This is a genomic window from Dyadobacter sp. CY345 (assembly GCF_021502725.1).
GTDB lineage: Bacteria > Bacteroidota > Bacteroidia > Cytophagales > Spirosomataceae > Dyadobacter.
The window spans coordinates 115,344-346,029 of sequence record NZ_JAKFFS010000005.1 but is presented as its reverse complement, the minus strand read 5'-3'; the positions used below and the strand labels follow the sequence as shown (position 1 = coordinate 346,029).

At 40.6% G+C, this 230,686-nt stretch carries 196 protein-coding genes, 1 tRNA gene and 2 pseudogenes (2 of these 199 only partly in view); 102 read left to right on the top strand and 97 right to left on the bottom strand.

Annotated elements, in window-relative coordinates:
• Nucleotides 1-2,956, top strand: the 3' portion of a protein-coding gene (locus L0657_RS22060; RefSeq protein ID WP_235152934.1) for a sigma 54-interacting transcriptional regulator. Its footprint begins 311 nt before the window's first position; the window shows 2,956 of its 3,267 coding nt (coding positions 312-3,267); the start codon falls outside the window, past its left edge; the stop codon is at nt 2,954-2,956.
• A gap of 36 nt (nt 2,957-2,992) precedes the next feature.
• Here L0657_RS22060 and L0657_RS22055 read toward each other — a convergent pair whose 3' ends face one another.
• Nucleotides 2,993-4,498 (bottom strand): SulP family inorganic anion transporter, encoded by a 1,506-nt coding sequence (locus L0657_RS22055; RefSeq protein WP_235152933.1) that lies wholly within the window; start codon nt 4,496-4,498, stop codon nt 2,993-2,995.
• A 574-nt stretch (nt 4,499-5,072) separates the two neighbouring features.
• Between L0657_RS22055 and L0657_RS22050 the strand changes: the two genes are divergently transcribed.
• The 3 genes from L0657_RS22050 to L0657_RS22040 all read left to right on the top strand — a co-directional run bounded on the left by L0657_RS22050 (nt 5,073) and on the right by L0657_RS22040 (nt 8,176).
• A complete protein-coding gene (locus L0657_RS22050) occupies nt 5,073-5,876 on the top strand; it encodes an alpha/beta hydrolase (protein WP_235152932.1) in 804 nt (267 codons plus the stop codon).
• A gap of 106 nt (nt 5,877-5,982) precedes the next feature.
• Entirely contained in the window at nt 5,983-7,041 is a 1,059-nt protein-coding gene (locus L0657_RS22045) for an alpha/beta hydrolase (RefSeq protein WP_235152931.1), read from the top strand.
• Nucleotides 7,042-7,174: 133 nt separating this feature from the next.
• Complete coding sequence (locus L0657_RS22040; protein WP_235152930.1) at nt 7,175-8,176, top strand: SLAC1 anion channel family protein; 1,002 nt, start codon at nt 7,175-7,177, stop codon at nt 8,174-8,176.
• A 70-nt stretch (nt 8,177-8,246) separates the two neighbouring features.
• Here the strand turns inward: L0657_RS22040 and L0657_RS22035 are convergent, their stop codons facing one another.
• Entirely contained in the window at nt 8,247-10,667 is a 2,421-nt protein-coding gene (locus tag L0657_RS22035) for a sensor histidine kinase (protein ID WP_235152929.1), read from the bottom strand.
• Nucleotides 10,668-11,053: 386 nt separating this feature from the next.
• On the opposite strand from L0657_RS22035, the gene L0657_RS22030 reads away from it, so the two are divergent.
• The 4 genes from L0657_RS22030 to L0657_RS22015 all read left to right on the top strand — a co-directional run bounded on the left by L0657_RS22030 (nt 11,054) and on the right by L0657_RS22015 (nt 13,749).
• Nucleotides 11,054-11,602 (top strand): carboxymuconolactone decarboxylase family protein, encoded by a 549-nt coding sequence (locus tag L0657_RS22030; RefSeq protein ID WP_235152928.1) that lies wholly within the window; start codon nt 11,054-11,056, stop codon nt 11,600-11,602.
• Between the two features lie 87 nt (nt 11,603-11,689).
• Nucleotides 11,690-12,646, top strand: coding sequence for a heme-binding domain-containing protein (locus tag L0657_RS22025; protein WP_235152927.1), 957 nt, complete (start codon nt 11,690-11,692; stop codon nt 12,644-12,646).
• A gap of 8 nt (nt 12,647-12,654) precedes the next feature.
• Nucleotides 12,655-13,113: a hypothetical protein gene (locus tag L0657_RS22020; protein ID WP_235152926.1), complete on the top strand. Its 459-nt coding sequence runs from the start codon at nt 12,655-12,657 to the stop codon at nt 13,111-13,113.
• Nucleotides 13,114-13,185: 72 nt separating this feature from the next.
• The gene (locus L0657_RS22015) at nt 13,186-13,749 is read left to right on the top strand and encodes a DUF417 family protein (protein ID WP_235152925.1); all 564 of its coding nucleotides are present in this window, start codon (nt 13,186-13,188) and stop codon (nt 13,747-13,749) included.
• 544 nt (nt 13,750-14,293) lie between these two features.
• On the opposite strand, the gene L0657_RS22010 is transcribed toward L0657_RS22015, so the two are convergent.
• The 3 genes from L0657_RS22010 to L0657_RS22000 all read right to left on the bottom strand — a co-directional run bounded on the left by L0657_RS22010 (nt 14,294) and on the right by L0657_RS22000 (nt 16,191).
• Complete coding sequence (locus tag L0657_RS22010; RefSeq protein ID WP_235152924.1) at nt 14,294-14,632, bottom strand: putative quinol monooxygenase; 339 nt, start codon at nt 14,630-14,632, stop codon at nt 14,294-14,296.
• Between the two features lie 110 nt (nt 14,633-14,742).
• Nucleotides 14,743-15,207: a VOC family protein gene (locus L0657_RS22005; protein ID WP_235152923.1), complete on the bottom strand. Its 465-nt coding sequence runs from the start codon at nt 15,205-15,207 to the stop codon at nt 14,743-14,745.
• Nucleotides 15,208-15,333: 126 nt separating this feature from the next.
• Complete coding sequence (locus L0657_RS22000; protein WP_235152922.1) at nt 15,334-16,191, bottom strand: SDR family oxidoreductase; 858 nt, start codon at nt 16,189-16,191, stop codon at nt 15,334-15,336.
• A gap of 206 nt (nt 16,192-16,397) precedes the next feature.
• On the opposite strand from L0657_RS22000, the gene L0657_RS21995 reads away from it, so the two are divergent.
• Together L0657_RS21995 and L0657_RS21990 are read left to right on the top strand one after the other, a co-directional pair.
• Nucleotides 16,398-16,994, top strand: coding sequence for a Crp/Fnr family transcriptional regulator (locus tag L0657_RS21995; protein ID WP_235152921.1), 597 nt, complete (start codon nt 16,398-16,400; stop codon nt 16,992-16,994).
• Between the two features lie 212 nt (nt 16,995-17,206).
• Nucleotides 17,207-17,833, top strand: coding sequence for a Crp/Fnr family transcriptional regulator (locus L0657_RS21990; RefSeq protein WP_235152920.1), 627 nt, complete (start codon nt 17,207-17,209; stop codon nt 17,831-17,833).
• A 64-nt stretch (nt 17,834-17,897) separates the two neighbouring features.
• Here the strand turns inward: L0657_RS21990 and L0657_RS21985 are convergent, their stop codons facing one another.
• Complete coding sequence (locus tag L0657_RS21985) at nt 17,898-18,779, bottom strand: AraC family transcriptional regulator (RefSeq protein ID WP_235152919.1); 882 nt, start codon at nt 18,777-18,779, stop codon at nt 17,898-17,900.
• 163 nt (nt 18,780-18,942) lie between these two features.
• Here L0657_RS21985 and L0657_RS21980 point away from each other — a divergent pair, with 163 nt between their 5' ends.
• From L0657_RS21980 to L0657_RS21960, 5 genes are all read left to right on the top strand, one after another.
• Nucleotides 18,943-19,776, top strand: coding sequence for a phytanoyl-CoA dioxygenase family protein (locus L0657_RS21980; protein ID WP_235152918.1), 834 nt, complete (start codon nt 18,943-18,945; stop codon nt 19,774-19,776).
• Nucleotides 19,777-19,786: 10 nt separating this feature from the next.
• On the top strand, nt 19,787-20,881 hold the full coding sequence (locus L0657_RS21975; RefSeq protein WP_235152917.1) for a Gfo/Idh/MocA family protein: 1,095 nt from the start codon (nt 19,787-19,789) through the stop codon (nt 20,879-20,881).
• Between the two features lie 20 nt (nt 20,882-20,901).
• Entirely contained in the window at nt 20,902-21,807 is a 906-nt protein-coding gene (locus L0657_RS21970) for a sugar phosphate isomerase/epimerase (RefSeq protein WP_235152916.1), read from the top strand.
• Nucleotides 21,808-21,853: 46 nt separating this feature from the next.
• The gene (locus L0657_RS21965; RefSeq protein ID WP_235152915.1) at nt 21,854-24,001 is read left to right on the top strand and encodes a PQQ-binding-like beta-propeller repeat protein; all 2,148 of its coding nucleotides are present in this window, start codon (nt 21,854-21,856) and stop codon (nt 23,999-24,001) included.
• 76 nt (nt 24,002-24,077) lie between these two features.
• Nucleotides 24,078-24,998, top strand: a complete 921-nt coding sequence (locus L0657_RS21960) for a sugar phosphate isomerase/epimerase (protein ID WP_235152914.1) — start codon at nt 24,078-24,080, stop codon at nt 24,996-24,998.
• Nucleotides 24,999-25,038: 40 nt separating this feature from the next.
• Here L0657_RS21960 and L0657_RS21955 read toward each other — a convergent pair whose 3' ends face one another.
• Nucleotides 25,039-26,256, bottom strand: a complete 1,218-nt coding sequence (locus tag L0657_RS21955) for a DUF2254 domain-containing protein (RefSeq protein WP_235152913.1) — start codon at nt 26,254-26,256, stop codon at nt 25,039-25,041.
• A gap of 624 nt (nt 26,257-26,880) precedes the next feature.
• Between L0657_RS21955 and L0657_RS21950 the strand changes: the two genes are divergently transcribed.
• Nucleotides 26,881-28,125 (top strand): sodium:proton antiporter, encoded by a 1,245-nt coding sequence (locus L0657_RS21950; RefSeq protein WP_235152912.1) that lies wholly within the window; start codon nt 26,881-26,883, stop codon nt 28,123-28,125.
• Between the two features lie 66 nt (nt 28,126-28,191).
• On the opposite strand, the gene L0657_RS21945 is transcribed toward L0657_RS21950, so the two are convergent.
• From L0657_RS21945 to L0657_RS21935, 3 genes are all read right to left on the bottom strand, one after another.
• Complete coding sequence (locus tag L0657_RS21945) at nt 28,192-28,482, bottom strand: hypothetical protein (RefSeq protein WP_235152911.1); 291 nt, start codon at nt 28,480-28,482, stop codon at nt 28,192-28,194.
• Between the two features lie 98 nt (nt 28,483-28,580).
• A complete protein-coding gene (locus tag L0657_RS21940) occupies nt 28,581-29,030 on the bottom strand; it encodes an Hsp20/alpha crystallin family protein (RefSeq protein ID WP_235152910.1) in 450 nt (149 codons plus the stop codon).
• Between the two features lie 205 nt (nt 29,031-29,235).
• Nucleotides 29,236-29,622 carry a VOC family protein gene (locus L0657_RS21935; protein WP_235152909.1) on the bottom strand — a complete coding sequence of 129 codons (387 nt, stop codon included), beginning with the start codon at nt 29,620-29,622 and terminating at the stop codon, nt 29,236-29,238.
• Between the two features lie 390 nt (nt 29,623-30,012).
• On the opposite strand from L0657_RS21935, the gene L0657_RS21930 reads away from it, so the two are divergent.
• From L0657_RS21930 to L0657_RS21920, 3 genes are read left to right on the top strand one after another with little or no spacing between them, the layout of a single operon-like run.
• Complete coding sequence (locus tag L0657_RS21930) at nt 30,013-30,912, top strand: hypothetical protein (RefSeq protein ID WP_235152908.1); 900 nt, start codon at nt 30,013-30,015, stop codon at nt 30,910-30,912.
• Between the two features lie 55 nt (nt 30,913-30,967).
• Nucleotides 30,968-31,909 carry a S1 family peptidase gene (locus L0657_RS21925; protein ID WP_235152907.1) on the top strand — a complete coding sequence of 314 codons (942 nt, stop codon included), beginning with the start codon at nt 30,968-30,970 and terminating at the stop codon, nt 31,907-31,909.
• Between the two features lie 41 nt (nt 31,910-31,950).
• Nucleotides 31,951-32,232 (top strand): hypothetical protein, encoded by a 282-nt coding sequence (locus tag L0657_RS21920; RefSeq protein ID WP_235152906.1) that lies wholly within the window; start codon nt 31,951-31,953, stop codon nt 32,230-32,232.
• A gap of 863 nt (nt 32,233-33,095) precedes the next feature.
• Here L0657_RS21920 and L0657_RS21915 read toward each other — a convergent pair.
• The 9 genes and pseudogenes from L0657_RS21915 to L0657_RS21875 all read right to left on the bottom strand — a co-directional run bounded on the left by L0657_RS21915 (nt 33,096) and on the right by L0657_RS21875 (nt 40,186).
• Nucleotides 33,096-33,362 (bottom strand): annotated as a pseudogene (locus L0657_RS21915) (Hsp20/alpha crystallin family protein).
• 31 nt (nt 33,363-33,393) lie between these two features.
• A complete protein-coding gene (locus tag L0657_RS21910) occupies nt 33,394-33,546 on the bottom strand; it encodes a hypothetical protein (protein ID WP_235152905.1) in 153 nt (50 codons plus the stop codon).
• A gap of 205 nt (nt 33,547-33,751) precedes the next feature.
• On the bottom strand, nt 33,752-34,138 hold the full coding sequence (locus L0657_RS21905) for a VOC family protein (RefSeq protein WP_235152904.1): 387 nt from the start codon (nt 34,136-34,138) through the stop codon (nt 33,752-33,754).
• Nucleotides 34,139-34,181: 43 nt separating this feature from the next.
• Nucleotides 34,182-34,547, bottom strand: coding sequence for a hypothetical protein (locus L0657_RS21900; RefSeq protein WP_235152903.1), 366 nt, complete (start codon nt 34,545-34,547; stop codon nt 34,182-34,184).
• 63 nt (nt 34,548-34,610) lie between these two features.
• Complete coding sequence (locus tag L0657_RS21895) at nt 34,611-34,964, bottom strand: YciI family protein (protein ID WP_235152902.1); 354 nt, start codon at nt 34,962-34,964, stop codon at nt 34,611-34,613.
• Between the two features lie 79 nt (nt 34,965-35,043).
• The gene (locus L0657_RS21890; protein ID WP_235152901.1) at nt 35,044-35,613 is read right to left on the bottom strand and encodes a Crp/Fnr family transcriptional regulator; all 570 of its coding nucleotides are present in this window, start codon (nt 35,611-35,613) and stop codon (nt 35,044-35,046) included.
• A gap of 238 nt (nt 35,614-35,851) precedes the next feature.
• A complete protein-coding gene (locus tag L0657_RS21885; protein ID WP_235152900.1) occupies nt 35,852-36,619 on the bottom strand; it encodes a LytTR family DNA-binding domain-containing protein in 768 nt (255 codons plus the stop codon).
• A gap of 41 nt (nt 36,620-36,660) precedes the next feature.
• Nucleotides 36,661-37,689, bottom strand: coding sequence for a sensor histidine kinase (locus tag L0657_RS21880; protein WP_235152899.1), 1,029 nt, complete (start codon nt 37,687-37,689; stop codon nt 36,661-36,663).
• A 112-nt stretch (nt 37,690-37,801) separates the two neighbouring features.
• Nucleotides 37,802-40,186 (bottom strand): TonB-dependent receptor, encoded by a 2,385-nt coding sequence (locus L0657_RS21875; protein WP_235152898.1) that lies wholly within the window; start codon nt 40,184-40,186, stop codon nt 37,802-37,804.
• Between the two features lie 126 nt (nt 40,187-40,312).
• On the opposite strand from L0657_RS21875, the gene L0657_RS27960 reads away from it, so the two are divergent.
• The 11 genes from L0657_RS27960 to L0657_RS21825 all read left to right on the top strand — a co-directional run bounded on the left by L0657_RS27960 (nt 40,313) and on the right by L0657_RS21825 (nt 49,888).
• Nucleotides 40,313-40,435: a hypothetical protein gene (locus tag L0657_RS27960; RefSeq protein ID WP_255718121.1), complete on the top strand. Its 123-nt coding sequence runs from the start codon at nt 40,313-40,315 to the stop codon at nt 40,433-40,435.
• 46 nt (nt 40,436-40,481) lie between these two features.
• Entirely contained in the window at nt 40,482-41,435 is a 954-nt protein-coding gene (locus L0657_RS21870) for a fasciclin domain-containing protein (RefSeq protein ID WP_235152897.1), read from the top strand.
• Nucleotides 41,436-41,546: 111 nt separating this feature from the next.
• A complete protein-coding gene (locus tag L0657_RS21865) occupies nt 41,547-42,563 on the top strand; it encodes a sensor histidine kinase (protein ID WP_235152896.1) in 1,017 nt (338 codons plus the stop codon).
• Nucleotides 42,564-42,601: 38 nt separating this feature from the next.
• Nucleotides 42,602-43,366, top strand: a complete 765-nt coding sequence (locus L0657_RS21860) for a LytTR family DNA-binding domain-containing protein (RefSeq protein ID WP_235152895.1) — start codon at nt 42,602-42,604, stop codon at nt 43,364-43,366.
• A 28-nt stretch (nt 43,367-43,394) separates the two neighbouring features.
• Nucleotides 43,395-44,108 (top strand): hypothetical protein, encoded by a 714-nt coding sequence (locus L0657_RS21855; RefSeq protein ID WP_235152894.1) that lies wholly within the window; start codon nt 43,395-43,397, stop codon nt 44,106-44,108.
• Nucleotides 44,109-44,465: 357 nt separating this feature from the next.
• Nucleotides 44,466-45,302, top strand: coding sequence for a phytoene/squalene synthase family protein (locus tag L0657_RS21850; RefSeq protein WP_235152893.1), 837 nt, complete (start codon nt 44,466-44,468; stop codon nt 45,300-45,302).
• Between the two features lie 86 nt (nt 45,303-45,388).
• Nucleotides 45,389-46,066: a GTP cyclohydrolase I FolE gene (gene folE / locus L0657_RS21845; protein ID WP_235152892.1), complete on the top strand. Its 678-nt coding sequence runs from the start codon at nt 45,389-45,391 to the stop codon at nt 46,064-46,066.
• On the top strand, nt 46,066-46,782 hold the full coding sequence (locus L0657_RS21840; RefSeq protein WP_235152891.1) for an SDR family NAD(P)-dependent oxidoreductase: 717 nt from the start codon (nt 46,066-46,068) through the stop codon (nt 46,780-46,782). Before folE ends, L0657_RS21840 begins: the two co-directional genes overlap by 1 nt.
• A 54-nt stretch (nt 46,783-46,836) precedes the next feature.
• Nucleotides 46,837-48,087 carry an NAD(P)/FAD-dependent oxidoreductase gene (locus tag L0657_RS21835; protein WP_235152890.1) on the top strand — a complete coding sequence of 417 codons (1,251 nt, stop codon included), beginning with the start codon at nt 46,837-46,839 and terminating at the stop codon, nt 48,085-48,087.
• Nucleotides 48,088-48,090: 3 nt separating this feature from the next.
• On the top strand, nt 48,091-49,158 hold the full coding sequence (locus tag L0657_RS21830; RefSeq protein WP_235152889.1) for an oxygenase MpaB family protein: 1,068 nt from the start codon (nt 48,091-48,093) through the stop codon (nt 49,156-49,158).
• A gap of 37 nt (nt 49,159-49,195) precedes the next feature.
• The gene (locus L0657_RS21825) at nt 49,196-49,888 is read left to right on the top strand and encodes a MarR family winged helix-turn-helix transcriptional regulator (RefSeq protein WP_235152888.1); all 693 of its coding nucleotides are present in this window, start codon (nt 49,196-49,198) and stop codon (nt 49,886-49,888) included.
• A 32-nt stretch (nt 49,889-49,920) separates the two neighbouring features.
• On the opposite strand, the gene L0657_RS21820 is transcribed toward L0657_RS21825, so the two are convergent.
• Nucleotides 49,921-50,505, bottom strand: coding sequence for a Crp/Fnr family transcriptional regulator (locus L0657_RS21820; protein WP_235152887.1), 585 nt, complete (start codon nt 50,503-50,505; stop codon nt 49,921-49,923).
• A 345-nt stretch (nt 50,506-50,850) separates the two neighbouring features.
• On the opposite strand from L0657_RS21820, the gene L0657_RS21815 reads away from it, so the two are divergent.
• Nucleotides 50,851-52,272, top strand: coding sequence for a sodium:alanine symporter family protein (locus tag L0657_RS21815; protein ID WP_235152886.1), 1,422 nt, complete (start codon nt 50,851-50,853; stop codon nt 52,270-52,272).
• Nucleotides 52,273-52,287: 15 nt separating this feature from the next.
• On the opposite strand, the gene L0657_RS21810 is transcribed toward L0657_RS21815, so the two are convergent.
• On the bottom strand, nt 52,288-52,902 hold the full coding sequence (locus tag L0657_RS21810; RefSeq protein ID WP_235152885.1) for a pyridoxamine 5'-phosphate oxidase family protein: 615 nt from the start codon (nt 52,900-52,902) through the stop codon (nt 52,288-52,290).
• Between the two features lie 36 nt (nt 52,903-52,938).
• Nucleotides 52,939-53,922 (bottom strand): type I glyceraldehyde-3-phosphate dehydrogenase, encoded by a 984-nt coding sequence (locus tag L0657_RS21805; protein ID WP_235152884.1) that lies wholly within the window; start codon nt 53,920-53,922, stop codon nt 52,939-52,941.
• 216 nt (nt 53,923-54,138) lie between these two features.
• Here L0657_RS21805 and L0657_RS21800 point away from each other — a divergent pair, with 216 nt between their 5' ends.
• The 12 genes from L0657_RS21800 (at nt 54,139) to L0657_RS21745 (ending at nt 69,993) form a co-directional block, all read left to right on the top strand.
• Nucleotides 54,139-54,618 (top strand): RidA family protein, encoded by a 480-nt coding sequence (locus tag L0657_RS21800; protein ID WP_235152883.1) that lies wholly within the window; start codon nt 54,139-54,141, stop codon nt 54,616-54,618.
• 160 nt (nt 54,619-54,778) lie between these two features.
• The gene (locus tag L0657_RS21795; RefSeq protein ID WP_235152882.1) at nt 54,779-55,447 is read left to right on the top strand and encodes a hydrolase; all 669 of its coding nucleotides are present in this window, start codon (nt 54,779-54,781) and stop codon (nt 55,445-55,447) included.
• 7 nt (nt 55,448-55,454) lie between these two features.
• A complete protein-coding gene (locus L0657_RS21790; RefSeq protein ID WP_235152881.1) occupies nt 55,455-57,230 on the top strand; it encodes an amidohydrolase in 1,776 nt (591 codons plus the stop codon).
• On the top strand, nt 57,208-58,611 hold the full coding sequence (locus L0657_RS21785; protein WP_235152880.1) for an alginate export family protein: 1,404 nt from the start codon (nt 57,208-57,210) through the stop codon (nt 58,609-58,611). The genes L0657_RS21790 and L0657_RS21785 overlap by 23 nt, the downstream gene beginning before the upstream one ends.
• Before the next feature lie 241 nt (nt 58,612-58,852).
• Nucleotides 58,853-59,305, top strand: a complete 453-nt coding sequence (locus L0657_RS21780) for a nuclear transport factor 2 family protein (RefSeq protein WP_235153180.1) — start codon at nt 58,853-58,855, stop codon at nt 59,303-59,305.
• A gap of 95 nt (nt 59,306-59,400) precedes the next feature.
• The gene (locus L0657_RS21775; protein ID WP_235152879.1) at nt 59,401-60,264 is read left to right on the top strand and encodes an alpha/beta fold hydrolase; all 864 of its coding nucleotides are present in this window, start codon (nt 59,401-59,403) and stop codon (nt 60,262-60,264) included.
• A 271-nt stretch (nt 60,265-60,535) separates the two neighbouring features.
• Nucleotides 60,536-62,515 carry a histidine kinase dimerization/phosphoacceptor domain -containing protein gene (locus tag L0657_RS21770; RefSeq protein WP_235152878.1) on the top strand — a complete coding sequence of 660 codons (1,980 nt, stop codon included), beginning with the start codon at nt 60,536-60,538 and terminating at the stop codon, nt 62,513-62,515.
• Between the two features lie 74 nt (nt 62,516-62,589).
• Nucleotides 62,590-65,049: a sensor histidine kinase gene (locus L0657_RS21765; protein ID WP_235152877.1), complete on the top strand. Its 2,460-nt coding sequence runs from the start codon at nt 62,590-62,592 to the stop codon at nt 65,047-65,049.
• Nucleotides 65,050-65,076: 27 nt separating this feature from the next.
• Complete coding sequence (locus L0657_RS21760) at nt 65,077-67,041, top strand: sigma 54-interacting response regulator (protein WP_235152876.1); 1,965 nt, start codon at nt 65,077-65,079, stop codon at nt 67,039-67,041.
• A gap of 252 nt (nt 67,042-67,293) precedes the next feature.
• Entirely contained in the window at nt 67,294-68,133 is an 840-nt protein-coding gene (locus L0657_RS21755) for an alpha/beta hydrolase (RefSeq protein WP_235152875.1), read from the top strand.
• A gap of 65 nt (nt 68,134-68,198) precedes the next feature.
• Nucleotides 68,199-69,062, top strand: a complete 864-nt coding sequence (locus L0657_RS21750; RefSeq protein ID WP_235152874.1) for an AraC family transcriptional regulator — start codon at nt 68,199-68,201, stop codon at nt 69,060-69,062.
• Between the two features lie 181 nt (nt 69,063-69,243).
• Complete coding sequence (locus tag L0657_RS21745) at nt 69,244-69,993, top strand: alpha/beta fold hydrolase (RefSeq protein ID WP_235152873.1); 750 nt, start codon at nt 69,244-69,246, stop codon at nt 69,991-69,993.
• A gap of 248 nt (nt 69,994-70,241) precedes the next feature.
• Here the strand turns inward: L0657_RS21745 and L0657_RS21740 are convergent, their stop codons facing one another.
• On the bottom strand, nt 70,242-71,117 hold the full coding sequence (locus L0657_RS21740) for an alpha/beta fold hydrolase (protein ID WP_235152872.1): 876 nt from the start codon (nt 71,115-71,117) through the stop codon (nt 70,242-70,244).
• Between the two features lie 288 nt (nt 71,118-71,405).
• On the opposite strand from L0657_RS21740, the gene L0657_RS21735 reads away from it, so the two are divergent.
• Nucleotides 71,406-71,897, top strand: coding sequence for a hypothetical protein (locus tag L0657_RS21735; protein WP_235152871.1), 492 nt, complete (start codon nt 71,406-71,408; stop codon nt 71,895-71,897).
• 86 nt (nt 71,898-71,983) lie between these two features.
• On the opposite strand, the gene L0657_RS21730 is transcribed toward L0657_RS21735, so the two are convergent.
• Entirely contained in the window at nt 71,984-72,295 is a 312-nt protein-coding gene (locus L0657_RS21730; protein ID WP_235152870.1) for a hypothetical protein, read from the bottom strand.
• A 215-nt stretch (nt 72,296-72,510) separates the two neighbouring features.
• Here L0657_RS21730 and L0657_RS21725 point away from each other — a divergent pair, with 215 nt between their 5' ends.
• The 5 genes from L0657_RS21725 to L0657_RS21705 all read left to right on the top strand — a co-directional run bounded on the left by L0657_RS21725 (nt 72,511) and on the right by L0657_RS21705 (nt 79,963).
• Nucleotides 72,511-74,187: an NAD(P)/FAD-dependent oxidoreductase gene (locus tag L0657_RS21725; RefSeq protein ID WP_235152869.1), complete on the top strand. Its 1,677-nt coding sequence runs from the start codon at nt 72,511-72,513 to the stop codon at nt 74,185-74,187.
• Between the two features lie 255 nt (nt 74,188-74,442).
• The gene (locus tag L0657_RS21720) at nt 74,443-75,600 is read left to right on the top strand and encodes a zinc-dependent alcohol dehydrogenase (protein WP_235152868.1); all 1,158 of its coding nucleotides are present in this window, start codon (nt 74,443-74,445) and stop codon (nt 75,598-75,600) included.
• Between the two features lie 219 nt (nt 75,601-75,819).
• Nucleotides 75,820-76,935 (top strand): alpha/beta hydrolase, encoded by a 1,116-nt coding sequence (locus L0657_RS21715; RefSeq protein ID WP_235152867.1) that lies wholly within the window; start codon nt 75,820-75,822, stop codon nt 76,933-76,935.
• 264 nt (nt 76,936-77,199) lie between these two features.
• Entirely contained in the window at nt 77,200-77,751 is a 552-nt protein-coding gene (locus L0657_RS21710) for a ferritin-like domain-containing protein (protein WP_235152866.1), read from the top strand.
• 25 nt (nt 77,752-77,776) lie between these two features.
• A complete protein-coding gene (locus tag L0657_RS21705) occupies nt 77,777-79,963 on the top strand; it encodes a catalase (RefSeq protein WP_235152865.1) in 2,187 nt (728 codons plus the stop codon).
• A 378-nt stretch (nt 79,964-80,341) separates the two neighbouring features.
• Here the strand turns inward: L0657_RS21705 and L0657_RS21700 are convergent, their stop codons facing one another.
• Both L0657_RS21700 and L0657_RS21695 read right to left on the bottom strand, forming a co-directional pair.
• On the bottom strand, nt 80,342-81,418 hold the full coding sequence (locus L0657_RS21700) for a glycosyltransferase (RefSeq protein ID WP_235152864.1): 1,077 nt from the start codon (nt 81,416-81,418) through the stop codon (nt 80,342-80,344).
• Nucleotides 81,408-82,505: a glycosyltransferase gene (locus tag L0657_RS21695; RefSeq protein WP_235152863.1), complete on the bottom strand. Its 1,098-nt coding sequence runs from the start codon at nt 82,503-82,505 to the stop codon at nt 81,408-81,410. The genes L0657_RS21700 and L0657_RS21695 overlap by 11 nt, the downstream gene beginning before the upstream one ends.
• A 550-nt stretch (nt 82,506-83,055) precedes the next feature.
• On the opposite strand from L0657_RS21695, the gene L0657_RS21690 reads away from it, so the two are divergent.
• A complete protein-coding gene (locus L0657_RS21690; protein ID WP_235152862.1) occupies nt 83,056-83,439 on the top strand; it encodes a YtxH domain-containing protein in 384 nt (127 codons plus the stop codon).
• 37 nt (nt 83,440-83,476) lie between these two features.
• On the opposite strand, the gene L0657_RS21685 is transcribed toward L0657_RS21690, so the two are convergent.
• On the bottom strand, nt 83,477-84,544 hold the full coding sequence (locus L0657_RS21685) for an SDR family oxidoreductase (protein WP_235152861.1): 1,068 nt from the start codon (nt 84,542-84,544) through the stop codon (nt 83,477-83,479).
• Nucleotides 84,545-84,793: 249 nt separating this feature from the next.
• Here L0657_RS21685 and L0657_RS21680 point away from each other — a divergent pair, with 249 nt between their 5' ends.
• The 4 genes from L0657_RS21680 to L0657_RS21665 all read left to right on the top strand — a co-directional run bounded on the left by L0657_RS21680 (nt 84,794) and on the right by L0657_RS21665 (nt 89,719).
• Nucleotides 84,794-85,375: a Crp/Fnr family transcriptional regulator gene (locus tag L0657_RS21680; protein WP_235152860.1), complete on the top strand. Its 582-nt coding sequence runs from the start codon at nt 84,794-84,796 to the stop codon at nt 85,373-85,375.
• Nucleotides 85,376-85,858: 483 nt separating this feature from the next.
• A complete protein-coding gene (locus tag L0657_RS21675; protein ID WP_235152859.1) occupies nt 85,859-86,866 on the top strand; it encodes an ABC transporter transmembrane domain-containing protein in 1,008 nt (335 codons plus the stop codon).
• Entirely contained in the window at nt 86,856-88,217 is a 1,362-nt protein-coding gene (locus L0657_RS21670; protein ID WP_235152858.1) for an HlyD family secretion protein, read from the top strand. Before L0657_RS21675 ends, L0657_RS21670 begins: the two co-directional genes overlap by 11 nt.
• A gap of 29 nt (nt 88,218-88,246) precedes the next feature.
• Entirely contained in the window at nt 88,247-89,719 is a 1,473-nt protein-coding gene (locus tag L0657_RS21665) for a TolC family protein (protein ID WP_235152857.1), read from the top strand.
• A 112-nt stretch (nt 89,720-89,831) separates the two neighbouring features.
• Here the strand turns inward: L0657_RS21665 and L0657_RS27955 are convergent, their stop codons facing one another.
• Nucleotides 89,832-89,960, bottom strand: coding sequence for a hypothetical protein (locus tag L0657_RS27955; RefSeq protein WP_255718092.1), 129 nt, complete (start codon nt 89,958-89,960; stop codon nt 89,832-89,834).
• 142 nt (nt 89,961-90,102) lie between these two features.
• Nucleotides 90,103-90,552 (bottom strand): hypothetical protein, encoded by a 450-nt coding sequence (locus L0657_RS21660; RefSeq protein WP_235152856.1) that lies wholly within the window; start codon nt 90,550-90,552, stop codon nt 90,103-90,105.
• A 517-nt stretch (nt 90,553-91,069) separates the two neighbouring features.
• Between L0657_RS21660 and L0657_RS21655 the strand changes: the two genes are divergently transcribed.
• The 4 genes from L0657_RS21655 (at nt 91,070) to L0657_RS21640 (ending at nt 97,389) form a co-directional block, all read left to right on the top strand.
• Entirely contained in the window at nt 91,070-91,495 is a 426-nt protein-coding gene (locus tag L0657_RS21655; RefSeq protein WP_235152855.1) for a hypothetical protein, read from the top strand.
• Nucleotides 91,496-91,652: 157 nt separating this feature from the next.
• Complete coding sequence (locus L0657_RS21650) at nt 91,653-92,735, top strand: efflux RND transporter periplasmic adaptor subunit (RefSeq protein ID WP_235152854.1); 1,083 nt, start codon at nt 91,653-91,655, stop codon at nt 92,733-92,735.
• Nucleotides 92,736-92,759: 24 nt separating this feature from the next.
• Nucleotides 92,760-95,966, top strand: a complete 3,207-nt coding sequence (locus L0657_RS21645) for an efflux RND transporter permease subunit (protein ID WP_235152853.1) — start codon at nt 92,760-92,762, stop codon at nt 95,964-95,966.
• Nucleotides 95,956-97,389 carry a TolC family protein gene (locus L0657_RS21640; RefSeq protein ID WP_235153179.1) on the top strand — a complete coding sequence of 478 codons (1,434 nt, stop codon included), beginning with the start codon at nt 95,956-95,958 and terminating at the stop codon, nt 97,387-97,389. The genes L0657_RS21645 and L0657_RS21640 overlap by 11 nt, the downstream gene beginning before the upstream one ends.
• A 177-nt stretch (nt 97,390-97,566) precedes the next feature.
• Here L0657_RS21640 and L0657_RS21635 read toward each other — a convergent pair whose 3' ends face one another.
• Both L0657_RS21635 and L0657_RS21630 read right to left on the bottom strand, forming a co-directional pair.
• Nucleotides 97,567-98,994 (bottom strand): DUF1501 domain-containing protein, encoded by a 1,428-nt coding sequence (locus L0657_RS21635; protein ID WP_235152852.1) that lies wholly within the window; start codon nt 98,992-98,994, stop codon nt 97,567-97,569.
• A gap of 41 nt (nt 98,995-99,035) precedes the next feature.
• Nucleotides 99,036-101,396 carry a DUF1549 domain-containing protein gene (locus tag L0657_RS21630; protein ID WP_235152851.1) on the bottom strand — a complete coding sequence of 787 codons (2,361 nt, stop codon included), beginning with the start codon at nt 101,394-101,396 and terminating at the stop codon, nt 99,036-99,038.
• 393 nt (nt 101,397-101,789) lie between these two features.
• Between L0657_RS21630 and L0657_RS21625 the strand changes: the two genes are divergently transcribed.
• Nucleotides 101,790-102,470: a metal-dependent hydrolase gene (locus L0657_RS21625; RefSeq protein ID WP_235152850.1), complete on the top strand. Its 681-nt coding sequence runs from the start codon at nt 101,790-101,792 to the stop codon at nt 102,468-102,470.
• A gap of 102 nt (nt 102,471-102,572) precedes the next feature.
• Here the strand turns inward: L0657_RS21625 and L0657_RS21620 are convergent, their stop codons facing one another.
• On the bottom strand, nt 102,573-103,733 hold the full coding sequence (locus L0657_RS21620; protein WP_235152849.1) for a DUF4105 domain-containing protein: 1,161 nt from the start codon (nt 103,731-103,733) through the stop codon (nt 102,573-102,575).
• Nucleotides 103,734-104,078: 345 nt separating this feature from the next.
• Between L0657_RS21620 and L0657_RS21615 the strand changes: the two genes are divergently transcribed.
• Nucleotides 104,079-104,552 carry a hypothetical protein gene (locus L0657_RS21615; protein WP_235152848.1) on the top strand — a complete coding sequence of 158 codons (474 nt, stop codon included), beginning with the start codon at nt 104,079-104,081 and terminating at the stop codon, nt 104,550-104,552.
• 56 nt (nt 104,553-104,608) lie between these two features.
• Here the strand turns inward: L0657_RS21615 and L0657_RS21610 are convergent, their stop codons facing one another.
• Both L0657_RS21610 and L0657_RS21605 read right to left on the bottom strand, forming a co-directional pair.
• The gene (locus L0657_RS21610; RefSeq protein ID WP_235152847.1) at nt 104,609-105,286 is read right to left on the bottom strand and encodes a tryptophan-rich sensory protein; all 678 of its coding nucleotides are present in this window, start codon (nt 105,284-105,286) and stop codon (nt 104,609-104,611) included.
• Between the two features lie 149 nt (nt 105,287-105,435).
• The gene (locus L0657_RS21605) at nt 105,436-108,669 is read right to left on the bottom strand and encodes a PAS domain-containing protein (protein WP_235152846.1); all 3,234 of its coding nucleotides are present in this window, start codon (nt 108,667-108,669) and stop codon (nt 105,436-105,438) included.
• Between the two features lie 328 nt (nt 108,670-108,997).
• Between L0657_RS21605 and L0657_RS21600 the strand changes: the two genes are divergently transcribed.
• On the top strand, nt 108,998-109,876 hold the full coding sequence (locus L0657_RS21600) for a sugar phosphate isomerase/epimerase (RefSeq protein ID WP_235152845.1): 879 nt from the start codon (nt 108,998-109,000) through the stop codon (nt 109,874-109,876).
• 170 nt (nt 109,877-110,046) lie between these two features.
• On the opposite strand, the gene L0657_RS21595 is transcribed toward L0657_RS21600, so the two are convergent.
• On the bottom strand, nt 110,047-110,799 hold the full coding sequence (locus tag L0657_RS21595; protein WP_235152844.1) for a LytTR family DNA-binding domain-containing protein: 753 nt from the start codon (nt 110,797-110,799) through the stop codon (nt 110,047-110,049).
• A gap of 877 nt (nt 110,800-111,676) precedes the next feature.
• On the opposite strand from L0657_RS21595, the gene L0657_RS21590 reads away from it, so the two are divergent.
• The 4 genes from L0657_RS21590 (at nt 111,677) to L0657_RS21575 (ending at nt 116,180) form a co-directional block, all read left to right on the top strand.
• A complete protein-coding gene (locus tag L0657_RS21590) occupies nt 111,677-111,901 on the top strand; it encodes a hypothetical protein (protein WP_235152843.1) in 225 nt (74 codons plus the stop codon).
• Between the two features lie 631 nt (nt 111,902-112,532).
• Nucleotides 112,533-113,387: a pseudouridylate synthase gene (locus L0657_RS21585; protein ID WP_235152842.1), complete on the top strand. Its 855-nt coding sequence runs from the start codon at nt 112,533-112,535 to the stop codon at nt 113,385-113,387.
• 150 nt (nt 113,388-113,537) lie between these two features.
• Nucleotides 113,538-114,635, top strand: a complete 1,098-nt coding sequence (locus L0657_RS21580) for an AraC family transcriptional regulator (RefSeq protein WP_235152841.1) — start codon at nt 113,538-113,540, stop codon at nt 114,633-114,635.
• A 192-nt stretch (nt 114,636-114,827) separates the two neighbouring features.
• The gene (locus L0657_RS21575; RefSeq protein WP_235152840.1) at nt 114,828-116,180 is read left to right on the top strand and encodes a Gfo/Idh/MocA family protein; all 1,353 of its coding nucleotides are present in this window, start codon (nt 114,828-114,830) and stop codon (nt 116,178-116,180) included.
• Between the two features lie 75 nt (nt 116,181-116,255).
• Here the strand turns inward: L0657_RS21575 and L0657_RS21570 are convergent, their stop codons facing one another.
• Nucleotides 116,256-117,470, bottom strand: a complete 1,215-nt coding sequence (locus L0657_RS21570) for a S9 family peptidase (RefSeq protein WP_235152839.1) — start codon at nt 117,468-117,470, stop codon at nt 116,256-116,258.
• Between the two features lie 272 nt (nt 117,471-117,742).
• Here L0657_RS21570 and L0657_RS21565 point away from each other — a divergent pair, with 272 nt between their 5' ends.
• Entirely contained in the window at nt 117,743-118,441 is a 699-nt protein-coding gene (locus tag L0657_RS21565; protein ID WP_235152838.1) for a DUF5683 domain-containing protein, read from the top strand.
• 112 nt (nt 118,442-118,553) lie between these two features.
• Here L0657_RS21565 and hmpA read toward each other — a convergent pair whose 3' ends face one another.
• Complete coding sequence (hmpA, locus tag L0657_RS21560; RefSeq protein ID WP_235152837.1) at nt 118,554-119,768, bottom strand: NO-inducible flavohemoprotein; 1,215 nt, start codon at nt 119,766-119,768, stop codon at nt 118,554-118,556.
• Between the two features lie 49 nt (nt 119,769-119,817).
• The gene (locus L0657_RS21555) at nt 119,818-120,114 is read right to left on the bottom strand and encodes a hypothetical protein (RefSeq protein WP_235152836.1); all 297 of its coding nucleotides are present in this window, start codon (nt 120,112-120,114) and stop codon (nt 119,818-119,820) included.
• A gap of 280 nt (nt 120,115-120,394) precedes the next feature.
• Here L0657_RS21555 and L0657_RS21550 point away from each other — a divergent pair, with 280 nt between their 5' ends.
• Both L0657_RS21550 and L0657_RS21545 read left to right on the top strand, forming a co-directional pair.
• Nucleotides 120,395-120,781, top strand: coding sequence for a group III truncated hemoglobin (locus tag L0657_RS21550; protein WP_235152835.1), 387 nt, complete (start codon nt 120,395-120,397; stop codon nt 120,779-120,781).
• Between the two features lie 98 nt (nt 120,782-120,879).
• Nucleotides 120,880-121,314 (top strand): carboxymuconolactone decarboxylase family protein, encoded by a 435-nt coding sequence (locus tag L0657_RS21545; protein WP_235152834.1) that lies wholly within the window; start codon nt 120,880-120,882, stop codon nt 121,312-121,314.
• 88 nt (nt 121,315-121,402) lie between these two features.
• Here L0657_RS21545 and L0657_RS21540 read toward each other — a convergent pair whose 3' ends face one another.
• The 4 genes from L0657_RS21540 to L0657_RS21525 all read right to left on the bottom strand — a co-directional run bounded on the left by L0657_RS21540 (nt 121,403) and on the right by L0657_RS21525 (nt 125,272).
• Nucleotides 121,403-123,124: a M48 family metallopeptidase gene (locus L0657_RS21540; protein ID WP_235152833.1), complete on the bottom strand. Its 1,722-nt coding sequence runs from the start codon at nt 123,122-123,124 to the stop codon at nt 121,403-121,405.
• Between the two features lie 156 nt (nt 123,125-123,280).
• Nucleotides 123,281-124,069 (bottom strand): hypothetical protein, encoded by a 789-nt coding sequence (locus L0657_RS21535; RefSeq protein WP_235152832.1) that lies wholly within the window; start codon nt 124,067-124,069, stop codon nt 123,281-123,283.
• Nucleotides 124,070-124,366: 297 nt separating this feature from the next.
• Nucleotides 124,367-124,786, bottom strand: coding sequence for a hypothetical protein (locus tag L0657_RS21530; RefSeq protein ID WP_235152831.1), 420 nt, complete (start codon nt 124,784-124,786; stop codon nt 124,367-124,369).
• Nucleotides 124,787-124,936: 150 nt separating this feature from the next.
• On the bottom strand, nt 124,937-125,272 hold the full coding sequence (locus L0657_RS21525; RefSeq protein WP_235152830.1) for a hypothetical protein: 336 nt from the start codon (nt 125,270-125,272) through the stop codon (nt 124,937-124,939).
• A 233-nt stretch (nt 125,273-125,505) separates the two neighbouring features.
• On the opposite strand from L0657_RS21525, the gene L0657_RS21520 reads away from it, so the two are divergent.
• Both L0657_RS21520 and L0657_RS21515 read left to right on the top strand, forming a co-directional pair.
• Entirely contained in the window at nt 125,506-125,733 is a 228-nt protein-coding gene (locus tag L0657_RS21520) for a hypothetical protein (protein WP_235152829.1), read from the top strand.
• 348 nt (nt 125,734-126,081) lie between these two features.
• Nucleotides 126,082-126,477 (top strand): RidA family protein, encoded by a 396-nt coding sequence (locus L0657_RS21515; protein WP_235152828.1) that lies wholly within the window; start codon nt 126,082-126,084, stop codon nt 126,475-126,477.
• Nucleotides 126,478-126,531: 54 nt separating this feature from the next.
• Here the strand turns inward: L0657_RS21515 and ligD are convergent, their stop codons facing one another.
• Together ligD and L0657_RS21505 are read right to left on the bottom strand one after the other, a co-directional pair.
• On the bottom strand, nt 126,532-129,243 hold the full coding sequence (gene ligD, locus L0657_RS21510; RefSeq protein ID WP_235152827.1) for a DNA ligase D: 2,712 nt from the start codon (nt 129,241-129,243) through the stop codon (nt 126,532-126,534).
• 89 nt (nt 129,244-129,332) lie between these two features.
• Nucleotides 129,333-129,785 (bottom strand): GNAT family N-acetyltransferase, encoded by a 453-nt coding sequence (locus tag L0657_RS21505; protein WP_235152826.1) that lies wholly within the window; start codon nt 129,783-129,785, stop codon nt 129,333-129,335.
• 250 nt (nt 129,786-130,035) lie between these two features.
• Here L0657_RS21505 and L0657_RS21500 point away from each other — a divergent pair, with 250 nt between their 5' ends.
• On the top strand, nt 130,036-130,905 hold the full coding sequence (locus L0657_RS21500; protein ID WP_235152825.1) for an SDR family oxidoreductase: 870 nt from the start codon (nt 130,036-130,038) through the stop codon (nt 130,903-130,905).
• 118 nt (nt 130,906-131,023) lie between these two features.
• On the opposite strand, the gene L0657_RS21495 is transcribed toward L0657_RS21500, so the two are convergent.
• From L0657_RS21495 to L0657_RS21475, 5 genes are all read right to left on the bottom strand, one after another.
• The gene (locus tag L0657_RS21495; protein ID WP_235152824.1) at nt 131,024-131,371 is read right to left on the bottom strand and encodes a DUF1801 domain-containing protein; all 348 of its coding nucleotides are present in this window, start codon (nt 131,369-131,371) and stop codon (nt 131,024-131,026) included.
• Nucleotides 131,372-131,430: 59 nt separating this feature from the next.
• Nucleotides 131,431-131,811: an iron chaperone gene (locus L0657_RS21490; protein WP_235152823.1), complete on the bottom strand. Its 381-nt coding sequence runs from the start codon at nt 131,809-131,811 to the stop codon at nt 131,431-131,433.
• Nucleotides 131,812-132,247: 436 nt separating this feature from the next.
• Nucleotides 132,248-132,445 (bottom strand): hypothetical protein, encoded by a 198-nt coding sequence (locus L0657_RS21485; RefSeq protein ID WP_235152822.1) that lies wholly within the window; start codon nt 132,443-132,445, stop codon nt 132,248-132,250.
• Between the two features lie 238 nt (nt 132,446-132,683).
• Entirely contained in the window at nt 132,684-133,871 is a 1,188-nt protein-coding gene (locus L0657_RS21480) for a sorbosone dehydrogenase family protein (protein ID WP_235152821.1), read from the bottom strand.
• Nucleotides 133,872-134,024: 153 nt separating this feature from the next.
• Nucleotides 134,025-135,062 carry a LacI family DNA-binding transcriptional regulator gene (locus L0657_RS21475; protein WP_235152820.1) on the bottom strand — a complete coding sequence of 346 codons (1,038 nt, stop codon included), beginning with the start codon at nt 135,060-135,062 and terminating at the stop codon, nt 134,025-134,027.
• 187 nt (nt 135,063-135,249) lie between these two features.
• Between L0657_RS21475 and L0657_RS21470 the strand changes: the two genes are divergently transcribed.
• Complete coding sequence (locus tag L0657_RS21470) at nt 135,250-136,107, top strand: SDR family oxidoreductase (protein ID WP_235152819.1); 858 nt, start codon at nt 135,250-135,252, stop codon at nt 136,105-136,107.
• Nucleotides 136,108-136,183: 76 nt separating this feature from the next.
• Here L0657_RS21470 and L0657_RS21465 read toward each other — a convergent pair whose 3' ends face one another.
• The 3 genes from L0657_RS21465 to L0657_RS21455 all read right to left on the bottom strand — a co-directional run bounded on the left by L0657_RS21465 (nt 136,184) and on the right by L0657_RS21455 (nt 139,565).
• Nucleotides 136,184-137,788, bottom strand: coding sequence for a DUF4394 domain-containing protein (locus tag L0657_RS21465; protein ID WP_235152818.1), 1,605 nt, complete (start codon nt 137,786-137,788; stop codon nt 136,184-136,186).
• Nucleotides 137,789-138,014: 226 nt separating this feature from the next.
• Entirely contained in the window at nt 138,015-138,659 is a 645-nt protein-coding gene (locus L0657_RS21460; RefSeq protein ID WP_235152817.1) for an START domain-containing protein, read from the bottom strand.
• Nucleotides 138,660-139,118: 459 nt separating this feature from the next.
• The gene (locus L0657_RS21455; protein ID WP_235152816.1) at nt 139,119-139,565 is read right to left on the bottom strand and encodes an N-acetyltransferase; all 447 of its coding nucleotides are present in this window, start codon (nt 139,563-139,565) and stop codon (nt 139,119-139,121) included.
• 730 nt (nt 139,566-140,295) lie between these two features.
• Here L0657_RS21455 and L0657_RS21450 point away from each other — a divergent pair.
• Nucleotides 140,296-141,225: a DUF6268 family outer membrane beta-barrel protein gene (locus tag L0657_RS21450; protein WP_235152815.1), complete on the top strand. Its 930-nt coding sequence runs from the start codon at nt 140,296-140,298 to the stop codon at nt 141,223-141,225.
• 927 nt (nt 141,226-142,152) lie between these two features.
• Entirely contained in the window at nt 142,153-144,390 is a 2,238-nt protein-coding gene (locus tag L0657_RS21445) for a bifunctional alpha,alpha-trehalose-phosphate synthase (UDP-forming)/trehalose-phosphatase (RefSeq protein WP_235152814.1), read from the top strand.
• Between the two features lie 68 nt (nt 144,391-144,458).
• Here L0657_RS21445 and L0657_RS21440 read toward each other — a convergent pair whose 3' ends face one another.
• The 5 genes from L0657_RS21440 to L0657_RS21420 all read right to left on the bottom strand — a co-directional run bounded on the left by L0657_RS21440 (nt 144,459) and on the right by L0657_RS21420 (nt 149,289).
• Nucleotides 144,459-144,710, bottom strand: coding sequence for a hypothetical protein (locus L0657_RS21440; protein ID WP_235152813.1), 252 nt, complete (start codon nt 144,708-144,710; stop codon nt 144,459-144,461).
• A 383-nt stretch (nt 144,711-145,093) separates the two neighbouring features.
• Nucleotides 145,094-146,164, bottom strand: a complete 1,071-nt coding sequence (locus L0657_RS21435) for a dipeptidase (protein WP_235152812.1) — start codon at nt 146,162-146,164, stop codon at nt 145,094-145,096.
• Nucleotides 146,165-146,238: 74 nt separating this feature from the next.
• Nucleotides 146,239-147,348 (bottom strand): D-TA family PLP-dependent enzyme, encoded by a 1,110-nt coding sequence (locus tag L0657_RS21430; RefSeq protein WP_255718064.1) that lies wholly within the window; start codon nt 147,346-147,348, stop codon nt 146,239-146,241.
• A gap of 96 nt (nt 147,349-147,444) precedes the next feature.
• A complete protein-coding gene (locus L0657_RS21425; protein WP_235152811.1) occupies nt 147,445-147,915 on the bottom strand; it encodes a RidA family protein in 471 nt (156 codons plus the stop codon).
• 69 nt (nt 147,916-147,984) lie between these two features.
• On the bottom strand, nt 147,985-149,289 hold the full coding sequence (locus tag L0657_RS21420) for a gluconate:H+ symporter (RefSeq protein ID WP_235152810.1): 1,305 nt from the start codon (nt 149,287-149,289) through the stop codon (nt 147,985-147,987).
• A gap of 406 nt (nt 149,290-149,695) precedes the next feature.
• On the opposite strand from L0657_RS21420, the gene gyrA reads away from it, so the two are divergent.
• Both gyrA and L0657_RS21410 read left to right on the top strand, forming a co-directional pair.
• Nucleotides 149,696-152,326: a DNA gyrase subunit A gene (gyrA, locus tag L0657_RS21415; protein WP_235152809.1), complete on the top strand. Its 2,631-nt coding sequence runs from the start codon at nt 149,696-149,698 to the stop codon at nt 152,324-152,326.
• A gap of 71 nt (nt 152,327-152,397) precedes the next feature.
• A complete protein-coding gene (locus L0657_RS21410) occupies nt 152,398-153,831 on the top strand; it encodes a tetratricopeptide repeat protein (RefSeq protein ID WP_235152808.1) in 1,434 nt (477 codons plus the stop codon).
• A gap of 300 nt (nt 153,832-154,131) precedes the next feature.
• Here the strand turns inward: L0657_RS21410 and L0657_RS21405 are convergent, their stop codons facing one another.
• Nucleotides 154,132-154,416 carry a type II toxin-antitoxin system RelE/ParE family toxin gene (locus L0657_RS21405; RefSeq protein WP_235152807.1) on the bottom strand — a complete coding sequence of 95 codons (285 nt, stop codon included), beginning with the start codon at nt 154,414-154,416 and terminating at the stop codon, nt 154,132-154,134.
• Nucleotides 154,407-154,697, bottom strand: a complete 291-nt coding sequence (locus L0657_RS21400) for a hypothetical protein (protein ID WP_235152806.1) — start codon at nt 154,695-154,697, stop codon at nt 154,407-154,409. The genes L0657_RS21405 and L0657_RS21400 overlap by 10 nt, the downstream gene beginning before the upstream one ends.
• A 170-nt stretch (nt 154,698-154,867) precedes the next feature.
• Between L0657_RS21400 and L0657_RS21395 the strand changes: the two genes are divergently transcribed.
• From L0657_RS21395 to L0657_RS21365, 7 genes are all read left to right on the top strand, one after another.
• The gene (locus L0657_RS21395; RefSeq protein WP_235152805.1) at nt 154,868-155,554 is read left to right on the top strand and encodes a response regulator transcription factor; all 687 of its coding nucleotides are present in this window, start codon (nt 154,868-154,870) and stop codon (nt 155,552-155,554) included.
• Nucleotides 155,555-155,570: 16 nt separating this feature from the next.
• Nucleotides 155,571-156,314 (top strand): carbon-nitrogen hydrolase family protein, encoded by a 744-nt coding sequence (locus L0657_RS21390; protein WP_235152804.1) that lies wholly within the window; start codon nt 155,571-155,573, stop codon nt 156,312-156,314.
• A gap of 3 nt (nt 156,315-156,317) precedes the next feature.
• The gene (locus L0657_RS21385; RefSeq protein ID WP_235152803.1) at nt 156,318-157,685 is read left to right on the top strand and encodes an ATP-binding protein; all 1,368 of its coding nucleotides are present in this window, start codon (nt 156,318-156,320) and stop codon (nt 157,683-157,685) included.
• Nucleotides 157,686-157,849: 164 nt separating this feature from the next.
• The gene (locus tag L0657_RS21380) at nt 157,850-159,106 is read left to right on the top strand and encodes a TolC family protein (protein WP_235152802.1); all 1,257 of its coding nucleotides are present in this window, start codon (nt 157,850-157,852) and stop codon (nt 159,104-159,106) included.
• A 4-nt stretch (nt 159,107-159,110) separates the two neighbouring features.
• Nucleotides 159,111-160,121 (top strand): efflux RND transporter periplasmic adaptor subunit, encoded by a 1,011-nt coding sequence (locus tag L0657_RS21375; RefSeq protein WP_235152801.1) that lies wholly within the window; start codon nt 159,111-159,113, stop codon nt 160,119-160,121.
• Nucleotides 160,122-160,136: 15 nt separating this feature from the next.
• Complete coding sequence (locus tag L0657_RS21370) at nt 160,137-160,439, top strand: DUF190 domain-containing protein (RefSeq protein WP_235152800.1); 303 nt, start codon at nt 160,137-160,139, stop codon at nt 160,437-160,439.
• Nucleotides 160,440-163,586: an efflux RND transporter permease subunit gene (locus tag L0657_RS21365; protein WP_235152799.1), complete on the top strand. Its 3,147-nt coding sequence runs from the start codon at nt 160,440-160,442 to the stop codon at nt 163,584-163,586.
• A gap of 86 nt (nt 163,587-163,672) precedes the next feature.
• Here the strand turns inward: L0657_RS21365 and L0657_RS21360 are convergent, their stop codons facing one another.
• The 15 genes from L0657_RS21360 to L0657_RS21290 form a co-directional block, all read right to left on the bottom strand.
• Nucleotides 163,673-164,617 (bottom strand): TraB/GumN family protein, encoded by a 945-nt coding sequence (locus L0657_RS21360; RefSeq protein ID WP_235152798.1) that lies wholly within the window; start codon nt 164,615-164,617, stop codon nt 163,673-163,675.
• Nucleotides 164,618-164,656: 39 nt separating this feature from the next.
• A complete protein-coding gene (locus tag L0657_RS28080; RefSeq protein ID WP_235152797.1) occupies nt 164,657-165,976 on the bottom strand; it encodes a TlpA disulfide reductase family protein in 1,320 nt (439 codons plus the stop codon).
• A 293-nt stretch (nt 165,977-166,269) separates the two neighbouring features.
• A complete protein-coding gene (locus L0657_RS21350) occupies nt 166,270-167,160 on the bottom strand; it encodes a hydroxypyruvate isomerase family protein (protein WP_235152796.1) in 891 nt (296 codons plus the stop codon).
• A 494-nt stretch (nt 167,161-167,654) separates the two neighbouring features.
• The gene (locus L0657_RS21345) at nt 167,655-168,551 is read right to left on the bottom strand and encodes a hydroxypyruvate isomerase family protein (RefSeq protein ID WP_235152795.1); all 897 of its coding nucleotides are present in this window, start codon (nt 168,549-168,551) and stop codon (nt 167,655-167,657) included.
• Nucleotides 168,552-168,587: 36 nt separating this feature from the next.
• On the bottom strand, nt 168,588-169,553 hold the full coding sequence (locus tag L0657_RS21340) for a ThuA domain-containing protein (RefSeq protein ID WP_235152794.1): 966 nt from the start codon (nt 169,551-169,553) through the stop codon (nt 168,588-168,590).
• Nucleotides 169,554-169,625: 72 nt separating this feature from the next.
• Nucleotides 169,626-172,319: a c-type cytochrome gene (locus L0657_RS21335; RefSeq protein ID WP_235152793.1), complete on the bottom strand. Its 2,694-nt coding sequence runs from the start codon at nt 172,317-172,319 to the stop codon at nt 169,626-169,628.
• A gap of 396 nt (nt 172,320-172,715) precedes the next feature.
• Entirely contained in the window at nt 172,716-174,224 is a 1,509-nt protein-coding gene (locus L0657_RS21330) for a RagB/SusD family nutrient uptake outer membrane protein (protein ID WP_235152792.1), read from the bottom strand.
• 35 nt (nt 174,225-174,259) lie between these two features.
• Nucleotides 174,260-177,709, bottom strand: coding sequence for a TonB-dependent receptor (locus tag L0657_RS21325; RefSeq protein ID WP_235152791.1), 3,450 nt, complete (start codon nt 177,707-177,709; stop codon nt 174,260-174,262).
• A gap of 195 nt (nt 177,710-177,904) precedes the next feature.
• Nucleotides 177,905-178,684 (bottom strand): DUF4974 domain-containing protein, encoded by a 780-nt coding sequence (locus L0657_RS21320; protein WP_235152790.1) that lies wholly within the window; start codon nt 178,682-178,684, stop codon nt 177,905-177,907.
• Nucleotides 178,685-178,806: 122 nt separating this feature from the next.
• Nucleotides 178,807-179,388: an RNA polymerase sigma factor gene (locus L0657_RS21315; protein WP_235152789.1), complete on the bottom strand. Its 582-nt coding sequence runs from the start codon at nt 179,386-179,388 to the stop codon at nt 178,807-178,809.
• Nucleotides 179,389-180,154: 766 nt separating this feature from the next.
• Nucleotides 180,155-181,207, bottom strand: a complete 1,053-nt coding sequence (locus L0657_RS21310; protein WP_235152788.1) for an alpha/beta fold hydrolase — start codon at nt 181,205-181,207, stop codon at nt 180,155-180,157.
• 21 nt (nt 181,208-181,228) lie between these two features.
• Nucleotides 181,229-181,858 (bottom strand): hypothetical protein, encoded by a 630-nt coding sequence (locus tag L0657_RS21305; protein ID WP_235152787.1) that lies wholly within the window; start codon nt 181,856-181,858, stop codon nt 181,229-181,231.
• Between the two features lie 31 nt (nt 181,859-181,889).
• Nucleotides 181,890-182,066, bottom strand: coding sequence for a hypothetical protein (locus tag L0657_RS21300; protein WP_235152786.1), 177 nt, complete (start codon nt 182,064-182,066; stop codon nt 181,890-181,892).
• Nucleotides 182,067-182,331: 265 nt separating this feature from the next.
• Nucleotides 182,332-182,766 carry a helix-turn-helix transcriptional regulator gene (locus L0657_RS21295; RefSeq protein WP_235152785.1) on the bottom strand — a complete coding sequence of 145 codons (435 nt, stop codon included), beginning with the start codon at nt 182,764-182,766 and terminating at the stop codon, nt 182,332-182,334.
• 296 nt (nt 182,767-183,062) lie between these two features.
• Nucleotides 183,063-183,878 carry a 2,3,4,5-tetrahydropyridine-2,6-dicarboxylate N-succinyltransferase gene (locus L0657_RS21290; RefSeq protein WP_235152784.1) on the bottom strand — a complete coding sequence of 272 codons (816 nt, stop codon included), beginning with the start codon at nt 183,876-183,878 and terminating at the stop codon, nt 183,063-183,065.
• Nucleotides 183,879-184,349: 471 nt separating this feature from the next.
• Here L0657_RS21290 and gap point away from each other — a divergent pair, with 471 nt between their 5' ends.
• Nucleotides 184,350-185,363 carry a type I glyceraldehyde-3-phosphate dehydrogenase gene (gene gap / locus L0657_RS21285; protein WP_235152783.1) on the top strand — a complete coding sequence of 338 codons (1,014 nt, stop codon included), beginning with the start codon at nt 184,350-184,352 and terminating at the stop codon, nt 185,361-185,363.
• Between the two features lie 52 nt (nt 185,364-185,415).
• Here gap and trmB read toward each other — a convergent pair whose 3' ends face one another.
• From trmB to L0657_RS21250, 7 genes are all read right to left on the bottom strand, one after another.
• Nucleotides 185,416-186,078 (bottom strand): tRNA (guanosine(46)-N7)-methyltransferase TrmB, encoded by a 663-nt coding sequence (gene trmB / locus L0657_RS21280; protein ID WP_235152782.1) that lies wholly within the window; start codon nt 186,076-186,078, stop codon nt 185,416-185,418.
• 20 nt (nt 186,079-186,098) lie between these two features.
• On the bottom strand, nt 186,099-187,400 hold the full coding sequence (locus L0657_RS21275; RefSeq protein WP_235152781.1) for a folylpolyglutamate synthase/dihydrofolate synthase family protein: 1,302 nt from the start codon (nt 187,398-187,400) through the stop codon (nt 186,099-186,101).
• Nucleotides 187,401-187,406: 6 nt separating this feature from the next.
• Nucleotides 187,407-188,333 (bottom strand): hypothetical protein, encoded by a 927-nt coding sequence (locus L0657_RS21270; RefSeq protein WP_235152780.1) that lies wholly within the window; start codon nt 188,331-188,333, stop codon nt 187,407-187,409.
• Nucleotides 188,334-188,444: 111 nt separating this feature from the next.
• A complete protein-coding gene (locus L0657_RS21265) occupies nt 188,445-189,512 on the bottom strand; it encodes an SPOR domain-containing protein (RefSeq protein WP_235152779.1) in 1,068 nt (355 codons plus the stop codon).
• A 30-nt stretch (nt 189,513-189,542) separates the two neighbouring features.
• Nucleotides 189,543-191,213: a TonB-dependent receptor gene (locus L0657_RS21260; protein ID WP_235152778.1), complete on the bottom strand. Its 1,671-nt coding sequence runs from the start codon at nt 191,211-191,213 to the stop codon at nt 189,543-189,545.
• A gap of 38 nt (nt 191,214-191,251) precedes the next feature.
• Complete coding sequence (locus L0657_RS21255; protein ID WP_235152777.1) at nt 191,252-194,269, bottom strand: tetratricopeptide repeat protein; 3,018 nt, start codon at nt 194,267-194,269, stop codon at nt 191,252-191,254.
• Between the two features lie 169 nt (nt 194,270-194,438).
• The gene (locus tag L0657_RS21250; RefSeq protein ID WP_235152776.1) at nt 194,439-194,600 is read right to left on the bottom strand and encodes a hypothetical protein; all 162 of its coding nucleotides are present in this window, start codon (nt 194,598-194,600) and stop codon (nt 194,439-194,441) included.
• A 133-nt stretch (nt 194,601-194,733) separates the two neighbouring features.
• On the opposite strand from L0657_RS21250, the gene L0657_RS21245 reads away from it, so the two are divergent.
• Nucleotides 194,734-195,765 (top strand): lipopolysaccharide assembly protein LapB, encoded by a 1,032-nt coding sequence (locus L0657_RS21245; protein ID WP_235152775.1) that lies wholly within the window; start codon nt 194,734-194,736, stop codon nt 195,763-195,765.
• Between the two features lie 10 nt (nt 195,766-195,775).
• Here the strand turns inward: L0657_RS21245 and menD are convergent, their stop codons facing one another.
• The 6 genes from menD to L0657_RS21215 all read right to left on the bottom strand — a co-directional run bounded on the left by menD (nt 195,776) and on the right by L0657_RS21215 (nt 203,065).
• The gene (gene menD, locus L0657_RS21240; protein ID WP_235152774.1) at nt 195,776-197,497 is read right to left on the bottom strand and encodes a 2-succinyl-5-enolpyruvyl-6-hydroxy-3-cyclohexene-1-carboxylic-acid synthase; all 1,722 of its coding nucleotides are present in this window, start codon (nt 197,495-197,497) and stop codon (nt 195,776-195,778) included.
• A gap of 102 nt (nt 197,498-197,599) precedes the next feature.
• Nucleotides 197,600-198,463: an RNA polymerase sigma factor RpoD/SigA gene (locus L0657_RS21235; RefSeq protein ID WP_015810559.1), complete on the bottom strand. Its 864-nt coding sequence runs from the start codon at nt 198,461-198,463 to the stop codon at nt 197,600-197,602.
• Nucleotides 198,464-198,531: 68 nt separating this feature from the next.
• Nucleotides 198,532-200,667 carry a polyribonucleotide nucleotidyltransferase gene (gene pnp / locus L0657_RS21230; protein WP_235152773.1) on the bottom strand — a complete coding sequence of 712 codons (2,136 nt, stop codon included), beginning with the start codon at nt 200,665-200,667 and terminating at the stop codon, nt 198,532-198,534.
• A gap of 125 nt (nt 200,668-200,792) precedes the next feature.
• Nucleotides 200,793-201,068, bottom strand: coding sequence for a 30S ribosomal protein S15 (gene rpsO, locus L0657_RS21225; protein WP_090335674.1), 276 nt, complete (start codon nt 201,066-201,068; stop codon nt 200,793-200,795).
• A gap of 102 nt (nt 201,069-201,170) precedes the next feature.
• A complete protein-coding gene (locus tag L0657_RS21220; protein WP_235152772.1) occupies nt 201,171-202,673 on the bottom strand; it encodes an LptF/LptG family permease in 1,503 nt (500 codons plus the stop codon).
• A complete protein-coding gene (locus tag L0657_RS21215; protein WP_235152771.1) occupies nt 202,673-203,065 on the bottom strand; it encodes an START-like domain-containing protein in 393 nt (130 codons plus the stop codon). Before L0657_RS21215 ends, L0657_RS21220 begins: the two co-directional genes overlap by 1 nt.
• 199 nt (nt 203,066-203,264) lie before the next feature.
• Here L0657_RS21215 and L0657_RS21210 point away from each other — a divergent pair.
• The 6 genes and pseudogenes from L0657_RS21210 to L0657_RS21190 form a co-directional block, all read left to right on the top strand.
• Nucleotides 203,265-203,338 (top strand) — tRNA-Met (locus tag L0657_RS21210).
• A gap of 244 nt (nt 203,339-203,582) precedes the next feature.
• Complete coding sequence (locus L0657_RS21205; protein WP_235152770.1) at nt 203,583-204,383, top strand: SDR family oxidoreductase; 801 nt, start codon at nt 203,583-203,585, stop codon at nt 204,381-204,383.
• Between the two features lie 63 nt (nt 204,384-204,446).
• Complete coding sequence (locus L0657_RS21200; RefSeq protein WP_235152769.1) at nt 204,447-205,358, top strand: AraC family transcriptional regulator; 912 nt, start codon at nt 204,447-204,449, stop codon at nt 205,356-205,358.
• Between the two features lie 216 nt (nt 205,359-205,574).
• On the top strand, nt 205,575-207,353 hold the full coding sequence (locus tag L0657_RS21195) for an ABC transporter ATP-binding protein (RefSeq protein WP_235152768.1): 1,779 nt from the start codon (nt 205,575-205,577) through the stop codon (nt 207,351-207,353).
• A 118-nt stretch (nt 207,354-207,471) separates the two neighbouring features.
• Nucleotides 207,472-207,705, top strand: coding sequence for a hypothetical protein (locus L0657_RS28075; RefSeq protein WP_310588297.1), 234 nt, complete (start codon nt 207,472-207,474; stop codon nt 207,703-207,705).
• A gap of 15 nt (nt 207,706-207,720) precedes the next feature.
• Nucleotides 207,721-208,185 (top strand): annotated as a pseudogene (locus L0657_RS21190) (2OG-Fe(II) oxygenase); the annotation flags it as partial.
• Nucleotides 208,186-208,228: 43 nt separating this feature from the next.
• Here L0657_RS21190 and holA read toward each other — a convergent pair.
• Together holA and L0657_RS21180 are read right to left on the bottom strand one after the other, a co-directional pair.
• Nucleotides 208,229-209,248, bottom strand: coding sequence for a DNA polymerase III subunit delta (gene holA, locus L0657_RS21185; RefSeq protein ID WP_235152767.1), 1,020 nt, complete (start codon nt 209,246-209,248; stop codon nt 208,229-208,231).
• 41 nt (nt 209,249-209,289) lie between these two features.
• A complete protein-coding gene (locus L0657_RS21180; RefSeq protein ID WP_235152766.1) occupies nt 209,290-209,892 on the bottom strand; it encodes an ACP phosphodiesterase in 603 nt (200 codons plus the stop codon).
• Between the two features lie 99 nt (nt 209,893-209,991).
• Here L0657_RS21180 and L0657_RS21175 point away from each other — a divergent pair, with 99 nt between their 5' ends.
• Nucleotides 209,992-210,504, top strand: a complete 513-nt coding sequence (locus L0657_RS21175; protein ID WP_235152765.1) for a peptidylprolyl isomerase — start codon at nt 209,992-209,994, stop codon at nt 210,502-210,504.
• A gap of 175 nt (nt 210,505-210,679) precedes the next feature.
• Here L0657_RS21175 and L0657_RS21170 read toward each other — a convergent pair whose 3' ends face one another.
• Nucleotides 210,680-211,153: a dCMP deaminase family protein gene (locus tag L0657_RS21170; RefSeq protein WP_235152764.1), complete on the bottom strand. Its 474-nt coding sequence runs from the start codon at nt 211,151-211,153 to the stop codon at nt 210,680-210,682.
• Nucleotides 211,154-211,196: 43 nt separating this feature from the next.
• Here L0657_RS21170 and L0657_RS21165 point away from each other — a divergent pair, with 43 nt between their 5' ends.
• Nucleotides 211,197-212,312, top strand: a complete 1,116-nt coding sequence (locus tag L0657_RS21165) for a hypothetical protein (RefSeq protein WP_235152763.1) — start codon at nt 211,197-211,199, stop codon at nt 212,310-212,312.
• Here the strand turns inward: L0657_RS21165 and L0657_RS21160 are convergent.
• Genes L0657_RS21160 through L0657_RS21150 form a run of 3 tightly spaced genes read right to left on the bottom strand, consistent with a single transcriptional unit; the run spans nt 212,301 to nt 216,657 of the window.
• Nucleotides 212,301-214,385, bottom strand: coding sequence for a ComEC/Rec2 family competence protein (locus L0657_RS21160; protein WP_235152762.1), 2,085 nt, complete (start codon nt 214,383-214,385; stop codon nt 212,301-212,303). The genes L0657_RS21165 and L0657_RS21160 overlap by 12 nt on opposite strands.
• Nucleotides 214,386-214,394: 9 nt before the next feature.
• The gene (locus L0657_RS21155) at nt 214,395-215,729 is read right to left on the bottom strand and encodes a M43 family zinc metalloprotease (RefSeq protein WP_235152761.1); all 1,335 of its coding nucleotides are present in this window, start codon (nt 215,727-215,729) and stop codon (nt 214,395-214,397) included.
• Nucleotides 215,710-216,657 (bottom strand): PhoH family protein, encoded by a 948-nt coding sequence (locus L0657_RS21150; protein ID WP_235152760.1) that lies wholly within the window; start codon nt 216,655-216,657, stop codon nt 215,710-215,712. Before L0657_RS21150 ends, L0657_RS21155 begins: the two co-directional genes overlap by 20 nt.
• Nucleotides 216,658-216,892: 235 nt before the next feature.
• On the opposite strand from L0657_RS21150, the gene dnaB reads away from it, so the two are divergent.
• A complete protein-coding gene (dnaB, locus tag L0657_RS21145; protein ID WP_235152759.1) occupies nt 216,893-218,521 on the top strand; it encodes a replicative DNA helicase in 1,629 nt (542 codons plus the stop codon).
• Between the two features lie 148 nt (nt 218,522-218,669).
• On the opposite strand, the gene rlmD is transcribed toward dnaB, so the two are convergent.
• Entirely contained in the window at nt 218,670-220,073 is a 1,404-nt protein-coding gene (rlmD, locus tag L0657_RS21140) for a 23S rRNA (uracil(1939)-C(5))-methyltransferase RlmD (RefSeq protein ID WP_235152758.1), read from the bottom strand.
• Between the two features lie 65 nt (nt 220,074-220,138).
• Here rlmD and L0657_RS21135 point away from each other — a divergent pair, with 65 nt between their 5' ends.
• The 4 genes from L0657_RS21135 (at nt 220,139) to L0657_RS21120 (ending at nt 225,670) form a co-directional block, all read left to right on the top strand.
• Entirely contained in the window at nt 220,139-222,010 is a 1,872-nt protein-coding gene (locus tag L0657_RS21135) for a gliding motility-associated C-terminal domain-containing protein (protein WP_235152757.1), read from the top strand.
• Nucleotides 222,011-222,678: 668 nt separating this feature from the next.
• A complete protein-coding gene (locus tag L0657_RS21130) occupies nt 222,679-223,095 on the top strand; it encodes a DoxX family membrane protein (RefSeq protein ID WP_235152756.1) in 417 nt (138 codons plus the stop codon).
• 389 nt (nt 223,096-223,484) lie between these two features.
• Complete coding sequence (locus tag L0657_RS21125; protein WP_310588302.1) at nt 223,485-223,778, top strand: SRPBCC domain-containing protein; 294 nt, start codon at nt 223,485-223,487, stop codon at nt 223,776-223,778.
• A gap of 569 nt (nt 223,779-224,347) precedes the next feature.
• On the top strand, nt 224,348-225,670 hold the full coding sequence (locus L0657_RS21120; protein ID WP_235152755.1) for a porin: 1,323 nt from the start codon (nt 224,348-224,350) through the stop codon (nt 225,668-225,670).
• A 61-nt stretch (nt 225,671-225,731) separates the two neighbouring features.
• On the opposite strand, the gene L0657_RS21115 is transcribed toward L0657_RS21120, so the two are convergent.
• Together L0657_RS21115 and L0657_RS21110 are read right to left on the bottom strand one after the other, a co-directional pair.
• Nucleotides 225,732-226,187, bottom strand: a complete 456-nt coding sequence (locus L0657_RS21115) for an SRPBCC family protein (protein WP_235152754.1) — start codon at nt 226,185-226,187, stop codon at nt 225,732-225,734.
• 63 nt (nt 226,188-226,250) lie between these two features.
• A complete protein-coding gene (locus tag L0657_RS21110) occupies nt 226,251-228,371 on the bottom strand; it encodes a Tex family protein (protein ID WP_235152753.1) in 2,121 nt (706 codons plus the stop codon).
• A 140-nt stretch (nt 228,372-228,511) separates the two neighbouring features.
• Between L0657_RS21110 and L0657_RS21105 the strand changes: the two genes are divergently transcribed.
• Complete coding sequence (locus L0657_RS21105) at nt 228,512-229,105, top strand: peptidylprolyl isomerase (RefSeq protein WP_235152752.1); 594 nt, start codon at nt 228,512-228,514, stop codon at nt 229,103-229,105.
• A 58-nt stretch (nt 229,106-229,163) separates the two neighbouring features.
• Here the strand turns inward: L0657_RS21105 and L0657_RS21100 are convergent, their stop codons facing one another.
• Entirely contained in the window at nt 229,164-229,388 is a 225-nt protein-coding gene (locus tag L0657_RS21100) for a hypothetical protein (RefSeq protein ID WP_235152751.1), read from the bottom strand.
• A 120-nt stretch (nt 229,389-229,508) separates the two neighbouring features.
• On the opposite strand from L0657_RS21100, the gene L0657_RS21095 reads away from it, so the two are divergent.
• From L0657_RS21095 to L0657_RS21085, 3 genes are all read left to right on the top strand, one after another.
• Entirely contained in the window at nt 229,509-230,090 is a 582-nt protein-coding gene (locus tag L0657_RS21095; protein ID WP_235152750.1) for a Crp/Fnr family transcriptional regulator, read from the top strand.
• Between the two features lie 62 nt (nt 230,091-230,152).
• Nucleotides 230,153-230,608: a hypothetical protein gene (locus L0657_RS21090; protein ID WP_235152749.1), complete on the top strand. Its 456-nt coding sequence runs from the start codon at nt 230,153-230,155 to the stop codon at nt 230,606-230,608.
• A 19-nt stretch (nt 230,609-230,627) separates the two neighbouring features.
• Nucleotides 230,628-230,686 carry the 5' portion of a DUF2141 domain-containing protein gene (locus tag L0657_RS21085; RefSeq protein WP_235152748.1) on the top strand. The gene runs 376 nt beyond the window's last position, so only the first 59 of its 435 coding nucleotides appear in the window; it begins with the start codon at nt 230,628-230,630; its stop codon lies off the right edge, out of view.

The window sequence follows — 230,686 nt, the reverse complement described above, 5'->3', positions numbered from 1 at the left end:
ATTTAGCATGCAAGAGTTTGCTGTCGTGCTGATTAGTGACGAAGGCGAAACGCTATATCCTTATTTTATGGACGTTGAAAGTCATGTAGTTACCACGGAGGATTTTCCGGATTTTGTATATACAAATTATCCCGTAGACAGCCTTCGCGATCGAATAACAAGGTCGGAAGATCCGTTTGTGATCAACAGGAAGGAGCTTTTTTCTCAATATCCGGATCTAAAATATTTAACTTTTTGTAAGGAAAATAACATCGACGATGTAATTGCTGTACCATTACGATTTGGCAATAAAAAGTTGGGATGTCTCTTTTTTCATCAAGATACAACTAATCCTGATGTGATTCAAAGCCAGCTGTTAAAGGCCTTTTGTGCGCAGATATCAGTTGCCGTTTCCCATGTTACAGCAACCGAAGAAATCCTCAGGAGAGATCAGGATAAATCAGTTTTATTAAATTTTAGCAATGATATCGCTTCCGTAAGAGATAAGACGGGCCTGGCTTTGATCATAAAAAAATATCTGAAAAACCTTTTCGGGATCAGAGAGTACTTTATTTCGATAAAGAATGATGATAATAAAACGTTAAGTTATTTTCTTCATGATATACAGGGAATTGAAGACAATGTTCATTTTCAATCAATCGTAAATTCCAGATTGCCTATTGCAAATTCTTTATCGGAGCCAGTTTTCCAGTCAGACGAACCCGTTGTTTTTGATATAGATGTCCTCTTGAAACAGGGAGGATTGTCGACACTCAGCACAGCATTTTGGCAAACAATGGGTGCCAAAAGAATTCGCGGGTTGCGGCTGAAAGCAGGACAACAAGATGTTGGGATACTCTGGACACAGGCTGATCAAATGAATGATCATTTGTTAAAAGGGATTTCATCGCAAATTGCCATTGCAATTTCGAATATTCTGGCAAATGAGGAAATTTCGAGGAGAGAGGCTGAGAGAGAGCTGCTGCTATCCATTAATTCTGATTTGGCTTCCGTAAGGAGCAATGATGATTTGTTGATCGTGATAAAAGGTAAAGTGAAAAGTTTGCTAGGGTGCAGCCATACTACGCTTAGTATTATCAATGAAGATAAAATTACAGCAAGCGCATTTTTGCTTGATCCCGATTCTACTGCCAGAACGCATCCGGATTACGAGGAAATTTCTTCTGCCAGGTATGTGATCAATGATGGAATTATGAATAAAACCAGGATTAATTCAAGACCTGTTTCTTTCGATCTGGAAGTGTTAGATCAATGCCAGAAATTGCCTCCTTATCTCAGGGTCAACCTGGAAAGTGGATTGAAAGAAATTGTTATGGCCCGGTGTACGAAAGAGGATGACGTGTTTGGTTTTTGGCTTATTCATTTTAAAGAAAAGCAGGAGAAAAATAAATTTAACCTTATAGAAAGTCTGGCAAACCAGATTTCTATTGCCGTTTGTAATATTCGTGCTAATGCCGAAATTCAAAGACGAGAAGATGAAAAATCACGATTGATTGCATTTAGTAACGCCATTGCATCCGTGCGTGATAAGACAACCCTTGCTAAAATTATAAAACGTCAGTTATTTGAATTATTTAAGATTGACGATTATGTGATACATATTCCCAATGAAGACAGAAGAACGCACAATGCAATTTTATTTGATCCGGAATCCGATTACGCCAGCCAATTTCCGAACCCAATCATAAATTACAATGAGGGATGGGGAAATTGGTCAGATCCGGATGAGACTATTGCCGATGGGACAATCCCGGCAAGCTATATTTCGTTGCGGATAGGTTGCGAAGATATTGCGGTTATGCATTTTCGACAATCCGACGTTAACCAAATTACCATCCAGCAGAATCTATTTAAAAGCATTTGCTCGCAACTGGCCATCACAGTCGCCAATGTTATTTCAAATGAAAAAGTCAGCAAACAAATAGCAGAAATCAGCAGTTATAAACAGCAGCTCGAAGAGGAAAAAATTTATTTGAAAGAAGAAATAGAAATTACTCAGAATTACGCCGAAATTATTGGAGAAAGCCTTGCTATTCAGAAAACATTCAGGCTCATAGCCCAGGTCGCGCCGTCAGATAGTGCGGTCCTTTTACTTGGCGAAACGGGTACCGGAAAGGAGCTTGTGGCACGTGCTATCCACAATAATTCGCCGCGGAAAAACAAGATGATGGTGAAAGTTAATTGTGCGGCCTTACCTGCCAATCTTATTGAAAGTGAATTGTTTGGCCATGAACGTGGAAGTTTTACCGGCGCTACTGAGCGCAGGTTAGGCAAGTTTGAGTTAGCAAATAATGGAACGTTGTTTCTGGATGAAATCGGTGAAATGCCTCTTGAATTACAAGTGAAACTTTTGCGGGCTTTACAGGAAAAAGAAATTGAAAGAGTTGGTGGGAAAACTACTATAAAAGTCGACGTCAGAATTATCGCTGCGACCAACCGTGACCTTGAAAAAGAAATGGAAGAAGGTCGTTTTAGAAGTGATCTTTTCTATCGGCTTAACATATTTCCGATTTACCTCTCATCACTTAGGGATCGAAGGGAGGATATTCCGTTGCTGGCAACACATTTTATCCACCGTTATTCAAAAAAAATCGGCAGGAAAATTAATACACTAACGAACAGGGCGTTGCAGGATTTGATGGAATATAGCTGGCCGGGAAATATACGGGAGCTGGAACATTTGATCGAACGGAGTATTTTGCTTTCTACTGGCGACACGATTAAACAAATTCATCTGCCTGTTAATAAACCTAAAAACTATGGTGCAGCACATACGGAAGAGTTAAAGCTGAAAACGATTGATGAAAATGAACGCGAGCATATTTTGATGACGCTCAAATATTGTAAAGGCAGGGTAGCAGGAGACTTTGGAGCTGCGGAAATCCTGGGCGTTCACCCAAGTACTTTAAACTCAAAAATAAAACGGCTTGGGATCAAAAAAGAACATTTTGCTTAATAACTATATTAATTCCAAAATGGGAAATTGGATTTTCTAATCCGTCAGAATATTAACCATAACCGTTGAATTTGCATTTTTTAAAAGCAGTAAACTTTCCGGACTGAGGTTGGACAGGTAGATTTTCTTTCCGGCCTTTTCATAGCGTAACGTGAGTTTATGGAGAATCATGACGCTGCTCATGTCGTAAAGCCTGCTTTTTGAAAAGTCAAGAATTATTGTTTGTAAGTCGTCATCCGGGTTAAATTTTTCAATGAACAATTTCACCGAACCAAAAAATAACGGACCGGAAATTTGATATAAACTCAACTCTTTGTCATCAGGTTGTTTTGTTACAAAAAGCGTTGTCGTGCTGTTCCAGGCAAAAGCCAGAGCAGACAAGATCATACCTACTAAAATTGCCAATGCAAGATTGTGATAAATGACAGTGATTAATGATACTAATATGCTGATGGATACATCAAGAAACGGCATTTTATTGACCATCTTTAAACTTGACCATGCAAATGTGTTTATTGAGACCGTGATCATGATTCCGGTGAGGGCAGCCATAGGAATATCTTCAATAATCGCCGAGCAGTATAATATGAATACAAGCAGCATTGCAGAAGCAACAATGCCGGAAAGTCTCGTTCGTGCACCGGACGAGACATTTATCAGGCTCTGACCAAGCATCGCGCAGCCACCCATACCGGAAAAGAAACCTGTGGTAATATTGGCTATTCCCTGAGCAAACATTTCTTTGCGGCTGTTTCCGCTGCTGCCGGTTATGTCGTCGAGTATGTTAATGGTTAGGGCGGTTTCAATCAGGCCGATACTGGCGATGATGAAAGCGTATGGAAAAATAATTTTAAACATTTCATAAGAGAATGGCAGTGCCGGTATGTGGAACGATGGGAACCCACCATTTATCGATGCAATATCTCCAATGGTGTTTGTCTCTAACCCAAATAAGTGAACAGCCGCATAAATAACAAGAATTGCTATCAACGAGGAGGGAATCGCTTTGGTGAATCTTGGCACTGCGTATACAATTGCCAGTGTGAGGGATATCAGCATTAATAATTGATATAATTTATCTCCTTGAAGCCAGACGAAGGCATCTTCATCCTTCATTTTAAATTGGTTTAACTGCGAAAGAAAAATGATGACGGCAAGTCCGTTGACAAAACCAGTCATAACAGGTGCCGAGACAAGGATAATTAATTTATCGGAACGCAATATGGCCGCGATCATTTGGATGATTCCGGCTAAGATAACTGCGGCAAAAATATATTCACTGCCGTGAGCCTGGGAAAGACTTACTATTGCCACTGCGACTGCACCCGTGGCACCGGATATCATTCCTGGTTTTCCACCAAAAATGGATGTTATAAATCCAATGGTACAGGCTGTATATAAACCGTTCAACGGAGAAAGTCCCGCAATAATCGCAAAGGCCATAGCCTCGGGCACCAAAGCGAATGCCACAGTTAAACCTGACAATATTTCTATCTGGAAATTAATTTCGGTATTCTGGAAATAGGATCTTAACGGCGGCATAATCGTGAGCAGGATTTTTTTATGGCATTGCAATTAAATTTTGTTCCAATGTGTAAGTTGTTGACTGTAAGATTAATATAATTTTCTTTCAAATCTTTTAATAACGCTATTTCATTAATTGGTATTTTCTTATCTGAATGCCGTTGAAGTATTCTGAGGCCGTTTAAAAGTATTCTGAACTACGAGGTATTGATTCTTATCCCACTTGCGATGACATTTTGATATGCGTATAATGCTGACCGACTGAAATAAGTTTCGGATATGAAATCCGGTTAATAATTATCTGACCTGTTAACTAAACTTTCTGGGTTCAAGCAATTATTGCTTTTAATATATCGAAGCCAATTTTTAATTGAGATATAAACAGGAAATCATATTTTATCGAAATATCGTTTCCGTTTTGTGATATAAATTCTTGTAAAACTTTGTTTGTCAACGACTTAATTATTGGCATAGTTTGTGATTATGACTTTTGATCTGAAATTAAGAAAAAGAAATCCTGGTAGAATGGAGCCAGAACTTCCTGCAAATCTTAGAGTTTGATCCAGAACAATAATCATTAAATTATCAAAACATGAAAGCGAAATTTCTAAGTACACAGATCAATTGTGGTTTAATCACAGTCATGGCGTTATTCGGCATTATGCTGACTGCAACGGTCAAAATTCAAGCCCAAAATGTCCAGGCCAAAAATGTAGTTATCGTGCATGGCGCATTTGCAGATGGATCGAGCTGGCGGGGTGTTTATGATATTCTCTCAAAAAAGGGTTACAATATCACACTTGTTCAAAATCCATGCAGTTCATTAAAAGACGATGTTAACGCAACAAATCTTGCATTAGACAAACAGGATGGCCCTGTTGTTTTGGTAGGACATTCCTGGGGCGGTACAGTGATCACGCAGGCAGGAGTTCATCCAAAGGTTGTTTCCCTGGTTTATCTTTCTGGTTTTCAGCCTGATAAAGGTGAAAATACAATAAAATGGGCGAGTAGCTTGCCGGCCGCGCCCGAAAATGGTCTGATGGCTCCGGATGAAAAAGGTTATGTGTATTACAGCAAAGAGAAATTTCATGACGGTTTTGCAGCAGATCTGGATAAAAAAGACACTGACTTTATGTACGCTGCCCAAGGTTTCATTTTTGGAGAATGTTTCGCTACCCCGGTTACCGAAGCCGCCTGGAAAACCAAACCCAGTTTTGGTGTTCTACCAACTGATGACAAAAGTATCAATCCGGAAATTTTGAGGAACATGTATACACGCTCTGGAAGCAAAATTACCGAATTAAAAAGCAGTCATGTTTCCTACATTTCGCACCCCGATATAATCTCCGATGTGATAATTACGGCTTCAAAAAATATCAGTTCCAAACCGAACTGAATCGGATTTAAACACAAGCAAAGTTAATGTTATACATATTTAAGTGGTTGATATCCAAATCTGTTTAGTAGTTTAAAATTGAGTAATAAATACAAAATGAATAATTATGGAAAGCCTTTTAAATTCAATTTCGCCAGCAGCTCTGAGCCTGGTTTTTAGTATCACGCTGATCTTTGGAGTCAGCATCACCTCATTTGGTCAGGTCAAAGATTATGCGACTGACGAGCATCTCAGTCCGCAGGTCCGAACATTTCTGAAAGGACTAAACACAGGTGGTCCGGGTTTGGAAACATTGTCGGCCAAAGATGCACAAATGGTTTTGGTGGATGCTCAGAATGCTTTTAAAGTTGACTTGTCTGGTATTGAGGTAACTGAAAAAGATATAGTAACGGATGGTTTTACTATCAAACTAAACATCGTAAAACCGGCAGGTGTAACATCAAATCTCCCGGTATTTATCTTCATTCATGGCGGCGGCTGGGTTCTTGGAGATTTTCCCACACATCAAAGAATGGTCCGGGATCTGGTTGTATTATCGGGTTGCGCTGCTGTTTTTGTGAATTATACACGGACACCTGAGGCAGTATTTCCAACACAGATCAATCAAATTTATGCTGCCACAAAATGGGTTGCGGAACATGGAAAGGAGATCAATGTGGACGGAAAGAAGCTTGCCGTGGTGGGTAACAGCGTTGGCGGGAATATGACAGCCGTTACGACCTTGATGGCAAAGGCTAAAAAAGGCCCGGAAATAAAATTACAAATTATGATGTGGCCGATTGTGGATGCCAATTTTGAGACAGATTCCTACAAAATGTTTGGAGATCAGCGCTTCTTGACCGTTCCCACGATGAAATGGATGTACGATATGTACATTCCTGATCCTGAAAAAAGAAAAGACATTTATGCATCACCGTTACAGGCAACCACTGAACAGCTTCATAGCCTGCCGCCTGCTTTAGTTCAAGTAGCCGAGAACGATATTTTGCGCGATGAGGGTGAGGCTTATGGAAGGAAACTGGAACAGGCGGGAGTAAAGGTAACAACCGTTAGATACAACGGAGTGATCCATGATTTTGGCCTTTTGAATGGCCTGGCCGAGATTCCACAAACAAAATCATTGTTTGTTCAGGCAGCGGCAGAACTAAGAAAGTATTTAAAATAGCTTCAATTTTTATAGAAATCATGAGCATATTCAGAGCTCATGATTTCTCATTTTTCTGAAATTATGATAAAAATATTTCTATTCATACTTAACTTTTATTTCATTCAGCACCTACTTTAACTACGCCTTTCCGATGCAAACACCTTTAAAGCGTCAGACTTTTCTCGAATTTTTACCTGTAAGTATTTTTGGAGGTGTCATGGGTATGTGCGGGCTGTGTTTTTCATGGCGTTTTGCTCATAAGTTCTGGGATGTCGGTTATTTGACCGGAGAAATTATAGGTGGCCTGGCGGTATGTTTTTTTCTTGTACTGACAATCGTTTACCTTTTTAAATTATTAAAATATCCCGCGCTTGTAAAGAAAGAATTTGAAAACGGGATCTCAGTGAGTTTCTTCGCAACTTTTATCGTTTCGTTATTATTGATTCCGGGTATTCTGTTACCTTATTTTCCATTCTTGGCAACGGTAATATGGTCAGCAGCATCTGCTTTGATGTTTGGCTTTGCCTGGTATGTCCTTCGAAAATGGCTGGACTCGCCGCAAGCGGCAGAAAGTGCTGTTCCCGCGTGGCTGATGCCTGTCGTTGGTACCTTGGATGTCCCCGTCGTAGGCAACAAACTGCCGATGGAAGGTGCCCATGAAATTTGCTTGTTGTTTTTTGGAATAGGAGTAATGTTTACTCTCATTTTGCTGCCTATCATCATGGCAAGACTGTTTTTTCAGAAGCCTTTAACACCAGCTATCCAGCCAACGCTGATGATTCTGACAGGTCCGTTTTCTCTGGCATTTACCGGTTATGAAGGCCTGTCGGGTAACCAGGACTTGTTGGCCAGTGTATTTTTTTATTTCAATTTTTTTCTGTTTGTATTATTTCTGAGCAAAATTACACTGTTGCCAAAAGCCTGTCCATTTCAGGTTTCCTGGTGGTCTGTCAGTTTTCCGTTAGCCGCCTTTACAATTGCCGCCTTCAATTATGCTGATCACAAACCGGACGTCATCCATTTGTCTTTGGCCGGCATTTTACTTTTTTTGACGACCGCAGTTATCACTTATCTGCTCTTTCAAACGGTAGCGAGGATAATAACCGGAAATTTTGTTCCTCAGATATCTCCGCCGCAACAGGCATTGTCATAATTTCGAAGAGTGAGCCTTGGTTGAATCAGCGGTAAGCCATCGGGATTTGTTGCAGCGATGAATTATGGCTTTACAATGCATAAAAATTCGAATTGAAGATGATAGTGATCTCAGTGCCGTTATGATTCTTAATAGTAAGATCGCCTTCAATATCTTCGCTTAATCCCTTCATTAACTTCAAGCCCAGTGATCCGGGTTTCTGGTTCATCTTATCCCGATCCATACCAATTCCATCGTCGGCAATCCGCATGGTTACTTGTTTTTCATTGGTTTGTAAGCTGACCGTAATCGTCCCTTTTGCATCGTCAGGAAAAGCGTACATAATGGCGTTGGTGACGGCTTCGTTCAAAATTAGCGATAACGGAACTGCCTGTGAAACGTCAAGTTCCAACCTAGTGGAATTTAGATCGAACCTGATATTAGAAATGTTTTGAAAACTATCAGCAAGATACTTCACAAATTCAGGAATAAAAACAGCCATATCTACGCTTTTTAAATCCTTGGATTGATAAAGTTTCTGATGGATCAAAGACATGGCATATATCCTGTGCTGGCTGATTTCCATCGCTTTTAATGCATCGTCCCGTAAATAAGCCGCCTGAGATTCCAGGAGGCAGATAATCGTATGAAGGTTATTTTTAACCCGGTGATGCGCTTCTTTCAAAAGCCATTCTTTTGAAATGATCAGACTGTCCTTCTCTTTTATCAATGTTTGCAGCAACAGATTTTTATTATTTATCTCCGCTTTCTGCTTGTTATTTGTGTAGTATCGGTTTAGCAAAAGCAAAATAATTACCAAAGCACCGGCGAATCCAACATAGGCAATTTTTTTTGTCTCGTCTGTACGCTGCAATTGAAGAATTTTTTCCCTTTGCAGCTCCCTCATACTTTTTTCGTTTTGTTCGGTGCGGTACTGAACCCGCAACGTCTCAATAATCTGGTGTTGTTTTTCCGTTTCATATAAGTCTTTTAAATCGCTGTATTGTACATGATACTGTAAGGCAGAAAAATAGTTTCCGGCGATTGAATCAATTTTGAAAAGCTGATAATATGCGGAGTAAGTATTAGCCAGATCCGAGCTGATTCGTTCCGGATCTGATACAAAAAGAAGGTGATGCATTTTGGACAGATCATATTTTTGCCATTTGTAATAAAGATCTCCCAATTTCAGGTTTATGAAATTTGTGTATTTTGATTTTGTTACAATATTGTACTTTTTAATTGCCTGATCAGCAAGCTTATACTCTTTCTCGGCCTTAACATAGTTGCCATAACTTGCATAGTTATCACCCAGAATTATCAATGCCTGGATTTTTTCTCCAAGGGTTGTTGGAGGGTATCTTTTCAGATAGTTATTGACATAGCCAATCGCTTCCTTTGTTCTATCCATGCTTTTCAGTGTCAACGTTATAAATTCCACCGTTTTGTAGATATCCATCGCTACTCCTTTGTTTGCGGCAAAGTGACTCAGGGCTTTTTTGTACCAACTCAGACTTTCTTCATACTGGTTGATACCGGAACTCACATTCCCAACCCGGCAATAAAAATAGCCCAGCACAAAATCATCCTTCGTCGTTTCTGAACTGCGAACAGATTTAAGCGCATAATCAAAACCGACACCTAGATTATTTGTCGTGAAATATATTAAAGCTAGTAAGTCATATGTGTAGTGTTTGTAAGGGAATTTGATAGAATCTTCGAGCCTGAGTGCAGCAATCGAATTGGTTTCAGCACCTTTCATGTCCTTGATCAAAAAACTCAAATAACTGATGTTCATCAGGCAGTTTACCTGATTTTCCTTATCGTTTATTTGCTTATAAAGCTCGTTCGCTTTTTGAATACTGGTAAGCTTAAGAACTATTGTTTTGGCTGACGGTGGGCAGTAGCTTCCCTGATAATTCCAGGCCTTCGCTTCCATAGCTTTATCGCCGGACTTCTGAGAATTTTGTATGATCTTTTGAAAAGTGGCAAGTCCAGCTTCCACCTCGTTATTTTTAAAAAAACTTTTGCCCAGAAGGCATAAGCTTTGGTTAAGCCAGAATGAATTATGCTGGGATTCACTTTCCTGTCGGGCGGCTGAAAGGAAAAAGCTGGCACTATCAAAGTCGGATTTCCGGGATCCGGGCTGGAAGGCGTAATACGCACCAAGCAATACCAGCAACTTGGTATGGTCTATTCCTTTGAGCGTTTGTAACCGGTTTATAGCTGACCTCGTGTCTCTTTTGTTAAACCAGGTGACGTCAATATCGGAATATTGGCTGCCAAAACCTTCGGTTACGACCGGCCATCTGCTTATATTTCTTGTTTTGCTGACCAATAAAAGACTGCTGTCCTGATCCACAATGCCTTCTCTGACGACGGTAAAATAGTTGAGGCTTAACTGAAGCCGTAAGAAATCTGTTTTATTACCAGAAAGTTGAGGCTCAGACCAAGTCGGATTTGATAGAAGTAAAAATAGAAAAACGGAGATCAACGAATACAGCTTGACCATACGAATACCATTTAGCAGAAAAAATAATTAAATGCAACGCTCCTTTTTATCAGAGATTAACAAGCAGCAAAACCCCCTGATATTTAAATTTAGTAAAATAAAACGGTACATTATACGATGAAATTAGTCATGTATATGTATACGTATAGAGACATACGATTGTAGATGAATTCAGACAGTGAAAAAGTTTAATAAAAAAGAATTAATGATAACGATATATCAATTCATGATCACCAAAAAACGGTATTTAAGAGGTGAATAATGTAGGTAATTTTTGCAACGTGTTGTTTAACAAATAGTTAATTATTGGTATAATTATGGTTGGTTGATGGATGTCACCCGTTTAAATAATTCAGGGTCAATATTAATCAATTAAATATATCGATATGAAAACTATTCAAGTTCCTGGTTATGACCAGGTAAGGCCGGAAGCGCAATTGTTGTTTGATCAGTTAAAAAAACAATTGGGAAAAGTCCCAAATCTTTATGCTGCCATGGGTTATTCGGCCAGCACACTGAAAGGTTTTCTGGATTTTGAGAATGCGTTAAGCAAAAGCGTTTTTACACCAAAGGAAAGAGAAGCAATAAATTTGGTAGTATCCGAAGTCAACAGTTGTAATTACTGCCTTGCCGCACATACGATGATTGGGACGATGAAAGGCTTTACCAATGACGAAATATTAGGTTTCAGGAATGCGGACGCTGCGAACAGCAAGTTAAATACGGTACTGCATCTGGCCAAATCAATAACCGAAAATAAGGGCGCTGCTGACCAATCTTTAATTGAAGATTTTTTTAACGCTGGTTACAACGAGGCAGCGCTGGTAGAACTTGTTGGTCTGATTACAGCCAAGATTTTTACCAATTACATCTATGCCCTGACCTCCGTTCCAATCGACTTCCCGGAAGTGGCCGCGCTAAGTAAGATCTATTGAAAAGGATAAGATGCTCTTTTTATTGTACAGTGGAAGGCAAAATGTGTAATTGAGGAGTATTGACGTTTACAAAACATGTTTATCGATATGAATTTTTTCCAAAGCAATAGTTCCAGAAAGCTGACAGGCATTATATTGATTATTTTGTTTGCCGGATTGATCGGCATGCAAGTTGCTACCCCGTCAATTCAAAATCCGGCTGTTTCTGGCGAGTTCAAGGCGCCAAAGGAAATTAAAAGTATTTTTGAACGATCCTGTTACGACTGTCACTCCAACGAAACAAAGCTGCAATGGTTTGATAAACTTGCCCCGTTTTCCTATATGGTAGCAGCTGATGTCAGAGAAGCACGAAAGCGATATAATTTTTCGACCTGGGACAGCATATCTCCGGCAGATCAGGAAGTGAAATTATGGTATATGGTCAATATGATTGAAGCGGGAAAAATGCCGCTTCCACAATATACGGCAGTGCACAGGAAGGCCCGAATCACGGATGAAGAGCTTTCACTTTTGAAAACTTATGTAACACAACTCTCGCATCGAAACCATGGCGCAGGCGATACTGCGAAAATAAAAGTTGTAAATAAGTCAATCGCCAGTAGACCGAAATCAATCAACGGGATCAGCTATTTTGACGATTATAAAAGCTGGAAAGTGATCGCTTCTACCAATCGTCTGGACAATGGTACGATGCGGCTGGTTTATGGGAATGATATCACAGTGAAGGCTATAAATGAAAAAACAATAAATCCCTGGCCTGATGGTGCGATAATCGTTAAAGTCGTCTGGAATATGCAACCCGAAGACGGGGAAGGTACCACAAAGCCGGGAAATTTTAACAATGTTCAGATGATGATTAAAGATTCGAAAAAGTTCACGGATACTGAGGGGTGGGGGTTTGCCAGATTTAACGGGCTCGAACTTAAACCATATGGTAATACCGTGGCCTTCGCCGTTTCCTGTATCAATTGCCATCGCCTTGTTTCAAAAAATGGTTTTGTATTTGATATCCCAACAAGAACACCGGAACTGGCAATTAAATAATGAGTGATATGAAAATTAAAATTTTGCAATGTTTTATTGCGCATTTCATTCTTGCAGGGTGTACGCATGCAGATAAAACAATTTTAGCGCCTGAATTTGTTTTTGGAGAGGAGAATCTCCACGTAATCACGTCAGGTTTTAATAGGAGAAAAAGTACAAACTTTACGCTCTATGGAAACGCAATTGCCATAAATAATGGATCTGACAGTTCAAGATCGCTATTGCCCGGGCAGGTTTATAAACTTGTTACATGGAAGCAAAAGCCAAATCCATATTGGTTTGGAGGTTATATAAACGATGAAATTCTTACAATAGAAATTTTGAAAGTATCACAGTCGGGTAATCGAGTCGTTCAGACAGATTATCATGTTGAAAATAGTAAAAAAGAAATTCTGCATCGGAATGATTCCGAGAAACAGTCCAGGATAAAATTTATTCGCGAGCAAAAAGCTTCTGTTTTTCCGTGAACTGTTTCATTGCTCAGCAGGTTTTTGGGAAAAACATTCCTATACTTGATGTTCATTTTCAATAAATAAATCATGAAAAATTCACTGGCGATCTTTATTTCTGGCCTGGAACCGTTGGGGAAAAAAGTTGTACGTTTTGGTATTGTTGTTGTTTTTCTTTGGATCGGAGGTTTGAAGTTTTTCACTTATGAAGCAGATGGAATTGTTCCATTTGTTGCAAATAGTCCATTTATGTCATTTTTTTATCAAGATCCAGCAGATTACAAAAAACATATCAATAAGGAGGGAGAGCTCGTAGCAGAGAATCACCAGTGGCACATCGCCAACAATACTTATGGTTATTCAAAAGGTCTGGGAGTTTTTCTTATTACTGTTGCCATACTTGTGGCGCTGCACAGTCTGGCGCCATTTCCTAGTATGATCGGTAGTATTTTGATTTTTATCATGACGCTCGGGACATTGTCTTTTCTTGTGACTACGCCAGAAAGTTGGGTTCCCAGCCTGGGCGACGAACAGCACGGATTTCCATATTTGTCGGCAAGGGGAAGACTGGTACTTAAAGACATTATGATTCTCGCCGGTGCAATAATTACGATGAGCGAATCGGCAAAATTATATCTGGATCGTAAGCGGTGATGCCTAGTCACAGTAAGGTATCAAGACGTTTTGCAAAAAAAAATAGTTAAACAAGTCTAAATTATCATTTTTATGACTTATTAAATTCCGGTCGCCAAACCTACCGTATTATACGATGAAAAGTGGGGCCGGTTTGTAATAGATGGAGTTACCTGTGTCTACCTGATTTACGAAGGATTGTAATTCAAGTTTTATGAAATATTTTTTTTTAAACAGCCATATATTGATCCTTCAATTTAACAAACCCAAAATCCTCCATTTTTATAGAAGCTATTAATCGATAAAAGGTCCGGTTGTTCTTCCGGAAGAAAATTCAGACAGGATTCATTATTTTGAATATTTAAGATAAAATCTGAAACCGCTACTTATTCGACATTCTCAAAATTTCTAATGCTTATTTCTTCCATAAAATCTCTTCACGTCTTTTAATCACTGGCTGTTTAAGCGTTTTCAAAAGCTAGTTTTCGTAGACGTCAGTTAAGTGAAATAGATTTACAGATATCCCAAAAAAATAGGCAGGACGGAAAGCCCGTCCTGCCTATTTTTAATCTATTGTATCAGGAATAATGTCTGCTTCACCCGACACGGTATAAATGGTGCCGTGTCTTTCGATAATTCTAACGTTGTCCATTACTGCCTTCAATGCATTCTGGAAGTTTTCGCTTTTTAACTGCGTATCAATCGCTTCATGATCCGTCCAGCCCTCAGCAAGGATACAAATATCAGGATCAATCATGTCGAATGAAAAATGATAATAGACGTTGCCCGGAACCTCTCTGGTAACGAGGATGTGCGCTTTAACCGCATCGATAAAAATTTGTTTGTCTTCCGGATGTATGTGGTAGGATGTATGTACCACAAATTTTGCTTTTTTTGTCATCATTAGTATGTTAAATATTTGTAATCAGCACAATAGGGCCTGGATTTTCCAAACCCGCTTCCAATGGTTATAATCTCTCATAGAAAATCATTGACTATGTGAGATCAATGCACTTATTTGTTTTCAATCAGCGTATTCGTCTGAAAGATATTAATCTTATTTCCGTCAATATCCTCAATCATGGTTGACAGCATTGCACCTTCAACCAGGTATTGTTCACGGTATACGAACTTAACTCCCTTATTGGCAAGTTCTTCTGTTGCAACAGCGATATTCTCAACCTGAAATACGATATTTTTATTTCCTATGGTATTCAGGTGAAATGGCAGCTCCAAAAATAACTCTTCTATTCTTTTGGCATTGGGAACAGTCAACAGCTCCAATTTAAAGCCGCCTGCCTCAATAATGGCTGCGTCTACACCTCCTTGTGGAAGCTGAAAGCGCGATTTGCTGACCAGTTGAAATCCAAATACTTCTTTGTACCATTCCAAAGAAGCTTCAAGATTTGCAACCGTAAAGGCGATGTTATAAAGAGAAAAGGATTTTAGTCCTGTCTCTGATTGCTTGGTATTTTCCATTACATTAATTTGATTACCCCAGGTTTCAGAACTCCTGACTTTGGATTTTAAAAATTCCAAAGTTCGAAACCCGATGTTAAAATATTAGTTTAATTGCTTTTGTATGCTTTATTGATACGGTTTATCTTAACCCATATACTTTGCCAGCCATCGTTTTTTTATCTCAGCTCTGGAATTAATAAACTCGTGATCAGTACCCTCCGCAATTGCGTCAAGCGGAAAACGTAACGGCCTTTGTCCGTCCGGCATCAAGACCAGATCCAGTACGCCATCGGCAATTGTTTGAGGATCCATTTTAAACTCTGATGATTTGCTCATAAATGCGGCTCCGATTGCGTTAAATTCCTTAACCGCAGTTTCTCCATACGCTGCCACGATGTCTTCTTTGTCCGCACCGATGCCGGGTTTGCTGCCATCAGCCATTTCAGTTGGATATACACCTGGCTGAATGGTTACGTTTTCAATATTAAATTGTCGCAACTCCTCTTGAAACCCTTCTGACAAGCTTTCAACCGCTATTTTTGATGAAAGGTACGGAACCATATAAGGCAGCGTATGGCCACTTGCGCCGGAAGTTATGTTGATAATTAGTCCTTTTTTAGCTTTACGCATCGCAGGCAAAACTGCCTGATAGGTACGTAAAACGCCGTAGAAATTTATCTCAAACATTTGCCGAATCTGATCAAGAGAATAAGCTTCCAGAACGCCATACCCATTAACTGCTGCATTATTGATGAGTACATCAATCGTTCCGTATTTTGCCAAAGAATAATCAAAAGCATCTGTTACGGATTTGTCGTTCGCCACATCAATTTCAACGACTTCAACTCCATTTATAGCGGACAGCTCCTCCGAAACTACCTTATTCTTATCGTTTTTTCCTCTCATACCCGCAATAACAGTGAAGCCATTTGAAGCCAGCGTTATCACCATTAATTTACCAAATCCCGTACTGGTTCCGGTAATAAAAATTATTTTGCTCATTTTGATATCTTAAATTTTTCACAAAGTTCATGATATCCGATCTGATAGAAATTGATATTTGGTAAGAAATAAATTGATCTAAATCAATACTTTTGCTTATCTGTTCTTTAAAGGATTGCTCACAATAAATTTGTCCAAATGATCTCTTTTTTGAATGATTTGGCACTTTGAATTTCGATTTTGATCAGGAATTAATCTATTAACATGTGTTTGAAAAATTCAGGAATTATATCATTGAAAAAACTGGCGCTGGTAGTATAACAGCTGAACAGTTTGAATTTATTGAGTCTTTATGTTCACTAAAAAAACTCCGGAAAAGGCAATATTTTTTGCAGGAAGGTGACGTAAGTAAGTATAATGCTTTTGTTCTAAAAGGATGCTTGCGAACTTATTCTGTTGACGATGACGGGGTTGAGCATATCATAAGTTTTGCCGTTGAGGACTGGTGGGCAGGAGACCGGGAAAGTATGACTTCCGGAAATCCATCAAGATTTAACATTGATGCTATTGAGGAAAGCGAACTTTTACTAATCAGCCATCCTGATTTTTTAGAAATATCAAAAAGGATCCCGGTTTTTCAGGAAATGATCAATTCCATTTTTCAGAGAAGTTTTATTAAAGCTCAAAACAGAATCCAGTCTGTGATCAGTGATAGCGCAGAAGATAAATACCTGCATTTTTTGAAGAATAATATTGCGTTAGCAAACCGGATCCCTCAGTCAATGATAGCTTCCTACCTGGGAATCAGCGCTGAAACGCTCAGCCGGATCAGAAAACAGATTGTTAAACGCGAACAGTCATAGCATCTCAAATTTTGTTTTGATGAATATCGAATATTTACGATATTCCTCGACAGAAGCGAAGTGATTTTACGACTATGTTTTCTTCTATTCGCTATATCGAGTTTGTAGTGATGATATATCATTAATTTTTCAATAGCTAATTTTTTTAAATGATTGATTAACAGGTATTTATAATTGGCATATTGTTTGATTTATATTTTTAAAAATCAACAATGAAACATTTCACAAGCACCCTAAACAGGTCCGCTATTGCCCGGGATAACTTAAACTTTCAGATACAGAAAGTTTCAGAAATGTTACTGTCGGATCAGGAGAAAAACTTGATTAGAAATACCTTTAAATTCAGGCGTTTGCGAAAGAATCAGTATTTCGTTCAGGAAGGTGAATTATGTAAGCATGTTGCGTTTATCAATCAGGGGGCGCTTCGAATGTTTTCTGTAAATGACAGGGGTGGTGAGCATATTATCCGGTTTGGACTAGAAGATGCTTGGATTTATGATTATGAGAGTTACAATCTCGATATTCCAACGATGTATTTTATCGAAGCTTTGGAGGATTCCGAGATCCTTGTAGTTTCAAAGGGTGAATATTCTTTCCTTCAAAAGTTAGTCCCCGCTGTCGAGGTGGTAAATCGAAAGAACGATATTAATTATGTAATTGATACCCAAAAAAGAATTCATGCGTCCATTAGTCAGACCGCAGAAGATAAGTACCGTTCTTTGATTTCCTCCTTTCCATCGCTGATCAACCGTATTCCCCAAGCTATGATTGCTTCATATTTGGGTATGACTCCCGCGACACTTAGCAGGATTCGGAAAGTGCTTCTGCATCGTGATTAAATTATGTGTTTGTTGTGTGAGAATTTAAATCAAAAAAAGCGGTATTTTCTGATCCTGATAATAGTTAATTATTGGATTCAGACATTAATTCAAGCCTCTCCTCACGAACTGATCCTTTTCTATATTTCATCGGTGACTGTTTTAATATTTTGTTAAAATGTTCACTGAAATTGGACCAATTGTGAAATCCGCTTTCATAACATATTTCGGTAACCGACTTTTCTGTGGTCAGAAGTAAATTACAGGCGTGCGAAATTCTTATTTCGGTTAAAAATTGGATGTAATTTTTCTTGGTATTTTTCTTAAAATAATGGCTGAAAGCCGACTCGCTTTGGTTGGTTATGGCTGCAACATCTTTGAGCAGGATCTTGTTTTGAAAATTTTGCATCGTGTATTCAAAGACCTTATGGATACGGTCCTGATCCTGTTTAGAAAAACTAATGATCGGCGAATTGGTCAGGAAGGTTATTTGATCTGAAATACTGATCTGGTTCAAGCTGTTCAGCAGAGCCGAAAGCTGGGAAAAACCTGTCAATGATTCTATTGATTTCAAGGTATTACCAACCGTTGTTTTAAGGTCGCCTTTTAGCGCAATGCCGTGTGACGCATTTTTTAAAAGGTTGCTTATCTGTTGCATTTCGGGAAGTTTTAAAAACGTTTCTCCAAAAATTTCTTCCTTAAACTGAACAACCACAGCACTTCCCGTAGATTCTGAATCCTTTTTCCGAAACCAATGCGGCAGGTTTTTGCCAAGCAGAAAGACATCACCTGCTTCATATTCGCCAATAAAGTCACCAACAAATACCGACCCTTGCCCCATAGTCTCTATAAGGAGTTCATACTCTTCGTGTTGGTGCCAGGGTGTTTCAAAATACGGCGTTGTGTATGTTCTGGCCACAAATGACGAACTACTGTCTATCGGTAACTTCTGAATAAGTGGTTTCATCTGGTATGTTCTAAGTTTCAGGTATTATTTCGGCCACGATATTCAAAATAACATATAAAACTAGTGATATTCTGATAGAAATGCGCCGAAATATACTGCTATTTTGTATTGTTAATATTTCAAGAACATTTATCTATATTTTGATAATAGAACAAACTGAACCATGGGCAAAGAATTTAATATTACCGAAAAATCAGATTTTGAAAGAGATGGGTTTTTAATTAAACGTAATTTTTTTAGTCAGGAAGAAATTAATCTCTTGTATAGTCTGGCAACGGATGATAGTGTGACGAGTCATGCTTTTGATCTTAAAGACACAAACGGAAACCGTACAAAACTGACACTTTGGTTTACGCCGGGCGACGATTCTTTCGGGCTTATGTCCAGGTCTGAGCGTATGGTAAAAGCAGTAGAAATGCTGCTCGGAAATGCAGGAGAAGTTTGCCATTTTCATTCCAAGGTCATGCAAAAAGAACCCAAAAAGGGAGGCGCATGGGAATGGCATCAGGATTACGGCTATTGGTATAAAAATGGTTTTCTGTATCCGGAAGCGATGATTTCAGTGATGGTTGCGCTCACGGACGCAAATATTGAAAATGGTTGTTTGCAGGTTTTGAAAGGAACCCATAAGATGCAGCGTTTTGAGCACTCATTTGTTGGTGAGCAACAGGGCGCAGATCCGGATTTCGTAGCGGAAGCTGAGAAAAACAGTGTACTGGTTTATGTGGAACTGAAAGCAGGCGATACACTTTTCTTTCACAGCAATATTCTGCACCGTTCGGATGCCAATTTATCAGATAAGCCACGCTGGTCGGTTATTTCGGCGTATAATCTGTCCTTCAACAAACCTTTCAGGGAAAAAAATACGTCTTGTATCGAACCTGTAAAAATGGTTGCGGATAATGCTCTGCTGGAAAGCGGCAAACAGGTTGTCAAGCAAGCCGACTTTTTGAGCAAAGATGCTGAAATTACTTTGCAGGATTTAAATCGTTCTTAACAGGTTTGGGATGCATATTGAACTTGAATATTTACCTGTTTTTCCTGAAAATAAATCCATTGGTATCGGCTGTGTTGGGGCCGGTTTCATTATGGCCGACTGCCAGTTGGTAGCTTATAGAAATGCCGGATTCAATCCGGTAGCGATCACCTCTCGGACCTTGGCCAACAGCCAGAAAGTTGCACAGCGGCATAATATTTCAAAGGTTTACGGCACATATCAGGAAATGTTTGCGGATACTGAAGTGGGGGTGGTTGACATCGCTGTTCCGCCCGATGGGCAGATTGCGGTTATCAAAGAGGCTGTCAAACACAAAAACATCAGGGCGATTTTGGCTCAGAAACCCCTGGGGATGAATTATTCTGAGGCTTTGGAAATAGTCAGTATCTGTGAGGACGCAGGCGTCGTTTTGGGTGTAAACCAGAATATGCGCTATGACCAGTCGGTACGGGCCTGCAAAGATCTGTTAAACAAAGGATTGCTTGGTAAACCGGTTTTTGGCTCGATCGACATGCGGGCAATCCCACACTGGACAGGCTGGCAGGCGGGTATGGGCTGGCTTACTTTGAGGGTAATGAGCATTCACCATCTGGACACATTCCGCTACTGGTTTGGAGACCCGAAAAGTGTTTATTGCAGTGTTGCGCAGGATCCGCGGACAGTTTCAAAATTTGCCCACGAGGATGGCATCGCACTGTATATTCTCGAATACGAAAATGGTATGCGCGCCTCTTCCTGGGACGATGTCTGGACAGGTCCCGCCCGCGAAGGTGCTGAGGAAGATATTTACATTAATTACCGTGTGGAAGGCCTGGACGGTATGGCGAAGGGAAGTATCGGTTGGCCAAATTATCCGGCCCACAGCCCGAGCACATTGGATTTCACCTGCAAAAATATTTCTGGCTGGCAACGTCCACGCTGGCAAGAGGCCTGGTTTCCTGATGCCTTTGCCGGGCCTATGGCGCAATTGCTGGTGGCCTTGGAACAAAATAAGGAGCCTGAGATCGGTGGGAAGGATAATTTGAAAACAATGGCCCTGGTAGACGCCTGCTACGTTTCAGCAAGAGAGCACCGGGCCGTGGAGATTGCAGAAATATATTCTTGAAGAAATAATGTCATGATCTTATGATTCAGGTTGGAATTTTTACCGGTTATTTCCCTTACGATTTGGCACAAACTGCTGCCCGTATCAGGGCACTTGATTTCAATACCGTGCAGCTGGACGTATCCTTCAAGGACATGGATTTGTCGACAAACGCACTCGATTCGGCAATAGCCAAAAAGATCAGGGACACATTCAGAAATAATAATTTGCCAATATGCTGCATTTCAGGGTATACCAATCTCGTACACCCGGTACCCGAAAAACGCAAGGCAAATCTGGATCATCTCAGGCAGATCATCCGGTATGCCAACGAATTAGGATCCCCCTATGTCATCAGTGAAACGGGGACATATCATTTGGAAAGTGACTGGGTTTCGGATCCGAGAAATAAAACTGAGGAAGGTTATACTGAATGCAGGGATGTGATCGGTGAACTTGTCGAATTTGCCCGTCAGCATGGCGTAACATTTTGCGTGGAAACTTACGTGAACAATGTCATCGGATCAGTTGATGAAACGCTGCGGCTCTTCGCCGATATTGACCATCCAAATCTGGGCCTGCTGATGGATCCCACCAATTATTTCGACGAGCATAATATCGGTGCCATTGATCTGACAATCAACAAGATATTTGATGCTTTGTCTGATAAAATAAAAATTGCTCATGCGAAGGATGTAAAGCTGGCTTCAAGCTCCGTTGGCGTGGTGATGGCCGATATCGACGGCGACGAGGCACATGCACTCCGTGGCGTGGGCATGATCGAATTACCTGCGCCAGGGCTTGGTTCTCTCAATTATGATCTGTATCTCAAACGGCTCGCCAGGAAATATCCGAATATCCCGATCATCATTGAGCATCTTGATGAAACAGATGTGCCAAGGGCCAGGCAGTTTATTCATGAAAAGTTACTGAGTAACGGCCTGTGAGCCAGAAAGACGAGATAAAACCTTCACCGGAACATCATTTGATATTATGATAAAAAACAAATACCAATCTCTTACTGGTTTATTGGCCGGGTCACTTTTCCTGGCATTACTCATTGCTTTCGTACCCGAAAAACATCAGAATTCCTCCGTAGATGACGAGTGGATCCATTACGGTCACGACGCTTCAAACAATAAATTTTCTCCTCTTTCGATCATCAATACGCAGAACGTAAGCCAGTTGAAGGAGGTTTGGAATTATCAGGATAGCAAGGACGGGTCCAGTATTCTATTTAATCCACTGATCGTGAAAGGCAGAATGTTTGCTTTTATGCCAAGCGATAAGCTGGTAGCACTTAACCCGGAAACCGGAAAGCTTATTTGGGAGTTTTTTCCTGACAGTACTGACGTGAGTACCTGGACCCGCGGAGTTACTTTTCATCCCGGCAAGAATGGAAGACCCGACGCCTTACTTTTTGTTTTTGGGTCAACGCTTTATTCCGTCGATGCTTCAACAGGAAAACTGATAAAAGATTTCGGAGATCAGGGAAAAGTAGATTTTTATACAGGACTTTCTGTTGAACCGTCGATGAAAAAGCGGGTCCATGTTACTGCCAATGCGCCGGGCGTTATTTACGGAGATTATTTTATAGTTGGCTGCAAAGTTCCCGATGAGCTTCCGTCTACTTCTGGTGACATAAGAGCTTTCAATGTAAATACCGGGAAGCTGGAATGGGTTTTCCATACCATACCAAGAGAAGGTGAGTTTGGATATACAACCTGGCCAAAAAATGCCAGGCAGAAAAACGGGGGTGCAAATTGCTGGGGTGGTATGGCCCTGGACGAAAAATTGGGAATCGTTTACGTTCCTACTGCTTCGCCATCTTTTGATTTTTACGGTGCCGACCGGGAAGGAGAAAATTTATTTGCCAATTGTCTGCTGGCTCTGGATGCTAAAACGGGAAAGAGAATATGGCATTTTCAGACGACGCACCACGATTTGTGGGACCGGGATAACGGCTCTCCGCCAAATCTTGTGCAGGTAAAACACGATGGAAAACTAATCGATGGTGTAGCGTTGGTAACAAAAATGGGCTACGTTTTCATGTTTGACCGGAAAACAGGCAAGCCGTTGTTCCCTATTAACGAAGTCGCGGTTCCAACCAAAAGTGAAATGCCGGGAGAAAAACCCTGGCCCACCCAGCCCATACCAAGCAAACCTGCGCCGTTTTCGCGGCAGGGATTTAAGCCGGAATATTTCAGCACTATATCGCCGGAAGTAACACAATTTATCAAAGACCAGATCGCAGAAAATAAATATAACACAGGTATTTATGAACCGCCGAGCCTTCATGGGTCGCTCGTTGTACCTGCCGCGCACGGCGGTGCAAACTGGGGTGGCGCCTCCTTCAATCCAAATACGGGTGTCATGTTTGTCAATGCGATCGATATGCCCTGGTTTCTTCAGTTGAAAGATATTAAGTCATTGAAAAAAGACAATGCTGAAAGTGGCGAAAATTTGTTCAAAATGTATTGCAGCAGTTGTCACGGAGCGGATCAGAAGGGTACCAATTTCGGGCCTGATATTTCTTTAAAAGTGAAGAGCTACGTAAGAGAAAATCTTGAAAATTTCATCAAAAAAGGAGCTGAGCCAATGCCATCGTTTCAGCATTTACCGCAACAACAGATCGATGCTATCACTGCCTTTCTGAAAGGGATCGATGAAGTAGCGGATAATGGGAAAACGTCTGATGGCGATGAATCGGCGACGAAAGAGCCTTATGGTTTCTCCGGTTATGAATTTTTCAAAGATCCGAATGGTATTCCGGCGATCAAGCCACCGTTTGCTACTTTAAATGCTATTGATCTGAACTCCGGCGAGATTTTGTGGCAGGTCCCGCTTGGCGTTGATAAAAAACTGGAAGCGAAAGGCATAAAAAATTCTGGAATTTTTACTCGTGGCGGAGGAATTGCTACCGCCGGCGGACTTATCATTATCGGGGCAACGGTTGATCAGATGTTTCGTGTTTTTGATCAGAAAACCGGTAAGATCCTTTGGGAAAAAGAACTGCCTGGAAGTGCGACCGCGGTGCCGTCCACTTATTCAATTGGTAAAAAACAATATATCACTGTGGCAGTCAGCCCAAATCCTGGTAAAGGCTATTATGGAGGTTATATCACGTTTAGTCTGGAATAATGTCATCGATAATGAAGCATTCTTGGTCTCGAATGTTGAATGTGAGCTTTTTTAAAACAATTAATTTCAAATACTTATGAAAAATCAGCTTACTGATATACCGCGTCGTCGATTTATACAAACCTCCGCCCTGGCGACAGCAGGTTTATTTGCTTCCTTGTTTCCACGGCAAGCAAATAGTATGTTTTTCGAAAATGGCGTTCAGGTATCTGCCCATCTCTGGGTTTATGCAAGTAAGTATCCGCCTACATGGGACTGTTCTGCTGACTTGCCACAAGTATTTGCTGACATCAAATCGGCGGGTTATTCAGGAATTGAACTGATGGATATTTTGCTAAAAGCCGATGATTCTGTCGAACGAATTAAAGCACTGATCAAAAAACATAATCTTCCGGTAACAGGTTGTTCGTTTGGTACCGATATGTGGAATAAGTCAAAACATGATGAAATTCTTTCTTATGCCACGACCGTTGTCGACAGGCTGCACCAGTTGGGTGGAGAGACTTTCGGGGTTTCGGTGGGAAATGCAAAACGCATTAAAACGGATGAGGAATTGGATGCCCAGGCCAATTTATTGAAAAAATTAATACCAATTTGCAAATCAAAAGGCATTACCCTTAACCTGCATAATCATACTTACGAGGTTGAAAACAATTTTCACGATTTGAAGGGAACAATTGCGAGAATTCCGGATATCAAGTTAGGGCCTGATCTTAACTGGCTGATTCGGGGAGGAGTGGATCCGGTCTGGTTTATTGACACTTATCAAAAGCAGATTGTGTATCTGCATATCCGGGACCAAAAGGAAAATGGCAAGTGGACAGAAGCGGTAGGCGAGGGTGAGACGGATTTTAAGGCTGTTGCAAAAGCATTAAATAGGATTGGTTATAAAGGAAGAGTTGCGGTCGAGCTTGCTTTTGACGAACCGCCGAAACGCCCGGTTTCTGAATCATGGAAGATGAGCCGCACTTATGTGAAAGATGTGTTTGGCTGGTAGGTATTTTGTTCCTTATGGATTGCCGAAGGAAACAATTTAGTTATTCCGATAATGATTTTATTGTTAACTGATGTGCAGCTATTTTGCTTAAAATTTGATCGAAAATCGCGTTAAAAGTTAAATCTTTTAGTTGTAAACAAATCAGATACAGCTCTTTGGATAACAACCTGTCATCTTTCCCATAATCCCATATCGGATTTAAGATGTCAAATACGATTGTTTCGAAACCTATTTGCGGAATAATTATTATGGCTACTCCCTGATCATTTCTAACGTTATTTTCAGGGAAATGGCTTGATCGGTATAATAGCAACGAAGAAAGTGCACGTAAGCTTATGATGGCGGTGCCGGGGTCATTAATCCCAGGGCTGAGGGCTTTTAATGCTATTTCCCGTAGCTGACTAAAACCGTAAGCATAATTTTCAATAATGGTTTGATTGACAGAGAATGAAGCCTGTTCAAGAAACAGTTGCCGGACATTTTCCGGCAGAGATTTGCTGGTAGAAATAAGTGGTGTTCCTGTCAGCACATATGTTCCGGGAGTCAGCTGGACAGCTATTTCAACGTGATGTTCCTCGCAAAGTTGTGTTAAGCCTTCCAGATTAATACTTTCAAATATTCCTGACTTAACAGATCTGATCTGGTAAGGTGTCTCCGGCTGAGTGACGATAGTAGGAGGCACTTCCCCGGGGCAAGTTTTTTTGAGAGCGTTGAGCGTATCATCAAATATCCGTTGTATAACGACCTCGTATTTTACAGACTGGGTGATGTAATGCAGAAAATAGATAAAGAGAAAAATATCTGATATTGTAAAAAATATCAAGAGATAGGTACTGAGAGCAGGAATGTAAATGCCGGAATCAATGTCACGGATCGTGCTTAGCAGAAAAAATGCGTATATAATTGTACCGATGTATATACCTAAAATGATCTGCTGGAATTTGTTTCCGATCAGTTGGCCTAATACACGGTTACTCATTTGCGATGCCGCCTGATTAAGCACAATCATCACCATCGAAAAGCTGAATACAGTGAGCGAAATAATTCCGGACGCTATTGCACCAATAATACTTCTTGCCGTTGAAGCATCCTTCAATCGCAGCCAGTGAAGCTGACCCTTTATTGATTTTCCTAACTCGGAATGGTCAAGTGATATCATCGTACCACACAAAACAAGAAATCCCAGCGCAATAATTGCAGGAAAAAAAGCTATGCTATTTACCGTTTTCAGGTATTTTTTCTTTAAAAAATGCGTCATATTTATAATTTAACCTGCAATCCTTTTTATTTATATTTTAAAATAAAAGTGTGTACAAGGCCAGAATGTCTAAATCCCGACAGATCTATCTCACTCGTTGACTTAACAATTCAGGCAAAGTTTTCGAGATACGTAATTCAGCTTCCTGGCGAAAGGTGACATGAATAAAGCTTGGGGTGGCGTTTTGTAATCCCAGTTTTTACGTTCAACCCAGACAATTACGACTGGCAAAATTCCTTCGAAAATTAAAAACACATTTATGAAGGTCTTATAATCATGCCAGTCACTCAGCACATACAATTCATTTCAACTTCACAGGAATAAATTACTCAATATCGCAGCTCAGGTAGACGTACAAAGAGCCGGTCTTTAAAATACTTGCTGATCATCTTGTTGGCATGGTTATGTCTACTACTTCCATGTTTTCGGAATAAGGAATACGTTACACTGCTCGAAGAAAGATTTTTAATTACTATATCAAGTGTCTGATCTCTAACAAAGGAAATGGTTGCCAGTTTCCATAAGTTATTCCGCATGCTCATTCCAACCTAAACTCCGCTGAAAAATGGAAAACGTGCATAACCTAAATATTTAATTTTACGAAAATCAACATAAACAGCGCCCATGGAATTATTTGTCCTCTTCTCAATTTTGATATCGCTCGCCGCGCTTTTCTCTTATATCAATGTCCGTTTCTTGAAACTTCCATCTGGTATAAGCCTGATGCTGATGGGTTCGGTCGTAGCATTGGCAGTGATTGCATTAGGTAATACTTCGAGCCGTTTTTCAGCGATAGTAGTAAAAGAACTGGCATTAATTGATTTTTCTGAATTCATTTTGGGAATTCTTTTAAGCTTCCTTCTTTTTGCCGGCTCGTTGCACATACACCTTTCCGACTTGAGGAAATCAGCAAAGACCATTACAAGCTTTGCCGTAATAGGGACAATACTTTCTACCTTTATCGTTGGCTACGGGTTTCATTATCTAACATTATTATTCGATATTCCAATACCAATTGTTTTCTGCCTTCTCCTTGGCGCACTGATTGCTCCGACTGACCCAATCGCAGTAATGGGAATTCTCACGAAGGCGAAACTTTCCAAAACCGTCGAAACCAATATTGTTGGCGAATCTCTTTTTAATGATGGTATAGGTGTGGTAATTTTTGCGACATTAATTCAGATCGCGTCTGTGGGTATTGAGAATTTTGGTGCGGCCCAGATTGGAATGTTGTTTCTTCAGGAGGCAGTAGGCGGCATGCTTATGGGAGGAATAATAGGTTTCGTGGGTTATCAGCTAATGAAATCGATTGATCATTTTCAAACAGAAATCCTGATTTCGCTGGCGATGGTCATGGGAGGGTATTCACTTTGTCATTTCCTCCACGTCTCTGGCCCGCTGGCCATGGTTGTCGCTGGTATAATGACCGGAAACAGAGGAAAGGCGCGTGCGATGAGCGATATAACGAGGGATTATTTAAGCAAATTCTGGGAAGTTACCGATGAGATTCTTAATGCGATATTATTTCTCCTTATCGGCTTGGAAATTGTTGTTGTTACTTTTGAAGTAAGTTATGTGATCATCGGGCTGATTACCGCAGTTATGATTATTGTCGTTCGATTTATTGTACTTTATTCTACCGCAATTGCATTCAGGTTTCAAAGGCAACTTGGACATGGTACATTGAAAATAATGGCCTGGGGAGGTCTCCGCGGTGGAATTTCTATTGCGCTTGCGCTTTCGTTACCATCAAGCCCATATAAAAATATAATCGTCTCCATCACTTTTGTAATTGTACTTTTTTCTATTATCGTGCAGGGACTTACAATTGGTTCCTTAATCAAAAAGCTTGCAAAGGACACAAAATAGGTGGGTAACTGATACGCTTTTCAATGTCAGGAAAAGCAATAATTATTCCAACTTTGACGGCATTTTTTATATTATGCCAAGGTTGAAAAATTTAAAAGCGTCCCTTGTTATTATCTTACAGTTTTCTGATAATTCGTCCAGATTGCAGCCAAGTATTCCGATGATATTGCCTGAAAGTCCTGTTGTTTCGAGCAGGCTCAAACGCAAAACCTGGGTTTCAGGAAGCTTAGTTTTACCTTTCAAACTATTAAATGTTTCGAATGCAAATTCTTTATCGGTACTGAGCAGAAACCGTCCTATTTCAAGGATTCCATTTAGGGCCTTCATTTGAACAACAATTTGATAAGTAGTTTCCATAGTTTGCGCTTCAAAGATTTTGAGATTGGTTCTTACAGGGATTGGATTTCAATTAAAAAATGGAAGACCTGCCATTTGACAGGTCTTCCATATCTAAATTAGCCAATTTCGATTAATCTCGGTCCTTTTTGTTTGGCCTCTTCTTTTTTCGGAATTATAAGTTGCAGTAAGCCATTTTCATATCGAGCAACGATACCTTCATCATTGACGACATCTTTCGGCAATACAAAACTTCTCTGGAAAGACTGATAACTGAACTCTCTGCGACTGTAACCCTCATGTTGGTTTTCTTCATGAACTTCTTTTTGTGAAGAAATGGTCAGCAGGTTGTTTTCCAGCTGGATCTTGAAATCTTTCTTTTCTAGTCCCGGAGCAGCTACCTCTACACCAAAACTGTCTTCTGTCTCCTTAATGTTTACCGCCGGTACGGTAGTCTGAGTAGAAGAGAAATTACTGTTGTCCCAGTTAAAAAGTTCACGGCCAAGGAAATCGTCGACCAGCGCTGGGATTGCAGAAAATGAATTCCGGTTCCTTTTGATAATTGACATGACTATTATTTTTTAAAAGTTAAACAATGATTTTAATTCTCGATGCATCGCACATCTGAAAGCTTTTTATCAAACTTTGTTCCAAAAATGGCCAGCTTTCGATAATTCTGACAATTTTACTTTTTCAGTTATTCATTCTGACAGATTTCAACATTGTAATAGCAAAAATAAACTGACAAAATTTCAGATTATTGCCTCAAATAATCTATTCTCCTGAGTGTAAGCCCACCATATTCCCTTCGGTGTCGGTAAAAAACGCCATGTTTCCGGTTTTAGGATTAATGTTCGTTTTAGGCATAGCAATCTGACCTCCGGCGCTTTCTATTCTGTCCAAAACAAGTTGCAAATCAGGATTTGCATTCAGGTAAATCACGGCTCCCTCGGTACTTGGTTTGTGGTTTGGGCTTTTCACTAGCGTACCGCCGGATTTTGGTCTTTCCGTTGGAAACATCGCCATTTGCATACCCATCATTTCCACCGGCTGCATGTTTATTTCAAAAATTGTTTCATAAAATTTCTGAGCCCTGTCTATATCATTAACCGGAATCTCGAACCAATTCAGAGCATTGGTATTTGCGCCTAATTTTTCCATTTTGTTTGTTGTTTAAAGGTGCATTTATGAATAATAATATCCGCTATCCACGCAGCAAACTCTCTAATAGAAGGCTCACTGCGAAATGGTAATCTACCTTCAGGATCGCCACTTTCCTCGACTCTTTAACTTGGGCACTGTAAAAAAAATCCTACTTGATGTTTCCATTTTCCAAAAGATAGCGACTAATCCATTGACACAATTAATTAGGTCTCAAAACAATTCCATTTAAACGCAAAAGACAAAAGAGCCTATATGGCTGATTTTAAGATGATAGGCCAGTTTCTTATAAACCAACGTGCCATAATCTCTTTATCAGCTAACATGACAATAAAACTGGGTCGCCGAAAACAGTATCTCGAGTAGGCAAAAATAATAAAATCAAAGATTATGGAAACGAAATTTAGACTTTCGGACAGTACGTTGCAACAACTTGTCAGTGACCGTCGCGAAGAAGTAATTCAACTGCAAAAATCCGAGGCAGACCAACTGGCAGCTATGGAAACACGAGGCCAGGAGCGAATCAAATTGCTAAAAAAGAACCTGCCAAAGGACATTTTAACAACACTTGAAAGTTTTGACGTTGCGCACCAACAGGCTGCAGATTTAGCAAAATCTCAGGACGATGCAGAAGTAGAAATCCTCAAAGCATCAAAGCCTGCCGAAGCAAATGAAACATCCATATTCCCTGACTCGATTAGTGGACAATTTATTACTGCCAGAGCGATTGGAACCATCACACCATATTATGGAACGTTGCATGGCTCAGATGGCAGGGTCTTCTGGCAAGGTTATAATCCTGGCAACATGGATTTCTTTCTTAACGCTAACGGAGCAGGTTCAGGGTTATTTGGTAGTGGGGCAGGTTCATATACGATGTATATGGACTGGTGGTTCGTATATCGGCCAGGTGTAAGTCGCAATTATAGTCATAGAGTATCGGTGCCGTTCCATGGATTTTATATTATAAAAGCGGATGATGGTTTTTGGGATTCAAAAGAGGCAAAGGTGGGAATTAATTTATCGACCGTAGGATACCAATATAATTACAAGCAGACCGCGACTACCAATGTTTTTAGCATGGGTAACGATAATATCAATGTCAATGACCGTTTTGATGGGTGGAGAAGCATGTATTACAGCACGCTTTTCGGAGGAGGGGATCAGGCATATGTGCGCGTCACAGCCTCGTTTAACGTATACGCACGTGGGGGTGGTTCAACGGCACGGTTAAATTTCGGCGACGGGGCGGCAAATTACCTGGGTATGCCTTCAATTTATGTAGACTAGTCTACGGTTTTCTCTCTTACTCCTGCAATATTTTCATCTCTTAAATTTCATCAAAATGATTAATTTATTCGAAATGAAAGGAGAATACCTTTCACTCGCCGAAACACAAAATATCGAGCAAAATAGCTTGCTCGCTCGCCAAAACGTAGTGGGTGTGGCCATATCACACAAGGTCAAAAATGGAAAAGACACAGGTGATCCAAGCCTTACTGTTTATGTTGAAAGCAAGCTGGACAAAAACTTAATAGGTGTTGATGATTTAATCCCTGCCACCATTGGAGGTTTTAAAACCGATGTCGTTGAGAGTGGTGTGATCATGGCAGGTAGTTCGCTGGAAACAACCCGTCGCCAACGACCCGTGCAAGGGGGATTAAGCGTGGGCCACTACCAAATTACTGCCGGAACAATTGCAACTTGTGTAAAAGATATTTCGCCGGCGGTTGGAAAGACCGCCCGCTATTATATTCTTAGCAACAACCATGTATTGGCAAATACAAATGACGCGCGTCTGGGAGATCCCATCTTACAGCCGGGTCCTTATGATGGTGGTTTGAACCCTGCTGATATTGTGGCGAAACTGGCTCGCTATGTGCCTATCAATTTTACGGCAGGAGCCTCAAATTTAGTTGATGCAGCAATAGCAGAAGGCGATTTTAATATCCTCAACAGAGAAATTAACTGGATCGGCTATTGCAACCAAACTGCTGTCACCAGTGTAGGCCAAATTGTTCAAAAATGTGGTAGGACTACGGCACATTCGACTGGCAAAGTACAAGCCATTAATGGTACTGTAAATGTTGGATATGGTGGAGGCCGTGTTGCCCGATTTGTTAATCAAATTATCACATCGGACATGAGTGCAGGTGGGGACTCGGGTAGTTTGGTGTTGAACATGCAAAACCAGGCAGTTGGATTGCTGTTTGCCGGTTCTTCAGCTATCACGATAATTAATCCCATTGCACCCGTTATGTCATCATTAGGCATCAAATTCATTTAAATTATAACGACCTTTGTTTCGATAAAGGTCGTTTTTTTATTATGAAAAAGGTATTAATATTATGCTTGTTCTGGGTGTTTGTTTCTTGTGTCCCCAAAGGTAAATATGAAAAAAATATGAAAATCGAAGAAGCAATTAAAAACGCGGATTCCTGGTTGGATTTTCCAGGCGTAGTAGGGGTAGCGCAGTCCCGGGAAAAGGGGCACGATGTTATTTTAGTAATGATTTCAGCAAACTCAGATTCGATTAAAAATAAGATCCCTGAGACCTTTCATAACTTTACGGTTATTGTGAAAGAAGTTGGAGAAATCAATGCACAATGATTACGTAGGGAGGTGCTTACATTCGTATGAAATGCCTCATTAAAATTAAAAGTCACTTAAAATCAGTTACTTATGATAGGTATACTGAATAGGAAATGTCTTCTCCAAATATGACAGACTTTAAAAGATCAGAAATCAAGTTACCATCAAAAAAAGAGGCTGTCTCGAATAAGGCAGTCTTTTTTCATTTTTAATATTGTCTCGTCCTGAATTATTAGACTGCATAAATTCCGTTGAATAGGAATGACGACTGGAAAAATGACTCGATCATTAGTTATCTTGTGTTTGTTCCGATGGCAGTGTCAGGCACTTGTTTGATCGAGTATTACAATGAATTGTTAATATCAGACTGCCGCCTGATCCAGAGTGGCAACCAATCCCAGCCGTCAAAATGAAAACGCTGCGTATATTCTGGCTACCTATTTGCTTAACAACTGGAAAGCAACACCATTCGATCGGGGATGCCTTATTTTTCAAGGTTAAAAAATTTGAAGGCATTTTTGGTGATTATCTTGCAGTTTTCAGCCAATTCTTCAAGATTACAGCAAATACTTTCAACAATCAATTCTGAACCTCTGTGTATTTCGAGAAGATTAAGAAGCAAAATTTGAGATTGAAGAACATCGGTTTTTCCTTTGAGACTATTAAAAGTTTTAAAGGAAAATTAATGATCCCTACTAACCAGAAACCTGCCGATTTCCAGCCTTCCCTCTAAGGGTTTCATCTCGACAACAATGTAGTAACATTTTTCCTTAGTTTATTTCTTCGACTGTTTGATATTCAATTATTAGCTGATGACAAATGTGTTAATTTTAAATAAAATTGGCCTGCGGGAACGCAGGCCAATTTGGTCATCCAATCGTTTAGCCAATCTCGATCAGACGAGGGCCTTTTTGTTTGGCTTCCTCTTTTTTGGGAATAATTAACTGAAGTAGACCATTTTCGTACCTCGCAACGATGCCTTATTCGTTAACCACATCCTTTGGAAGTATGAAACTTCCGTGAATTGACTGATAGCTGAATTTTCTTATGGTGTACCCTTCATGCTTATTTTCTTCCTGTTGTCCTTTTAGTGACGAAATAGTTAGCAAATTATTTCCAAGTTGGATTTTAAAGTCCTTCTTGTCCATTCCAGGTGCTGCTACCTCCACTCTGAAGTTCTCAAGCATTTTCCTTAATGTTAACAGACGGAACAGTAGTCTGAGTAGAAGAGAAATTACTGTTGTCCCAGTTAAAAAGTTCACGGCCAAGGAAATCGTCGACCAGCGCTGGGATTGCAGAAAATGAATTCCGGTTCCTTTTGATAATTGACATGACTATTATTTTTTAAAAGTTAAACAATGATTTTAATTCTCGATGCATCGCGCCTTTGAAAGCTTTTTATCAAACTTTGTTCCAAAAATGGCCAGCTTTTGATAATTTTGACAATTTTACTTTTTCAGTTATTCATTCTGACCGATTTCAGCGTTGTAATAGCAAAAATAAACTGACAAGATTTTAGATTATTGACTCAAATAATCTATTCTCCCGAGTGTATGCCCACCATATTCCCTTCGGTGTCGATAAAAAATGCCATGTTTCCGGTTTCAGGATTAATGTTCGTTTTAGGCATAACAATCTGACCTCCGGCGCTTTCTATTCTGTCCAAAACAAGTTGCAAATCAGGATTTGCATTCAGGTAAATCACGGCTCCCTCGGTACTTGGTTTGTGGTTTGGGCTTTTCACGAGCGTACCGCCGGATTTTGGTCTTTCCGTTGGAAACATCGCCATTTGCATACCCATCATTTCCACAGGCTGCATGTTTATTTCAAAAATTGTTTCATAAAATTTCTGAGCCCTGTCTATATCATTAACCGGAATCTCGAACCAATTCAGAGCATTGGTATTTGCGCCTAATTTTTCCATTTTGTTTGTTGTTTAAAGGTGAATTTATGAATAATAATATCTGCTATCCGATGACCCGTTTATCCCGCGCCACAAAACGTGCAAAGCCAATTAAAGCACCGGTAACCATAATGTTGCGAAACAGGTTAACCATTTCAAGTTCCTGCTCCTGTGCCAGGTCGGTGGTCATATTTTCGACCCCCAATTCGTGACCCATCGCTCTGGGAAGGTGAACCAGCACAGCCATTAAAACTACATAAAGCGCCATAAGTGTGTAGGCAAGCTTGTCGTATTTGCCAATGACCGCGCTGACAATAAATGCGATGATGCAAAATGCGGTGAAATAATTCCAGAAATAAGGCATCGGAAGATAGTCGGGAACGAAAGCTGCGCCTACGTCAGGTTTACCAAAATGCAGCCCTACATACATCAGAAAGGAAAGCGGAAACAGCCATCGCCCGAGGTTTAAAATTTTGTCCATGATCGCTTAATCTTAATTAATGGGAAATGGAATAACGGGACGTATTTCGACACTGCCATGTTTGTATTTTAAAATCGGGCAGGTTTTGCTCCACGCCTGAACTTCCTCAGGGCTTTCTGCCTTACAGATCAGGAATCCGGCTACAAGTACGTTGTTTCCACCTTTGTCGGGTCCATCATGAATACCATCGTTATTGATTACCATTCCTTGATATTCAATCGGTTGTGTAGCCACCAGTTTGCCTTGCATAGCAATGTTTCCGATCCACCCCTGCCAGGCCGGCATGTCTTCGGCCATATCCTGCGGTGTAAGAATGTAACTGTTGTCTCCGCTGATATTGCGGAATAAAAGCAAGTACTCTTTCATTGTCTGCGATTTTAAATTGTGATTGATGAATCAAAATTCTACAATTAAAAACCGTTTCGTGTTGACAAATGTCAACGTTTCAGAGCTTGCCTTTCAACCGGCTGAAAGTTTCCTGTGATATGCCCAGGTAGGAAGCAATAAGTTTACTGGAAAGCCTGCTCATGAGTTTGGGGCGGTAGTCCATTAGCCACTTGATTCGTTCCAGCGCGGTCAGTGAAACAAAAGTATTGATTCTGTAAACCGAATTGGCATAGGAGGCTTCCAGTATTTGTTTGTATATATTATCAAACTGCGGAACCGTTTCAGTCAATCGTTGGAAACCCTGGCGGTCAATGGCTAAAAGATCTGATGGTTCAACTGACCTGATATTTTCAGTGGCAGGTTTCTGGCCGCCAAAACTGATCAGTTCAGAGCACCAGTTATTTTCTGTTATAATATCACGGGTAGTTTCATTCATTTCTTTGTCATAAACAAAAACCTGAAGACAACCGGACGCTACGAAGTATACGTATTTGCAGATTTCCCCTTGTTTCAAAATGACTTCGTTGCGCTTTAATTTTAGGGTATGAAAAGTTGCGAGAACATCGTCGATGTTGTCCGGAGCGCTTCCGAGGCGATCAATGATGTGTTGGCGAAGTTTGTTGACCATCTTGAATCAGTGTATGTTGTGTATCAGAAAACCTGGTTATAAAGAAAGCAATATTCTGACAAAAAACGAGAAGTGTAAGGATTCAAAACTTTCGAATAACATAGGTTTTTTTAACAAAGATTGTATTTGCCCTTTTGATAACAGATTCGGAAGTTGATTAGGCAGGAATTATGATAGTTATTTCAATCAAAAATCAGCGTCAGTTTGGGTTAATAAACTTTCAGAAATTCTTCGAAACCTATCCGTCCAGCCATGCTTTGAATGCAGAGGCTTTTTCTCTGCTTACCAACACCTCCTGCGCAGTTTCGGGACGGAGGTCTATTTTTAGTTTACCGTTGAAATAACTGTGTATCCTTTGAATCGCCGTCACTCTGGCAATGAACTGGCGGTTAAGTCTAAAGAAACTAAGCGGGTCAACCATTGATTCCAGTTCCTCCAAAGAATAATCAATCAGAAACTGCCGTCCATCACATCCAACCAGGCAAGCCAGTTCATTGGCAGTGTAAAAATACGCAACCTGTTCTTGGTGTATTGGAATAAGTTGTTCTCCATTTTTAACTAAAAACCTCATCTTATGCGTTCTATTGCGTATTTCGAGGCTTTCGAGTAATGAATCTATTTTTTGTGCATAAACCTGGGGCGAAAAATCTCCTTTGAAGTTTTTATACTTATCAATGGCCTGTTGAAGCTCATGTAATTTGATAGGCTTCAATAAATAATCAATGCTTTTTACCTTAAATGCCTTGATCGCATATTCGTCGTAGGAAGTTGTGAAAATGATTGGACTATGTGCTGGAAAGGCGTCGAAAATTTGAAAACTCAGGCCGTCGGAAAGCTGGATATCTGAAAAAATCAGATCAACAGTTGATCCGGATTTAAACCAGCGCTTCGCAGCTTCCACACTGTCAATCACACAAGCAATCTCTATACGCGGATCAAGTTTCTTAATCAGTTTTTCCAGTCGTTCGGCTGCCGGGTATTCGTCTTCAATGATCAGGGCTTTCATAGTAGCAATTGATTTATTTCAGATTCATAAATTGAAGACATTCAAATCAGTTGGTTGATCAGTGGTATTTTGACCGTAAACATTGCTCCGTCCTGGATGACCTGCACACGCCGTTCGGTCAGCAGGCTGTATCTGTTAATGATATTTTGTAATCCGACGCGCGTTGACTTTTCCATGATCGCCTTTTCCTGAATATTATTTTCAACAACCAGATACTGATCGCCTTCCTGCTGGATCAATATTCTCAACGGATTTTCCTTAGACACTACATTATGTTTGATCGCATTTTCGATCAGCATCTGGAGGCTCAGCGGCGTGACGTGCTGCCTGTAAGTCTCTGGTGATATATTTTTCTCAACGAGCAAATTATCACGAAATCTGATTTTGTTCAAATATACATAAGCGTCAAGAAAAGCGATTTCCTCTTCAACCAGAACTGTATTTTTATTCCTGCTCACCAAAACATAGCGGTATACGTCCGAGAGGCGTTCGAGATATTGCTGGGCATCCGTATTGGTATCATCGATCAATGCTGCAAGGGTGTTCATACTGTTAAAAAGAAAGTGTGGGTCGAGCTGGTTTTTAAGTACTTCCAGTTGAGACTGCACACCTTCCCTCATTAAAGATTCCGTTTTGCGGACATTCGTTTTCCACGCTTCGAAAAAGTAAACAGCCTCATACACCAGATATACAAGAATGGTTGGAACCAGGCTGATGCGGAAACCCAGTAAATTACCATCTTTATGGAGAATGCCTTTGCATAATACTTCGTCCAGCAAAAAGGTAGCAACAAACGTATATAAAAAAGCAAATATCGCCTCCAGCAGTATCCTCTTCGTTGTCTCACTATAATTGGGGAACTTTTGGCGCATGCGCAATATAATAAATCGATTGCCTTCCCAAAGTGCCACCGTCGTGCAAAATGAAATAATTACCGCGACTGCATATCCGTAGTTCATCTTTGTGAAATCATCAAAATGGACGATCATCGGTATTACGAATGAAAAAAACGGGATGCCAACCAAGCGCAGTTTAAAGTCATTCAATTGGTATTTTGATTCAGCAACCATGTTATGAACATTATTTTCGGAGTTCGGGGAGTTTAAATCTGGTAAATAAATCGATTCAAATCATTGATGTGTTGTATTGATTCGACCCGCGTAATCAAAGATACCAATTGTTTCAGAATGTGAACCTTACCATCGGCACCGGGAAGAATCCCTGTTGGTATTCCGTCGCAATACTGTTTGTCCTTGCGTTGTAAGTTTGCTGAAAAATATTCTTGTTGCCACTTACATTTTGCAGATCGACCGCTACTTCGAGCGTACTTTTGCGCATCTCTTTCCGGTAAGCAAGCCTCAAATCTGTGCGGAAGTAAGCATCCTGTTTTTGAGAATATGCCTGGCTCTCATCGTAAACGGCTTCTCCTCTTTGGCGGGATGCCTGAAGGTTTAGCGGTGATGTATATCTCCCGCCGACGAACGAGGTTTTTATACTTGCGCTCAATACGCTATTACGGTTACGCCCAACTTTGATCTCTTTCCCGGCAAGCAGATTAACCACATACCTGCTGTTGAAGGCAGTATTCCGCTCAACGCCATCACTTCCCTTGTATTTGGAGTCAAACAGTGAAGTAGTGACCAGAAAATAGTAACCCTGGCTAAAATATTTTTCCAACGTCAGCTCAATGCCAAGGTTTCTGCCGGTTCCTGCGTTAACAAGGCTGTCTTCGTCGTCTGTCGCGAAAGTACTGCCCGTGTTGAGTGTCGAATAAGAGGAACTTCTTCTTTCTACCGGGACGTCATACAATGCCTGAAAATAAGGTTCAACTTTCAATAAAAGGTTTTCAGCAAGTCGGTTTTCATAACTTATCGAATAATGATGGCTCTTGGTGAAATCAAGGCCCTTATTGCTGTAAACTATACCTTTTTCAGTTTTTGTTTGTACAAAATACGTGTAAATATTCTGCGCCTGGCTATTTAAACCGTATCCCAAACTAACCGATTGCCCCTGGCCAAATGTGTATTGTAAACCAAAACGAGGTTCAATAGCAAAGTTGTCATTCAGGCTGTAATGCTGCGCATGAAGGCCGGCGGTTAATTGCAGATTTCTGTTCATCCTGTATTTCCATTGTCCATAAGCCTGCGTCAGGACGGTATTTTCCCCGCTGACATTCACCCGCACCGTATCAAACCGACCGCCATCATAAATATCCCGGTTGTATAGGTCAAAGTTGAGCAGATCCGTCGTGATTCCGGCGTAGAGGCTGTGCTTGGCATTGACTTTGTGTCTCACATTCAGTACCGCAGAAGTTTTTCTGGTCTTAAACCTGGCTTCACCACTGGCAAATGCTTCACGGGTAAGAACACTGATAGAATCGCCGCTGAACTTCTGGTCCGTATTGCTTGTCCCAAGGGTTAGTTTCGCAAATGTTTTCGGCGACACGTTGTATTCATAACTAAGGCCCAGAATGTTAGTCTTGTATTTTACTCTGGTGTTTTCATTTTCGCTTCCATACAAATTTGTATCTGTCGTATCCACATCATTGCCGAGAAAGTCCACATCGCTTTCTCCCAGTATACCAAATACAGAAAGTTTCCCTTTTTTTCCGGTAGGCACCGATACCTTGAAATTGAGGTCCTGATAATTTGGGACAGCACTGCCTGTTCCAAATTCAATACCCAGTGCTTTGAAAAGACCTAGCGTGGAATATCGGTAATTGACCAGATAAGAGGCTTTCGAATTTTTGGAAAGCGGTCCTTCCGCCCCGACTTCAAAACCATTGAAACCAACCTGTCCCAGGAATTCGTGCTTCTGGTTGTTGCCTTCACGCATGCGCAGGTCAAATACGCCCGACAGCGCGTTACCATATTGTGCAGGAAAAGCACTGGTAATGAAGTCAGACTTGTCCAACGTGTTATTGTTAAGCAAACTGACTGGTCCGCCCGTACTTCCAAGTGAGCCAAAGTGGTTCGGATTGGGGATGTTAAGTCCTTCCAGTTGCCACAGCATTCCGGTAGGGGAGTTGCCGCGGACCACAATGTCGTTCCTCGAATCGTTGCCCGAAACCACGCCAGCGAAGTTTGCCGCCATTCTTGACGGGTCGCCCAAGGCACCGGCGTAACGTTTGGTATCTTCAATATTAAATGAGCGGCCACCGACAAGAGCCAGCTCGTTGTTGGTTTTACTTTTGTCATTTTTCCTGTCGGCAGAAATGACAACTTCGTCGAGTGAACGCACTGTTTCAGTCAAAGTGACACTGGTAATAACTTCCTTTCCGGCGGTGACAATGACATTGGAAATTCGATTTTCTTCATAACCGACTGATGTGATCCGGAAAGATTGTCTTCCCGTAGGAACACCCGTAATCTTGAACTCGCCGTTGACATCGGTTATAGCCCCAACTGGATTTCGTCCTTCCTCTTGAATAAGCAAGATGGACGCACCGATTACTGCTGATTTTGTTACTTCATCACGGATAGTTCCGCGCACCGTTTGCACAAGTTGCTGGGCCACCAAGGGCCGAAAGGCGAAAAAGGTAAGTAGGAGTAATAGATAGTTTTTCATGTCCTTTTTGGTTATCGATTTACCAAATTTTGTCAGATCAAACAGATTCCCCAAGCCAATATAGGGGCAAGCGTTGGATTGTTAGGGTGAAGTGGTATTTTATGGCTTGCAAGCGAATAACCATACATGCGGTCACATCCACGCCAGAATTTCACTTCAACCGTTCACTCCTTCAAAACAGACGTTTCACTCCCGCCGTTGTTCCGTTCGGTTGTGATGCAACAATTAAAAGATCGCGAGGCAGGTTAATGATAGTAACTAAATAAATTAGTCCACAATAATTAACCTTTTTACTATGAAATCAATAAGCAGATTAAACAGACTGAGCATGTATTTTCTGACTGCCGCCTTAGCAACTACGATTATTTCCTGTAGTGACGACGACGACGATACACCGCAGACGCCAGCTGTTGGGAATATCGTTGCAGTTGCGTCCGGAGATGCTCAATTTTCTACGCTGGTTGCAGCAGTGACTAAAGCAGAGCTTGTCACAACGTTACAGGGAACTGGTCCTTTCACCGTATTCGCACCTAATAATGCGGCGTTCACAAAAGCGGGTATTACGAGTCTGGATGGTTTAACGAAAGACGCATTGACACCTATTTTGACATCGCATGTTGTGAGCGGTGAAGTGAAAGCGGCTGACGTCAAAAGTGGAGCCGTTAAAACTGTTAACGCCAACAACGACATTTATTTGTCGAAAAATGCAGACGGTGTTTTTATTAACGGTAACATCAAAGTTATCGCAACAGATGTGGATGCTTCAAATGGAGTGATTCATGTAATTGACAATGTTATCGTACCGCCAACACAATCGTTGGTGCAGGTGGCTCAGGCCAACACTGATTTTTCTGAGCTGGTTTCTCTTGTCCTGGCGGCTGATCCGGCGGTGGCAACAGCCCTTTCTACGGCTTCTGCAAATGGACTGACGGTATTTGCTCCGACAAACGCAGCATTTACTGAGTTGTACAAAACAACACCAAAAGCTACCTTACTTGATCCGGCTAACAGAACACTTTTGACAAATGTTTTGCTTTATCACGTTGTTCCTGGCCGTGTGTTCTCCACAGATCTGCCAAACGTTTCAGGTGAAGTAGCTACTGCGAACACAGCGGGCAAGCTAACATTCAATCTGACTGGCGGTGCGAAAGTGGTTGGTACGACAAGCGGTGCTTCAAATATCACAGCTGCTAATATCTTGGCTACCAACGGTGTCGTGCACGTTATTGATAAAGTCCTGATGCCATAATAAAACTGTTGCTTAACATTGGTAAACGATCTGAATTTAGGTAGTTTACCAATGTTTTTTTTATTGTTACTATACGTCACTATGTTCTCGATCAGGTACCGGTTTTTGTTTATGATTTTACTGGGAGGATATTCATTTATGAATACCTTGCTGGTAGAATCTTTTGAGCATTATCCGATCGTTACACCCAAGCCGGTCATTTTTCTGCTTTTTCTGATTTTGACCATTGCAATCTGGGAAGGAAATCGTTTGCTGGACAACTTTCTTTCCACGATGGAAATTAAGTCGTTCTGGAAAAGGATCAGTTATAGTTTCGGAGCCAGCATATTGGCTGTATTTTTTGCAACAATGCTTCTGGGAGGAATTACTTCCTATTACACCATCTCGCACAATTGGGTAGACTGGATTCTTCCTTTGAAACTGCTTTTGATGTTCAGTTTTCGGGTAAATCTTTTCTTGAACACAATCAATGTAATATTTTTATATCATCAGCAGCTTGAAAAAAGTAATCAGGAAGTTGAGAACTATAAAAGAATCAGCAGCCAGGCGCAATTGCAGGCCTTGAAAAACCAGGTGAACCCGCATTTTCTGTTTAATAATCTGAGCGTGCTGAGTGCTTTGATACCCATGGACGCAAATGCCTCGGTTGAATTTGTGCGACAATTTTCCAGGGTGTACCGTTACGTGCTCAAAAGTCCTGAAAAGGAAATTATTGAATTGAAAGAGGAGTTGAATTTTATTGAATCTTACCTTTATCTGCTTAAAACCCGATTTGAGTCTGGTTTGATATTTACAATTAATGTTGATAAGAATTGTCAATCGGCTTTTATCGTACCCGTGTCCTTGCAAATGCTTGTGGAAAACGCAGTCAAGCACAACGTGATTGGTAAAAACAAACCGCTTCATGTGGAGATACTTTGTCTGGATAACGAAACGATAACGGTTAGAAATAACCTTCAGCTAAAACTGGCTGACGACCAGGAATCAACAGGCCTTGGATTAAATAACATCACAAAAAGATATGAGTTTTTGGGACAACATGGCCTCGAAGTAAAACAGACGACCGACCAGTTCAGTGTGACTATACCATTGATCAGGCCTACGCATGCCTCCTTTTTTGAGCCATGATTATTTCTTAAAATTGTTTGAAATTTGAAACCTAAACCATGAAAATTCTTATACTGGAAGATGAGGCGCTCTCCGCCAAAAGAGCATCACAACTCCTGCGGGAATTTGATCCTGACATTGAAGTACTGGATACGCTCGAATCCATCGAGGAAGCAGTATCGTGGCTGAGTAAAAACCCCGAGCCGGATTTGCTGTTGCTGGATATTCATTTATCGGACGGACTTTGCTTTCGTCTTTTCGAACGTCTTCCCGTAAAATGTCCGGTTATTTTTACTACCGCTTACGACCAGTACGCTTTGCAGGCTTTTAAACTGAATAGTATTGATTACCTTTTAAAACCACTGGATAAAACCGAACTTCAGAACGCGCTCATCAAATACCGGAATTTAAATGAAAGCCGCGGCGGAATTTCTCTGGCGGATATCAGACGGATTGAGGAAAATATGTTGTCTTTCAGTAAAAAATACAAACACCGTTTTTTAGTTAAATATGCGGATACCATACTATACAAAAACATTGATGAGGTAGCTTATTTCTATGCTGATGATAAGGTGGTATATCTGGTGACGTCTGAGGGACGTAAATATTTGGTAGACTATAACCTGGAAAGCCTCGAAGAGCTGCTGGATCCGCATCTTTTTTTCAGGATTAACAGAAAAATTATTGCCAGGATACAATCTATCCAAAAGGTCAAGGCGCTGTTATCGAGCCGGCTTCAGGTTTTCCTGAAACCGCCGTTTGAGCAAAATACATATGTGAGCAGGGAAAGAAGTCCGGAGTTTAAAATCTGGTTGGATAACTGATTAGCCATTGCATTAATACCACCACAACATGAAAAATACTTTAACGCTGACATTGCTTTTTATCCTGTACTTCACGGCCAGCACCTTTGGACAAAAAAATCGATATGTGCGGGTTTTCCTGAAAAATGGCTCAGTCATGAAAGGCACGCTGCTCGAAGAGCAACCTGCTGTCAGGCTGGAAATGTTTGACAAAAGCATACTCACTTTTCTGACAGATGAAGTTGAAAAAATTGAAAATGAAAAGTATGTCAATCCCAATATTCGGTACAAACAGAAAGGTTTCGTGCATTATACCGAGCTTGGGCCGCTGGCGATGAGCAACCGGGCATCAAACGGCGTGACGACTTCTGCGTTTTCTTTCCAAACAACAAATGGTTATAAATTCAATCAGTGGTTTTATACCGGACTTGGCCTCGGCGCCGACCTTTATGCTGTGCAGACTTTCGTCCCGGTTGTTTTGAGTATTCGTGGTGATTTTATTCAGACCGGAGACAAGATGCCTTTCTATTTTATTGAAGGTGGCCATGGATTTAATGCCACTTCCAACGATGTAGACAGCGTTCGTTTTGGCGGCGGACCAACGATGGCAGCTGGAATTGGGTTGAAAATTTTGTTCAGCAACAATACAGGATTCACAATCTCGGCAGGATACCGTTTTCAGCGATCTTCTGTTCAGCAGTTGGGAATTGAAAAAAAGGAAGACTTTAACCGACTGACTTTAAGGGCTGGTTTTTCGTTTTGAGTTATTTGCCAAATAAATCGCCAGAGGTCCGAAGGCATTTAAAGTAATATAGTATTTCATTAATTAAGTTAACGTAGGATAAGTTTCATCGGAATAAGGCGCTGAGGATTTATCATACGTACCAACATCATCGTATTATTTTGATTAAGTATAAATTTGTACTACTTTTTAATAAATAGTATAATATTGTATTACTTTGGAAGGTGAAATGATGATGTCGATAAACACCGTAACCTAAAAACATGCCTCTGTGAACGGATTGTGAAAGACCGATCCAAATGCGTTTGCCGCAATCTGTTATGAAGACGATGGCGACAGACAGGCACAAACCATCGTCCGATACATCAAACTTGAAAAATGAAAGAAAAATTTGATAAGCTCTCCGCGAAATGCAGCAGAGAAACAACACGACTTTACAGTACCAGTTTTTCGCTTGGGATATTTTTTTTCAGTAAAGAATTACGCGACCATATCTATGCAATTTATGGCTTTGTGAGACTAGCGGATGAGATTGTCGACAGTTTCCATGATTACCCTAAATCCATATTGCTTGCCGAATTTTCCGCCGATTGTTTTAAGGCGATTGAGCGAGGCATCAGTACCAACCCTGTTATCAATTCATTTCAGGAGGTGGTCAATAAATTTAATATCGATCATGATCTGATCCGGCAATTTTTGAGAAGCATGGAAATGGATCTGGATGAGCAATCTTATACGCATGACAAGTATAATGAATACGTCATGGGTTCCGCGCAGGTGGTAGGGCTCATGTGCCTGCATGTATTCACAAACGGCGATCAACAGGAATTTGACCGGTTGAAAGTTCCAGCCATGAAGTTGGGCTCCGCATTTCAGAAGGTCAATTTTCTCAGGGATTTGCAGGCAGATTACCAGCAGTTGAACCGGAGCTATTTTCCGGATATCAATTTATCCTCGTTTTCCGATGAGAATAAGCGAACCATCGAACAGGAAATTATCAACGAGTTTGATGAGGCATTAAGTGGTATTCGTGAACTGCCGGCTTCCTGTCGAAAAGGAGTTTACCTTGCCTATGTTTATTACCGGCAGTTGCTGCTCAAAATAACAAGAGTACCGGCGAACCAAGTTATGTCGGAACGCATAAGAGTTTCAAATGGTCTGAAATTCTGGCTGATGTTTGACTCGCTTGTCAGATATAAATTGAATGTAATGTGACATAACGGGATTAATACAAACCCGACGTAGTATCAAAAGAAATGCCGCATTTGACCAACAGATTTACTTAAATTACAAATAACTTCATGTTAAATAACAAAATCATATTTGAACCAAAGAATGACAAAAATGTGCTCGAATATGAAGAACATCAAAGCTCGTCTTTTGACACGCCGATGAGAGCGGACGCATTTGAGCTTGATGACGAAACCAAAATAGAGCTGATCGCCAAACATTTTGCTGGTATTATGCAGATTTTAGGCCTGGATCTGGATGACGATAGTTTGCAGGATACGCCAAAACGCGTGGCTAAAATGTATGTTAAAGAAATATTCAGCGGACTAAATCCTGCAAATAAACCGGAGCCTACGCTTTTTAAAAATGCCTATCATTACAATCAAATGCTCGTTGAAAGAAATATTGCCGTTTTCAGCAATTGTGAGCATCATTTCGTGCCGATCGTAGGAAAAGCGCATGTGGCTTATATCAGTAACGGGCAGGTAATTGGTTTGTCAAAACTGAACAGGATTGTTCAATATTGTTCCCAAAGGCCTCAGGTTCAGGAAAGACTGACAATTCAAATTGCTAATTTGATGAAAGAAGCACTCGGCACTGAGGATGTGGCCGTCGTTATCGACGCATATCACCACTGCGTGTCGAGCAGGGGTGTGAAAGATTCCGGCAGTACAACGCTGACCGCTGAATATTGCGGCCAATTTTTGAATGTTGAAACCAGAAATGAATTTCTAAAATATATTGGATAATGAATTTTAAAGGAAAAAATATACTCGTAGTGGGAGGAAGTTCAGGTATTGGTTTGTCCCTTGTTAAATTTTTACACGAAAATGATGCGGTTGTTTATGTTATTTCACGATCTGCGAATGTTGATCTGCCTCAGGGCGTCAAACACCATCAGGCTGATGTAACGGGTGAACTAGGCGCGATCGCTGAATTTTTACCTGAACAATTGCACGGTCTGGTTTATTCGGTCGGCAGCATCAATCTCAAACCATTTAACAGGCTTTCAACGGATGACTTTTTGAATGATTATCGCATCAATGTTTTGGGTGCTGTACAAATTATTCAACAATCGCTCAAACAGTTGAAAAATGCTGCTGGCGCCTCAATAGTTCTTATCAGTTCTGTCGCTGCCAAAACTGGTCTGCCTTATCATGCCAGTATTTCGGCAGCGAAAGGTGGGGTGGAAGGTCTGGCATTAGCACTGGCCGCTGAACTGGCAGCGCAGCAAATACGTGTGAATGTGGTCGCTCCATCGCTGACGGATACTCCTATGGCCCAAAATTTGCTGAGCACTCCGGAAAAACGGGAAGCATCTGCCAAAAGGCATCCTTTGGGAAAATACGGTCAGCCGGAAGATATCAGCCAGGCGATAGCGTTTTTGCTTTCCGAAAGTAGCGGCTGGGTTACCGGACAGGTCATCGGAATTGATGGAGGTATGGGTAAACTGAAAACAGCTTAGTATCGTAAGTGTTAAAGTTCAGGAATATCCCTATTGAATTAAACTTTTGCCTTCATGAACAAAAATAAAACGGACGTACTCATTATCGGTGCAGGGCTGTCGGGATTAACGGCAGCCAAAGTGTTGAAAGCGGCTGGTAAATCTATTAAAATACTGGAAGCTTCTGATCATGTCGGTGGCAGGGTTCGTACGGATGAAGTAGATGGTTTTTTGCTTGATCGCGGCTTTCAGGTATTGTTAACCGCGTACCCTGAGACAAAAAGATTTCTGGAATACGATGCCTTGGACCTACGTAAATTTGATCCCGGTGCTTTAATATTGAACGAAAACGGCACAACACGAATAGGTGATCCGCTACGACAACCAGGTACTTTGATCAGTACTTTGAGCTCTCCCGCAGGCACGCTTGGTGATAAAATGCGCATGCTTGGGTTAAAAATAAAACTTGCCGGAAAGGGTATTGACGAGATTTTTTCAGAAGAGCAAACTACTACACTGGCTTATCTGGACAATGCCGGGTTTAGTGCCCGGATGTTGAATCAGTTCTTCAAACCTTTCATGTCAGGCATTTTTCTTGAAGACAAACTGAGCACGTCAAGTCGCATGTTTGAGTTTGTGTTCAAAATGTTTAGTGAAGGTGATGCTGCGATTCCTGCAAAAGGTATGGGTATGATCCCGTTACAACTGGCCCGTGACCTGTCAGCTCAGGAATTAATCATTCATGAAAAAGTAATTGAAATTGATGGGAATACGGTTAGGACTTTGACTGGATCTGTGTATCAAGCTGCCAACATTCTCATTGCGACCGATCAGCTTAATTTACCAAAACCATTTGAGCAGTCGGTCAGGGCATATCATTCTGTCACCAATATGTATTTCACCTCGCCCGGAAAACCGTTTGGAAAACCACTGATTGCATTAAATACGCTGCCAGGAAAATTGGTAAACAACATTGCTGTTATGAATGAGATTTCGCCTGCATATTCAAAAAATGGAGATGCCTTGATATCTCTTTCATTAATTGGAGATCATTCAAATGTTAACAGTTCAGAACTCCAGACAAAGGCACTTCGTGAAATGAAAACCTGGTTCCCGGAGGCAACGAGCTGGAAACATCTAAAAACCTATCATATTCTTTACGCTTTGCCCGATGATGACCAGGTAACAAATGAACCGGTTCCTATGGCCAAAAAATTATATCCAAACTGTTTTGTATGCGGTGACTATTTAATGAATGGTTCGATCAATGCTGCGATGAAAAGTGGAAGACTGGCGGCCGAGGCGATACTTAGTACAACGTTTTAACTTATGGCTGATCACAAAATATATAGTGACGAACTTTTAGATAGAAAAAGATTACTGGGAGATAAACCGGCAGATAATTTCATAAAGGTTGTTTTTGCTGACTTGGAAAAAAAAATCCAGTTACAAAAGTGGATGAACTCGTCGAGTGGTGATCATGCCTCTGAATCATTAGGCAGCATTTTTCCCGGATTTGCTTTCATCGACGAAGCGCATAAATTACCGGCATGGGCGGATCCAAAATTAATGGACGAGGGATCCGCTTTTTTTACCCGCTATTCGGAAATAATTATGAGTTTGCTTGGGCTGCTGTCGCTTCCATATTGTTATACGGCTGCCCACGGCACCATGGTTTTGTACATATCGGAATTGATCAGAAAACAAACCACAAAACGCCTTTACGACACAGCCATATTTGTCTGGGACGTGATGGCTCCGGATGCTTTTGCCCCAAATGGAAATGCCTATCAGCAAATCTTAAAAGTGCGGATTATGCATGCTGCGGTTCGTTATTATACATACCAGAGCAGAAAATGGGATGACGCCTGGGGTGTTCCTATCAACCAGGAAGATATGGCGGGCACCAACCTTTCATTTTCGCTCATCGTGATACGCGGTTTACGGCTGCTTGGGTTTAGTGTCAGTGAATCAGACCAGGAGGCATTTTTGCACACCTGGGCCGTGATTGGTTATTTAACAGGCTTGGATGAGGATTTAATTCCTGAAAACCAAAAAATGGGAGATGAACTGGATGCCACGATCAAACGTCGCCAATTCTGCGCTTCACCGCATGGAAAAGAACTCACGGAATCCCTGATCGGGCACATTTTGGCTGTTAATAAAAGTAAAGCTACGGATGACGATATTCTGGGTTTAATGCGTTATTTATTGGGTACAGAAATTTCAGACCTGCTCGCTATAAAAAACGTCAAACTGCCGCTTTATAAACTCACGCTGATCAGGACATTTAATTTGTTCAAAAGTTATATCCCGCAGCGAAACGTCAGTCAAAAATTCGAAAATGCTTATATGACGTTCAAAAAGCAAAGCCTGGAAATCATGGAAAGCATGTAACTTTGGATAATAATTAGTTCATATCACTTAATTTGGCATGAAATCATACCAGCTCATTCATGAATTAATCTCGCTTGTAGAACAACTGGAAGAGGAGAGCCCTGGACGTGAACTGTCTATGCAGGACTTCGCCGGATTTTTGCTGCATATGACCAGTGAATCCAAGGAGCACTTTGTGCCGGGTGAAGCGAGATTTGGCAAGTATGAAAATAATGCACAGGAAATAGCTTTCCAGCTTGACAACAACATTGGAAGATTATTTGTACACATGAGCAGGTATGCAAAATCATACATAAAAAAAGCACTGGAAGGCACGCCGCTGCTGACTGCCGAGGATTTTACTGCACTTTCTGTTTTACTGACCCACGACCATCTTTCCAAAAGCGAACTGATCAGTTTTAATTTACAGGAAAAAACATCAGGTATGGAAGTGATCAGGCGGCTCATTGCAACCGGACTGGTCACTCAATGGGATGATGAAAAAGATAAAAGAAGCAAGCTGATTGCGATCACTGACGCGGGGAAAGTATTACTCTACGAAGTGTTTAAAGATATGAGCAATGTTGGCAAAATGATCACCGGCAAACTGACAATTTCCGAAAAACTGACGCTTCAATATCTATTGCAAAAGCTGGAAAATTTTCATTTGGAACATCATGAAAAGAAAACCATCACAAACAAAGAAGACTTGAAAGTGTTTGTTGAAAATGGTATTCATAGTGAGGAGTAACAACGGGTCAGATGAACCTAACTTCTCTTTGTTCAGAAGTGATCCGCGCCCCTGGCAAGTTTATTTTTTATTCTACTTAAATGAACAGTGCTTATACCTAAATAGGAGGCTATATAATGCTGCGGGACACGCTGAATAATATGCGGTCGTTCATTTTGCAGACGGAGGTAGCGCTGTTCTGGCGTGTCCCGGATGAAAGATACCAATTCATTATTATAATGCTTAAACCGGATAGCGGATATTTTCAGGATGATCTGCATGAAATCAGGTTCATGGCTCAGATCATCAATTAATTGAAGAACATTGGGTCGTGATAATAAATAAATGATCGACGGCTCGATCGTTTCAATAGTAAACCTACTTGGCGCTTCGTCAATAAAGCTGTCGAACGACGAAAGTCCGGTATTCTCAAAGAAAAACTGCACCGTTTTATCATCCCCGTTTTTATCAAAATATGCCCTGACACTTCCCTGCTCGATAGAAATATAATGATGGGAAACCTGGCCTTCTTTGAGCAAAATGGTTTTGGCCGGTACCTCCAGGCGCTGCTGATGCGGTAAATATTTTTCCCAATACTTGTTTAAATGTGGGAATTGTTCCCGAAAATGTAAAACCATGGATTGCGGTTTTAAGAACTTAAAATTGATTTAATAATCACTATCGAAACTAAATTAACACCGAGAACCGTTGTGGAGGTTAATTGTAACTTATAATTTATTGAACCATAAACGGTATCAAAAGTTAATTCAAAAATCTCCTACATCTCTTCATAAAGGTGAAGTCATATCAATAAATGCAAACGTTAAAACGATGTAAAATAGTAACGCTTATCCACGATTAATAGCACTATTTGTATTAATTGCAGTATTAAAAGTTTCTTATTGGGTCATTTCGGCATATTTATATTTACTTTAATCACTTTCCGCCGAATTTCCTGATTTCTTATACCTTTTAAAACTTGTATGGAACAAATTGTAACCTTAATCAATGATATCGTTTGGAGTAATGCGCTTATAGTGCTTTGTCTCGCGACCGGGATTTATTTTTCAGTCGTAACACGCTTTTTGCAGGTTCGCTACTTGAAAGATATGGTCAGTCTTCTATTCGGTGGCGAGTCGTCTGCAAAGGGTGTTTCTTCCTTTCAGGCTTTTGCCATAGCGATTTCCGGCAGGGTCGGAACAGGAAATATTGCAGGAGTTGCAACAGCCATAGCCATGGGAGGACCCGGTGCCGTGTTCTGGATGTGGGCAATCGCTTTCCTGGGAGCCGCATCTGCTTTTATTGAAGCAACGCTCGGGCAAATTTATAAAACGGTGAAAGATGGTCAGTATCGCGGCGGACCCGCTTTTTATATTGAAAAAGGGCTGGGTGTTCAATGGTACGCGACCTTGTTTGCAATCGCGACAATTTTGAGCACAGCACTATTTCTTCCTGGAGTGCAAAGTAACAGCATCGCCATAAGTGCTAAAAGCGCATTCGATATTCCTGTTGAAATAACGGGTGGTGCAGTTACTGTTTTGTTAGGATTAATTATTTTTGGCGGCGTAAAGCGCATTGGCAAAGTGGCCGAAATTGTAGTGCCGTTTATGGCTGGTGCCTACATTTTGATGGCATTGATCGTCATTGCACTAAATATGGATCAGGTGCCCGCCGTTTTTGGGCTGATCTTCCGGTCGGCATTTGATATGGAACCTGCCTTTGCCGGAATTTTTGGAATGGCGGTTTCATGGGGAGTCAAAAGAGGTATTTACTCTAACGAGGCTGGTCAGGGGACTGCCCCTCATGCGGCGGCGGCAGCAGAAGCAAGTCATCCTGTAAAACAAGGATTGGTTCAGGCATTTTCAGTATATGTTGATACGTTATTCGTCTGTACGGCTACTGCATTGATGATTTTGTTTACTGGTCAGTACAATGTTGTGAATCCTGCGGGTGGGTTATTGGTTGAAAATGTGCCTGACATGGCAATCGGCGCCGCCTACACCCAGGCCGCGATCAATACGGAATTTCCTTCACTTGGAAGCGGGTTTGTTTCAATCGCGCTGCTGTTTTTTGCTTTCACTACCATCATGGCTTACTATTATATCGCGGAAACAAACCTGAGTTATCTTCTGAAAAAAGATAATAATCAATGGCTTGTATGGGGACTTCGGGTGCTGATAATGGCGGCTACTTTTTATGGATCAATCAAAACGGCAGCATTGGCCTGGGCAATTGGTGACATTGGCGTTGGCATCATGGCGTGGTTAAACATCATCGCGATATTGCTGTTGAGAAAGCCTGCACTGGCTGCGCTCAAAGATTACAGCGATCAGAAAAAGCAAGGAAAAAATCCGGTATTTATAGCAAGCGACCTCGGTATAAAAAACACGGAGGAGTGGGACTAGGCCTCTATCGTTATCCTATGCCTGACCAAGCTTTACCCGCAGCACTTCAAGTTCCCGTTCCAATTGCTGAATGTATTGAACCTTGGCCTCGTCCAGTTGGTTTATTTCAGCCAGTGTGTATCGGGGCGTTATGTGCTGCGGGCAATTCCAGTCGTAAGCTTTCACATGAAAAATTATTAATCGCTCAGGCTTAAATTTATAGTCTTCCGGTTTTAGCAGATCGTAAAGAGTCGGATTGTCCTCAATCTCTAAAATTTTAGCCTCGGCATAAATTTTAAGTCTTGCCTTCAATGGGTAGGAAAGTAGGATCAGCGAAACTTTCGGATTTTTAGTAATATTCCCAACCGAAATATATTGCCGGTTTCCTCCAAAATCAACAATGCCAATAGTTTGCTCATCAATCACTTTGATAAAACCTGCCGGTCCGCCGCGGTGCTGTATGTAAGGAAAATCATTCTCCCCAAATGACGCCATATAGAAGCTGTCGAGCTGGCTGATATACCGTGCTTCAACATTTGTGAGGCCATCAACAAAACTGGCCTTCTCAACCCGTTCGTAAGTTTTTCGGCTACCCATTCTTTCCTGGATAGCCTTGATGTCATCTGAAAAAGCAAGTTCTGAATAGTTCATGGGGAATACTTTATGATTAGCCGAAGCTAATTCTAGTTAGATTGACTGGATTTGTCTGATCATCTGATTTGTGAAACCCCATTCGTTGTCATACCAGGCCATTACTTTTACCAGGTCGCCATCCACCACGCGAGTCATTTCCAGATCTACGGTAGCGGCAAACGGACTTTTGATAATATCACTGGATACAAGTGGTTCATCAGTCACAGCAACTACCTTTTCATAACGTGGCGTGGCTGACTCTTCGGTCAGGATTTGGTTTATTTCCTCAATACTGGTAGGTCGCTCTGCAATAAATGTGATGTCAGAAATTGAACCTACTGTCACCGGAACTCTCACGGCAATACCGTCAAATTTTCCGGCGTATTGCGGTAGCGCCTTGGTCGTTGCCACTGCTGCGCCGGTAGCTGCCGGAGCGAGGTTTGTTGCTGCTGCACGGCCCATGCGCGGTTCACGTTTTGAGGGCGCATCAACCAGCGTTTGAGATGCCGTATAAGCGTGCGTCGTATTGAGGATTGCTTTTTTGATACCGAGCCTACGCCCCAGGATTTCTATAATCGGGCTGATGTTGTTTGTCGTACAACTCGCGCATGAGAATACTGCCACTTTTCCATCTTCCGTATTCACACCATGTACTACCGTTGGAGTATCCTTCGTAGGGCCGGAAATGACTACGAATTTCGCGCCGGCCGCTATGTGTTTTTCCGCGTCTGCCTGGTTTGTAAAAATACCGGTGCTTTCGATCACGATATCAGCTTCAAGCGTTTTCCAGGGTAGGCTTTCGATGCTTTTTAGGCTCGTATATTTGACAGCTTTGCCATCCACCAAAATGTTCTCACCCTCAATTTTAATTTCCCTTTCATATTTTCCATAATTGCTGTCGTATTTCAATAGATATGCGGCATTTTCAATGCTCATCAGGTCATTGACTCCGACTACTTCCAGATCACTTGTTTCGAAAATTACTTTGAGTGCGGCGCGTCCGATCCGGCCAAAACCATTGATTGCTATCTTTTTCATGATGTTATTTGGGTTGGAAAAAATTACGCTTCAAAAGTTGCATTTTCCTTGCAGTATTCCAATCACGGAAGAGCATAACCGATGACGCGTACAACAACTCACCTGAAATATACATTGAATACAGATTCGCACAATGAGAATTTTGCCATCAACAGTTGTAAAATTTTCTGAAAAAGAAATAATCTATCCTTACAATCAAGCCAAATAATCTCTCTTATGAAAAGCAAACTATCCTTCGTAATTCTCCTTCTGACCGGAGGTTGCAATCCCGCTCCTGAAACCAAACAGAACATTTCGAGCCAATCTGATGCACCGGAATATTTCTCCCTCCGGCCCGGGTTTGAAAAAAGTAATGGCTATTCGCATGCTGTCCGTATTGGTAGCGAGCTGAAAATATCAGGAGCTGTTAGCATGGATGAAGATGGAAATTTAACGGCCCCCGGCGATATGAAACAGCAAATGATCAATTGTTATGGCGATCTGGAAAAAGTGCTGAATCATTATGGGTATTCATGGGAAGATGTTGTGGTAGAGAATGTTCTGACGACAAATATGGCCGAGTTTGAAAAACATTCTGTTTATCGAAAAACGATTTACGGAAAACAATTTCCCGCTGGTTCATGGTTCGGTGTGAAGGAACTGGCGCTTCCGGGCCAGTTGATCGAAATTGAATTGGAAGCATATAAACCGCGATAATTTAAGGTCGGATTCTACTTTTAATAATCAATACATCACCTCTCCTGATTTATACATTGAATGCGAAGCCGTACCGTAGGAATTTTGTGATCAGCAATTACAAATTTTTCAACCATTACAAACATTGCATATCATGAAAAGAAAATTAGCCTTCGTACTGGTGTTCACTGCCGGTATTTGTTTTGAATTATTTGCTCAAAAACCTGCGGCATCTCTTTTGACACCGACAAACCATTCGCTGATATTGATAGATCATGAAAGCCAAATGGCTTTTCCCGTTAAAAACATTACCATTGACCAGCTAAGGCTCAACGTTGCCCTGATCGCCCGCGGCTCCAAAATCTTTAATGTTCCGACTGTTGTCACGACGGTTGCAGAGAAGTCGTTCAGTGGCCCGGTATTTCCGGAATTGGTTGCCGTCTACCCACCAGCTTCCTCAGGCTATATCGATCGCACAACCATGAATCCATGGGAGGATGTCAATGCGTACAAAGCGATTACTGGAAAAGGGAAAAAGAAACTGGTAATGGCTGGTTTATGGACGAGCGTTTGTATTGTAAGTCCGGTGCTGTCAGCGATCCAGGATGGGTATGAAGTGTATGTGATAACGGATGCCTGCGGGGATGTAAGTAACGAAGCCCACGAAATGGCGATTCAACGTATGGTCATGGCCGGCGCGACGCCGATGAATTCCATGCAATATGTCCTCGAACTGCAACGCGACTGGGCACGCAGTGCCACCTATAATGCAGTTACAGATCTTTTCAGGGATTACGGCGGCGCATATGGCATCGGCATCCAGTATTCCAGGGATATGATAAAGCACTGATCCGCTCATGATGTGCCTTCGATTTTTCGTGATTTGTGTAATAATAACCGTCACGCATGCCTTCGCGCAGAACAAAGCGGATTTGATCATTATCAATGCCAGCATTCATACGATGACTGCAAACAGGCAGATCGTACAATCCGTAGCCATTACTTCAAATAAAATTTTGGCTATTGGAAGCAATGCTCAGGTAATGAAGACCAGGTCGAAAAACACCAGAATAATTGACGCAGGTGGGAAGACAATTATTCCTGGATTGTTTGATAGTCATTTACATGTTATCCGAGGAGGTCGATTTTACAACGCAGAACTTCGCTGGGATGGCGTGAAAACGCTGAAAAGGGCAGTGGAAATGCTGCGTGAACAGGCAAAAAGGACGCCTCCTGGCCAGTGGGTTAGGGTAGTAGGTGGCTGGAATGAATACCAGTTTGAGGAAAAGCGACTGCCAACACTCGCTGAAATAAACGAAGCAACTGGTGATGTGCCAACATTTATTTTATACTTATATGGCAAGGCCTTGCTCAACAAAGCGGCCTTAACAGCGCTGAATATCAATGCTGACACGCCGAATCCCAAAGCCGGGCTGATCGAGAAAGATGAAAATGGAAACCCGACAGGTCTGTTGGTCGCTGAACCCAGCGCATTTATTCTCTATTCCACTTTGGCAAAATTACCTGAGTTGACAAATGAGGAGAAGATTAATTCAACGATCCAGTTTATGACCGAGCTCAACCGTTTGGGAGTAACGGCCGTGATGGATGCAGGTGGAGGTTTTCAAAATTTTCCTGATGATTATGCCATTACCGACTCACTATATAAAATGGGCAAACTGACTGTTCGACTTCCTTATTTTCTTTTTGCACAAAAAAGTGGGACAGAGTTGGCAGACTATTCCCGATGGGTTGGCATGTTAGATATCGGCGATGTTCATTCGGATGGTGGTGAAATAGCGAAATACCGGGTTGCGGGAGGTGGAGAAAATCTGCTTGCTGAAGCAGCAGATTTCGAAAATTTCCTTTTTCCAAGACCAGAGCTACCTCCAAGTATGCAAGAAAACCTCGTTCCCATTATTGAGTTATTGGCAAAAAATAAGTGGCCGTTCAGGTTTCATGCAACCTACGATGAGAGTATTTCCCAAGTGTTGGATGTGATTGAACAGGTTAACAAAACGATCCCATTTGAAAACATGCCCTGGTTTTTTGATCATGCAGAAACGATAAGTGATCAGAATATTAGTCGTATCAAAGCACTCGGCGGTGGTATTGCGATTCAGCATCGTATGGCATATCAAGGGGAATTATTTGTTAAACGATATGGCAAAACAGCAGCCTCAGCAGCTCCACCCGTTAAAAAAATGCTTGATATGGGTTTGCCGATTGGATTAGGTACTGATGGAACCCGCGTGGCCTCATATAATCCTTGGGTCGCGTTGCAATGGCTGGTCACAGGTAAAACTATTGGAAATATGCAGGTGATGAATCAGGAAAATACTGTTGACCGCACTACTGCATTGAGTCTGCTGACTTCAGGTGGTTACGCACTTTTGAAAGATGGTAAAAAAGGCAGAATTGAACCTGGCGGTGTCGCTGATTTGGTGGTTCTTAGCAGTGACTATTTCTCAATACCTGATGATCAGATTCAGTACATTACTTCAAACACGACGATTGTAGACGGAAAAATCGTTTGGGCTGATGAGGAATTTACTCCGTTTGGTGCCGGACGTTTACCTGTTATACCCGATTGGAGTCCGGTAAAATATTATGGCGGCTATCAGACCAAATAGGGGGATTTTGGTAAAACATTTGATTCTGATTTTTGTAGTCTTGTTTTCTGTTACATTTTTAAATGCACAGAATATAGAATTCAAGCAGCTGCGGTATGAAGAAGATTATGGCAGATTTACAAAAGATTCAACGGTTAGTTTTTATGAAAACATAAAATATAAACCGTTTGCAGCTGGGAAAAGCTATATTTCCTTCGGTGGCGAAGTGCGCTATCAATATTTCTGGTTTAAAAATCCCGGTTGGGGAACAGAAACGGAAGATCAGGATGGTTTTATTCTGAATCGTCTATTAAGCCATGCAGACTTACATTTCGGAAAAAAGATTAGAATTTTTACTCAAATTCAGAGCAGTCTTATTGTTGGTAGTAACAGTCAAACGAGTCCGGTAGATGAAAATCCTTTTGATATACACCAGCTATTTTTCGATTTTACAATTTATAATAAATTGGAAAATCAGCTGACGTTGAAACTAGGAAGGCAGGAGCTTGCATACGGTTCACAGCGACTAATTTCTGTTCGGGAAGGACCGAACAGTCGTCAGGCTTTTGATGCGGCCCGATTTGTCTTTATCCATAAAAAACTTCGTGCAGATGCGTTCTTTACTACTTATGTGAACACTGATAAGAAAATTATCGATGATAGATTTATGGATTTTTCCAGTCAGTTATGGGGATCTTATATTGCTGACAATCTCCCAGGACAGCATCCAGGCCTTGATTTCTATTATCTTGGAGTGAAAAACAATGCGGTTTTCGTTGATGAGAGCGGAATTGAAAAACGGCATTCTTTCGGCACCCGGATTTGGAAAAAAGGTACTATGCTAAACTACGATTTTGAAGCCGTTTATCAATTTGGAAATATTTCAAAATCGAAGATCCGAGCCTGGACCGTGTCATTAAATACGTCCGCTCGTCTCAAACTAAATTCATATAATCCGGTTCTTGGATTAAAAACGGAGTTGGTCAGTGGAGATAAAAATTATGATGAGCATCAGGTGAATACGTTTAATCCTTTGTATCCGCGAGGTGCATACTTTGGTCTTGCCTCATTGATAGGTCCATATAACTTGACGGACCTGCATCCGTACATTCAATTAAATATAAATCGCAAATGCACCTGGTCAGCTGACTATGATTTCTTTTGGAGAATGAGCAGACAGGATGGCCTTTATGCCGTCAATGGAGACTTAATTCACGATGGCCGGAATATCCGTTCGAAGAATATTGGAAGTCAACTCAGCACAGATATAAGTCTTCAGGCGAATCCATTTTTATACTTCCGGCTAGAATTTACAAGGTTTAATCCAGGGGCGTTTTTGCAGGATGCTGATATGGGAAAGATTATTTATATGGCTGGTGTAACTGCCACTTTCAAATATTAAAATCTGTCAATTATACAGCAAATGCATTGTAATACACATTGATAGAGACAATATCGACTGATAGTTTTGCATAACAATATTTTTCAAATTATTGAGAATCGCCTTATAGCGAGACCCATAAAATCGAGGCTTTCACGACGAGTCCTGGTCTTTCTGACATGATTCTTAAACCTATATTGATATGAATTCAATTGATCAGTTCAATGATGAGCAATTCACAAGTGATGAGTGCGGCGATACCATGTGGAATGAAGCGAATCTCAATCCTCCATCACAACAAAAACGACAACGCCCGCCATTACCACCATTTACGCTTGAAACTGCACGGCTGAAGGTCCAGCTTGCCGAAGATCTTTGGAACAGCAGAGATCCGGAATTAGTCAGTATGGCATATTCGGTTGATGCAAAATGGCGTAACAGATCGGAATTTATAACTGGTCGGGAACAAATCATTGCATTTCTAACCGCAAAATGGAAGAAAGAACTGGATTATCGACTGAAAAAGGAGCTGTGGAATTTTGCAGAAAACCGGATTGCCGTACGGTTCTTGTATGAATCCCATGATGAATCAGGACAATGGTATCGAAGCTACGGTATTGAACTTTGGGACTTTAATGAAAACGGCTTGATGGTTGAACGTACTGCAAGTATCAATGACGCTCCAATTAACGAAAACGAGCGTATAATTTTCTGATGGTATCAACAGAATTGCAAAACATTTATAGCTAACCGGTAAATCAGGCAGGAGTGGCACGAAAAATATTTCCAACCAATAATCGATCAATCGCAATGCAAACAAAACATCAATTTATTAAAATTAACGGAGTAGATATTTTCTATCGTGACGCGGGACCACAGGACGCGCCGGTGCTGGTTTTACTTCATGGTTACCCGTCCTCATCGCATATGTTTCGCAACCTGATACACAATCTTTCAGATAAATTTCGTCTGATCGCTCCTGACTATCCGGGTTATGGAAGAAGCGAACAGCCAAAAATCTCCGACTTTTCTTACACGTTTGCCAATCTGGCTACGATTGTTGAAGCACTTTTAAGTGAGCTCAAAATCGATAAGTTCAGTCTGTACCTGATGGATTACGGTGCCCCGATCGGATGGAGAATTGCTTCGGCAAATCCTGAGAAAATTGATACATTGATTGTCCAGAATGGCTGTGCCTATGAAGAAGGCCTGGAAACTTTCTGGGATCCGATCAAGGCTTATTGGGCGAATAAAAACGACAAAGTTGCGGAAGATGAGCTTAGAACTTTTCACTCACCAGACGGTCTGAAATGGCAGTATACTCACGGCGTACCTGATCCGAGCGTTGTAAGTCCTGATAATTGGGAAATTGATCTGCGACACCTGGAACGTGAAGAGAATGGACAAATTCAGCTGGATATGTTTTATGATTATCAGACAAACGTAGTGCTGTACCCTCAGTGGCAGCAATACCTTCGTGATCAGAACCCCGAAATGCTCATTGTTTACGGAAAAAATGACTACATATTTCCTGTTGCGGGAGCCGAAGCGTATAAGAAGGACGTGAAGAATCTCGAATACCATTTGTTTGATGCTGGGCATTTTGCACTGGAAAGTGTCGGAGACGAAATCGCAGATAAAATCAGAGATTTTCTTGAACGAAAGGTTCATTGACAGGATCGCGAATATGATCGATCTTTTACGAAGGTCATCAAATTAAGATCATTCATAAGTTTACAGCGACGATTTTTCGCCGCTGTTTTTCTGTGTTGGCAGACACGAAAAAGGCAAAATTTCGTGCGTCACTCACGTCTGATGCGCCTGGTATCTCTTTCGGAAACTAAAAATCTAAACGATGCATCAGCTTTACCGAAAAGATATGGTTTTAATAGTTATCATTCTTTCAATGATGTTTCCCAGGATTTCTGTCTCTCAAACCGAAAAAATGTATCGCTCAAAATTACTATTGCGATTGCACGATAAAGCTGTTTACTACTTCGAAAACGGCAATACAGAGGAAGGTGAAAAGCTATTCAAGGAATTGATCGATCGAACCAGCAGGCAAGGTAATGAAGCAACTCAGGCAGCGCTATGGCAGGAACTTGCCTTGTTGATTCCACCCCGTGATTCGTCGGGAATTACCAGATTGTATTGCTTTGAAAAAATGGTTTTTCTTTATAAAAAAGCCGGAATTGAAGCGATGGAAATCGAGTCTCTGAAAAGTATTGCCGACTTGAATATGGTGCAGGGCAGACTTGACCTCGCGGAAAAACAATTGCTGAATGTCCTACATCGATATAAGTCGATCGGTTACCCTAAACTTTTTTACGTATATGATCTGCTTGCAGTTACCAATCGCTACAAAGGAGATTTTAGCAAAGGCATTTTTTATTCTCTAAAGGCAATTGAAAGTATGGAAGCGGCGAAGGATTTTTCTCCGGCAGTTGTTTTTTACAGCAGGCTGGCAAATATGTACAGGGAACTGGGCCAAACTGAAAAAAGCGTGGAATGGTACAGGAAAGTATTCGAAAAACGTGAATATACTGAGACGGTCAACCTTTATATGTTCAGAGATGCAGGATTTTTGGCGAGGGGACTTATCAAACTCAAAAAGGAAAAAGAGGCTCTTGCATTTATTCTGGACATAAGCGCAAAAAACAAACCCAATGGTGTACACGCGCAGGCAAGTTTGCTGGCTTCGCTTGCTTATTGTTATAAGGTAATTAATCAAGAGCAGCGCGCAAATAATTACTACGCGAAATTGGTAAAACTAACTGGTCGTTTAGGGGAAGACAATGAGGTTAATACCGATGTTCATTATGAGTTGGGACAATATTTTATGGAAAAGCATCAATTCAGAAATGCGCTGTTTTTTTTACAAAAGGCTCTCAATGCGCCGGCAGGTACAAATTCCATCGCTGATACGAAGGAAATTTACCTGATGCTTTTCAAGTCTGATTCCGCTCTTGGGAATTACCGGTCGGCCACGCAATATTTATTAAAACACATGGCTTTGAAAGATTCAATTTTTAGTGAAACCAAAAGCAGGCAGATCGAAGAATTACAGGTTCGTTATGAGATTGCAGAAAGGAAAAAAGATATTGAATTACTTAATAACAAAAATCAGCAGGCTCATAGAATAAAAAATATTGCCCTGGCCGGTGCTGCTTTGCTTTTAATAATTGTGTTATTATTATTGAATAGTTTCCATGCCAAACAGCGAAGCAATCGCAGGTATGAGGCGCACCAGAAAGAAGTTGATCAGAAGAATATTTTTCTGGAAAAATTGACTGCAAAGCAGGAAAAACTTCTTAAAGAGAAAGAATGGCTGATCGATGAGGTGCACCACCGCGTTAAAAATAATCTTCAGTTGGTGACGAGTTTGCTCAATACACAGACCGTCTATTTGAAAGATCAATCCGCTGTTTCGGCTGTTAAAGATAGTCTGCGCCGCGTGCAGACTATGTCGATAATTCATCAAAAGCTTTACGAAGATCATAATTCAAGTACGATTGCCATGCAGGACTATATCAAAGATCTGGTAAACTATCTGCAGGAAAGTTTAGACACAGACATGCAGATAAGTTTTAAGCAAAATATCGAGCCGATATATCTTGATGTTTCACAGGCAGTTCCGTTAGGGTTGATCATCAATGAAAGCGTTGTAAATGCGATGAAGTATGGATTCCCGAAGCGACAGGAAGCAATTATTCGTATCAGTTTGACGCGTGACGGTGTTGATTATATGGTACTCGGAATTCAGGATAATGGCATCGGTTTACCCGCAGGATTTGAACTGAAAAAACATCAGTCTCAGGGACTTAATCTGGTACAGGGGCTGTCAAAACAATTAAAAGGAGAATTTTCTATTGAAAATAATAATGGCGTGCGTATAAAGGTCAGGTTTATCGCTTTAAATAATTAAATTCATGTTCATTTTTGAGCCTGAAACTTCTGGTCGGTGTGGTTTTGATTTATTCGGACTATTCAACTATCGTTATGAACCTTAAACTTCACTTTTGGGCTAGTATACAGTTGGTATTGAGGTCGGTAGGCCTAGTTACATTATTTGTCGTCAACGCTAATGCGCAGTCTAATACCTCAGGTTATAGCGACGTAGCCAGACAAAGGTTACTGATCCGGATCACAGCGCAATATCTCCATACCATCAGTCAGGGACAGATCGATATGGACAGTGCCGTGCGTATTCCCTGTAAAGTTTATGGATTAAGTCCAATCCTTGCTTACAGCGAAGGTTACAGCGATGGGAGGCCGTCACCAGGGACCAGCTTGATAGATGCCGGAAAAATAAAAGAATCAAAGGAGCTGCTGACGCGGCTGAAAGATTCTGCAAGAATACGATTGTTGATCGAACTTGGAAGCTACTATGTTTTTATGCCAGGCAACAGAAAAGCGGATCTGGATCAGGCGGCAAAGTATATAGACGAAGCCATTAATTTTAGCAGATCTGCACCCACGCAATGGAAGATCGAAAGTATGACCCTTAGGGCTCATTTGCTTCACCAGTCGGGACGCGCCGATGAAGGTCAGAAAATGTTTACAGAAATCGAGACGTTGTGTGAGCGGTCAGGAAATACGCTGGCTTTGGCTCAGGCATTTTTACGCGGAGGTGAGGTACTTCGTTACGGTGATCCGATCAGGTTATCAAAGTTTGAAAAAGCACTTTCTATTTTTAAAACAAAACATTTAAAAGAGCAGGAGATTGAAACACTCTCGTTAATAAATATAGAAAATTTTGTTAACAAGCGATACGATGTTGCCGAGGCACTTTTACATAAAATAATTAAACTTCAAACGGAAATAAAATTTCGTCAAACTCAATATCCTTATGATGCGCTTTCCTGGCTGGCTTATCGAAAGGGGGCGCTCAACAATGCATTGACGTTTTCCAATAAGAGTCTGGCAAGCATAAACACCCGATCAGATTCCACTTTTATAGGATTATTTTATACACGCAGAGGGCTTGTGTATGAGCGTCTATTTAAATCCGATGAGGCGATTACCTGGTTTGACAAAAGCCTGAAAGATAAAAAGAGGGAGTCACGGATGTATTGGTACAGATCGTTAATAGGCAAAGTCGGGACACTCAACGTGATTGGCAGAGCAAAAGAAGCGTTACCATTGCTGAAAGAAGCCGAAACCAAATACCCGCCTACATCCTACTTTGAACAGATGCACTTTGCCTTATTACTTGGCATTACCTATGAAAATTTGAAGAGACTTGATCTTGCAGAACAGAATTACAACATATTCCTGATCATGGCTGAAAAATTTCCGATGGAATATGTCCACGACGAATTTCCGGCTGCCTTTTTTCAAATAGCTGCCTTTTACCGTAAGGTTGGCAACACAGCCAAGGCCAGAGAACTTTTGGAACAGGGAAAAGAGTTTATATCAGCAACTGACATTTCCGGAAAGGGTGAGTATTTCTACAATCTATACAAACTTGACTCACTGGATGGGCGATATCTCGATGCTATAAAAAATCTAAACCTGAGAAATGACTTTAAGGATTCGGTATTCAGCTATGACCAGCGAAAAAAGGCAAATGAATTATTAGTGAAATATGAAGCTGAGAAAAAGGATAAGGATATCAGGCTGCTGAATAGTCAGAATCAGTTACAGAGAATCAAAGCAGAGGAAGCTGATAGAACGAAAAATATTACCCTGGCAGGAGCTGCGTCTCTATTAATTATCATCGGTTTATTGCTTAATCGTTATTCACTGAAACAAAGAAGCAATCGCCAGCTTGAAGCAAATCAGAAAGAATTGGACAGGAAAAATGTGTATTTAGAAACACTGAATACCGAGCAGGAAAAATTGCTTAAAGAAAAAGAATGGCTGATCAGGGAAGTGCATCACAGGGTTAAGAACAATCTTCAGATGGTAACCAGTTTGCTCAATTCACAATCTGCCTATCTGGAAGATGATGCGGCAGTGACAGCAGTCCAGGACAGCCTCAGGCGCATGCAGGCCATGTCGCTTATCCATCAAAAACTTTATTTAGATGAAAACACGTCTCAGATTGCCATGCCTGAATATATCAGTGAATTGGTAGGTTATCTGCAGGAAAGTTTCGACACAGATAACCGGATCAACTACGATCTGCGAATTGAGCCGCTGTACCTGGATGTTTCGCAGGCAATTCCGCTTGGGCTTATCATTAATGAAAGTATCGTAAATGCGATTAAATATGCTTTCCTGAATGAGCATAGTGGGTTGGTATGCATCAATCTTAAACGGGAAGGGGCGGATTATTTATTTTTGAAAATATCTGATAACGGTATTGGGCTGCCGGCTGAGCTTGATTTGATGCAGCATAACTCATTAGGCCTTGATCTGATGCAAGGGCTGACAAAACAGTTGAAAGGAAGTTTTACGATTGAAAGCCTCAAAGGTGTGCACATAACGGTCAGATTTCCTGTACTGGTCAGATGATTTCAGATATGCCAAATCATAAAAGTTATGAATGATAATGTGTTGATTGTAGAAGACGAATTTGTTGTTGCGAATGATTTACGGGTAATTTTAAAGGAGGCGGGATACCGGATCAGTGGCATCGCTGCATCATTTGAAGAAGCTGATGAAATTCTGCAAAAACACAAGCCGGACCTTGTACTTCTGGATATTAGATTGGATGGGAAACAATCGGGGATAGACCTGGCCAAAAAACTAAAAGCTGAAAATATTGCATTTGTTTACATATCGGCGAATTCCAGCCAGGAAATACTTGAAGAAGCCAAAACCACTGATCCTTATGGATTTATCGTCAAGCCATTCCGAAAAAAAGATCTGCTTGTGGCCATAGACATTGCTATTTATCGTCTTAGGCATAGCTTCGAATCAAGATTGCGTCAGGAAGAAATCTTGCAAAAACAATTAGCAGAAATAAGCAACAATACGACAGCCCCTCACCAAAAGTTACTCCATATTTCTAAGACGATACAAGCTCATATTCCTTTTGATCTTATAGTGGTCGGCTCTCGGCCACTTAATGCCTCGCAGTTTGACGATATGGCTTATCTGCGAATCGGATATGATGAATATCAATTTATCGGGAAAAAGGAGTTAATGACGATCACAGGTTTCAATGAAACCGCAATGTCCAAAATAATTGCCATTTCTGATTCTGACAATCAAGCCGTCATTTACAATGTCGGAATTTCAAATCAGACAGCCGGACTTATGACGCTTCCGAACGTATTTTGTGACGCCTTTAAACTGCAATCATACCTCGTATATCCAGTCCAGTTGAAGAACGGGTCATTGGTGCATTATTTCTTTTATAGCCGACAGCCAGATATCTATACAAAAAATCATATTGCGTTATTGAATCGGATTAATTTGTTTCTGCGTGAATCAGCAGATTTACACCCGGATGTGGCGGTAACTTCGAAAACAGCTCTGCCAAAATCTGGCAATTATTTAGCCGTTCAGTCGGCGTTTGTTCCTGGGTTTAAAGGAATAGTCGGAAGCGATCCGCTATTATTGGCAGCCTTAGATCATACTATGCAGGTGGCCCCATACAGTACTTCGATTTTGATTTTGGGCGAGAGCGGTACTGGCAAGGAGAATGTTGCATTGGCTGTCCATACACTTTCACCCAGAAAAAAGGGGCCGTTTATAAAGGTGAATTGCGCCGCTATTCCTGCTGCCTTAATTGAATCTGAGCTATATGGGCACGAAAAGGGTTCGTTCACCGGTGCCTTTGAAAAACGAAAAGGTAAGTTTGAACAGGCAGAAGGAGGTACGATATTCCTGGACGAAATAGGAGAGTTGCCGCTTGAAATGCAGGTAAAGTTGTTGCGGGTTTTGCAGGAAAAGGAAATTGAATATGTGGGTAGTAATTCGTCGAGGAAAGTAAATGTCCGGATCATTGCCGCAACGAACCGGAACCTTGAAAAGGAAGTAGCGAAGGGCACATTCAGGCTGGATTTATATTATCGTCTGAATGTTTTCCCCATTACACTGCCGCCCCTAAGAGAGAGGAAAGGAGATATCATGGCACTTTCGTTATTTTTTGCTAACAAATTTTGCACAGAATTTAACAAGGAATTCAACGGTATTGCGGAATCGATGATCGAGGAAATGCAAGCATACGACTGGCCCGGAAATATTCGTGAACTTGTTAATGTAATTGAGCAATCTGTTATTCTCAACGACGGAAAAGCGAAACTGGAACTGATGCGTAGCCTAACTTCATCTTCCGCCGAATTAGCCGGCAAGAAAAATATTGAAACGCTTGAAGATGTTAAGCATGTCCAGAGAGAAACGGAACGAGAATATATCATTTCCATTCTAAAAAAATCCAAAGGCCTCATCCGTGGAGCGGAAGGCGCTGCGGAAATTCTCAATATAAAACCAACGACGCTGGAATCTAAAATGGCAAAACTGGGTATCAGGAGGGAAGATTTTTTAAATCCTTCGTGAGGCCTTTATAATAAATAAAAATCCAATCCGGCCTACTTTTTTTCCGGAGTCTGCCATGGCTCGCTCCGATATTTTCGGAACAGTATACCTGTCCTTAGGTTTCCCTTACATTGATAAAATTTTATAACTACTTGTATGTTAATTATTTAAATAATTTACACTGATTGCTTCCGGTAGTGTCTCCGTTTGGCATGTGTTTGGTTACTATAACTTTTAGAAAGGGATTTAGTACATCAAAACTCAAATCAATCCATGGAATCGAGATCTACGGAACGGACATCAAATTTCGGTAACGATAAGGGCCAAAATATTTTTTATCGAAACTGGGTTAATGGCGGAAGACCAAAGTGTGTCGTAATCATCATCCATGGGCTAAATTCCCACAGCGGATATTATAAAAACTTTGCTGCACAGCTCAACGAACATCAGTACGAAGTGTATGCCCTCGATCTTCGCGGCCGGGGAGAATCGGATGGTGAACGATACTACATTTCGGATTACAGAGATATCATCTCGGACATTGACCAATTGATCGAAATCATAATATGTGAACATCCAAACCGGCCTATTTTTCTTTTAGGCCATAGTGCAGGAGGTGTGTTCGCATCTGTTTACGCAGTAACGCATCAAGCCAAATTAAAAGGACTCATTGCTGAGAGCTTTGCTTTTCATCTTCCCGTTCCCGGCTTTGCTTTGGCGGTAATGAAGCTACTTGGCAACCTGATTCCCCACACAAGGCTCGTTAAATTAAATAATCAGGATTTTTCCCGTGACCAGTCTGTTGTTGAAACAATGAATAACGATCCACTGCTGGCAAACGAAAAGCAACCGGCAAAAACAATGCAGCAGTTATTATATGCCGCAGACTTTTTGAAAAATAATATGTCCGAAATAAATCTGCCGCTCCTTATACTGCATGGCACTGCCGACAAAGCGACAAACCCGAGCGGAAGCAAATACTTTTTCGAGCAAGCTTCTTCAACGGACAAGCGGCTGAAATTGTACGAGGGGCATTATCACGATCTTCTTAATGACAAATACCATGGCATTGTAGTGAAGGACATACTACGCTGGCTACATGAAAGAATTTAAGTTTTGCAGTAAATGCAAACATTGATCCGGAATTTCTCTGTTAAAATAGTAAATAATCAATGGTTATGAAAAGCTTTATAGCACCTCCCAATCTGGTTCACCGGCCGGTAGAATTTCCGGTGTCTGCCAGCGAACCCTTTGAGATACTTCCGTTACATGCCGGATATTTTTCAGTACGCCATGTCAAACAGGAGCAGGTTGTTGAACTTATCTGGCTCACCAAAGGGCATTTTCAAATTATGTTTGAACTCGAAACGATCGAGGTTTCGGAAGGAATGATCCTTTTTCTGGCACCCAGCCTGGCATATCATATCAGATCCGCATATGATCTGGAAGGGCTTGTTGTCCGGTTTCCTGCCGGAATTATTCCAACGGATCTCAACTCACCTTACCCAAATCTCTCGTATTGCATTTCACGTGTATTTGAAATTGATGGCATGACAACTGCAACGATCATGAGTGTCATTCAATGCATGCGTCAGGAATTAAAAGATTCGCATGGTCAGAAAATGGAAGTTCTTTCAGGATATATCAGGATCGTTCTGCTCTATTTGCTCAGGCAACGGTCCGTTGTGCATCGTTCATCGTTCAAGGCAGATATGAGTTCGCTGGCAAAGAGGTTTTTTGATCTGCTTGAACGGCGTTACCATGTGAACAAAAAGGTGATGGATTATGCCAATGAGTTGTCCGTTACACCAAATTATCTCAATCAGATTATCAAACAGGAAACAGGAATGTCAGCAAGTGCAAATATTAGAAAACGATTATTGCTGCAAGCAAAGCGAATGGCCTTGGTTGAAGGTGTCAGTATGAAGGCCATTGCATATAAACTGGGATTTGAAGATACTGCTCATTTCAGTAAATTCTTCAAAATGGGATGCGGCTGCAATTTTACAGATTACCGGAAAACATGTCCTGCCGGTTTTTAAAATTAGTAAAACATTATACAGAAGACCAACTGAACAGACCTGTTTGCGTACATAACGTATCGTTCAATATAATTTCTTTTGTTATAGACTTGCATTTACATTTTAAATAAACAATATGAAACTTTCAAAATCAGTTTTGGCCAATTTGGCCAGTTTGGCACTGCTATTAATTATGTGTCCAATGATGTCTTTTTCCGAGCCAGATGATCACACCTCCTCGTTAGAGAATGTTGAAGAAAAGCCTACCATTATTCTGGTCCATGGCGCATTTGCAGATGGTTCGAGCTGGAACAAAGTAATACCGATCTTGCAAAAACAAGGGTTCCAGGTTATTGCTGTTCAAAATCCGCTGACTTCTTTAAACGATGACGTCGCTTTTGTCAACCGGGCCATTACCGAGGCCAAAGGAAATGTTGTATTGGTAGGACACTCTTGGGGAGGCGCTGTCATTACTCAAGCGGGAAATGACGAGCGGGTAAAAGCTTTGGTGTACGTTGCCGCCTATGCGCCGGATGAAGGACAGAGCCTGGAAAGTATCAGTAAGGAAGCCTATGAAGTCAGAAAAATACCCAACGTGCCCGGTTTTTCCGACCCGGTAATCACAGATGGTTATATCCGCCTTAAAGAAGAAACTATTGTAAAACATTTTGCTCAGGATTTGCCAAAGCAGGAGGCAATGGTGCTTGCCGCAGGCCAGGGCCGGTTTCACGTGAGTACATTAGGTGCGAAGATATCTAACCCGGCATGGAAAAATAAACCGAGTTTTTACATTGTATCTGATAATGATCAAGTGATTGCGCCGCAACTGGAAACTGAAATGGCAGCAAAGATCCACGCAACCGTCTATCACCTTCCTGCCAGTCACGTTGCTCTGCTCTCCAAACCTGAAAAAGTTGCTGAGGTGATTATCAAGGCAGCGGGAACAAAATAAGTTGCCAAAAAGTATGTATGATTTTTCGAAAACTGTTTTCGATCTGGTGAATAGTGATGTTGCGCCAGACGGAGAAATCAAGAATATTATTGGTCAAAGTTGCAAACTTGTGACGATCTGAAAAGCAGATTTATTTCTGAATGCCGGCGAGATATGCAAAGACTTGTCACACGAAAAAGCCATGTTTAAAACGGACATGGCTTTTTGGTACAAATTGAGGAATGCTAATTTATCACAATAAGCACTTTTCATCTTTCCGCAGGTAAACGTTGCATAAAGCCCCTGATTTTATTTGAGATATCCAATCCGTCTTCTTCAAGGGCAAAGTGACCGGTATCGTACGAATAATATTCTGCATTTTTAACATCGTTTAAATATGCTTTTGCACCAGGTTCCGGGAAAAACGGATCATTACGTCCCCATGTTATCAGCATCGGCGGTTGGTTATCCCTCAGATATTGTTGCCATTCCGGATAAAGTTTTATGTTGGTTTGATAATCGTGAAGCAGGTCTAATTGGGCTTCGTGATTTCCAGGTCTGGAAATTTTTGCATGATCGAGATCCCAGGTATCAGGGCTGATATTCTCGGGATTTCGCGCACCGAAAGTATACTGCCACCTGATGCTTTCCAGGCCAAATAATGCCCGCATTGGTTTTTCCGTTTCCGGAGTTCTGTTTTGCCAGAACCTTCTGGAATCTGCAAAGCCGTCACTAAGCCCTTCTTCATACGCATTTCCATTCTGTACGATAAAACCTCTGACTCTTTCAGGATGGGCAGTCGCGATTCTGAACCCAACCGGAGCTCCGTAATCCTGTATCATGAACACGTATTTCGCCAAGTTCAGATTTTGCAGAAACTGGTTAATAGTATTTGAAATGTTGGCAAACGAATATTCAAACTTATCTGGCGAAGGAAAGTCGCTGTTGCCAAAACCTGGGTAGTCTGGCGCAATCAGATGAAATTCGTCAGATAATTCAAGCAACAGGCGCCGGTACATGTGTGAGGAAGTTGGAAATCCGTGGAGCAGCACAATCGTCGCTTTGGAAGGATCTCCGGATTCACGATAAAAAATGTTTAAATTCCCGACTTGTTGATATTTGTAAGCGATCTGTTTGTGGCCCATAGTACTTAAAGTTTATTGAAAATTGCGTGAAAAATGGGAGTCCGGTTTAGCGGAACCATTTTCAAAGCTACTTTTTTCAATATTTGAAGTAAATGTCCCAGGGCGGTTATTGCTTGTATAAATCAACAACAGATTTTTTGTTGCGTTAAATATTTCGTTAGTTAAATAGCTTGATTTATAATTTGAAGAAAACCATTCATTGGGCGCTGACATTGATAAAACCATTAACATTGGTATATGATTTGTAAGATCAGTATTTACACTTTCACCAGATAACTACGGCAGCTTATGACAGAGATAATTGCAAGTCCGGCTCAGATCTTTAAGGCTAATATGCTTCCGACAGGATATAACGTAGCGTTGGTATCTTTTGTCGAACGGTACAAATCGAGTGACAATAGAATGACAGCGTTGGAAGAGTTTTTGCGGGAATATCCGGCGTTAATCAACGGGAAATTCTACGAGCGTCAGGTTAGTGAAAACGGGGTTGACTTTTATTATCCGAATGAATCAGGCGACCAGTATTTTAATGTCCTGGCCTGGTCACGGATTTTGGATAATATGGAATATTTGTGCGCTATAAATCTAAATCAAATTTCGACAGCAACTATTCACGTTACCATCGATGATAAAATTCATCCAATAGGCTCAAAACTGTATTGTCTCCACGGTACCAATGAATGTCCGAATGAGCTCAATGTGGAAGTTAGAAATGGTAAATCGATTCGACTGACTATTCCCGCTGGAGAAATTGTATGTTATGGTGCCAAGTCTGAATAATTTACCATTAAACAAAACAATGCCCGACCAAATAGTCAGGCATTGTTTTAAAATCTAATATTCAATGTGGCCATTACGGCCACTGATCAATCAATTTTATTAACTTCTTTTTTCAGATTGTACCAGGTTTCCACATTACCATCTCCCGAATCTGTATATTCATCGGCAAGAAATTGCAGGAAAGAAAATTTCTCGTCTTCTGATTTAAGGTGCAAAGGATCCTGGTTACCTTCCGCTTTTACAAAATATTCACTGCCATTATTTGTTACTTCCTTTGAAGTATGAAATTTGCCAGCTGTCTCATAATTATTTATCGAGTTATAAAGATCGTATACGTCTTGATGGTCATCCAGATTTACATTTGAAAGCCAATCCTTATATTCAGTTGTATTGCCCATATTTCGTAGTATTTTATGCTTTATGTTTTGAAAATAGGATACCACTAAAATTATACCAATTGTAGTAAACGATAGGTTGGAGTGTCTTTATATCAATTCAGGGTTGGGATATTATCAATGAGCACTACTCAATTTTGTGCTTAATTTTTCAAGTGCTGCTCACCAATAATTTTTGTAATAATCCTGGCTGGCATTAAATTCGTATATAGCGTAATATGGAATTTGACACATTAATTATTGGATCTGGGGCAGGTGGACTTTCTGCGGCAATTTGTCTGGCTCGGAAGGGGCAAAAAGTGCTGGTACTTGAACAGCATAACGTTCCGGGCGGTTGGTGTCATAGTTTTTATATTAACGGACAGCGTTTTTCTCCCGGTGTACATTATCTGGGGCAACTTGGGAAAGATCAATCTACTGGCAAGCTCTATAAGGGTTTGGGTATAGCTAATGATCTTGTGTTTTTTGAAATGAACACAAGCGGATACGAACATTGCCGGATCGGTGTAGAAAGTGTAGATATTCCTGCTGGTTATGACGAAATGTATCGTGTGTTATCAGAACGTTTTCCCGAAGAAAAAAAAGGCCTGAAAAAATATTTAACCCTGATAAAAAATGTGAGTAGTCAGCTGGGAGCTATTTCAGAAATGAATGGTTTTATGGATCATCTGACAATTCCCTGGAAAACCAGACATTTAGGTAAATACGGTCTGTTCAGTTTGAAGCGGGTTATTGACTGGCATATAAAAAATCCTTTGCTCAAAAAGGTTCTCAACATTCAGTGCGGTGACCATGGGCTGCCGCCGGGAAAGGCCTGTTTTCCTTATCATGCCGCCGTGATGGACCATTATTCCAATGGCGGATTTTATCCCATGGGCGGCGGAGCAGCAATTGTTAAGGCCATGACAAAAGCCGTCAAAAAGCATGGAGGCCAAATACAGACAAGTAAAAATGTAAAGCGAATTTTGCTTTCAGGAGACAAAAAGAAGAAGGCGATCGGTGTGGAGCTTGCCGACGGAGAACGTATTTATGCCAAACGTATTATCTCCAATACAGATCCAGGTAAAACGTTTCTTGGCCTTGTGGGCGCGGATAACCTGAGCCCTAAACTGTTTAAGCAGCTTAGCAATACCAAATATTCGTGTACTTCCCTTATGCTGTTTTTAACTGTGAATATGGATGTCAGCAAAGCAGGTATGGATTCAGGTAATATTTGGCTTATGGCTGACAGGGATCCTGATGAAATTTATCACGAGCAGATGAGACCCGACCTGGACAGTTATGATGAGTTTAATAGTCTTTTTATCAGCTGCAGCACACTGAAAGATCCAACGAGTTACGACGGAACAAATCATACCATTGAAGTCATAACCCTTATTGGCCATGAGGCTTTTGATATTTTTAAAAGTGAAGGCGAAAGTCACTCAGTTGAATACTTTGCTTTGAAAGAACGGCTGACTGAAAAATTGCTTGATGGATTAGAAAGAGTTTTGCCGGACGTCCGAAATCATATTGTGCAAAAAGAATTAGGTACTCCGCTGACCAATATGTTTTATCTGGACTCAACGAATGGCTGCGTATATGGAACTGAGAAAAACTTCTGGCAGATAGGTGCTTTTTCTTTTAAACCTGAAAGTGAAATCGAGAACTTGTATTTGTGTGGAGCCAGCATACTTGCCAATGGAGTGGCTGGCGCGACATATTCAGGGGTTCAAACAGCTGCAAAGATTTTGGGGTGTGAGCAGGCGGACCTATTGATTCCTGAACCAGATCAGCAATTACGTGTCTATGACGCAGAAGATGATTCACAATATCCGGAATGGTTGCAAAAAAAGATCTCGCAAAAGAAAACGAAAGGTCTCAATCACGGCATTCAGGAAAATACTATTGATTGATTAGGCGATTACGCCGCTTTAATTTTCTAATGTTCTGCTGTTTTGAATTAAACTAATGATTTGAATTCGAAATTATTAGTAGCTCCATAGTGACCGATCATTTTACGTATATACCTACTAGTGTTCTGGTCCTGCACGTTGCGTGAAATACAAATCTCAATTCATCCACCGATTATTTCGGAGGCAAATGTACTGGCATAGTTATGTTAAACCAGGCACATCAAAAATCACTTCATCAACAAACAAAACATATTTATGAAAGCTGCAGTATTTCACAAACCTGGGGACATTAGCGTAGACAACGTACCGGATCCGCAGATTCTGGATCCGAGGGATATTATTTTAAAGGTTACTTCGACAGCCATCTGTGGTTCGGATTTGCACATTTTGAGCGGTGCTGTCCCTCAAAAAGACGATCTGGTTATGGGTCACGAGTTTATGGGAATAGTAGAGGAAACCGGCTCCGCGATAACAAATCTGAAGAAAGGCGACAGGGTGGTCGTTCCGTTTCCTATTGCTTGTGGAAAATGTTTTTTCTGCACTCATGAAGCATCACCCGCTTGTGAGAATTCCAATTACAAAAATTATGGCCCAGGTGGTAATTTATTAAATGAAAAAGGTGCGGCTCTTTTTGGGTATACGGACCTTTACGGAGGATATTCCGGTGGGCAGGCTCAGTATGTTCGCGTTCCTTACGCAGATGTAAGTCCGAGAATTGTCCCTGATAACATGACTGATGAGCAAGTTTTGTTCTTAACTGACATATTTCCAACGGGTTGGTCAGCGATAGATTGGGCTCAAATGAAGGGTGGGGAAGTTGTTGCAGTCTTTGGCTGTGGCCCTGTTGGATTAATGGCACAGAAAGCTGCCTGGCTGCATGGCGCAAGCCGGGTAATTGCGATTGATCCACTGGATTATCGTTTAGAAAAAGCAAAAAAAGTTAACAATGTCGATACGCTGAATCCTAATAAAGTTGATGTGGTTGAAGTGATTCGGCAGATGACTGGCGGACGAGGTGCTGACGTTTGTGTTGACGCCGTAGGTTTTGAACCGGAACGTAATCTAATTGATAAAGCCAAGGCAACCATCCATCTTGAAAAGGGTTCGATGAAGGTGCTCGATATGTGTTTTGAAGCAGTGAGAAGGATGGGAACAGTTTCTATTGTTGGCGTATATGGTTCGCCTTATGATAATTTTCCGTTGTTCCGGATTTTCGATAAGGGAATTACAATCAAACAGGGGCAGGCTCCGGTATTGAATTACATCGATCATTTGATCGATCTTGTCCGTGATGAAAAGGTAGTTCTTGATGATATTATCACGCATTCGATGCCATTGGAAGATGCTGCACTTGGCTACAAAATATTTGATGAAAAGCAGGATGATTGCGTTAAGGTAGTTCTAAAACCTTAAATTTTATTTTCCCGTTGCGAATTGCAACGGGAAAACTTATACGCATTAAATAGCAATAGATACAAATTAAGGTTACTCAAAGGTCACACTTGACAAATCTTCATCGCAACTACTCCCTTTAGTTGTATAATATTCTTTAATGCTATGATTTTCAAAGTATTGCACTGCTGGAATAATTGTTTATAACGCGCCTGTCAAATTTCATCATCCTACATTATCATGAAACAAAAATTCAAAATCCAGATAAGGATCGCCAACGGGTTATTCCTTTTCGTGATGGCAGGCGTTATTCTCTTTTCAAACGCGTGTACAGACCACAGCACCGAGCCAGTTGTTAACTTAAAACCAAAAACTCCGAAGCCGGAGTGGGCTCCCGACATTACCGATCAGATGTGGGTGGTTATCGAAAAACTGATTAGTTACCAGGATCCGCCTTTGCCAACGCTTACGCCTCAACGTGCCCGCATGAATCATACCGTTAAGGATGCCGTGATGGACCTTCTGGCTGAAAACAACATAACTCCCAAATTGCCAATGGTGGATACTTCCGGCGTCAAAATTGCTGTGTATGATGGAGTAATACATGCCCGGATTTATAAACCAAAAACCGGAACAGGGCCCTTTCCTGTAATCGTCTATTATCATGGTGGTGGATGGGTTATTGCAAATATCGATGTTTATGATGCTTCTGCGCGGGCATTATCTGAAAAGGTAGGTGCAATTGTCGTTTCGGTTGGATATAGGAAAGGTCCAGAGTATAAATTTCCGACCGCTCACAATGATGCTTATCAGGCTTATGGCTGGGTTGTGAAAAATATAGGTGGCATGAATGGCGATACGAGCAAAATAGGAGTGGCCGGGGAAAGTGCCGGAGGAAATCTTGCTGCTAACGTAAGTATTATGGCCAGAGACAAAGGAGAAAGAATGCCTAAGCACCAGCTTTTGGTTTATCCTGTCGCGGCTTCTGATACTAATACGGCCTCGTATATTAAATATTCAAATGCAAAACCGCTTGACAAACCTTCGATCAAATGGTTTCTCATGCATTATCTGAACGACGTTCCGAAAGAGTCAAAGGATACAAGAATCTCTATCGTAGATGCTGATCTAAAAAATCTGCCGCCGACTACAATCATCTCTGCGCAAATTGATCCGCTTGAAACGGAGGGAAATACGCTGAAAGAAAAACTGGAAGCTGCAGGGGTGAAGGTGACGAGAAAATTGTATCAGGGAACGACACATGAATTTTTTGGAACGGATGCACTGGTACCCGAGGCAAAGGAAGCCCAGGACTATGCAGCGTCAGAATTCAGAACTTCGTTTAAAATGAAGTAATGTAAGTTTTTCCATAAATTTCAAGAGCGTAGTTGCGCAGGAAAATAAGCAGGTTTGTCTGACATTAGAATGTGATTTATCAATTTGAATCTGCTGTGATATAGTTTTCAATTCTATAATTCTACATCGTTGCATCCTCACTCGATTTATTCGAAAGGATGCAACGATTGTGTTTTGCTGCCATACCGACAGACACATTTAAGTCATTTAATGGCGACTGGTATATATTTTGATAACATACATAAACACTTAATCAATTAACTAATGGAAAACGCAAGCGGCACTGAGCCGAAATTCAAAACGAAAACATCAGCTGGTGCTGAGCCAGCATTGATGGAGCTTTTTTTAGACGGTATCCGTGACATTTACTGGGCCGAAAACCACCTGGTTAAAGCGCTGCCCAAAATGATCCAGGCGGCAACTTCCGGGAAGTTAAGTGCGGCAATTGAGGAGCATCTTACTCAAACCGCAGGCCATGTCAAAAGACTGGAACAAGTCTTCGAACTACTGGGAGAAAAAGCTATTGCAAAAAAATGCGATGCCATGGAAGGAATTTCCAAAGAGGCTGAAGGAATCGTTGAAAGTACAGATGCAGGAACAGCTACCCGCGATGTTGGAATAATCCTGGCTTCTCAAAAGGTTGAGCATTATGAAATCGCCAGTTATGGAGGGCTTGCGCAATTAGCGGTAACATTAGGTTTAGACGATGTTGCAGAAATTTTGAACACAACCTTGGCTGAGGAAAAAAAAGCAGATGCTTTACTGACTGAAATCGCTGAAAACGAAGTGAATTACAAAGCAGCAGACGAAGCGTAATATTAAACAAACTGAAAAAATTTTCATGGCGACCAATAAAGAAATAAAACAGGACGAACAACCGGACAATGATAAAATCGTTGACCTGAACGCAGATAAAGTTGATGCCACTGGAACCCTGATGACTACAAATCATGGGGTTAGAATAAATGACGATCAGAATTCACTAAAAGCAGGTGACCGCGGTTCTGCTCTTTTAGAGGATTTTATTTTAAGAGAAAAAATTACGCATTTTGACCACGAGCGCATTCCTGAAAGGGTTGTACACGCCCGTGGTTCAGGAGCACATGGTGTCTTTAAATTATACGAGTCTCAGTCGGCACTGACCAAAGCTCAGTTTTTGAATGATACCTCAATTGAGACACCTGTATTTGTCAGGTTTTCGACGGTTGCCGGTTCACGCGGATCTACGGATTTGGCCAGAGATGTGCGAGGATTTGCAGTGAAATTTTACACTGATGAAGGAAACTTTGACCTGGTAGGTAATAACATGCCAGTATTCTTTATTCAGGATGCTATCAAATTTCCTGATTTGATTCATGCTGTAAAGCCAGAGCCGGATAATGAGATTCCTCAGGCTGCATCGGCTCATGATACATTTTGGGATTTTATCTCTCTGACGCCTGAGTCTGCACACATGATTATGTGGGCGATGAGCGATCGGGCACTGCCGAGAAGTTATCGGATGATGGAAGGTTTTGGTGTGCATACCTTCCGTTTTATCAATGCAGAAGGTGTATCCAGTTTTGTTAAATTCCATTGGAAGCCTCTTTTGGGTGTTCACTCTGTGGCTTGGGATGAAGCACAAAATATTTCAGGTAAGGATCCTGATTATCATAGAAGAGATTTATGGGATGCGATAGAAAGCGGCAATTTCCCCGAGTGGGAACTTGGTGTGCAGATCGTTTCCGAGGAGGACGAATTCAAATTTGATTTTGATCTTCTTGACTCGACTAAACTTATTCCGGAAGAACTCGTACCTGTGCAACGCATAGGAAAAATGACGCTGAACCGTAACCCGGATAATTTCTTTGCTGAAACTGAACAGGTTGCTTATCATATCGGACACGTTGTTGCCGGAATTGATTTTACAAATGATCCTCTTTTACAGGGAAGATTGTTTTCATATACAGATACACAGCTTATTCGTTTAGGTGGACCTAATTTCCAGCAGATTCCTATTAACCGGCCATTGAATCCGGTTCGTAACAATCAGCGGGATGGCTATATGCGCCAAACGATTGACAAAGGCAAATCGAGTTACAACCCAAATACATTAGGAAATGGTTTCCCTGCTCAGGCAAAGGCTTCAGAAGGTGGCTTCACAAGCTATCCTGAGCGCATCGAAGCTAGAAAAGTGCGGGCAAGAAGCAAAAGCTTCCTGGATCATTTCAGCCAGGCAAAACTATTTCTCGACAGCCAGTCTGATCCCGAAAGAAACCATATTGTAGACGCATTCAGTTTTGAGCTTGGAAAAGTTAAAACAGTAGCGATACGTGAGCGTATGCTTGGTATTTTGTCGTTAATTGATTCTGGCCTTGCCGCTGAGGTCGCGTTTGCACTCCGACTTCCGGTACCTCAGGATCCGGCTTTGCCTTTGAATCATAGCATTCCGGCAGACGGAGATCCTGCTGATTATGATCCTACAATTGTAAGAAGCAGCGTTGCGATTTCATCTGCATTGAGTATGGCTGGAACTGTTAAAGACAGTATCAAAACAAGAAAGATTGCCATACTTGCAGCCGATGGCGTTGATGAGATTTCCTTGACAACTGTCAAAGATGCGTTGATGGCAGCCGGTGCAGTGGTTGAAGTTATTGCGCCGCGCTTAAACTATATTATTGCAGAAAGTGACGCTCAGATTGTTGTTGATCACAGCTTTTTAACGGCAGCTTCTGTGCTCTATGATGCAGTTTATGTTCCGGCAGGGACAAACAGTGTGGCTACGCTTGAAGCGGAAGCTGATGCCATCCACTTCCTAAATGAAGCATTCAAGCATTGCAAGGCAATTGCTGCTGATAAAGCTGCGATCCAGGTGCTTGAAGCAACCTATTTTAGCAGTAAACTTCCTGACGATTATTCAGAAGAAACAGTTCTTAGAGAGGGTGTTGTTGTAGTTGATGATGTCGAAGAACTGGCAGATAAATTTATTCTGGCGATTGCGCAGCACCGTTTTTGGGAGCGTGAAAAACCAAGAAAAATTCCAGCATAATCTTTTAAGTATAATTTAAAAACCGCCTGGGTCTTACCCGGGCGGTTTTGTATTTATGCCTGGAAGAACAAAAAAGATAAAAATCAGTTTGCCGGATATACTGATCAGGAAAGCCTCCAATAAGATTTTTTGGATGATGATTGTATTTCTGCAAAGAAAATGATCAGGCTATATTCGCAAGGATTTGCTTTATATTATCGCAGCTATAATCCGCGGCTGAGTCATTTCGAAAATATCAATATCAATTCAAGATTATTTTTTGGAAAATGCGGCATTAGATAAATAAGATTGAAAATCCACCTCTGATCCTGACATTTTTAAGCAATTAGAGTTTCTACAAAGCAAGATATGCGGTAAAAGCTAAAATTTCCAGATAAATTAAGTGTTACCAAAAAGTTGATTCCCTAGTATAACAAGTTCCTCGCAAATCTTTTCAGGAGCCTGCTGATTTATTACACCATTCCACCGATCGGATGGCAGGCGCTTTGCCTGAGATACGAGTTCTTCCCAATCTGCCTCCATGATTTGATGCGGATGAACGACAATGGCCATTTTATTGTCTTGCAGCAATTTTGCTTTTGCAAATTGCTCGTTGAATGGCCGCGTTTCAGGTATACAAATAAAATATTTATTCAGATCAGCCATTTCCATGACCGTATTGTGGCCTGCATTTCCTATAATTACCTCATAGGTTCGAAGTTGCTCCAACGGATCCTGAACGGAGCCAAGTATATGGACATTGTCAGGAAGATCCAATTCTTCATGTCCTGCCAGAGAACCGATCACATGTATCTTACTGCTTTTACATGCTTCCGCAAGTCGCCGAACAAACGGCAGTCCCAGTGAGGTTCCGCCCATGCCCGTCATCACGCCAATTGATCCGGGAATTGGATTTACTTCCCCGGCATTTGAACATATGCCAGTATACCTGGAAAAACCTCCCGAAAAATATGTTTTCTTGTCCACCCATTCATTCGCTGACGGATTCATTAAATCCCGGGTACATGGCGCAAGCAGCATACGGGCACTTTGATAAGCATTCAGGTGTGCAAGGTCATTTCGATCACCATTCTGACGAATCACAACGGTTGGAATGCTCGTAAGTGCTGCCAGTAGTGCAATTTCAACAGATACGTCTACGATGAGTAGTACCGGAAAGAGCCCGTTCAAACTTACCGTGATTTTAGCAGTTCTCTCAGCCGCAGATTTTAAATTAATGGGTACGTAATGCAAAAAATCCACATCCGCAGTAAAAGCAATCTTATCAACTTCGCTTATCATATCACCCGGTAGCTCAATGCACTGGATATAATCCGGGACAACTTCTTTGTAGCGAGCCAATCCGCTTCCTAAAAATGATACGGTTCCTTTGGGCAGATTCCTTGCAATTGCTACCGAACGCATCAAATGGCCAGATCCATGGTGATGTATATAAAACGCGTAATTATATGACATTGAATTTCATTCCTTTTTGCTTATTATTCTGTACTGCTGCCTGCAAGACATACTCGTACTGATCGGTCATTTTCTCCACATCAAAATAATGTTCTGCCCGGTCACGGCAATCTTTCCGGCTAAGTCTGGTAGCTTGAACTATACATTCCGCCAGTTGATCAATATCTTCACCCTGAGATAAGCTTCCGGTTGATTTGGATAATAAATCAGGCAAAGCTCCGCGTGAAATTCCCGCCACAGGGGTGCCACAGGCAAGCGATTCGGCAACCACCAGCCCGAAAGGTTCGTCCCAGCAAGGTGTGATTAAGCAGGCCTGGGCATTGCCAATTAATTCATTGAGCCTGCTCTGATCGCAGTGGCCTATTAGTTCAATGTTATCATCTACAAGCGGTAAAATGACTTCTTCATAATAAAATGTGTCGCTGATTGCGCCAGCAATTTTTAATTTTTTACCCGCAGCTTTGGCAGCCTGAATGGCCAGATGTAAACCTTTGTCCGGATGAATTCTTCCAAACCAGAAGATATAATCGCCATCACTTTCCGGATAATATTGCCAGGTTTTTAGGTCAATACCGTTCGGGATAACTTCACAATCAGGTGCATAATTTTTCCAGTTCTCAGCATTCGATTTCGAGACAGAAATATATTTTATGTTACCGAAAGACTGCTCATGTCGGATTGCATTTTTTAATTCGAAGATAGGCGGCGTATGCAAAACAGTTACCATGGGCGCCTTCACCAGTGCAGACATCATGATCGGCACATAATTCAGGCTGTTATTAAAAATTACGTCAAGCTGATCGCTGTCAATATCCTGCATCATTTCTACATATGCATGATGTGTCGTAATAAATTCAGTGCTCAGTTCTCGCGAATTGAATCGTGACGAGGTAATGGGTTTGTGGTCAGACTCACAAAGGATTGGTTTTACATTTAAAATGGGGTCGGAGGATGCGCAGGCATATAGTAGAACGTCGTGCCCACGCGCCAGTAAGCGCTGGCAGATATCATAAGTGAATGCTTCAAGGCCGCCCATAAATGGTTTTGAGATAGGATATTTCAAGTGTGCAATAATTCCGATTTTCATGCTTATTAGGGTATAAGGTTTAGATCAAATATTTAAGCTTTCAAACACAAGTATTGCGGCTTGACTTGTCAATCAAGGATTTATAATTATTGTGCCTTCAAAAATCTGGGGAATAATGTGGAGAAGTTGATCTGTGTTGACTAAGGAAAAAGTTATGCTGTATTAATTTTGATATATGCCTTCAATAGAAATTTAGCTATGCAGGAATTAGTACCTTAGGTTATGGACTTCTTGTAAAAAAATTGACTGCGAAAAGCTAATTTATCAAATTAAAAATATCGGTGGTTCTGGAAAGGTTAACTACAAAAATTATTCGTTCGCTGATGGCACGAATAGAATTGCCAATGTGGAATTTCCCGAGCTAGCTACCATTTTTCGAGGCTCAATTGTAGATGAATAAGCAACATGCAAAATTATTTCCCCACCGATCAGATCTACGTTCTCTTTTGTAGCTGAGGTTTATAATGATTTATTGATGGCATTTTGGCATTCTGTTTTACCGTGGCACGGATTTATAGATAGCTTAAAGCTCACAACAAAACAAAAAGCTATGAGATCATATCACGAAGATGATGAAACGAATGAGTCCGAAGGTGCAGGTTTTGCTACCGGGTTATTATTAGGAGCTGTGATTGGAGCAATTGCTGCAATACTTTATGCTCCAAAATCAGGGCAGGAAATTCGTCAGGAATTAAAGGATCTGGCGGACCAAAAAACGGATGATCTTAAAAACCAGTGGGCTAAAACGAAAGATATGGCCACAGGATTAGTAGATAACGTGAAAGAAAAAGTGGACACAGCGGCTAACAGAGCGAGCAATTCTGTTGATACTTATGCTGATAAAGCAATTGATACGGTAATTTCCGTAGCTGATAAGGCAAAAGGTACCGTTGATAAATTCAAAACATCAGACGGATATTCTGAGGGATTATAAGAAAGTAGGGCATGTGTGAGCATGCCCTTTTCTTTTCTTATGGTATCAGATTTTCCGACCGCAATCTTTGGAATAAGTCAAAAAAGGAATCTCTTGTGTCCTGATATATTGTAAAGCCCAACTTGCGGCTTTTGGACATATCTGTCATCACTTCCATCGGGCGGCCCAGATCAAGATCAGTGTGCCAGGCAGACGCTAGTCGATTAATCTCATTTTCTCTTAAATTGTACTTCCCAGCAATCTCCTTCCAGTTATTACTATCATTTTCCATATCCAATTCCAGTGGATGAATAGTCCCATCAAAACCGACTGCCTCAATTTCGAACCACTTTGCTATCTGCTCCCACAACCATTTCCAGCGAAATATATCGCCATTAGCAATGTTGAAGGCTTCGTTGTGAGCCGCATCTGTGGTTGCAGCCCATATCATATGCTCGGCAAGAATCTTTGCATCTGTAACATCTGATAATCCATTCCATTGCTCTGCAGATCCCGGAAAGTGGAAAGGCCTCCCGGTAATTTTGCAAATCGAGGCGTAAACAGCCAGTGTCGTGCCCATATTCATCAAATTGCCGACTGCTTTTCCAATTACAGAATGTGGTCTGTGAATGCTCCAAGTAAATCCGTCACGTTCCGATGCGGCATAAACTTCGTCTTCCTGTGCATAATAGAAATTTTCCAGGTCAAGTCTCGGATGTTCCTCGCGGACAGGTGTTTCTGGTAATGTGCCGGTCTTAGCGTATGCCTCAAATGGCCCCAAATAGTGTTTTAATCCTGTTACGAGCGCCACATGCTGAATCGATTTTTTCTCAGAAAGTACTTCCAGTAAATTTCGGATCATAGCGCTGTTAACCCTGATATTTTCAGCTTCGGTATCCTGTCGCATCCATGTCGTGAAAAAAACATGGGTTGGCGCAACATCAGCTAGCTTTGTTACCAAATCTTCCGGATTTAGAAGGTCAGCTGCAACAGGAATAAGACCGGCTATATTATCTTGGGGATTGCGGGCGAGACCATAGGTAATCCATCCTTTTTCAATTAATTTTTCTGCGAGGTTGCTTCCGGTTATACCAGTTGCTCCAACCACCAATGCAATATTTGACATAGTATTTTTATTAGTTAAAGTTTATAAACGGCCAGGTTTAGTTATCGATAATTTAGTTAACGATCGTAACAAAACATTATCTGTATTACACTTGCCAGTGGTACAAAATTACCAGGTTGGAATGTCCTGCGGAATGATGTGTATCAACCCGGGTACTTGATCCAAATCAAGAGGTCATTGGCGGATTAATTATTCATTACTGTCACCCGGAAAAATTATCTTTGCGAATAGTAAAAAAACGTTCCAATTATGATCGATGTACTTTTTAGCCACATCCAGGAAAAAGTAACGCTGACAAACGATGAGAAAGAGACAATTAAAACATTTTTCGTTTCGAAAAGACTGAGGAAAAGACAGTATTTATTGCAGGAAGGCGATGTATGTAAATACTTAACTTTTATAGCATCAGGGCTGCTACGAACCTATAATGTGGATGAGAAGGGCATTGAGCATATGAGTGTTTTTGGTTGGGAAGGCTGGTGGCTGTCAGATTTTAGTAGTTTTTTGACTGGAAAACCGGCAATCTATAATATTGACGCCATTGAAGATTCGGAGTTGCTGCAAATCTCGCGGCAGGATTATGAAGATATAACAATTGCCGTCCCGATCATGGACAGATATTTTCGCATACTTTATCAAAACAGCATCGTGACGAAAGAGCGACGTCTGATGAGTTCTAACACCCATACCGCCGAAGAAAAGTATGTTGAACTAGCGGAATCAAACCCAAAGATGATTGAACGCGTACCGCAAAACCTCGTTGCTTCTTACCTGGGTATCGCCCCGGAAACGCTGAGCCGAATCAAAAAGAATTTGGCAAGTCGAAAATAATTATCACTTTTTGCAGGTATATTTGAAAAAAAAGATTCACCGTCAGTTAAACACTCAGGAGAATCAGATACTTATTGGAAAAATATTTTTGATTTTTAATCACTTTCAAAAAAATGATCGTTTGTACTACGAAGAATTGCCTTTGACACTGTCATTCAGTGTGGCATACATTTTTCATAATTTTCCAATTAGTCAAACACCTTTATAATAACTCCTATTTCAGAATGCAAAATTTGTACGAAAGTGATACCCTGGGTGCTAAGAATTTTTTGATGGCATATCTGCCTCTCATCTTTATGAAATGAACACCATTTCCCCCTCCATTCCAAGTTTGATCAGTTATTAGAAAGATTCTAATCTCATTCTTAACCGATTCTCATGAATTGGCCACAATTTTGTGCCGGAGATAAGCTTTATTGAGTGAATTGATCCAAATTTGGTAAAAAACAGTGTTCGAATTTTAAGGTTTAACCCATCATTTTAATGAAGAAAAAACACAAAGCTGATGCGCCAACCCCATGGCAAAGGCTTCTTGGTATGCTCTACGTAGAGCGCACGACCATCAATTATATCTTTGTTTACGCCATTTTGATCGGCCTGATCGGCCTGACGTTACCACTGGGTACAACCGCGGTTTTTAACTTTCTGTCGAACGGCGCGCTATACAGCTCGACGTATATTTTAATAGGGGTTGTTCTGCTGGGTGTTGCCGTAGGAGGTATGATGCTGATCGGGCAGCTCACCCTTGTTGAGATGATTGAGCAGAAAATATTTGCAAAAGCAACTGTGGAATTTGCCTATCGTTTTCCGAGAATAAAAAGGAAAGAGTTTGAAGGAGAGAACCCTGCGGAACTTGTAAACCGTTTTTTTGATGTGATCACAATTCAGAAAGGGCTTACGAAATTGCTTGTGGATGTCGTTGCTGCGGCCGTGCAGATTTTCTTTGCAGCCATCCTGCTTTCATTTTATCACCCAATATTTATGGTTTTCGGAATTCTAACCGTTATGGTCATTGTTTTGATGCTTTTCTTTTTTTACAAAATCGGCGTTAAAACAAGTATTAAGGAATCGGAATATAAATATGAAGTTGTGGCGTACCTTGAAAATGTAGCATCCAACCTTGATGAGTACAGAAACATTCCAGGAAAACTTGCGGAGGTAATTTTCAAGACCGACAAGATAACTGCTAATTATCTGAAAGCCCGAAATGATCATTTCAAGATTCTGAGAAAGTTTTTTGCGAGCTCAGTAGCTTTGAGGACAGTATTAATGGGCGGTCTCTTGCTCCTGGGTTCTTATTATGTGGTCGAACGTCAGATGACGCTTGGTCAGTTTGTGGCGGCTGAGGTAATTATTGTACAAATTAGCTATGCTGTGGAAAAATTTATGACAAGTCTTAATACAATCTTTGATATGGTTACAGGAAGTGAAAAACTAGCCGCTGTGACAGATCTGGAATTAGAAGAAAGTGAGGTGAACCATGATTTCTGAAACTAAAAATTATTTTGAAGAGGGAAAGTGGGAAGAGTTAGGAACACTTTCCAGTCGGGAAATTCTGGTTACGCGCGGACAACGTCTTTTAGGAAGGATCATGTTGATTCTACTTTTGATCTTCCTTCTGGGATTGTTTCTTCCCTGGCGACAAACCATTCCGGGTCGTGGAGTAGTGACTGCGTTACGGCCTGAAGACCGGCCTCAGACAGTACAGAATCAGATTGGGGGAAGAATAGAACATTGGGCTGTTCGGGAAGGGCAAAAAGTGAATGTGGGTGATACCATATTGATCATTTCGGAAACCAGTCAATCCTATTTTGATCCTCAATTGCCACTTCGATTACAGGAGCAGTTGGCGGCGAAGGTAGGTAGCGAGGACGCAGCTACACAACGAATGCGGGCAACCGCCGACCAGATCCGTGCGATGGAGAAAGCGCTTCAGTTGCAATTAACTTCTGCCCGGAATAAGGTGAAGCAGGCGGAAAATAATGTTGATATAGATAGCGCTGATCTGGTTGCAGTTCAGAAATTTTATGAAATCAGCAAATCCAGACTGGCACGTTATGAGGCAGGTTACCTGAATGGTTTATTTTCTCTGACCGATATCGAGTCACGCAGATTGAAGTTGCAGGAGGATAATGCGAAGGTGATTAGTCAGCAAAACAAGTTGAATAATTCGAAACAATCGTTGCTGAATGCCCGGATAGAACTTGACAATATTGAGGCGCAGTATGAGCAGTCGGTTGCCAAGGCGCAATCTGACCTGAGCTCTGCTTTTTCCAGCAAAGTTGGGGCGCAGGGAGAAATATCCAAACTCCGAAACGAGATATCGAATACGCAGATCCGTCGTGGATTGTACGTGGTCAGAGCGCCGCAAAGTGGGTATGTTGTTAAAACATTAAAGGCTGGTATCGGTGAAAACATTAAGGAAGGGGAGTCTATTGCAACGCTTCAGCCGGAAAAACCTCTTGTTGCAGCAGAAATTTACGTGGATGCGATGGACGTCCCGTTGATTCTGAACAATAGCGAAGTTAGGCTGCAGTTTGAAGGATGGCCGTCTGTACAATTTTCAGGGTGGCCATCGGTAGCTGTTGGAACATTCTCTGGACGGGTTTCCGTGATTGACCTTGTGAGCAGCCAAGGCGGCAAATATCGTTTGCTCGTCAGACCAACCAGCCCTGTTCCTGAAAATGACGAGCCTTGGCCTATACAGCTGAGACAAGGCTCAGGTGTTTACGGTCGGGTAATCCTTCGAACGGTTCCTATCTGGTATGAAATATGGCGGCAGCTGAACGGCTTTCCGCCAAGTCTAGAGGGTGAACCTAAGACAGGGGGAGTCGCGAAATGAGTTTAGTAGAGATTTTAAAATTGCTTAAAATGAAGCATTTGCATAATAAAACATTTGCTATTTATCTGTTTATTATGCTGTTAGCGTCCTGTGCCAAAAGTTTCGCGCAGCAGAATATGATCAGCGACACGAGTAAAGTATTTGAATTAAAAGATCTGGAAGAAATTGTTTTTTTTAATCATCCTATCGTAAAACAGGCAGCATTGCTTAGCGAAGAGGCCAGGGCAAAAGTGATGCAGGCATGGGGCGGTTTCGATCCGGCTATCAAAAGTCATTTTGGGAGAAAAGATTTTGGTAACACCGAGTATTATAACAACTGGTCTAATGAGCTTAAAGTCCCGCTTTGGCTTGGCGGTGCAGATTTGAAGATTGGCTACGACCGGTTTGTCGGTAAATATACAAATCCTGAAACCCAAACCAGTACTGCCGGATTGTCCGGGATCGGGTTGGCCATTCCCATTGGTCAGGGCTTTTTTATTGATGCAAGAAGAAACACGTTGCGACAATCAAAAGTGATGGTCAACTATGCCGAAGCTGAACAAATTAAACAAATAAACAAAGTTTGGTTTGACGCAGTAAAAGATTACTGGAACTGGTTTTATGCACATCGTCAGTATGCGCTGGTGCGGGAAGGTGCAGAGCTGGCTTTTAGACGATTTGAAGCGGTGAAAAATCAGACGTTACTCGGAGATAAGCCGCCGATAGATTCCGTTGAGGCCGTGATTACGTATCAGGAGCGTAGTTTACAACTTGAAAAAATAAAAGTAGAGCTTATTAATACCCGCCTGATTCTGTCAAATCATTTGTGGAGCAACAGGGGAGAACCTATGGAACTTCCGGAATATTCCATTCCTCAGAATCCTGTTGAAAGAATAACCGGCTCTGACAGAACGCAGATTGATACATTGCTAGCCAATGCCGCGAGTCAGCATCCGGAGATATTAATGCTGAAAAGTAAAGCTTTGCAGCTTGAATTGGAACGAAACTATCGTAGGGAATTATTAAAACCTAAGTTGAGTGTGAGCGCGTCGTTACTGACTAGTCGCAATGCTTTTGGCCCTCAGGTTGCGGATAGTTATCAGTTGCAATGGAGTAATTACAAAATGGGTGTGGACTTTGCATTTCCTTTGTTTTTAAGGGAACAACGCGGAAAACTACGGGAGGTGAAAGTGAAACAACAGTCGTTAAATTTTGATTTGCAGCAAACTGGCAGGGAAATTAATACCAGTATTATGAACTCCTATAACAAGCTGTTAGCCTATGAATCACAGCTTATTATACAGGCCCGGAGTGTAGAGAATCAGTTGATTTTGGTAAACGGTGAGCTTGCAAAATTTGATCTTGGCGAAAGCACGCTCTTTTTAATCAATAGCCGGGAAACAAAGCTTATTGATATGAGAATTAAAATGGCTGAATTAGTGACCGACTATCAAAAAGCGGTTGCAGAGCTATATTATGTGGCCGGAACCTCGCAAAATAATACCCAGATCGTTAGGGAATAATTGAGAAAAATACGTGAATTTAGATAGCGAGCAGACATACGATATTTATAAAAAGAAACAGGCACCAGAAATATTCTGATGCCTGTTTCTTTTTTTAGATGCTTGAAATTTCTTATACAGGCAGATCATTTTCTTTTTTACCTTCAACCAATAACCGTTTGTTTAACTTATTATTAAACGATTGCAAATACGCAAAAATAACAACTCCGGTAACGACGCCTAATCCGATTATCTTTTTCATAAGTTCTATATTTTCCTGGATGAATAATGCTTTAATATATTGTTTACAAAAATAGTACCAGCAACGTATCGGGTTATAGATTACCTGCAAATCATGCTGAATAAGCAGCAAGGCTTTCTATATTCGATGAATTATAAGAACTTCACTCCATTGGAGCAATGATTTTCCGCAAAACCACCTGCTCAGTTTTTAGAATTTTTCTTCCTTTTTTGACTCTGCCTTCTGTTTTAGCAAGCTTAATAACATCACCTTGGAAACGAACGAGATAAGGGGTTTTGTTCTTTTTAATTTTTCCTATGTTCAGATTGTTTTCTTGCAGTTGAAAAGGTAATTTCTCTGAGTGCTTACCAAAGTCTTGTGAAACTATTACCGTATTATTTTCTGCAAACTCGAAAAATTTCTCCTCAGGTTTGTAGACCTCTTCATTCTCACTAATCACTTTTCCGTCAGATTTTTCTACCTCAACTTTTGATATAACTGCCCATTTTCCCTTCAATGGAAAGCTGCGGGTACTGTCGGCAGATTGGCAAATACCACTGAGACTTTGAAACAAAAGCACTAAAACAAAAAACGGTCCGGTATTTTTTAACATAATGGCGTGAAAAGAGTTTTTAAAGTATTAACGATCACTAAAAATTTGTGAATCCTGAATGCGCTAATCTGGGGTCAACAAGTCAACCACGTCTATACGGCGCGCTTTTACAGCTAGATTACTAAAATGATACCAGTTGATTTAACATTGGAACGTCAGATAGTAGTGATGCCGGCATACGTCAATCGTTTATACGCTCCGTTCTCCGTTGTCTCTCAGACTTAATGATATTTTATTCAACCTGTGATTTTGATAAAATTTTTTTTCAATTGCCTGAGATACAAATTGGTAATTCATATCAAAAATAACACGCGGAAATGTTCTGATGTGATACATGCAATATTGGTATGTTTATATTTAATCGATATTTTTTCACTTGATTTAACATTCCGGTAATATTTTAATTCAATTTTAATTTGGATTTAATACCGTACTAACGAACGACAGCGGTATTTGTAATCAAGTTTACGTGAGGACCTATTAATTTATCCCTCGTCTTGATAACGTGTTGCATCCGATGAAAAAGTTATTTAAAATTCTTTTACCTGTTTGTATTCTGCTTTTCGGTGGATATGTCCGTTTATCAGGACATCCTATGGCTGATTCCGGTCAAGATTCTTCTTTGGAAAACGACCATAGAACAGTTTCTGACCTGGTTACTTTTTATCAGGATTGTCATGAGCTTGTTATTAAGCCTGTTTCAACAGATCTGGAAAGAGAGAATGCTCTGAACCGCGCTGCAAAAGTGGAGGAAAAGGAGGATGAATTGCAGTCTTTCAGAAAACATCTTGATTTTAATGGTGACTTGCATGTTGCGTTCACCGCTCCAATGACTGGATTTTTTATTTACGACACGAAACGGTATTTATTTTCTTATAACAAATTTTCATATATCCCATCTTACAGTACGTTATTCCTCAGATTAGGAGTGCTCAGGATTTGATACCAACCAGCAGGCAGCGACCTGTCTTCAAGTTTCCCGTTTTTATTGCAAAGAAATTGCCGCAGTGAAATTCGTGAAACGACTCACCAGGAATGCGTCAATACGCATCAACTCAATTTAGAATTATCAAACTCATATTGTATAACTATCAAATGTCATGAAGAGAATTCTCATGGTCATCAGCTTGTGTGCGTTGTTGCTACATACGGGCTGTGAATCGAAAAAAGAAGAAAAGGAAGAAGAAGTGGATTACCTGGTTACCAGTCCTTTGCAAAAAGACACATTGGTTACCAAAGAGTATGTTGCTCAAATCCATGCCATCAGCCACATTGAGCTGAGAGCTCTTGAAAAAGGTTACCTTCAAAATATTTATGTAGATGAAGGTCAGGTCGTAAAAAAAGGACAATTAATGTTCAAAATTATGCCGATGATCTACGAAGCTGAAACACAAAAGGCTCAGGCTGAGGCCAATTTTGCTGAAATAGAATACAAAAATACAAAGTCACTGGCTGACAGTAATGTGGTATCAAAAAATGAGCTTGCCCTGGGTAAAGCTAAATTTGATAAGGCGAAAGCGGAATTAGGTTTGGCGAAAGCGCACCTTGGTTTTACTGACATCAGAGCTCCGTTCAGCGGTATTATGGATCATTTTCAGGGAAGACTTGGAAGTCTTGTAAATGAAGGCGATCTGCTTACCACGATATCTGACAACAGTAAAATGTGGGTTTATTACAACGTACCAGAGGCAGAATATCTCGATTATAAACAGAAGATAATCAAAGAAGGCGCACTCAAAGTTGAGCTTCTGATGGCAAATAACAAGATATTTGACTATCCTGGTTTGGTTGAAACGATAGAGGCCGACTTTAACAATGAGACTGGTAATATTGCTTTCAGAGCAACATTCCCGAATCCGAAAGGTCTTTTGAGACACGGCGAAACAGGTAATATTTTGGTGAAGTTGCCGATAAAAGATGCCCTGATCATTCCTCAGAAAGCGACTTTCGAAGTTTTAGAGAAGAAATATGTTTATGTGGTGGATAAGGACAATGTGATCCGTTCACGTGAAATTACTATTGAGGCTGAGCTTCCACACATTTTTGTCGTGAAATCTGGTTTGAAAACGAGTGACAAAATCCTTCTGGAAGGCTTGCGTCAGGTAAAGGAGAACGAAAAGATCCACTCCAAATTCGTAAAGCCTGATTCTGTTATCTCAAATTTAAATCTGTATGCCGAATAATCAGGCATCTAAAAAGTATAAGACATGTTCAATCAATTCATAAGAAGACCTGTTTTCGCTATTGTGATTTCGATCATGATCGTGTTTATAGGCATCCTGGCAATTGAGAAATTACCTATTTCTCAGTTCCCGGACATCGCCCCAACCACGGTTAACATATTTATCGCTTATCCTGGTGCGAGTGCGGATGTGTTAGTTAAATCTACACTGATTACGCTGGAACAAGCGATTAACGGTGTTCAGGATATGCGTTATATTGCTACGGATGCAACGAGTGCCGGTGAGGCCACGCTCAGGATAATCTTCGAGCCCGGGACCGACCCGAACGTTGCTGTTATTCGGGTCAAGACAAGGGTAGATCAGGTTATGCCGCTTTTGCCGGAATTAGTTCAAAGAGAAGGGGTTGTTATATCCCCTGTTCAGCCTAGTATGTTGATGTACGTTAACCTTTATTCGAAAGAAAAAAGTATTGACGAAAAATTCCTGTTCAACTACGCAACTGTTAAAATGATCCCTGAAATTCAGCGGACAAAGGGGATAGCGAGAGCGCAAATTTTAGGTAGCAGAAGATATGCTATGCGTCTTTGGTTAAATCCTGAACGTATGCGTGCCTACAATGTTTCGACAGAAGAAGTGATGAAGGCCGTTGGTGAACAAAGTATTGTTGGTCGCCCGGGTCGTATCGGACAAAGTTCTGGTATCGCCGCCCAATCTCTGGAATATGTGCTTACTTATAAGGGGCGATATGACAAGCCGGAAGAATATGAAAATATTATTATTCGGGCCAACTCTGCGGGGGAAAGTATTCACTTGAAGGATATTGCGAAAGTTGAGCTTGGAAGTGAGTTCTTCGATATTTATTCCAACCTGGATGGCCATCCTTCCGCAGCGATTGTTTTGAGGCAAAACTATGGCAGTAACGCCAGCGATGTAATCGAGGAAGTAAAGAAAAAGCTCGATGTAATGAAAGAGTCCTTTCCTCCGGGAGTGGATTACAAGATCAGTTATGACGTTTCTCAATTTTTGGATGCGTCAATTGAGCAGGTTATTGATACTTTGCGTGACGCATTTATCCTGGTGGCCCTCGTGGTTTTCGTATTCCTTGGCGACTGGCGTTCAACTTTGATCCCGATCCTTGCAGTTCCGGTATCGTTGATTGGCGCGTTCTTTGTCATACAGGGTTTCGGACTTTCCATTAACCTGATCACACTGTTTGCGCTTGTACTTGCCATTGGTATCGTAGTCGATGATGCGATTGTCGTCGTCGAGGCTGTCCATGCCAAGTTTGAGGAAGAACCCGGGATATCACCCTATAATGCAGTCAAGAAAGTGCTTTCTGAAATCAGTGGAGCGATTATCGCGATCACAGCCGTAATGGTTTCGGTTTTCCTTCCGATTTCATTTATGTCAGGTCCGGTTGGTACTTTCTACCGTCAGTTCTCGATCACTATGGCAAGTTCAATCGTTATTTCTGCCTTGATCGCCTTGACGCTTACGCCGGTACTTTGCGCTATGTTGCTTCAAAATCATCATGGACACGAAAAAAAGAAAAATATTCTTACCAAAGCGCTTGATAGTTTCAACCGAGTATTCGACAAACTGACTGGACGATATGTGAGCTTGCTTAAAAAGATTGTAAGCAGAAGAGTGGTTACCTGGGGTGTTTTGTTGGCGTTCTGCGCAGGAATTGTGTTTGTAAACAAAATTTTACCGGCAGGGTTTATTCCAAACGAAGATCAGAGCACGATTTACGCGATCATCCAGACACCTCCGGGTTCTACGCTTGAAAAAACCAACGAAGTTTCAAAACGCCTTCAGAAGATTTGTGAAGAGGTTGGTGGAATCGAATCAGTATCTTCTCTTGCAGGGTATGAGATTATGACAGAAGGTCGCGGTTCTAACGCTGGTACTTGTCTGATCAACTTAAAACCTTGGCATGACCGTGATAAAAATGTTAAGGAGATCATGGAAGAGCTTGAAACAAAAACACGTGGACTGGGTGCCGTGGTTGAATTTTTTGAGCCGCCAGCGATTCCTGGTTTTGGTACTTCCGGTGGTTTCTCTATGCGTTTGTTGGATAAAAACGCTGATACGGATTACAGTGAGTTCGATAAGGTCAACAAAAAGTTCATGGAAGATCTTGCCAAACGTCCTGAGCTGACAGGCTTGTTTACTTTCTTCGCTGCCAATTATCCGCAATATGAATTGAAGATTGATAATCAGCTTGCGATGCAAAAAGGCGTATCAATCGGAAAAGCGATGGATAACCTGAACATCATGATCGGTAGTACTTACGAACAAGGTTTTACCAGATTCAATCAGTTCTTCAAAGTATACGTGCAGTCAGATCCAAGTTTTAGAAGACTTCCATCTGATATTTTGAAACTTTTTGTAAAAAATGATGCAGGGGAAATGGTGCCTTACTCGTCATTCATGACACTCAAAAAAGGTCAGGGTCCCAACGAGATTACCCGTTTCAATTTATATAATTCTGCCGCGATTCAAGGTCTTCCGGCAAAAGGATATACCACTGCCGACGCGATACAGGCAATTCGCGAAGTGTCAGCGAAAACTTTACCAAAAGGATATGACATTGCTTTTGAAGGTCTTTCTTATGACGAATCGATTCGTGGCAATGAATCGCTAGTTGTATTCGTGATCGTATTAGCCTTCGTATACTTTGTGTTGGCAGCGCAGTATGAAAGTTTCATCATTCCGTTTGCGGTAGTGCTATCGCTTCCGGTTGGGGTGTTTGGTTCATTCTTGCTTTTGAAATTGATGGGCTTGGAAAACAATATTTATGCACAGATAGGTCTGATCATGCTCGTCGGGTTGTTAGGTAAAAACGCCGTACTAATCGTCGAGTTTGCCGTCCAGAAGCGGTCGCAGGGCGAAACGATCCTGAATGCAGCCATCGAAGGAGCGAAGGTGCGTTTCCGTCCGATCCTTATGACTTCCTTCGCATTTGTTGCGGGTTTGATTCCGTTGATTAGCGCCACCGGTGCAGGAGCAATCGGAAACCGGACCATTGGTGCTTCGGCTATGGGTGGTATGTTGTTCGGGACTATTTTCGGGGTAGTCATTATCCCGGGACTGTATTTCATATTTGGAACTTTGGCCGATGGTAGAAAAATGATCAAAGATGAAGAGGACGGCTCGTTATCTGAGCAGTTTGTTCACGCAATCGATGCTTTCCCTCAAACTAACGAACACCGTAATGATGCGCAATAAGAGAATTTTAAATTGGGTCGGGGTCACCTTAATTGCTCTGACCTATACCGGATGCAGCGTCCCGGCTCTGGTCCAGAAAAATGAAAATAAAGTTGTTCCTGTGAGCTATAAAGGCTCGCAGGACTCGACTAACAGCGGAAAAGCCAGTTGGAGAGTATTTTTTACAGACTCATCACTGACTGCGTTGATTGACACTGCATTGTTAAATAATCAGGAATTGAATATTACGATGCAGGAAATCGAGATTTCGAAAAACGAAGTGATGGCCAGAAAAGGGGAGTATCGTCCGTTTGTCACCCTTGGCGGCGCAGCTGGTGTTGAAAAGGCATCACGTTATACGCTTCCGGGAGCGACGGAGGAAATTACCGAAATTAAACCCGGTAAAAGAACGCCTGATCCTTTGACAGATTTTCGTTTCGGAGCTTCTGCTACCTGGGAGGTCGATATCTGGCACAAGCTGCGGAATGCGAAAAAGGCAGCGGTATCCCGTTATCTTTCTTCGGTGGAAGGTAAAAACTTCATGATGACAAACATCGTTTCGGAAATCGCTAATAATTATTATGAATTGTTAGCGCTCGACAGTCAGCTTGAAATTTTGCAGCGCAATATTGAGATTCAGAGCAATGCTTTGAGAATTGTGAAAATGGAAAAGGAAGCGACAAAGGTGACCGAACTTGCCGTTCGCAGGTTTCAGGCGCAGGTTTTGAATACGCAAAATCTTCAATATGATATCAAACAGCGGATTGTTGAAGCCGAGAACAGGATTAATTTTCTGGTAGGTCGATATCCTCAGCCTGTTGCAAGGACGCATCAAAACTTCGAGACTTTGCTTCCCACGATCGTGCAGGCAGGAATTCCAACGCAGCTACTGGAAAATCGACCCGATGTCAGACAAGCTGAGAATGATCTCGCTGCAGCGAAACTTGATGTGCAGGTGGCTAAGGCTAACTTTTATCCGCGTCTTGGTATCACAGCTGTTCTTGGTCTGCAATCGTTCAGTCCGATTTATCTGGCAAAAGCGCCTAAGTCCATTATATCGTCCATTGCGGGAGATCTGGCCGGTCCTTTGATCAATAAAAACATGATTAAAGCAACATATTACAGCGCCAACGCGAAGCAGATTCAGGCGGTTTACAATTACCAACGTACGGTACTTAATGCTTATATCGAAGTAATAAACCAACTGTCAAGAATCGATAATCTTGAAAAAAGTTATGACTTGAAAAAGAGCGAAGTGGAAGCGTTGACTGAATCGATCAATATTTCTAACCGTCTTTTTGCATCAGCAAGAGCAGATTATATGGAAGTATTGCTGACTCAGCGCGATGCGCTTGAATCCAGATTCGACCTGGTAGAAACAAAGATGAACCAGATGAACGCAACGGTAGCTATCTATCGTGCGCTCGGCGGTGGATGGAGATAGTTAGAATTCGTTTTGGCTTAGATTATTTTAAAATAATAGAATGAGTAACCTCAAAAGACTTCGGTTTTTGCGGTTGCTCATTTTGCTTTATTACAAAAGTTAAAAGCGAAATCTGGAAAAATCAGTCTGGAACTGGACAAATAATTAGATTTTTATTCAAGAAAAACTCGTTTTATTTCACGATAACAATTCCAGCACAGCTTTTCCTTTCCCATCCGGCGTTGTGTAAAAGGGGCGTTTTTCGACTTCGTACTGCGTGTCTTCAGGAATGCCCAGCGCATGGTAAATGGTTTGGTGAACCTGATCTATCTTTATCGGATTTTCAATGGTTTTACATGGGCGTTCGTCAGCTGTTTTTCCATAAACAAACCCTTTTTTAATTCCGCCGCCAAACATCAGCATCGAACCGGCATCTGTGAAGTGACGATGCATCCCATAAAACTTCATGTCTGAAAGGATATCAGGCTGGCTAACCTGCTCCAAAACTTTGGCATCCGGCTTTCCTTCCACCATCATATCACGGCTGAATTCGCTGGCAAGTACGACCATGGTTCTGTCCAGCAAACCTTGCTTATCAAGGTCTCTGATTAGCTGAGCTATCGGCCCGTCTATCTGTTTTTTCATATCTGCCAGTCTCGTATTTCCGTTTTCGTGTGTGTCCCAGCCTTTGAAAGGTTCGTATTCCGTCGTTACGCTGATAAATCTTGCGCCTTGCTCGGTAAGGCGACGGGCCAGCAGACAGCCCAAGCCAAACTTTCCGGTGTTATAAATGTTGTAACTTTCCTTCGGCTCTGTACTTAAATCGAACGCTTTTGACTCCGGCGAATTAAGTAACGCATATGCCTGTTCCATGGAACGTTTCAAAGATTCTCTCTGGTAATCACTTCCAAATTCGCCAACCGGGCTGTTGTTAATCAATTCGTTATAAAGTTGATTCCTTCTTTCAAAACGCTTTGCATCCATCCCCACAGGTGGGCGAACGCTTTCCAAACCCTGACTTGGATCAGGGATAAAAAACGGTCCGAACTCATTACCAAGAAAACCCGCCGTATGAAACGCTTTCAATTCCTCGGCCTCTCCGACAGTAAAACGTTGCCCTATGTCGATGAACGCAGGAATTACAGGATTTTTAGGTCCCAATTCTTTCGCGATCCAGGAACCGAGATGGGGCGCTGCAACGGTTTGAGGCGGTTCGTAGCAAGTATGCCAATGGTACTGGTGCCGGGAATGTAAAATATGTCCCATATCCGCGGCAACATAAGAGCGGATCAGTGTTCCTTTGTCCATCACACTGCCTATGGATTGCAGGCCATCTGAAAAATGGATACCATCCAGTTTGGTCGGCATCGATTTGAACGTACTCAGAACCCGGTTTCCTTCCATCCCTTTTTCAAAAGGAGTAAAACGTTTTGGGTCGAACGTTTCCGTATGAGCCATTCCTCCCGCCATCCAAAGCAAAATAACTGTATCCGCCGAAGATTCCGAACCGGCAATTTTTTTACAACCGGATAACAATCCCGTCGCGGGAGCACCTGCGGCCAGTGCAGCCAGAGTTGCCGCGCTGGCTCTTTGTAAAAATTCTCTTCTGTTCCAGTTATTTTTCATTACAAATCAATTTAACAGGATGTATTGATAACGTAATTAAATCAATAAATAAGTTGAAATTCAGGTATCAACGCCATTGCCCAGACAAGGTCCTGAATACCTTCTTCACTTGGCGTTGGCCCGAGTATTTTTCGGGCTACTATTAACTCCTTGGGCTGCGGATCTCTGCCGAGCGCTCTCCGGTAAAGCTCGGTAACCAGCGTGTCAGATGCGGGATATCTTTTCTTCCATTCTTTCGCGCCGCGTTTTAAAGTTTCAGTAAACTTGTTTCCATTCGTGAGTTCAAGTGCCTGCAAGAGATTTGCCTGCGAAGTTCTGCTTGTGCTCACCGTTTCCCTGTTTGGCCGCCCAAGCGAGGTCAGGAATGGATCGTTTTTAACAAATCCTGCTCTGGCAAATGGAAGTTTCCTTTTAATGGTTTTGGGCAAAAGGCTATAAACGATCGCTGAATCTGCATACATCGGATTGAACGCAGAGCTGATCGCGTCGGTGAATTGCTCAGCTGTTAACCTGCGCCTGACCATACCTGTGAACTTGTAGTCGATTGCCATAATATCACCAGCTTCCTTCACAGAACTGGATGGAAGCTGATATGTTTTGGAAGTCACGATTTTAAAAATCAGCTTTTTCATATCGTACCCGTTTGCCGCAAAATCTGATGCAAGCCAATCCAGCAGGTCTTCGCTCCAAGGCATATTGTCCATCATATCAACGGGTTCAACAATTCCACGACCGAGCAGCTGTGCCCATATCCTGTTGACCGCAGTTCTGTATAACCTGCCGTCTTTTGGCTGAATAAGTAAGTCAGCAAGCTGCCGCAGTCGTTTTTCTGTGCTAGCATCGATACTGATCTCTCCAAGTTCCGGAAATAATATTCTTGTTTCTGCAATTTTACCGGTCGGTTTATCGCAACGATTAATTTCCAGTAAAGTATCTGCGAAAATATTAGCGAAGGCATAAGCATCTGCAAGTTTCCAATCGGAAATAAAACTGTCGTGACATGATGCACATTTAAGATTTAATCCAAGCAGAACCTGAGAAACATTTTGGGCAGCCTGCATTTCTGTACGCTGACTGGAATTAATGGTACCTCTCCATTTAATTCCTTTAATAAATCCTTCCGACTCTTTGGTCGGGCTGATCAGTTCTTTCACAAACCAGTTGTAAGGTTTGTTATCTGCGAGAGATGTGTAAAGCCATTTCGTGATATCAAAGCGACCTTTTGTAATATAACCAGTCCCGGAATAGTCATTGCGAAGCGCGTCATTCCAAAACGACATCCAGTGCTGCGCATAATCGTCGTTTCTGGTAAGCAATTCTTTTGCTAGCCGTTCGCGTTTATCCGGCCGGCTGTCTGCAACGAATGCTTCGATTTTTTCAGGAGGAGGTAACAGTCCAACAATATCAAGATATACACGCCTGATATAAATTCGGTCATTCACAACCGGCTTCCAGGCAATTTTATTTTTTTGAAAATAAACGTTGACAAATCTGTCAATCGGCTGAATAATATCTCCGCTTGCGGCTGGAAGTTCGGGTATTCGTGGTTCAAGTTGTGCAACGCGATAGATGCTTTTTTGTTTACCGTCAGGCCACAATGCGCCTTTTTCTATCCAAAATTTCAGGACATTGATTTCTCTTTCTGTAAGCCTTTTTCCCTTCGTTGGCATGGCTTCCTTATGGCCTTTGGGTAACGAAATTCTTCGGATCAGTTCACTTTTGTCAGGATGATCAGGAATGACAACGACGCCATCTTCTCCGCCTTTCATAATCGCTTCCTTGCTGTCAAGCCGAAGATCGCCCTTTGTTTTGGTTTCGCTGTGGCAGCTGTAACAGTTATGTGCTAGAATCGTCCGGACCTCCACATTCAGATTTTGAACCTCTTCAGGATTCAAAGCGCCTGTGTTGGTTAGTATAAAATCCGGCTCGTCGGAGCCTTTGGCTTCTACCGGGTCATCCGAATTTGGTAAAACACTAGTCAAATAATCATCGCCATGGGTAAGCATTGCGCCATAATGACCGGCAAGGGAAACGCCAAAAACTGTAACAATGAGCAACGCCCTATACAAACCGCGTTTGTTAAAACGCTGTGCGACTGCTGCAAAAACGGCCAGCAACATCGTGGCGATTCCAGACCATCTGTGAATTTCCAGATTTGTCCCCGAAGCTTCTTCCTGACCAGCCAGCATCCAGCCGAAAATGACTGCAAATACTGCGCTCCCGGCACCGACCCAGGTGAGTATGTTCGTTGCATCGCGCAATCCGGAAGATTTTCGTTTCCAGTCAATCAGTTCCAGTAATAACGCCACGCATAATAAGCCAATTGGGAAGTGGACTAGTAGCGGATGGAGCCGTCCCAAAAATTGCCACAGCCAGAAAGTTTCAGTGGATTGCAGTAACACGATATCAAATGTTGTTGTAAATGAGCGCTTTAAACAGGTTTTCGGAAATCTATTAACAATGATAAAATAAACGAACAGAACATCTGTCCTGCGCTGTCTTGGTTTAGTTCAATTTAATCCTTTTTGTTGAATAATTATTATTTTGACCAATTTTTGTAATACATTATTGCAAAAATTCAGGAGATGATTAACAGAATTGTCAACGCTACTTTTGAGTAAAATGGACGGATGGGAAAATTGTTTGGCTGGAATATTGGCCGTTCAAGCCAGTTAGATGTGAACCGAAAAAATTGATTGAACCAGTTTTTAATATTTTTGTTTTTCAGCAAGAGTTGGAGATGTTTTTGTTTTTTACTTATATACTTTACACCTGATTACCTAAAAGAGAAAAAGATGAAAATTACGTATTATGGACATTCCTGCTTTTCGGTCGTTGCAGGTGGCAAAACTATTTTGTTTGATCCTTATATCACCGGAAATGAATTAGCCAAAGATATCAATATCAGTGAGATACAGGCAGATTATATTTTCGTGTCTCACGGGCATTTTGATCATATGCTGGACGTGGTCGCCATTGCCAATAACACGGGCGCTACGGTTATAGGTAACTGGGAGATATACACTTATTTCGGGAAAGAGGGCGTGAAAAACTTGCTTCCTTTGAATCCGGGTGGAAAAGCTGTTTTTGATTTTGGAGAAGCGAAATGTTTTATTTCTCAACATTCCAGCAGTTTTCCGGATGGCAATTACGCAGGCGTTGCCAGTGGATTTGCGTTGAAGACGGCAGACGGAAATTTTTATTACAGCGGCGATACAGGACTTACCCTCGATATGACTTTAATCCCAAAATGGGCAGAATTGGATTTTGCTATTTTTCCAATTGGGGATATGCTAACGATGGGTGTTGAGGATGCCATAGAAGCTGCTGGCTTTGTGAAAACAACAAAAGTGCTCGGCGTTCATTATGACACATTTGGGTTTATAAAACTCAACAAGACAGATGCCATCGCTAAATTCGCTGAATCCGGATTGACGCTGTACTTACCCGGGATCGGAGATAGCATAGAAATTTGAATAAATAATTAGATTTTGGTTTTGATAAAATTTGTTTAGAAAATGGCTGCTGAAACGTTCGGCAGCCTTTTTTGTAATATTTAATGGTCATCATTTTTTTAATTAACTTACTCTTTTTAATAAACGATACAATGTAAGTGCACGAATGTAGAGTATTACAGGGAGTGTAAATAAATCACTGTCAAACTGTTCAGAAACAATAATCCAAAGTGGAAAGCTTATGAAAATCAAGATAATGGTGATGAGCAGGTATGGTTTGAGTAAAGAATAAAATCTTTTATTGCTGAGGAAAATTGGGACGAAGATATGCGTTGGTATAGCCCAAAGTAAATTTAAATTATTGGCAGCGGCATGATGATCCGTTGCAAACCATAGAAAGAGCAAAAGAATACCAACACCTCCAACTGTTGGAAACAGCAGATAATCTAACCATCCGGACCTTTTGTTTCTGTTAAGATCGTATTGAGAAATAACCGCGGTAAGCACCAAAAATATACCAAAAACAAGCCATGGCTGAAACAGGTTTTTTGTAGAAGCTGTCTTCTGTGAATTGTAAATTATTACTTTATCTTCTACAATTTTTGTCCCATTCAGCATGGCGTGATCAAATCCTGATTCGAGATAGTCTGGAAGATACATATATTCGAACAGAGTAAGTTTTTTATCCAAAGGCGATCCCAATAGGATATTGATGGCTAATTTTCCCCATCTCTGCTTTTGAAGGCGGTCTCCGGTAAGCATCCGGATTGTGTAACCCGACGTAGCATAAGTGTCATCAAATTTAATTTGACTGTCAAACAATTCAACAAACACATCCCGGACCTTGGTTGCGCAATTGTTATAAAAATAATCGTAACGATAAGTTGCATTCTCCGGCCTTGCGTTTTCTTGGAGATAGTCAAAAACCATTTTCTTTTGCCCGGGAGATAAATTCAAAATCTGCTCATGGACGTAGCGATTTTGGGATATATAAAAGGCTCGAAAACTGTCGAACTGATCGACTCCTAGTTTATAATAAAGCGCACCAAGCGTAAAGTTTAGATAAAACTTAGAGTCAAATTTGAAGACACCATAGTTATAAGCCAGGTCCATCCCGGAGGCCGGATCTTTGACTCTGATCGCACTATGTCCAAATGCCGAGTAAAGCTCATCCTGATCCGGCCCGCATGTTATGATTGATATTTCGGCGTCAGTAGAAAGGGAGACCTGACCGAAAACAGGTAGTTGAAGAAGCAGTAAAAACACTACAATTCTAAATGTCATGGCTTGTCATTGTCAGTTGCCAGGGAATCTGATTCAAGATAATTCTTTGGACTGAGTTATCCTGATTAATTTCTTCAAAACTCAGAATTGTTTAATACCCAACCTGTGTAACGAACATATGAAATCTATTAGAACCCGGCTATGATAACATTTTTAACTGTGCATCATCCAACGTTTCTTGATAACAAAATTGGCCAAAAGACCAGATGTTAAGTGTCTTAAAGGGGTATTTATAATCGGTATAATTCCAAATTTTTGCGCATCTCCCAAAAACATTCATATATGGATTGATTCTTTTCAGGGTCTATGTAAGTTTGATATGATTTAATTTAAATCGATATGAGCATGCAAAAGACTTTTCGGAAAACTGTTGCTTTAACTGACGCGCAGATCAAACGCCTTCAGCAATTAAGCGAGCTGGACGGAAAAGATCCGTTGATTCACGTGAGGGCCGCCATTGATCAATATCTTAAAAAGCAGAATTTTGATTTGATGTTGCCGAACCAGGAAAGTATCACTGCGAAATTTACCGGGCGGGTAGAGGATGAAAATATTACCCGGGCAATCTGGGCTTCGGGGGTGGTGGATAGATATGAATTTTCAGCGTTGGTACTACACGAGCCTACCAAACTTGGAATTGATCGGGGGCGCATATCAAAACTGTCAATATGGGATCCGATTATTAAAGAAAATTCAAAAAACTTTATCGATTCCTGTATCGTAAATTACGACCGTGGATGGGACATAAGGCCCAGCAAAATTGCTCAGCCTTATTTCGATGCGGTGAAGTCACTTCTCAACAATTCCTTTTCACTATAAAAGATCTTTGTTATTGATTTTGAGACATATCTTGGATTGTCGATCTGCACGGAGTTTTACATTATAAAAGAATTCTTCCTGTTAATAAAACCATGAATGGCAGTATTGATGAGAATAATAATGGTTGCAGAAAGTGCCGTATAGGCAACTGCTTGTGTATCATCCCAATTAGCAACTGCTACTGCCGCAAGTCCCCACGCACCAACACTGGCAGCTTCTCGAAGATTTCTCGTCCAGATTAATGCCAAATGAATTAATGCAGCTGCCGAAATCATGATGATCGTCCACGTAACTGCGGTTATTCCAAACCCATCCCATTTTATTTTAGTCAGATAGGCGGCAATGTTTGCGATGATTGCGACAGTGATCCAGCCAAAATAAATCGCAAAGGGCCACCATTCCATAGCCACTTTTTTGAACGTTATCAAGTCAAGTTCCATCCGGGTCCGAAGTACTATTGATATCAATGAGCCTAATAAAACGGCCATAATGATCACTGACAATCCAGTATAGTCATAGAGCCAGGCCAGAATCCATAAACAATTGGCTATGCAGGAAATTACAAACATCCAGCCGATTTTTGATACGACAGCCGGAGCTTGGCGCGAATTCAAAACACCTCGGCTCTGGTAGATAATAAAAGCGATCAGCAAAATATAGATCAATCCCCAGATAGAAAACGCGTATCCGGCAGGTGTAAAATAATTCTGATACTGCGCTGATACAGAAGCCATCGTGCTATTGTTAAATATGCCCGTATTTGACAGGTAATTCATTATTATCGTGATAATGAGGGCTATAATGTTCGAGATTTGAAGGGCTTTGATTTTCATTAGTTGACGATGTTGAATGATGAATTTCTCGTTTTCCAAGTTACAAAATATTAGGATGGCATTGGCAACAAAACAGAAAATGTAGATCCTTCTTGTACCTTGCTTTCGACTAAAATTGTACCGCCATGGTTAACTGCAACCTTCTCACAAATAGCCAGTCCAATACCTGTTCCGGAATATTCACTTCGTCCATGAAGACGCTGGAATAATTGAAAGATCCGCTCTGCATAAGTTTCGTCAAAGCCAATTCCATTGTCGCTGATACCAATTTTCACAAACATTTTTGTCGCTCTTGCTGGTGCAAAAGCAGGAGGTAAATCCATACCGGAAATCAACTTTGCTGTAATATTTATCTCTGGCGTGACATCGTTTTTCCTAAATTTTAATGCATTACTCAACAAGTTTTGAAACAGCTGCCCAAGCTGCGAGCGGTCACCTAGAATTTCAGGTAATTCGTCCATATTAATTACTGCTTCGCTTTCCTGAATCAATAATTCAAGGTCGGTTAATACGGATTTCATAATCCCGTTCAGATTTACAAGCTCAATGCGATCACTCTTGCTGGAAATTCTTGAAAACATCAGCAAATCCTCAATAAGATTAGACATTCTTTTTGCTGCTGTTTGCATACGCTGCAAGTAATTCACTCCATCGCCCAGCTCGGCGGCATAACGGCTGGTGATAATATTGCCGAACGACTGGATTTTTCTCAATGGTTCCTGCAAGTCGTGAGATGCAACGTAAGCAAATTGCTGTAAATTTTCGTTAGACTGAATCAGCAGGTTATTCGATTCTGACAATTCTTCATTGATGGAAACATATTCCTCATTTATTGCTGCAAGTTCTTCATTCATCGTGGCAAGTTCTTCCGTGCGCTCCTGGACTTGCAATTCGAGGGCAAGTTTAACCTGACGTTGTATGGTAACATCCTGAACTGTTCCAGTGATTTTTGACGGTCGTCCCTCATCATTTTTGAAAACTTTCCCTTGCGCGTGGACAATACGTTCGCATCCCCCGGTGTAAAGGGTGTATTCCAAATCAAACAATCCGTCAGATCCCGGACTTAGTGCTTTATCAAATTCGTCCTGAACCCTTCCCCGATCAAATGGCGAAACGGGTATATAAATTCTCTCATAGGTGATATCCTCATCCTCGCCAATACCAAACCATTGTCTTAAACGAGGTGAAAAATCAAAAGTGCAATTGATAAAATCGATTTGCCATGTTCCTAAATCCGCAAGTTCAATAGCACCACGAAGCGCATTTTCTGCTTCCTCAATGTTTCTTCGGCTGATAACCTGTTGCGTTACATCAGTTGCCACGACTAGAACTCCGGAAATTTTTCCTTCCATATCCCGTTGTGGCTGATAACAGAGATCCACGTAAATTTTCTCCATTTTCCCGTTGCGGGCCACATTCACGGGTTGTTCCGGAGCTATGAAAGGCTTACCAGTCGAGGTTACAGCGTTTATAAGAATATCGAAACCTTGTCCTTCCAATTCTGGCATCGCCTCCAACAGCGATTTTCCCACCAGCTCCTCCGGCAGTCTTCCAACCATTTCAGCATAAAACGGATTGGCCATCTTGAAAACCAGATTATCCTTGCTGATCATGGCAATGGCGACCGGAGATTGTTCAAAAAGTTCTAAAAGCTGTATCTGACTTTGTTCGACCTCCTTCTGTGCTATGACTCTTTCTGTCACATCGATGGCGATGTCGAGGATGGCGTAAACCTTTCCATCATTATCAAAAATTGGTGTGTAGGTAATATTGTAGAAATTGTGAGTCATTAACCCATTCTGAACAATATCGACCTGGGTACCGAAACTTTGATACATTTTTCCACTGGTAAATACGTCATCAAGGATTTGTAAAAATGCCTGATTTTCTAGTTCTGGCATTACTTCACGAAGCGGTTTTCCTGCTATTGCTGGTCCTTTGCCCACGATGTCGATAAAGGATTGGTTAGGCATTTCAATGACGAGATCTCTTCCAACAAAAAGACCCATTGCGGCCGGTGCTGAATCAATTACCGAACGCAGTCTGGCTTCGCTCTCAACGAGCGCTTTTTGTGCCAGAACTTCCGGAGTAACATCCAGCGACATGTCAATGATGGCGAAAACCTTTCCGTCGTCATTAAACAGCGGCTTGTACGTAATATTGAAATAGTATGTCCGAAGTTCACCATCTACAATAATATCAACTGCGGTATTGGTTGTGCTGAAAGTTTCCCCTTTGGTTAAAACATCGTCAAGAATTTGCAAAAATGGCTGGCCAATGAGTTCAGGAAAAGCCTCGCGAAGTGGTTTACCAATAACAGATGCGTCTTTTGCCCAGTAACTTATCATCGGTTCATTCGCCAGTTCAACGATCATATCCTTGCCCGTAAAAACACTGATACCCACTGGCACTTCTTCGATAAGTGACCGAAATTTTTGTTCACTCACTTCCAATTTTTTTTGCGTTTGCAGCCGTTTTGTTACGTCCACTGCGTTTATCATGATACCGGTGACACGTCCTCCTTTATTTAATACAGGAGAATATGTGAAATCATAATAATTTTCTTTGTTGACTCTGTTCTCATTTGAGAAAATTTTGATACCATCTTGCAGATAAGGCTCTCCGGTGTGGACGATATCTAACAAGTCTTGCTTTGCATATTGATATATAATTTCAGGCTGAACTTCACTTAGACTTTGCCCGATAATTGACCCATCTCTATCCCAGAGATCAAACATTTTTTTGTTTGCAAATTCAATAGTCAAATTGGGAACAGAAACCAGGGCAGCAGCAATCGGCGATTGCTCTGCCAGGATTTTGAATTTCTCCGCGTCGTCGAAATCTTCTATTTCCTTATTTTTAATTGGAAGCACCGCATTTTCATCATTTTGTCTACGAAGTGAAATAAATGTTCCTGCAACGGACAATGGCTTTCCATTAGCATTAAATAAAACATCACCCCGGCAGATAAGAGCATGGTCCGAATCACTGTCTGTAAGCGTACGAAGCGGCATTGAAAAACTGTGATTTCTTCCACTATTTGCGTTTGAACTGGTCTCAAAATCGAGGGCATCTGTTGGATTAAATAGAGCGAGAAAAGTATTGTAGGTTAGATGCTTGTCAACTGGATATGCCAGAAGAAATTTGCTGGTATCCGACAGATAGACGACATCGTTTAAAAAATCAATTTCCCAGATACCTATACCCGACGATTCAAGGATTGATTCGAAATGTTGTTTTTCATTTAAACCATTTAAACCAAATGGCCGGGATACATCTTCCATAGCTAGATTTCTTTTAGGTTTTAGATTTTCAATATTTGTGAAATAGTGTCACAAAACGGCCTGATTTGCCAATAGACCAGCAATTTAGAATTTCATGCCAGTAAATTTTAAAGTCTGAAAGTCCTTTAAGTGTTCAGTTGTTGTGTAGTTACAACCCAACAATGTGTTTTTATCACACACTGCAACCTCGAAGTATTGTTATCATTTTCCGTTTAAAAAAGCAGAAGTTAAAACAAGATTGATAGGAGGAATAACCAGAAAAATTGGAGTATATAACTGATTTCTCGTCTTTCTTTTTCAATAAGCTGACAACTAATCGATCCAGAAAATGCTTTTAGATAGAAAAACTTTTTTGAAAAACATTTCGGTACTGGCCGGCGTGAGCCTTGTTTCAGACAGTCTGTTTGCAGAATCTTTGCTCAGAGTCAAAGGTAACTTTAAGCTTGGTTTTGTAACATATCTCTGGGGGAAGGATTGGGATCTGCCGACCCTTATCAAAAATTGCACGGATACCAATATTCACGGCGTCGAGCTTAGAGTGGAACATGCACATAATGTAATGCCAGGGCTTTCCGCAACGGAAAGGGCAGAGGTGAAAAGAAAATTTTCTGATAGTCCGGTGAAGGTTATCGGTCTCGGGACTAATCAACAGTACGACTATCCTGACCAGACGAAGCTGAAATCTTCCATAGAAAAAACGAAGGAATTTATACGATTGAGCGCCGATGTTGGCGGCACAGGCGTAAAAGTCAAGCCAAATGGATTGCATAAAGAAGTCGCGGTGGAGAAAACCCTTGAACAAATTGGTACGTCATTGCATGAACTTGCCGGTTATGCAGCTGATTTTGGCCAGCAGCTGCGCCTGGAAGTGCATGGCGAGGAAACGCAGGAACTTCCTAATATCAAAAAGATTATGGAATATGCAAATCATAAAAACGCCAGAATCTGTTGGAATTGTAACCCGCAGGATTTGAATGGAAAAGGATTTCAATCAAATTTTGATCTGGTAAAACAATATTTTGGCGACACGATCCATGTCCGCGAACTGGACAGAACAGATTACCCTTACAAAGAACTTCTGTCAAATCTGGGAAAAATGAATTACACAGGCTGGGTGCTTTTAGAATGCCATACCAACCCTGACGATAAGGTCAAATCGATGATGGAACAACGTAAAGTTTTTGATCGGATGATTCTTGAAGCTTAGAAAACTTCTTCGATTTTCGGACTTTTATCAATAATCAAATTATTTCGAAAAAGTACAGAAGTGTCACCCATAATCCGTAAAACCGGACTATTTAATCCTAATCCAATGGTTATGAAAGGCGAGACTTCTGCTTTTAAAATTTGGGTCTTTTTTTAAAATCAATATGAGAATTATTTCACCCCAAGTCTGCTAAGTAAATGGTCTTTTTTAGAACGTGCAACACTAAGACTGTCTCCGTTGGACATGATGATAAAAAGTCCATCACCTTTTTTTAGTTGTCGGATATGTGCCAGGTTCACAATGCTGGAATGGTGAATCCTTTCGAAAGTCCTTGGCGGTAGCATAATTTCTGTTTCGCCCAGTGCTTTCGAAATTAAGATTTTTCGTTCGTTGGTGAGATATACATGCGTGTATGCACCTTCGGCCTTACAGTAACAGATTTCGGCTGGACTGACAAAAATATAGCCATGTCGGTCCGGCAGAGCAATTCGCTGATCGTCTTCATCAAGATCACTATTAGAAATTAAATTTACGATTCTATGATTCTCAGCATTATTGTTACGCAGCTGCTTTTCCACACGTTCAATAGCCTGCGCCAACTCTGGACCGTCAATGGGTTTCATTAAATAATCAATTGCGCTGGCCCGCATAGCCCGAAGTACAAATTGATCATATGTCGTTGTGAAAATAAGTTGGAAATCACGAGGCGCAGACATTTTGTCCAGCATTTCAAATCCATTCATCTCAGGCATCTCAACGTCGAGAAATACCAGGTCCGGATTATGTTTTTTTATTGCATCAATACCTTCCTTTCCTGACTGACAAGTAGTTATCACTTTAACCTGCGGGCAGTGTAGTTCAATGTTTTTAAGGAGGGTTTGGATACAATGTAATTCATCATCAATAATAATTGTGGAGATCATAAAGTTGGGTTAAATGTCAGGTTCACAAAGGGTCCTGATGACTTATAATATTCATCATTTTCACTGTAAATCTGATACTAAAATTGTTCCTGATTAACGAGCTGTGCGTGTTTGTCGGGCAATTTGAGACAAGTAACCTATGGACTATAAGTAGGGATTAGTTTACTCCCATCCCGGTATGCCATTACCTGTTCTATGCCGTTATAATCAATGGAGCGAATCCAAGAAAGTGGTTTGATTATTTACCGTCATTCTGGTAAAAATAACCGATTATACGTTTAAATAGAAATTCGAAAATTATTTTTTCGTGCCATATGATTCATTCGATCTCCTGGCATTTGTGCTACTTCACCAACTGTAAAGTAAAGGTTACTAACCAAACCCTAAAACCTAACAACTGTATACTGCCGGTGATATATCAAAAAATGTTTATTTGAAGATAAATTTCTCTGGTGATCCTATATAATGAATATACAAAACAGGTAGTTTTAGAACGTACAGCAATTTGTAAAAATATACAAATACTTAACATTTGAATTCGTTGAAAACCCCAACCGTTAACTCAAACCCTCAAATCGGCGTCCCAGTACTACCAACAGTATAATTTGAAAACAAATGAAATTGGCTCTGTCTATATTTGTAAACATTTAATGTAGCCCAAGGGACATCGATTAATTATAAAAATTAACCAAAGAGTACTTTTGAATTTTATCAACTAACCTACCCTCTACACCTGGCCCGGCAGTTTTTGATTTGTTCAGCCGGGCCTCGTTTGAGTTATCGGTATATCATTTACGTATAGCAAGTATGCAGCTTTTTTGAACCATTAAATGTAAGTCATTATTACACTCAACATTGAAAAACCCAACGGAAAATCATGAAGACAAACCTGGAATTAGCGGAGGAAATTAACAGACTCATGAGTCTATACATCAATGAAATTGAATCGTCTAATCTGAAACCGTTAACTGCCAACATGTACATTACGCACACGCAAAACTTTATCAGGTGGATCGAAGATGATTTTGTGCCTGGTGAGCGGGCAGGCAAAAAAACGAGTAAGGCTGTCGAAGTAAATCAGGATAATTTTGATCTGTCTTGACATAATTACTATCGTCAATTTCAAACAACGAAAAGGTAATTCGGGATACAAAAAAAGCGGTCATAATTGACCGCTAAGTAATCTGCAACAAGATGTTGGCGCTTTTGGGGGCGATCACAATCTTGTGGTCAATGACCAATCTATGCAGGGAAACCCGCTATTTGCATTGCGCTCATTCTTTTAATTCATGGAAAACAGCAAGTTGAAAATACTTGTGGCAGAGAGACCTCTACGATCCATTTGAAATGGCTCCTATAAAAGAATGAAAGAGATTACTATGCAAAGGTAAAGCAAAGAACTGAAAGAAGATTGTCTGAATTCAAAAATTTACGTTCTAAACTTAGAAAAAACTCGATATGAAAATAATCTATTTTATATCGTATTCGCACCTGAAAATAATTTATTTTATACTTTGTCAATAAAAATTTTGCTTTCATTTATAATCATTTTGCAATACCCATTGTGAATTGTAGCTTTGGTTCCACGAAGGGTTAAGTGTTTGTTTTACATTTATTTGGTCATATCATGTGAACTGAATTTTGTTGTCATTTTAATCTGTAACATAAGTACTTTCATTCACTTAATTAAGTGAGTAATTCGAACACTCATTATAAATATCATCAATATTTTTTTGACACATACTTCCAAATTTACTGATCAAATTTTTTCATCTTTCGGAAAATCGATAGGAGGGTATCCAATTCCGGAGCGCTTCACTTTTCCTTTTTCTTACGAACCCCATCCGCTAAGTCTGCTAGCAGTCGAACAATTACAGTCTTATTTGAATACGCAACAGGATTGGGAACATAACTTCGGCCTTTCCAATAGTGATGAGGCCATTATCGGAAAGATGTTTGGCGTATTAGTGGTCAAAGATGAAAATGGTGAAATTGGATATTTATCAGCTTTTTCGGGGAAAATTGCGGGTCGAAACAATCTGGAAGGATTTGTGCCGCCTATTTTTGATGGTGTAGCAGAAGGCGGCTTTTTGAACATTGGTATGTTGGAACTCTCTCAGATTAATGTAGAAATAAAAAAGCTGGAACTGCTCTCATCTTCTAAATTTGTCAAGGAAATATACGATTTGAAAGTTCATCGCAGATCTCACTCAGTATCATTACAGAACCAGATTTTTGACCAATATAATTTCCTGAACCGAAATGGCGAAACATTAAGCCTTCGGAAAATTTTTGAAAATGCTTCATACAAAAATCCACCTGCGGGAGCGGGAGAATGTGCTGCTCCGAAATTATTGCAATATGCTTTTCAGAACAAAATGACGCCACTTGCCATGGCTGAGTTCTGGTGGGGTAAGTCGCCCAAATCTGCACACTGGCAACATGGAAAATTTTATCCTGCCTGTCGTGAAAAATGCGAACCGATCCTGGGTCACATGCTTTCAGGGATAGAATTAGAGGAAAGACAGGCAAATCTGCCGAACTTATTTCCATTCGGCTTCCTCAGGAAAACTGATGGCTCAGATTGAACTATAATGACAAAACCTTAAATTCTGCTCCCTGACGAAATAGCGTTCCTATGGCATAATCGGATATTTTTCGTAATGTTGTTTATAGTTAGTCTAATTAGCGTCCATTTGGATTCTGTGGCGATAACTCGAACAGTGGTGGAGAGTCAAATGATTACGAATAAAAATGAAGCGTTCAGGGAAACGGCCGAGCCGAAACAGGAGTCTGTTCAGAGCTGGGAGTATCCTGATTTTACTTTAATGCAAAGAGATGAAATAATAGAAAATAATCTTGAATTTGACAATGATTATATTCGCGGAACGGGTAAGGAAATTCTACTTCAAGGTGTCCATTTTTGGTATGGAAAGTTTCAGGTAACTTCCAGGAAACCACTCCTTATCGACACCTCGGGTTCACACATCCAGATGAATTTTTGTTTGCAAAATGTCACAACTTATCTTTCCGAATCTTTCACGAAACCTTTCGTCCGCTTTAAGCCGTATCAGCATAATCTATTACTTCTGCCGCAACGGAAAATGACAATTCAGTGGCAGCCTAACCTGGAAAGTGAAACTTTTTCAATTAATATTTCTCCCGAGTTTTTCTTCCATAACCTTCCCGAAAATCATGCACTTTACAAACATTTTCAGGAGGGGATCAGAGAAGTTATGCCGGCTTTTTTGAGTTCAAGAAATCTTCCGGTTACCTCGCGTATGATTTCCACATTATTTGAAATATTACATTGCCAGTATATAGGTTACCATAAAATTCTGTTTGTTAAAGCGAAGGTGATTGAGCTGCTTGCTTTGCAATTTGAACAATATGAACAGCTGCCCCTGCCGGATATTACTTCTGGGTTAAAAGATGAAGATGTCCTCAAAATGCATCTGGCCAAGGAAATTCTCGTTGAAAATCTTGAAGCGCCACTTTCAATAAAAGATCTGGCACACCGGGTAGGAACCAACGAATACAGTCTGAAGAAGTACTTTAAAGAAGTTTTTGGAACTACTGTCTTTGGATACCTCCACGATTTCAGAATGGAAAAGTCCAAGCAGGAACTTGTTGCAGAAGGGTGTAAAATATCTGATGTAGCACAAAGGATGGGTTACAAACATGCCACGCATTTCACGGCCGCTTTCAAAAAATATTATGGTTTCTTGCCGAACAAAATGCGCCTTGGGTTATTAAACTTACTGCATTTTTCAGATTACGCTTTGGAGTTGCTGACCGAGATAATGGGCGAAGGGATGTTTATCGAAATGCTTTAAAAGTGGGGATTCCACTCCAATGATTATGTATAATACACACAAAATCAGTTAACTCGTTCCCGTTCTTAATGCCTCTTGTGCAAACTTTGACGCGCATAGCAGAGAGTTTACAGACGTGTTGATGCTTTGCCTTGGGAATAATGCTGGGGTATGATAATTGCCACCGCCTTGTCATAAATCAAAAACCAGATTATGAAAGAGGGAAAAGACTTACATTCATCAACAGAATTCGAAAATAATACTGAAACACCGATAACGAGAAAAGGTTTTTTATCGATGACCGGGAAATATGTCGCTGCCGGAGCAATTGGAAGCGCTGTAATTTCGGGCGGAATTTCTCCGGTTTCTGCGCAAAAAAATGAGCCGGGAAAACAAACACGCCAGCTGTCAAAACCTGATGAGCAGATTGTTTTGGACAAATGGAAATCGGAATATGATCAGGCGTCAGCGCCAGTTCCAATGCCCTTGCCGCCGGACAAAAGGGTAGGGTATGCCGTTGTAGGATTAGGACACCTGTCTCTGGAGGAGATTATTCCGGCGCTGAATATGTGTAAAAAATCTAAGTTAGTAGCGCTGGTGAGTGGCAATCCTGAAAAAATGAAAAAAGTTGCGGGTCAATATGCCATCAAACCGGATAGCTGTTACAGTTATCAAACCTACGATCAACTTAAAAATAATCCTGAGGTTGAAGTGATTTATATTGTTTTACCAAACAGTATGCACAAAGAGTTCACGATAAGAGGAGCGAAGGCAGGAAAGCACATTTTGTGTGAAAAGCCAATGGCCAATTCCAGTAAAGAGTGTCAGGAAATGATTGACGCCTGTGCCGATGCGAAAGTTAAATTAATGGTGGCTTATCGTATTCAATACCAACCGCATAATCGGAAATTGCGTGAGCTTTTGCAAAAAAAGGAATTTGGTAACACAAAAATGGTTGAGGCATCAAATTGTCAGAGCAGTGCCAATCCTGATCACTGGCGGCATAAGAAAAAATTGGCGGGCGGCGGCGCATTGCCTGATATAGGATTATATTGCCTGAACACAACACGTTTTATTTTGGGTGAGGAGCCAACTGAGGTTTTTGCATACCAGTATAGCACCCCGGGAAATCCGTTATTTACAGAAGTGGAAGAAATGGTGTCCTGGCAAATGAAATTTCCCGGCGGCGTTTTTGCAAGCTGTTCTACGCATTATAATGTACACGAAAGTCGTCGTTATCGCGTGCTCTGTGAAAAGGGATGGCTGAATTTGGATAAGGCCTACGCTTATAAAGGACAGGATTTGAGCACTGCAAAAGCAGATGGAAAACTGGAATTGCATCAAAATATTGGTATTGCAGAGGTCAACCAGTTTATGACCGAGATGGATTATTTTTCAGACTGTGTTATTAACAACAAAAAACCATTTACACCCGGAGAGGAAGGGTTGCAGGATCACATCATCATGGAAGCGATTTACCAGTCTGCAAAAGAGGGGAAACCTGTCAAAATAACAAACCTGAAAAAGCCTGTTGACTATCGTGGGCCGGAACCAGAACTTGCTTGAAATTTAAGAATTATTTAAACGAAATCCGTCGGCTGCTCCGACGGATTTCGTTTTTTATAAATGTATTATCAATCGTTAAGGCGTCAAAAGGATCCCGATCATTGTGGTTAAATAAATCTGAGCAGCTTCCCGGTGTGTCGCGGTGGAAGGCTGAATGCGGATCAAAGTTGCCGATGCTCCATTTTCTTGCAGTTTCTTCTCCGCTATCGTCGCGTTCAAAAATGGAACAAAGTCGTCACCTTCTGAATGAAATAACTGGACTGGTGCTCTGGGTTTCCAGTCGTATACATCATTTGCTTTCAGGGCTGCAATGAACTTCGTATTAGTTGAATTTTTAATTCCTGAAATGAAATCTGCTGTGTATAGTTTTGATGGGTTCAAGTCAATTTCGGCTGCCAGCGGGTTTCCTGCCGCAACTGCCGCAGCAACCTTCGCTGCGTTCACTGGTGTGATCATATCCGTCAGTGGTGCATTGATTCCGTAGATTTGATTATAGGTCAGAAGCACCCAAAGATAATAACTGGCCGCAGCAGCAGGCATATCAGTGGTCTGGCTTACAACCCATTTCGCCGTGCTGACCATATCATGAGGACCGGCAGCAGGATAACTTTTAAGCACAGGAAATTCAGATGAAGCATTCGTTTCAATTTCCTGGTGTAAGGCCATCGTGGCATAACCGCCTTCCGAATACCCAGCCAGCTGAATTTTTTTCTTTAATTTTAAACTATATTGTCCTGCAAATTCATTAGCAGCGCGAAGCATATCCAGACTTGCCCATGCTAGTGAAGCTTTGTGCTGATAAGGATGCTGGATGGTTTTGCTTTCACCAAAGCCAAGATAGTCTGGCATAACGATAAAATATCCTTTCGCCAGTGACGCTGCGGCTGTTGCGGCCACAAACGCTTCTGCATTTCCAACCGGTTTATAGTTTGAAGGTGCTTCGTCCTGCGTCGTAATTGTGCCATGTTGAAAACTCAAAACAGAAAGACTATCTGTAAAATTCTCAGAGTAAAGGACGATACCGGATGCCTGGATCGGTTTTCCATCCAGCGTTTTGGTGGTGTAGGTCAATTTGTAAACTTTCACACTGTTTTTTACAAATAAAGCCAGTGCGCTTGCTCTTAGTTTCACTTCGGCAGCGGACACATTTGCGATATTTTCAGAGCGGGTCAGATATTTTAATTCCGGATCCGGAGGCAGGTTGTGATCTTTAAAACAGCCTGTAACACAAATGGCGAGAAGCAAAAGGCAGGAAAAAGAAAGCTTTAATTTTTTGTGTAGAGGTTTCATAAGGTGGTGTAATTTAAGGAATACAGATTTTGAAAGAGCAACGGATCGCATTTGTCATTTATAAAAATAATATATTTCTACAAGCATCAGTATATAAACAAAGGTCGGGTTTTGAAGAACCTATTTAATGGTAAAAAACGAATGGCGGAATATCATAAAGTATGTTAAAGGCGGTTAGTTCCTGCGTTTTCGGGTAGGCCTTTCCATACATTTGGTGTGAGAATAATGCGCCCATAAGGCGATAGGAGGTTCATTTTAATTTATTAGCCATCATGAAAAATTACCTTTGGATCGTTCTGATCCTGTCATCTACTTATGCACTGTCTTCAACGGTCGAGCCTAATTTTTCCGTCCATTATTTGGGTGAATCGGAAAATCAAAATCCCGGACTATCTGAAATCGATTCTCAGAAAACCGAAAAAAGAAGCTTCGTGCCAAACCCAGCCAGGGCTACCAGACTTGCTGCACTAATTCCAGGTTCAGGGCAAATCTATAACCGGGATTATTGGAAAGCTCCACTGGTTTATGCAGCCCTGGCGGGAGGTACCTGGACGGCGATATATTGGCAGATTCGGTATCAGGATTTTGTTCGAGGTTATCTGTCATTTTATGATCTGAATGCAGATCCCGACAATAAAAACTACGGGAAAATTAAAGCAGGTCTAACAAACGGTTCTTTCCTGCCTGTTTATTATCGTGGAGGAATTCTGAATGGTGAACGACAGGAAGCGCGGCCATTCTCAATTGATCAGATGAGACGTTACAAGGATGCTTATCGACGCTATTTTGAGCTTTCTGTTGTCGTAACTGCCGCCATTTATGTCGTCTCAATCATTGAAGCCAATGTTGCAGTGCATCTAAAAACTTTTGATATGTCTGACGACCTAACTTTCCGTCTGGAACCAAAGTTAAGTCAACCTATAATACAAAGTTTGGCTCCCGGGGTTCGGCTGGTCTTTAACTTTAAATGATGAACGGCTGCTGAACCGTCATTGCGGAGCACAGAAACCTGGTGAATTAATGACAATGTGATAATAAGAAAACAGCTGCCCGAAGAAAATCTCCCGGGCAGCTGTTTTCTCATTAATTAAGGTTCAAAGTTTGAGGTCCGAATTCTTCAAAATGGATATACTCCTTCTTTATCCCGTTGGTAATTAGATGGTTGTAATGTTTGGAAATAAATGGAGCCGGACCGCAGATATAGTAGTCGGTGTTTTCAGCGATTAATTCAGGTCCTAAAATATCCAGCTCCACCCAGCCAGGATAAAATGTCTCCGGCGATGATTGTTTGTCAGCATTATTGTAAAAAATGTGTTTTTGAATCACATTTTCATCTTCCGCCCAGTAATCAATCAATTTTTTGAAAGCGTGCACTTCCTCGTTACGCGCTCCATGAATCCAGGTTATAGGCTTTTTACTTCCGCTTTTGATCAGTTCTTCCAGCATACTGATCAGCGGAGTTTGCCCTACACCGCCGCTGATAAATACAACCGGGTGATCGTTTTCATTTTTCAGCATAAAAGTCCCGGCAGGAGCAGAGACATCAATCAGGTCACCCGGGTTGATGAAATCATGCAGGCGATTGCTGATTAAACCATCTGGATTCGGGTTGACTGATATTTCTTTTTTTACTGAAATCCTGTAATACATACCGTTCGGAGCGTTTGATATACTGTACTGGCGTGGTTGCAGCAGATTCAATTCGGGTAAAAACAACCGAACGCTCAAAAATTGACCAGGTGTGAAATCCGCGACGTTGCCACCGTCCGCCGGATATAAATGAAAGGAAGTAATTTCCGTCGGCTCCTGAACCTTCGCTTTTACAATAAACGGACGCCAGCCTGTCCAGCCCCCTTTTTTCTCAACCTGCTGTCGGTAAAGTTTTGTCTCATATCCCGACATAATCTCAGCCAGCTGGGAATAGGCAACTCCCCAGGCATCCAGAATTTCCGGCGTCGCAGCCGCTCCTAAAACTTCCGAAATGGAAGCCAGAAGATGTTCCCCGACGATAATATAATGTTCAGGTCGAATACTAAGACTTACATGTTTTTGTCCGATTCCATCAACCACAGGCATTAACACGCCGGGATTCTCAATGTTTTCGGCATAAGCGAGAACTGCCATTGCCAGGGCGGTCTGTTGTCTGCCATTTTGCTGATTGCCCATGTTGAAAACATTTTTCAATTCCGGGTTATGTACAAACATACGTTTGTAAAAATGAGTCGTAAGTAGAACTCCGTTTTCTTTCAAAATCGGTACCGTAGCTTTAACCAGATTCTTTTGTTCCTGCGTTATCATGTGATGTGTTGTAATGTTAAATGATTGATTTTTTATAGGAGAGCGACCTTTAACCCTGAACCAAAAAGCAAAGACTGTCTTCGCTGGCTTCAAGTGTATGGACGACGTGAACCGGAATTTCCAGATCGTCGTATTGGTCAAGTGTGATTGACCTTCCGTTCTCTTTATAGATTACGGAACCTTCTGTAACAAGTAGTCTGGTAGGAACATTCGTTTCATGTTCCTTCCAGATCATTCCTTTTTTCAATCCGATTACCAGCGTTTTGAAATGCTCGTTTGATTGAATTATTTTTGCAACCGGTTGCGTAGCAGTTTCCAGTTGTTCAAATACTTTTTTTATTATCATAGTTTTGACTTATTAAATATATTAATACCTTTTTATCTTTTAATGGTTTTTAGGAAATTAGCGCATAGAGGCACATAGGCGCTATACTTAAAAGGTGTAAAAATTTCGATGAGACAAAGTTAAAGTAAAAGTTTAATAATAAAAGATCTTTTTATCTTTTATTTAAATACATTCTCTACATTTGCATAAAAGAGTAATTAGGGACGACGATGGGACATGATCGCTAGCATTTTTTTTAACAACCAAACCTAAGCCAGGATTCACTTACTGATCAATAATCATGGAAACGAAAAAGGAAATTGTATCACTTGAAGAGGTCAAATTATTGGTTGATACTTTTTATGACAAAGTAAGATCTGACGCTAAACTTGCTCCCATTTTTGAAGCAAGAATTAAGGGAAATTGGGAGCCACATCTTGAAAAAATGTATAAATTCTGGCAAACAATTTTACTCAGCGAGATGACTTACACAGGCAATCCGTTTCAGCAACACGAAAGGTTACCGGTGGATTATTCACATTTCGCGGCCTGGATGACCTTGTTCACAGAAACGATTGATGAGCTTTTTACAGGAGACAAGTCAGAAGAAGCAAAACGGAGAGCTGGAAAGATTGCTGAAACATTTGAGCATAAGATTGCTCATTATCAAAAGAATATGATAGAATAAAAAATCTTATTTTTTTGTAGTCCAGCCATTTCTTAAACCTGATTAAGTTTTTTGTCTGAGTTGATATCGAATTTTGTATCAACCAAAATGAAGACAAAATGGAAAAGAGAATTAACATTAGCAAAATTGAGCCTACGGGCTATAAGGCGGTCATTGCTTTGGATAAATTTATTGAAAGTACGCCTTTGACACGAAAGCATAACGATTTGATTAAAATTCGGGCGTCACAAATTAACGGATGTGCTTACTGCATCGACTTGCACACAAAAGATGCGCGCAAAGCCGGAGAAACTGAGCAGCGTATTTATGCGCTTAATGCATGGCGCGAAACGCCTTTTTTCTCGGAAGAGGAACGTGCAATTCTGGCACTAACAGAAGAAGTGACTTTGATTAGCAATCACGTTTCTGATACCACTTACAAGTCGGCTGCGAGTCTTTTCAATGAAAGTTACCTCGCGCAGATCATCCTGGCAATTATTACGATTAATGCCTGGAACCGTATCGGAATCGCAACAGGACTTATGCCCGTCTGATTTGTTCTTCTATTTTTTAAACAAGAAGTGTAATTAAGATCAGAAAAAAGTCAGAGGCCAGGATTTTTGCCTGACCTCTGACTTTTTGTTAACGAATAAAAACGGACCCTTCCGGGATTTTCTCTGCATGAGAAAATGCCAGCTCATATTTTTTCTTGTAGTCTGTAAGATTCTTTGTTTTCTTCTGAGCCTCCGCGCTTTTGTATAGCCCCAGGTAAGACCAGCCGTTGCCAGGATTCCATACCAAGTCTTCCTTGTAGATATTTTCTGCCAGCGCAGGTTTTCCCATTTTTAAATAAATGGCTCCTAAAAACTGCCGGGCAGGAATTGGCCAGTCGTTTGGTTCTGTGTAAATCAGACCATCCTCAAATTTAATAGCCTCATTCAGGCTGGCGATTGCTTTAACAGTATTTTTTTCTTTGAATTGGATCGAGCCTTCAAGAATTTTTCCGGCGATCAAAGCGATCGGTAATGGCGCGTTAAAGGGAATTCTACGTTTCTCCAGAATCGGATCTTTCGCTTTTTTCTGTAACTGGGTTAAATGCTGTTTAGCAAGTTCCATTTTTCCGGTGTTGACATAAGCCATACCTTTTGCAAAATCATCAAGTAAACTTGCATACGTCCAGCTCTCATCCGGAGCATTATTGTCCTTCAACAATTCATCCCATTTGCCAAGGCGCACGAGCGTTAAAGAAGGTAGCATGTACAAATACTGATCATAGGTTGTTTCAGCTGTCGGCGCGACACTCTCACGACAGCGAAGCGCATCCCGCATACCCGTTTCATACATTCCGCCACTCATTGCGCAGTAAGTTTGGACGGCAAAATAATGAGGACTGTGTATGGCGAGAGTCAGGTTTTTAGCGAGAGAATCGTATAAACCGAGATTTTTATCAGCCGCATCATTGACTTCAACTCCCTTGGCGAAAAGTCCGTTGCGCTGGTATTCATGGCTCGACATATGCACCATGTGCGCTACGCCGGGAAAAAGATCTTTTAATTTATCAGCATTTGGAAGCGCTTCCTCCGGATGGTGGGACGCCTCGGTGAGATGGATATGATAATGTAAAGCCGCCGGATGGTTCGGATTCTTTTCTAATATTTTTTGACATAATTGTACAACTTCTTCCGTCCACGGTTTTGGAGAACCATCACTATTCCAAAAGTCCCAGGCATGAATCAGCATAATTGCGTCCACGTAAAGTGCTTTGATATCGTCGTCGTCAGGAAAACTTAAAGTAAGCTCGCGCATAGAAGCGGCGTAAGCCAGGTTTAGTTCTTTCCGCTTTGAATCAGTAAGGTCGGGCGAATATCGATAATTCATTATCTCGATCAGCGATTTTTCCTTGCTCGTAGTCAAGCCGACTTTTTCGTTCATATTATTTAGAACTTGCTGGATCTCCGCTGGCATTTTGTAAGTATGCGCTCCATTATAGTATGGCCCCATGGCAAGTGCCTGGCCCCAGTAAGTCATCGCTGAGGCTGGATCCAGACGCGCAGCTTCTTTAAAAGAAGCCAGCGATTCTTTCATGTGATAGCTATAATATAAATTCAGACCCTGATCAAAATAGAATTGGGCACTATCATTCGCAGTAGAAATTTTGTAGGAATAACTTCCCCAGCCAGGCATGACGCCAATAAATTTTCCGTTTTCTGCCGCTAAGATTTGTGTCCCGCCCGGCGTTGCACAAAGAGCGATAGGGATTTGCCTTTCTTCAACCAGCGGATTTTCGTTGCCAGGAAACAGCGTTAAAAAAATGCTCCCTAAAAGGAAAAATGGTGTCAGGACTTGAAGGATCAGGTTTTTCATCAAGAGTATTTATTGGGAAATGTATTTGCAATTTAAAAAAATTATAGCGATTTTTCTGTACTCGCTTTTGTCAAATACCATTAAAAAGCCAATCCAGCAAAGCCGACTAATTTAATCTGTTTCTGAAATTTGATAAAATGATAGAAGTATGATTTTTCAATTCAAATTTAACCCCACGGCTACTCCCAAATACGGTTTACCCTGATAGTACCAGAACATTTTGTTCTCGTCTAGCAAGTGGTCAATTCCTCCTATTAAACCAAACGTGAATTTTTCAACCCCGAATAATACCGCGATACCTTTCGTCCAAACCATACCGTCATATTCAATCAAGATATTATTGTTGGTGTTGTAAGGATTCACGGCTGTTGTACCAAAGCCGGTAATAATGCCGGCAGATAATCCATAATGGACTATTTTCTGGCTTATATGACCGATGGGATTTTTTGTGTAACTGACGCTGTAAGTATCATTTCTGTAACCCAAATAAACTGCGCCATTCAAATCATTACTAAGTTGCCTAGGAAAAGAGTTTGTTGAAGGGCGGAATTTGAAAGGAATTGTAACGAAATCGATATCAAATCCATTTTGCCAGTACTTGTTTTCGCCAATATTTTTCAGCGAGTTTTTCGATGGTGACTTGCTATCAGGGCGAACAGAGTTGCCGACGGACAATTTTTTGACGCCTTTTGTAATCTCATATACAATGATGGAGTCATGGTCATTTTCGATATAAACGTGTTCTTTTACGCCATGAAGTTTTGACTTGTAAACGCCGTCTTCAAATTTGTATTTCGGACTATTATTAAAACTTTTGCAGCCATAAATTGAAGTTACAAGCAGCGCAACCACCGCAGGAATAAGACAAGTTCCTTTAAATTTTATATAAGTTTTACGTTGTATTTTAGTTGGCAAGAGACTGTTTTTAGGTTTAAAATCTGGCATATATCTGAATTTGGTTTTTATTGAAATCGCCCATCTAAGGGTGATGGCAAGTTCAACAATAATTATGATACGTCTGATTGTGATGCCAAAAATGTTAAAAAACATCAATATGTATATTAAGAATAATACTTTTTAATTTTACTATTAGTTGAATATTTATTATTTTTATCTATTAGTAATAATATGTTATTATATATTATATTTTTTTAAAGTAAAATACTTTTTGATAGTTTTAAAGTACTAACTTCGGTAGTCATTTAATCTCCTGATTATAAGAACGTTGTAATTTATTGGTCTTTATCTAAACGCGTTAATTACCTTAGCATCTATCCAAAAGATATCACCATCGCGACTGAAAAATAGGTATTTTCCGTCACTTGAAACAAAAGGGCAAAACTCATAACCTTCTGAATTTACTGCTTTACCCATATTCGTTGATTCTTGCCAGTTTCCATTCTTGTCCTTTAAACTAATGAAAAGGTCACCTTTACCAAGTCCGTCCGGTCTTTCAGCGCAGAAAATTAAATAACTTTCATCAGGTGCAACGAAAACATCTGCTTCATAATGTTTGGTATTAATTACATCATTCAGTTTTAGAGAAGTTGTGAACTTATCGCCGACAGATTTTGAATACCGGATATCGTAATTTTTATCATCTTTCTGATCTATTCCGCCATTCGAGGAAAAGTACATTGTTCCGTCGTTGGTAAATGACATGTAATATTCGTTCTTATTCGTGTTGATTTCAGTACCAGCATTTATTGGCGCTGACCAACCACCTTTTTTTCTTTCTAAATACCAGATATCAAAATCTTTGACATTCCCCTGTCCGTCGATAGGTCGATCAGAAATGAAATATAATTTTTTTCAGTCGGGTGATAAGAAAGGGTCGTTGTGTTCATATTTGGTATTTGCCAGAATTGTGATCTCTTCGCTCCAGCGACCATTTTCAAACCTTTTCAAAAGAATCTGAGGCTTCTGATTGATGATCGCTGCATAGTAAAATTCTTCTCCATTTCGGGAGAAGATAGAACCATATTCATATCTATCCGATAAGGATATAATTCCCGGCGCGAAAATTTCGGCAATCGCTCCGGGAGGTTGCTGACCTAAATATAAAGACGAGCCGGTTATAACGTTCTTGCTTTTTACCAAACATATTGTTGACACCAATAAAATAAGTGTTAGAATTAATCTGGCCATATTCGATATTGAGAATTTAGGTGTTTAGAAGAACCAATAGTAGTGGTTGAGCCAAATAGTTTGCCACATTTAAAAACCATGTCTATTTTCTTAAAACCCATTTTTGAATATTGAACTTACGTTCGATTTGGAACGATCTGTTTGATTACGCACAGTAGTCAGACACTAACTTTTATTCAAGTTAGCAGGTATAGTTTTTTAGAAATACATTAAAAACCAAATCTTTATGGAATATGGAAACAACGAGCTGGCCGACGAATTTATCTGCTGTTTTGTTCACTGACAAAAACGGCATAACAAGAGAAGGCATCTACAAAAGAGATTTGAACGCTTTTGTTGAGGCACTTGGCGATGAAGGTCCGGAAGATCCGGGAAATTTATATCCTGAAGATAATATCAGAACATGGGAGTATCTGGACGAGAAAAAAAGTCCTGATTCTGACTTTATGGTAATATTATAATATTTAACAAAACTTGATTCTAAAAAAAGCGGACTGTTCAGCCCGCTTTTTTTAGAAACTCTTACAAGACGAGCATACTAACCTGAATTTTTAATTACAAAATTTAGTCAGACGCAATATCTCAAAAGAGGTTGTTTCATAGCTAACAAAAGGAAATCTAATTGCGGTTACAATTTTGATTATCATTGTAAGCAGCAATTGATTTCGTTTTACTCATCAAAGTTGTAATAAATAAAATATTGGTTACAAGGAAATCTATATTTCAAAGCTGACGTTTTTTGAAAACATATTTAAAGCTGGTTACGTATATTTGATCATTTGAAAAACCTTATCAAACCTGTCTTCGATATGGCAAAATCAATAGGAGTGATTAATACAGAAAATGCAGCCCCGGCAGGCGGCCATTATGTGCAAGCGACAACATACAACGGACTCATCTACATTTCCGGCCAGCTTCCGGTACGACCCGACCGAAGTCATACTTTTGCCGATAACTTTGAGGTCCAAGCCAGACAGGCCATGCAGAATCTCATTGAAATTTTGAAAGCTGCGGGAAGTGAGCCGTCGAAACTATTAAAAGTCACTGTCTATCTGGCAGACGTGGAAAACTGGCCCTTATTTAATCAAATATATGCGGAAATGCTCGGAGAAGCTAAGCCCGCGCGTTCCATCGTGCCGGTTCCAAATCTGCATTACGGTTACGCCATTGAAATTGATGCCATTGCAGTAATTTCGGATCCGTGATATAATTGCACTTAGGCTGATTATTAATAGCAGAGTTGGAAAATAGATAAGATTTTACAAATCTACTTCCGCCAAAATTTTCATCAGGTCGATGCCTTTTCCTAAAACTGCTTTAAAGAGATCGCCTTCTTTTTCTATTCTTTTCATCGCATTGGTAATCGTAAAATCTTTCAGCTGCAAACCTTTTTTTACTTCGTCCCAATGCAGCGGCATTGAAACGGTTGCGCCAGGTTTTGGTCTTACCGAATACGGAGCGGCCAATGTGGCTTTCGGGCGATTTTGCAGATAATCTATATACAGTTTGCCCTTTCTGTTTTTTGTCATTCGCTCAATGCTGGTGAAGTCGGGCAATCTTTCCTGTGCCTGAGAAGCGATCCACTTTGCAAATAATTGACATTGATCGTAGCTGTATTTTGCTTCCAGCGGTATATAAATATGAATACCTGTTGAACCTGAGGTTTTGCAATAACCTGAAATGTCCGACTCGTCAAGGATTGTTTTTATCGTTTGTGCCGTCAGGATAACCTGTTCGAAAGTATTGGTTGTATCAGGATCAAGATCCAGAATACACCAGTCCGGGTTATCGGGCGTTTCCGTTTTGCTGTTCCAGGGATTCATTTCTATACAGCCTTGGTTTGCCATGTATAGTAAGCTGGCTTCGTCTGTCGCAACCATGAAGTTTTTGTTTTCCCCTGTTTCAGTGCTGTATGGAAATTTTTCAATCCAGTCGGGAGACTTGCCTGTCACATCTTTTTGATAGAAACTTTTTCCATCGATTCCGTTTGGAAATCTGTTGAGTGAGACGGGGCGGTTTTCAAGGTAGGGTAAGATAAATGGAGCGATCTGGTAATAATAATTGATCAGATCCCGTTTAGTAACATCGTCTTTTGGCCAGAAAACCTTTCCCAGATTCGTGAATTTCAACTCATTTCCGTTTATCTTTCTCACCTGCGTTTCCTCTTTCGGGTTTAGCAATGATTTTCTGGACGACTTCCCTGGGTTCCCGACGATCTTCTCATTTTTAGCTCCTGACTGTTTTTTATCAATGATAAGATCGACTTTTTTAGTCGTTTCACGCGTGACGTCTTTCGCATTTTTGTCTTCCCGTAGACTTTCAAAAGAAGGATGCCGAAAAACTCCGTCAGCGGTGATTTCGGTAAAACTTACCTCACAAACAACCGAAGGTTTGAGCCAGGTAGCTTTTGCTTTGGGCGGGTTCGGGCGGAATCTGGATGGTTTATTATAATCCGGAAGTTCGGTAAACGGACTATCCTTTATGATTAAAGGTTCGAAACGATCAAGCATTTCCCGTTGCTGCTGATCTTTAAACCCAGTTCCAACCTTTCCAACATAGACGAAGTCACCGTCGTCGTATACTCCAAGCAACAGCGAACTGAAAAGTTTGGACGAACCTTCATTACGGGTATACCCAGCAATTACAACCTCCTGTCGTTTGTTTATTTTGATTTTAAGCCAGTCTTTTGACCGGCTTCCTGGATAATAAAGGCTGTCCGATCGTTTGGCAATTATTCCTTCCAAACCCAGCTCTTTGGCAGCTTCAAAAAAATCAGAACCTTCGGCAGTTACGCTGTATCCACTTTTTATATTCCCCTCTTCTGGCATAATGCTTTGCAAAACAACCTTTCTTTCGATAAGAGGAAGTTGTGTTAAATCTTTTCCATCCAACCAGAGTATATCAAAAACGTAGAAGTACAATTCGCCGTCCGCCTCACTCCGCCAGTTTTGTAACGAACCAAAATCGGAAATTCCTTTATCGTCAACCACAACAATTTCGCCATCGACAATTGCATTAATATTCCATTCTGAGATCTCTTTGTAAATCGGGTAAAACTTGTCGTTGAACGATTTGCCATTTCGTGATTTTAATTCGGCTTCTTTATCATTGATGAACGCAACAGCGCGATATCCATCCCATTTAACCTCATACTCCCAACCTGGATCATCAAATGTTTTATCAACCAATGTCGCCAGCATAGGTTTTATATCGGTGTTGAATTTTTGTTTGGGGGCTTTTTTTAATATTTCAGTTGCAGATTTTTTGTCTTTTTCTATGCTGCTATCTTCTCCAATCTGTTCTTGTATCTGTTCCTTCGCTTCATTTTTACTTACCGTCTTTTTATCCTTAACGGTGCTGCCAGGTTCAATTATTTTGCAATCATAAACTTTTTCCGGATCCTTTTTCACAGCTTCAAGTGTCATGTCCGAAATGACTGATTTATCTTTTTCAGTAATATCGTTTTTCGAGCTGAATTCGTCTTTATGTTTTATCAAAAGCCAGGCATTGTCCTCCATACCTTTGGTTTTAACTAATGCAAATTCACCTTTAATTTTTTCACCATTCAGTTTAAATTTTAACGAGCCGGACTTCAGATCTTTTAACAAGCGTTTTTCCTGATCTTGTTTACTGTCTGGCTTTTCCAAGGGTTCATAAGTACCATGATCCCAGACGATCACAGTTCCGGCGCCGTAATTTCCCTTTGGAATAATTCCTTCGAAGTCTTTATAATCATAAGGATGATCTTCAACCATCATCGCCAACCTTTTTACAGAAGGATCCGTCGAAGGACCTTTGGGAACAGCCCAGCTTTTCAAAACGCCATCCATTTCAAGTCTGAAATCGTAATGAAGTCTTGACGCATGATGTTTTTGAATAACAAACCTTAATTTATCTCCTTCCGGAATTCCCGATTCTGGTTCCGGGGTTTCGTTGAAAGATCTTTTCTTTTTGTATTCTGTCAGGCCCATAAACAAACTGTTTAAAGTGTTACTATAATCCGCAACAAACTTTATGCCAGATTTTTATCCAGATGATTTAGAGTCTGTCTGTTTAGTTTTTAAATAGTTTTATCTATATCACAATCCATTTGATAAAGATCAAAGCCCTCGGCCCAGTAATCTTTGACGGTTTCACGAAGTATCAAACCAAATTTTTCGTAAAATTTATAAGCAAATTGTGAAGTCCTTACAGCCAACGTGTGTACTGAGCCGATTTCTTTTATAAGCTGTATTCTAAACCTGGTCAGCTCTGAACCGACTCGTTTTCCCTGATAATCCGGATGGACGATATCCCATGATAAATGAGCAGTTTTTCCATCGGTTGAGAGATTGAACCCAGCAGAACCAATGATATTTTCCTCACTTTCGACTATGTAATAATTATCAGCGTGAAAATCAAAATAATAGATCAAATCTTTTTCTTCACTTGAAGAGAAGTATGCCGGAGTATTTAGTCTCAGTAAATGCAAAACCAGGTCTCTGTCTGTATTTTCGAATTTTCTTATATTCATGATATCCCGATTTTAAGAAACTGGTAATTCGGTAATTTAAATAATTATGCAAAAACTTTCACTGGGTTACATATAGAGTTTTCGAGATATGCTTCTAGAGTTTTCGAGATATGCTTCGCCTAACCGAAAAACATAATTTGTACATCGCTTTATGGGATAACTACATTGTCGCCGCTAGTCTGCATTAGTATTTTTGTGAAATTACCGAGTACTTGAATCAGGTCTTTCACGAACAATTAATACTAACGAAATGGCGAATATAATTCTCACAGGAACAAGCAGTGGTTTTGGTTTACTTACTGCAAAAACATTAGCAAAAATAGGACATACGGTTTTTGCTACCATGAGGAACGTGCAGACAAAAAATGCAAATGCCGCGAGAGATTTATCAGACTGGGCGGAACGGGAAGGCGTGAAAATTAACATTGTTGAAGCAGATGTTACCAGTGATAAATCTGTGAAAGCTGCGACGGAAAATATTGCGTCTCAGACTGACGGGGCAATAGACGTGTTGATAAATAATGCCGGAACCGGTTACATCGGCTTAAATGAAACACTTAGTGCGGAACAAACAAATCAGATTTTTCAAATCAATGTGATCGCGGCAGACCGGATGATCAAGGCTGTTTTACCCTATATGCACAAGAGAAAAAGTGGTTTAATAATTAATATTTCAAGCATAACATCCCGGCAAAATATTCCGGTTATGGGTGTGTATTCAGCCAGCAAGGCGGCGATCGATGCATTGTCGGTAAGTTATCATTATGAGTTGAAATCTTCGGGAATTGATGTTGCGATAATTCAGCCAGGTGCATATCAGTCGACGGATATCGTGAGCAAACAAATGATTCCAGACAATCCGGATGTGATAAATCAGTATGGCGAGGATATGATTAACTATACCAAAGGAGTTTTTCAATATTTTGAACCAAGTGAGTCGAGCCGAGATCCTCAGGAAGTGGCTGATTTAATTGCGGACATTATCGATACTCCGCAGGGTAAAAGAGCACTAACAAACATGATTGGCGCGGGCCCTCTTGGTGATGCTATTTCTGAAATCAACCATAGTATCCAGAATTTGGTTGAAACAATACTGGGTAATCGCGGCGTCATGGCTTAAAATGGAATTTACTAATATACTGCTTCGATCAGTCAGAGACGTCGGTATCCGAATTTTATGTAATGAAATTTCTTATGTCGTAAAAATTTAAAGCTGAATGTTAGTGCGGCATCAGGTATTATTGAAGCGAATAAGAAGCTCGTTTTAATAATTGTGATAATAGTGAATAATCGACATCCTGGCCTTCTTTAATCGTGGCCGTTTTCCTGTCCGGGCTGGTGGTCGACTGAAAAAATCCTTTAATATCTTCGAGTTCAGCTGCATTGAAAATTACAAATGAGACCTTATCCTTGGAGCCCTGAATAACGCAGGCATAATGACCGTTTTTCAGATAATGAGGTTTTCCATACTGTAATCTTTCTTCTGATTCTGGTATGCATTCAAAGATTATTTCTCGCAAGGCATGGCAGACATTAACCTGCCATGGTTGCAACTTTTCGATATATTGAGTCACTTCCGGATTCATATTGTCTTATTTCTGTACTTCGAGATTGTTACATTTAGCGTTAATGCTGATTCCAATATTCACAGCGTTGACATTTTTAACTTACCATCAAAATTATCTTTCATTCTGGCAATAACGATGTTTTTAACAAGTTGCGCCGGAAGAGGTTTGTCTCTGGTAAAACGTATCGTCCCAACGGATGTACTAAAATCTTTCAATTCTGCTTTAAAAGTTTCGACGGTATGGTCATTCCAGGTGTATAACGAACAGTGATTTTTTGAGGCTTTGAATCCAATCAGCATTTTACCCATATACTTATACGCAGGCATACTATAACTGATTACCTCAACAGCTTCAGGAGCAATCTCTTGAATTAAGGACCTGATATTTTCGAGCGCGACGCAAACCTCCTCACTTTGGAGGGACATATAGTCATCGACGGTTTTAATGGAAACGTTCATGATAGGATTTTTTTATTGCTGAAATTTTGTGAGCTATAAAAGCAAAGTTATTTGAAACAGCAAACCTTTCAAGGGGGCAATCACGACAGTTTAGAGGGGAGTTTCCGCCAATATTGATAAAAAAATTACGGCATTAAGAACATCAGACCGAACAATCTCATTCAGGGTTCAGAATCGAGGTTGCTTATTTTATGTGGTCTGATCATTGAGATAACCCAAAGAATTAAAATTCCAATTAATAGGTAAAATACATCTTCTTCTCTTTCAAGGCGAATTGTGGATGTGTTCATAATTGTAAGGTTTAATAAAATCGTTTTTGATTTTTATCTTATCTTTTGGTTCAAGACGTGAGAAGTAGTCAGAAGTCACTATCAAAACCCATAAACATGCCGTTATATAATCAATTTGATGGTAATTTAACTGCATGCTTTGTTCGTTAAAGCTTCCAGCTAAGTTCTCCATTCATCCAAACATGATCATGGATATCATCATGCAATTCTGTTTCTGTTATAATTCTGACATTGCTTGACCGGGATGCGTTTGAAACCGCGACCTTATTTTCAGCGGGGATATCAAATTCGTAAAGCGACATAACTAATCCGACCGGAAGAGAATTTTCAAATAAATTTTTCATGGCTAATAATATGACGGACTGACTCTCAAAAATTTAAAATGTTTACCTAAAAGCTTAACAAAACTATGGTATTAGCGCATTGTTTTCGATACCGTTTAGTTGTTATATTGCCGTTAAAAAATCCCAGTTATCAAAAGGCAGCGTGGAGATATTGGAAAAAAGACCAGCACCTAAAAAATAGATGCTGGTCTTTTGATTTGTGGTTCCGCCGGATATTTCAGCAGCAAAATGTTAATATTTAAGGCACTAATTTATATAAAGCACCTTTGTTTTCCTCTAATAGTTCGGTCAGGACGTAAAGTTCTCCGGACATATCTTCTCCGAAACTGTAAACGTGCCAGTAGCCAGCATCTTTTCCGATGGATAATTTCTCCCGTGTCCATTTATTATCTGCACCTGAAGTAAGAGACCAGATCGGCCCCATCATGTCGCCGAAAATATACTTTCCTGCCAACGAAGGAATCGCTTTTCCGCGGTATAGAAATCCTCCCGTGATACTCAAGCCTTCCGGATGTGGATATTCTGCAATCGGCGCAATGGGCTTGACCGGTTTGGGATCATCCGCTCTGAAATCATGAAAGCCTTCAATCGGCCTCCAGCCGTAATTTCCACCTTTTGTTATAATGTCAATTTCTTCGTATTTGTTCTGTCCAACATCTCCGGCAAAAAGCTCGTTCGTTTTTTTGTCGAAACTAAACCGCCACGGGTTTCGCAAACCATAGGCGTAAATTTCTCCTCTCGCATCTTGTGTTTTAACAAATGGATTGTCTGCGGGAATTGTGTATGGAGATTTGTTGACATCAATTCGAAGGATCTTTCCGAGCAGGTTTGTCATGTTTTGGGCATTTCCATACTGTCCGTGTTTGTCGTCAGCACCTCCGCCATCGCCGGCAGAAATATATAAAAAACCGTCTGCACCGAATTTCAAATCACCGCCATTATGATTTGATTGTGGCTGGTCAAATGTCAAAACCTTTTTTGCAGATGCCTTGTCGGCAACCAAAGGATTTTCTTTGCTTACCGTATATTCGCGCACTTCTGAACGATGATCAACACCTTTTTCGGCAGGCACTGCGGAAACACTGATATAAACATAAAACTTGCCATTGCTTGAATAATCAGGGTGAAAAGCGAGGCCCAATAATCCGCGTTCGTCATAACCATCTTTTTTCAAAACATCTTGTGTTATGTCCAAAAATGCGGCAGCAACAAGTTTTCCTTTTTGTATCACCCGGATTTTTCCTACCTGTTCGCAAACAAAGATCAGGTCCGGTGATTTTTTATTGACAGCAAATGCTGTTGGATGTGAAAGCTGGTCTGTCACCAGCTGCAATTTGACTTTGCTCGTAGATGTTGCAACTTGTCCAAAAGCAGTCCCTGTAAGAAGGGCCATTGAAACAATTGGAATGATTAGTTTTTTTAACATGGATGAAGTTTGAGAGAACGTAAAGTTTTTAGATGAGATTCTTTACTCGCTACAAAATTAACGTAATCGTTTACGGAAATCACCATAAAAAAAATGTTCCTCACGAAATACTGTAACTACCTAATAACAAGATGCATTGTTATTAGGTAGATTTTAAGAGATGAAACCGGTTTTCATCGAAGATTCTCTGAAAACCGGTTTAGGTTCAATGACTTTTCTTGTAGAATTTGCCTGGAAGGAAACGCCATTTTTGACCATATCAAAAAGCAGCTTGAAAGCTTCCTGCCCCATTAAAACTGTTTGTTGATCCATCGTCGATAGGGAAGGAGTGGTATGTTCACTAAACATATCATTACAAAAACCAAAAATACCAAATTGCTGTGGTACCTGGATTTTATTTGATTTCAATTCTTTTAAAGCACCAAGAGCAGTAAAGTCTTCGGCAGCAAAAATGGCGTCAGGGGGATTTTTTAGCTGTAATAAATGTCTGGTGCCTTCCATGCCGGACTCAATTGAAATGTTGCCGGTGTAGATAATTGTTTGGTCTGGGGGAATATTATTAACTTCCAGCGCAGCTAAATATCCTCTGTATCGGTCATTAAAAGTTTTGATATAGGTCGGTCCGGATATATGCGCAATTCGCTTATAACCCTGATCAATGAGGTGTTGCGTAGCCAGCAATGCACCATTATATCCGTCAATAACAACGGAAGGAATATCAATTTCATCAGGGACTCTGTCGAAAAACACAAGTGGAATATTTCTCCGTTTCACTTCCAGAAAGTGGTCGTACTTCAAAGTATTTCGAGAAAGAGAAACAATGATCCCGTCGACACGGGCGCCAATCAAAGTTTGAATTCCCTTCACTTCCAGTTCGTATAATTCGTCGCACTCATGAATAAGGACAGAGTATCCGCTTTTGCTGGCCAGGTTGGTGATTCCATGAATTACAGAGCCGAAAAATGCGTTTTCAGCGGTTGGAATTAAAACACCGATTACATTGGTTTTGCCGGAACGTAAGGACGAAGCGATACGGTTTGAATTATAGTTTAACCTTTGCGCAGCTTCCTGAACAATTTTTTTGGTTTTCAAACTAATCTCTGGGTGGTCGCTTAGTGCACGCGAGACTGTCGCGGCTGTCATTTCCAGCTCCTTTGCTATATCGTTTAGTGTGACGCTATTTTTTTTCAAGTAGACTCTTTTTCTGCAAAAATAAGAAAGATTTGAAGGCGGGCAAAGTTTAGATACTTAAAGGAGAATTAAACAGATGGTATCGGAATTAGAAATCTCTAAGTATGATAAATTCATCTTTCGTCAGTTACCAATTCTGGTTTGGCATAAATTTTTAAACGTTGCCGCCAAACTAATCATCAACATCATGGAATTTAACATAGAAACCAACGGACAGACGCAGAATGAGCAACCGGGCATAGAGGAGAAGATGAATCCCGAGCCGGTTGTGATACGTAAAAATTATAGGGGAAGTGGCAAACTGGAAGGAAAGGTTGCTCTGATTACAGGTGGCGATAGTGGCATAGGAAGATCGGTCGCGGTTCATTTTGCGCGTGAAGGCGCGGATGTTGCAATTGTTTATTTGAGCGAAGATCAGGACGCCGACGAAACGAAACGACTTGTTGAGGCAGAGGGGAAAAGTTGTTTACTCATTCCAGGCGATATTCGAGAACAGGAATTTTGTCAGGAAGCTGTTGGTCTGGTAATTGGCGAATTTGGGAAATTGAATGTGTTGGTAAACAACGCAGCAGAGCAACATCCGAAAGAAAGTATTGCAGATATATCTTCCGCACAACTGACGAATACTTTCAGCACAAATATCTTTTCTTTCTTTTATTTTACACAAGCCGCACTGCCTTATCTAAATGAAGGCGATTCCATTGTTAACACAACATCGATCACTGCATATCATGGAAGCCCGGGATTGCTGGATTATTCCTCGACAAAAGGAGCGATAACTTCGTTCACGCGATCTTTGGCAATTAATCTTGTAGAAAAGGGAATTCGTGTGAATGCTGTTGCACCCGGACCAATCTGGACGCCATTGATACCGGCAACCTTTGATGCCGAACACGTGGCAGAATTTGGAAAAGACACCCCATTCAAAAGGCCAGGCCAGCCTTGCGAGGTTGCGCCATGTTATGTTTTTCTGGCTTGTGAAGATTCTTCGTATATCAGTGGGCAAGTTTTGCATCCTAACGGAGGGCAAGTTGTAAACGGGTAAATCATTTCAATTTTTGTAAAACAAAAAAAAGGTGATCAGAAAAGCCCTGATCACCTTTTTTGACGCTGGTTTTTTATTATAAACCAAAACCAAGCGCTAATCCTTTTACTGATCCAGGATATGTGTATTTAACCTGAACTGCACCGTTGCTAAGATCTACTGTATAGAAATTTGTATTTCCGCCTACCGTGAATATTCCGTAACCCATTCCCGAAGCATTTCCAATATCAAATCCGATATTAGAAGCTACATCAATGTTCAGGTTTTTAGGCATATCAAGACTTCCATCATTTGGAGGATTTTGTCTGTATAATATGTCCATGTTGCTATCAATATCATACAGTGTGGTTGCAGTTGCACCAGGATAACTGTTGGTGTAAGCTCCTGCTGTAACAAACGGTGTCAGTGGAGATCCTGTGATTTTCAGTGTTCCATCAACAACAGTTACGCCATTCATGTCGCCCGGCGAAACATTAATCCGCAAGTTTTGACCCGTCTCACTTACCACACGTAATCTGTCGGCCACAGGGTTAAAATCTACCCCGAAGATTGATCCGTTTAACATAACAGGCGTTCCGTCAGTTAATTTGAGCGTTGCAGCTTCTGCCGCCATTCCTGATCCAAGATCAACGCTATAAATTTTGCTGTTCATACCCAGCGCATAAAGACGCCCGTTAGCTGGTCGGATGTCTATACCTGCAAGTAAAACTCCAGATGGGAGTCCCATAATAGCTTTTGTGCCGTAGCTCGCACCGGTCATCGGATCAAAAATTCTCAAATTATTTACGCCATCCAGCGCGTAAGCAACAGGAAGAGAAGGTATTGCTATCCCAATGATATTAACTCCGGCTGGCAGATCACCCAGTTTTTGAAGTTTACCAGTTGTTAGATTTACATGATTCAATTCCCATTTGCCCTGATATTTTACTGAAGCGATTGGGTAAACATCGGACGCGTTGATATCCGGAGATATATCAAAACCGCCAACATCTTCAATGTCGATATCAAAACGGCTGCCAACAGCAACAAGGCCACCGTCATTCGGAGGCGTTTGAATGTATAACTGATCAGTTGTCGGGTCAATATCATATAATGTCGTACCTACGCCCGGCGCAGCAGTTACACCAGCACGGCTGTTTGTATAGGCAACCGCACCAATTTGTGGATTGGAATATCCTTTCAATATAAGATCTGTCGCAGCGATCATTCCTGTTTCAGGATTTACACGCAAATTCTGCGTACTGCTGGTGGTAACGCGAATTTTATCAACCGTAGGGTTAAAGTCAAATCCGATGTTCGCACCTGTTAAAGCAGTTGCAAGAGGTGCATCGCCAATTCTTGTAGCTCTGCCTTCGGTAGCACCGGCTATAAGACTGATCTGGTAAAGATTGCCTTGTTTGCTGATTGCGTAAAGTTGACCCGTTGCCGGGCGAAAATCAATACCAGCCAGTGCGTCGCCGGCGACAAGCCCGGTAACGGAAATAGATTTTAGAGGTGTAGAAGTGTTTTTAACATTGATTTGGTGAATTTTGTTGTCATCTGACAAGGCCCAAAAGAGTCTGTCAGGAAGCGATTGTTCAGTAGGCGCCATGCGGTGATCTTCGCAGGAAACGAGGATCATTGATGAGGTGAGAGCGGTCGCGAATGCCGCTTGCTTAACCAGACTGCTAAAAAAATTCATAAGCAACGTAAGTGAAGTGAGTGATTATTTATCGTTCTACCTACGTTCAAAGATGCCCTTTAGATTAAATGCGTCGGGCATTATTTTAATTTGCTTTTAACTGTATTTTAATACGGCATCGTATTGCCAACCGAAACAAGATTATATCTATTTGTTAAATGATTATAAATCAATAGGTTGTAGTGTTGGATTTATGTTTATTTGATTTTGAAATCTAACATTCAGATTAATCCGTAATAAATGACAGCCTGGCATTTCGATATTCGGGTTTTTGAAGCTGAATTTTAAGCATTTTGAAAGTTTCGAGAGGACCTTGTGAAGCAACCAGATTTACCAGCCAGGCAGGAATAGAACCGGCCGGATCAACAGCCAGCGTGTATTCAACTTTAACCTGTCTTTTGGAAACCGGTGTAATGATCCACTTTCCCGTTGACTGAACTATCCTCACAATTCCAGGTTTTTGAGCAACAAATCCGGAAACGCATGGCGCATCCATCGTAACGACTTTTGTCGAAGGATTTTGAGAAACCATAATATGCGCAACGAAATCCCGATTTTGAGCCGGCCACGGAAGTTCTACTTCTGAATAGTAATATAAGTCGGAGGGCGAAACCCTTTTAACTACCACACATGATTTTGTGCTATATACCCATTCCGTCTCTCTCTCAATATCCATTAGTACAGTGACAAGTTCAGATAATGTTGCAGGCAGAATTGTTTCAATTTTAAGGGCCTTAACCCTGGAAGTTAAAATGGATTTCGTGAAAACCTTTACTCCGTCTTTTTCCGTATGCAATTTCCAGGTTTCTTGCGCATATACATTCAGGGATATAACCACGAAGAGAAGAAAGACTGCTGTTTTTTTTAACATTTTTAATAAACTAAACTTACAACGCGGGCTTGCGCTGACATACACTTTTGTGATAACAGCATTCTCACTAAAAAAATTACCCGATTAAGTGTGTTAACGTGATCGAAGACGCATCGGAACGCTCAATTTGTTTTTTCCAGGAACGGTTGCCGCTGCATCAAAAGTTGGGAGTTTGAAAGAATTTATAGAGAAACTTCTGACAGGCTATAACGCGCGATAATTTCTACAAGCTACACAAAAAAAGAACTCCGGAAATCCTGAGTCCTTTATAAAATATCGTAACCTTTAATTGATATAGATTATACATCAATCACTTACAATATTAATAAATAAACTGCTCAGCTAAAAGTTTGATTGAGGTAAAGTTATGCTATCAGGAAAATGTTTTTGATATTTAGAAATTATGTCGCATAATTTCTAAATATCTTCGTCGAGCAGGACGGTATTTCACTTAAACGTTTATTGCTGCAAGTAATAGTAATAACAGCCTTCGTCTTTTTTAAATCCAAACTTTTCATAGAGTGCCTGCGCTTTGGTATTCTCGACGCCAGTTTTTAGGGTGATCCATTGTGCGTTGGTTTCGGCTCCGAATTCCTCTACTTTTTCAAGCAATCTGGTTGCGACCCCAAATTTTCTATATTTTTCTGTTATAAACATATCATTAAGAGTCCATGTTGATTTGATTTTTAGCGAGGTGTACATCGGGTAGAGCAACGTAAAACCCATCATATCATTTGAATCTTCATCAATGGCGGCAAAAACAACGGCCTGTTTATTTTCAATTCTTTCTCTCAAAAAAATGGTTGATGCTTCCAGGTTAGATTCCTGTTTAAAATGAACCCTGTACTCATCAAAAATCAGTGAGAGTTTTGGCAGATCGGTCAGTTGGCAATGTTTAATCAGCATGAAAAGGAGATTTATATTAAAGGTCATACAGTTTGCAAAGTTAGCTGACTGAGCAATTAACAAAATAAAATTTCACACTTTAAAATGCAAAAAAACCTGTCAAAAAGTCGACAGGTTTTTAACTAATCTCAACCGGGATTTATGAATCAAATTAAGTTGATCTGGTCACTTGCCACTTGGAAAGGACCGAAGCAAAATTCTAAATAGTTAACGAATTGAATAGGAATAGGATATTACGTTAGTAAAGATTTAATCGAATTTTAACCCCGGTCAGATTCAGATAAACAAAGAACTAATGATATACACTTAAACTCTCTAATCGATTAAAATATCTTATTACCTACCACTAACCGTTCGCATAAAACGTCTTTTCTGTATTAAAACTGTATTTTGCGATCTTGATTTAAACATTCTGAAACAGAAATTTCTATTCAGGCTCACCAAAATGTTTCCACAAGCGCGCCTGCTTCCTCGTAACTGTCTGTAAAATAATAATGAGTGAATTTTTAACACCGTGGAACTTTATAAAAACATATCTGTGTTGCGCAAAGGATAAGTGACTTTTTTTAAGTAATTTCGTATAACAAACGACCTCTGTGATTTGTCTTAACTAAGAATATCTCCGCGTTTATTGAAAATTCCTTCGTAGTAAAAATAGCCGGATTAATGGCTATGCATCTGTGACTGAGATTTAAGAAAAAGTAAGAGAAGAATTTCCTATTTGTGTTATATGATAAACCGTTATCTTGGATTTGTTGCATGTTCCCTCACATTGCTGATAGGCACACGTTGTCTATCGCAGGATTTGTTGCCGGGATTACCTGGCATGGGACCTTCCAAATGGATAACCATAGAACACACGCAGGCGCCTGGCGCGCGTTATCGTTCGGCAAATTCCGAAACGCAACGGTATACACAAGAAGATATATACGTCCGGGCATGGGTTCCTGTATTGCACAAGCCGAAATATGCAATTGTTCTGGGACCTCACTACCGAACGGAGCAGCTTGAAATTAATTCCAGCGGAGAAAATCCCATGCATCAAATGTCTAACTGGAAACTTCGTTCCATGGGAGTGGATATGAAGTCTTTTTTCACGCTGGATCCTGGTGCGTTTTTGATTCTGGCTTCAAGGGTTAATAAAAGTGGAAGTCTCGCAGATATTCCACTACGTAACGTTCCTTTGAATTACAGTTTCACAGCTGTGTACTTAAAGAAAAAATCGATTAATAAAGAAATTGGTTTTGGATTGATGCTTAGCAAAAACCAAAACTTAACTGTTTTGCCTGTCTTTGTATTTAATTACAATTTTTCTCCAAAAACTGGCGTCGAAATCAGCCTTCCCCGAAGATTGTCGTTTCGTTACAATATTTCGTCAAAAGATATTTTGTCATTTAAAAGTGAAGCCGTTAGCAGGAGTTATTATATCACGGAAAGTAACAACCAGGCTGGCCAGTTTAGAAAGATTGATATGGATAGCGGGGTAATGTATAACCGACAAATTAATAAGCTTGTAGGAGTAGAGTTGTTTGCCGGCTATCGCACAAATATTAGTAATACACTTCCGGCTGGTGTTGTACCTATCAAAACTTCGGGTTTCACCGCGGCAATAGAATTATACATTCGTCCTCCGTTTGGCTCGTCTAAGAAATCAAAATAATTTTCTCTCCCCGTATTGGAATACTTGCCGAAGAGTGCCTCTATGGCGCGTTAATTTTTCAATGACCTTCGTGCCGTTTCATGAGGTATAAAACAGAAAAAAGCCTCGGTATAACCAAGGCTCTTTTGTTCATTATTTAACCCAGCACTCTACATTATTAGGTAACTGATGTAAAAGTAGAATGAATTATTTGGATAAACAATAACCTTGTAGAATATATTATTTCTTTTTTAGTAAATGTTACACTATTTACGATCGTTTTGTAGAAAATATTCTATTCGGGGTGTCGTGGATATCAAAAAGAAAAAATCCCGGCAAGTGCCAGGATTTTTTACTAAATATTTCTCACCTCAAAATGAGCAAGCCCATCTTGATTAATTACGTATAGTGTAAAAATCATGCTAGCTTTTCGGAATAATAAAACTAAAAAAAATTAATAATCTGATTATGAGGACTAAATAAAATTTTATCATTAGAAAATTTATACTTCACAACATTATTTTATTAAAATTTTTATTGTGATTATTTAGTGAATTGCCGGTTATGGGGAATAATGGGGTGGCTATGGTGGGATAGCGATATTTGGTCCCTGTGAAATCTCACATTTCAGGCTGGAAAGTAAAATTTAATACTAACCAAAAAAATTTTGTCAGGTGTAGAAACAAAAAAATCTCAGCATATGCCAAGATCATTTGTGCACTACAACACACACTATAGGCCACTTGCGTGGCGCTGTACAAAATTATAGATTTCTTTCTATAAATGAAATATATAATTTCTACTATTTGAAGAATTAAGATAATCTTAATGCTAAAATGCCGTTTCTGGAACAAAAATTGCGGTAAATCTTTCGAAAAGGGCACAACTTATAAATCTAGTGCCTTATATTTAATCAGATGCATCTGAAAGTAACATGCATTGAAACTTATGGAAGATTTAAAAATTAAAGAAAAAACAGGAAGATTAATCATTGTTGCCTATCGACTACCGTTCAAGATTATCAGCGAAAATGACCAGGTCCAGCTATTTCAGAATTCTGGCGGGCTAGTGTCAGCAGTGTTATCTCTCGTTCACGAGCAGGATGGGTCACCATTCAATTCAGACGAAAAAATCCAATGGGTTGGTTTCAGCGAAAACTCTCCGGAGGAACTTGAAGGTCAGAATCTTGCAAATGATAGCTTCCAGGCACATCCGGTTTTTATACCGTCCGATGTAAATGAAAATTACTACGAAGGTTTTTGCAATAATTTAATTTGGCCGCTTTGTCACTATTTTCCGTCACTTGCGAAATTTGATGACGCCTATTTCGAAAGCTATCAGATCGCCAATAAATTGTTTTTTGACAAAGTCAGTGAGATTATTCAGCCAGATGATGTAGTCTGGGTTCAGGATTATCAGCTTATGCTTTTGCCTGACATGATCAGGCAAAAATTTCCCCAAAATAAAATAGGCTTCTTTTTTCATATTCCTTTTCCCTCTTTCGAGTTATTCCGAATGTTACCCGTGAAATGGCGTAAGTCAATTATCGATGGGATATTAGGTGCCGACGTGGTTGGATTTCATACCAATGATTATGTAGAATATTTTCTTAAAGCTGCACGGATGGTTTCCGGGTATGGTAATAAGCTTCATTATATTAATATGAGTAACCGGATTGTGAAAGTTGATTCCTTTCCGATCAGTATTGATTATAGAAAATTCAATTCTGCCTTTGATTTGCCGGACGTTGAAAAAGAGCGGGAACAGGTTAGAGAGTCTTTAAAAGAGAAAATTATTTTTTCGGTAGACCGTCTCGATTATTCCAAAGGGATTCTCCACCGGCTACACGGTTTTCAGAGATTCCTTGAAATTTATCCCGACTGGCACGAGAAGGTTTCATTTGTTATGGTTGTTGTTCCTTCACGTGACAGTATTGACCAATATCAGCAAATGAAGTCTGATATAGACCAAACGGTGGGAAGGATCAATGCTCAGTACGGAACCATTAACTGGCAGCCGATTATATATCAGTATCGCTCGTTGTCATTTGACGAACTTATGGGAATGTATACCGCCAGTGACGTAGCGCTTATTACGCCGGTTCGTGACGGAATGAATCTTGTTTGCAAAGAGTATGTCGCCAGCCGAAAAGATAAGAAGGGCGTTTTAATTCTAAGTGAAATGGCGGGTGCTGCTGCCGAATTGGGCGAAGCATTAATCATCAATCCGCTCGATAATCAGGATATCGCCGATGCGATTATACGTGCTTTTGAAATGCCTGAGGAAGAACAAACCAAACGCATGAATGCCATGCAAACCAGGATCCGTGAATATGATGTTTTCGCGTGGACTAATGACTTTTTTACCCAAATGATTATGCTTGAACAAGAACATGAACGACTTCGTCAGGTTTTTCTGACCAATAAAGGAATTGATGATATCCGGAAAGCATATGCTGCTTCTTCGAATCGGATTTTATTTTTCGATTATGACGGAACGTTAGCCCCGATTGTGCCGGACCCATCGAAAGCGATCGTATCAGTGGATACTAAAAAACTGATTATGGATCTTGCCAAACGCGATACGGTTATCATTATCAGCGGTCGTGATCGGTATTTTCTTCATGAACTTTTCAAAGAACTGCCAGTTCACATCATTGCTGAACACGGTGCATTGATCAAAACAAAAGATAGTGAGGAATGGACTCTAAATGAAAGTTATGAGGAAAACTGGAAAGAAAGTATCCGGCCGATTCTTGATATTTACGCGAAACGCTGTCCGGGAGCTTTCGTTGAAGAAAAAGAAACATCGCTCGCCTGGCATTACCGGACAGCGGAAGATCAAGAGTATGCCATTCGCCGCGCACAGGAATTGATCTGGCAATTACAAAGTTTTGTTCAACCGGAACTTAATCTTCAGATTATTGATGGAAATAAAGTTGTAGAAGTAAAGAAAACGGCTTTTAACAAAGGTACCGCTGCCAGGTCTTTTGTCGAAAAAGGCGATTATGATTTTGTTCTGGCAATGGGCGACGATACCACAGACGAGGATATGTTCGAAGCTTTGCCCTCCACAGCCTACACAATCAAAATTGGTGATGATCTTTCAGCAGCAAGAAATCATATCAGAAACCAGCAGGAAGTGTTTCACTTTTTAAAATTTATGATTTCTTCGCCGGAAGAATAAGAAATAGAATCATAAAAAAACCAGCAAGTCAGATTTTGGCTTGCTGGTTTTTTTATGGATCAGAAATACTATGCTGCTAGCAATCCGTCCGGACCTTTCAGATTTTCCATTTTTACAAAATCACATTTAAAACCCGCAGACCGAAGCTCGGACTGAATTCTGCGAAAATCTTCCAGTTCAGATCTAAGACTCAATAACAACTCTTTAAAATCGTATGCCCAGTGTTTGACGTTTAGTTTTTTCAAACAATCGTGCAATCGCTGGAAAGATAATGTGTCTGTTAATTTCGTGCGAAAAGATATTTGATATATTGGTTTCATAGCTGACAAATTAAATAATTGATGAAGGTGATTTAGTCAATCGGGCACTTGCAAATCGTCAAAAGTCATTATCACATATCAAAGATGATAATAATTTATAATTATTCCAAATAAGTTGCTCAAAATCTTATCAGTACAAATATCAGGAATAAATTGTAATTATTGAAGATATTTTGTGATGAAATTGTTAAGATTTGATTAGAATTTGTAACTTAAAATGCCTAATATAGTAGTTGAATTATTTTAATTTTGCTTCTGACTACGAGTGAATACAACTGGAATTCACCTCTTCGTCGCAAAAAAAGCTGAACAGACGCAGGTCCATTCAGCTCAAAGGTAGAGTCACGATATTTCAGCGTAACTAAGATGTCATTTTGAGAAACTCACGCCCAGGATCTTTCCAGAAAATCAACCCAGTTTTTCCACATGATCTGCTCAATATCATTTTCAGAATATCCTCTTTTACTTAGAGTTCCAGAGATGGATTGGAGGTCAGCGATCGAATCCATATCGCCCGGAGCTTGTTCTTTTCCGAAAGCACCATCAAGGTCAGATCCTATGCCAACGTGAGAGGCATTGCCTGCCAGCTGACAGATATGGTCAATGTGTTCTGCAATATGTTCAATAACCAGACCTGTATTCTGAGGCGTCGACTTACCACGAACCCAGCCAGGAATCATCATCCAGGCGTCAAATGCCATTCCGATCACTGCCTTTCTGCTGATTAACTCGGTAATCATTTCGTCAGAATACTGACGGTTATGCGGCGTGACTTTTCTTGTAAGGTTATGACTTGCCCAAACCGGTCCCTGATAAATCTTCATTGCATCCCAAAATGCGCTGTCGCATAAGTGTGTGGCGTCAAGGATCATATTCAATTTATCCATTTCAGCGAGTAGATCTTTGCCTTTTTGAGATAATGGCTGATCGGAATCTGTTCCGTACGCATATACACCGGGACCATAGTGAGCAGGTCCGACGGCGCGAAGTCCGTAATTATAGGCTATTTCAAGATTTTTTAAGGAAATCAGGGAATCTGCTCCTTCCAGACTAAGTATATAACCGATAGGCAATTTTTCAGTTGACTCTGCATTTTTCCAAAGTGCAAGATGTTTGTGCAATCCGGTCAAGTCCGTAATCTGCACCATTTCTCCTGCTTCTTCCATGGCCTTATACCAGGCAATCTGCGCCTGTGTTTGTGCCCAGGCCTGCGCCTGCGAATGCCAGCCAGGGATTTTGCTATCCGGTTTGACAAAACGGGCGATCTGTGTGGCTACGCATAAACCAATATTTCCTTTGCGCATTTCTGGAAAACTTACCACACCGAGGCTACGATCTGGTTTGTCTGTTAAGTTTTTTTCCCGGTCACGAATTGCCTGAAGATCTTGGGTAAGGTCACGGTTCCATTCCACAGCATTCATGGAAAGGTCCAGATGGGCATCAAAAAGAAACATATTTTACTAATTATTGAATTTTAGAATATTGAATGAGAGAATTATTGCTCATTCAAGGTTTAGGTTTTTTTATTTTAAATAGTCAGGCGGCGGTTTCTGGCGACTATTTTCCACTCGTCAATTACCTCGCCATTTTCAATTACCGACGCATATTCGTGCAAGGCAACTGATGGGCAGATGTGATAGGGAAGTGCATAAAAAACATCACCGATTTTGATCGACTCCCAGGCCTCTTCCCCGATCTGGAGCACGCCATGTTCCTCGCTTTGTCCGGTTACGGTATAACCTTTAAGGTTTAACAAACGGAAACGTTTATCAATCGGATTATCGCCGGCAACAGCCTTATGGCCTAAGTCGATGGTAACAACGCCAGCGGAAGGTTTGGATACCACTCTTGTCAAAATAAGGGCGGCGTGTAGAAATGGCTGTTCGTCAAATTGGTCACCATAACCCCAGTCCCAAAGTACGTTTGTCCCAGGGCTTAGCAAAACATTAGGACGAAGCGCGTGGACTGTGAAAGTTGGAGAGCCTCCTGCAATAATCACTGGTTCTGTTCCGATATCTTCTCGGATCAAATCCAGAAGGGGAAATACTTTTTCAAAATCTGCATCGCTATGTGCTTTTCGTTCAGAGAATTCAGCATTTCTTATGTGGCCGTCGTAAATATGTACGCCGGATACGGAGACATTGGATAAGCCCGAAAGAAACCTGTACAAAGAAAGAAGTAGACCGTCGGTCGGGTGCCCGGAGCGGTTCATGCCATTATTGACATCGATAAATATGGTAGATACAAAATCTTCGGCAGCTGAGTATTCTTCCAGTGCCTGTGCAGATTGTTCGTTATCAATTAATGAAGAGAAAGTAGTTTCAGGGTATTTTTTTCTAAGTTCGAATAACCGCCTGATGTTAATGTCAGTCAACTGGTACGCAATTAAGATCCATTTACCACCTGCTTCGGCAATCATTTCTGCTTCGGAAATTGTCGCACATTTGAATTTTGATACACCAGCGTTCAACTGTATTTTAACAATTTCTCCTGTTTTATGTGTTTTGACATGTGGCACTAACCGGTTTGCATCACCAGCCATATGAACCATACTCCGAATATTATTCTCGATTCTATCTTTGTAAAAAAGAAGAGAAGGGGAAATTACTTCTTCTGGTTTGTTGAGCAGATACCACATTATATTTCAGGGTTATTTTGTTGAAAATAAAATTGCTGATTTGTATACGTAAATGTTTGTAAATCAAGATATTTCAATCAGCAATATGGAACATTCCTAGTTATCTTCCAGTTCAAACATTGCTTCGATTTCAACAGGAATGTTATCTGGCAAGGTTCCCATACCTACCGCACTTCTTACGCCTATGCCATTTTCTTCACCCCACACCTTCGCAAATAATTCGCTGCATCCGTTGATTACGTAGGGATGGCGCTCAAAATCACTTGTTGCGTTCACCATACCCAAAATCTTGATGACTCGCTTGATACGGTTAAGACTTCCTAAATTTGCTTTCAGTGTCGATAGGATTGTCAGCCCAACCTGGCGTGCTGCAAGTTTTCCTTCTTCTACATCAAGGTCGGCACCGATGCGGCCAATGATCAAACTTCCATCATCCTGAACAGTTCCGTGCCCGGAAACATATACCCAGCGATTGTCAACGATAAGATATGGTTTATAAACGCCAAGAGGTTTTGGAGCTGGCGGTAAATTAAGTCCCAGTGCTTCGAAATTGGATTCAGGAGTCATGCAATAGTTAAGATAAGGATAATAAATAGTATTGTTTTTGAAAGATGCAAAAGTCACAGTCGATTACTCTTACACGAACAAATTTAATACTAAAACACCCAACAAACCCATTACTGATACAATTGTTTCCATTACCGACCAGGTCAATAAGGTATCTTTAATACTCAAATTAAAGTATTCTTTGAATAACCAGAAGCCTCCGTCGTTCAAATGGGAGAACATCAAACTTCCGGAACCGATGGATAAAACGATCAATTCCGGAGGAACAGGTGAATGAATCAGCAACGGGGAGAGTATACCCACTGTTGTTAATCCTGCAACGGTGGCAGATCCGACGCACACGCGGATTATCGCGGCGATTCCCCAGCTCAGAACAATAGGAGAAATATCAATACCTACTAAACCCTGGGCGATGTAGGTGCTCACGCCGCTTGCCGTCATAATTTCTTTGAATACACCTGCGCCAGCGATGATCAACAGAATAACAGAAACGCCTTTAAACGCTTCTTCCATTGATTTACTGATGGCTTTCATATTTAAGCCGCGTTGAATACCAAGCGTGTATGCAGCGAAAAGAACAGAGATCAGCATTCCAAAATAAGGTTCTGCAAGTAACGCAATAACCTGATTGTTAGGATATATTTTTTTAATTCCTGACATGGCTGTTAAGAGAAATACAGGTAGCAAAGCGGTAACAATACTGATACCCAAACCTGGCAATTCAGAAGTCGGTCTCGGTTTTACATTGAATAAATCTGCGTCCGGTTTGGGTGTAAATCTTTTCAGGGTACTCCCAAATATAGGGCCCGCAATGGCAATTGCCGGAATAGATACCATCAAACCATAAAGTAAAGTTTTACCCAAATCTGCATTAAGCTGACTGGCAATAGCAGCCGGAGATGGGTGAGGAGGTAAGTAACCGTGAGCGACAGACAATGCAGAAAGCATCGGAATACCTACATATAATAAAGGAAGCCGGGCTGTGGCGCTGATCATGAAAATTAGTGGAACAACAATCACAAAACCTGCATTATAAAATAGCGGAATCCCGATTACAAAACCTGCAAGCGCCATTCCCCATTGAATATATTTTTGTCCGAAGATGCCGATTAAAGCATCAGTTATCCTTTGCGCGGCACCGCTGTCGGCGACAAGTTTTCCGAGCATCGCACCAAAACCTACAATCAATACCAGGTCGCCAAGCGTACCGCCGACGCCTTTCTGAATTGCCTTACTTACCGTCACAACGTCAAGTCCGCTTGCAAGTCCTAAACCGATCGATACCAAAAGAAACGAAATAAAGGTGTCAATTTTAAGCCATGCGATGAGCAGAATCAAAAATAAAATGGAAAGAAATGTCAGTAATAAAGGCATAGAAAGGAATTTAGGAAAAGAGGTTTTTTAATTATAAGGACGCATACTAACAAATTTAACGATTGAACCGTATTTACTTTCCAATTTATTATTTCAAAAAGACATACCCAAACGATATATTCACCAAAACAACAGCCTGAAAGGCTAACTATCTTAGCCCATGCGGCACGCGTGGGAACTCCGGGAACGTGGAAAACATGAATAAATTCTACCCACAATTAATCCTAAATTCCCCAGGATCACAATGATATAAAACGAATGTAGAATATGCCTCCCAGAAGTTTGTTAGAATGCCTAAAAATAGCGAAATTTGACTTTTTAGTAGTAACGGTATTGTAATAATCAAGTGAGCATTTGAATAAAATCAATTTCTCATTTTAAATTTTTGATTCTTTTCTAATTGTTTATGGCAGAATCTTCAGGTGAAAACATTATCCCCATTAATATTGAGGATGAAATGCGAGGAGCATACATCGATTACTCGATGTCAGTTATTATTTCCCGCGCTTTACCCGACGTTCGCGATGGTTTGAAACCGGTGCACAGACGTGTTTTATATGGTATGTCTGATTTGGGTGTTAGCTACAATAAATCCCATAAAAAGTCAGCTCGTATAGTAGGGGAGGTTTTAGGTAAGTATCACCCGCACGGTGATGCTTCGGTTTATAACACAATGGTTCGTATGGCTCAGCCATGGTCTTTGCGTTATATGCTGGTGGACGGACAAGGGAACTTCGGATCCGTTGATGGTGATTCTCCCGCGGCGATGCGTTACACAGAGGCAAGATTGAAACGACTTGCTGATGAATTGTTAAGTGATCTTGGTAAGGATACAGTTGATTTTCAGCCCAATTTTGACGATTCGCTTGAAGAACCAACTGTTCTACCTGCAAAATTTCCGAATTTACTTGTAAATGGTTCGTCTGGAATTGCCGTAGGTATGGCAACCAATATGGCGCCTCATAACCTGGCAGAGGTAGTGGATGGCGTAATGGCTTACATCGACAATACGGAAATTACTATTCCTGAGTTGATGCAGCACGTGAAAGCGCCGGATTTCCCGACCGGAGGAATCATATACGGATATCAGGGTGTGCGCGCTGCCATGGAAACAGGTCGTGGTCGTATCATTGTTCGCGCAAAGGCATCTTTCGATGTAACGAAAACAGGTCGTGAACAGATCATCGTTACCGAAATTCCGTACATGACCAATAAGGCGACCATGATTGAAGGTATCGCCGGATTGATCAACAATAAAAAACTGGACGGTATCTCGGATATCCGTGACGAATCGGATAGGGATGGGATGCGTATTGTTTTCGATCTTAAAAAAGATGCGATTCCAAATATCGTTCTTAATCACCTTTACAAATACACTCCGCTTCAATCATCTTTCAGTGTAAACAACGTGGCGCTTGTAAAAGGTCGTCCCGTGATGTTGAATCTGAAAGACCTGATCAAACATTTCATCGATCACCGTATTATCGTGATTACACGTCGTACGGAATATGAGTTGCGCGAAGCAGAAAAAAGAGCACATATTTTACAAGGCTTAATCATCGCACTTGATAATCTTGATGCCGTAATTGCTTTGATCCGTAGTGCACGTGATCCGGAAATTGCGAAAAATGGTTTGATGGAGAATTTTGCGTTAAGTGAAATTCAGGCTAAAGCCATCCTAGAACTTCGTCTGCAAAGATTGACAGGTCTTGAAAGAGATAAGATCATTAAGGAGTATGATGAAATTATGCTCGTAATAACTGACTTGAAGGACATTCTTGCTAACGAATACCGCAAGTATGACATTATCAAAACAGAATTAACGGATATCAAAGATCGCTACGGTGATGCTCGTCGTACGCAAATTGAATTTGCTGCTGAAGAATTCAGTGACGAAGATATGATTCCGGATGAAGAAATGCTTATTACCATTTCTCATGAAGGTTACATCAAACGTACGCCGTTAGCAGAATACAGGACACAAACAAGGGGTGGGGTAGGTTCTCGTGGTGTTAAGACCAAGGATACCGATTTCACTGAACATTTGTTCTCGGCTACGATGCTTAACTATCTGCTCATTTTTACCGAATATGGTAAGTTGTTCTGGATGAAGGTATATGAAGTGCCGGAAGGAAGCAAAACTTCGAAAGGAAGGCCAATTCAAAATTTGATAAGCCTTGAAAACGGTGATTCTATTCGTTCAGTAATCAATGTTCGTACTTTGACAAATGAGGATTATATCAACAATAATTACCTCATTATGTGTACGGAACAGGGTACAATTAAGAAGACTTTGCTTGAAGCATATTCTCGTCCGCGTACAAACGGTATCATCGCAATCTCAATTAACGAAGGTGACCGCCTGTTAAATGTCGCTCTGACAAATGGTGATAACGACATCGTGATTGCATCAAGTGCCGGACGTGCCGTTCGTTTCAATGAAAAAGGAGTGAGGCCAATGGGAAGAACAGCCGCCGGTGTACGGGGTATTAACTTAACTGATCCTGCAAATAAGGTAATCGGTATGGTTTGTATTAACCGTGAAGATGCCCAGTTGTTGGTTGTTTCTGAAAATGGATTTGGAAAGCGCTCATTGATTGATAGTTACCGAGTTACAAATCGTGGTGGAAAAGGTGTTTCGACGATGAACGCTACGGATAAAGTTGGAAAACTTGTAGCCATTCGCGAAGTTACCGAGCAGGATGATCTAATGATCATTACGAGAAATGGTATTGCCATCCGTATGAGTGTACTTGATATCCGTCAGGCCGGACGTAACACCCAAGGTGTTAAACTGATCCGTCTGAACAATTCTGATGAAATTACTTCGGTTACACGAATCTTGAAAGATCCGGATGAAAAAGCGGAAGAATTGGATGAAGATGGAAACGTAATCGTAAGTGATGTAAATGACTCACTTATCATCAAAGGAGATGATGCAGAGGTGATAGAAGATACCATTGCGGATGAAATTGAAAGTGGAGATGACGAGGATGAGGAGGCTGAAAACGACGATTCTGACGCGCCAGAGGCATGATTTTTGTAATAATTAAGATTAATTATTAATATTTGTATTTAGTAATGTTCATTCACAACCAATCGAGATCTATGAAAAAAATGTTTTTTGTTTCTGCACTTGGCCTTATTAGCTTTTCTGCATTTTCGCAGGATGCTGTTAACAAGGCGATGGTAGATCAACTCCGCAAGGATAAAGAAAAAAGCGATAAAGGGGTAACAGATCCAAAAGCAAGTGCAAAAGCAGCCTTTTGGATGGATCGTGCTACAACTTATTCTTCCATAGCGTCACAAAGTTCTGAGTTGGATTCAAGTGCTGCAAAAACAGCTTTCGAAGCATATAAGAAAGCTGCTGAAATTGATCCTAAAAAAGCAAAAGACGCTCAGAAATTTCTAACAGGTGAGGATCCTTCTTTGTTTAACGCTTTTGTAAGACAAGGAGCAGAGAAATATCAGAATAAAAACCTTGTTGGTGCCTTGGAAATGTTCCAGTTAGCGCAACAGGTAAATGCAAAAGATACACTTGCAAGTTTGTATGGCGGTATTGCTGCACAGCAAATTGACAAGAAAGAAGAAGCAAAAACGCAATTTGAGAAATATGCTGAAAACGGAGGAAAAGATCCAAGTGTATTTTATGGTCTTGCTCAATTGTATCGCGCAGAGAATAATTTCGATAAAGCGGTTGCCACTTTGAATAAAGGTTTGGAACGTTCTCCAAATAACAAAGATCTCAAATCTGAGGTTGTTAATATTTTATTAGCTTCTGGTAAAGAAGATCAGGCAATTGCTGAGTTGACCAACCTTACGAAATCTGATCCTACAAATGTTCAGAACATTGTAAACCTTGGTATTCTTTATGATAACATGAATACCAAGTTAGGTACTAAGATCAAGAATATCCAAGGCCGACTTGGTGCCGGTGCAAGTCAGAAGGCTGATCTTACTAAAAAATTGGAAGATGAAAAAGGTAAGATTGAAGTTTATGATGGCGAAATAAAACGCATCAGTGCTTTAAATAAAAAAGCTCCAAAACCTGATTTAAAACGTCAGTTGGCCGATGTAACTGCAAAGAGAAAAGAATCTACAACAGCCATCGAAGCTTTAAATGCACAAATTACTGCTGCGGCAGCTAGCGCAGGCAAAGGTGAAAACCAGGCAGTTTTACAAGATTCTCTTAATATCTTAAAAACTCAAAAAACGACTGCGAACAACGAAGCAATCGCGGCCTACAAAAAAGTTCTAGAACTTGATGCAGCTAATTACGATGCACTTTATAACCTTGGTGTTTTTTATTTCAACGAAGCTGTTGAATTGAAACGTGAAGTTGACAACATGAGCATGACTGATTACCAGGCAAAAGGTAAAGAAGTTGAAGGTCGTGTTTGTGGCCGTTTCAAAAAAGCAAAACCTTACTTTGAAAAAGCAATCCAGGTTAAAGATGAAGCAGATGCAAAAGAAAACCTTGCTACTGTAAACAGCGTACTGGAACAGTTTGAAGGAAAGAAAGTAGTATGTGTTGAAGAGTAAGAAATAATTGAAATTTGGAAGGAAGATACTATTTCATAGTATCTTCCTTTTTTGTCAGATAATCTATTTAACATAATATAAATTATACAACAGACGAGTATCAAATTTTAGGCTCTCAGAATTGATTGTAGCGAGTATGGGCTAGCATAGAATAGTTTGATTAAATCTAGGGAGTTAGTATTTCAGAGATTATCGTTGTAATTACTTGACAACCAATTTAATGAAGCTGTATTTTGTTAATTTTTTTCTGAGAAATCAAAATCAAATTCATTGATAAATGATCCCGGTATTTACTTTAACTTATTTTGGAGGAAAATGTTTATAAACATCACCGCGCGAGGATATTGTAATAAAATGTAATATGTGAATTTGACCATTAATGTATTTCAATCCGATCCGCCAATCTCCGACTCTAATCTTATAAAAGCCTTTATTTTGTTTGCCTTTCATTTCTTCGCATCCTGGTATATCATAGATGTTGCTGGACTTTTCAGCAATTTCTAAAACTTCAAAAGCTTGTTTTTGAATATAGTGCGGACATTTTTTTAATTCCTTCGAAAAAGATTTGGCCAATGTTATTTCCACCCCATTTCTTCTTTAAAGTCTGAATAACTTATGGTTTCCTCCTTCTCTCTTTCTCTCAAAATCTCGCCAAAGTAAAAATCCTCCAACTCCTCATTTTCAATTAAAACCAGAATTTTTTCCATCTCATCATCACTCCAATTGCCTCTTTGCTTTTTAACTGAGAATAAGGTTGGCTGCATCCCTATCTTTTCGGCTAAAAATGAATTTTTATACCCTGATTTATTGATCAGATTGCCCATATTCCTTTTGAGCTCTTTGTAGTTGTGAATGACCTCTATCATATCAATTTATTATATAACAAATAACATAATATAAATATAGAAAAAAGTATATAAACCTGTATCAGTTTGTGTGCAAAATATTGCAACTTGCTCGATTTTGCAAAAGAGTATCCAAGGTAACTGATTCTCTTAAAATCATAGTATGTTTGTAAAGTAACAAAATCTGGTGTATGAATATCCTGGTCATTGAGGATGAAGAAAGGCTTGCAATTCTGGTTAAACAGGGATTGGATGAAAATGGATACACAACCACTCTCGCCTTTGACGGTTTGACAGGTAAGTACATGGCCATGCAAAATGATTACGATCTGATAATCATGGATATAATTTTGCCTGGTATAAATGGAATTGATTTATGTAAGGAGGTGCGCACCGTAAAACCAGACATACCGATTTTAATGCTTACGGCACTTGGCACTACCAATAATAAAGTGGAAGCTTTTGATGCCGGCGCAGATGATTACCTGGTAAAACCATTTGATTTTAGAGAGCTTCATGTAAGGTTGCGCGCGCTCACAAAACGTAGTGCGGTCAATGCAAAACGCCAGGATTATATTTTAAAATATGCTGACCTGGAATTGAATGACCAGACAAAAATAGTGCGACGTTCGGGAGTTGAAATTATTCTGACGCCAAAGGAATTTAAGTTGCTGGAATATATGATGCAAAATAATGAACGCGTTTTGTCAAGAACAGAAATTGCTGATAAGGTTTGGGACACGCACTTTGATACTGGTACAAATTTCATTGATGTATATATCAATTATCTTAGAAAGAAAGTTGATAAGAATTTTGAACAAAAATTAATCCATACCAAACCTGGTATGGGATTTATTCTTAGAACAGGAGAATTATAATTTTATTACTCGCAAGATGATGATCGTCGCAGCTGCCCAAACGATTCCAAAAAGAAAAAATACTACCGAAAATCTGGAAGATCATTATCGACTTGTAAATCTTGCAGCAGATCATGGAGCCCAGCTTATTGTATTTCCCGAGATGTCACTCACCGGATATGAACGCGAATTTGCTGCCGAGCTGTCGTTTGTAGGAAATGATATGAGACTGGATAAGCTTAAAAATCTGGCAAGTAATAGGAATATCATTATTCTGGCGGGAGCCCCTATCCTTCTGGAATCCGGACTGCATATTGGAATGTTCGTTCTTGAACCAAACCAGCCGGAGCGGATTTACACGAAACAATATCTTCATGATGGTGAAGAAATCGCCTTCGTCCCAGGTATTAATCGGGATATCTTGATCAATCTGGAAGGCGAAGTTATTTCCCTGGCTATCTGTGCAGACATAACAAATCCAGCCCATCCGGCAAGAGCTGCTGCGCTCAATAGTACACTTTACATTGCCAGTATTTTTTACACGCCTAATGGAATTCAACAGGGGTTTTCTGATCTTCAAGGTTATGCTAACCTGTTTTATATGAGTGTATTAATGTCGAATTTTGGAGGTATGTCTTATAGTATGCAAGCTGCTGGACAGAGTTCGTTTTGGAATAATAATGGCAAAATAATTAGCGGATTTGAAGGTGCCGGTGAAGGTTTGCTTATTGTAGAAAAGAACGATAAGGACTGGAAGTCAACTGTTCTCGAAACTACTTAGGTCATGAAGATACGTACGAAATTAAGTATTCTTTTTACTGTCTTGACTGCAACGATTCTTTCAGTTTTCGCAGCATTGGTTTACTATTCGGCGTATCAAAGTCGTGAAAACGAGTTTTTTAGAAGACTCCACCAGGAAACGCTTACCAAGGCTAATCTTTTTTTCGAGGCGAAGGTGGATGCACACACCTTGCAAACAATTTATAAAAATAACAGGGAAACAATCAACGAAGTGCAGGTTGCGATTTATGACACATCATTCAATTTATTGTATCACGATGCCGCAGAGATTGACGAAGTAAAGGAAACAAAACAGATGATAAATCGGATAAGAACGAGAAAATATATCCGTTTTTATCAGGATGACTGGCAGGTCGTCGGTTTACTGTTTTCTTATGAAGGAAAAAACTATATTTTGACAGCGTCCGCTTACGATGAATATGGGTATAATAAATTAAGAAATTTGAGCAAAACAATCTGGCTGGTTTTTATTTGTTCAATTGTTTTGATTTATGCGGCGGGAAGATTTTTCTCGCGAAAGGCGTTACTTCCCGTCACAGAAATTGTTGCCAACGTTAAAAATATTACCGCTTCAAATCTGGATCTCCGGCTAGGTCATGCGGACGGTAAGGACGAGCTGGCGGAACTGGCCGATACTTTTAATCAAATGCTGGACCGTCTGGAAAATTCTTTTGACGCACAAAAGCAGTTTGTTTCTAATATTTCTCACGAGGTGAGGACACCTTTGGCAGTGCTGATTACGGAGTTGGAATTGTCGACGTATAAGGAGCGGAGTATAGCAGAATATCAAAAAGTGATCAATAATACATTGATTGACGCGCATCGATTATCCAAGCTTTCCGACAGTTTGCTGGATTTTGCAAAGGCAAGTTATGATCCACAGGAAATAGGATTTAAGGAGGTTAGGATAGATGAAGTATTGCTCGATGCAAGACAGAAGGTGCAGAAGGAGAATCCTAAGTATCTGATAGACATACGTTACGAAAACGAATTCGAAAATGATGATGAAATTTCAGTAGTGGGGAATGAGTACTTATTGAATGTAGCATTTTCAAATTTGTTGGAGAACGGAGGGAAGTTTTCCAACAATCCGGTTACTACGGTTATGATTAATTTTAATCTTAATAATATTATTTTAATGTTTTCTGATAATGGAATTGGAATTTCTGACGAAGATTTAAAATTAATTTTTACTCCATTCTTTCGGGGAAATAATAAAAAGTTTGCTCAGGGAAATGGTGTCGGCCTCTCCCTCACCCAGAAAATTATCTCCCTTCATAAAGGTACTATCTCCGTAGCATCAAAAATTGGTGAAGGGACAATTTTCACAGTAGTACTCCCCCACCTTTAAAAGTATATACCTGACCGGCTGTTATTACGAACCACTCTCCTACGCTTCTAAGGCCGATTTTAACGCTCTAATTTTTTTCTAATAATTTTCTATGAGTTCTCTAACGGTACTTCTTATGAAGTAAATGCACTTTTGCTATCATATTAGCAATCAACAAGAAGGAGATGCATTTTAAAGTCTTAATTACCGCCATTGTTATTACGTGTTGCCTTTTTGAAACGGCATCTGCCCAGACAAATTATAGTTTGCAACAAGCTTTGCAGGCGGCAAAAACGAATAACCCAAATTTGAAAAGGGAACAATTTAACGTAACCATTGCTGAAACAGATATCGTTACGGCAAGTTTACGGCCCAACCCTGTCTTGAACAATCAGTCCTTACAACTGATTAAAGCTTCAAAATTTCCGGATAATAGTAGTTGGTCCAATCACCTGAATCGTCAGGTCTGGTGGCAGGTTACCAAGCCGTTCCAAATGCCGGAATTAAGGAAGAATAAAATTGATTATGCCAATCAGAATGTTATCCTTAACCAGAAAGCATACACTGAAACTGAACGGAAGTTATTTCAGGATGTAGCAAGCAAATGGCTGGACGTATGGTCGGCCCGAAAACAACTTGACATATTGAATATTGCCAAAAGTAATATTGATACTTTGGTGAATATCAATAAAGTACGTTTGAAAAATCAAGTGATCACGACGACCGATCTGGCCAGAACTGAGCTTCTTGCGAATCAGTATAATGTTCAAATGAAGTCTGCCGATCAGAACTATAAGAATGAGATCATTAACCTGAAATACCTCATGGGCATTCAGGAAGATATAAACGTTGACACGACCGATAATTTCCAGTTTGCTTTTCCTGCGAATGTTGATGATTTGTTGCAACAGGCCTTACAGTCGCGTAGTGATATTCAGACATTGAAGTCGACCATCGATGTTGCGAATTCCAATATAAAACTTCAAAAGTCTATGGCACTTCCTGTCCCTGAACTGGGTGCAATTTTTAACCCGCAAAACGGGGTGCCTTACATGGGTGTTTATGGAACCATTGCCATTCCGATTTTTTCCCGTAACCAGGGCGAGATAAAAAAATCTCATGTATTGAAACAACAGGCTGAACAGGATTTACTGGCAACACAATCGCTGATTCAAAGTGAGATTTCGACGGCATATAGCAGTTACATAACCCAGAAGCAGAATCTTCAAAATTTTACCGGATTGTTAGCGCAGTCTCAGACGATTTTAAACAATGTCAAATATTCATATCTGCGTGGCGGAACGACCATTATAGATTTTCTGGAAGCACAACGAAGCTGGCTGGATACCCAACAACAATACTACGAAACCTTACAATTATACCGTCAGAGCTACATTAAACTATTGTATGCTTCGGGGATCATTAATCAAATCGCGCAATAACATCATGAAGAATTTATTAAAGTACGGCTGGCTTTTTGGAATAATACTTTTTTCCTGCGAGAAAAAGGCTGAGAAAGCCGAGAAAGTGGAAAATATAGAGCCGACGATTACAGAAAACGGTGCGAAAATTGAATTTCCGAAAGCGGAAAGTGTTAAATTTTTTCAAACAGAAACCATTGGCAGCAGCTCGTTGACTGCTGACATAACAGCTCCTGCAACGGTCTCTGCAACAGTGGTCAGATCCAATGAGGGCGCCTCACAGAATATTGTTTTGTTTCAGAATCCGGATCTTGCCGGTAGTTATACCCAGCTTATTCAGCATTTGATTACGATTAATCAGATTCAAAATGTAAATATAAAACAGCGGAAAATTGAATTAAGCCGCGTTCAGGATTTGCAGCAGCACGGCGCCGCTACGGGTAAGGATTTACTTGATGCACAGACCGCAATGTCGATGGAACAAACCAATCTGTCCAATGAAAGAGCTGCTTTAATAGAGCACGAAACAAAGTTGAAAGAAGGTGGATTTCAGGCGGATTTGCTTCGTAAGGCAAAGGCGGGAACGGCTTATATTACTTGTGATATTCCTGAAAATGCAATAAGTAAAATCAAAAATGGAAGCCAGTGCACTGTGCAATTCACAGCTTTTCCAAATGACAAGTTTACCGGAATAATTGATAACGTTGCGGATATGGTAGATCCAACGACGAGGATGGTTAAGCTACGCGTCAGTATGAATAACGCAGACGGAAAACTGAAAGCAGGTATGTTCGGAACGGTTGGGTTCGGCGTCAGTGAAGGAAAAAATATAAGTGTCAACAAAGATGCGTTGATCACGATACAGGGAAAAAGTTATGTTTTTGTGAAAAACGGAGCGAATTGCTTTCAGCGTAAAGAGGTTAATATCGGCGATCAGGTTGGCGACAGAATTATCGTTTTTTCCGGGTTGGACAATGGCGACTCCGTTGCGATCAAAGGCGTTATGCAGTTGAAAGGACTGTCGTTCGGTTACTAAAACCAAATAGAGATCATGTTACAAGCACAAATATTTATCGGAAAAGATCAGTTTTTCCGCGAGCAGCCGCTATACGAGTATATTATGCAACTGCTCATGAAAGAGAAAATTCGTGGTGCAACCGTGTTCATCGGAAGACTAGGCTATGACGAAACGAAACACCTGAACAGGCCATATGACCTATTTAGTTTCGACGAAACGCCCGTTATGATCACATTCATAGACGAAGAAGAAAATGTAAAATCGGCTTTAACGACGCTTCGCGAAGAAGTAAAAAGCGGGTTTATTGTTACACATCACGTAGACCAGTGGAATTAAATGATTAAGAACTTGCTTTTTTTTAGTTTGCGAAACAGATGGGTGGTAATTTCCATCAGTTTCGTATTGATGGGTATCGGATACTGGTGTTTTACACAGCTAAAAATTGAGGCATATCCCGATATCGCTGATACCAATGTAATCGTGATTGCTCAATATCCAGGCCGTGCAGCCGAGGAAGTTGAACAACAGGTTACTGTTCCGATTGAACGTGCGCTTCAAAATACGCCTAATGTTTTAGACCGCAGAAGCCGGACAATTTTTGGGCTTTCTGTCGTGCAGCTTACGTTCAAAGACGGAACAGACGATTATTTCGCCAGACAACAGGTTTTGGAAAGAGTAGCGGCCGCTGAGTTGCCGGCAGGTGTAGCGCCCGAACTTGCTCCCCTATCAACGGCCGTTGGTGAGATCCTCCGTTACGTCGTCGAAGCACCGCCAACTTTCAGTCCAACGCAATTGCGTGATTTGCAGGATTGGGTTATCAAACCTGCTTTGCTGCAAGTTCCTGGGATAGCAGATGTTACAACATTTGGCGGGCCGCTGAAACAATTTCATATTCTTACTTCTCCGCAAAAACTGGTGAAATACGGTCTGTCCTTACAAAACGTTATGGACGCCGTAAACGCCAACAACCAGAATACCGGAGGAAATATCATTTCTCGTGGCGGACAAGGTTTCGCTGTTCGCGGATTAGGTGCGATAAAGAATGAAAATGATATTCAGAATATTGTTTTAAAATCACAGAACGGCGTCCCGGTATTTCTTCGCGATGTGGCGACGGTGGAAATTACACCACCGCCGCCAAGTGGCGTGATGGGTTACACCATTACCAAAGACAGCGTGGATGTCAGTGGCGGCGTTGAAGGTATTATTTTGCTGCGCCGTTATGAAAACCCGAGTGAGGTATTGAAAGTTTTAAAGCAAAGAATGACGGATTTACAGGGAAGCGAATTGCCGGAAGGTGTTACTTTACGACCGCTCTACGACAGAAGTTTCCTGATCGATCACTCTTTGGAAACCGTTGCCCATACCCTGTTTGAAGGAATTTCAATCGTTATTATTCTTTTGATTTTTTTCCTGGGAAGTGTCAGAAGTGCATTGGTTGTTGCCCTCACCATTCCATTTTCATTGTTGTTCGCTTTTATTTTGATGCGTTTGACAGGTATCCCGGCCAACTTACTTTCGCTCGGTGCGATTGACTTTGGTATCATCGTGGATGGAGCCTGTGTAATGGCCGAACATTTGATCAGAAAATATAGGACCGCAACTGTTGAGGAGAAAAAACAAGGGATAGTGAAGATCACTTTGCTTGCTGCGCAGGAAGTCGGTCGTGAAATTTTCTTCTCGGTGACCATCATTATCCTGGCCTATATGCCGATTTTATTAATGACTCGGGTAGAAGGAAAATTGTTCTCTCCAATGGCTTTAACGCTCGCATTTGCAGTTATTGGCTCAATGCTAGCGGCGTTAACTTTTATACCAGTGTTAATTTCGTTCGCTTACAAGAAACAATTGGCGAATCCGGACAAGCCTATGAAGGAACACAAGAATTTTATTCTTGACGGACTGACGAAACTTTATGCCAAAACGGTTGCCAAATTTTTGACACATTACAAGTCCACCGTTTTGATTGGATTTGCTGTTGTGATGGTTTTAGTTCTCTGCGGAGCCAAATTAGGCTCAGAATTTCTTCCGACTCTGGACGAAGGTTCCATCTTTTTGCGTGGAAATTTCGCATCCGGTATCACCATTCAGGAAAACGCAAGTTATGCGCCGAAGATCAGAAGTATCATTGCAAAATATCCGCAGATATCATTCGTAATCACCCAGTCGGGCCGGAATGATGATGGTACGGATCCATTTCCTGCCAACCGGAACGAGATTTTGATCGGGTTGAAAGACTACGATCTTTGGGCAAAGACAATTACCAAAAAGGAGCTGGTTGATAAAATTAAAAAAGACCTCCAGGCTCAGTTGCCTTCGGTTGCATTTTCTTCCGGTCAGCCAATTATTGATCAGGTAATGGAGATTGTGACAGGCAGCGCCGCCGACTTGGCTATATCGATTGTCGGGGATGATCTGACGATGATGCGCCAGAAAGCGGATAGTATTGCTGCGATTGTTAAACAAACCGCTGGTGCGGAAAACGTAAATATCGAACAGGAAGGTCCTCAGGATCAGCTGGCAATCAATATTAATCGTCAGAATGCTGCACGTTTTGGGATAAATGTCGCTGATATCCAGAATATGATCGAAGCAGCAATCGGTGGTAAGACTATTTCTACCTTGTATGACGGCACGAAGCGTTATGACATTGTTGTTCGTTTCTTGCCCGAGTACAGAAACTCCATTGATGCGATTAAAAACCTGCAAATTCCATCGTTAAGCGGTGCGCTTATACCTATGAATCAGCTGGCTGATATTCATTTCATACAAGGTCAAACGAATATTTACCGCTATGGAAGCAAACGTATGGTAACGGTTAGAACGAACATCCGCGGACGCGATCAGGGTGGATTCGTGGCTGAATTGCAGAAGAAACTTGACGCGAAGGTTCATGTTCCAAAAGGTTACAGTATAGTTTACGGCGGTCAGTATGAAAACCTTGAACGTGCGGGAAAACAATTGGCATTCACCATTCCGCTGACTATTGTGATGGTGTTCCTGTTCTTGTTTATGTTGTTCAAAAATCTGGCGCATACCATGGTGACTATGAGCTGTATACTTTTCGCGCTTGGCGGTGGCATTGTTGCTTTGCTGATACGCGGCTACTACTTTAACGTTTCCGCAGGCGTTGGTTTTGTAAGTATTTTCGGGATTTCGGTCATGGCCGGTGTATTACTGGTTTCCGCGCTCAACCGTGCTTCTTTGAACACAGATAACGATCTGCGGAGTAATGTTTTATCAGCATCGACCGAACAGCTTCGGGCACTTTTGTCAATATTGGTTGTCGCGATTATTGGTTTGGTGCCGGCAGCCATTTCGTCAGGAATCGGTTCAGATGTTCAAAGACCATTGTCGACTGTAATCATCGGCGGTCTAACCAGCACCTTAATCTTTGCGCCAATCCTATTGCCACCGCTGTATTTATGGGCAGAAAAGCATCGGAAAGTGAAACCTGCCAGAGACGAAGATAACCTGGACTAAATTGGATGTTTATTGAAAAGAGTAAAAACCGCCGCGCGTTCGTGTGCGGTTTTTATTCGCTATTAATACTGACAATTATATTTTGATTAGTGAAGTTCACTAAGTGACACAGGTTCAACAAGGTAGCCTTTCCCACGTAGTAGCATAATCAGGCCAGTTTGGTAACGAAGATGGTCGAGTCCAACCGCGATAAGACACGGGATATCTGAGATATGTGAAGTTATTTTACTCATCCATTGCTCGTTACGTATGTTCATCGGTACAAAGTCGAAATTGCTGGATGTATCAAAATTAGCTGTCTCATTCAGCTTGTATTCAACTTTCATTCTCTTGTAATCATCAATTATTTGATCTACCCCTTTCATCTGATAAATATTCCAATCCGATTTATCACTGTTTTCTATGTATTTAATGGAACGTGCAAGATGTTGCTTTGCATGTTTAATGTTGTCCGAATCAAACTCTGTTGGTTTTAGTGGATCCAGACGATCTCCGCTCCTGCCAAGTTTCTGATAAAGTTTAAACAAATCCAGATCCATATATTTGGTAATACCGTTTGGCCCTTGCGATCCTGAAGTGAGCGTTGATAATATTGCGGCTTCCATTTCAGCAACAGTCATATTTTTTGCTTCAATATTATCTTTAATTCCTTCACCAACTCTTGCAACAAAAAATGAATCAAGTACCTGGAATTGTGCATCATTGAGTAGTGGCAAAGCTTTTAATTGAGTCTCTCTGTTAGGCTGGGTATTTGGCGTCAGCGTAGTAAACGCTTCGGTTAATATGAAGTTTGTGCTATCAATAACTTTTTTCATTTGGGGGTAGTCATATAACCAGTCAGCATCTGCCAAATGAAATGTTCCCAAGAAATATGAAGATTTCTTACAGTCATGACCTGAGATTTTCCAAAGTATAGTAGCATTTTTAGAGTTGACGAATTTTACTCTTCTGTTCTGCCCTGATGCACATTCTGGAAATGAAAAAATCAGAAATATTAGAACAAATTGCTGAAATGGCGTAACAAATTTCATTGTTTTAAAAATTCGAGATTAATTTGTTTTCAGGAATTTTTATTTTTTAGATAATCTATTCAATATGTTACTAATTTCTCCACTTTCGGGCCTAGGAGCATCGCCATTAATTAACATGCCGTCCTTGCCAAAAATCATGTATCGCGGAATTGATTCAATATGATTACCTTTCAAGAAGTCAAATCCCTTACCATTTGTTAGTAAATAATTATCAATAATATGATCGAGCCCTTCTTCCTCACTGGCTTTTTTCCAGGATATACTATTTTTATCGATAGATATATATACGAAAATAATATCCTGGTCTTTAAATTTTTCTCTTAATTGATGTGAAGCTGGCATGGACTGTCGGCATGGAGCACACCAACTAGCCCAGAAATCTAGGTACACAATTTTACCGCGTTGCTGGTTTAGGAAGTCAGATATGTTTCTCCCGTTTTTGTGCTTATCAATTAATATATTGTGCCTATCATTTGGCAATGTTCCATGCTTGTATTTTACATCAGTTAAATAAGCTTCTTCAATGTATTTGGAGATTTTTTCTGTATTTACCAAGTTCAGAATATTCGTAACCAATTCTGTCAGTGAATCAGAATTTGAGGTCTTGGCATTATTTAGAATACCTAGTGCAACCACGTCAAAAGTTTCATGAGAAAATATTTTTTTAGCAGCATGCAATTGCTCCATGTAACTACTTCGTTTAGACCCATTCATGCTTTTAAAAAACATATATGAAAGAGAGGCATTTGAATACTCATTTAAATACCAGTATTCACGGCTTTGCTTGAAAATATAGTTATCATAGACGTTTCTTATCGAGTCAGAAATGGTTTTCTCTATTTGAAGTTGATCGAATTTTTTGTTAATCATTTTATAATAAAAACTAGCTTTTAAATATTCGATGAATTCAGAACTTATCTCATATTTTATCGAGTAATTGTCGAGAAATTCTCTTCTTTTTTTTAGATTAATATCTTCCTGATCTAGCTTTTGATAGAGGGTCCAGTTCTTTGGATAAACGTCTACCATATACCCTTCATACTGTCCTACGTGTTCGTTCAATTCTGAAAAAAATCGTAGTTCATTATTTCGCCGGTTATTCTTATGTGTCTCCATGATCAGACCGCTGTCTTTCCTACTAAAAAAAACCGTATCGTTTGGAAATAACACAAAAGAAGTATTTACTCCATTTTTGTTTCTTGAAGAAGATTCTATGCTGATTATTCGAATTGGAAATTCATTACTTATTGCAATTGTTTGTTTGAAATCAGACTCATGTAGGGTTGGCCTTTCTTTCCACAAGTCATTGTAGTAAAATCCAAACCCGCTTCCTTTTATTTTCGATGGATAAATTAACACTTGGCCGACCGAATAGGAAGTAATACAGAGAAAGATCAACAAATTCAAGTACGAAATATAGAAAATCATATTTGAGTAATTTGTGATTTCTTGATTTTTGTATATCGGTGCTCGAAGCATGAGAATTAGCAATTTCAATTTATCAGCGTGCTAGTCGTTACTCAGGCTATTTGAATAATAAAATCCCCCGTTTCACTCGCAAAGGCAAAAAAACGGGGGTAGTGAATGACTCATTCTTAAAAAAGCTATAATTGTTCAGTCAATTATTCTGTCGATTTGCATTGTTTTTTATCTCAACCAATATCACAAATCGTCACCCCCTGTTTCAACGAAGCAATATCATCCTTGCGGCTAGGAATAAATTCCTGCGCGACGAATCCTTTGTAACCGGTTTCAACAATTGCCTTCATGATCGCTGGGTAATATAATTCCTGCGTTTCATCTATTTCATTCCGTCCCGGAACTCCACCCGTGTGATAATGTCCAATATACTTATGATATTTTCTGATCGTCGCAATCACGTCACCTTCCATAATTTGCATATGGTAAATGTCATAAAGCAGTTTGAATTTTTCAGAACCGATCATTTCACACAGGCCTGCACCCCACTCTGTCCGGTCGCACATATAATCTCGGTGATTCACTTTGCTGTTCAAAAGCTCCATGATCAGCGTGACATTATGTTTCTCAGCAGAAGGCATCAGTTTCCTTAAACCTTCTGCGCAGTTACGCATTCCGTCAACATCGGACATCCCATTGCGATTTCCTGAAAAACAGATAACCGTTGTATATCCCGCTGCCTGGAGTTTTGGGAAAATCTCTTCATAACTTTTTACAAGCGCATCATGGTTCTTCGGATCGTTAAATCCTTTTTCAATACCCATGCCTGCGCCATTTGGCAAAGCGCAGGTCAGGCCGTATTTTTTTAATATCGGCCATTCTTCCGGTCCGAGTAATTCGATTGATTTTAAACCGATTTTTTGACACTCCTGTGCAAATGTTTCCAATGGAATTTTGGAGTAACACCATTTACAAACCGAGTGGTTAATTTTTCCTTTAAGTTCCGGTCCGAGTGCCTTATCCGATGCGGCAAATACCTGGCTCACCGAAAGGGGTATTGTGGAAAGCCCGGCCCCGGCGACTATTTTCTTTAATACTGAACGTCTGTTTGTATTTGTTTTCATTGATAATTCGGTATTGGGCTAAGAGCCTATTGATATCTATTTATACCTCGATTTTCCAGCTTAATGACGGTGTAGCCGTCTCCTGTTTATAGTAATCGATTCATTACAAGGCATATTCCTGGCTCCTTCGGAGCCTCCTTGCACTTTCCGGAAACTCCTATGGAGTTATGTTGAGCTGAACCAAGGCATTTTCTTTAAACAGGAGACTCCACGGAACCACTTTATAATGCTTCAATGTTTCATGTTTTAATTCCAGAATGCGTTAATAGTGTATTACAATCGACTTATACCTCGATTTTCCAGCTTAATGACGGTGTAGCCTTCTCCTGTTTATAGTAATCGGTCTAGTACAAGGTGTATTCCTGGCTCCGTATGAGCCTCCTTGCTCTTTCAGGAAACTCCTATGGAGTTAAGTTGGTTTGAACCCAAGCATTTTCTATAAACAGGAGGCTCCATGGAGCCGCTTTATAATTTTCGCTGTATTTGAACGGTCTCTAAGCGATATCACAAATAGTTACCCCCTGTTTCAAAGAAGCAATATCATCTTTTCGGCTCGGAACAAACTCTTGTCCTACAAAACCCTTATAACCTGTTTCCACAATTGCCTTCATAATGGCAGGATAATAAAGCTCCTGTGTCTCATCAATCTCGTTTCTACCCGGAACACCGCCTGTGTGATAGTGCGCTATATATTTGTGGTACTTTCTGATTGTAGCAATTACGTCACCTTCCATGATCTGCATGTGGTAGATATCATAAAGCAATTTAAACTTCTCAGAACCAACCATCTCACATAATCCGGCTCCCCAGGCCGTATGATCACACATATAATCCTTGTGATTTACCTTGCTGTTAAGCAATTCCATTACGAGCGTGACATTATGTTTTTCAGCAAGTGGCATCAATTTTCGCAACCCAATTGCACAATTCATCATCCCGTCCACATCACTCATACCACGGCGATTTCCGGAAAAACAGATGATTTTATCATACCCGGCAGCCTGCACTTTTGGTATGATATCAGTAAAACCTTTGATCAGTTCTTCATGGTTTTTAGGATCATTAAAACCCTTGTCTAAGCTCCGAGTCAGACCTTCTCCCCATGGAAGTGCGCAGGTTAATCCGTGTTGTTTCAAAACCGGCCATTCTTCCGGACCACAAAGTTCTATGGAGGTTAGGCCTATTTTCTTTGCTTCCACTGCCAGGGTTTCCAGCGGAATTTTACTGTAACACCAACGACAGACTGAGTGATTGATTTTACCGTTTAGTTTTACGCCCAGTGCTTTTTGAGAAGCAGCCATCACGTTGGTCATGGATAATGGCAAGCTCAAAGCGCCTGCTCCGGCCACGATATTTTTAAGTGCGGTACGCCTGTTGGAGGTACTTTTCATTGGACTGTAATTATTGTGGTTAGTCTTTTTATATAATCAAGGTCTTGCGCGCCCTTTTGTTTTTGTAGGGAAATCTTTGGGTATGGGCTGCGTCACTTTACCAGTTGCCACCCATTCAGTACCGCGTTGTAATGTGGTAATAAATCCTACACATTTCTGCGAGTAGTTTTCGTGACCAAGTGTTGTATGGAAAATTCTTCCTTTACCATATTGCAAAGTCATAAGCATCGGTTCAATTCTTCCCGAGCCTTTTTGTTCAACCGAACTGTAAGCCGTCGCTAAAACTGTTACATTTTCAGCAGGGCCTCTCAAACGGTCATACAGTTCATCTTTTTGATGCAGCCATTCAGTGGGCAGGCCTTTCATGATCGGATGATTTGCTTCTCTGATCGTGACGACGAATTCATGCTGGTGACCATGACTTCCGCCCAAACCTTTTATAGTATCTTTTACCATTTTTCCCTTTTCCTTATCAAAATAAAGATATGGACCAGACTTTTCGTTCCGTCCTTCCCAGCCACCAATCCCAATCATTTTATTATAAGCAAGCCATTTCGGGAAAGCGTTGTCGGCGGCATGAACTACAACAAGCCCGCCGCCATTTTTTACATATTTCTCAAAAGCAACCTTGGTATCTTCCGACCAGGAGTCTCCGTTGTAATTTGACAGCACTACGTCATAATTTGAAAACTCAGGTTTGAAGTTTTCCATATTTTCACCTTTTTTCGGGCTGGTGGCAATTTCTGCCGTAAACATCCCTGTATCTTCCAGAAATTTTTTCATCATCACCGAGCCTTCGGCCATATTCCTGTGATTATTTTGGCCATCAATGATCAGCACTTTGTAGATTTTACGAGGAAGTGCATTTACGTCACAAACAAATAGACATAAGATAAGCGTCCATGCAAAAAGGGAAATTTGAAATTTAGGAATCTTCATGAAATCGAAAAAATAAACCTGAATTGAATTAAAATTCGTGAGACGGATAATTCTACTATCCATTCCCGATTTTTAATTCAATTCAGGTTATACAATTATTACTTTTAAAAATAATTAAACATTTAAAATGTATAGTTATTTTCCACCTTTTTGAACTGTTCCTTCTTTATAGATTGGACTGTTCTTGCTTCCGCCCGATTCCAGATAAGCAATCAGATCTCTTAGTTCTTTTGGATTTAAACCATTTATCAAACCTGGTAACATAATGGAAACCGGTGAGATTTTGGTGGAAGTAACTTCTTTTTTAGAAACTTTGCGGATCGTTTTTTGGTCAAATGGATTTTGGGCGATGTAATAAAAATTCGCATCCTGATTCATTTCTCTTCCCAAAACAGATTCTCCGTTTTTTAAAGTATATATGGTCGAAGCATATTGATCAGATACAGCTTTGTCTGGCGTAATAATGGCTTCGAGAACATCACGTGTTGTGAACCTGTTTCCCAGCTGCGTTAAATCCGGTCCGATATCACTTCCTTCTCCCTGCATCATGTGGCATCTGCTGCAAAGCACTGCGGAGAAAATCTTCTTTCCAGTTTCAAAATCTGCACCAGCGAGACTGTCCTGAACCATACTGACAGCATTATCAACTTTCCAGCTTCTTCCAGGACCTTTTGGATTGTATTCGATAGCCAGGTCATTCCCGTTTAAGGTAAGTTTTTCAGCTCCGGATAATTTATTGTAATAAGCAACCTTATCCTTCGGAACGTTCGCAAGTGCAATCTGACGTGCTTTTTCAATGAAGCCGATATAACTTCTTCCACCCTTGTAACTGAATGCCTTGTCATACCACTTAAAGTATGTGTCACGCAACTCTGGCGTCCAGCCGGTTTTTGCAGTACTTAACACAAACGCGTAAAAAGTTTGCTGTTTTGCAGGCATCTTTTCAAGCATACCTGCAATATCAAGTCCATATTGTGGATTACGAAGGATAAGATCCGAAGAGGCTGTTGCTGTTTCATTGTCTTTATCATCGAAGAATTCATTTTTTGTAAGCAAAGTCAACGTTCTCTCAACAGCTCCCGGGGCTTCAAGGAACACAAGTAACTTGCTGTACAAACGGTTGCTCAACGCAGAAGTTGAAGGATAATGGGGACTCAGATAATTCGTAACCTGTGTTTTTATCGGTCCCTCCAATACTCCATAACGGAAAAATGTAACCTCGAAAGTCCGAAGCAAATCCCGCTGTTTCGATTCTGAAAGTTTCTTGAAATCGATTGATGTTAGTGCTTTTAGTAATGGCTCCTTTACGCTCTTATCACCTTGACGTGCCAGAGCAAGTAAAGCCTCAATCTTGATTTCAGGATTTTTTTCATTCAGTGCTTTTTCTTTCCATTCCGCTACCGGCTGATGCTCTACCGCCAACCTGGCCGCATAACGAACTGATCTGTCAGCATGCCCCAAATTCGGCCATGCAGCATTTACAGCCTTCGGATTCACACCAAGATGATATTGTTCCAGCTCCGTACGAAGTTTGTGTTCCGGCGTTAATGAAACCGTCGCTACATTTGATCCCGCTTTTAATTTTTTGTAATCCTTGTAGTAAATTCGGTAGAGATCTGATTCAAGACGGCGACCACCAGTTAAGAAATAAAGCGCTCCGTCCGGGCCGATAACACCATCTGTCAATGGTAACGGAGAGCCCGAAAGAAATTCTTCATGGTCAGCCGTGTAGGTTCCTCCTGATGGTTTCAGGTGAATTCCGTGCATGATACCAAAACTCCAGTCGAAAGCTAAAAGTGTATTCTTATATTTCTCCGGAAACAAGGCATCTTTCAGATAGATCAAATTTGTAGGAGATCCTTGCCCGATGTTCATGACCGGCCCAACGTTGTCAGGGAAAGACGGTGCCCATTTGGCATCACCCGTTCTCCATCCAAATTCACTCGCGCTTGTTGCGTGGCAAATTCGTGTAGGTCTGTACCAGGGTGTTCCGAAATCCCATTCCATGTCGGAGTCGTACGTAAACATATCACCTGCTTCGTTAAAAGCAATATCGAATGGATTTCTGTAACCGGCACTGACCAATTCCCAGGTTTTTCCTTCCGGATCCGTATGGGCAATCCAGCCACCCGGAGCCATTCTGTCGTTGGCGTGACCTCTCGGATCTTTTATAAATGGAAACAGGTTATCGTTTGTCCAGTTTTTTGGCAGACGGTAAGAATCCATTTCAGGAAGGTCGGTATGATTTCCTGCAACTACATAAAGAGATTTTTTGTCAGGAGAAAGCTGAACGCTGTGCGGCCCATGTTCTCCTTCACCCTTCATCGCTTTCAGCAGCGTTATTTTGTCATACTGATCATTGTTGTTGGTGTCCTGTAAACGGTATAGCCCACTTCCTTTGGGAAACTTGGCGCTTTCACGATTATTGATCACAACATACAAACTATTGAAAGCATACAGTAAACCGTGCGCAAAACCCATGGCGATTTTCGCGGTGTCGCCCTCGATTTTAAGCGATTCAATTTTCGGTTTCTCCGTTGAGCCAATTGGAGCCAAAATGACTCTGAAAAGACTGCCGTATTGATCAGAAGCAATTAGCCTTCCTTTATCATCGAAGGCCATAGAAACCCACGAGCCATTTTGCTCTTCCGATGGGCTGAATAGGTGTTCCGCAACAAAACCATCAGCCAGTTTTAATTTATCAACTTTTGACCCGGGTGGTCTCGTCTTAGCAGTTCGGTTGCTTAACAAAACTCCGCAAAAAACACCGACAGCGATAAGCACTGCAAGGGTAATTGGAAGTCTGGACCATTGCTTTTTTGTGTACATTTTACAGTTCAGAGTTTAAGTAATTATAATTTTTTAACGTATGATGAACAAAAAATGAATTAAAACAGACTTAAATAAAGCAAATTAAAACTTTGAAAAATCTGATTTTGCAATAATAACGCGAATCGTTGAGGGTACCATCCTGTTCTGTCGGGTTATCGCAAAAAATAACCTGAACTGTAAATACAAATTAAAAGTATAGTATATTTTATATGTATTGAACGGGTAGTTATTTTTTAACTTTCTTTATTTTTTATGTATACATATAGTATTATATGTATAGTTTTCTTAGTACAATTTAATAATACTATTAATAACAAAAAGTGCAGTAAGAAAATACTTACTACACTTTTCAATTGTCAAGGGTTTAGGACAATGTTTTAAATTGCTAACGAGTTAAAAATTAGGCGTTAATGCTGCTTCAACCGCAGGAAGCCCGTAATAAATATCAAGCACCGTAAATGCATTTGCAGGCGGAACTGCTGCTTGCGGGAAGTAATATGCTTTTGGATTTGCAACAACTCTCGCTCCATATGCACCAATGATCTCCTGCACCCTTCCAGCTCTAACGATATCAAACCAGCGTTTGTTTTCAAATGCTAGTTCAACTCTTCTCTCTTTAAAAATAGCTTCACGCATATCAGCTGAAGACGCAGCAGCAGTATTTCCTAAGCCGGCACGTTTCCGAACCATGTTGAGATACATTGCTGCATCTGTTGGCCGGTTCTGTTCGTTGGCAGCTTCGGCCATAAATAACAAAACTTCTGAGTAGCGGTACACAGGAAAGTTGGTACCCGTATTTCCATGCAGCGCATGTGTTTTTGCAAACTTTTTAATGTAAGGATAAACCTTGTCGTCTCTTAAACTTTGGCTCAGCGTTACATAAGCAATCGTTGCATCTTTCCTCTTATCGCCGGTTTCATAGGCAGCAATAATATCCGGTGTCGGAATGTTGTTGCTTTCCTGCGATGTCGACTGCGTGTTGGAAGTTCCGGTGATCGGACGCAATTCATTGGCCGTAATTGGCGAAGGAATTACCTGGTAAATATAGTTTCCGTTATACCCCGCGGATCCTTCCATATACTGAATTTCGAATACAGATTCAGCGTTGTTTTTATTACTTGTAGAAGTCGAGAAAGCATCAGCATATTCAGTGATCAATGAATATTGTCCACCATCAATAACTGGTTTTAAGACAGCTTCCGCTTGCGCCCATTTCTTCTGGGTAATATACAGGTCGGCTAGCAAAGTCCTTGCCGCTCCTGAGGTAACGCGGCCAGGTTCCTGTTTCACTTTATCAAACAACAATGTGGATGCTTCGGTAACATCTTTTTCAATTTGTGCATAAAGCTCTTCCGTCGTTGCCAACGGACTCGCGGCCTCCTGGCGGTTTGTCACAGGAACTAAATGCAACGGAACTTTACCAAACAAACGCGTTAGTTCGAAATAAGCATAACCTCTTAAAAAAAGCGCTTGTCCTTTCAGGTTTCCTTTTGTAGTAGCGTCAAAATCGATCCCATCAATAAGCGCCAGGATTTGGTTTGCTCGTGAAATAATTTGATAGTCGAGACGGTACTGCTGCAAAACATTATCATTTGAAGTAACACCATTGGCTGTTGGAACTGCAAAATCTGCAATATTTTCTGTCGGATCCACAGCACCATACAGTGTGTTCCTTGCATAATACGCATTATCCGAATGCAACTCAGTCAGCTTCCAGATACGGTCGTTATATATACCGCGAAGAGGAACATAAGCTGCATTGACCGCTTGTGCAAAATCTGACTGCGTTTTGAAAAAGGTTTCGGAACTCAATTGAGTTTCTGGTACGATACTCAAAAATTCGTCTCGGCAGGCTGTTAGAAAGAATCCAGCCAGGCAGGCTATTATAATTTTCTTTTTCATTCTGTATAAAGTCTTTTAATGAAAATTAATCTTCTCTAAAAATTCAGGTTCACACCAAGCGTCCAAGTGCGGGGAACCGGATAGTTGGATAAATCCACACCCTGGCTCAGGTTTCCACCGTCGCCGGTTCCGTCACCCGATGCACTGGTTTCCGGGTTTGGTCCACCCCAATATTTTGTGAAGACATAAACTTGCTGAACAGAAGCATAAAGTCTGGCAGATTTGAAGAATCGGTTTTTTACACCGATGTTGTAGCCCAGCGTAATATTTTTGATAGTGAAATATGATGCGTCTGCTATAAAACGGCTGTTCATCCAGTCTCTTTCAACGCCTGTGTAATTACCTCCAAGGGCTGCATTTGTAATACCATACATTCCTTTTCCAGGATTTTCCGGAGATCTGAAACGGTACTTCACTTCATCAACCATATTAAATACACCGTCAAGATTGGCGGTACTGTACAAGTGGCGTACGATTAATTGGTTACCGTATGATCCTGAACCGGTAATAGACATATCCCAGTTTTTGTATTTGAATTCATTGGTTACGCCGTATGTAAATTTCGGGAATGGATTTCCGATGATTGTTCTGTCATCCTGATCGCCACCGTTCGTGATCACACCGTCGCCGTTTACATCTTTCAATTTGATGTTACCTACAATGGAGCGGCCAGGAATTTTCGGAGATTTTGCAAGATCTTCGTCATTCATATAGTTTCCCTGCGCAACCATTCCATAGAACTGGCCGAAGGGCTGGCCAACTTGGGTGATGTGGAAAGTGCCGTAAACACGGTCAATACCTTCGGCCAACGCTAACACTTTATTTCTGTTGAAGGAAATATTAGCATTGGTTGTCCACTTCAAACGACCGTCTAAATTGCGGGAGGTAAGTGAAAACTCATGTCCCCAAAACTTGATCTCACCAATGTTATCGTTAAAGTTGGTGAACCCGGATTCCTGAGGGATCTGAACGCTATACAAAAGATTCGTAGTTCTCTTCGTATAAAAATCGTAAATAAACTGGATACGGTCATTGAACAGACCTAGATCTAAACCAAGGTCAAATTGTTTCGTAGTTTCCCATCCAAGGTTACTGTTTGCCAGCGAAGTTACGTTTGCTCCCGTAGCAACAGTGTTTCCAAAAACCGCATTGGTCGTGTTGTTTACCAAAGCATATTGTGTGTAGTTACCGATGTTATTATTACCGATAATACCATAACTGGCTCTCAATTTTGCAAAAGAGACCTGACGAACGTTTTTCAAGAATTCTTCATCGGAGACAACCCAGCCCACAGATGCAGATGGAAAAGTTCCCCAACGATTGTTTGAGCCAAAACGTGAACTACCGTCAGCACGTACAGCGGCTGTGAAGAGGTATTTTCCTTTGTAATTATAAGTCAAGCGCGAGATGTATGAAGCCAACGACCATTCATTGATACCATTGAATGTATTGGATCCGGATATTCCATTGACATTAAAAGATCCACCTCGGTCGATATTCAATGCTCCCTGGATAGTCGGAAGCCTGTCGTCAGTATAGGTGTTCGCCGTAATACGGTCAAATTCCTGGTGGAATCTTTGCTGTGTAAAACCTGCCAAAAGCTCAAAATTGTGGTTCCCTAAACTTTTATTGTAAGTAGCAAGGTTTTCGTTAAGCCACGAAAAATTTGATATGTTTTGTCGTATCGAAACCGCTGTCGTTGGAATAGGAACGTTAATAAAGTTTGTGGCAGTGGACGGGTTGAAGAAGAAATATTTATTACTCTCCTGCTCAACATTAATCGTCGATCTTAACGTCAATCCCTTCACTGGCTGATATTGCACATAAGCATTACCTAACAGTTTTGTGATTTTCGTTTCGTTTGTCAGCTCATTTGCAGCTCTGACCCAGTTCGGATAATTAAAGATATTTCCGGTGCTTCCAGGGAAAGTGTTGAAAGTGGTAAGCTCACCATTGGCATCGTAAATAGGCATAACCGGCCAGGTGTGCAAAGCGTTAAAAAGGATACCGGTACCTCTGTCTCCGTCTGTTCTTGGTGTGTTATCAAAAACGTACTGAGGTGCAATATTAAAACCAACTTTTACCTTTTTTGAAATGGCGTAGTCAGTGTTCATCCGTATCGAATATCTTTTATAATTGTTATTCAAAACAACTCCTTTCTGATTGAAAACACCAGCCACCAAAGATGTACTGACATTATCCTTATTTGAAGTTATGGTTAGGTTATAACTCTGGATTGGCGCAGTTCTCAGAAGTGCACCATACCAGTCGTTATTTTTTCCACGGTATTGCTCAGGATTTTGGAATTCGGCGGGAACTGGCTGGCCGGCATCGGAGTAATATTCTTTTTTGAATTGAGCAAAATCTTCGGCATTCATCATTTTGATCAAACCCTTGGACGGCACTTTCTGAATTCCGTAAAATGAATTTAAACTGATATTCGTCTGACCATTTTTTGGTTTTTTTGTGGTGATCAAAACAACACCATTAGCCGCCCTTGATCCATACAATGAAGTTGAGGCAGCATCTTTTAATACCGAAATATCTTCGATTTCGTCAGGGTTCATTTGGCCAATCGTTCCTGTGATGGGAAATCCGTCAATAACATAAAGTGGATCACTACCTGCCGAGACAGATACCTGACCACGAATACGAACCGACATACCCTGACCCGGCTTTCCCGTGGTCTGGTTGATCTGAACACCAGCTAATCTTCCTTGTAACTTTTGCGTTACCTGAGATACCGGAATATCTTTTAGTTCTTCACTTTTCACAGTCTGTACCGATCCGGTAATTTCCTTTTTCAACTGACTACCATAACCAACTACCACAACTTCCGAAAGAGATTTTGAATCAACTTCAAGTTTAACATCCACAGTAGTATTGGAACCCAATGCAACTTCCTGAGAAATGTAACCCAGAAAGGAAAAGATGAGCGTCCCACCTCCATCAGGGGCATTAATTGTGTAATTGCCGGTCTCATTCGATACAGTTCCTGTTGAAGTACCTTTTAAAACTACACTAACACCCGGAAGTCCCTGACCTGTTTCGTCGGTAATTTTTCCTTTGATCGCTCGGTCTGCTGCTGTGCCAGGTGTTACTTTCAAGTCAGCAGAGGTATCGTTTTGCAACAAAATTCTTCCCGAAACAACCCGATAAGAAATATTAAGGGGGTTTAAAAGTGCATCAAGTGTTTTGGCTAAATGCTGGTTCGATGCTGATATTGAAACAGATCTGTTGGATTGGATCAATTCCTTGCTGTATACAAACTTGACCTTCGTCTGGTCTTCAATTTTGTTCAGCGCATTTTTGAGGTCAACATTTTCCAGTTGAAGCGTTACATTTTTATTTAGCAGCTCCTGCGCGTCGATGTTATCGGCAAATGAAATCGTCGTAAACACGATGGCCATAATGACTTGCGCCAGTGATACTTTCATAATCTTGTACAGCGAGGCGTACAATTGTAATTGTCGCGGTTGATTCATAAATTTGAATGGTTTTATTAGATGGAAAAAATAAAACATAGAGCTCCCACCAACATCTGGAAACAGATGAACTATCGAAGCGGTGAGGCGTTGTAACGACCGGAAGTGGTGGCTCACTTCCGGTCATTTTTTGAAAGGGATGGTAGTTGAATTAGCTCATAATATTGGTTTAAAATGATGGGAAAAGGTTTTGGATTAAAGATTATGCTTACAGCCTGAACCCGCTAGTACTATTTTGGTTCCCTGAATGTTGTATTCACTATTCACGGATTGGCAGACCAGGTCAAATTTTTCCTTACATGTCATCGCGGTCAGGTCGCCGGTGAATGAGTAATTTTTCAATTTGTCGTTCATGATCAGTATTTGAATATTATAAACCAGGCCCAATTCCTGCAAAACTCTCAATATTGGCGTGTCTTCATAAATGAATTTTAACCTGGCAACTTCCGGGGTTTCTATCATTACCGGCTCCGGAACAAGCGTTTTTTCTGATCTCAGATGTTTTGTTGAATAATCTCCGTAAGTAACACTGCTCCTGTGTGTCGGGCAGACCTTCATACTATTTTCCAGAACAATCCGTTTACAATTGGCCTTGATGTTTGATTGTCTAATCGTTTTACATTCAATATATTCTTCAATATTTTTCTTGTCTAAAACCAGCTTTTCATTGATTGTCCAATTGTTTTTGATTAAAAAAATTGTCACAATTAACGATGCTGCAATGCTTCCATAGATCGCGAAAGAATTTAATCGCACCTTAAACGATTTAGCTTTTTTATTATCGCTCTGGTCGATTTTCCTATCAATTTCCAACAGTATGAAGTACTCTAACTGCCGTTTCCGCTCTTCCGACAGATTGACATTTTCATCTGTTTCAATCCTGTCAAACCAAATTTTAATTTTCACTTTTTCTTCTTCGGTGCACTCGCCTCTCAAATAGCGTTGCAGCAATTTTTCGAATTCGGACTTGGTCATAGAAGAAGAATTTGAGCTACATGTACAAGTCGTTTATAAATTAAAAATCCCTAGTCGTATTATAAAAATTATTAAAATGTTTATATTTATACTGAATATTGCTATCAAAGTTCTCTAAATAATTATATCATAAAGAACAGAATTGCGATGGCAACAAAGTCTTTGAGATATACTTTTAATGTCTTAATAGATTTCGTGATGTGATATTCAACGCCCTTTTCCGTCAATTGAAGGTGTGAAGCAATTCTTGCAACCGGCCAGTTTTCAATACGGCTAAGTCGGAAAACTTCCTGCGATTTTTCCGGTAGCGTTTTAAGGCCGGCTTCCATAAACGTGGACAAATCATTTACGGCAACGACATTTTCAGTTTCAGATTCCTCGTGCGCAACGAAAGCTTTGTAGTGGTGCAAGTAATTGTTTTTTACAATCTCGTTACGGATGTAGTCAATTACAGCATACCGGATTGCTTTCACAAGGTAATTTTCAAGCGAGTTGATTTCAAGTGTTTCGCGCCTTTCCCAAAGCTGGACAAAGATCTCCTGGGTAAGTTCTTCCGAAACTGCTCTGTCGTTTAAACGTTTCTGAGCAATGAGATATAATTTATACCAATACTTCTTGTACAAAATTGTAAAAGAATCTCTATCCCCTTGAACAAATTTTTCAATGAGTTGCATTTCAGACAAAGCCGGGACAGATGAGCTCATAGGATGTTCTTTGGTGAATACCTGTACATCTTCATGCACTTTACTGATGTATTCTCGTATCAATTGACGTAAATAATCATACTTAATCGATAATTTATACAATAGTAGTATTCGCCAAAGCCGGAACTATCCTGCTGTGTCTGGTAATATTAAAATTTTTACTTTCTGAATTTATAAAATCTTTTTTCGCAGCGTTTAAGAAGTTTTTGGGCAAACGAAATTATCGTTTGGTCTATTTTATCACCTTGCCGACATCAAGGTGTTGGAATTAATATGGGTTTTTGGCGGAGCTATTGACTCGTGAAGTATTGTTTTAGCATCACCATTTTTTTGCTGAAAGTATTAACTGTATAGTACTAAAAATACTTTTAATAAGCGGATTTTATACTATACTTTTATAGAAAATAGACCATATTTAGCTATTCTTTATAATGTTACTTTCTATATTAATTATATGTATTTAAAGATTACATTGTTAAGTATTTTTATTACGTGAAATAAATACGGAACTTATCTAAAATTTAATACTTGAAGTACATTTTTTATTAATTATACTTTTAAAAATATATTATAAATAAAAAATGTAATATAAGTGGTATATTTTTATGTGTAAATATTTTAATTATCTGTTTTACAGCGTTTTGTAATGGATTCTAAAAATGTTAATTATAGTAGGATGCGGATTTGAAGATATCAAATTCGATGAAACCCAAGGTGGACTCAATACTTTCTTTCTGTGACGTTCTAAATACGTACAAGGGCGCTGTTATTTCCAGAAAGATTCAAATCGTCCGAGAAAAGATAAAACTTCTCTGAGCCAATCGTCTGGTTTCTCATAATGTACGTTGTGTCCCGTCTCATTGAGTATTTTATGCGTGATCAAATTTGGATGATGACTTTTGAGCGCTGCATTTTCATTTTCAAATGGGAACAAATCGTCACTGCTTGTAGGATCTAGTATCAGTATCGGAATCTGCAAATTTCGGTAAATAATTTTCGGTTCAATGATGGACATCGATTCGGCAAAAAGCGGACTAAGTGTAGGCCTTAAAATATTTTCCATCGATTGCTCAGTATTACTCATGTTAAATAATTTCCAGAGACCTGGCCCGACAACCCATTTTCCTACATCATTTTTTCTTATCCAAGTCAAAAGTTCAAATTGATTCTCATTGAGCTCCTTGTCAAGAAAAGCACTGTATGCTTCAAGTTCTGTGGAGTAGGTTGTGTCGGGGATTATTTGGTCTGCAAACCCCTTAACCTTTTGGACTAGTTGTGCGGAATCCATTTTATGATAGTTGGTGTTTGTTGCTACCGAGCCGCCGTCCTCCAATATCAGAGCCAACACTTTTTCCGGGTATGCATCGTAAAATGCACTTGCGATAAATCCACCTCGTGACCAGCCGCCAATAATCGCTTTGTCAATTTTCAAATGGATCATCAAATCGCTAATGTCATCAGCCACATGGTATAGCGACACTTCATGATTCGGGATGGATGTTTGACCGTGTCCGTAGTAATCAGGAGCAATTACGTAGTAACCTTTTTGAACAAGTTTGTCTGCCATCGGAAGAATTTCATAACCGGTGCTCACACTTCCATGCAGCCATATCAGCGGTGTGTTTTTCGGATCGCCCCAGGTAAGATAGTGCATCCGGATATTCCTGGTTTCGAGAAAATGCCCATGCTCTTTCTCAAAGGAGTGGAATTTTATTTTCGCGGCCCGAAATTTATTTTCTACATCCGAATTGGGAAGTATATCCTTCACCTGGGCAAAAGTTGGAAGTGATATTATAATTAGAATGGGAAGTAGTTTCATGTAATCGGAAACTGAGAAGTATTAGTGAATAGAGTTTATTTCCCCGATTACCTGTATAAAATTTTTCCGTGCAAGATTCGGAGGTAAAGAATCCTCATAAAGCAGTGCTATCGCTCTTCGCTCAGCAGCTGGCAGAGAAGACGGTAAATCCAGATCAGTTTCATAAACGTCGTAGCTATTAAATGCTGTAATTCCTAACAGATGTGGCTGCTGAAATCTCCTTTTTGAGTGGCCCATTAGTCCCACGGCATGACAAAGCTCGTGACGAAGAGTTTCCCATCTTCCTTTTCCATTCAGATGAGGTATAATGTAAATGTCGACCTTCCTCAGATTTCCGTTCAAATCAAGATTAGAAGAAGCGTAACCCTTCGGTTCCTGGTGCAAATCAGCCGTTATATGACTATTAAATTCTTCCGCCGTTCTAGGGAAATTAATTAATACGTTTCCTTTCTCTTTGACCCAAACAATATCTGTTTTACCTATCAATGGTCTGAGTTCGTCAATGATCTTATCTACTTCAAGGGAATCTGCTTTCTGAAAAGGGGGAAGAATCTGCACTTCAATTTTCTTGTTCCATTTAGTTAGTCTATCCGAATCGCCGAAACCAACTTCACTAAAATAACTCAATTCTTCGGACGTATATTTTTTCAAAAAGCTTGTCGACTGTAGCCTGACATTATTCCTAAGAATAACGAAAATCAATGCGGCAAATACAAGCACCAAACTTGTTATACGTATCCCTTTCCGGATCATCATAGTAATATTTAAGTGCGCTGATGGAATTGAAGTTCGCAGTAAGCATAATTTTGACGACTATGCGCGTCAAATGCTCTATGGGTTTGACAATTATCGCAGGCATGGCGGAACAGTTGTCAGCGTTGTAATGACATTTTACCGGCTAACAAAATATACTTTTCAGAAAGTGGTGAAATGTTAGGACCATGGTTCACGACTTTTAAGATCATAAATCCTTAGTAATACTTTTGTCCCGTTACTAAAAAAATGCAAAATAGAGCGAGCCTATAATTTGGTACTATGAACTAACTCGAGTAATTTCTTTAAACCTAAAACTTGAACTTGTTGGAAACTTTTTTTTCTATTGGACGGCATGATCCGTGCAGTGTTTACTTAAATTCTTGGAACGTTCCATCTGAATAAAATATCAAAATACGTTCAACTTTTTTTTCGTTTGCCGGAGGGATGGATAATTCCGACACGACATTTTGATGCCCAGGATTCTGATTTGATAGATTGTTTCTGCGCGATTCTGCGAGGCTGGCAATACCACTTTTCTGACCATTAAACGTGGTATAATTGTCTGCCTTGAAAGGCTTTATTTCGCTGATTGATTCAGGAAGTTCTTCGTCTTCTAAAATCCAATTAATACCCAAATCCGGGAAGCGTTTGATGATCTTCTGAACAATATCCAGACTAGGCTTATTCCTTCCCGCGATGATGTGAGAAATACTGGAACGCTGGATACCAATCTCATCAGCGAAGTGAGAAGGCGATATATTTTTGTCAACTAATATCTGTTTAATTTTCTCATTCAAGTCCATATATACAATCTTAAACTGCCGCTACAATTGTTAATAGCGATATACAAAGGTAAATAGATTTACTTTTGTAAACAATACAAAAGTAAATCTTTGAATTTAAAATTGTAAATCAAAATAACAATTGTGAATTTACATTTATGTTTACATTTGTAAAGTCTGGATTTGATTAATTTGGATCGGTTGAATTTGCTGTTTAAGAAATTAAACATGAAAAAAGTGCGATTTCATATCTGAAACCGCACTTTAAGAAATTAAACTTTAATATATTAATTCAGTTTAATATGTAACATAGGATATTAAACAGTTACATTATTTTCACGCAAAGCTTCGTTTAACGAAGTCTTTAAATCTGTGCTCGCTTTTCTTTTTCCAATGATCAATGCACAAGGAACATGATAGGTCCCCGCGGCAAATTCCTTTGGTAAAGTGCCTGGAATAACCACTGAATCTGCTGGTACGAAACCTTTGTATTCTACTGGTTCAGGACCTGTAACATCAATTATTTTCGAGCTTCCTGTAATGGTTACACCAGCGCCCAGAACTGCTCTTTTACCAATATGTGCACCTTCCACAACAATGCAGCGTGACCCAATAAAAGCACCGTCTTCTACGATCACCGGAGCGGCCTGAACAGGTTCCAAAACTCCACCGATTCCGACGCCGCCACTAAGGTGAACGTTCTTACCAATCTGCGCACAACTCCCCACCGTTGCCCAAGTATCGACCATAGTTCCTTCGTCTATGTACGCTCCAATATTTACATATGAAGGCATCAATACAACGCCCTTTGAAATATAGGCTCCGTAGCGAGCTACTGCTGGCGGTACCACCCGAACACCTAGTTTGTCGTAACCAGTTTTTAGTTTCATTTTGTCATGGTATTCAAAAATACCAACCTCACTAACCTCCATCTGTTGAATTGGGAAGTATAAAATGATCGCCTTTTTCAGCGCCTCGTTTACTAACCAAGAGCCGTCTTCCTGTGGTTCGGCTACTCTTAGCCGCCCTTTGTCAACTTCTTCAATTATGTTTTTAATGATCTGAATGTTCTCCGGTTCTTTCAGCAATTCGCGATTAGACCAGAGTTCTTCAATTTGAGAGTTAAGGCTCATGTTAAAGTTTTAGATTAATATAATATATTTAAATGATTGCAATACAGGTAGTTATATAAAATTACAATAATTATCTAATCACTTATTTTATACCAATTCAGTAAGTCTATAATTACAATTTAAACACCACCCTATTCCAACTAATACAAATATATAGGATTCAAAATTATAAACAGAGCAGTTAATAAAAGATATTAAAATGCAAATAATTGGGAAACCAATATACAAATACAATGTATAACAAATTATAAATACCATAAAATAAACTAATCATATTAGTAACAACAATGAATTAATAAAAAAGTTAGTTTGTCATTTTACTAATAATTTTAGTTAAACAAGTTCACGATACTAACCATAATCGCTTTATATGAAGCTAATAACTATGTTTCAATTATTCTCTAAAATCCTTTAAAACCGCCGCCATTTTTCTTAATATTGCTCCTGTAATAACATAATCCTTATAAGCACATGTCAAAAGTTAAAGTTGCAATCAATGGTTTTGGACGTATTGGCCGTCTTGTTTATCGCCAAATCTACAACATGGAAGGCATTGATATCGTAGCCATCAATGATCTAACCAGTCCTAAGGTACTAGCTCACTTACTTAAATACGATACTGCCCAAGGAAGATTTAACGCCGAAGTTACATCTACGGAAAATTCAATCGTTGTAAACGGTGAAAACGTAGTTATATATGCGCAAAAAGATCCTACCCTTATCCCTTGGGGATCGCACGACGTTGATGTAGTACTTGAATGTACAGGATTCTTTACAAGCAAAGAGTCTGCTGAAGGACACATCAAGGCTGGCGCGAAAAAAGTTGTTATCTCCGCTCCTGCTACTGGCGATCTTAAAACAGTCGTATTTAATGTAAATCACGATATTTTGGACGGTTCTGAGACAATTATTAGTGCAGCATCTTGTACAACTAACTGTCTTGCACCAATGGCTCAGGTTCTGGAAGAGAAATTTGGTATCGTTAATGGTTTAATGACAACTATTCACGCATACACAAATGACCAGAATACTCAGGATTCACCCCATCCAAAAGGTGATTTAAGAAGAGCTCGTGCTGCCGCTCAAAACATTGTACCTAACAGCACTGGTGCTGCGAAAGCGATCGGTCTTGTATTGCCTTCATTGAAAGGTAAATTGGACGGTTCTGCACAGCGTGTACCAACGCTAACTGGTTCTCTTACCGAGTTGACAGTAATTCTTGGTAAAGAAACAAGCGTAGAAGAGATCAATGCTGCAATGAAAGCTGCTTCTAACGAAAGCTACGGATATACTGAAGACGAAATCGTAAGCAGCGATATCATCGGAATTAGCTACGGTTCGTTGTTCGACGCGACTCAGACTAAGGTTCAGAAAATTGGAGATACGCAATTGGTAAGAACTGTAAGCTGGTACGATAACGAAATGTCTTACGTTTCTCAGCTTGTTCGTACAGTGAATTACTTTGCTACTCTATTGAGTAAGTAATTAGTAATGCTAAATACTAAAAAGCCTGATCAGTTGTCTGATCAGGCTTTTTTTATGCCTTAATAACTGACTTAATAAATTTGATTGTGTAGCCTTTCGAAACAAATATTTTTTCGTAGTGGGTTCGTACACCATGATGTTCGGAAAGCAAAGGTGAATGATAGAGATCTTCCGTGTGTTCCAAAATTTGATACTGCTGCGAAATTCCGATTGTCTCCAGGCTGTATTCGTATAAAAAAGTACTATCAGTTTTTAAGCAAAACAATCCACCTTTCTTCAAATACCTGGAATAACTGCTAAGAAAATCCGGATTTGTTAATCTTTTTGGCTCATCCCTATCGCGTACTTGCGGATCCGGATGTATCAGCCAAATTTCATCCAGTTCGTTTTCTTCAAAAAATTCTCCTGAATACTGAATTCCTGCCCGAAGAAAAGCAACATTGGCTAAGCCGGATTCCGTAGCCGCTAAGCTTCCGCGTGCAATACGGTCACCTTTAATATCCATTCCGATAAAATTCTTATCCGGAAAAACCTTTCCCAAGCCAACCGTGTATTCTCCTTTTCCACAAGCAAGTTCCAAAACGATAGGATTATTATTTTGAAAATAGAGTTCATTCCATTTTCCTTTTATCGATTCGTATAGCGGTTTACCTTTTTCAATTACGTTATTGGCCTCTGCGCTGAACTTGTAATGATCTAATTTTCTACGTGACATTTTTAAAATAATTCTATAAACTAAATAACATCCAGATCGGCCACAACGAAAGTGCTCCCACCAACATAAATGGTATCATCCGGACTTGATTCAAAAATCGCCGCTTTCAAGGCCTCATTGACATCAGAATGAACATTCCCCTTCAATCCGATATTTGATGCCTTCTGCTGCAATTCTGCCGCATTTAATGCCCTAAGATTTCCTGGCTGACAAAAGTAGTATTGCCCGTCCTTTGGGAAAAGCTCCAAAACGGCTGAAATATCTTTATCTGCTACAAAGCCGATAACAAATCGTTTTTGATGGGATGGCAAACTGTTAAACTGTTGCATTGTGTAGGAGACGCCTGCGTAATTATGAGCGGTATCGCAGTAAACAAGCGGCTTTTCATGAAGCTTTTGCCAACGTCCTTTGAGGCCGGTGTTGTTTACAACTTTTAACAAACCTGCATAAATAGCCTCACGGGATATTTGCAGATATGGTTTTTTCAATTGCTCTAAGGCCGTCAGAACACCGCAGATATTTTTCAGCTGATAAATTCCAGCGAGATCCAGAACTAAATGATCATATTTTAATTCTCCACTCACCTTATCGAACACATTAACAATAAGTTTTCCATCAACATGTTTGGCATTGAAAATCTCAAAATGCTCCGAACCGTACGAAAGATCGGCATTTCTTTCCGATGCCTTCAACTCAAAAACGGCTGTGACATCAATATCCTGTTTTTCGCTTATAACAACAGGAACGTTTTCCTTAATAATTCCTGCCTTTTCAAAAGCGATTTTATCAAGTGTATCTCCTAGAAACTGCGTGTGGTCATAACTTACGTTCGTGATCAGGGATAGAAGCGGTGTGATAATGTTCGTGGAATCCAGCCTGCCACCCATGCCCACCTCAATAACGGCAACGTCAACCTCACATTTTTCAAAATAGGAAAATGCCATAGCAACTGTCACTTCGAAGAACGACGGATCCAGGCTTTCAATGTAAGATTTATTAACAGCGGTAAATTCGCAAATAAAATCCTCTTCAATACAAGTCCCGTTGACTCGTATACGTTCGGTAAAAGACTTTAAATGAGGGGAAGTATATAGACCCACTTTAAAACCTGCTTCCTGTAATACAGAAGCTAACATGTGCGAGCTACTTCCTTTTCCATTGGTACCGCCTACATGTATTGTTTTAAATTTTTCCTGCGGGTTTCCCAGGTGATTGCAGAGTTGATGGGTAGTATGAAGGCCCGGCTTGAAAGCACGGGCCCCGATATTTTGAAAAACTGGTAAGCGACTATACAGATAATCGATTGTTTCCTGATAATTCATTACGTATTACTGCGAACTGATTTTAAAAGTGATCGTTCCCGTCGATTCTTCCGGAACATTTGACGACTGAGAGATGAATGTAAGCTCGCGAACAGCACTACGATATTGATTTACGACTGCATAATCTGTCACGGTTGTACTTTGCGTGATAATATTTTTAACCCTACCGTTTTTATCAACTGTAATTTTAAAAGTGATAGAACCGGTTGCATCAGACTTGTCATTCACAACGGGTCTTCTGGACCATTTCCAACCCGACAAACTTAGCCCCACAGCTGTTCCGCCACCACCGCCTTCACCTTTGTATGTCTTCGCAAATAAACTCCCCGTTTTCGCACCTTTATCACCCAAACCTTCTGCGTCATCGCCGTTATTATTTCCACCGACGCCGCTTTTTGTTCCATTCGTACCATTACTTCCAGACCTGCTTCCGGTCGACTTACTGAACAATGCATCCTTATTCACCGCTTTTTCAGGAGCAGGTTTGGAAACCGGAGCTGATGACGAAACACTTCCAGAAGATTTTTTCACTTCTGTTTTTTCAGGAGCTTCTACCGGGCTTTCAACTTTTGATGTGATCGCAGGTTTTTCTGCAACAGTCTTCGTAGGCTTTACTGATTCAATTTTCGGCGGAGTCGGAGGCGTTGGTTTTGGAGTTGCGACAGACTTTCTCTCTTTTGTTTCTTCTGCTTCCGCACGCATATTATCCCTAACTTTTGAATTGCTAGGTTTATTATATGTTTGGATATCACCCTTACCGACTTTACTTGTTCCGTAATTTACTTCCACAAAAAGCTCCATCGGCGCTACTTTTGGAACGTTACTGCTTAGGTGGATAAAGAAAAATATACCCAACATAGCTATCGTTATTCCAAAAGATATTGCCCAGGATATTGCTATTCGCTGACGATCTTCTGCTTGTAATTCAAACATTGATTTATTCGTTTGTGATTTTTGTGTTGAACGTAAAATTATGTCATTTTCGTATAATAACAAAAGAAGGAGCCTTTTTGGGGCTCCTTCTTTTGTTATTGATAATCTGTTTTATCTGCTTTTATAAACCCATCCTTCACCGCCAATCACTTTTTTCAGTTTAGAATTCGCCTTGTAAGCTTCACTTTCATTTTCAAAACCACCCACAGAAACCTTAAACTTTTTGCTGTATTTGTTAGCATCTATGATCAGAGCCTCTGAATAACCTTTTTCTTTGAGTTCAGTTAAGAGAACATTCGCCTGTTTGCTTCCTTTAAAAGTTCCGGCAATCAAATAGAACCGTTTCGAACTAGAAACAATTGGTTTAGCCGCAAGTTCAACTTTAACATCAGCGGTTTTAATTGCAACAGGTTCGATCTTTTCAACAGGGATTTCTGTTCTTATCGGATCAACAGAGGCTTTTTTGGTAACATTAACTACTCCACGTTCAGCAGTTACGGCTGGCTTCTTAGTTTCTTTCTCAGGAGCTGAATTGCTGGTTTCTTCAAACAAGCTTGTAAACGGGTTTAGCGTACTCTTATTTTCCCCGCTTCCCGAAACAAAGAATAAGCTAAAATAACACATGATACCTGCAATCATCGCCGCCGAAGCCCATCCTATCCAGTTTACCTTGAATGTTTTAGCTTCATTTTCTTCCAGTACTTCAACGTGTTCTTCGTGAAGATCTACAACCGGCATCGCAATTACAGCAGCTTTTTTCTCAACCATTTTCGCCGGAGTACTTCTGAAGCCGTACCATTCATTTTTAAAGTACTTGTCTGTGTTAGGTTCAAAAACAAGTTTTCCTTCTCCGTTTGTGCTAAACTCACCTACTCCTTCTATGATTGCATGCTCTGTCGACTTCAAGGAAGATCTCAATTGATCTGTATAATTCCGCACATGAGCCACTGCATCCGTATGGGCAACCTGCTCATGCCGCGAAATGTAATTGGCAAGTAATCCATCATCCAGTTTAAGGAACTCGTTGAATGCCAACCACTTGTTAGGAGGAGAAAACACACCTGTCTCGGCATTAAAAGACGCCTGAGCCTTGTGTGACAGAAGCGCCCCAAATCCTGGAATGATTACGAACTCGTAGTCACTTACCAATTTTCTAATAACAGTTTCAACAGCTATCATGAAGTGTTTTTTGTGGTGAACGAAGCGAAGTTAAAAAGAAAATGATAATCCTCCAACAAAGTTCAAACCCTGCTGCGGGTAATACTGATAACGCTGGTACTCTTTTCCCAGTAGGTTATTGATACCCACAAAGGCAGAGAAGTTCCTGGTTAACAGATAGTCAATCTTCAAATTCAAGTCTGCGATGGCAGGCAATTTTTTGACTTCTCCAGTCTGGAAATCTTTTGCTTTTATTCCATTTAACAAATAAAAATCGGCAGTCACAAATAATTTCTTGCTTATCGTCAGTGCGTTAAACCAGTTTAACGTAAGATCAGGACGGTGCCAGGCTTCTTCAACAGATCCCATTGCATAATCGTAAAAATTGGCCTTCAACGAACTCTTGAATACATCATTGAGCGTATAACCCGCTTGTCCTGAAATATTTAACACCTTTGTCTTCTGTGGATCGTAAATTATCGAGAATCGCGAAACATCGACCAACGAGTTGTTGAAATTGTAGAAATTACGATACTGAGTGTAAGAAACCTTACCCTCATAATTAAATCCACCGGCCACTTCACCTTTTACACCAGCAAAAATATCAGAGGTCTTTTCGGTATTCACAATCAACACATTAGACCCAAGCCATTGATTTTCCGCCAGCATGCTCTTTAACGTATTACGGACCACATCACCATTCCAACCTGCAAAAACGTGAACGCCACTGATTGGGTTTACGTCAATATTCAATACCGGATATGCTTTGGTTTTATTGATATTTAACTGATTATCCGTTTCGTTAACCGCGTTTACTCCGGCAGAAATTGTGAAGATATCCGAAGTATATTTAAAGGTAGGTTTAACACGGTACAAGTTCCTGTTATACGTTAAGGCGTCAACACGTTGTGATATAAAGGCACCAGCTTCGAGCTGCGCATAAAACGATTCTGAAATGGGAACCGAAGCCTTCAATGTTGTTCCCCAATCAAGCTCAGACGCATCGTAGCGATCAGAAAGTGTATTCAGACTTGTCTTAACCGAATAATCCACTGCTACCGATGGATCCGTATTTTCAAATCCCAGATTAAACCCAAACTGATTGACGGTTTGTCTGATACTGTCGCGGTTTACTACAAAACCTTCCGGCTGCGGTCTGTAACCATAGAAATAATAATTCTTCCGGTCATATTCCAGCGATCCGTCGACTTTATAAGAGCTCATGATATACTTTCCACCAACCTGGATATTCGTAGCGGCATTTGCTGAATTTTTACCATCAACGGGGCCGTTACCTGCGGATAAGTGTTTCACCTGGCCGGTAAAAACAAGGTCGTCACCACGACGTCCGCTTACAAAACCTTCACCAAGAAACCGTCCGTAATTACCTGCACCTAATTTAATATAGTTGTTCAACACATCAGGCTGCTCCTGACGCGCCTTTTCATCCGAAGATGCAGCGACGGTCGGGGTTAATTTGGGAGAAGCAATGTTAATGTTTGGATCAATGATCTGGTAACTAACTTTCTTCTCGTTGGTCGTTCCGGGAATTGGCTGCACTTTATCAAAAAGCCGGTTTGCTGGCGCAAATTCAATGCTCTTTTCCTTAACGATTTCGTAGGTCTGACTCTCAATCTCTCCTCTTTGGGCAAATGCCATGTTAGAAGAAAAACCTAATGTCAATAAAAATATGGATGTTCGAATTGTTCTTGAATGCGTCATAAGAAATATTTTTTGCTGTTTGCTTCGACAGGAATTTATCATTTTTGTTTTTCAAACTGAGCCAGTTTCGCTTTCGCAAGTGTCACCGCTTCCTGATCATCTGAGTTTTCAATAATGGAGGTAAGGGTCGCTTTCGCCTGTCCAACTTCTTTCAAGCCCATGTAAGCATCGGCAAGCAGAATAAACGAACGAACCCTCCAAAAATCAAAACCTTCGAAGGTTTTGCTCATATCCAAAATTGCTGTTTCAGCCTCTTTGTATTTCTTATTTTTCACTAAAATGGTTGCTACCATATAATTTGCTTCCGCTCCGTATTCATCCTTTGATGTGCTCGCCAGTTTTTTAAATTCTTCCGAAGCTTTTGTCAGATCACCTTTTTCGTACGGGACTTTACCTAAATAGAGCTGCGCCTTACCCAAACCTCCTGGAATCACATTCCCAGCGTTCACAACTTCTTTTGCATAATACAAAGTCGAGTCGTAACTTTTTAGGTTATAGTACGTGTCCATCAGGCCAATCCAAGCCTGCGTCTGTTCTTTTTTGTTTTCAGAATTGCGTAAAAGAACTCTGAAATTAGTAACAGCATTGTTGAAATTACCACGACCGATTTCCAGTTCAGCGGAACGTTGCGCAGAAGCAGCTACGTAGGTCGAACGGTTTTCCTGGACGACTTTCCCGTAATACTGCAAAGCTTCGGCCACATTTCCGGTCTTATCAAATGATGCCGCAATAAAATATCTTGCGTCATACTGGTGCTTGCTCGTCGGGTAGCTTTTCAGGAATTCCAATAACGCCTGTTTTGCGTTTTCGTATTTCTCCGCATAATAAAGGTTACGAACATTGTCAAATTCAACTTCTTCCAATTTGTCGTTTCCTGGATTATTTTTTCTAACTACGCCAAGTACCTGGGTGAATTCTTCCGGACGGCCGACCGCCGTGTAACTTTCCTGGATACCTTCCAACGCACTGCTGGCAGACGGAGAATCGGGATATTCGGATAGAATTTTTCGGAAATCGACAATTGCCTGCTCATAAACCTGTAAATTATAATACGACTGAGCGCGACGTAACAAGGCGGCAGGGATCAGATAACTCTTAGGTTTTTCGTTAATCATACGCGTAAAGCCTTTCACTGCTGCGGAATAACTTCCGTTTTTGAAATCTATATCCGCCATTTGGAAATAAGCGTCATCAAGATAACGTGATCCCGGATACTGGCTGATCAGCTGTTCAAACTGGCGACGGGCGTCCTGCTCCTTATTCATGTAAACATAAGCGCGGGCTTTTTGAAACAAGGCATAATCCTTATCAATTTTTCCTTTGGCAGAAACCTTGTCGTAAACGCTGATTGCTTCATTGTAATTCTTCGCAGCGAGGTAACAGTCGGCCAAACGTACGTGCGCATCTTCAATGATGCTCGCCTCCATCCCATCAGTATTGCTTACGAAATCTTTAAAGTATCCAAGTGCCTGGCTGTATTTCTTCTGATTATAGTAAACATAACCTAGAGCGTACAAACTCTTTCTTGCATAAATACCCGCCTTTGGATTTTTTGACAACTGCGTATAAATGGAAACCGCGTCGTCCATTTTTTTCAAACCGGTATTGGATTCCGCTTTGTAAAAGGTTGCAGCAAGAAATATACTTTCATCAACCGGAAATTTAATAGACTTATTGAAAAGTGCCAATGCCTGTTCGAAGCGCTCCTGGTTAAACTCAACTACACCCTGATTAAATGTTAAACGCTGATACGTTGTGTTGATCTTCGTATTCCTTTTTGACAAGCCCTCGATATAGGTAATAGCACCCAAATTGTTACTGGCTCCTGAGTATCCTTCCGCAACTAATTCGGATGCTTCTTCCTGATGTTTGCTGTTTGGGTATTTCGCAAGAAAGGCGTTGAATTCTTTAATGGCGTCATTATTATTGCCGAGATCCAATTGTACTTTTGCGTGATTGTAAGCAGCTTCTTCCTTAACAACAGGGTTGAAATCCAGACGTGCCGCGTTGTCGAGTGCTGTTAAAGCATAACTTAAATTACTTGTCTTTAAGTAACTGATTCCTAGCAGATATGAAGCGTACTGCGATACAGAATCTTTCCCCGGTGCAACTCCCTTAAGTGTGGAAATTGTTCCTTCAAAGTTGTTTGTACGAAATAAAGAGTGGCCGTAGTGTAACGCAACTGATGGAGGAACTGCCCCAGCCTTCATTTTGTTATACCGCTCGTAAGCCTTTACAGCCGCAGCATAGTCACCTTTTTCGTAGTATACTTCTGCTACATATAATGCAACTTCGGCAATTTTCGTTCCACCTCTTTTCTGTGTAAGAATTTTCTCACCATATGCCAGCAACTTGTCGTACTGTTTAAGCTGATACAGAGACGATATGATCCAGTTTGGAGCTTCCTCTTTGTAGTAAGGATGGTTTTCAACCTGCAAAAAATCCTGGTAAGCGGCTTCGAAGTTATTCTTCTGATAATTGATAACGCCGGCATAAAATGCGGCATCACCAGAATTGGCAAATGATGGATCCTGTTTTACCTGATTGAAAAGAGGCAAGGCGGCGTCAAGTTGTTTGGTATTATAATAGGCCATGGCCAGCTGGTAAGTGCTTTCCATTTTTTTAGCACCACTTCCAGGCAACTTGGTAGCCTTTTCCAAATAAGTAATTGCCTTATCATATTGGCCAGCCTCATAATAATAGCGGCCAAGATCCCCATAAATTTGTTGTGCCTTCGGATGTTCCGCATGATTACGCACAAAACGATCTACCTGTACTTCCGCCTCAGGGTAATTCAAATAGAGCCCTGTAACTGCCACATAATATTCTGCCGTTACTTTGTTATAATCACTGGTACTTAATAGTTTGTCATTTACATTTAAATATTCACCAAACTCTTGTCTCGCAGCGACATAGTTTGATTTTTCATAATACTCAAGACCGTTGCGAAAGTGGGCTTCGGGCTCTGTGTAACTTAATGTACTCTGAGCATTTACCGAAAGCGAACCTACGCACAAGCCTAAACCGAGCGCATACGTGCTATGTTTTAAAAGCATAGGGGTTAGTTTTGTGGATTTCTGAGGTGACTTAATCTGTTTATTCATATAATAATGTAAAGACAATATTTCGTGGCTGTTACCTGCTGATATTATTGGGTAGTTAACGCTAACGGCCTTAAAACCGTATAATCTGCTTTTAAATGATGATATACTTTTAGAATACTAGCTAGAAAATAACGTCGTTACGTTTCATTGTCTCGTGAAAATCCACTTGCATAGATTCAAATCTCTTTAAGACGTTGCTTAAAAACGTAACATCCATACATTTCTCGATTTCTTCAACGTTTGTAATCTCGTATTCATCGATTTTGTAAGTTTGCTCGAGCATGCCAACTTCAATTTTTATAATGTACTTATTATTCCATTGGTAAATACTAATCTTGAATTGTTGATGGGGAATATCTTTTATATATCGCATAGGAAAAACAAATTTCTGCAAAAGTAATCAATTGAAAATTGGGATGAATTCATTGCTAAAACATAGTTTACTAATTTACGTAGTGCTAATATTTTTATCTTGCAGTGGTCAAGATAAAAAAGATGCTGCTGATTTTTTTCTCAAGGCGAATGTAGCACTAAAACAAAATAATTATACCGAGGCAATCCGACTTTATGACGAGGCCATCGCCAAAAATCCAGAATTTCCAGATGCCTATTTGAACAAAAGCATCGCGTTGATGAAAATTGGTAAGATAAGTGATGCTCGTGAGGTTTTGACAGAAGCAATCAAGCTGGACGCGACACTTGTACAGGCAAATCTCGTGAGAGCCGAATCGGCTCTTCGTTTGGGTGATTTTAACGCCGCGGAAGAGGATCTAAAAAAAATAACCAAAGAATACGCCGACTCATCGAAGTATTTTCTTACACATGGAAATCTTATGGATGCTACCAGCCGAACGTCAGAAGCGCTATCAGATTTTGACAAAGCAATTTTGCTCGATTCAAAAAATGTTGAAGCTTACGTAAATCGGGGCGCGGTTTATTACAAACTTCGCTCCTACGCTTTGGCAAAAAAAGATTTTGAATCTGCAATAAAACTAAATCCTGCGCAGCCGGAGGCGCTCAACAATCTGGGGTTAATTGCGACAAATGATAAGGTTTGGAGAGAAGCTATTTTCTATTTTGACAGAATACTAAATACCAATCCAGGTGACCCGCTTGCGTTAAATAATAAAGGTTATGTACTTATTCAGACAAATGCCTTAGAAGAGGCGAAAAAACTGATAGAACGAGCACTTGACGCACAACCTGAGAATGGTTACGCCCTCCGTAATTTGGGCTTATACTATCAAAAAAACAACGAACCCGAAAAGGCATTAAATGAGATGAATAAAGCCATAGAGCTTGCTGAACCTGTGGATTTGCTCTATGGCTTTACTGGCCGTCTTTATTTTACGTTAAGCAACAAGGCGAAAGCCTGTGAAACCTGGAAGAAAGGCGTTATACTGAAAGATTCCATCGCAATCGATGAATTGGCAAAAAATTGTAAATAATTTACCGATTTTACCATTCAGCTGCAATATGGTTTTTAAAGTCTTTCCAGGCTTTTGCGTTATCGACCGGATCCGTGAATATTTCTAAAAGGCTTATTGTGTTATTCGACAAGAACTGATTCCACACTACATTGAGGGATTCAAAATTACTCGCTTCATAGTAAGTAATATTCGAATCTTCGGACGTTCTCCTCGCAGTAAATGGGTGCCGCGTTTCAAAATAACTTTCAAGTTCCGGAACGTTGGCCGGGCCATCTATCATTCTAAAAATATTACCACCGCTATTGTTCAGGACAATGATCTTTAAATTATCAGGAAGGGGTCGAATAAGTAACCCGTTTCGGTCATATAGGAATGCAACATCACCTACAAGTAAAAAGACTGGTTTCTCGGTAATCGATGCCGCTCCAAGAGCCGTACTAACGCACCCATCAATACCACTTGTGCCTCGATTAGCAAAAATTTCAAGGTGTTTGACGGCGTCGCCAAGCGAATTGACATATCGGATCGGCATGCTGTTTGCCAGATGAAGTTGTGATGCGGCGGGCAAGGCATTAACAACCATATTAACAGCTGTTAGATCATTTAACGATGTTAGATTATTCAAGTACTGGATCGATAATCTTTTAAATTTACGATTTGCCAAATTCCAGTTCTCCTGAAACGATGCATCGTTAGTTGAATCTTCGCCCTGCACAAAATGCTGATAATCAAGCCTGTCAAACAAGTTTTCGAAAAAATATTCTGCTGAAACAGGAATTTGATTTGTAATTGAAAAGAACGTATCGACCAAGTGATCATCTTCGCTGACATGCCAGTGCTGGACTGCAGGGTTGTTTTGCAGAAATTGCTTCAATGACTTTGATATGAAGGATAAACCATAGGTAATCAGTAATTCCGGCCGTAATCTATCACTGTTAGAAATCGGTAAAAATAGATCGTGATATGTGATAAATTCTTCACTGGCTGACTGATTTGAAATACTATCTCCCAAAACCGGAACGCCTAGCTCTCTGGATATTTTATCAAGCGAATTATTTAATTTTTCACTCTTTTTATACTGCCCCCCCGCTATTAGAATATTGTCAAAACTGTCCCACTCATTCAAAAGCTTATGCCATATTTCAGTAGACAAAGTTGCCTGTGATTCTGTCTTTTTTACAATTCTCACGTCTGGTGAAACCGCGAAATTTTCTCCTGTTGACGGATAGAATGGCTCCCGAATCGGGATATTGATATGGACCGGACCAGGGGGTATCGACTGGGTACAAATTACTGCTTCATTAGCCGATCTGTTGATCATCCAACGCGCATCTTTATGGGAATAGTCAGCAGGAATTGTGTAAGATTTTTTGACGTGTTTTCCATAGATTTCCGACTGATAAATTGTCTGGCCGTCTAGTTGATGAATCCACTCTGACGGGCGGTCGGCGGTTAAAATCAGTAAAGGAATTTGCTGAAAAAATGCTTCGGCTACTGCTGGGGCATAGTTATATGCTGCGCTTCCGGAGGTACAAATCAAAACAACAGGAGCTCCAAGCTGCTGTGCCATTCCCAGGGCTATAAAACCCGCAGATCTTTCATCCATCACGACAGTCTTTTCAAACCCGTCGTGGCGAGAAAAAGCTAGCGTTAATGCCGCGCTTCTGGATCCCGGAGAAATTATCACGTGCCGTATTCCGTGAGCATAACAGATTTCGGCGAGATCGATTAAGGGCTGTAATATTGCCATATTGTTTGGATACAAAAATAGCCTCAGAAGAGGCCATTTTAATTTCGATAGAAATAGGGATTTTCAATATCTGATCACCCCGTTTTTCAATATTATAACTACTTATCCTAAATAAGTTTTCAAAGCTTTGCTTCTGGATACATGACGTAATCTGCGAATAGCCTTTTCTTTGATCTGACGCACGCGTTCGCGTGTAAGGTTGAACTTCTCCCCAATCTCTTCCAAAGTCATCGCATGCTCACCATTCAAGCCAAAGTAAAGAGCGATTACATCAGCTTCCCGCTGCGTAAGTGTGCAAAGTGCACGTTGTACTTCTTTACGCAATGATTCGTTAACCAAACCAGAATCCGGTTTGTCTTCCAAATCATTTTCGAGCACATCGAGAAGGCTATTTTCTTCTCCCTGAACGAACGGCGCATCCATAGATACGTGACGTCCTGAGATTTTCATCGTGTCCACTACTTCCGAAGAAGAAATTTCAAGCACCTCAGCTAGTTCTTCCGGAGATGGCTCACGCTCAAAACGTTGTTCCAGCTCAGAAAAAGTCTTTGATATTTTATTTAAAGAACCAACGCGGTTTAATGGAAGACGTACAATACGTGATTGCTCAGCAAGCGCCTGAAGAATTGACTGACGAATCCACCATACAGCGTAGGAGATAAATTTAAAACCACGTGTTTCATCAAAGCGTTGCGCTGCCTTTATCAAACCAAGGTTTCCTTCATTGATTAAATCACCTAATGAAAGCCCCTGATTTTGATATTGTTTTGCAACAGAAACAACAAAACGTAAGTTCGCCTTTGTTAATCTTTCCAACGCAAGTTGGTCACCGTCCCGTATCTTTTGAGCTAACGTCACTTCCTCATCCGGCGTCAACAAATCTACCTTCCCGATTTCCTGTAAGTATTTATCTAATGACTGACTTTCACGGTTGGTGATCTGCTTACTGATCTTTAGCTGTCTCATCTAAATTCAAATATTAATATGTATAAATAACGACATTTACAAATGCCCTTGTTGATGAAAACACAATTTTATGCGTTTTTGTTCTCTGGTTTTGGAAGCAATACTTTGCGTGACAGGCGATACTTACCTGTTTTCTTATCCACCTCTACCAACTTCACCTGCACTTCCTCTCCAACTTCGAGAACACCATCCATATTTTCGATACGCTCCCACTTAATCTCTGAAATGTGAAGCAATCCGTCTTTACCAGGTAAGAATTCAACGAACGCGCCAAACGGCATGATTGACTTCACTTTTCCTGAATAAACTTCACCGATCTCCGGTACAAGAATAATTCCCTTGATACGAGAAACCGCCTTATCCATGGAAGTCTTGTCTGCCGAGAATATACTTACATAACCTGCACCATCTTTTTCTTCAATAGATACAGTAGCACCAGATTCCTTCTGAATATCCTGAACCACTTTACCACCAGGCCCGATTACAGCTCCAATCATCTCACGGTCAATTTTGATTATGACGGCGCGAGGCGTGTGAGGTTTCAGGTCAGGACGATGTTCTTTAATCGTTTTATTCATTTCACCCAAAATATGCAGACGACCGGCTCTTGCTTGCAAAAGCGCCTCTGACAATACTTCAAACGAAAGTCCGTTCACCTTAATATCCATCTGGCAAGCTGTGATACCTTTTTCAGTACCTGTCACCTTGAAATCCATATCACCTAAGTGATCCTCATCTCCAAGAATATCAGAAAGTACTGCGTATTTGCCTGTTTTTTCATCCGAGATCAATCCCATCGCAATCCCTGACACAGGCGCTTTGATTTTCAAACCAGCGTCCATAAGCGCAAGAGATCCTGCACAAACCGTTGCCATGGATGACGAACCATTCGATTCTAAAATATCAGAAACGATACGGATTGTGTATGGATTATCTTCTGCCGCAGGCAATACTTTTTTCAAAGCACGAAGGGCCAGATTACCATGACCCACTTCACGACGTCCCGGTCCGCGGTTAGGTTTCACTTCACCAGTAGAAAAGCCAGGGAAGTTATAATGAAGCAAGAATTTACTATATCCATATTTCAACGGCGTATCAATAATCTGCTCGTCATTTTTTGTACCTAACGTAACTGTTGTCAGCGATTGAGTTTCTCCACGCGTAAATAGTGCAGAACCGTGTGCGTTCGGCAAAAAGTCAATTTCAGAAGCGATTGGACGAACTTCATCCAATGCACGTCCGTCAAGACGTTTTCTTTCGTCAAGTACCAAACGACGGGATGCGTCATATTCCAGATCGTGGAAATAACGCTTCACAAGAGAGATACTAACTTCCTCTTCTTCTCCGATTGTTTCAAGGAATTCAGCCAAAACAGCTTTTGCAGCTTCCTTGCGAACATTTTTATTTTTCGAACCCAACTGGGCTACTGCATAAACTTTGTCATAGCAAAATTCACGAACGCGGGCTTCAAGCGCTTCGTCCTGAACATCACCGATATACTCACGTTTCACAATATTTCCAACAGCAGCCTCGAATTCCTTAACCGCAAGACACTGTTGTTTGATCACTTCATGAGCAAATTTCAGAGCTTCGATTACTTCCTCTTCCGAAACCTCGTTCATTTCACCTTCAACCATTGTGATATCCTGGTAAGTTGCACCTACCAAAAGCTCCAACGTAGCATTTTCCAAAACCGAAGTACCCGGATTGATTAACAGTTGCCCATCGATTTTAGCAACTCGTACCTCTGAAACAGGTCCACCAAAAGGGATGTCAGAAGCAGCAATTGCAGCCGAAGCAGCAAGAGCAGCCAATGCATCCGGCAAAGCCTCTTCATCTGCTGACATCAACATGATGTTCACCTGAATTTCTGCGTGATAATCATCCGGAAAAAGCGGACGAAGAACACGGTCAACCAAACGGCTAACCAATACTTCGTGGTCAGAAAGTTTTCCTTCACGACGCATGAAGCTTCCCGGTATTCTACCAGCCGAAGCAAATTTCTCCTGGTAATCTACTGAAAGAGGCAAAAAATCAATTCCTTCTCTAATATCTTTATTGGCGACAACAGTGGCCAGCAGCATGGTATTGCCCATACGCACCACGACCGATCCGTCTGCTTGTTTTGCTAATTTCCCTGTTTCAATTGTAATTTCTCTACCATCAGGCAATGGTATCGTTTTGGTCACTATGTTAAATAGCATAGAATATGTAATGTTTGGGTAGCTGTGAAAACGTCACCAGAACGCTTTCTGTATAAAAATTCCTTCTAAAAATCCCGCAAAAAATCAGGGAACTTACGATGCTGCAAGTTCCCTGATCTAATAAATTACTTACGGATGTTCAATTCCGCGATAATAGCACGGTAACGAGTAATGTCGTTTTTGTAAAGATAATCCAACAATCTTCTGCGCTTTCCTACCATTTTAAGTAGACCCAGACGAGTATCGTTATCTTTTTTGTGCGTTTTTAAGTGCTCGTTCAAATAATTGATACGGTACGTAAATAAAGCAATTTGTGATTCGGCTGATCCTGTGTCTCCGCCTTCTTTCTTAAAACCTTTGGTTTCGAAGATCTCTCTCTTCTTTTCCGTAGTTAAATACATGATTGTAACAACAGATTAAATATGTGATAGATTTACAGCACTATACTGCAAACAAGGTCGCAAAAGTACAAATTCTTTTACTAGAAAGAAAATATAATTTTACTATGAATTGATAAGCCGCGATTTTCCAAATCTACTTGCCAGGAAAGATTTAATTCTTTTAATACGCATTTGATAAACATCCTTATCGAAAAGACGTGAGTCACTTCTGGCCCGGTCAATGAAATAAGCTCCTGCCAGAAACAGCACTGTATTTGCCAGCCAGGCTCCAACCGGAACACTTAACATTCCTTCCTTAACCCATTTATCGCCCTGATTGATGAGCACATACAGCAAGATAAAGAATAAAACCGAGACCAAAACAGGTACGCCAAACCCACCTTTTTTTATAATTGCCCCAAGTGGCGCACCGATTAGAAACATAACCAGACAGGATATCGCGTTGGTGTATTTATGATGTTTTTCCAATTCGTATTTACTGGCATCCTTCATTTTCGACTGCAAATATTCTGCATTCGACTTAACATAGCTTTGCATACTTGACGCAGAACTCTTCGCATTTGTCAATATTTCTGTTTTCAAACTGTCTTTAATTGGCTTGGCCATTAGAGAGTCAATCCATTTTCCAGGTTTTATAGCCTGGTCCGTTCCTTGTTTGTAATTATAAGAGAAATATTGCTGACTGTTCGGCAGGAGATTTTTCTTGGTCTCGTCATAAGAAGTCTTGATTGAGTCAGCGGTATGGTTCAGATCATCAATATTTTTCATGAATTCATGATATTTGAACTGACCTTCATCCGTACGACGCATACCGAAAGACGACAAACTTTCAACGAGTTTGTAATGATCAAAAACATTTCTCGTAAACTTCGTACTCGGTGGCGGAGCACCAGGACCGCCCGTTGCTATGGGCGAAAGGTATGCCCTTCCACTCCCTTCCGTCTCCTCATTATACATTGTCCCGTTATACAATTCGATCACAAGATTTGAATTCTCGTTGATCGTGTACATTTTACCAGAATCTGCCAGAATAATCTGTGTGTTTCCACGCTCATATGATCTGTTATCGTGTTTATAGATAACCATACCTTTCATCGACTGCGCATCAGCCATTTTCTTGTCAACCTTGATACTGTAACCTGGAAGGTCATTATAGAAAATCCCTTCCTTGATCTTCAAAGTTGCCTTAGTGGTTTTTATATCATAGAGCAGACTATATCCTTTCAGATTCGCCCAAGGGGAGACTCTGTCATTGAAATAAAAAGAAAAGATGCTGATCCCGACGGCGACAATGAATAGCGGCGCCATAGCCCTGACAACAGAAATACCTGCACTCTTAAGTGCCGTCAATTCGAAGAATTCTCCGAGGTTGCCAAAAGCCATCAGTGAAGACAACAACATGGCAAGCGGCAGTGCAGTCGGGACGGTAATGAGACTGAAGAAAAAGAACAGGCGGGAGTAATCCCATATACCCAAATCTTTTGACACGAAATCGTCAATATAAAAAATCATGATTTTCATCAAAAATATGAAAACCACAACTGACATTGTTACTATAAATGGCCCCCAAAAGGACATTAGTATAAGCTTATCCAGCTTTTTCATCAACTCCCTACAATTTCTTTAAGATTATCCATAAACCCATTCCACAACGATATTAGTTCAGCCTCATCCCTATTTGCCGAATAATCTGTCACTCTTAAAAAGGTTGTCTGCGTCAATTCACTTACTTCTAACTTAATTTCAAGATGGTTATTGTCCAGGTCATCGTCGCTGGTATTTTCAAATTCAAATTTCACCCCCTTATTTATTCTCAAACCCGTCTGTCTGGCAATATGGCTATCTCCATCCCATTGAAAATCGAACCTTTGATTTGGCATAACGATCACCTTCTCCGCAAACCACTGTTCCAGACCAGATGGCGTGGATATGTACGGAAATAACACTTTTGGGGATGATCGTAATTCAAATTCAGTCGTAAACTTAAATTTTTCCATCGGGACTGGGTTTATTGGTTCTTCCATTCTAATAAGGTTAACCTTCTCATCTTAAAAGTTGTAATATAACATAAAACGTTAATAAAAATGGAATACGTACATTTTTGTTTTTTTACAATTTAGTTTTTTTCATTCAAATTGCCAAAAACAGTTGCATTGTAAATTTCTTTAACATACTTTTGCACCACAATAACGGTACGGCGGGGTAGCTCAGATGGTTAGAGCGTAGGATTCATAACCCTAAGGTCGGCAGTTCGATTCTGCTCCCCGCTACGAAAAAAGGCTTCCAAATGGGAGCCTTTTTTGCTTTCCATGAATTATATTTTCCTATTATACCCAGGCCGGTTATTATATTTTTCTGTGAGTCAGTTGAGAAATCGCTTTCTGATTAAAAATACTGCTTTGTGATACTGAGAAAAACGCTCCTCCCCGATTTGGAAACAAGTAACCTTGATTTGGAAACACATCCCGATGAGACTTGCCGGAATTTTGCATCAGACATTAAAACACTGACAAAATGCAAAAAACAATTTTCATTACAGGAGCATCATCAGGATTAGGGAAAGCAACCGCAAAACTATTTCAGGCAAAAGGATGGAATGTGATCGCTACGATGCGAAACCCGGCAAAAGAAACAGAACTTAATCAACTGGAAAATATTACGCTTTTGCCGCTTGATGTAACCGATGCCGAGCAAATCAAAAAGACTGTGGCCAAGGCTATTTCTTTAAAGCCAATTGATGTAGTGTTCAATAACGCAGGTTATGGGCTTATGGGTGCTCTGGAAGCGCTTACCGAAGAGCAGATTTCCCAACAGATCAGTACCAACCTTTTAGCAGTGCTGCGCGTCACGCAGGCGTTTATTCCACATTTCAGAGAAAAGAAAAACGGTTTGTTTATAAGCACAACCTCGACGGGTGGATTTCTCACATTCCCCTTGCACTCCATTTATCATGCTACTAAATTTGCGTTGGAGGGCTGGTCTGAGGGTATGTCCTTTGAATTAGGTTTGCATAATATTAAAATAAAAACCGTTGCGCCGGGAGGCATTGCAACTGACTTTACCGGCAGATCACTTGATAAAAGTACTCATCCCGATTATCAGGAGCTCGAAGAAAAGCTTTTCGCTGCGATTGAAACGATGAAAGCTGCCTCAACCGCCGAACAAATTGCCGAAGTTGTCTACGAAGCCGCAACGGACGACAAAGATCAGATCCGTTATGTTGCAGGTGACGATGCCAAAGCATTGTATGCAAGACGTATGGAAGTTGGCGGGGAAGAATTCAGAAAGGAGATTAGAAAACAGATTCTGGGATAGTTATCAAAAACCTGTAACTGCCGAAAAGACGGTTGCAGGTTCAAACTTAATAAAAGCAAGAAAATGAAGATCATTAACTCCATATCTGAGTTTCACCGTATGGTCTCTTTGCCCGAGCCGTTGCACCCACTCGTCAGCGTCGTTCGCGTCCGGGATATGCGTTTTGCGGAGGACGTCGCCTGGGAACATTTTACGCTGAATTTTTACTGCGTATCCCTGAAAAAAGACATTACAGGCAAAGTGAAATATGGTCAGCAGTATTACGACTACGACAAGGGTGTCATGACTTTTGTTTCTACTAAACAGATCCAGTCGCTTAACGTTCCCCACGCCGAAATCCTGAATTCGGAGCAAGGCGCCGGATATACATTGCTGTTTCATCATGATTTTCTATACAAACATCCGCTTGCTGCAATGATCAAAAATTACGGCTTCTTTTCATATGCCGTTAATGAAGCACTACATCTTTCAGAAAAAGAAGAAAAAAACATCATCGCGATTTTTGAAAAAATTGATGAAGAATATCAGCATATAGACCGGCATACGCAGGACATTATTCTGTCGCAAATTGATCTGTTGCTTAATTACAGCAACAGGTTTTACGAGAGACAGTTTATTACACGAAAAGCCGTCAACAACGATTTGCTGACTAAGATGGAGACGTTTCTCAACGCATATTTCGAGGACGAAGAAACCTTGAAAAACGGGCTTCCATCCGTCGAACTCCTGGCAAAAACTTTTCATGTATCGCCCAATTATTTAAGCGATATGTTACGCTCGCTGACCGGCCAAAGCGCCCAGCAACACATTCAGGCAAAACTGATTGAAAAGGCCAAGGAATATCTTTCCGTAACCAATTTATCGGTCGCTGAAATTGCTTATCAGCTGGGTTTTGAATACCCTCAGTCGTTCAATAAACTGTTTAAGAAAAAAGTGAACATTTCGCCACTCGAGTTCAGGCAAACATTTAACTGACCGCGAGGTCAGTTAAAAAAAACAATAAAATGCTGTAAATCAAAAGATAACCCGACTTGCAAATTCTGGCACTAAGAATACAATCCATCCGAACCACTGGGCTTTTGGATGGATTTTTACTTTCTGCTAATTTCGGCCGATTCAACAGAATTTAATTTCCTATCTTTAAGTTAATACAATGATTAGCATAAAATACCACAGCCATTTCACCACGACATGAAATTATTATTACAATATCTTAGCCGATATAAAGGCCTCATTTTTCTTGCATTGATCCTAGCGGCTATTAACCAGATCTTCTCTTTACTGAATCCCTACATTCTGGGAAATGTTTTAATAGATCCGTTTGCAAACAAGGCAAAATATTTCCGCGACAATGGTTTAAACGACGAGTTTTTCAAAGGTATCACGATTGGCTTATTGATGATCATTGGGGCCGCTATGGTTTCCAGGATCGCAAAAGCGTTCCAGGATTACGTTGTCAATGTGGTGATTCAGAAATTTGGAGCGGACCTTTATACCGATGGGTTACGCCATGCGCTGCGTTTGCCCTATCAGGATTTCGAAGATCAGCGCAGTGGAGAAACCTTGTCAGTTTTACAAAAAGTACGGGCCGATTGCGAAAAATTCATCACCAGTTTTGTAAACGTGTTGTTTGCAACGTTAGTCGGAATTGTCTTTGTAACCATAGTAGCATTTAAACTTAGCCCAATGCTTCCGGTTATCTATCTGGTCGGTTCCGTTGTGCTGGCTTTGCTTACCAGTATTCTAAGTCGGAAGATTAAAGAGGTACAAAAAAATATTGTCAAAGAAACGACAGCGCTGGCGGGTTCGACGACGGAATCTCTGCGAAATATTGAGCTTGTAAAAAGTCTGGGCCTTACCCAACAGGAAATTCGCCGGCTTAATTTAACAACATTTAAGATCCTGAAACTGGAATTAAAAAAGGTTAAAAGTATCCGATCGATCAGTTTCATCCAGGGAACGTTCGTTAATTTCTTACAGCAATGTATCATGTTTTCGCTGCTGTTTTTTGTATTTCATGATCAGATCACGGTCGGGCAAATGATGATGATGCAATTTTACTCATTCTTTATTTTCACACCTTTACAGGAATTGGGTAATGTGATTTTGTCCTATCGCGAAGCAGAAGCGTCTTTGATAAATCTTGAAAAATTATTAAGCAGACCAATCGAAAGAAAACCTGCGCATCCGGAACGAATTGACGCTGTTGAAACATTACGTTTTGAAAAAGTCCATTTCCAGCATCAAACTGCAAGGAGACCAGCACTGGACGAAATTTCGTTCGATGTTAAACGAGGAGAAACCATCGCTTTTGTAGGTCCGTCGGGATCAGGAAAAACGACACTGGTCAAATTGCTGGTGGGACTATATCATCCAAATACCGGAAGTATATACTATAACGATCACAGCGACAGCAGTATAGATTTTGAAGAATTGAGACATCAGATCGGTTTTGTCACGCAGGATACACAGCTTTTTTCAGGAACGATCAAGGAAAATCTTTTATTTGTCAATCCCGCCGCGACTGATGAAATGATCACGGAAGTACTGAAAAAGGCGGCGTGCTACAACCTGTTGTTACGAGCCGAAAATGGAATTGACACGGTGATCGGAGAAGGCGGCTTGAAATTATCAGGAGGTGAACGCCAGCGCCTGTCAATTGCCCGGGCGCTTTTGCGAAACCCTCATTTGATGATTTTTGACGAAGCAACTTCCGCGCTTGATTCTCTGACGGAAGAGGAAATTTCGAACACGATCCGCAACATTACAAGCCAACGCCAGCACATTACGGTTATGATCGCCCACAGACTTTCCACGATTATGTATGCTGACCGAATTTATGTTTTAGAAAAAGGAAATATCATTGAAACCGGTAGCCACAACGCGCTGCTCGAAGAAAAAGGCCTTTATTACGCCATGTGGAGACAACAAATAGGCGAGCGAAAAGACGTTCACGCATTGGAGTCCTGATCGAAATTGTGAATTATTTGAAAACCTGAATTATGTTGACGCCAACTCAGCAAGATTCAGGTTTTTTCAATTTAAGGGGCGGGATACTTTTGTCGTATCAAATAGTAATCCTTCAACAATGAACACAATCTCTGACATAATCGAATCCTTAGACTGGAAGAAAATTACCGAAAATATGAACAGCAACGGTTTTGCTGTTTTAAAAAATGTCATTAGTTCGGAGCAATGTGCATCGCTAATCAAGCAATACCAAAACCAAGCATTATACCGCAAGACAATCGTAATGGAACGCTATCGATTCGGCTTGGGTGAGTATAAATATTTTCAATATCCATTGCCTGAGTTGATTTAGGAGGTTAGGAAAACAGTTTATCCAAAACTTGTCCCGATTGCCAACAACTGGATGACCGTGTTGAACATTAATAAAACGTTTTCTGAATCGTTGGAAGAACTTCACGAGTTATGCCGTGAGCATGGACAGACCAAACCAACGGTACTTGTGCTGAAATATGGCCACGGCGGTCATAATACGTTACATCAGGATTTATATGGCGAAATATTTTTCCCTATGCAGCTCGTGATCTTTCTGAATGAAGCTGATGAAGATTATCATGGAGGCGAATTTGTTTTAGTCCAACAAATACCCCGCGCACAATCCAAAGCGATTGTTTTAAAACCAAAAAAGGGCGACATCCTTTTGTTCACAACCAATTTCCGGCCGGCGAAAGGCAGCAGAGGTTATTACCGGGTCAAGATGAAACACGGCGTGAGCGAGGTTCATTCAGGCGAAAGGTATACGCTGGGAATCATTTTTCACGACGCACAAAGCTAAAAAGAATTTTACGAGGCATTTTGCCAATGCCTCGTAAGACGACCTAATGAACGATTTTAAAAACAAGTTCCTTCAAAAGTTCTCCTTCCGGTGTACTCACGCCGTCAAGACCTTTTAACCGGCTGTCTGTTTCACGTAAATAGTGAATCACGTGGGCGACCTTCGGCAAAGGGTAATTTCTGGCTGCCAGCGAATAATCTTTAACAAAAAAAGGATTTACGCCCAATGCGGCAGCCATGCCCTTTTCAGACTTATCCTGACTGGCGTGGACCAGTAAAACCTTTGAAAAAAAACCAAAAAGAATGATCAAAATCGGGGCAAGCGGATTGTCCTTCGTGTTGGCGGAAAAATGCGTGGCAATTTTATTCGCTTTGATCACGTCGCGCATCAAAAGCGCTTTTTGAAATTCAAAAACATTATACTCCTTGCTGATTCCCACAAAACGCTCCACTACCTCAGCATCGATTCCCTGATCAACACGGAGGTTAACCATAATTTTCCGAATCTCATTGGTAAGCCTTTTTAAATCATTACCAATATTGTCTACCATCATCTGTACCGCCTTCGGACTTATTTTAACTCCTTCCGATTGACAATAAGAAGCAACCCAATCCGGCAATTTATTGTCATACATTTTTTTTGATTGTATGACATGGCCATGCGTATTGAAAGCTTTGATGAAAGTTTTCCGCTCGTCTGCATTCGCGTGAAAACAAAACACAAGAACGGTACTGTGCAGCGGATTTTGGGCATAATCTTCAAGACGCGCCTGTTGTTCTTTTTGATCAATACCGCCGAGTTTATTGGCATCTTTGACAATCACAAGCTGCCGTTCTGCCATAAATGGATAACGTCTTGCATAACTCAGCACGCCGGCCACATCGGTATCTTTACCGTAAAGCACAAACTGATTAAATCCTTTTTCAGACTCGGATACAACACGTTCTTCAAGGGCATCAGCAATAATATCAATGTAAAAAGGTTCGTCGCCGTGTAGGAAATATACCGGTTTAAACTTCTTAGCTTTAATTTCTTTAAGTGCAGCGTCAGGCGTTTGAGCCATTTTTTATTTTGATTTTTAATATATAATAACTTCAACAACACCTAATCCCTGGTTTCAACGATAAACCTGGCTGATTCTGCTTGCAGCAACGGAAAAAAAAGATCGAATTTATTATGATAAAATTCTTCGTTCCTTTTTAAATCTTTGTCCGCCAGATTTAAGACTTCCAGAAACTCAGCTCTTCCGGACAACCTTTTAAAAGTCAGTTTGATTCCTTCCAGCGTTTCATAGGTATTTAGCCAATCCTGCTTGATCATTGTTCGCACCATAGATTTCATATGATCCGGAATCAACGGATCATTTTTCCGGATCACGTCATACATTCTGGCACTATATGCTGCGAGTGTCTCGTTGCAAAATTGATCAAAATATTTGGCTAAAAAATAATCAAAGTAAATATCAATCGCGATTCCTGCCGTTCTTCCCAGCTCTTCCGCAGCCTTATGCTTTGCCTCTCTTACGATTGGGTGCTCATCGGTAAACATGTCAATATGCCTGTGCAATTTTACTCCGAGCAGAAAATCGTTACTCCAGCCAATTATCTTATCGCCGGTCAATCTGCCTTTTATAAAATCTCCGACATAATTTCCAATAATTACCTCCTCATTGTCTCCTGAAAGCAATAAATGCGCTAAAAAATTCATAAAAAAAGACATTTTGGCAAAATTCCCGTACGTTTGTTTTTCCTAATCCAACGTGGAACAATTATTTTACAACAACCAATATTTTAACCAAACAAGCAAATGAAAGTCGAAAAGAATAATGTCGTAGCACTTATATATAGTCTTAGAATACCTGACAATGACGGTGAAATGGATATTGTAGAAGTAGTAACGGAAGAAGATCCGATGTATTTTATCCAAGGAATCAGCGGACTTCCTGAGGGCTTTGAAGAGAAGATTGAAGGACTTGCTCAGGGTGATACTTTCGACTTCGTTGTCTCCCCCGAAGAAGGTTATGGAGAATTTGACCCTGAGGCAATTGTAGAGCTACCAAAGGCTGTTTTTGCTATGGAAGGTGTTGACCAGGAAGAACTTTTGGAGATCGGAAATATTGTTCCGATGACAAACGAAGATGGTGAGCGTATGCATGGCCAGGTTGTTGAAGTGAAAGACGAAGTGGTTGTCATGAATTTCAATCATCCGCTTGCTGGAAAAGAAATGCATTTCCAAGGCTCAATCTTAACAGTTCGCCCTGCAACTGATGAAGAAATCAGTCACGGACACGTTCATGGCGAGGGTGGACATCACCATTAATAATTGTTAAGGATTAATGGTTAAGGGTTAATTGACCCTTGATCATTAACCATCTATTAGCGAATAAGCACGCAGCCACAGTGGACATCACCACTGATAATGGTGGATTAACTAGCGATAACTCAATCTCAGTTAATTCATTAACCCTTAACAATTAACCCTTAATCATTAACAATTATTTAGCGTATTGCTCAACCTCCACGCCAAAAGTCCTTAAAAACTCAACGCCTTCTTCTCTGCCAATTCCCTTATAAGCTGCATAAGAATGCAGGAAAATCACCTTACTTATTTTCATTGTATAAATAACTCTGGCGCAGGAAATACAAGGAGCTAATGTTACAAAAAGGGTTGCTCCTTCAATGTTTGATCCGTTTTTAACAGCAAAAAGAATGGCATTCTGTTCAGCGTGAAGCGCCAGTGAACAGCTTCCTTTTGCATCTCTCGGACAACCGACTTCCGGAAATTCCTCGTCGCAATTATGCGTTCCTGCCGGTGGTCCGTTATAACCTATTGAAATAATCCGGGTATCCTTTGTCAGTACCGCACCGACCTGCGCTTTGATGCAATGAGAGCGTTTTGCAAGATTTATTGCAAGCTCCATAAAAATATCATCAAATTCCGGACGGTTTTTCGTTGTTAGTGCACTCATTCGATTCTTTAAAACATAAATTACCTGCAAACTTAGATAAAGCATGAATTGGATTCAATATAGATTAACAAATAAGAGCAGGACTAATGGCCTGATTTGCTTATTTATTTTTCTGAACCTGGTTTCTTTTGCTCAAATTACTCCTGAGATTATAACGCTCACAAGAGAACCGTCGTCCATAATCCGGTCGAACAAATTCTTTGTGCAGGATGTGGACGACAAGCGCAAGACAAGAGGTAATGTTTTTGGAAAAGTTATTTCCTTTGGGAAGGAGAAACCGGCCGCTCTAGCCACCCCGGTCGAAAAGGAGCTGGCTTCCTATTGGTCCTACGCTGCGCCTAGAAGAAACGCTGAACTTTTGCCGCTTCAAATTACGATCAAAGATTTCCAGATCAATGAAAAGCGACTAGGCCCAAACCGCGTTTCCGGAGATATAAAGCTGGAAGTGACATTCCGCTGGTATAGAAATATGGTGCCCGTTGAGCTTACAAATTACCAGACTTCTGCGACCTACACCCGTCCGGAAAAAGAATATGATCATGAAAAACTGATACGGCAAATGCTGGACCAGGCATTGATCCATTTTCAAAAGTGGATGGCATCAAATAATGGCAAAAATCCTGCTCTGTCAAAAAACCTGAAAATCGTTTTTAATGAAGTAACCGCGCAGGATAAGGCTGATACCGTTTTTTACAGTGTTAAACGACCACTCGTATGGTCTGATTTTCAGGGACAAAAGAGCAGACCGGGCAGCAGATATGCCGCCGCGGTATTTACATCTTTTGCTTATGAAGGCCACTCCTATCCAAAAGATGATGATCTGATTCTTCAAATTGATTTGAAAATTTTTATGGTAAAAAGTATGTCCTGGGGACTGCCGGAAGCGAAGAATGCGGGGACATTGAGACATGAACAGCTGCATTTTGACATCACGAGGGTTGTCGTTGAGCGTTTCAAAAAACGGCTGGAATCAGGAGAGTTGACGATCGAAGATTATGACAGTGAAATTCAATACCAATTTCTAGAAGCTTTTAGAGAGATGAACCGGGAACAGGAAGCGTACGACGCTGCAACTGCCCACGGGTTAAACGCCACTGCACAGGCAGAGTGGGAACGAAAAATTAGTAAAGAAATTCTGGATATTTATTCAAGGCAGTAAAAGTGCGCCCTGCGTTTGGAGGTCGTGAATCTGAACATGATTTGCCTGAAGAATGTTTTGCCATCGTTCTGCCGTCCGCTTTTTTATTTCCCCACTTATTAAAAAAGTAGTATTTGAACTTACATCAATCTTTGAAATCTTCGGGTATTTGGGTGAAGTAAGGAGAAGGTAATCAATGGCAGTTTTGGTCGGAAAATAACCACCAAGATATATCAAGTGGTTTTTCCACGAAAGTAGTTTTCCGTCTCCAACCTTCACTGAAACCAAACTTTTAGTTTTCACCGAATCTTCCAAAAATATTGTTTCTAAAATGCCTTCACTGATAGCATAATTTTTGATGTAAAAATCATAGGCGTTGGTATCCACACGAAAGGCTTCATCCGAAAAAATAAACAATCTATCGCCTTCTTTGAGGCTGACGACGGAATGTTTTGGAACGGAATGAATCATACCTTTGAAACTAATATAATTCTGAAAACTTTGCGAGGTTGAATAAAAAACAAATAAAATTACGAGGCCTGCCATGTATTTCAACCATTGAAATTCCGTTGATTCGTAAGCATACCAGGCCAAAAGAACCAAAGCATAAAGCAGGACAACTTCGGCCTTATCCAGATAAAGATTCCCGATCAGATAACCAGGCATGTTTTTCGGAACCGCAGCGGAAATATTCGTCAGAAATGCGAAAAAATAAACTACCCAACCTACGGCGGTTTTCAACCAGACAAACGGCCCCAGACAGACAAAAAGCAAAACCAATGCGGCTGGTAGGAGCGCATTTGTGCACGTAATGACAAATGGATTGACGAGCCAAAAGTAAAACGGGAACTGGTGAAAATAGAATAGACTTAAAGGGAAAGTGGCGAGCTGCGCAGCAAATGAAAGTGCGGTAATCTGCCAGATATATTTCCACAACCAACTAACCGGCATCCACAGTGATTCTATTGGCCTGTAAAACAAAAAAATCCCGGACATTGCGAGGTACGAAAGCTGAAATCCAAGATCAAAAATTGCCTGTGGATCAAATAATAAAATGATCAGCGCAGATATGGCAAGTGTATTCATAGCATTATGTTTACGCGCAAAAACTTCTGCAACTACAAAAACAATACACATAAGCGTGGCTCTCTGAACGGAAGGCGGCAGACCCGTGACCACTGCATAAAAGCCAAGCAGAAGCATAATGGTAGCCAGATAAAGATATTTGCCGCCTTTCAAACGTTTCATCCAACCTAACAAATAGCTAAGGACAAGAAATATAATTGCGACGTGCATACCCGAAACAGAAAGAATATGGACGGTTCCCGAAGTGGTATAGTCGTCAACCTGGTCTGAACGCAGATCATCCCGTCTGCCCAGCAGCATGGCTTTAACTAATCCATATGATTTATCATCTTTCAGGTTCTCACGAAACTGCCTATCCGACCATTGAGAAATTCGTTGCGCCCATGAATTAACACTCTGACTGCCAGATAATTTTATAACCCGATATGAATTTTCCGGTAGATAATCCGTCCAGACAATTCCCTTGTTCCACAAATAACGCCGATAATCAAATTCTCCAGGATTCATAGGTGGTTTTGGGTTTTCTAGATTTCCCCTCGCCACAATCTGATCACCTGCAGAAGGAATTTGTGAAGCATCCTGCGGTATACTCAGATAGGCCTTAACATCAGCTTTGATCCACTTTCCGTCAACGTGAATTTTTTCAATCATCGCATCGACCCGAATGGATTTTGCTCTCTTCTCAGGTATATTTTGAACGGTTGCCTGATAAAAATCATACTTATTTTTAGTCAGGAAATCAATGTTGCGATATAGACTTTCATGGCGCAACGTAAGCGACAAAAATCCTGACAGAAGTAATGTCACGTTCAGTAAAACGCCAAATACCAAGTACTTTTTCTGGATATAAAACCAAAAAGAAACGGCTGTAACCACAAGGATCACAGCCATTTGTGTTGCGCTATTGAAATACCGACTTGCCGAAGGATTATTTATGATCCAGTCGCCAAGTAAAATACCGATCGAAAAAGTCAGAATTAATCCAACAAAAGGTACTCGTGAGAGCATACTTTTTTGTTATTTAATTACAAACCTCTTTGTGACGGTTTCTTTGTCTGTGGTCACTTTAAAAAAATATAATCCTGTATCTAATTTATTAATATCGAGTGTAACACGTCTGCTCCAGACATCCGTATACGTCTGGTTTTCAAGACGATTTCCTTTGATATCATAAATGGACAGGGAAAAATTTTGAAAATCGGCAAAGCGGACATTTGCATTCACTTCTTCACTTGCCGGGTTCGGAAAAACTTCTAACGCCAGGTTTTCCGAAGGTTCCAGTCTGCCTTCTTTCGCCGATTCAATCATTTTTTTCCTCCGCGGACTCAGCTCTAACACCGCCTTCATTCGCGCTAACTGGTCAGCAGTAAAAATATTCATACAGGAATCCGGCGAATAATCCATGTAATTTTCAATCATATTACGCGTTGGAAAGCCTGAGCAATTTGAATATTTATCAACACAAACGGAAGTCTGGTTTCGGCTCTCTGCCGGCGGTGTATCGTCGCAGAAATCATCACCACAAAATGCATCGCCCCAAATATGAATCAAACCAAGCCAATGCCCGACTTCATGCGTTGTTGTTCTGCCGAGATTATAAATTTTACTTGTATTTACTGTCGCATCCCTACCAAAAAAACGAAAATCAATGATAACCCCATCGGTACGTTCATAATTCTCATTTCTTGTATTCAGCCCATCAATTCCCTCCACCGACGGAAACTGGGAGATCCCAAGATAGGAATCGAGAAGCCGGCAAACCCAAATATTTAAATACTTATCGGATGGCCAGTAAGCAATATCAGATAAAAGCTGATCGTCTGTTATCGGGTTAAACAAGTCTCTTGCGAGATATTGAGTTCTTGTGATCCCAGTAGTACTTTTTCCATTTTCATCATATTCAGCGAGGTAAAATTCGATGCCGGTGTCCACCCCAACAGGATCCGAGTTAAACCCTCTGGTATTTGCCTTCCTCCTGTAATCTTCATTCAAAACCTCAATCTGACTTCTTATCTGCTCGTTTGTAATGTTTGGATTATTTGGCCCGCCGACGACCCCGTCGCGCCGGTTATGCAAGATATGCACGACAACCGGAATTCTTATCACTTCATTTGTAGCACCAACCCGAAGATTTACGCGGTTACTATTTAAATATTCCTGAATTGCATTTTCGGTATTAATCCGATCCTGATATAAACCAGGACTTTTTTTCTCTTTGTAAATTTCCCTTTCATGTGTCACGCAGCGAATCAGAAGCGAATCCGCTATTTGCGCAAAAACGCTCCCGGGAAAAAAAAGTCCCAGGAGCGCTATAAATAAAAAGGTGTGACGATTAAATTTCCGATTTTTCATAAGCAGCCAGAATATCCCTGACCAAACGGTGGCGTACAACGTCCGAACCATCCAATTCTACAAAACTAATACCCTTAATGCCTTTCAAAACGGCAAGTGAGTCTATCAAACCTGATTTAAGGTTTTTAGGAAGATCGATCTGCGACTTATCACCCGTGATGATGGCTTTTGAACTTGGCCCCATACGGGTAAGAAACATTTTCATTTGCATCGGCGTAGTATTCTGCGCCTCATCAAGCAAAATAAACGCGTTGTTTAGCGTTCTACCACGCATATAGGCAAGCGGAGCAATTTCGATAACACGCGTTTCCAGATAAAGCTTTAACTTTTCCGGCGCGATCATGTCGTCCAGTGCATCGTAAATTGGCCGTAAATACGGATCTATTTTTTCTTTCAAATCACCCGGCAAAAACCCAAGGTTCTCTCCCGCCTCAACCGCCGGACGCGTGATAATAATTTTACGTACTTCTTTATTTTTCAAAGCCCGGACCGCTATGGCTACCGCAGTATATGTTTTTCCAGTCCCCGCAGGCCCTACCGCAAATACTAGATCAAACTTCGCAGCAGCCTCAACCAACAATTTCTGGTTAGCAGTTTTGGCTTTAACGACCAGCCCCTTATTCCCGTAGATAATCACGTCAGCGTCATCTTCTGCATTTTGGACAGCAGGCCTTGAAATGCCATTCAAATAAACTTTAACATTTTCACTCGTGACCTTACCATATTTCAGGTAATGCGCAACCAAAGATTCTAGTATGTCGGTGATACGCATAATTTCAGGTGCAGTGCCCTGAATCCGGATTTCATTCCCGCGTGAAATAATTTTGCTTTTCGGAAAAGCTGCGGATACTTCTTTAATATTCGAATTATGAGTGCCCAAAAAATCGACCATTGAGACGTCTTCGAGCGTGATAATTTTTTCTAGCAAATGAATGATCGTTTAGTGTTTAAGTAATTACTCTAAAATTTAGTAATAATAACCAAGATTTATTCTAATATGATACACAAATTAAAAATTCCATACCAAAGCTAACAATGTAAAATAAATATATTTTGATCAACTCTTTCATAATCAGCTAGACATGATATTTTTAACAAATTAAAAAAAATAGTTGTCGCAAGTTTCTTTTCTGACAACCCCGTTATGTTTAATTTTGTCATACATGGAAAATGACAAATCGACAAACCAATTTAATAAGTCAGGTACTAAATCAGGTATTCCCAGCCGGAAGCCAGCTGTTTCCCGTACACAAGGTTTTGAACAAAACTATGGCAAACTTCCTCCTCAGGCCATAGATCTGGAAGAGGCAGTTCTGGGAGCCTTAATGATTGAAAAAGACGCACTTACAGCTGTTGTAGACATATTACGGCCACAGAGTTTTTACAAAGATGTGCACCAAAGAATTTATTCTGCGATCCTGACACTCTTTGCAGATTCCGAGCCTATTGATATGCTCACCGTGATTTCTAAATTGCGGAGTACCGGCGAAATTGAACTGATTGGCGGGTCATCTTATATCGTTGGCCTAACCTCAAAAGTCAACTCGGCGGCGAACATTGAGTACCATGCAAGAATCATCACCCAAGCGTCCATCAGACGTGAACTAATTACAATTTCTTCTGAAATTCAGAGAGATGCATTTGAAGATACCACTGACGTTTTCAAACTGCTTGACAAGACCGAACAGGCTTTGTTTCAAATTTCAGAATCCAATATTAAGAAAAATTATTCTGACATGGGCTCTTTGATGCGCCAGGCATTGGAAGAGCTGGATCAGAAAAAAAATAACAAGGATGGATTAACGGGCGTTCCTTCCGGTTTCAGTGCGCTTGACAGAGTTACGTCAGGCTGGCAGAAAACTGAATTGGTTATCCTTGCAGCGCGTCCGGGTATGGGAAAAACGGCTTTTGTCGTTTCGTCACTCCGAAATGCAGCTGTGGATTTTAATATGTCAGTAGCGATTTTCTCGCTCGAAATGTCCTCGGTCCAGCTGGTGAATCGTCTTATCTCGGCCGAAGCAGAAATTGATAGTGAAAAAATTCGTAAGGGAAGCCTTGCTCCGCACGAGTGGGAGCAGCTTCACCACCGTATCCATCGACTGACCAACGCACCCATTTTTATAGACGATACCCCTGCCCTGTCCATTTTGGAATTGCGGGCAAAATGCCGTCGATTGAAAGCGCAGCATGATATCCAAATGGTGGTTATCGACTACTTGCAGCTGATGACCGGTGATACGGGCGGAAAAGGTGCTGGGAACCGTGAACAGGAAATTGCGATGATTTCACGTTCGTTGAAAAATCTTGCGAAGGAACTTGATGTGCCCGTGATTGCGCTTTCTCAGTTGAGCCGTGCAGTAGAAACCCGTGGTGGTGAAAAAAGACCTCAGCTTTCAGATTTAAGGGAATCAGGATCGATCGAGCAGGATGCCGATATGGTAATTTTCTTGTATCGTCCTGAATATTATGGAATTACCGAAGATGAAACCGGAAATTCAGTTGCTGGTGTCGGCGAGGTTATCATAGCAAAAAACAGGGCTGGATCTTTGGAAACTGTGCAGCTTAGATTTATCGGCAAGTATACAAAATTCGCCGATCTGGATTCTCAGTTTGCGCCTGCTCCTTTCGTAACGGATCGTCCTATTAACAATCCAAATCCGATTTCTTCTTTTGAAAATCAAAACAGAAATGCAAATCCGGCACAAAATTCTGGTGGAGGAACTTTAAGAAGCAGAGCCAATGATTTAAATAATTTTGACTACAAAGGCCCGGACAGCGAGCCGCCTTTTTAAGTTAAAAAAGATATTTGTAAATGAGAAAGCCGTCTGAACATAAGGTTCAGGCGGCTTGCTTATTTATTGGTAAAATTATATTAATTTAATTTAAAAATCGCAAAAAATGATGTCGTAAATAGAAATAATACTATTCATACTTCCGATTCTATCGCTCCTTTCTGATCAACAAAGCGACATTTTCAACGTGATGCGTATTAGGGAACATATCCACGGGCTGCACTTTGGTAACCTCATAATCCTCAGACATCAATGCCAAATCCCGTGCCTGAGTTGCGGTATTGCAGCTAACGTAGACAACGCGGTCAGGAGCGGCAGCTAAAATCGTTTCCACAACCGGTTGGTCCATACCTGCCCGAGGCGGATCAGTGATGATTACATCTGGTCTTCCATGTTTTGCCAAAAATCCTTCATTCATTATTCTTCGCATATCACCTGCGAAAAATTCGGTGTTCGTGATTCCGTTTAATGCAGAATTTATTCGAGCATCCTGAACCGCTGCCTCAACATATTCAACCCCGACAACCTTCCTGGCCTGGCGCGCAACGAAATTGGCAATCGTCCCGGTTCCGGTATATAAATCGTATACAGATTCATTTCCGGTTAGTCCTGCGTAATCTCTTGTCACTTTAAACAAATTGTATGCTTGTTCAGAGTTTGTCTGATAAAAAGACTTAGGCCCAACTAAAAACGTCAGATCTTCCATTGTCTCTCTGATTGTCGCTTCTCCCGAGAAATTAATTACCTCCTGATCCTGGTAAGAATCATTTCCTTTCAAGTTTACGATATAATTCAGCGAAGTAATTTCCGGATGATTATCCCGCATATAATTCATAACCTTATCAATCGCTTCGTCGTTCTGCTCGCCAAACTGCACGATCACCATAATATCGCCTGTATTTGCCGTACGAACTACCAGATTTCTGAGCGTTCCAACGTTATATTTAACGTCATAATATGGGATTTGCTGCTCCTCTCCAAACGCGTGAAGCGAATTACGCAGAGCATTGGAAGGGTCCGGTTGCAAGTGACATGTATCTACGGTAAAAATTTTATCGAAGCGCTTTGGAACGTGAAAACCCAGTGCGTTTCTTGAAAATGCTTCGCCAGTATCTAATTGTTCCTTTGTTACCCAGCGGTAATTTGAGAAAGTAAATTCCAGTTTGTTACGATAATATTCTGTCTTCGGTCCGGCAAGAATCGGATTGATCTCTACATTTTTGATCTTGCCAATTCTCTGAAAATGATCAACGACCTGCTGTCTCTTAAATCTTAACTGATGCTCGTAAGCAATATGCTGCCATTTGCATCCGCCGCAAACCGCGTAATGCTGGCAATAGGGCTGCGTCCGAAGCGAAGAATACGAATGAACTTTGGTGACAATCGCCTCTTTCAATTTTTTCTTTGTTCTGACCACTTCCAGATCCACAATATCCCCCGGCGCAACATTTCCTTCTATAAAAATTACACCATCATCTGATTTGAAAATACACTTACCTTCTGCCGCGAAATCAGTAATTTCAACGTATTCGTACCTGGTACCCTTTGACATTTCTTTTTGTTTTATTTCTAAATTCTGATACTACCTATCGCCTAACTTTTACCACAATGCCCGTCATGAAAAACCGATTGATTTTATCCTTCGTACTTCTGCTATGCATGATCGAAGCAAGAGCCACACATATTGTGGGAGGGCAATTATTTTTAACCGAGAACAAAAATAGTTATTATAACTATAACATTGGGCTTACACTGTATTTTGATGCACTTAACGGCAACCCGGGCGCTGAAGATAATCAGGTTGTGGTTTATGTATTCAGAAAGCGCGACAATGCTTCCATTGGCTTTGTTGAGATACCCAAAATAGAACGAAAGTCCGTCTCTTATACCAACCAGCTCTGCGTAATTTCTTCAACAGAAACCATACAAATAACCTATGCAACCGATATTTTTCTTGACGCATCAGATTTCAGTGACCCCGAAGGTTATTACATCGTTTGGGATCGGTGCTGCCGGAATGGGACGATAACGAATATCAAATCGCCGGGAGATGCCGGAAGTTTATTTTATCTGGAATTTTCGGCTATTGTTCAAAATGGAACAGCTTTTCATAATTCTTCTCCCAAATTTCCGGATATCGAGGGAGATTATGCATGCGTCAATTCACCCTTTTTATTCAATTTTGGTGGCACCGATCCGGACGGTGACAGCCTTTCATATCGACTGGTTACACCGCTGCAAGGATTTTCAACAAAAGATCGGCCAGGCATCCAGGCCATAGGTTCGTCTAATTATCCCAAACTAACCTGGATTGATGGCATTACAAACGATAACATTATACCGGGGTCCAAGCCTTTAACTGTTGATTATAAAACAGGCATGCTGTCATTGACAGCTGGAAACCTGGGATTATATGTATTCGCAGTTCAGGTTGATGAATTTAGAAACGGGATAAAAATTGGAACGCTCATACGTGACTTTCAGTTAAGGGTGGTCGACTGCCCAAAAATGGACAAACCCGAAATACTGTTTAAAGAAAAAGGTAAAAGCACATTTTATAGCAGTAATCAGATCGTCACGATCGGAAAGGATGATCCCAATTGTTTCGAAGTCATGGTTACTGATCCTTCAATAAACGAGCTTCTCCAGGTTTCCGGGCGTGCAATAGATCAAACCCAAAATTATTTTTCGATACTGCCTGCGCAGTACCGAACGACGGTTGCGAATGATACGATGCGTTTTCAAGTATGCCTGGATGCCTGTTTTGTTACTGATGACAACAGGCCAATACGGATCGAATTGATCGTGCAGGATGAAAGCTGCCCGGTACCGCTGACGGATACGCTGGTAATTTACATTCGCCGGGAAGGCAGCGAAAATATTCCACCGGTTGTAACCACTTCTTTAAGCACTTCATCGCTTTCCTACGAACTATCATCCTCAGAAGGTATTATTTTTGAAGTTACGGCAATAGACCCTGACACAAGCTCGATCACGCTAAATGCAAAAGGGAGAGGTTTCGATTTGGCGGATGTTGGTATGTTATTTGGAAGTAAATCCGGCATCGGACAATTATCCTCGCAATTTTCCTGGAATCCTGATTGCCGGATTATGAATGGTGATACAAGTCAAACTTTTACTGTTGATTTTATTACGCAGGACAAGGCTTGCCTTGCTGCCAGTGATACTACGTCCGTTGTACTTAAATTGAGTGATAATTCAGGCAAGGCAGTAATTGATTTGCCGAATGTAATCACTCCTAACGGCGATGGGAAAAATGATTGTCTGATTTTTGACGAGATTTCCGAAGGCTCGTGCAACGACTTGTTCAAGGATATTACGATTTTTAACCGCTGGGGGAAACAAGTATATTACTCGAAAAACAAAAATCAAAACTGGTGTCCGAACGCCATCTCTGCGGGCTACTATTTTTATGTCGTTCAATACACACAAAAATCTTTCAAAGGCGGACTTACCGTTTTGAAATAAAAAAAACCTTTGGCTGCTATATTGAAATATTTATATTTTATGAAAGCAATTTTTCGACTATTTAAACGGCCGCATCGTATAACCACTCTCAATGATTTAATCTCGAAATTCCAAAACGTGCATCAAAAATCTGCGAAAATCAATTCCGTACAAAAAGATAAATAGCGGCGTCTACGCAGTTAAAATTATAAAGCTGCACATTAATAGGTATTAAATTTCAGAAAATTTCAACATATTGTTAATAGCCAGTACTTTGTCTACGCTATTTTAAACTTATTTAACTTATAATAAATACTAAACTTTAATTACTTTTTATAAATAATAAACTATTTATTTACATTTAAAAAATTCATAAGTATTAAAAGCTTTCTGTAATGATAATTATAAAAATCTGATTGGGAAACTTCTCTGACATTGGAGAAGATAAGATTTTTAAATTGAGTAAATATTGAAATAATTAAAATATTGTAAATAGGAATAACCTTGCGTCTTGGACATCTCACACGGGAATTAAGGAAAGTTGCCAGGCCTATATAACCTTCTGAACAGGTTCTTTTTGAATTAAAATATAGTATATTATATACAAATAATAAACCGGCACAAAGTTTTAGAAGTCCTTTTCGAGTATATTTAAGTAAATAAAATCATTTTCGAAACCTTCAAATTATATGATCTCCCCTCAACAATTATCTTTTCTAACGGCGCGACTTGCAGTCGGTATGAGTATGTTTGGTCACGGGCTGGTGAGACTGCCAAAATTGAACGGTTTCAGCGGATGGATGGTCGGGCAATTTCAAAAATCAATGCTGCCGGACTTTGTCGTAACACCATTTAGTTATATCCTGCCTATTGCTGAATTTGTGGTCGGAACGCTGCTATTACTCGGTCTGTTTACCAAGGAATCATTGGCAGGAGGTGTGTTTGTAATGATCGCTTTGATTTTTGGCTCAACTATGATCGAATCGTGGGATGCTATACCATCACAGCTTATCCACGCCGCATTCTTCTCCGTTCTTATTATTTTTGAGCAAAAATATAATTCCTTTGCAGTCGACAATGTGCTGAAACGCAATAAAGTGGAATAGAAAATTAGGAATTCTATATAAATATTTAAAATACTATACATAATAAAAGTCAGAAACTATATAAAAGTAAAATACTAATAATTGGTTTAATACTTGCAATACTTTGTATTCTCAGAAGTATAAAAACCCTGTTAGCTTACGTAAAATCCACCATTCTGACATCATTGAATTAACCTGATTGTATCTGTATATGGCATGATTTTTCTTTGTATTTTGGAAGATATATTAACTAAAAATAAGATATCATGAATCGAGAACTGATAGCAACGACCTCCATTTCTATTTTTGCCAGCCCGTCCGAAGTATGGAAAGCCTTGATCGACCCGGAAATTATCAAACAATACATGTACGGAACTTAAACTGAAACGACCTGGAAACTTCACGATCCGATAACATTTCGTGGTGAATGGGACGGCGTTCCTTATGTCGACAAAGGCGTAATTCTTGACATTATTCCCGAGCGAGTTCTTAGTTATTCTTATTGGAGCTCAATGTCCGGAACGGAAGATTTTGAAGATAATTATGCACATATAACATACCACATTTCTCCGTATGACGACGAGACGACAGTGACCGTGACGCAGGATAATATTGAAGACGAAGATAAGGTGGTCAAAATGGAGGAAAATTGGATGAACACTTTGGTTCAATTAAAAAAAATCCTGGAATTGAAAACGCATTAGTATAACCAAGACGGACTTATAAAGATTATTTCTTTGAAAGTCCGTCTTGCTTCTCTTCACCATTGCTCAAATGAATTATTTTTTCCTTCCCAAAGCTTCCCCCAAATATTAAAAATCCTGCTACTGAATTGTTATTTCAGTAAATCATTTGTCTTTCAAGAGGCCCGATACAGTCACTTCCTGTGTAAAACCGGTCAGTACCGACGTGCTGGTCTGAAACTAAAATTGACCAGGAATTCCACTTCCCACTTTCAAATTTAGCCTCACACTTGTAGGCTTAAACATGAAATAATTAACAATAGTAGCGTTGTTATCCAGAATGAAATTATCGGTTATTGACATTTAATGCAGTTATTTGCGCCTGGATATCAATCCCTGAACAGAGACATATAATACTTTTTAAAAAAAATATATGTTTATTGTATATTACACTTTAAATACTTTCCAAAAGTATTTTTATTATAATTCTTTTAAAAAGTAATAAACATTTTTTTGATAAGTATTACTATATCAATCTGTTGCGATAAGATATCATAAAACTGACACCATAAATAAGAAATTTCCTGGTAATGAAGAAATGGATACCGCCAATCCTGTTTTTGCTCATATTTTTAAAACCCGAACATACTTTTGCCCAACGATTCCTAATGGACCTCGTTGATACTACAAACCAGATGGGCAAGGGAATGTTATCAATTTACGAACGTTATAACCGGGTTCGGATCAGCGGATATATTCAACCGCAATTTCAGTACATAGGTTCGAAGGGAGCCGAGAGTTTTGCTGGTGGAAATTTTTCTGAATTTACTGACAATCGTTTCATGCTTCGCCGCGGACGACTTCGTGTTGACTATGCTCACCTAAATGATAAAGCTGAGCCTACCTCCTACTTCGTTTTTCAATTTGATGGCACGGAAAGAGGCGTGGTGATACGGGATTTTTGGGGACGATTTTATGAGAATAAATTTAAGCTTTTCGCCATCACCACTGGAATGTTTGCCAGGCCTTTTGGTTTTGAGGTAAATCTTTCTTCTGCAAATCGCGAAACGCCTGAACGTGGCCGAATGTCTCAGATATTAATGAGAACGGAACGAGATATTGGTGTTATGCTGACTTTAAACAAGCGACTTGCAAATGGCAAAATTTCTGATTTCAAATTCGACATTGGTATTTTTAATGGACAGGGAATTTCTGGCCCGGTAGATTATGACAGCCACAAGGATATCATTGCTAAAATCAGCATGAAGCCGAAACAGATTAGTGACTATTCCCGTGCACAATTTTCCGCAGCGATCTCTGGATACGCCGGAGGAATCACGAGCCAGTCGGCGGTATTATATAAAGTAGTTAAAAGCAAGGAGCAATATGTCATGTTAAAAGATTCTTCCCAAAATAATCTTGGGAAGGCGGCCCCAAGGAACTATGCAGGTGCAGATGCTCAACTGATCTTTCCCAGTAAACGCTGGCAAACTGAATTTCGCGCGGAATATATAACGGGAAATCAAACTGCAACTGCGCTCAACAGTGAAACGCCCGGATCATATCCTTTAATTAATGGTATGAAAGCCCCTCTTTATGTTCGAAATTTCGATGGAGCATATTTTTATTTTTTGCAAAATTTAAATAGTGACGTTCACCAGTTTGTTATGAAATACGACTGGTACGATCCCAATAAAAAAGTATCCGGACAAGATGTGAACACGGCGAGTGGTTTCAGCAAAGCAGACTTGCGATATAATACTTTGGGCGTTGGTTATGTCTATCGTGCAAACCCATCATTGAAATTTACTTTTTACTACGAAAATGTAAAAAATGAGAAATCGCAGATTCCCGGTTTTCTGGATGACGCTGACGATGATGTTTTAACTTGTCGTGTTCAATACAATTTCTAATTTTTAGAATTAAAATGGCTGCAAGTTGTCTTTGCAGCCATTGAAAATTCTTTTTTAGAAATCAGGATCCAAATCTTTCTATCAGAACTTTTTTTCTGTACTCAAAAATTCCTTTTACTTCATTATTAATAAAAACCGCATCAACGATATCTCCCAAAAATCCCAGCGGAACTTTATAGTTCAGGATATCAGTCATAATGACGCCGCCATCGACTTCGGCAAAGTGATGTTGATGATGCCAAAAAGCATAGGGACCAAAACGCTGCTCATCAATAAAATACTTTCTGTCAACCACGTGGGTAATTTCCGTACACCATTTCATTGGAATACCAAGGACCGGTTTTACAATATATCGGATAATCTGACCCGGATACATCTTTTCCCCATGGTGTTTGGAAGTCACAACGAAATCCATGTGTGCGGGCGTTATTTCCTTCAAATTCGCGGGATTTGAAAAAAACAACCAAGCTTCATCCAAAGTAATCGGTAATTGCTGCGTAAAATATAATTCCTTCATTGATGGATTGAGGTTGGTTCGCGTATAATTTATAGGTCTCAACAATCATGCCGCAGTAGGATATTAAATCCCTTTCATACTCAAAGCAATTCTTTTTCTGCCAAGATCCACTTCGGAAACTTTCACTGTCACAATTTGTTGAAGCTTAACCACTTCATTAGGATCTTTTACATACCTGTCAGCCATTTGTGAAAGATGTACAAGGCCATCCTGTTTTACGCCAACGTCCACAAAAGCACCGAAGGCAGTAATGTTCGTCACAATTCCCTGAAGCACCATACCCACGCGTAAATCCTCAGGTTTCCTCACAGCACTATCAAATTCGAATTTTTTAACTGGTGTCCGAGGATCCCGCGAGGGTTTTTCAAGTTCTTGTAAAATATCTTTCAGCGTCGGAAGACCGACAGTGTCAGTGACATAAATGGTTGGATTAATCTGTTTACGTAATTCGGGTTTTTGAACGAGATCTTTGACACTTGCACCAACATCCTTCGCCATTTTTTCAATAACAGGATAACTTTCGGGATGTACCGCGCTATTGTCCAGTGGATTGACACCATTTTCTATACGTAGAAACCCGGCTGCTTGTTCGAAAGCCTTTGCTCCTAGTCGAGGAACTTTTAAAAGCTGTTGCCTAGATTTAAAGTTTCCGTTTTTTGCACGAAAATCAACAATATTCTGCGCCAGAGCGGGTCCAAGGCCCGACACGTACCGCAATAGATGTTTACTAGCCGTGTTGAGATTTACGCCTACGGAATTTACGCAGCTTTCTACGGCTACATCCAAAGCATTCTTCAATGCAGTTTGATCCACATCGTGCTGATACTGCCCGACGCCGATAGATTTTGGGTCTATTTTTACAAGTTCAGCAAGTGGGTCCATCAAACGGCGACCAATAGATACTGATCCGCGAACGGTTACATCTTTATCAGGAAATTCTTCACGGGCTACGTCGGACGCAGAATAAATTGATGCACCCTGCTCACTGACCATGAAAAGGCCTATGTTGTTTTCTTTATCGACGGACGACAAAAGTTTCTTAACAAAATCTTCCGTTTCTCGCCCGGCGGTTCCATTTCCTACGGCAATGGCTTCAATTTTATATTTCTGAATTAAATCCGTCAGGACAGCATTTGCCTCATTGGACTTATCAAATGGATATATCACTTTATCCGCAACGAGATTTCCCTGGTTATCGAGCACTACAACTTTACATCCTGTGCGATAGCCAGGATCGATTGCCAAAACATTCTTTTGTCCGAGCGGCGACGCCAATAATAACTGCCTCAAATTTTCAGTAAAAATCTGAATAGCGTATTGGTCCGCTTTTTCCTTTGACAAATTTGAAAACTCAGTTTCGATCCCTGGCTTCAACAATCGCTTATAACTATCGCTGATAGCCGGTTCGAGTTGATCCTTACTACCTTCCGTACCTTTCAAAAAAATTCGATCAAGATTTTCGATCGCCTGATCTTCATCAGGAGAAATATCTACACTCAAAAATCCTTCTTCCTCCCCGCGACGAATGGCGAGCAGGCGATGAGAAGGAATACGGGAAAGCGGTTCTGAAAAATCAAAGTAGTCGCGGTATTTAACACCTTCCTCTTCTTTTTTCTTTTTTACTTTTGATGTTATGATCGCGCCCCTTTGAAAAACAGAACGGATTTTCGCTCTTGCATCCTGATTTTCACTTATCCATTCGGCAATAATATCTCTGGCGCCCTGCAAAGCATCTTCAATTTTTTCGACTTTGTCATTAAGATAATTCTGCGCTTTTCGCTCAGGATCAACTTCTTTTCCGGAAAATATTAGTTGTGCTAAGGGTTCCAATCCTTTTTCCATAGCCATGGACGCACGCGTTTTTCTTTTTTGCTTGTACGGCAAATAAATATCTTCCAACTCAACGAGCGAGAAAACGCTTCCAATTTGCTTGCGTAATTCAGGGGTTAGTTTTCCCTGATCTTCGATACTTTTCAGGATAGCTTCTCTGCGTTTTTCAACATCCTGTTGTTTTAGATAGGCATCTCTTATAGCACCAATTTGAACTTCATCCAGCCCTCCTGTAACCTCTTTTCGATAACGTGAAATAAAAGGAAGCGTCGCGCCGTCATCAAATAATTGTATTGTATTGCGTACTTGTTTCTCAGAAATACTTGTTTGTTGGGCAATCAGGGGGTAATTCATAAATCTTTCTAGGTCGTAATATTCCGGATCGTAAAAGTAGTCAGTGATCAGAAAAAAAACGCCAAAAGTTTGAAATTTAGAACGTGATTTTAATCGAAATAATAATCAAATTGCAAGACTGATCACCTTGACCTCAATTTATGAAAGTCGTATACCGAAGCATGCTCGTCGCATCAATTTTATTATCAAATATCCAAATATTATCCCTGGCCCAAAACGTTTTAGTTGAAACGGATAAAGGGGACATAACGATCCGGTTAGATACTGAAAAGGCACCAGTCACTTGTGAAAATTTCCTGAAATATGTTGATCAAAAAAGGTATGATGGAGCGATTTTCTATCGGGTTGTCAAACCTGACAATCAACCTAACAATAAAATAAAAATTGAAGTAATCCAAGGTGGAGTTAAGGATGACACGGCAAAAAACCTGCCGCCAATCATTCATGAGACTACAAAAATTACCGGTTTAAAGCACTCAAACGGAACGCTGTCAATGGCGAGAATGGGGCCGGGAACCGCAAGTTCTGAGTTTTTTATTTGTATAAATAATCAGCCTGAACTGGATTTTGGAGGTAAACGAAACCCCGACGGACAAGGATTCGCAGCGTTTGGAGAAGTGGTTTCCGGTATGGATGTAGTGCTTAAAATTCAAAGCGGGCAAACAGGTTCGGGTGATGCTTCTCAATTACTCAAACAACCTGTTAAAATTACCCGGGTAAGAAGGCTTAAATAAACGATACCTATTTCTTAATAAATCCCGGTTGTACTTTTCCTGTGAACCTCCGTTATTCTTATTCGCTGCTTTCTGATGGCATATCGTCTACATTTTCTGCTGGCATTTCAGTTCTTGAACCCGGAGCAACCTCCGGGGCGTCGGGACCTGGAATATCCGGGGTCGGATTCATAGGCGGCATAATTGTTGGGTTAGAAGTATTTGGGTAGCTATCAGGTAATTGCTTATCCGGGAAATCGTTCATGATTGAACCGAACAGATCGTTATATTGAAATTCTAACATAATAACTATTTGTTGATGAAGTGGTATGCTGACTAATAAAAAACTGTGCCTGATTTGCATTATTTTGGTTTTAATAGTGCGAAGATGATCTAAATGATTTCTCTTTTTTAAATAATCAATATGCACGCCATACAGAAACTGAAAGCTGTGCTCAGAGTCATGACAGGTATTTCAGAAACAGAGCTTGATTTTTTCTGTCAAAACCTCACAAGCAGAAATTTTGTGAAGGGAGATTTTCTTTGTCGTGAAGGACAAGTTGAAAATTATATTTTCTTTATAATCAGCGGCGCAACACGTAATTATTTCTCAAAAGATGGAAAAGAATTTACAGTGGGATTTCATTTTGACAATGAGTTTGTAACTGCATACTACTCGTTGTTGACCCGCCAGCCATCACCTTTTTCAATAGAAGCTGTTGAACCAGTTGAAGCCATTCTAATTCCCGAACAGTTTCTCAATGAGTTTTATGAAAATTCCAGATCCGGCGATCGCATCGGAAGATTATTGGCACAGGCGCAGTATATCCGACGGATAGAACGCGAAATGGAATTAATGTCTTTGACGGCTGAAGAGCGTTATATCAGACTTCTGGAAAAAAATCCAAAGCTTATACAATCTTTTTCTATCAAACACCTGTCTTCTTATCTAGGAATTCAGCCTGAGAGTTTAAGCAGGATACGGAAACAATACGTGCGAAACTAACATATGTTATTTCAAGACTAATGCAATTCTACGAAATTTGCATAAACAAAATTATACATGTAATGCCAGTCTTGATCGTTCTTTTAACAGTTTTTGCAGTCACTACCGGAATATCAAAAATTTTCCTGGGAGATTGGCAGTTTATTCTTAATGGAAACATTGCCATGTTTTTCATGCTTTGTTTCACTGCTTTGGGCCATTTTAAGTTTGCAAGTGGAATGGAGAAAATGCTCCCCCGATTTCTACCTATGAAAAAGGAGATTGTTTTATTAACGGGAGTTTTTGAAATTCTGGCAGGCATTGCACTGCTATTTCCCAATCTTAGACATATTGCCGGTATTCTTCTGATAATATTTTTTATACTTATCTTACCTGCCAATATCAAAGCTGCAATAGACCATCTTGATTACCAGAAGGGTACATTTGATGGAAAAGGAACAAGTTATTTATGGTTCCGCGTACCCTTGCAGATTTTTCTGATTCTTTGGGTATGGTATTTTGCTGTAAATGGTTTCTAACAATTTTATATAAAAACACATGACATTTCCCCAAACTGGCTTTTGTACTCTTTTATTAACGCTCGGATACCTCACGAG

What these genes read in the sequence shown, in the direction of transcription:
- L0657_RS22055 (WP_235152933.1), bottom strand. Translation starts at nt 4,498, where the DNA reads ATGCCGCCGTTAAGATCCTATTTCCAGAATACCGAAATTAATTTCCAG.
- L0657_RS22050 (WP_235152932.1), top strand. Translation starts at nt 5,073, where the DNA reads ATGAAAGCGAAATTTCTAAGTACACAGATCAATTGTGGTTTAATCACA.
- L0657_RS22045 (WP_235152931.1), top strand. Translation starts at nt 5,983, where the DNA reads ATGGAAAGCCTTTTAAATTCAATTTCGCCAGCAGCTCTGAGCCTGGTT.
- L0657_RS22040 (WP_235152930.1), top strand. Translation starts at nt 7,175, where the DNA reads ATGCAAACACCTTTAAAGCGTCAGACTTTTCTCGAATTTTTACCTGTA.
- L0657_RS22035 (WP_235152929.1), bottom strand. Translation starts at nt 10,667, where the DNA reads ATGGTCAAGCTGTATTCGTTGATCTCCGTTTTTCTATTTTTACTTCTA.
- L0657_RS22030 (WP_235152928.1), top strand. Translation starts at nt 11,054, where the DNA reads ATGAAAACTATTCAAGTTCCTGGTTATGACCAGGTAAGGCCGGAAGCG.
- L0657_RS22025 (WP_235152927.1), top strand. Translation starts at nt 11,690, where the DNA reads ATGAATTTTTTCCAAAGCAATAGTTCCAGAAAGCTGACAGGCATTATA.
- L0657_RS22020 (WP_235152926.1), top strand. Translation starts at nt 12,655, where the DNA reads ATGAAAATTAAAATTTTGCAATGTTTTATTGCGCATTTCATTCTTGCA.
- L0657_RS22015 (WP_235152925.1), top strand. Translation starts at nt 13,186, where the DNA reads ATGAAAAATTCACTGGCGATCTTTATTTCTGGCCTGGAACCGTTGGGG.
- L0657_RS22010 (WP_235152924.1), bottom strand. Translation starts at nt 14,632, where the DNA reads ATGATGACAAAAAAAGCAAAATTTGTGGTACATACATCCTACCACATA.
- L0657_RS22005 (WP_235152923.1), bottom strand. Translation starts at nt 15,207, where the DNA reads ATGGAAAATACCAAGCAATCAGAGACAGGACTAAAATCCTTTTCTCTT.
- L0657_RS22000 (WP_235152922.1), bottom strand. Translation starts at nt 16,191, where the DNA reads ATGAGCAAAATAATTTTTATTACCGGAACCAGTACGGGATTTGGTAAA.
- L0657_RS21990 (WP_235152920.1), top strand. Translation starts at nt 17,207, where the DNA reads ATGAAACATTTCACAAGCACCCTAAACAGGTCCGCTATTGCCCGGGAT.
- L0657_RS21985 (WP_235152919.1), bottom strand. Translation starts at nt 18,779, where the DNA reads ATGAAACCACTTATTCAGAAGTTACCGATAGACAGTAGTTCGTCATTT.
- L0657_RS21980 (WP_235152918.1), top strand. Translation starts at nt 18,943, where the DNA reads ATGGGCAAAGAATTTAATATTACCGAAAAATCAGATTTTGAAAGAGAT.
- L0657_RS21975 (WP_235152917.1), top strand. Translation starts at nt 19,787, where the DNA reads ATGCATATTGAACTTGAATATTTACCTGTTTTTCCTGAAAATAAATCC.
- L0657_RS21970 (WP_235152916.1), top strand. Translation starts at nt 20,902, where the DNA reads ATGATTCAGGTTGGAATTTTTACCGGTTATTTCCCTTACGATTTGGCA.
- L0657_RS21965 (WP_235152915.1), top strand. Translation starts at nt 21,854, where the DNA reads ATGATAAAAAACAAATACCAATCTCTTACTGGTTTATTGGCCGGGTCA.
- L0657_RS21960 (WP_235152914.1), top strand. Translation starts at nt 24,078, where the DNA reads ATGAAAAATCAGCTTACTGATATACCGCGTCGTCGATTTATACAAACC.
- L0657_RS21955 (WP_235152913.1), bottom strand. Translation starts at nt 26,256, where the DNA reads ATGACGCATTTTTTAAAGAAAAAATACCTGAAAACGGTAAATAGCATA.
- L0657_RS21950 (WP_235152912.1), top strand. Translation starts at nt 26,881, where the DNA reads ATGGAATTATTTGTCCTCTTCTCAATTTTGATATCGCTCGCCGCGCTT.
- L0657_RS21945 (WP_235152911.1), bottom strand. Translation starts at nt 28,482, where the DNA reads ATGGAAACTACTTATCAAATTGTTGTTCAAATGAAGGCCCTAAATGGA.
- L0657_RS21940 (WP_235152910.1), bottom strand. Translation starts at nt 29,030, where the DNA reads ATGTCAATTATCAAAAGGAACCGGAATTCATTTTCTGCAATCCCAGCG.
- L0657_RS21935 (WP_235152909.1), bottom strand. Translation starts at nt 29,622, where the DNA reads ATGGAAAAATTAGGCGCAAATACCAATGCTCTGAATTGGTTCGAGATT.
- L0657_RS21930 (WP_235152908.1), top strand. Translation starts at nt 30,013, where the DNA reads ATGGAAACGAAATTTAGACTTTCGGACAGTACGTTGCAACAACTTGTC.
- L0657_RS21925 (WP_235152907.1), top strand. Translation starts at nt 30,968, where the DNA reads ATGATTAATTTATTCGAAATGAAAGGAGAATACCTTTCACTCGCCGAA.
- L0657_RS21920 (WP_235152906.1), top strand. Translation starts at nt 31,951, where the DNA reads ATGAAAAAGGTATTAATATTATGCTTGTTCTGGGTGTTTGTTTCTTGT.
- L0657_RS21910 (WP_235152905.1), bottom strand. Translation starts at nt 33,546, where the DNA reads ATGTCAATTATCAAAAGGAACCGGAATTCATTTTCTGCAATCCCAGCG.
- L0657_RS21905 (WP_235152904.1), bottom strand. Translation starts at nt 34,138, where the DNA reads ATGGAAAAATTAGGCGCAAATACCAATGCTCTGAATTGGTTCGAGATT.
- L0657_RS21900 (WP_235152903.1), bottom strand. Translation starts at nt 34,547, where the DNA reads ATGTATGTAGGGCTGCATTTTGGTAAACCTGACGTAGGCGCAGCTTTC.
- L0657_RS21895 (WP_235152902.1), bottom strand. Translation starts at nt 34,964, where the DNA reads ATGAAAGAGTACTTGCTTTTATTCCGCAATATCAGCGGAGACAACAGT.
- L0657_RS21890 (WP_235152901.1), bottom strand. Translation starts at nt 35,613, where the DNA reads ATGGTCAACAAACTTCGCCAACACATCATTGATCGCCTCGGAAGCGCT.
- L0657_RS21885 (WP_235152900.1), bottom strand. Translation starts at nt 36,619, where the DNA reads ATGAAAGCCCTGATCATTGAAGACGAATACCCGGCAGCCGAACGACTG.
- L0657_RS21880 (WP_235152899.1), bottom strand. Translation starts at nt 37,689, where the DNA reads ATGGTTGCTGAATCAAAATACCAATTGAATGACTTTAAACTGCGCTTG.
- L0657_RS21875 (WP_235152898.1), bottom strand. Translation starts at nt 40,186, where the DNA reads ATGAAAAACTATCTATTACTCCTACTTACCTTTTTCGCCTTTCGGCCC.
- L0657_RS27960 (WP_255718121.1), top strand. Translation starts at nt 40,313, where the DNA reads ATGCGGTCACATCCACGCCAGAATTTCACTTCAACCGTTCACTCCTTC.
- L0657_RS21870 (WP_235152897.1), top strand. Translation starts at nt 40,482, where the DNA reads ATGAAATCAATAAGCAGATTAAACAGACTGAGCATGTATTTTCTGACT.
- L0657_RS21865 (WP_235152896.1), top strand. Translation starts at nt 41,547, where the DNA reads ATGATTTTACTGGGAGGATATTCATTTATGAATACCTTGCTGGTAGAA.
- L0657_RS21860 (WP_235152895.1), top strand. Translation starts at nt 42,602, where the DNA reads ATGAAAATTCTTATACTGGAAGATGAGGCGCTCTCCGCCAAAAGAGCA.
- L0657_RS21855 (WP_235152894.1), top strand. Translation starts at nt 43,395, where the DNA reads ATGAAAAATACTTTAACGCTGACATTGCTTTTTATCCTGTACTTCACG.
- L0657_RS21850 (WP_235152893.1), top strand. Translation starts at nt 44,466, where the DNA reads ATGAAAGAAAAATTTGATAAGCTCTCCGCGAAATGCAGCAGAGAAACA.
- folE (WP_235152892.1), top strand. Translation starts at nt 45,389, where the DNA reads ATGTTAAATAACAAAATCATATTTGAACCAAAGAATGACAAAAATGTG.
- L0657_RS21840 (WP_235152891.1), top strand. Translation starts at nt 46,066, where the DNA reads ATGAATTTTAAAGGAAAAAATATACTCGTAGTGGGAGGAAGTTCAGGT.
- L0657_RS21835 (WP_235152890.1), top strand. Translation starts at nt 46,837, where the DNA reads ATGAACAAAAATAAAACGGACGTACTCATTATCGGTGCAGGGCTGTCG.
- L0657_RS21830 (WP_235152889.1), top strand. Translation starts at nt 48,091, where the DNA reads ATGGCTGATCACAAAATATATAGTGACGAACTTTTAGATAGAAAAAGA.
- L0657_RS21825 (WP_235152888.1), top strand. Translation starts at nt 49,196, where the DNA reads ATGAAATCATACCAGCTCATTCATGAATTAATCTCGCTTGTAGAACAA.
- L0657_RS21820 (WP_235152887.1), bottom strand. Translation starts at nt 50,505, where the DNA reads ATGGTTTTACATTTTCGGGAACAATTCCCACATTTAAACAAGTATTGG.
- L0657_RS21815 (WP_235152886.1), top strand. Translation starts at nt 50,851, where the DNA reads ATGGAACAAATTGTAACCTTAATCAATGATATCGTTTGGAGTAATGCG.
- L0657_RS21810 (WP_235152885.1), bottom strand. Translation starts at nt 52,902, where the DNA reads ATGAACTATTCAGAACTTGCTTTTTCAGATGACATCAAGGCTATCCAG.
- L0657_RS21805 (WP_235152884.1), bottom strand. Translation starts at nt 53,922, where the DNA reads ATGAAAAAGATAGCAATCAATGGTTTTGGCCGGATCGGACGCGCCGCA.
- L0657_RS21800 (WP_235152883.1), top strand. Translation starts at nt 54,139, where the DNA reads ATGAAAAGCAAACTATCCTTCGTAATTCTCCTTCTGACCGGAGGTTGC.
- L0657_RS21790 (WP_235152881.1), top strand. Translation starts at nt 55,455, where the DNA reads ATGATGTGCCTTCGATTTTTCGTGATTTGTGTAATAATAACCGTCACG.
- L0657_RS21785 (WP_235152880.1), top strand. Translation starts at nt 57,208, where the DNA reads ATGGCGGCTATCAGACCAAATAGGGGGATTTTGGTAAAACATTTGATT.
- L0657_RS21780 (WP_235153180.1), top strand. Translation starts at nt 58,853, where the DNA reads ATGTGGAATGAAGCGAATCTCAATCCTCCATCACAACAAAAACGACAA.
- L0657_RS21775 (WP_235152879.1), top strand. Translation starts at nt 59,401, where the DNA reads ATGCAAACAAAACATCAATTTATTAAAATTAACGGAGTAGATATTTTC.
- L0657_RS21770 (WP_235152878.1), top strand. Translation starts at nt 60,536, where the DNA reads ATGTATCGCTCAAAATTACTATTGCGATTGCACGATAAAGCTGTTTAC.
- L0657_RS21765 (WP_235152877.1), top strand. Translation starts at nt 62,590, where the DNA reads ATGAACCTTAAACTTCACTTTTGGGCTAGTATACAGTTGGTATTGAGG.
- L0657_RS21760 (WP_235152876.1), top strand. Translation starts at nt 65,077, where the DNA reads ATGAATGATAATGTGTTGATTGTAGAAGACGAATTTGTTGTTGCGAAT.
- L0657_RS21755 (WP_235152875.1), top strand. Translation starts at nt 67,294, where the DNA reads ATGGAATCGAGATCTACGGAACGGACATCAAATTTCGGTAACGATAAG.
- L0657_RS21750 (WP_235152874.1), top strand. Translation starts at nt 68,199, where the DNA reads ATGAAAAGCTTTATAGCACCTCCCAATCTGGTTCACCGGCCGGTAGAA.
- L0657_RS21745 (WP_235152873.1), top strand. Translation starts at nt 69,244, where the DNA reads ATGATGTCTTTTTCCGAGCCAGATGATCACACCTCCTCGTTAGAGAAT.
- L0657_RS21740 (WP_235152872.1), bottom strand. Translation starts at nt 71,117, where the DNA reads ATGGGCCACAAACAGATCGCTTACAAATATCAACAAGTCGGGAATTTA.
- L0657_RS21735 (WP_235152871.1), top strand. Translation starts at nt 71,406, where the DNA reads ATGACAGAGATAATTGCAAGTCCGGCTCAGATCTTTAAGGCTAATATG.
- L0657_RS21730 (WP_235152870.1), bottom strand. Translation starts at nt 72,295, where the DNA reads ATGGGCAATACAACTGAATATAAGGATTGGCTTTCAAATGTAAATCTG.
- L0657_RS21725 (WP_235152869.1), top strand. Translation starts at nt 72,511, where the DNA reads ATGGAATTTGACACATTAATTATTGGATCTGGGGCAGGTGGACTTTCT.
- L0657_RS21720 (WP_235152868.1), top strand. Translation starts at nt 74,443, where the DNA reads ATGAAAGCTGCAGTATTTCACAAACCTGGGGACATTAGCGTAGACAAC.
- L0657_RS21715 (WP_235152867.1), top strand. Translation starts at nt 75,820, where the DNA reads ATGAAACAAAAATTCAAAATCCAGATAAGGATCGCCAACGGGTTATTC.
- L0657_RS21710 (WP_235152866.1), top strand. Translation starts at nt 77,200, where the DNA reads ATGGAAAACGCAAGCGGCACTGAGCCGAAATTCAAAACGAAAACATCA.
- L0657_RS21705 (WP_235152865.1), top strand. Translation starts at nt 77,777, where the DNA reads ATGGCGACCAATAAAGAAATAAAACAGGACGAACAACCGGACAATGAT.
- L0657_RS21700 (WP_235152864.1), bottom strand. Translation starts at nt 81,418, where the DNA reads ATGTCATATAATTACGCGTTTTATATACATCACCATGGATCTGGCCAT.
- L0657_RS21695 (WP_235152863.1), bottom strand. Translation starts at nt 82,505, where the DNA reads ATGAAAATCGGAATTATTGCACACTTGAAATATCCTATCTCAAAACCA.
- L0657_RS21690 (WP_235152862.1), top strand. Translation starts at nt 83,056, where the DNA reads ATGAGATCATATCACGAAGATGATGAAACGAATGAGTCCGAAGGTGCA.
- L0657_RS21685 (WP_235152861.1), bottom strand. Translation starts at nt 84,544, where the DNA reads ATGTCAAATATTGCATTGGTGGTTGGAGCAACTGGTATAACCGGAAGC.
- L0657_RS21680 (WP_235152860.1), top strand. Translation starts at nt 84,794, where the DNA reads ATGATCGATGTACTTTTTAGCCACATCCAGGAAAAAGTAACGCTGACA.
- L0657_RS21675 (WP_235152859.1), top strand. Translation starts at nt 85,859, where the DNA reads ATGAAGAAAAAACACAAAGCTGATGCGCCAACCCCATGGCAAAGGCTT.
- L0657_RS21670 (WP_235152858.1), top strand. Translation starts at nt 86,856, where the DNA reads ATGATTTCTGAAACTAAAAATTATTTTGAAGAGGGAAAGTGGGAAGAG.
- L0657_RS21665 (WP_235152857.1), top strand. Translation starts at nt 88,247, where the DNA reads ATGAAGCATTTGCATAATAAAACATTTGCTATTTATCTGTTTATTATG.
- L0657_RS27955 (WP_255718092.1), bottom strand. Translation starts at nt 89,960, where the DNA reads ATGAAAAAGATAATCGGATTAGGCGTCGTTACCGGAGTTGTTATTTTT.
- L0657_RS21660 (WP_235152856.1), bottom strand. Translation starts at nt 90,552, where the DNA reads ATGTTAAAAAATACCGGACCGTTTTTTGTTTTAGTGCTTTTGTTTCAA.
- L0657_RS21655 (WP_235152855.1), top strand. Translation starts at nt 91,070, where the DNA reads ATGAAAAAGTTATTTAAAATTCTTTTACCTGTTTGTATTCTGCTTTTC.
- L0657_RS21650 (WP_235152854.1), top strand. Translation starts at nt 91,653, where the DNA reads ATGAAGAGAATTCTCATGGTCATCAGCTTGTGTGCGTTGTTGCTACAT.
- L0657_RS21645 (WP_235152853.1), top strand. Translation starts at nt 92,760, where the DNA reads ATGTTCAATCAATTCATAAGAAGACCTGTTTTCGCTATTGTGATTTCG.
- L0657_RS21640 (WP_235153179.1), top strand. Translation starts at nt 95,956, where the DNA reads ATGCGCAATAAGAGAATTTTAAATTGGGTCGGGGTCACCTTAATTGCT.
- L0657_RS21635 (WP_235152852.1), bottom strand. Translation starts at nt 98,994, where the DNA reads ATGAAAAATAACTGGAACAGAAGAGAATTTTTACAAAGAGCCAGCGCG.
- L0657_RS21625 (WP_235152850.1), top strand. Translation starts at nt 101,790, where the DNA reads ATGAAAATTACGTATTATGGACATTCCTGCTTTTCGGTCGTTGCAGGT.
- L0657_RS21620 (WP_235152849.1), bottom strand. Translation starts at nt 103,733, where the DNA reads ATGACATTTAGAATTGTAGTGTTTTTACTGCTTCTTCAACTACCTGTT.
- L0657_RS21615 (WP_235152848.1), top strand. Translation starts at nt 104,079, where the DNA reads ATGCAAAAGACTTTTCGGAAAACTGTTGCTTTAACTGACGCGCAGATC.
- L0657_RS21610 (WP_235152847.1), bottom strand. Translation starts at nt 105,286, where the DNA reads ATGGCTTCTGTATCAGCGCAGTATCAGAATTATTTTACACCTGCCGGA.
- L0657_RS21605 (WP_235152846.1), bottom strand. Translation starts at nt 108,669, where the DNA reads ATGGAAGATGTATCCCGGCCATTTGGTTTAAATGGTTTAAATGAAAAA.
- L0657_RS21600 (WP_235152845.1), top strand. Translation starts at nt 108,998, where the DNA reads ATGCTTTTAGATAGAAAAACTTTTTTGAAAAACATTTCGGTACTGGCC.
- L0657_RS21595 (WP_235152844.1), bottom strand. Translation starts at nt 110,799, where the DNA reads ATGATCTCCACAATTATTATTGATGATGAATTACATTGTATCCAAACC.
- L0657_RS21590 (WP_235152843.1), top strand. Translation starts at nt 111,677, where the DNA reads ATGAAGACAAACCTGGAATTAGCGGAGGAAATTAACAGACTCATGAGT.
- L0657_RS21580 (WP_235152841.1), top strand. Translation starts at nt 113,538, where the DNA reads ATGATTACGAATAAAAATGAAGCGTTCAGGGAAACGGCCGAGCCGAAA.
- L0657_RS21575 (WP_235152840.1), top strand. Translation starts at nt 114,828, where the DNA reads ATGAAAGAGGGAAAAGACTTACATTCATCAACAGAATTCGAAAATAAT.
- L0657_RS21570 (WP_235152839.1), bottom strand. Translation starts at nt 117,470, where the DNA reads ATGAAACCTCTACACAAAAAATTAAAGCTTTCTTTTTCCTGCCTTTTG.
- L0657_RS21565 (WP_235152838.1), top strand. Translation starts at nt 117,743, where the DNA reads ATGAAAAATTACCTTTGGATCGTTCTGATCCTGTCATCTACTTATGCA.
- hmpA (WP_235152837.1), bottom strand. Translation starts at nt 119,768, where the DNA reads ATGATAACGCAGGAACAAAAGAATCTGGTTAAAGCTACGGTACCGATT.
- L0657_RS21555 (WP_235152836.1), bottom strand. Translation starts at nt 120,114, where the DNA reads ATGATAATAAAAAAAGTATTTGAACAACTGGAAACTGCTACGCAACCG.
- L0657_RS21550 (WP_235152835.1), top strand. Translation starts at nt 120,395, where the DNA reads ATGGAAACGAAAAAGGAAATTGTATCACTTGAAGAGGTCAAATTATTG.
- L0657_RS21545 (WP_235152834.1), top strand. Translation starts at nt 120,880, where the DNA reads ATGGAAAAGAGAATTAACATTAGCAAAATTGAGCCTACGGGCTATAAG.
- L0657_RS21540 (WP_235152833.1), bottom strand. Translation starts at nt 123,124, where the DNA reads ATGAAAAACCTGATCCTTCAAGTCCTGACACCATTTTTCCTTTTAGGG.
- L0657_RS21535 (WP_235152832.1), bottom strand. Translation starts at nt 124,069, where the DNA reads ATGCCAGATTTTAAACCTAAAAACAGTCTCTTGCCAACTAAAATACAA.
- L0657_RS21530 (WP_235152831.1), bottom strand. Translation starts at nt 124,786, where the DNA reads ATGTCATTTACCAACGACGGAACAATGTACTTTTCCTCGAATGGCGGA.
- L0657_RS21525 (WP_235152830.1), bottom strand. Translation starts at nt 125,272, where the DNA reads ATGGCCAGATTAATTCTAACACTTATTTTATTGGTGTCAACAATATGT.
- L0657_RS21520 (WP_235152829.1), top strand. Translation starts at nt 125,506, where the DNA reads ATGGAAACAACGAGCTGGCCGACGAATTTATCTGCTGTTTTGTTCACT.
- L0657_RS21515 (WP_235152828.1), top strand. Translation starts at nt 126,082, where the DNA reads ATGGCAAAATCAATAGGAGTGATTAATACAGAAAATGCAGCCCCGGCA.
- ligD (WP_235152827.1), bottom strand. Translation starts at nt 129,243, where the DNA reads ATGGGCCTGACAGAATACAAAAAGAAAAGATCTTTCAACGAAACCCCG.
- L0657_RS21505 (WP_235152826.1), bottom strand. Translation starts at nt 129,785, where the DNA reads ATGAATATAAGAAAATTCGAAAATACAGACAGAGACCTGGTTTTGCAT.
- L0657_RS21500 (WP_235152825.1), top strand. Translation starts at nt 130,036, where the DNA reads ATGGCGAATATAATTCTCACAGGAACAAGCAGTGGTTTTGGTTTACTT.
- L0657_RS21495 (WP_235152824.1), bottom strand. Translation starts at nt 131,371, where the DNA reads ATGAATCCGGAAGTGACTCAATATATCGAAAAGTTGCAACCATGGCAG.
- L0657_RS21490 (WP_235152823.1), bottom strand. Translation starts at nt 131,811, where the DNA reads ATGAACGTTTCCATTAAAACCGTCGATGACTATATGTCCCTCCAAAGT.
- L0657_RS21485 (WP_235152822.1), bottom strand. Translation starts at nt 132,445, where the DNA reads ATGAAAAATTTATTTGAAAATTCTCTTCCGGTCGGATTAGTTATGTCG.
- L0657_RS21480 (WP_235152821.1), bottom strand. Translation starts at nt 133,871, where the DNA reads ATGTTAAAAAAACTAATCATTCCAATTGTTTCAATGGCCCTTCTTACA.
- L0657_RS21470 (WP_235152819.1), top strand. Translation starts at nt 135,250, where the DNA reads ATGGAATTTAACATAGAAACCAACGGACAGACGCAGAATGAGCAACCG.
- L0657_RS21465 (WP_235152818.1), bottom strand. Translation starts at nt 137,788, where the DNA reads ATGAATTTTTTTAGCAGTCTGGTTAAGCAAGCGGCATTCGCGACCGCT.
- L0657_RS21460 (WP_235152817.1), bottom strand. Translation starts at nt 138,659, where the DNA reads ATGTTAAAAAAAACAGCAGTCTTTCTTCTCTTCGTGGTTATATCCCTG.
- L0657_RS21455 (WP_235152816.1), bottom strand. Translation starts at nt 139,565, where the DNA reads ATGCTGATTAAACATTGCCAACTGACCGATCTGCCAAAACTCTCACTG.
- L0657_RS21450 (WP_235152815.1), top strand. Translation starts at nt 140,296, where the DNA reads ATGATAAACCGTTATCTTGGATTTGTTGCATGTTCCCTCACATTGCTG.
- L0657_RS21445 (WP_235152814.1), top strand. Translation starts at nt 142,153, where the DNA reads ATGGAAGATTTAAAAATTAAAGAAAAAACAGGAAGATTAATCATTGTT.
- L0657_RS21440 (WP_235152813.1), bottom strand. Translation starts at nt 144,710, where the DNA reads ATGAAACCAATATATCAAATATCTTTTCGCACGAAATTAACAGACACA.
- L0657_RS21435 (WP_235152812.1), bottom strand. Translation starts at nt 146,164, where the DNA reads ATGTTTCTTTTTGATGCCCATCTGGACCTTTCCATGAATGCTGTGGAA.
- L0657_RS21430 (WP_255718064.1), bottom strand. Translation starts at nt 147,348, where the DNA reads ATGTGGTATCTGCTCAACAAACCAGAAGAAGTAATTTCCCCTTCTCTT.
- L0657_RS21425 (WP_235152811.1), bottom strand. Translation starts at nt 147,915, where the DNA reads ATGACTCCTGAATCCAATTTCGAAGCACTGGGACTTAATTTACCGCCA.
- L0657_RS21420 (WP_235152810.1), bottom strand. Translation starts at nt 149,289, where the DNA reads ATGCCTTTATTACTGACATTTCTTTCCATTTTATTTTTGATTCTGCTC.
- gyrA (WP_235152809.1), top strand. Translation starts at nt 149,696, where the DNA reads ATGGCAGAATCTTCAGGTGAAAACATTATCCCCATTAATATTGAGGAT.
- L0657_RS21410 (WP_235152808.1), top strand. Translation starts at nt 152,398, where the DNA reads ATGAAAAAAATGTTTTTTGTTTCTGCACTTGGCCTTATTAGCTTTTCT.
- L0657_RS21400 (WP_235152806.1), bottom strand. Translation starts at nt 154,697, where the DNA reads ATGATAGAGGTCATTCACAACTACAAAGAGCTCAAAAGGAATATGGGC.
- L0657_RS21395 (WP_235152805.1), top strand. Translation starts at nt 154,868, where the DNA reads ATGAATATCCTGGTCATTGAGGATGAAGAAAGGCTTGCAATTCTGGTT.
- L0657_RS21390 (WP_235152804.1), top strand. Translation starts at nt 155,571, where the DNA reads ATGATGATCGTCGCAGCTGCCCAAACGATTCCAAAAAGAAAAAATACT.
- L0657_RS21385 (WP_235152803.1), top strand. Translation starts at nt 156,318, where the DNA reads ATGAAGATACGTACGAAATTAAGTATTCTTTTTACTGTCTTGACTGCA.
- L0657_RS21380 (WP_235152802.1), top strand. Translation starts at nt 157,850, where the DNA reads ATGCATTTTAAAGTCTTAATTACCGCCATTGTTATTACGTGTTGCCTT.
- L0657_RS21375 (WP_235152801.1), top strand. Translation starts at nt 159,111, where the DNA reads ATGAAGAATTTATTAAAGTACGGCTGGCTTTTTGGAATAATACTTTTT.
- L0657_RS21370 (WP_235152800.1), top strand. Translation starts at nt 160,137, where the DNA reads ATGTTACAAGCACAAATATTTATCGGAAAAGATCAGTTTTTCCGCGAG.
- L0657_RS21365 (WP_235152799.1), top strand. Translation starts at nt 160,440, where the DNA reads ATGATTAAGAACTTGCTTTTTTTTAGTTTGCGAAACAGATGGGTGGTA.
- L0657_RS21360 (WP_235152798.1), bottom strand. Translation starts at nt 164,617, where the DNA reads ATGAAATTTGTTACGCCATTTCAGCAATTTGTTCTAATATTTCTGATT.
- L0657_RS21350 (WP_235152796.1), bottom strand. Translation starts at nt 167,160, where the DNA reads ATGAAAACAAATACAAACAGACGTTCAGTATTAAAGAAAATAGTCGCC.
- L0657_RS21345 (WP_235152795.1), bottom strand. Translation starts at nt 168,551, where the DNA reads ATGAAAAGTACCTCCAACAGGCGTACCGCACTTAAAAATATCGTGGCC.
- L0657_RS21340 (WP_235152794.1), bottom strand. Translation starts at nt 169,553, where the DNA reads ATGGATAGTAGAATTATCCGTCTCACGAATTTTAATTCAATTCAGGTT.
- L0657_RS21335 (WP_235152793.1), bottom strand. Translation starts at nt 172,319, where the DNA reads ATGTACACAAAAAAGCAATGGTCCAGACTTCCAATTACCCTTGCAGTG.
- L0657_RS21330 (WP_235152792.1), bottom strand. Translation starts at nt 174,224, where the DNA reads ATGAAAAAGAAAATTATAATAGCCTGCCTGGCTGGATTCTTTCTAACA.
- L0657_RS21325 (WP_235152791.1), bottom strand. Translation starts at nt 177,709, where the DNA reads ATGAATCAACCGCGACAATTACAATTGTACGCCTCGCTGTACAAGATT.
- L0657_RS21320 (WP_235152790.1), bottom strand. Translation starts at nt 178,684, where the DNA reads ATGACCAAGTCCGAATTCGAAAAATTGCTGCAACGCTATTTGAGAGGC.
- L0657_RS21315 (WP_235152789.1), bottom strand. Translation starts at nt 179,388, where the DNA reads ATGAGCTCATCTGTCCCGGCTTTGTCTGAAATGCAACTCATTGAAAAA.
- L0657_RS21310 (WP_235152788.1), bottom strand. Translation starts at nt 181,207, where the DNA reads ATGAAACTACTTCCCATTCTAATTATAATATCACTTCCAACTTTTGCC.
- L0657_RS21300 (WP_235152786.1), bottom strand. Translation starts at nt 182,066, where the DNA reads ATGCCTGCGATAATTGTCAAACCCATAGAGCATTTGACGCGCATAGTC.
- L0657_RS21295 (WP_235152785.1), bottom strand. Translation starts at nt 182,766, where the DNA reads ATGGACTTGAATGAGAAAATTAAACAGATATTAGTTGACAAAAATATA.
- L0657_RS21290 (WP_235152784.1), bottom strand. Translation starts at nt 183,878, where the DNA reads ATGAGCCTTAACTCTCAAATTGAAGAACTCTGGTCTAATCGCGAATTG.
- gap (WP_235152783.1), top strand. Translation starts at nt 184,350, where the DNA reads ATGTCAAAAGTTAAAGTTGCAATCAATGGTTTTGGACGTATTGGCCGT.
- trmB (WP_235152782.1), bottom strand. Translation starts at nt 186,078, where the DNA reads ATGTCACGTAGAAAATTAGATCATTACAAGTTCAGCGCAGAGGCCAAT.
- L0657_RS21275 (WP_235152781.1), bottom strand. Translation starts at nt 187,400, where the DNA reads ATGAATTATCAGGAAACAATCGATTATCTGTATAGTCGCTTACCAGTT.
- L0657_RS21270 (WP_235152780.1), bottom strand. Translation starts at nt 188,333, where the DNA reads ATGTTTGAATTACAAGCAGAAGATCGTCAGCGAATAGCAATATCCTGG.
- L0657_RS21265 (WP_235152779.1), bottom strand. Translation starts at nt 189,512, where the DNA reads ATGATAGCTGTTGAAACTGTTATTAGAAAATTGGTAAGTGACTACGAG.
- L0657_RS21260 (WP_235152778.1), bottom strand. Translation starts at nt 191,213, where the DNA reads ATGACGCATTCAAGAACAATTCGAACATCCATATTTTTATTGACATTA.
- L0657_RS21255 (WP_235152777.1), bottom strand. Translation starts at nt 194,269, where the DNA reads ATGCTTTTAAAACATAGCACGTATGCGCTCGGTTTAGGCTTGTGCGTA.
- L0657_RS21250 (WP_235152776.1), bottom strand. Translation starts at nt 194,600, where the DNA reads ATGCTCGAGCAAACTTACAAAATCGATGAATACGAGATTACAAACGTT.
- L0657_RS21245 (WP_235152775.1), top strand. Translation starts at nt 194,734, where the DNA reads ATGAATTCATTGCTAAAACATAGTTTACTAATTTACGTAGTGCTAATA.
- menD (WP_235152774.1), bottom strand. Translation starts at nt 197,497, where the DNA reads ATGGCAATATTACAGCCCTTAATCGATCTCGCCGAAATCTGTTATGCT.
- L0657_RS21235 (WP_015810559.1), bottom strand. Translation starts at nt 198,463, where the DNA reads ATGAGACAGCTAAAGATCAGTAAGCAGATCACCAACCGTGAAAGTCAG.
- pnp (WP_235152773.1), bottom strand. Translation starts at nt 200,667, where the DNA reads ATGCTATTTAACATAGTGACCAAAACGATACCATTGCCTGATGGTAGA.
- rpsO (WP_090335674.1), bottom strand. Translation starts at nt 201,068, where the DNA reads ATGTATTTAACTACGGAAAAGAAGAGAGAGATCTTCGAAACCAAAGGT.
- L0657_RS21220 (WP_235152772.1), bottom strand. Translation starts at nt 202,673, where the DNA reads ATGAAAAAGCTGGATAAGCTTATACTAATGTCCTTTTGGGGGCCATTT.
- L0657_RS21215 (WP_235152771.1), bottom strand. Translation starts at nt 203,065, where the DNA reads ATGGAAAAATTTAAGTTTACGACTGAATTTGAATTACGATCATCCCCA.
- L0657_RS21205 (WP_235152770.1), top strand. Translation starts at nt 203,583, where the DNA reads ATGCAAAAAACAATTTTCATTACAGGAGCATCATCAGGATTAGGGAAA.
- L0657_RS21200 (WP_235152769.1), top strand. Translation starts at nt 204,447, where the DNA reads ATGAAGATCATTAACTCCATATCTGAGTTTCACCGTATGGTCTCTTTG.
- L0657_RS21195 (WP_235152768.1), top strand. Translation starts at nt 205,575, where the DNA reads ATGAAATTATTATTACAATATCTTAGCCGATATAAAGGCCTCATTTTT.
- L0657_RS28075 (WP_310588297.1), top strand. Translation starts at nt 207,472, where the DNA reads ATGAACACAATCTCTGACATAATCGAATCCTTAGACTGGAAGAAAATT.
- holA (WP_235152767.1), bottom strand. Translation starts at nt 209,248, where the DNA reads ATGGCTCAAACGCCTGACGCTGCACTTAAAGAAATTAAAGCTAAGAAG.
- L0657_RS21180 (WP_235152766.1), bottom strand. Translation starts at nt 209,892, where the DNA reads ATGAATTTTTTAGCGCATTTATTGCTTTCAGGAGACAATGAGGAGGTA.
- L0657_RS21175 (WP_235152765.1), top strand. Translation starts at nt 209,992, where the DNA reads ATGAAAGTCGAAAAGAATAATGTCGTAGCACTTATATATAGTCTTAGA.
- L0657_RS21170 (WP_235152764.1), bottom strand. Translation starts at nt 211,153, where the DNA reads ATGAGTGCACTAACAACGAAAAACCGTCCGGAATTTGATGATATTTTT.
- L0657_RS21165 (WP_235152763.1), top strand. Translation starts at nt 211,197, where the DNA reads ATGAATTGGATTCAATATAGATTAACAAATAAGAGCAGGACTAATGGC.
- L0657_RS21160 (WP_235152762.1), bottom strand. Translation starts at nt 214,385, where the DNA reads ATGCTCTCACGAGTACCTTTTGTTGGATTAATTCTGACTTTTTCGATC.
- L0657_RS21155 (WP_235152761.1), bottom strand. Translation starts at nt 215,729, where the DNA reads ATGAAAAATCGGAAATTTAATCGTCACACCTTTTTATTTATAGCGCTC.
- dnaB (WP_235152759.1), top strand. Translation starts at nt 216,893, where the DNA reads ATGGAAAATGACAAATCGACAAACCAATTTAATAAGTCAGGTACTAAA.
- rlmD (WP_235152758.1), bottom strand. Translation starts at nt 220,073, where the DNA reads ATGTCAAAGGGTACCAGGTACGAATACGTTGAAATTACTGATTTCGCG.
- L0657_RS21135 (WP_235152757.1), top strand. Translation starts at nt 220,139, where the DNA reads ATGAAAAACCGATTGATTTTATCCTTCGTACTTCTGCTATGCATGATC.
- L0657_RS21130 (WP_235152756.1), top strand. Translation starts at nt 222,679, where the DNA reads ATGATCTCCCCTCAACAATTATCTTTTCTAACGGCGCGACTTGCAGTC.
- L0657_RS21120 (WP_235152755.1), top strand. Translation starts at nt 224,348, where the DNA reads ATGAAGAAATGGATACCGCCAATCCTGTTTTTGCTCATATTTTTAAAA.
- L0657_RS21115 (WP_235152754.1), bottom strand. Translation starts at nt 226,187, where the DNA reads ATGAAGGAATTATATTTTACGCAGCAATTACCGATTACTTTGGATGAA.
- L0657_RS21110 (WP_235152753.1), bottom strand. Translation starts at nt 228,371, where the DNA reads ATGAATTACCCCCTGATTGCCCAACAAACAAGTATTTCTGAGAAACAA.
- L0657_RS21105 (WP_235152752.1), top strand. Translation starts at nt 228,512, where the DNA reads ATGAAAGTCGTATACCGAAGCATGCTCGTCGCATCAATTTTATTATCA.
- L0657_RS21100 (WP_235152751.1), bottom strand. Translation starts at nt 229,388, where the DNA reads ATGTTAGAATTTCAATATAACGATCTGTTCGGTTCAATCATGAACGAT.
- L0657_RS21095 (WP_235152750.1), top strand. Translation starts at nt 229,509, where the DNA reads ATGCACGCCATACAGAAACTGAAAGCTGTGCTCAGAGTCATGACAGGT.
- L0657_RS21090 (WP_235152749.1), top strand. Translation starts at nt 230,153, where the DNA reads ATGCCAGTCTTGATCGTTCTTTTAACAGTTTTTGCAGTCACTACCGGA.